General features: G+C 71.3%; 200 protein-coding genes, 1 tRNA gene, 2 pseudogenes and 3 CRISPR repeat arrays (1 of these 206 cut by a window edge). Of the genes and pseudogenes, 79 read left to right on the top strand and 124 right to left on the bottom strand.

Annotation, left to right across the window (positions count from 1 at the left end; all coding sequences use genetic code 11):
* Together PJ985_RS09025 and PJ985_RS09020 are read right to left on the bottom strand one after the other, a co-directional pair.
* Positions 1 to 117: the 5' portion of a glycosyl hydrolase 53 family protein gene (locus PJ985_RS09025; RefSeq protein WP_443033442.1), read on the bottom strand. 69 nt of this gene lie to the left of the window's left edge; the window shows 117 of its 186 coding nt (coding positions 1–117); the start codon lies at positions 115 to 117; the stop codon falls past the left edge of the window.
* A gap of 107 nt (positions 118 to 224) precedes the next feature.
* Positions 225 to 2,258, bottom strand: a complete 2,034-nt coding sequence (locus tag PJ985_RS09020) for a beta-galactosidase (RefSeq protein ID WP_271683083.1) — start codon at positions 2,256 to 2,258, stop codon at positions 225 to 227.
* A gap of 423 nt (positions 2,259 to 2,681) precedes the next feature.
* On the opposite strand from PJ985_RS09020, the gene PJ985_RS09015 reads away from it, so the two are divergent.
* Genes PJ985_RS09015 through PJ985_RS09000 form a run of 4 tightly spaced genes read left to right on the top strand, consistent with a single transcriptional unit; the run spans position 2,682 to position 6,977 of the window.
* Positions 2,682 to 3,995, top strand: a complete 1,314-nt coding sequence (locus PJ985_RS09015) for an ABC transporter substrate-binding protein (RefSeq protein ID WP_271683082.1) — start codon at positions 2,682 to 2,684, stop codon at positions 3,993 to 3,995.
* Positions 3,992 to 5,029 (top strand): carbohydrate ABC transporter permease, encoded by a 1,038-nt coding sequence (locus PJ985_RS09010; RefSeq protein WP_271683081.1) that lies wholly within the window; start codon positions 3,992 to 3,994, stop codon positions 5,027 to 5,029. Before PJ985_RS09015 ends, PJ985_RS09010 begins: the two co-directional genes overlap by 4 nt.
* Positions 5,026 to 5,952, top strand: a complete 927-nt coding sequence (locus PJ985_RS09005; protein WP_271683080.1) for a carbohydrate ABC transporter permease — start codon at positions 5,026 to 5,028, stop codon at positions 5,950 to 5,952. The genes PJ985_RS09010 and PJ985_RS09005 overlap by 4 nt, the downstream gene beginning before the upstream one ends.
* Entirely contained in the window at positions 5,949 to 6,977 is a 1,029-nt protein-coding gene (locus PJ985_RS09000) for a LacI family DNA-binding transcriptional regulator (protein WP_271683079.1), read from the top strand. The genes PJ985_RS09005 and PJ985_RS09000 overlap by 4 nt, the downstream gene beginning before the upstream one ends.
* Positions 6,978 to 7,320: 343 nt before the next feature.
* A CRISPR array of direct repeats spans positions 7,321 to 8,447; the repeat unit is 29 nt; unit sequence GGGACCATCCCCGCATGCGCGGGGAGCAC.
* Between the two features lie 88 nt (positions 8,448 to 8,535).
* On the opposite strand, the gene cas2e is transcribed toward PJ985_RS09000, so the two are convergent.
* The 10 genes from cas2e to PJ985_RS08950 form a co-directional block, all read right to left on the bottom strand.
* Positions 8,536 to 8,883: a type I-E CRISPR-associated endoribonuclease Cas2e gene (gene cas2e, locus PJ985_RS08995; RefSeq protein WP_271683078.1), complete on the bottom strand. Its 348-nt coding sequence runs from the start codon at positions 8,881 to 8,883 to the stop codon at positions 8,536 to 8,538.
* Positions 8,880 to 9,833: a type I-E CRISPR-associated endonuclease Cas1e gene (cas1e, locus tag PJ985_RS08990; protein WP_271683077.1), complete on the bottom strand. Its 954-nt coding sequence runs from the start codon at positions 9,831 to 9,833 to the stop codon at positions 8,880 to 8,882. Before cas1e ends, cas2e begins: the two co-directional genes overlap by 4 nt.
* Before the next feature lies 1 nt (position 9,834).
* Entirely contained in the window at positions 9,835 to 10,611 is a 777-nt protein-coding gene (gene cas6e, locus PJ985_RS08985; RefSeq protein ID WP_271683076.1) for a type I-E CRISPR-associated protein Cas6/Cse3/CasE, read from the bottom strand.
* Entirely contained in the window at positions 10,611 to 11,324 is a 714-nt protein-coding gene (gene cas5e / locus PJ985_RS08980) for a type I-E CRISPR-associated protein Cas5/CasD (protein WP_271683075.1), read from the bottom strand. The genes cas6e and cas5e overlap by 1 nt, the downstream gene beginning before the upstream one ends.
* On the bottom strand, positions 11,321 to 12,514 hold the full coding sequence (cas7e, locus tag PJ985_RS08975; RefSeq protein ID WP_271683074.1) for a type I-E CRISPR-associated protein Cas7/Cse4/CasC: 1,194 nt from the start codon (positions 12,512 to 12,514) through the stop codon (positions 11,321 to 11,323). Before cas7e ends, cas5e begins: the two co-directional genes overlap by 4 nt.
* Positions 12,511 to 13,242 carry a type I-E CRISPR-associated protein Cse2/CasB gene (gene casB / locus PJ985_RS08970; RefSeq protein WP_271683073.1) on the bottom strand — a complete coding sequence of 244 codons (732 nt, stop codon included), beginning with the start codon at positions 13,240 to 13,242 and terminating at the stop codon, positions 12,511 to 12,513. The genes cas7e and casB overlap by 4 nt, the downstream gene beginning before the upstream one ends.
* Positions 13,239 to 14,900: a type I-E CRISPR-associated protein Cse1/CasA gene (gene casA, locus PJ985_RS08965; protein ID WP_271683072.1), complete on the bottom strand. Its 1,662-nt coding sequence runs from the start codon at positions 14,898 to 14,900 to the stop codon at positions 13,239 to 13,241. Before casA ends, casB begins: the two co-directional genes overlap by 4 nt.
* On the bottom strand, positions 14,890 to 17,886 hold the full coding sequence (cas3, locus tag PJ985_RS08960; protein ID WP_271683071.1) for a CRISPR-associated helicase Cas3': 2,997 nt from the start codon (positions 17,884 to 17,886) through the stop codon (positions 14,890 to 14,892). Before cas3 ends, casA begins: the two co-directional genes overlap by 11 nt.
* A 304-nt stretch (positions 17,887 to 18,190) precedes the next feature.
* Positions 18,191 to 18,890: direct repeats of the CRISPR family, unit length 29 nt; unit sequence GTGCTCCCCGCGCATGCGGGGATGGTCCC.
* A gap of 1 nt (position 18,891) precedes the next feature.
* A complete protein-coding gene (locus PJ985_RS08955; RefSeq protein WP_271683070.1) occupies positions 18,892 to 19,116 on the bottom strand; it encodes a DUF397 domain-containing protein in 225 nt (74 codons plus the stop codon).
* Positions 19,116 to 19,985, bottom strand: a complete 870-nt coding sequence (locus PJ985_RS08950; protein ID WP_271683069.1) for a helix-turn-helix domain-containing protein — start codon at positions 19,983 to 19,985, stop codon at positions 19,116 to 19,118. Before PJ985_RS08950 ends, PJ985_RS08955 begins: the two co-directional genes overlap by 1 nt.
* Before the next feature lie 251 nt (positions 19,986 to 20,236).
* Between PJ985_RS08950 and PJ985_RS08945 the strand changes: the two genes are divergently transcribed.
* The 3 genes from PJ985_RS08945 (at position 20,237) to PJ985_RS08935 (ending at position 21,484) form a co-directional block, all read left to right on the top strand.
* Positions 20,237 to 20,662: an ATP-binding protein gene (locus tag PJ985_RS08945; protein ID WP_271683068.1), complete on the top strand. Its 426-nt coding sequence runs from the start codon at positions 20,237 to 20,239 to the stop codon at positions 20,660 to 20,662.
* A complete protein-coding gene (locus PJ985_RS08940; protein WP_271683067.1) occupies positions 20,659 to 21,018 on the top strand; it encodes a hypothetical protein in 360 nt (119 codons plus the stop codon). The genes PJ985_RS08945 and PJ985_RS08940 overlap by 4 nt, the downstream gene beginning before the upstream one ends.
* A gap of 121 nt (positions 21,019 to 21,139) precedes the next feature.
* Positions 21,140 to 21,484 carry a DUF7848 domain-containing protein gene (locus tag PJ985_RS08935; RefSeq protein ID WP_271683066.1) on the top strand — a complete coding sequence of 115 codons (345 nt, stop codon included), beginning with the start codon at positions 21,140 to 21,142 and terminating at the stop codon, positions 21,482 to 21,484.
* A 216-nt stretch (positions 21,485 to 21,700) separates the two neighbouring features.
* Positions 21,701 to 22,401: direct repeats of the CRISPR family, unit length 29 nt; unit sequence GTGCTCCCCGCGCATGCGGGGATGGTCCC.
* Positions 22,402 to 22,478: 77 nt separating this feature from the next.
* On the opposite strand, the gene PJ985_RS08930 is transcribed toward PJ985_RS08935, so the two are convergent.
* Complete coding sequence (locus PJ985_RS08930; protein ID WP_271683065.1) at positions 22,479 to 22,835, bottom strand: hypothetical protein; 357 nt, start codon at positions 22,833 to 22,835, stop codon at positions 22,479 to 22,481.
* Positions 22,836 to 23,359: 524 nt separating this feature from the next.
* Here PJ985_RS08930 and PJ985_RS08925 point away from each other — a divergent pair.
* Complete coding sequence (locus tag PJ985_RS08925) at positions 23,360 to 24,598, top strand: cation:proton antiporter domain-containing protein (RefSeq protein WP_271683064.1); 1,239 nt, start codon at positions 23,360 to 23,362, stop codon at positions 24,596 to 24,598.
* Between the two features lie 30 nt (positions 24,599 to 24,628).
* Here PJ985_RS08925 and PJ985_RS08920 read toward each other — a convergent pair whose 3' ends face one another.
* From PJ985_RS08920 to PJ985_RS08895, 6 genes are all read right to left on the bottom strand, one after another.
* Complete coding sequence (locus tag PJ985_RS08920) at positions 24,629 to 25,171, bottom strand: DUF421 domain-containing protein (protein ID WP_271683063.1); 543 nt, start codon at positions 25,169 to 25,171, stop codon at positions 24,629 to 24,631.
* Positions 25,172 to 26,213: 1,042 nt separating this feature from the next.
* Entirely contained in the window at positions 26,214 to 27,572 is a 1,359-nt protein-coding gene (locus PJ985_RS08915; RefSeq protein WP_271683062.1) for a dihydrolipoyl dehydrogenase family protein, read from the bottom strand.
* Positions 27,573 to 27,834: 262 nt separating this feature from the next.
* Complete coding sequence (locus PJ985_RS08910; protein WP_271683061.1) at positions 27,835 to 28,491, bottom strand: DUF305 domain-containing protein; 657 nt, start codon at positions 28,489 to 28,491, stop codon at positions 27,835 to 27,837.
* A 117-nt stretch (positions 28,492 to 28,608) separates the two neighbouring features.
* The gene (locus PJ985_RS08905) at positions 28,609 to 29,052 is read right to left on the bottom strand and encodes a DUF6153 family protein (RefSeq protein WP_271683060.1); all 444 of its coding nucleotides are present in this window, start codon (positions 29,050 to 29,052) and stop codon (positions 28,609 to 28,611) included.
* A gap of 10 nt (positions 29,053 to 29,062) precedes the next feature.
* Entirely contained in the window at positions 29,063 to 29,704 is a 642-nt protein-coding gene (locus PJ985_RS08900) for an acyl-CoA-like ligand-binding transcription factor (RefSeq protein ID WP_271683059.1), read from the bottom strand.
* 51 nt (positions 29,705 to 29,755) lie between these two features.
* Positions 29,756 to 31,297 carry an FAD-dependent monooxygenase gene (locus PJ985_RS08895; RefSeq protein ID WP_271683058.1) on the bottom strand — a complete coding sequence of 514 codons (1,542 nt, stop codon included), beginning with the start codon at positions 31,295 to 31,297 and terminating at the stop codon, positions 29,756 to 29,758.
* A gap of 236 nt (positions 31,298 to 31,533) precedes the next feature.
* On the opposite strand from PJ985_RS08895, the gene PJ985_RS08890 reads away from it, so the two are divergent.
* The 3 genes from PJ985_RS08890 (at position 31,534) to PJ985_RS08880 (ending at position 35,204) form a co-directional block, all read left to right on the top strand.
* Entirely contained in the window at positions 31,534 to 32,496 is a 963-nt protein-coding gene (locus PJ985_RS08890) for a hypothetical protein (RefSeq protein ID WP_271683057.1), read from the top strand.
* A 124-nt stretch (positions 32,497 to 32,620) separates the two neighbouring features.
* Complete coding sequence (locus tag PJ985_RS08885; RefSeq protein ID WP_271683056.1) at positions 32,621 to 32,884, top strand: heavy-metal-associated domain-containing protein; 264 nt, start codon at positions 32,621 to 32,623, stop codon at positions 32,882 to 32,884.
* 58 nt (positions 32,885 to 32,942) lie between these two features.
* Positions 32,943 to 35,204 carry a heavy metal translocating P-type ATPase gene (locus PJ985_RS08880; protein WP_271683055.1) on the top strand — a complete coding sequence of 754 codons (2,262 nt, stop codon included), beginning with the start codon at positions 32,943 to 32,945 and terminating at the stop codon, positions 35,202 to 35,204.
* Between the two features lie 226 nt (positions 35,205 to 35,430).
* On the opposite strand, the gene PJ985_RS08875 is transcribed toward PJ985_RS08880, so the two are convergent.
* From PJ985_RS08875 to PJ985_RS08865, 3 genes are all read right to left on the bottom strand, one after another.
* Entirely contained in the window at positions 35,431 to 35,595 is a 165-nt protein-coding gene (locus PJ985_RS08875; protein WP_271683054.1) for a hypothetical protein, read from the bottom strand.
* 55 nt (positions 35,596 to 35,650) lie between these two features.
* The gene (locus PJ985_RS08870) at positions 35,651 to 36,688 is read right to left on the bottom strand and encodes an AraC family transcriptional regulator (protein ID WP_271683053.1); all 1,038 of its coding nucleotides are present in this window, start codon (positions 36,686 to 36,688) and stop codon (positions 35,651 to 35,653) included.
* A 73-nt stretch (positions 36,689 to 36,761) separates the two neighbouring features.
* On the bottom strand, positions 36,762 to 37,220 hold the full coding sequence (locus PJ985_RS08865; RefSeq protein WP_271683052.1) for an anthrone oxygenase family protein: 459 nt from the start codon (positions 37,218 to 37,220) through the stop codon (positions 36,762 to 36,764).
* A 267-nt stretch (positions 37,221 to 37,487) separates the two neighbouring features.
* Between PJ985_RS08865 and PJ985_RS08860 the strand changes: the two genes are divergently transcribed.
* The 3 genes from PJ985_RS08860 (at position 37,488) to PJ985_RS08850 (ending at position 40,710) form a co-directional block, all read left to right on the top strand.
* Complete coding sequence (locus PJ985_RS08860) at positions 37,488 to 37,967, top strand: cation:proton antiporter regulatory subunit (protein ID WP_271683051.1); 480 nt, start codon at positions 37,488 to 37,490, stop codon at positions 37,965 to 37,967.
* Between the two features lie 17 nt (positions 37,968 to 37,984).
* Positions 37,985 to 39,175, top strand: a complete 1,191-nt coding sequence (locus tag PJ985_RS08855) for a cation:proton antiporter (protein WP_271683050.1) — start codon at positions 37,985 to 37,987, stop codon at positions 39,173 to 39,175.
* Positions 39,176 to 39,240: 65 nt separating this feature from the next.
* On the top strand, positions 39,241 to 40,710 hold the full coding sequence (locus tag PJ985_RS08850; RefSeq protein ID WP_271683049.1) for an FGGY family carbohydrate kinase: 1,470 nt from the start codon (positions 39,241 to 39,243) through the stop codon (positions 40,708 to 40,710).
* A gap of 35 nt (positions 40,711 to 40,745) precedes the next feature.
* Here PJ985_RS08850 and PJ985_RS08845 read toward each other — a convergent pair whose 3' ends face one another.
* The 4 genes from PJ985_RS08845 to PJ985_RS08830 form a co-directional block, all read right to left on the bottom strand.
* Complete coding sequence (locus PJ985_RS08845) at positions 40,746 to 41,579, bottom strand: alpha/beta hydrolase (protein WP_271683048.1); 834 nt, start codon at positions 41,577 to 41,579, stop codon at positions 40,746 to 40,748.
* 115 nt (positions 41,580 to 41,694) lie between these two features.
* Positions 41,695 to 42,672 carry an RNA polymerase sigma factor gene (locus PJ985_RS08840; protein ID WP_443033441.1) on the bottom strand — a complete coding sequence of 326 codons (978 nt, stop codon included), beginning with the start codon at positions 42,670 to 42,672 and terminating at the stop codon, positions 41,695 to 41,697.
* Between the two features lie 229 nt (positions 42,673 to 42,901).
* Complete coding sequence (dnaG, locus tag PJ985_RS08835; RefSeq protein ID WP_271683047.1) at positions 42,902 to 44,812, bottom strand: DNA primase; 1,911 nt, start codon at positions 44,810 to 44,812, stop codon at positions 42,902 to 42,904.
* Between the two features lie 121 nt (positions 44,813 to 44,933).
* Complete coding sequence (locus PJ985_RS08830; protein WP_271683046.1) at positions 44,934 to 45,959, bottom strand: 6-phosphofructokinase; 1,026 nt, start codon at positions 45,957 to 45,959, stop codon at positions 44,934 to 44,936.
* 213 nt (positions 45,960 to 46,172) lie between these two features.
* Between PJ985_RS08830 and pta the strand changes: the two genes are divergently transcribed.
* The 3 genes from pta to pyk all read left to right on the top strand — a co-directional run bounded on the left by pta (position 46,173) and on the right by pyk (position 51,223).
* Positions 46,173 to 48,455, top strand: coding sequence for a phosphate acetyltransferase (gene pta / locus PJ985_RS08825; RefSeq protein ID WP_271683045.1), 2,283 nt, complete (start codon positions 46,173 to 46,175; stop codon positions 48,453 to 48,455).
* Positions 48,452 to 49,663 carry an acetate kinase gene (locus tag PJ985_RS08820; protein ID WP_271683044.1) on the top strand — a complete coding sequence of 404 codons (1,212 nt, stop codon included), beginning with the start codon at positions 48,452 to 48,454 and terminating at the stop codon, positions 49,661 to 49,663. Before pta ends, PJ985_RS08820 begins: the two co-directional genes overlap by 4 nt.
* A gap of 135 nt (positions 49,664 to 49,798) precedes the next feature.
* Positions 49,799 to 51,223, top strand: coding sequence for a pyruvate kinase (pyk, locus tag PJ985_RS08815; protein WP_271683043.1), 1,425 nt, complete (start codon positions 49,799 to 49,801; stop codon positions 51,221 to 51,223).
* Between the two features lie 28 nt (positions 51,224 to 51,251).
* On the opposite strand, the gene PJ985_RS08810 is transcribed toward pyk, so the two are convergent.
* The 4 genes from PJ985_RS08810 to PJ985_RS08795 form a co-directional block, all read right to left on the bottom strand.
* Positions 51,252 to 52,634 (bottom strand): hypothetical protein, encoded by a 1,383-nt coding sequence (locus tag PJ985_RS08810; RefSeq protein WP_271683042.1) that lies wholly within the window; start codon positions 52,632 to 52,634, stop codon positions 51,252 to 51,254.
* Positions 52,624 to 53,214 carry a DUF6114 domain-containing protein gene (locus PJ985_RS08805; RefSeq protein WP_271683041.1) on the bottom strand — a complete coding sequence of 197 codons (591 nt, stop codon included), beginning with the start codon at positions 53,212 to 53,214 and terminating at the stop codon, positions 52,624 to 52,626. The genes PJ985_RS08810 and PJ985_RS08805 overlap by 11 nt, the downstream gene beginning before the upstream one ends.
* A gap of 103 nt (positions 53,215 to 53,317) precedes the next feature.
* Positions 53,318 to 53,935, bottom strand: coding sequence for a DUF6230 family protein (locus PJ985_RS08800; RefSeq protein WP_271683040.1), 618 nt, complete (start codon positions 53,933 to 53,935; stop codon positions 53,318 to 53,320).
* A gap of 450 nt (positions 53,936 to 54,385) precedes the next feature.
* A complete protein-coding gene (locus tag PJ985_RS08795; protein WP_271683039.1) occupies positions 54,386 to 55,357 on the bottom strand; it encodes a tetratricopeptide repeat protein in 972 nt (323 codons plus the stop codon).
* Positions 55,358 to 55,538: 181 nt separating this feature from the next.
* On the opposite strand from PJ985_RS08795, the gene PJ985_RS08790 reads away from it, so the two are divergent.
* Complete coding sequence (locus PJ985_RS08790; RefSeq protein ID WP_271683038.1) at positions 55,539 to 56,222, top strand: TetR/AcrR family transcriptional regulator; 684 nt, start codon at positions 55,539 to 55,541, stop codon at positions 56,220 to 56,222.
* Here the strand turns inward: PJ985_RS08790 and PJ985_RS08785 are convergent.
* The 3 genes from PJ985_RS08785 to PJ985_RS08775 form a co-directional block, all read right to left on the bottom strand.
* A complete protein-coding gene (locus PJ985_RS08785; protein WP_271683037.1) occupies positions 56,198 to 57,898 on the bottom strand; it encodes an acyl-CoA mutase large subunit family protein in 1,701 nt (566 codons plus the stop codon). The genes PJ985_RS08790 and PJ985_RS08785 overlap by 25 nt on opposite strands.
* A gap of 75 nt (positions 57,899 to 57,973) precedes the next feature.
* On the bottom strand, positions 57,974 to 58,345 hold the full coding sequence (locus PJ985_RS08780) for a DUF3817 domain-containing protein (RefSeq protein ID WP_271683036.1): 372 nt from the start codon (positions 58,343 to 58,345) through the stop codon (positions 57,974 to 57,976).
* Positions 58,346 to 58,411: 66 nt separating this feature from the next.
* Complete coding sequence (locus PJ985_RS08775; protein WP_271683035.1) at positions 58,412 to 58,921, bottom strand: MarR family winged helix-turn-helix transcriptional regulator; 510 nt, start codon at positions 58,919 to 58,921, stop codon at positions 58,412 to 58,414.
* A 179-nt stretch (positions 58,922 to 59,100) separates the two neighbouring features.
* Here PJ985_RS08775 and PJ985_RS08770 point away from each other — a divergent pair, with 179 nt between their 5' ends.
* The gene (locus PJ985_RS08770; protein ID WP_271683034.1) at positions 59,101 to 60,201 is read left to right on the top strand and encodes a glycoside hydrolase family 6 protein; all 1,101 of its coding nucleotides are present in this window, start codon (positions 59,101 to 59,103) and stop codon (positions 60,199 to 60,201) included.
* A 71-nt stretch (positions 60,202 to 60,272) separates the two neighbouring features.
* Here PJ985_RS08770 and PJ985_RS08765 read toward each other — a convergent pair whose 3' ends face one another.
* Both PJ985_RS08765 and PJ985_RS08760 read right to left on the bottom strand, forming a co-directional pair.
* Positions 60,273 to 62,243 carry a kelch motif-containing protein gene (locus tag PJ985_RS08765; RefSeq protein WP_271683033.1) on the bottom strand — a complete coding sequence of 657 codons (1,971 nt, stop codon included), beginning with the start codon at positions 62,241 to 62,243 and terminating at the stop codon, positions 60,273 to 60,275.
* A gap of 3 nt (positions 62,244 to 62,246) precedes the next feature.
* Positions 62,247 to 64,025, bottom strand: coding sequence for a glycosyltransferase family 2 protein (locus PJ985_RS08760; RefSeq protein WP_271683032.1), 1,779 nt, complete (start codon positions 64,023 to 64,025; stop codon positions 62,247 to 62,249).
* A gap of 405 nt (positions 64,026 to 64,430) precedes the next feature.
* Here PJ985_RS08760 and PJ985_RS08755 point away from each other — a divergent pair, with 405 nt between their 5' ends.
* Entirely contained in the window at positions 64,431 to 64,907 is a 477-nt protein-coding gene (locus PJ985_RS08755) for a MarR family winged helix-turn-helix transcriptional regulator (protein ID WP_271683031.1), read from the top strand.
* A gap of 30 nt (positions 64,908 to 64,937) precedes the next feature.
* Here PJ985_RS08755 and meaB read toward each other — a convergent pair whose 3' ends face one another.
* Together meaB and PJ985_RS08745 are read right to left on the bottom strand one after the other, a co-directional pair.
* Positions 64,938 to 65,897, bottom strand: a complete 960-nt coding sequence (gene meaB / locus PJ985_RS08750; protein ID WP_271683030.1) for a methylmalonyl Co-A mutase-associated GTPase MeaB — start codon at positions 65,895 to 65,897, stop codon at positions 64,938 to 64,940.
* A 54-nt stretch (positions 65,898 to 65,951) separates the two neighbouring features.
* Positions 65,952 to 67,154: an acetyl-CoA C-acetyltransferase gene (locus PJ985_RS08745; protein WP_271683029.1), complete on the bottom strand. Its 1,203-nt coding sequence runs from the start codon at positions 67,152 to 67,154 to the stop codon at positions 65,952 to 65,954.
* Between the two features lie 137 nt (positions 67,155 to 67,291).
* Between PJ985_RS08745 and mce the strand changes: the two genes are divergently transcribed.
* The 5 genes from mce to PJ985_RS08720 all read left to right on the top strand — a co-directional run bounded on the left by mce (position 67,292) and on the right by PJ985_RS08720 (position 75,067).
* The gene (gene mce, locus PJ985_RS08740; RefSeq protein WP_271683028.1) at positions 67,292 to 67,759 is read left to right on the top strand and encodes a methylmalonyl-CoA epimerase; all 468 of its coding nucleotides are present in this window, start codon (positions 67,292 to 67,294) and stop codon (positions 67,757 to 67,759) included.
* A gap of 158 nt (positions 67,760 to 67,917) precedes the next feature.
* The gene (locus tag PJ985_RS08735; RefSeq protein WP_271683027.1) at positions 67,918 to 71,346 is read left to right on the top strand and encodes a hypothetical protein; all 3,429 of its coding nucleotides are present in this window, start codon (positions 67,918 to 67,920) and stop codon (positions 71,344 to 71,346) included.
* A 391-nt stretch (positions 71,347 to 71,737) separates the two neighbouring features.
* Positions 71,738 to 72,685, top strand: a complete 948-nt coding sequence (locus PJ985_RS08730) for a cellulose-binding protein (protein WP_271683026.1) — start codon at positions 71,738 to 71,740, stop codon at positions 72,683 to 72,685.
* 232 nt (positions 72,686 to 72,917) lie between these two features.
* Positions 72,918 to 74,117 carry an ABC transporter ATP-binding protein gene (locus PJ985_RS08725; RefSeq protein WP_271683025.1) on the top strand — a complete coding sequence of 400 codons (1,200 nt, stop codon included), beginning with the start codon at positions 72,918 to 72,920 and terminating at the stop codon, positions 74,115 to 74,117.
* Complete coding sequence (locus PJ985_RS08720) at positions 74,114 to 75,067, top strand: ABC transporter permease subunit (protein WP_271683024.1); 954 nt, start codon at positions 74,114 to 74,116, stop codon at positions 75,065 to 75,067. The genes PJ985_RS08725 and PJ985_RS08720 overlap by 4 nt, the downstream gene beginning before the upstream one ends.
* Before the next feature lie 12 nt (positions 75,068 to 75,079).
* Here PJ985_RS08720 and PJ985_RS08715 read toward each other — a convergent pair whose 3' ends face one another.
* Entirely contained in the window at positions 75,080 to 75,412 is a 333-nt protein-coding gene (locus tag PJ985_RS08715; RefSeq protein WP_271683023.1) for an ATP/GTP-binding protein, read from the bottom strand.
* Positions 75,413 to 75,629: 217 nt separating this feature from the next.
* Here PJ985_RS08715 and PJ985_RS08710 point away from each other — a divergent pair, with 217 nt between their 5' ends.
* Positions 75,630 to 76,709 (top strand): LLM class flavin-dependent oxidoreductase, encoded by a 1,080-nt coding sequence (locus tag PJ985_RS08710; protein ID WP_271683022.1) that lies wholly within the window; start codon positions 75,630 to 75,632, stop codon positions 76,707 to 76,709.
* 9 nt (positions 76,710 to 76,718) lie between these two features.
* Here PJ985_RS08710 and PJ985_RS08705 read toward each other — a convergent pair whose 3' ends face one another.
* Complete coding sequence (locus PJ985_RS08705; RefSeq protein WP_271683021.1) at positions 76,719 to 77,111, bottom strand: SCO5389 family protein; 393 nt, start codon at positions 77,109 to 77,111, stop codon at positions 76,719 to 76,721.
* A gap of 256 nt (positions 77,112 to 77,367) precedes the next feature.
* On the opposite strand from PJ985_RS08705, the gene nucS reads away from it, so the two are divergent.
* A complete protein-coding gene (gene nucS, locus PJ985_RS08700; RefSeq protein WP_271683020.1) occupies positions 77,368 to 78,045 on the top strand; it encodes an endonuclease NucS in 678 nt (225 codons plus the stop codon).
* Positions 78,046 to 78,099: 54 nt separating this feature from the next.
* On the opposite strand, the gene PJ985_RS08695 is transcribed toward nucS, so the two are convergent.
* From PJ985_RS08695 to PJ985_RS08685, 3 genes are all read right to left on the bottom strand, one after another.
* Positions 78,100 to 80,544, bottom strand: coding sequence for an ATP-binding protein (locus PJ985_RS08695; protein WP_271683019.1), 2,445 nt, complete (start codon positions 80,542 to 80,544; stop codon positions 78,100 to 78,102).
* Between the two features lie 129 nt (positions 80,545 to 80,673).
* The gene (locus tag PJ985_RS08690; RefSeq protein WP_271683018.1) at positions 80,674 to 80,967 is read right to left on the bottom strand and encodes an STAS domain-containing protein; all 294 of its coding nucleotides are present in this window, start codon (positions 80,965 to 80,967) and stop codon (positions 80,674 to 80,676) included.
* 224 nt (positions 80,968 to 81,191) lie between these two features.
* Entirely contained in the window at positions 81,192 to 82,040 is an 849-nt protein-coding gene (locus PJ985_RS08685) for a 3-hydroxyacyl-CoA dehydrogenase family protein (RefSeq protein ID WP_271683017.1), read from the bottom strand.
* A 152-nt stretch (positions 82,041 to 82,192) separates the two neighbouring features.
* Between PJ985_RS08685 and PJ985_RS08680 the strand changes: the two genes are divergently transcribed.
* A complete protein-coding gene (locus tag PJ985_RS08680) occupies positions 82,193 to 82,765 on the top strand; it encodes a cob(I)yrinic acid a,c-diamide adenosyltransferase (RefSeq protein WP_271683016.1) in 573 nt (190 codons plus the stop codon).
* 82 nt (positions 82,766 to 82,847) lie between these two features.
* On the top strand, positions 82,848 to 83,381 hold the full coding sequence (locus tag PJ985_RS08675; protein WP_271683015.1) for a GNAT family N-acetyltransferase: 534 nt from the start codon (positions 82,848 to 82,850) through the stop codon (positions 83,379 to 83,381).
* A gap of 158 nt (positions 83,382 to 83,539) precedes the next feature.
* On the opposite strand, the gene PJ985_RS08670 is transcribed toward PJ985_RS08675, so the two are convergent.
* The gene (locus PJ985_RS08670; protein ID WP_271683014.1) at positions 83,540 to 84,319 is read right to left on the bottom strand and encodes a GIDE domain-containing protein; all 780 of its coding nucleotides are present in this window, start codon (positions 84,317 to 84,319) and stop codon (positions 83,540 to 83,542) included.
* 306 nt (positions 84,320 to 84,625) lie between these two features.
* On the opposite strand from PJ985_RS08670, the gene PJ985_RS08665 reads away from it, so the two are divergent.
* The 3 genes from PJ985_RS08665 to PJ985_RS08655 all read left to right on the top strand — a co-directional run bounded on the left by PJ985_RS08665 (position 84,626) and on the right by PJ985_RS08655 (position 89,893).
* On the top strand, positions 84,626 to 86,251 hold the full coding sequence (locus PJ985_RS08665) for a glycosyl hydrolase family 18 protein (RefSeq protein WP_271683013.1): 1,626 nt from the start codon (positions 84,626 to 84,628) through the stop codon (positions 86,249 to 86,251).
* A 280-nt stretch (positions 86,252 to 86,531) separates the two neighbouring features.
* Positions 86,532 to 88,274: a glycoside hydrolase family 18 chitinase gene (locus tag PJ985_RS08660; RefSeq protein WP_271683247.1), complete on the top strand. Its 1,743-nt coding sequence runs from the start codon at positions 86,532 to 86,534 to the stop codon at positions 88,272 to 88,274.
* 239 nt (positions 88,275 to 88,513) lie between these two features.
* Positions 88,514 to 89,893 (top strand): CoA transferase, encoded by a 1,380-nt coding sequence (locus PJ985_RS08655; RefSeq protein ID WP_271683012.1) that lies wholly within the window; start codon positions 88,514 to 88,516, stop codon positions 89,891 to 89,893.
* Between the two features lie 88 nt (positions 89,894 to 89,981).
* On the opposite strand, the gene PJ985_RS08650 is transcribed toward PJ985_RS08655, so the two are convergent.
* From PJ985_RS08650 to PJ985_RS08535, 24 genes are all read right to left on the bottom strand, one after another.
* The gene (locus PJ985_RS08650) at positions 89,982 to 90,428 is read right to left on the bottom strand and encodes a DUF2550 domain-containing protein (RefSeq protein WP_271683011.1); all 447 of its coding nucleotides are present in this window, start codon (positions 90,426 to 90,428) and stop codon (positions 89,982 to 89,984) included.
* Positions 90,429 to 90,482: 54 nt separating this feature from the next.
* Positions 90,483 to 90,869 (bottom strand): F0F1 ATP synthase subunit epsilon, encoded by a 387-nt coding sequence (locus tag PJ985_RS08645; protein WP_271683010.1) that lies wholly within the window; start codon positions 90,867 to 90,869, stop codon positions 90,483 to 90,485.
* Positions 90,870 to 90,968: 99 nt separating this feature from the next.
* Complete coding sequence (gene atpD, locus PJ985_RS08640) at positions 90,969 to 92,420, bottom strand: F0F1 ATP synthase subunit beta (RefSeq protein WP_271683009.1); 1,452 nt, start codon at positions 92,418 to 92,420, stop codon at positions 90,969 to 90,971.
* A 2-nt stretch (positions 92,421 to 92,422) separates the two neighbouring features.
* Positions 92,423 to 93,355, bottom strand: a complete 933-nt coding sequence (locus tag PJ985_RS08635; protein WP_271683008.1) for a F0F1 ATP synthase subunit gamma — start codon at positions 93,353 to 93,355, stop codon at positions 92,423 to 92,425.
* A gap of 2 nt (positions 93,356 to 93,357) precedes the next feature.
* Positions 93,358 to 94,929, bottom strand: coding sequence for a F0F1 ATP synthase subunit alpha (gene atpA / locus PJ985_RS08630; RefSeq protein WP_271683007.1), 1,572 nt, complete (start codon positions 94,927 to 94,929; stop codon positions 93,358 to 93,360).
* A gap of 111 nt (positions 94,930 to 95,040) precedes the next feature.
* On the bottom strand, positions 95,041 to 95,865 hold the full coding sequence (locus tag PJ985_RS08625; protein ID WP_271683246.1) for a F0F1 ATP synthase subunit delta: 825 nt from the start codon (positions 95,863 to 95,865) through the stop codon (positions 95,041 to 95,043).
* A gap of 2 nt (positions 95,866 to 95,867) precedes the next feature.
* Complete coding sequence (locus tag PJ985_RS08620) at positions 95,868 to 96,404, bottom strand: F0F1 ATP synthase subunit B (RefSeq protein ID WP_271683245.1); 537 nt, start codon at positions 96,402 to 96,404, stop codon at positions 95,868 to 95,870.
* Between the two features lie 40 nt (positions 96,405 to 96,444).
* Positions 96,445 to 96,678: an ATP synthase F0 subunit C gene (atpE, locus tag PJ985_RS08615; RefSeq protein ID WP_271683006.1), complete on the bottom strand. Its 234-nt coding sequence runs from the start codon at positions 96,676 to 96,678 to the stop codon at positions 96,445 to 96,447.
* Positions 96,679 to 96,755: 77 nt separating this feature from the next.
* Complete coding sequence (gene atpB / locus PJ985_RS08610) at positions 96,756 to 97,550, bottom strand: F0F1 ATP synthase subunit A (RefSeq protein WP_271683244.1); 795 nt, start codon at positions 97,548 to 97,550, stop codon at positions 96,756 to 96,758.
* A gap of 283 nt (positions 97,551 to 97,833) precedes the next feature.
* Positions 97,834 to 98,268: a hypothetical protein gene (locus tag PJ985_RS08605; RefSeq protein WP_271683005.1), complete on the bottom strand. Its 435-nt coding sequence runs from the start codon at positions 98,266 to 98,268 to the stop codon at positions 97,834 to 97,836.
* A gap of 179 nt (positions 98,269 to 98,447) precedes the next feature.
* Positions 98,448 to 99,803 carry an MraY family glycosyltransferase gene (locus PJ985_RS08600; protein WP_271683004.1) on the bottom strand — a complete coding sequence of 452 codons (1,356 nt, stop codon included), beginning with the start codon at positions 99,801 to 99,803 and terminating at the stop codon, positions 98,448 to 98,450.
* A 134-nt stretch (positions 99,804 to 99,937) separates the two neighbouring features.
* On the bottom strand, positions 99,938 to 100,597 hold the full coding sequence (locus tag PJ985_RS08595) for an arsenate reductase/protein-tyrosine-phosphatase family protein (RefSeq protein ID WP_271683003.1): 660 nt from the start codon (positions 100,595 to 100,597) through the stop codon (positions 99,938 to 99,940).
* Entirely contained in the window at positions 100,594 to 101,241 is a 648-nt protein-coding gene (locus PJ985_RS08590) for an L-threonylcarbamoyladenylate synthase (RefSeq protein ID WP_271683002.1), read from the bottom strand. The genes PJ985_RS08595 and PJ985_RS08590 overlap by 4 nt, the downstream gene beginning before the upstream one ends.
* 53 nt (positions 101,242 to 101,294) lie before the next feature.
* Positions 101,295 to 102,155, bottom strand: coding sequence for a peptide chain release factor N(5)-glutamine methyltransferase (gene prmC, locus PJ985_RS08585; protein WP_271683001.1), 861 nt, complete (start codon positions 102,153 to 102,155; stop codon positions 101,295 to 101,297).
* Positions 102,156 to 102,171: 16 nt separating this feature from the next.
* Complete coding sequence (gene prfA, locus PJ985_RS08580; RefSeq protein WP_271683000.1) at positions 102,172 to 103,242, bottom strand: peptide chain release factor 1; 1,071 nt, start codon at positions 103,240 to 103,242, stop codon at positions 102,172 to 102,174.
* Between the two features lie 187 nt (positions 103,243 to 103,429).
* Positions 103,430 to 103,654, bottom strand: coding sequence for a 50S ribosomal protein L31 (gene rpmE, locus PJ985_RS08575; RefSeq protein WP_271682999.1), 225 nt, complete (start codon positions 103,652 to 103,654; stop codon positions 103,430 to 103,432).
* A 194-nt stretch (positions 103,655 to 103,848) separates the two neighbouring features.
* Positions 103,849 to 105,060: an LCP family protein gene (locus PJ985_RS08570; RefSeq protein ID WP_271682998.1), complete on the bottom strand. Its 1,212-nt coding sequence runs from the start codon at positions 105,058 to 105,060 to the stop codon at positions 103,849 to 103,851.
* 386 nt (positions 105,061 to 105,446) lie between these two features.
* On the bottom strand, positions 105,447 to 107,453 hold the full coding sequence (gene rho / locus PJ985_RS08565; RefSeq protein ID WP_271682997.1) for a transcription termination factor Rho: 2,007 nt from the start codon (positions 107,451 to 107,453) through the stop codon (positions 105,447 to 105,449).
* A gap of 406 nt (positions 107,454 to 107,859) precedes the next feature.
* Positions 107,860 to 108,786: a homoserine kinase gene (gene thrB / locus PJ985_RS08560; RefSeq protein WP_271682996.1), complete on the bottom strand. Its 927-nt coding sequence runs from the start codon at positions 108,784 to 108,786 to the stop codon at positions 107,860 to 107,862.
* 198 nt (positions 108,787 to 108,984) lie between these two features.
* On the bottom strand, positions 108,985 to 110,061 hold the full coding sequence (gene thrC, locus PJ985_RS08555) for a threonine synthase (RefSeq protein WP_271682995.1): 1,077 nt from the start codon (positions 110,059 to 110,061) through the stop codon (positions 108,985 to 108,987).
* Positions 110,062 to 110,171: 110 nt separating this feature from the next.
* Positions 110,172 to 111,464 carry a homoserine dehydrogenase gene (locus tag PJ985_RS08550; protein ID WP_271682994.1) on the bottom strand — a complete coding sequence of 431 codons (1,293 nt, stop codon included), beginning with the start codon at positions 111,462 to 111,464 and terminating at the stop codon, positions 110,172 to 110,174.
* A gap of 161 nt (positions 111,465 to 111,625) precedes the next feature.
* The gene (gene lysA, locus PJ985_RS08545; RefSeq protein ID WP_271682993.1) at positions 111,626 to 113,017 is read right to left on the bottom strand and encodes a diaminopimelate decarboxylase; all 1,392 of its coding nucleotides are present in this window, start codon (positions 113,015 to 113,017) and stop codon (positions 111,626 to 111,628) included.
* A 176-nt stretch (positions 113,018 to 113,193) separates the two neighbouring features.
* A complete protein-coding gene (locus PJ985_RS08540) occupies positions 113,194 to 113,985 on the bottom strand; it encodes a DALR anticodon-binding domain-containing protein (protein WP_271682992.1) in 792 nt (263 codons plus the stop codon).
* Positions 113,982 to 114,410 carry a response regulator gene (locus PJ985_RS08535; protein WP_271682991.1) on the bottom strand — a complete coding sequence of 143 codons (429 nt, stop codon included), beginning with the start codon at positions 114,408 to 114,410 and terminating at the stop codon, positions 113,982 to 113,984. Before PJ985_RS08535 ends, PJ985_RS08540 begins: the two co-directional genes overlap by 4 nt.
* 150 nt (positions 114,411 to 114,560) lie before the next feature.
* Between PJ985_RS08535 and PJ985_RS08530 the strand changes: the two genes are divergently transcribed.
* From PJ985_RS08530 to PJ985_RS08510, 5 genes are all read left to right on the top strand, one after another.
* Positions 114,561 to 114,632: transfer RNA gene (locus tag PJ985_RS08530), tRNA-Arg, on the top strand.
* Positions 114,633 to 115,019: 387 nt separating this feature from the next.
* Positions 115,020 to 115,799, top strand: a complete 780-nt coding sequence (locus PJ985_RS08525; protein ID WP_271682990.1) for a hypothetical protein — start codon at positions 115,020 to 115,022, stop codon at positions 115,797 to 115,799.
* A gap of 63 nt (positions 115,800 to 115,862) precedes the next feature.
* Entirely contained in the window at positions 115,863 to 116,453 is a 591-nt protein-coding gene (locus PJ985_RS08520; RefSeq protein ID WP_271682989.1) for a sortase domain-containing protein, read from the top strand.
* Positions 116,454 to 116,546: 93 nt separating this feature from the next.
* Positions 116,547 to 116,960 (top strand): PIN domain-containing protein, encoded by a 414-nt coding sequence (locus tag PJ985_RS08515; RefSeq protein WP_271682988.1) that lies wholly within the window; start codon positions 116,547 to 116,549, stop codon positions 116,958 to 116,960.
* Positions 116,961 to 117,188: 228 nt separating this feature from the next.
* Complete coding sequence (locus tag PJ985_RS08510) at positions 117,189 to 117,899, top strand: UDP-N-acetylglucosamine--N-acetylmuramyl-(pentapeptide) pyrophosphoryl-undecaprenol N-acetylglucosamine transferase (RefSeq protein ID WP_271682987.1); 711 nt, start codon at positions 117,189 to 117,191, stop codon at positions 117,897 to 117,899.
* Here the strand turns inward: PJ985_RS08510 and PJ985_RS08505 are convergent.
* The 5 genes from PJ985_RS08505 to PJ985_RS08485 form a co-directional block, all read right to left on the bottom strand.
* Positions 117,808 to 119,151 carry an MFS transporter gene (locus PJ985_RS08505; RefSeq protein ID WP_271682986.1) on the bottom strand — a complete coding sequence of 448 codons (1,344 nt, stop codon included), beginning with the start codon at positions 119,149 to 119,151 and terminating at the stop codon, positions 117,808 to 117,810. The genes PJ985_RS08510 and PJ985_RS08505 overlap by 92 nt on opposite strands.
* Positions 119,148 to 120,293, bottom strand: coding sequence for a hypothetical protein (locus tag PJ985_RS08500; RefSeq protein WP_271682985.1), 1,146 nt, complete (start codon positions 120,291 to 120,293; stop codon positions 119,148 to 119,150). The genes PJ985_RS08505 and PJ985_RS08500 overlap by 4 nt, the downstream gene beginning before the upstream one ends.
* Positions 120,294 to 120,398: 105 nt before the next feature.
* The gene (locus PJ985_RS08495) at positions 120,399 to 120,677 is read right to left on the bottom strand and encodes a hypothetical protein (protein ID WP_271682984.1); all 279 of its coding nucleotides are present in this window, start codon (positions 120,675 to 120,677) and stop codon (positions 120,399 to 120,401) included.
* Between the two features lie 34 nt (positions 120,678 to 120,711).
* Positions 120,712 to 121,971, bottom strand: a complete 1,260-nt coding sequence (locus tag PJ985_RS08490) for a hypothetical protein (RefSeq protein WP_271682983.1) — start codon at positions 121,969 to 121,971, stop codon at positions 120,712 to 120,714.
* A 103-nt stretch (positions 121,972 to 122,074) separates the two neighbouring features.
* On the bottom strand, positions 122,075 to 122,227 hold the full coding sequence (locus PJ985_RS08485) for a hypothetical protein (protein WP_271682982.1): 153 nt from the start codon (positions 122,225 to 122,227) through the stop codon (positions 122,075 to 122,077).
* A gap of 591 nt (positions 122,228 to 122,818) precedes the next feature.
* Here PJ985_RS08485 and PJ985_RS08480 point away from each other — a divergent pair.
* Positions 122,819 to 123,793, top strand: a complete 975-nt coding sequence (locus PJ985_RS08480) for a hypothetical protein (RefSeq protein WP_271682981.1) — start codon at positions 122,819 to 122,821, stop codon at positions 123,791 to 123,793.
* A 264-nt stretch (positions 123,794 to 124,057) separates the two neighbouring features.
* Here the strand turns inward: PJ985_RS08480 and PJ985_RS08475 are convergent, their stop codons facing one another.
* From PJ985_RS08475 to PJ985_RS08455, 5 genes are all read right to left on the bottom strand, one after another.
* Positions 124,058 to 124,342: a hypothetical protein gene (locus PJ985_RS08475; protein ID WP_271682980.1), complete on the bottom strand. Its 285-nt coding sequence runs from the start codon at positions 124,340 to 124,342 to the stop codon at positions 124,058 to 124,060.
* 373 nt (positions 124,343 to 124,715) lie between these two features.
* Positions 124,716 to 126,020 (bottom strand): MFS transporter, encoded by a 1,305-nt coding sequence (locus PJ985_RS08470; protein ID WP_271682979.1) that lies wholly within the window; start codon positions 126,018 to 126,020, stop codon positions 124,716 to 124,718.
* A 50-nt stretch (positions 126,021 to 126,070) separates the two neighbouring features.
* Entirely contained in the window at positions 126,071 to 126,697 is a 627-nt protein-coding gene (locus PJ985_RS08465) for a methyltransferase family protein (protein ID WP_271682978.1), read from the bottom strand.
* Positions 126,698 to 127,097: 400 nt separating this feature from the next.
* Positions 127,098 to 127,817, bottom strand: coding sequence for a lytic polysaccharide monooxygenase (locus tag PJ985_RS08460; RefSeq protein WP_271682977.1), 720 nt, complete (start codon positions 127,815 to 127,817; stop codon positions 127,098 to 127,100).
* Between the two features lie 403 nt (positions 127,818 to 128,220).
* Positions 128,221 to 129,573, bottom strand: a complete 1,353-nt coding sequence (locus tag PJ985_RS08455; RefSeq protein ID WP_271682976.1) for a PIN-like domain-containing protein — start codon at positions 129,571 to 129,573, stop codon at positions 128,221 to 128,223.
* 507 nt (positions 129,574 to 130,080) lie between these two features.
* On the opposite strand from PJ985_RS08455, the gene PJ985_RS08450 reads away from it, so the two are divergent.
* Both PJ985_RS08450 and PJ985_RS08445 read left to right on the top strand, forming a co-directional pair.
* Complete coding sequence (locus tag PJ985_RS08450) at positions 130,081 to 130,926, top strand: helix-turn-helix domain-containing protein (RefSeq protein WP_271682975.1); 846 nt, start codon at positions 130,081 to 130,083, stop codon at positions 130,924 to 130,926.
* Positions 130,923 to 131,129 carry a DUF397 domain-containing protein gene (locus PJ985_RS08445; RefSeq protein WP_271682974.1) on the top strand — a complete coding sequence of 69 codons (207 nt, stop codon included), beginning with the start codon at positions 130,923 to 130,925 and terminating at the stop codon, positions 131,127 to 131,129. The genes PJ985_RS08450 and PJ985_RS08445 overlap by 4 nt, the downstream gene beginning before the upstream one ends.
* Before the next feature lie 107 nt (positions 131,130 to 131,236).
* Here PJ985_RS08445 and PJ985_RS08440 read toward each other — a convergent pair whose 3' ends face one another.
* From PJ985_RS08440 to PJ985_RS08415, 6 genes and pseudogenes are all read right to left on the bottom strand, one after another.
* Positions 131,237 to 131,515 (bottom strand): TetR-like C-terminal domain-containing protein, encoded by a 279-nt coding sequence (locus PJ985_RS08440; protein WP_271682973.1) that lies wholly within the window; start codon positions 131,513 to 131,515, stop codon positions 131,237 to 131,239.
* A 170-nt stretch (positions 131,516 to 131,685) separates the two neighbouring features.
* Positions 131,686 to 132,879 (bottom strand): glycoside hydrolase family 64 protein, encoded by a 1,194-nt coding sequence (locus tag PJ985_RS08435; RefSeq protein WP_443033452.1) that lies wholly within the window; start codon positions 132,877 to 132,879, stop codon positions 131,686 to 131,688.
* A 477-nt stretch (positions 132,880 to 133,356) separates the two neighbouring features.
* A pseudogene (locus tag PJ985_RS08430) lies at positions 133,357 to 133,614 on the bottom strand (transposase); the annotation flags it as partial.
* Positions 133,615 to 133,679: 65 nt separating this feature from the next.
* Positions 133,680 to 134,486: a class I SAM-dependent methyltransferase gene (locus PJ985_RS08425; protein ID WP_271682971.1), complete on the bottom strand. Its 807-nt coding sequence runs from the start codon at positions 134,484 to 134,486 to the stop codon at positions 133,680 to 133,682.
* Between the two features lie 169 nt (positions 134,487 to 134,655).
* Entirely contained in the window at positions 134,656 to 137,343 is a 2,688-nt protein-coding gene (locus tag PJ985_RS08420) for a glycosyl hydrolase family 8 (protein ID WP_271682970.1), read from the bottom strand.
* Positions 137,344 to 137,645: 302 nt separating this feature from the next.
* Positions 137,646 to 138,290, bottom strand: a complete 645-nt coding sequence (locus PJ985_RS08415; protein ID WP_271682969.1) for a TMEM175 family protein — start codon at positions 138,288 to 138,290, stop codon at positions 137,646 to 137,648.
* A gap of 237 nt (positions 138,291 to 138,527) precedes the next feature.
* On the opposite strand from PJ985_RS08415, the gene PJ985_RS08410 reads away from it, so the two are divergent.
* Positions 138,528 to 139,808, top strand: coding sequence for a hypothetical protein (locus PJ985_RS08410; protein ID WP_271682968.1), 1,281 nt, complete (start codon positions 138,528 to 138,530; stop codon positions 139,806 to 139,808).
* 7 nt (positions 139,809 to 139,815) lie between these two features.
* On the opposite strand, the gene PJ985_RS08405 is transcribed toward PJ985_RS08410, so the two are convergent.
* Positions 139,816 to 140,301: an MSMEG_6728 family protein gene (locus PJ985_RS08405; RefSeq protein WP_271682967.1), complete on the bottom strand. Its 486-nt coding sequence runs from the start codon at positions 140,299 to 140,301 to the stop codon at positions 139,816 to 139,818.
* Positions 140,302 to 140,419: 118 nt separating this feature from the next.
* Between PJ985_RS08405 and PJ985_RS08400 the strand changes: the two genes are divergently transcribed.
* Positions 140,420 to 141,739 carry a phosphoribosyltransferase family protein gene (locus PJ985_RS08400; protein ID WP_271682966.1) on the top strand — a complete coding sequence of 440 codons (1,320 nt, stop codon included), beginning with the start codon at positions 140,420 to 140,422 and terminating at the stop codon, positions 141,737 to 141,739.
* Between the two features lie 54 nt (positions 141,740 to 141,793).
* Here PJ985_RS08400 and polX read toward each other — a convergent pair whose 3' ends face one another.
* Positions 141,794 to 143,512: a DNA polymerase/3'-5' exonuclease PolX gene (gene polX / locus PJ985_RS08395; protein WP_271682965.1), complete on the bottom strand. Its 1,719-nt coding sequence runs from the start codon at positions 143,510 to 143,512 to the stop codon at positions 141,794 to 141,796.
* A gap of 197 nt (positions 143,513 to 143,709) precedes the next feature.
* Between polX and PJ985_RS08390 the strand changes: the two genes are divergently transcribed.
* The gene (locus PJ985_RS08390; RefSeq protein ID WP_271682964.1) at positions 143,710 to 144,861 is read left to right on the top strand and encodes a site-2 protease family protein; all 1,152 of its coding nucleotides are present in this window, start codon (positions 143,710 to 143,712) and stop codon (positions 144,859 to 144,861) included.
* 56 nt (positions 144,862 to 144,917) lie between these two features.
* On the opposite strand, the gene PJ985_RS08385 is transcribed toward PJ985_RS08390, so the two are convergent.
* The gene (locus tag PJ985_RS08385) at positions 144,918 to 146,564 is read right to left on the bottom strand and encodes a cellulase family glycosylhydrolase (protein WP_271682963.1); all 1,647 of its coding nucleotides are present in this window, start codon (positions 146,562 to 146,564) and stop codon (positions 144,918 to 144,920) included.
* A gap of 326 nt (positions 146,565 to 146,890) precedes the next feature.
* Between PJ985_RS08385 and PJ985_RS08380 the strand changes: the two genes are divergently transcribed.
* Together PJ985_RS08380 and PJ985_RS08375 are read left to right on the top strand one after the other, a co-directional pair.
* The gene (locus tag PJ985_RS08380) at positions 146,891 to 147,295 is read left to right on the top strand and encodes an SH3 domain-containing protein (RefSeq protein ID WP_271682962.1); all 405 of its coding nucleotides are present in this window, start codon (positions 146,891 to 146,893) and stop codon (positions 147,293 to 147,295) included.
* A 184-nt stretch (positions 147,296 to 147,479) separates the two neighbouring features.
* Positions 147,480 to 148,415 carry an AurF N-oxygenase family protein gene (locus tag PJ985_RS08375; protein WP_271682961.1) on the top strand — a complete coding sequence of 312 codons (936 nt, stop codon included), beginning with the start codon at positions 147,480 to 147,482 and terminating at the stop codon, positions 148,413 to 148,415.
* Positions 148,416 to 148,631: 216 nt separating this feature from the next.
* On the opposite strand, the gene PJ985_RS08370 is transcribed toward PJ985_RS08375, so the two are convergent.
* Positions 148,632 to 148,895 carry a hypothetical protein gene (locus PJ985_RS08370; protein ID WP_271682960.1) on the bottom strand — a complete coding sequence of 88 codons (264 nt, stop codon included), beginning with the start codon at positions 148,893 to 148,895 and terminating at the stop codon, positions 148,632 to 148,634.
* Between the two features lie 110 nt (positions 148,896 to 149,005).
* On the opposite strand from PJ985_RS08370, the gene PJ985_RS08365 reads away from it, so the two are divergent.
* The 4 genes from PJ985_RS08365 (at position 149,006) to PJ985_RS08350 (ending at position 151,907) form a co-directional block, all read left to right on the top strand.
* Complete coding sequence (locus PJ985_RS08365; RefSeq protein ID WP_271682959.1) at positions 149,006 to 149,380, top strand: VOC family protein; 375 nt, start codon at positions 149,006 to 149,008, stop codon at positions 149,378 to 149,380.
* Between the two features lie 85 nt (positions 149,381 to 149,465).
* Positions 149,466 to 150,209, top strand: a complete 744-nt coding sequence (locus tag PJ985_RS08360; RefSeq protein ID WP_271682958.1) for a TetR/AcrR family transcriptional regulator — start codon at positions 149,466 to 149,468, stop codon at positions 150,207 to 150,209.
* A gap of 7 nt (positions 150,210 to 150,216) precedes the next feature.
* Positions 150,217 to 150,486, top strand: coding sequence for a hypothetical protein (locus PJ985_RS08355; RefSeq protein ID WP_271682957.1), 270 nt, complete (start codon positions 150,217 to 150,219; stop codon positions 150,484 to 150,486).
* Between the two features lie 230 nt (positions 150,487 to 150,716).
* A complete protein-coding gene (locus PJ985_RS08350; protein WP_271682956.1) occupies positions 150,717 to 151,907 on the top strand; it encodes a C40 family peptidase in 1,191 nt (396 codons plus the stop codon).
* Here the strand turns inward: PJ985_RS08350 and PJ985_RS08345 are convergent.
* Both PJ985_RS08345 and PJ985_RS08340 read right to left on the bottom strand, forming a co-directional pair.
* Positions 151,897 to 152,400, bottom strand: coding sequence for a roadblock/LC7 domain-containing protein (locus PJ985_RS08345; RefSeq protein WP_271682955.1), 504 nt, complete (start codon positions 152,398 to 152,400; stop codon positions 151,897 to 151,899). The two genes, PJ985_RS08350 and PJ985_RS08345, sit on opposite strands and share 11 nt — an antisense overlap.
* Positions 152,397 to 154,745 carry a sensor histidine kinase gene (locus PJ985_RS08340; RefSeq protein ID WP_271682954.1) on the bottom strand — a complete coding sequence of 783 codons (2,349 nt, stop codon included), beginning with the start codon at positions 154,743 to 154,745 and terminating at the stop codon, positions 152,397 to 152,399. Before PJ985_RS08340 ends, PJ985_RS08345 begins: the two co-directional genes overlap by 4 nt.
* A 323-nt stretch (positions 154,746 to 155,068) precedes the next feature.
* Here PJ985_RS08340 and PJ985_RS08335 point away from each other — a divergent pair, with 323 nt between their 5' ends.
* From PJ985_RS08335 to PJ985_RS08300, 8 genes are all read left to right on the top strand, one after another.
* Positions 155,069 to 155,866, top strand: coding sequence for a hypothetical protein (locus PJ985_RS08335; RefSeq protein ID WP_271682953.1), 798 nt, complete (start codon positions 155,069 to 155,071; stop codon positions 155,864 to 155,866).
* A gap of 43 nt (positions 155,867 to 155,909) precedes the next feature.
* Positions 155,910 to 156,641, top strand: coding sequence for a spermidine synthase (locus tag PJ985_RS08330; protein ID WP_271682952.1), 732 nt, complete (start codon positions 155,910 to 155,912; stop codon positions 156,639 to 156,641).
* A 100-nt stretch (positions 156,642 to 156,741) separates the two neighbouring features.
* Entirely contained in the window at positions 156,742 to 157,602 is an 861-nt protein-coding gene (locus PJ985_RS08325; protein ID WP_271682951.1) for a response regulator transcription factor, read from the top strand.
* Positions 157,599 to 158,690: an ATP-binding protein gene (locus PJ985_RS08320; protein WP_443033451.1), complete on the top strand. Its 1,092-nt coding sequence runs from the start codon at positions 157,599 to 157,601 to the stop codon at positions 158,688 to 158,690. Before PJ985_RS08325 ends, PJ985_RS08320 begins: the two co-directional genes overlap by 4 nt.
* Positions 158,691 to 158,973: 283 nt before the next feature.
* Positions 158,974 to 162,792, top strand: a complete 3,819-nt coding sequence (locus tag PJ985_RS08315) for a multifunctional oxoglutarate decarboxylase/oxoglutarate dehydrogenase thiamine pyrophosphate-binding subunit/dihydrolipoyllysine-residue succinyltransferase subunit (protein WP_271682949.1) — start codon at positions 158,974 to 158,976, stop codon at positions 162,790 to 162,792.
* A 93-nt stretch (positions 162,793 to 162,885) separates the two neighbouring features.
* The gene (locus PJ985_RS08310; RefSeq protein WP_271682948.1) at positions 162,886 to 163,068 is read left to right on the top strand and encodes a DUF6104 family protein; all 183 of its coding nucleotides are present in this window, start codon (positions 162,886 to 162,888) and stop codon (positions 163,066 to 163,068) included.
* 121 nt (positions 163,069 to 163,189) lie between these two features.
* Positions 163,190 to 164,068 carry a DUF4097 family beta strand repeat-containing protein gene (locus PJ985_RS08305; RefSeq protein WP_271682947.1) on the top strand — a complete coding sequence of 293 codons (879 nt, stop codon included), beginning with the start codon at positions 163,190 to 163,192 and terminating at the stop codon, positions 164,066 to 164,068.
* A gap of 1 nt (position 164,069) precedes the next feature.
* Positions 164,070 to 165,023 (top strand): PadR family transcriptional regulator, encoded by a 954-nt coding sequence (locus PJ985_RS08300; RefSeq protein WP_271682946.1) that lies wholly within the window; start codon positions 164,070 to 164,072, stop codon positions 165,021 to 165,023.
* 60 nt (positions 165,024 to 165,083) lie between these two features.
* On the opposite strand, the gene PJ985_RS08295 is transcribed toward PJ985_RS08300, so the two are convergent.
* The 3 genes from PJ985_RS08295 to PJ985_RS08285 form a co-directional block, all read right to left on the bottom strand.
* Complete coding sequence (locus PJ985_RS08295; RefSeq protein WP_271682945.1) at positions 165,084 to 165,494, bottom strand: hypothetical protein; 411 nt, start codon at positions 165,492 to 165,494, stop codon at positions 165,084 to 165,086.
* A gap of 73 nt (positions 165,495 to 165,567) precedes the next feature.
* Positions 165,568 to 166,530: a zinc-binding dehydrogenase gene (locus PJ985_RS08290; protein ID WP_271682944.1), complete on the bottom strand. Its 963-nt coding sequence runs from the start codon at positions 166,528 to 166,530 to the stop codon at positions 165,568 to 165,570.
* Between the two features lie 121 nt (positions 166,531 to 166,651).
* The gene (locus PJ985_RS08285; protein WP_271682943.1) at positions 166,652 to 167,191 is read right to left on the bottom strand and encodes a DUF6069 family protein; all 540 of its coding nucleotides are present in this window, start codon (positions 167,189 to 167,191) and stop codon (positions 166,652 to 166,654) included.
* A 235-nt stretch (positions 167,192 to 167,426) separates the two neighbouring features.
* Between PJ985_RS08285 and PJ985_RS08280 the strand changes: the two genes are divergently transcribed.
* Positions 167,427 to 167,963, top strand: coding sequence for a hypothetical protein (locus PJ985_RS08280; protein ID WP_271682942.1), 537 nt, complete (start codon positions 167,427 to 167,429; stop codon positions 167,961 to 167,963).
* Between the two features lie 43 nt (positions 167,964 to 168,006).
* Here the strand turns inward: PJ985_RS08280 and PJ985_RS08275 are convergent, their stop codons facing one another.
* The 4 genes from PJ985_RS08275 to PJ985_RS08260 all read right to left on the bottom strand — a co-directional run bounded on the left by PJ985_RS08275 (position 168,007) and on the right by PJ985_RS08260 (position 171,196).
* A complete protein-coding gene (locus tag PJ985_RS08275) occupies positions 168,007 to 168,249 on the bottom strand; it encodes a hypothetical protein (protein WP_271682941.1) in 243 nt (80 codons plus the stop codon).
* Between the two features lie 191 nt (positions 168,250 to 168,440).
* Positions 168,441 to 169,193, bottom strand: a complete 753-nt coding sequence (locus PJ985_RS08270) for an amino acid ABC transporter ATP-binding protein (RefSeq protein ID WP_271683243.1) — start codon at positions 169,191 to 169,193, stop codon at positions 168,441 to 168,443.
* A 38-nt stretch (positions 169,194 to 169,231) separates the two neighbouring features.
* Positions 169,232 to 170,227 carry an amino acid ABC transporter permease gene (locus PJ985_RS08265; RefSeq protein WP_443033440.1) on the bottom strand — a complete coding sequence of 332 codons (996 nt, stop codon included), beginning with the start codon at positions 170,225 to 170,227 and terminating at the stop codon, positions 169,232 to 169,234.
* Between the two features lie 45 nt (positions 170,228 to 170,272).
* Positions 170,273 to 171,196 carry an ABC transporter substrate-binding protein gene (locus PJ985_RS08260; RefSeq protein ID WP_271682940.1) on the bottom strand — a complete coding sequence of 308 codons (924 nt, stop codon included), beginning with the start codon at positions 171,194 to 171,196 and terminating at the stop codon, positions 170,273 to 170,275.
* 561 nt (positions 171,197 to 171,757) lie between these two features.
* Between PJ985_RS08260 and PJ985_RS08255 the strand changes: the two genes are divergently transcribed.
* Both PJ985_RS08255 and PJ985_RS08250 read left to right on the top strand, forming a co-directional pair.
* Positions 171,758 to 172,954, top strand: a complete 1,197-nt coding sequence (locus PJ985_RS08255; protein ID WP_271682939.1) for an NAD(P)-dependent malic enzyme — start codon at positions 171,758 to 171,760, stop codon at positions 172,952 to 172,954.
* A 172-nt stretch (positions 172,955 to 173,126) separates the two neighbouring features.
* The gene (locus tag PJ985_RS08250) at positions 173,127 to 173,750 is read left to right on the top strand and encodes a CGNR zinc finger domain-containing protein (protein WP_271682938.1); all 624 of its coding nucleotides are present in this window, start codon (positions 173,127 to 173,129) and stop codon (positions 173,748 to 173,750) included.
* On the opposite strand, the gene sodX is transcribed toward PJ985_RS08250, so the two are convergent.
* Complete coding sequence (gene sodX / locus PJ985_RS08245; RefSeq protein ID WP_271682937.1) at positions 173,660 to 174,046, bottom strand: nickel-type superoxide dismutase maturation protease; 387 nt, start codon at positions 174,044 to 174,046, stop codon at positions 173,660 to 173,662. The genes PJ985_RS08250 and sodX overlap by 91 nt on opposite strands.
* Before the next feature lie 153 nt (positions 174,047 to 174,199).
* On the opposite strand from sodX, the gene sodN reads away from it, so the two are divergent.
* The 5 genes from sodN to PJ985_RS08220 all read left to right on the top strand — a co-directional run bounded on the left by sodN (position 174,200) and on the right by PJ985_RS08220 (position 178,195).
* The gene (sodN, locus tag PJ985_RS08240; RefSeq protein WP_271682936.1) at positions 174,200 to 174,595 is read left to right on the top strand and encodes a superoxide dismutase, Ni; all 396 of its coding nucleotides are present in this window, start codon (positions 174,200 to 174,202) and stop codon (positions 174,593 to 174,595) included.
* Between the two features lie 485 nt (positions 174,596 to 175,080).
* Positions 175,081 to 175,572, top strand: a complete 492-nt coding sequence (locus PJ985_RS08235; RefSeq protein ID WP_271683241.1) for a peptidylprolyl isomerase — start codon at positions 175,081 to 175,083, stop codon at positions 175,570 to 175,572.
* Positions 175,573 to 175,758: 186 nt separating this feature from the next.
* On the top strand, positions 175,759 to 177,132 hold the full coding sequence (locus PJ985_RS08230; RefSeq protein ID WP_271682935.1) for an LCP family protein: 1,374 nt from the start codon (positions 175,759 to 175,761) through the stop codon (positions 177,130 to 177,132).
* Positions 177,133 to 177,243: 111 nt separating this feature from the next.
* On the top strand, positions 177,244 to 177,618 hold the full coding sequence (locus tag PJ985_RS08225; RefSeq protein WP_271682934.1) for a hypothetical protein: 375 nt from the start codon (positions 177,244 to 177,246) through the stop codon (positions 177,616 to 177,618).
* A gap of 70 nt (positions 177,619 to 177,688) precedes the next feature.
* Positions 177,689 to 178,195 (top strand): NUDIX domain-containing protein, encoded by a 507-nt coding sequence (locus PJ985_RS08220; protein ID WP_443033439.1) that lies wholly within the window; start codon positions 177,689 to 177,691, stop codon positions 178,193 to 178,195.
* Between the two features lie 78 nt (positions 178,196 to 178,273).
* Here the strand turns inward: PJ985_RS08220 and PJ985_RS08215 are convergent, their stop codons facing one another.
* The 3 genes from PJ985_RS08215 to PJ985_RS08205 form a co-directional block, all read right to left on the bottom strand.
* On the bottom strand, positions 178,274 to 179,146 hold the full coding sequence (locus PJ985_RS08215; protein ID WP_271682933.1) for a carbohydrate ABC transporter permease: 873 nt from the start codon (positions 179,144 to 179,146) through the stop codon (positions 178,274 to 178,276).
* The gene (locus tag PJ985_RS08210) at positions 179,143 to 180,135 is read right to left on the bottom strand and encodes a carbohydrate ABC transporter permease (RefSeq protein WP_443033438.1); all 993 of its coding nucleotides are present in this window, start codon (positions 180,133 to 180,135) and stop codon (positions 179,143 to 179,145) included. Before PJ985_RS08210 ends, PJ985_RS08215 begins: the two co-directional genes overlap by 4 nt.
* A 108-nt stretch (positions 180,136 to 180,243) precedes the next feature.
* Positions 180,244 to 181,545, bottom strand: coding sequence for an extracellular solute-binding protein (locus PJ985_RS08205; protein ID WP_271682932.1), 1,302 nt, complete (start codon positions 181,543 to 181,545; stop codon positions 180,244 to 180,246).
* A 309-nt stretch (positions 181,546 to 181,854) separates the two neighbouring features.
* On the opposite strand from PJ985_RS08205, the gene PJ985_RS08200 reads away from it, so the two are divergent.
* The 4 genes from PJ985_RS08200 to PJ985_RS08185 all read left to right on the top strand — a co-directional run bounded on the left by PJ985_RS08200 (position 181,855) and on the right by PJ985_RS08185 (position 187,624).
* The gene (locus PJ985_RS08200) at positions 181,855 to 184,923 is read left to right on the top strand and encodes an AfsR/SARP family transcriptional regulator (protein ID WP_271682931.1); all 3,069 of its coding nucleotides are present in this window, start codon (positions 181,855 to 181,857) and stop codon (positions 184,921 to 184,923) included.
* 172 nt (positions 184,924 to 185,095) lie between these two features.
* A complete protein-coding gene (locus PJ985_RS08195; protein ID WP_271682930.1) occupies positions 185,096 to 186,058 on the top strand; it encodes a 1-aminocyclopropane-1-carboxylate deaminase/D-cysteine desulfhydrase in 963 nt (320 codons plus the stop codon).
* Between the two features lie 244 nt (positions 186,059 to 186,302).
* On the top strand, positions 186,303 to 186,716 hold the full coding sequence (locus PJ985_RS08190) for an anti-sigma regulatory factor (RefSeq protein ID WP_271682929.1): 414 nt from the start codon (positions 186,303 to 186,305) through the stop codon (positions 186,714 to 186,716).
* Between the two features lie 92 nt (positions 186,717 to 186,808).
* Entirely contained in the window at positions 186,809 to 187,624 is an 816-nt protein-coding gene (locus tag PJ985_RS08185) for an RNA polymerase sigma factor SigF (RefSeq protein WP_443033450.1), read from the top strand.
* Positions 187,625 to 187,690: 66 nt separating this feature from the next.
* Here PJ985_RS08185 and PJ985_RS08180 read toward each other — a convergent pair whose 3' ends face one another.
* A complete protein-coding gene (locus tag PJ985_RS08180; protein ID WP_271682928.1) occupies positions 187,691 to 188,122 on the bottom strand; it encodes a hypothetical protein in 432 nt (143 codons plus the stop codon).
* A gap of 71 nt (positions 188,123 to 188,193) precedes the next feature.
* Between PJ985_RS08180 and PJ985_RS08175 the strand changes: the two genes are divergently transcribed.
* On the top strand, positions 188,194 to 189,162 hold the full coding sequence (locus tag PJ985_RS08175; RefSeq protein ID WP_271682927.1) for a diacylglycerol/lipid kinase family protein: 969 nt from the start codon (positions 188,194 to 188,196) through the stop codon (positions 189,160 to 189,162).
* 331 nt (positions 189,163 to 189,493) lie between these two features.
* Positions 189,494 to 189,751, top strand: a complete 258-nt coding sequence (locus PJ985_RS08170; RefSeq protein ID WP_271682926.1) for a WhiB family transcriptional regulator — start codon at positions 189,494 to 189,496, stop codon at positions 189,749 to 189,751.
* A 182-nt stretch (positions 189,752 to 189,933) separates the two neighbouring features.
* Here PJ985_RS08170 and PJ985_RS08165 read toward each other — a convergent pair whose 3' ends face one another.
* The 6 genes from PJ985_RS08165 to PJ985_RS08140 all read right to left on the bottom strand — a co-directional run bounded on the left by PJ985_RS08165 (position 189,934) and on the right by PJ985_RS08140 (position 197,844).
* Positions 189,934 to 191,445: a PAS domain-containing sensor histidine kinase gene (locus PJ985_RS08165; protein WP_271683237.1), complete on the bottom strand. Its 1,512-nt coding sequence runs from the start codon at positions 191,443 to 191,445 to the stop codon at positions 189,934 to 189,936.
* 414 nt (positions 191,446 to 191,859) lie between these two features.
* Positions 191,860 to 192,921: an SIS domain-containing protein gene (locus PJ985_RS08160; RefSeq protein WP_271682925.1), complete on the bottom strand. Its 1,062-nt coding sequence runs from the start codon at positions 192,919 to 192,921 to the stop codon at positions 191,860 to 191,862.
* A gap of 97 nt (positions 192,922 to 193,018) precedes the next feature.
* Positions 193,019 to 194,572 carry a glycoside hydrolase family 3 protein gene (locus PJ985_RS08155; protein WP_271682924.1) on the bottom strand — a complete coding sequence of 518 codons (1,554 nt, stop codon included), beginning with the start codon at positions 194,570 to 194,572 and terminating at the stop codon, positions 193,019 to 193,021.
* 9 nt (positions 194,573 to 194,581) lie between these two features.
* Positions 194,582 to 195,409: a carbohydrate ABC transporter permease gene (locus tag PJ985_RS08150; RefSeq protein ID WP_271683236.1), complete on the bottom strand. Its 828-nt coding sequence runs from the start codon at positions 195,407 to 195,409 to the stop codon at positions 194,582 to 194,584.
* 128 nt (positions 195,410 to 195,537) lie between these two features.
* Complete coding sequence (locus tag PJ985_RS08145; protein ID WP_271683235.1) at positions 195,538 to 196,485, bottom strand: carbohydrate ABC transporter permease; 948 nt, start codon at positions 196,483 to 196,485, stop codon at positions 195,538 to 195,540.
* Between the two features lie 96 nt (positions 196,486 to 196,581).
* Complete coding sequence (locus PJ985_RS08140) at positions 196,582 to 197,844, bottom strand: extracellular solute-binding protein (protein ID WP_271682923.1); 1,263 nt, start codon at positions 197,842 to 197,844, stop codon at positions 196,582 to 196,584.
* A gap of 261 nt (positions 197,845 to 198,105) precedes the next feature.
* Between PJ985_RS08140 and PJ985_RS08135 the strand changes: the two genes are divergently transcribed.
* Positions 198,106 to 198,912 carry a GntR family transcriptional regulator gene (locus PJ985_RS08135; protein WP_271682922.1) on the top strand — a complete coding sequence of 269 codons (807 nt, stop codon included), beginning with the start codon at positions 198,106 to 198,108 and terminating at the stop codon, positions 198,910 to 198,912.
* Between the two features lie 184 nt (positions 198,913 to 199,096).
* Positions 199,097 to 199,642, top strand: coding sequence for a GNAT family N-acetyltransferase (locus PJ985_RS08130; RefSeq protein ID WP_271682921.1), 546 nt, complete (start codon positions 199,097 to 199,099; stop codon positions 199,640 to 199,642).
* Between the two features lie 145 nt (positions 199,643 to 199,787).
* On the opposite strand, the gene PJ985_RS08125 is transcribed toward PJ985_RS08130, so the two are convergent.
* The 9 genes from PJ985_RS08125 to PJ985_RS08085 all read right to left on the bottom strand — a co-directional run bounded on the left by PJ985_RS08125 (position 199,788) and on the right by PJ985_RS08085 (position 209,397).
* Positions 199,788 to 200,738, bottom strand: a complete 951-nt coding sequence (locus PJ985_RS08125) for a hypothetical protein (protein WP_271682920.1) — start codon at positions 200,736 to 200,738, stop codon at positions 199,788 to 199,790.
* Between the two features lie 121 nt (positions 200,739 to 200,859).
* Positions 200,860 to 201,645, bottom strand: a complete 786-nt coding sequence (locus PJ985_RS08120) for a D-Ala-D-Ala carboxypeptidase family metallohydrolase (protein WP_271682919.1) — start codon at positions 201,643 to 201,645, stop codon at positions 200,860 to 200,862.
* A 145-nt stretch (positions 201,646 to 201,790) separates the two neighbouring features.
* On the bottom strand, positions 201,791 to 202,420 hold the full coding sequence (def, locus tag PJ985_RS08115) for a peptide deformylase (protein ID WP_271682918.1): 630 nt from the start codon (positions 202,418 to 202,420) through the stop codon (positions 201,791 to 201,793).
* A 126-nt stretch (positions 202,421 to 202,546) separates the two neighbouring features.
* The gene (locus PJ985_RS08110; RefSeq protein ID WP_271683234.1) at positions 202,547 to 203,539 is read right to left on the bottom strand and encodes a tetratricopeptide repeat protein; all 993 of its coding nucleotides are present in this window, start codon (positions 203,537 to 203,539) and stop codon (positions 202,547 to 202,549) included.
* Positions 203,540 to 203,856: 317 nt separating this feature from the next.
* On the bottom strand, positions 203,857 to 204,138 hold the full coding sequence (gene rsrA / locus PJ985_RS08105; RefSeq protein ID WP_271682917.1) for a mycothiol system anti-sigma-R factor: 282 nt from the start codon (positions 204,136 to 204,138) through the stop codon (positions 203,857 to 203,859).
* The gene (locus tag PJ985_RS08100) at positions 204,135 to 204,764 is read right to left on the bottom strand and encodes a sigma-70 family RNA polymerase sigma factor (RefSeq protein WP_443033449.1); all 630 of its coding nucleotides are present in this window, start codon (positions 204,762 to 204,764) and stop codon (positions 204,135 to 204,137) included. Before PJ985_RS08100 ends, rsrA begins: the two co-directional genes overlap by 4 nt.
* Positions 204,765 to 205,040: 276 nt before the next feature.
* Positions 205,041 to 205,706 carry an alpha/beta hydrolase family protein gene (locus PJ985_RS08095; protein ID WP_271682916.1) on the bottom strand — a complete coding sequence of 222 codons (666 nt, stop codon included), beginning with the start codon at positions 205,704 to 205,706 and terminating at the stop codon, positions 205,041 to 205,043.
* Between the two features lie 37 nt (positions 205,707 to 205,743).
* On the bottom strand, positions 205,744 to 206,559 hold the full coding sequence (locus PJ985_RS08090; protein ID WP_271682915.1) for an SOS response-associated peptidase: 816 nt from the start codon (positions 206,557 to 206,559) through the stop codon (positions 205,744 to 205,746).
* A gap of 150 nt (positions 206,560 to 206,709) precedes the next feature.
* Positions 206,710 to 209,397, bottom strand: coding sequence for a glycoside hydrolase family 48 protein (locus PJ985_RS08085; protein ID WP_271682914.1), 2,688 nt, complete (start codon positions 209,395 to 209,397; stop codon positions 206,710 to 206,712).
* A gap of 272 nt (positions 209,398 to 209,669) precedes the next feature.
* Here PJ985_RS08085 and PJ985_RS08080 point away from each other — a divergent pair, with 272 nt between their 5' ends.
* Entirely contained in the window at positions 209,670 to 211,442 is a 1,773-nt protein-coding gene (locus tag PJ985_RS08080) for a glycoside hydrolase family 6 protein (RefSeq protein WP_271682913.1), read from the top strand.
* A gap of 150 nt (positions 211,443 to 211,592) precedes the next feature.
* Here the strand turns inward: PJ985_RS08080 and PJ985_RS08075 are convergent, their stop codons facing one another.
* The 3 genes from PJ985_RS08075 to PJ985_RS08065 all read right to left on the bottom strand — a co-directional run bounded on the left by PJ985_RS08075 (position 211,593) and on the right by PJ985_RS08065 (position 216,592).
* A complete protein-coding gene (locus tag PJ985_RS08075; RefSeq protein ID WP_271682912.1) occupies positions 211,593 to 214,172 on the bottom strand; it encodes a WD40 repeat domain-containing protein in 2,580 nt (859 codons plus the stop codon).
* 51 nt (positions 214,173 to 214,223) lie between these two features.
* Positions 214,224 to 215,282, bottom strand: a complete 1,059-nt coding sequence (locus tag PJ985_RS08070) for a WD40 repeat domain-containing protein (RefSeq protein WP_271682911.1) — start codon at positions 215,280 to 215,282, stop codon at positions 214,224 to 214,226.
* 272 nt (positions 215,283 to 215,554) lie between these two features.
* Complete coding sequence (locus tag PJ985_RS08065) at positions 215,555 to 216,592, bottom strand: LacI family DNA-binding transcriptional regulator (RefSeq protein WP_271682910.1); 1,038 nt, start codon at positions 216,590 to 216,592, stop codon at positions 215,555 to 215,557.
* A 238-nt stretch (positions 216,593 to 216,830) separates the two neighbouring features.
* Between PJ985_RS08065 and PJ985_RS08060 the strand changes: the two genes are divergently transcribed.
* The 4 genes from PJ985_RS08060 (at position 216,831) to PJ985_RS08045 (ending at position 221,589) form a co-directional block, all read left to right on the top strand.
* On the top strand, positions 216,831 to 218,165 hold the full coding sequence (locus PJ985_RS08060) for an ABC transporter substrate-binding protein (RefSeq protein WP_271682909.1): 1,335 nt from the start codon (positions 216,831 to 216,833) through the stop codon (positions 218,163 to 218,165).
* An 11-nt stretch (positions 218,166 to 218,176) separates the two neighbouring features.
* The gene (locus PJ985_RS08055) at positions 218,177 to 219,190 is read left to right on the top strand and encodes a carbohydrate ABC transporter permease (protein ID WP_271682908.1); all 1,014 of its coding nucleotides are present in this window, start codon (positions 218,177 to 218,179) and stop codon (positions 219,188 to 219,190) included.
* Between the two features lie 3 nt (positions 219,191 to 219,193).
* Complete coding sequence (locus PJ985_RS08050; protein ID WP_271682907.1) at positions 219,194 to 220,099, top strand: carbohydrate ABC transporter permease; 906 nt, start codon at positions 219,194 to 219,196, stop codon at positions 220,097 to 220,099.
* Between the two features lie 71 nt (positions 220,100 to 220,170).
* Entirely contained in the window at positions 220,171 to 221,589 is a 1,419-nt protein-coding gene (locus PJ985_RS08045) for a GH1 family beta-glucosidase (RefSeq protein WP_271682906.1), read from the top strand.
* 65 nt (positions 221,590 to 221,654) lie between these two features.
* On the opposite strand, the gene PJ985_RS08040 is transcribed toward PJ985_RS08045, so the two are convergent.
* Together PJ985_RS08040 and PJ985_RS08035 are read right to left on the bottom strand one after the other, a co-directional pair.
* Complete coding sequence (locus PJ985_RS08040) at positions 221,655 to 223,037, bottom strand: HAMP domain-containing sensor histidine kinase (protein WP_271682905.1); 1,383 nt, start codon at positions 223,035 to 223,037, stop codon at positions 221,655 to 221,657.
* The gene (locus tag PJ985_RS08035; protein ID WP_271682904.1) at positions 223,034 to 223,732 is read right to left on the bottom strand and encodes a response regulator transcription factor; all 699 of its coding nucleotides are present in this window, start codon (positions 223,730 to 223,732) and stop codon (positions 223,034 to 223,036) included. Before PJ985_RS08035 ends, PJ985_RS08040 begins: the two co-directional genes overlap by 4 nt.
* 32 nt (positions 223,733 to 223,764) lie before the next feature.
* On the opposite strand from PJ985_RS08035, the gene PJ985_RS08030 reads away from it, so the two are divergent.
* Positions 223,765 to 224,337 carry a hypothetical protein gene (locus PJ985_RS08030; RefSeq protein WP_271682903.1) on the top strand — a complete coding sequence of 191 codons (573 nt, stop codon included), beginning with the start codon at positions 223,765 to 223,767 and terminating at the stop codon, positions 224,335 to 224,337.
* 1 nt (position 224,338) lies between these two features.
* Here PJ985_RS08030 and PJ985_RS08025 read toward each other — a convergent pair whose 3' ends face one another.
* From PJ985_RS08025 to PJ985_RS23440, 3 genes and pseudogenes are all read right to left on the bottom strand, one after another.
* Positions 224,339 to 224,656: an antibiotic biosynthesis monooxygenase family protein gene (locus PJ985_RS08025; protein WP_271682902.1), complete on the bottom strand. Its 318-nt coding sequence runs from the start codon at positions 224,654 to 224,656 to the stop codon at positions 224,339 to 224,341.
* Between the two features lie 121 nt (positions 224,657 to 224,777).
* Positions 224,778 to 225,641, bottom strand: coding sequence for a spermidine synthase (locus PJ985_RS08020; protein ID WP_271682901.1), 864 nt, complete (start codon positions 225,639 to 225,641; stop codon positions 224,778 to 224,780).
* Between the two features lie 200 nt (positions 225,642 to 225,841).
* Positions 225,842 to 225,916: pseudogene (locus PJ985_RS23440) on the bottom strand (IS200/IS605 family transposase); the annotation flags it as partial.

Genomic DNA, 225,916 nt, shown 5'->3' with positions numbered 1-225,916 from the left:
GGAGGACGGATCGGCCGGGTCCCGGCCGTTACCCGGCGTGGCCGGCTCCCAGTAGAAGATGCCCAAGCCCCGGCCGCCGGGGACGGAGACGACCACGCGCCGAAGTCGCGCATCCACCTGCGCTGCCCCTGCGGCGTGGCCGGGTAGCCGGACACCAGCAAGTACGTTGCTATGACGTGGCGTGATACGGGCGGCCGGACGGGGTCCGGGTCGCCCCCGCCGGGTCAGTGCTCCAGGGCCACCACCCGCACGGCCCCGGCCGGGACGACGAGCGGGCCGCCGGTGGTCTCTCCGGTGAGCAGCTCGGTGCCCGGCGCGGGCAGAGGGATCTTGGCGTCGGTGTCGGCGTGGTTGATGGCGAACAGGTACTCGCCCCGCTCACCGGAGCGGCGCACCAGTTCCAGGTCGTGCGGCAGGTGGTCGCGGCCGGGCAGGCCCGCGTCCGCGCTCGCGGCGGCCAGCACGGTGTCGAGGCCGGACGTGCCGAGGCGGGCCGACACGTACCAGGCGGTGCCCTCGCCCAGCCGGTGCCGGGTGATGGCGGGCCGCCCGGCCGCCGGGCCGTCGGCGTAGAGCCAGACCGGCTCCGCGCCGCGCGCGGTCACGGTCTCCGCCCAGGTGTCGGCGGTCAGCTCGGCACCGTCCGGGCCGGTCAGCCGCACCGACTCCCCCGACCGCAGCGGCTGGAACTCCTCGACGGTCAGGCCGAGCAGTTCCCGCAGCACCCCCGGGTGCGGGCCGGGGTGCACGGCGTCGTACGCGTCGACGATGCCGGAGAAGTACGAGACCACCACCGTGCCGCCGGCCTCGGCGAAGGCGCGCAGGTTGGCGCCGGCCGCGGCGGTGGCCAGGTAGAGCGCGGGCACCACGACCAGCGGGTAGCCGGTGAGGTCGCCCTCGGGGTGGACGAAGTCGACGGTGAGGTGGCGGTCGAAGAGCGCGGCGTAGTGGGCCTCGGCACGCTCCCTGGCGTCCAGGTCCTCGCTGGGACGCCACTCCAGCTTCTGCGCCCACCAGGACTCCCAGTCCCAGACGACGGCGGCATCGGCCACCGTGCGGGTCCCCCGGACGGGCGCCAGGGCTTCCAGACCCCGGCCGAGCTCCGTCACCTCCCGCCAGATCCGGCTGTCGGTACCGGCGTGCGGGAGCATCGCGGAGTGGAACTTCTCGGCACCGGCCCGGGAGGCCCGCCACTGGAAGAACATCGCGCCCTCGGAGCCCCGGGCGACGTGCGCCAGGCTGTTGCGGGCCATCTCCCCGGGCCGCTTGGCGATGCCGCGCGGCTGCCAGTTCACGCCGCTGGTGGAGTGCTCCAGCAGCAGCCAGGGACGGCCGCCGGCCACCGAACGGGTCAGGTCGGCGGCCATCGACAGGTTGACGTGATTGCGGTCGTCCTCGGCCACCAGGTAGTGGTCGTTGGTGACGATGTCCACCTCACGGCCCCACTTCCAGTAGTCGATCGTGTCGCACTGGGTGGGCGAGACCATGAAGTTGGTGGTGACGGGCACGCCCGGCGACAGCGCGTGCAGCAGGTCGCGTTCCCGCCGGAAGTTCTCCAGCGCGCTGTCGTCGGCGAAGCGCGCGAAGTCCAGGCGCTGCGCCGGGTTGGCGGTGGTCGGGGTGAGGCGGGGTGGCTGGATCTCCTCCCAGTCGCCGTACGCCTGACCCCAGAACGCGGTGCCCCAGGCCTCGTTGAGACGGTCCAGGGTCCCGTGGCGGGCGTGCAGCCAGCGGCGGAAGTGGGCGGCCGAGGTCTCGCAGTAGCACTCCAGGACCGGCACCCCGTACTCGTTGTGCACGTGCCACATGGCCAGCGCCGGGTGGCCGGCGTAGCGCTCGGCGAGCGCGCGGGTGATGCGGGCGGCGGCCTCCTGGTAGGCGGGCGAGCTGTGGCAGATCGCGCCGCGGGAGCCGAACTCCCAGCGCACGCCCTCCCGGCTGACCGGCAGCGCCTCGGGGTGGGCGCGGTAGAACCAGGCGGGCGGCACCACGGTGGGAGTGGCGAGATCGACGCGGATGCCCGCCTCGTGCAGCATCGCGAGGATCCGGTCCAGCCAGCCGAAGTCGTACTCCCCGTCGCGGGGCTCCAGCCGGGCCCAGGAGAAGATCCCGACGCTGACCATGGTGACGCCGGCCTCGCGCATCAGCGCGACGTCCTCGCTCCAGACCTCCTCCGGCCACTGCTCCGGGTTGTAGTCCCCGCCGTAGGCGAGTCGGTGCAGTCCGCGGGGGGCGGGGCTGGGGGCGGCAGGGTGCATCGACGGGCTCCTGTAAGGGTTTCGCCGTCCGGCCGGTGGCCTGGCGGGGGCGGAAGGTTCTCGGTGGGACGGCCGTGGGGCGGCACCGTGGTCGCGGTGAGCTCTCACGAGCTCGGCGGCGCCTGTTGAATCGATCACGCTGTGCACGTGCACGGTCCGGTCAGCTCCACGGAAAACAAGATAACCGCACAGACACAACCATTGACAAGTGTCGGCACTGTTTCTCTACTGTGAGCGCTCAGCGGAAACCGTGAACGTTCACAGCTTCCCTCCCACACCCCCTTGCCCCGCTGTGCCTGCCTCCTCGCAGCACCCGGCCCCCGTCACCACCCAGCCCACCCCGTCCACCTCGTACCCCCCGTCCACCTCGTACGCCCCGTCCGCCCGTCCCGGCCGCCGTGGGCGGCACCAAGGAGAACCCCTATGAAGCACCGCACCGTCGCGGTCTGCCTCGCCGCCACCCTGTCGGCCGCCACCCTCGCCGCCTGCGGCTCCGACGACTCCGGTTCAGGTTCCGGCTCCGGCGGGTCCGGGAGCTCCGGACCCGTGGAGCTCGAGTACTGGGCCTGGGCGCCCGGCCTGGAGGAAACCGCACAGATCTGGAACGACGCGAACCCTGACATCCAGGTCGTCGTCAAGGAACAGGCCAGCGGCGAGGACCTCCTCACCAAGATCATCACGGCCTCGAAGGCCGGCCAGGCCCCCGACCTCATCCAGGCCGAGTACCAGGCCCTCCCCACCCTGGTCAGCAACGACGTGCTCGCCGACATATCCGGCGACACCGACATCGAGGAGGAGTTCGCCCCCGGCCTCTGGTCCCAGGTCACCCTCGGCGGCGACGCCCTCTACGCCGTCCCCCAGGACTCCGGCCCTCTGATGTTCTACTACCGCCACGACCTCTTCGAGGAGTACGGCCTCACCGTCCCCACCACCTGGGACGAGTTCGCCGACACCGCCCGCGACCTGCGCTCCCAGGAGCCCGGGAAGTACCTCACCACCTTCTCCTCCAGCGACCCCGGTCTCTTCTCCGGCCTCGCCCAGCAGGCCGGCGCCCAGTGGTGGACCATCGAGGGCGAAACCTGGAACGTCGCGATCGACGACGAACCCACCCGGCGCGTCGCCGAGTTCTGGGGCGACCTGGTCGCCGAGGACGCCATCAGCAACGAACCCATGTACACCCCCGCCTGGAACCAGGCGCTCAACACCGGCGAACAGATCGCCTGGGTCAGCGCCGTCTGGGCACCCGGAGTCTTCGCCGGCAACGCCGCCGACACCGCCGGCCTGTGGACCATGGCCCCGCTCCCCCAGTGGGAGGAAGGCGCCGACGTCACCGGCAGCTGGGGCGGCTCCACCACCGCCGTCACCAACGACTCCCGCCACCGGGAAGCCGCCGCCGCCTTCGCCTCCTGGCTCAACACCGACGCCGAAGCCCTGAACAGCCTCGTCCGCAACGGCGGCATCTACCCCGCCGCCACCTCCGCGCAGACCGGCGACGCACTCTCCGAAGCACCCGAATTCTTCGCCCACCAGGAAGACTTCTACCCGCTCGCCTCCGACATCTCCGAAGGCACCGCACCCGCCGCCTGGGGCCCCAACGTCAACGTCACCTACAGCGTCTTCAACGACGCCTTCGGCGAGGCAGCCGAATCCCGCTCCGGCTTCCCCGCCGCAGTGACCGCCATGCAGCGCGCCACCGTCGACGACATGACCCAGCACGGCTTCCAGGTCGCCGAATGACCAGCACCACCCCCGTCCCACCCGCCGCGCCCCGGACCGCACACCCCCGGGGCGCGGCGCCCGGGACCGCAACCGCCCCCGCCCCCGGCAGCCGCCGCACCCCACGACACACCCCCTACCTCTTCCTCCTCCCCGCCCTCGTCCTCTTCCTCGCCTTCTTCGCCCTCCCCATCGGCTACGCCCTCCACCTCTCCCTGCGCAGGACCGAAATCCAGGGCCTCGGCCTGGGCTCCGGCGCCCGCCAGGAAGTATGGGCCGGCCTCACCAACTACACCCAGGCCCTCACCGACCCCGAACTCACCGCAGGCGCCCTGCGCGTCCTCGGCTACGGCATGATCGTCGTCCCCGTCATGCTCGGCCTGGCCCTCGTCTTCGCCCTCATGCTGGACGCCGACCGCGTCCGCGCCCGCGCCTTCTCCCGCCTGACGATCTTCCTCCCCTACGCCGTACCCGGCGTCATCGCCGCCCTGCTCTGGGGCTTCCTCTACCTCCCCTCCGTCAGCCCTCTTCACCACCTGCTCGGACAACTCGGCCTCCCCCAGCCCGACCTCCTCAGCGGCGGCCCGCTCTTCCTCGCCCTCGCCAACATCGCCGTCTGGGGCGGCACCGGCTTCAACATGATCGTCATCTACACCGCACTGCGCGCCATCCCACCCGAAATCTACGAAGCCGCCCGGCTCGACGGCTGCTCCCAACGGCAGATCGCCTTCCGCATCAAGATCCCCATGGTGATGCCCTCCCTCGTGCTCACCTTCTTCTTCTCCGTGATCGCCACCCTCCAGGTGTTCAACGAACCCACCACCCTGCGCCCCCTGACCAACAGCCTCTCCACCACCTGGAGCCCGCTGATGAAGGTCTACGAGGACGCCTTTGTCCGCGGCAACCTCCACGCCGCCTCCGCCACCGCCGTGATCATCGCCGTGGTCACCCTCGTGGTGTCCTTCGGCTTCCTCAAGCTCGTCAACTCCCGCAGCCAGTGGAACGACCGGCCCAGCGGGCGAGCGACCTCCCGCCGAAAGAAGGCCACGCGATGACCACCGCCGCAACCGCCCCCGGCGGAACCGTCGCCGCACCGCCCGGCAACCGCCCCGCCACTCCCCACCGGCCCGGACGCCCCGGCGGACGGCCCCGCCGCACCGCCTGGGCACCCACCACCGTCCTCGTCCTCGGGGCCCTCTACTGCCTCGTCCCGGTCGCCTGGGTGTTCGTCGCCGCAACGAAAACCGGCGCGGAACTCTTCTCCACGTTCACCTTCCTGCCCGGCACCGGCTTCACCGACAACCTCGCCGAACTGCACGCCTACCGCAACGGCGTCTACTGGCTGTGGATGGCCAACTCCGCGCTCTACGCGGGCGTCGGCGCACTCCTGTCCACCGCGGTCTCCGCCCTCAGCGGATACGCCCTGGCCATGTACCGGTTCCGCGGCCGGGAAGCCATCTTCAGCACCCTCCTCGCCGGCGTCCTCATGCCCCCGGTCATCCTCGCCGTCCCCCAGTACCTGCTGCTCGCCGAAGCCGGACTCGCCGGCAGCCGGCTCTCCGCCCTGCTGCCCGTGATCCTCTCCCCCTTCGGCATCTACCTCGCCCGCATCTACGCCGCCGCGGCCGTCCCCCGCGACGTCGTCGAATCCGGCCGCATCGACGGCGGCGGCGAATGGCGGATCTTCCGCACCCTCGCCCTGCCCATGATGCTCCCCGGCCTGGTGACCATCTTCCTGTTCCAGTTCGTCGCCATCTGGAACAACTTCCTGCTCCCCTACATCATGCTCAGCGACGACGAGAAGTTCCCCCTCACCCTCGGCCTCTTCACCCTCCTCAACCAGGGCGCCACCGCCCCCGCCCTCTACACCCTGGTCATCACCGGAGCCCTGCTGGCCGTCGTACCACTCATCCTCCTCTTCCTGAGCATCCAGCGCTTCTGGAGCCTGGACCTGCTGTCCGGAGCCGTAAAGTCATGACCATGAGCAACCCCGTGCGGCGCCGACGGCCGACGATCCACGACGTCGCACGGGTGGCAGGCGTCTCACGGGGCACCGTCTCCCGCGTCCTCCAGGGCGGGCACCACGTCAGCCCCGCCGCCGCCGAAGCAGTCAACTCCGCCATCCGGCAAACCGGGTACGAAGTCAACCGGCACGCACGCAGCCTCATCACGGGCCGCTCCGGATCCGCCGCCTTCCTCCTCACCGAACCACAGGAAAAGTTCTTCGAGGACCCCAACTTCAACGTCCTGTTGCGCGGCTGCACCCAGGCCCTCGCCGCCCACGACATCCCCCTGCTGCTGATGATCGCCGGCTCCCGCGACGAACAACGCCGCATCACCCGCTACATCTCCGCAGGTCACGTGGACGGCGTCTTGCTCGTCTCCAGCCACACCGGAAACCCCGTCGCCGCCCAACTCGCCCGCGCCGACATACCCGTGGTGGCCTGCGGCAAGCCGATGGCCCCCGCCTCCGGCCTCGCCCACGTCGCCGCCGACGACCGGGACGGCGCCCAGCGCATGGTCCGGCACCTCCTGTCCCTCGGACGCCGCCGCATCGCCACCGTCACCGGCCCCCTGGACACCCCCGGCGGCGTCGACCGCCTCGCCGGCTACCGCGACGTCCTCACCGAAGCCGGACTGCCCCCCGACGACACCCTCATCGCCACCGGCGACTACAGCCGCGACAGCGGCGCCACCGCCACCCGCGAACTGCTCACCCGCCGCCCCGACCTCGACGCCCTCTTCGTCGCCTCCGACCTCATGGCCCACGGCGCACTCGCCGCCCTCGAACAGGCCGGCCGCCGCATCCCCGAGGACGTCGCCGTCGGCGGCTTCGACGACTCCACCGCCGCCCTCGCCGCCCGCCCCGCCCTCACCACCATCCGCCAGCCCTGGGACCGCATCAGCCACGAAATGGTCCGCGTGCTGCTCGCCCAGATCGGCGGCGAGGCCACCTCCGCCGTCATCCTCCCCACTGAACTCATCACCCGCGAATCCGCCTGACCCCCACCGCCGCGGGCGCCGCGCCCACCCGGTGCCCGCGCCCGGGGCGCGCGCACCGGTGCCCGCCCGGCCCCGCCTCGTCGGTCAGCAACTCCCGCGTGGCGCATTTCCACGTCGAATCGACCCTTTCTCACGTGGAAACGCGCCCGCTGCTGCACCACCCCCACATGCACATGGGGACACGACCGCTGCCGATGCACCACATCGCCCTCGGCGACATGCAGGGACCATCCCCGCATGCGCGGGGAGCACAGGAGGGCGGCGGCTCGCCAGGCCGGGTCGGGGGGACCATCCCCGCACGCGGGGAGCACGCGTTGGCCGGTCTGCTGGGTGCGGCGTGACAGGGACCATCCCCGCATGCGCGGGGAGCACGACGGTGACGGCCTGGCGCGGCTCGCCGGCCTGGGACCATCCCCGCATGCGCGGGGAGCACCTGTGGAGAAGTCTCGCAATCTCATACCCCCCGGGACCATCCCCGCATGCGCGGGGAGCACGAAAGGCTGTATGCGCGCTCTCTCGACACGGAGGGACCATCCCCGCATGCGCGGGGAGCACTGGGGTCCACAGATGGGTTCCAATCTCTCTGTGGGACCATCCCCGCATGCGCGGGGAGCACATCGTCCCCGTCTCGATGCGAGAGACGGTCTTTGGACCATCCCCGCATGCGCGGGGAGCACAGGCTGCCGGTCTCGATCCGAAGGTCTGGGGTGGGACCATCCCCGCATGCGCGGGGAGCACTACCGGGTCGATGACTTGCGCCGCTAGCGGCGGGGACCATCCCCGCATGCGCGGGGAGCACAAGGCAGGTCGGGTTCTCCCAGGTCAGCCCCGGGGACCATCCCCGCATGCGCGGGGAGCACCGGCCCTTCGAGCCGTCCTTGGAGCGCTGCCAGGGACCATCCCCGCATGCGCGGGGAGCACCAGCATCCGGCGGCCGAGCGGCACGACCACCGGGGACCATCCCCGCATGCGCGGGGAGCACGCGAGGACGCCCGTCAGTGGCCGGATCTCCCCGGGACCATCCCCGCATGCGCGGGGAGCACTTCCCTTCGGTCCATACCCGCATGCGCGGGTGGGGACCATCCCCGCATGCGCGGGGAGCACACGTCTTGCGGAGACCAGCGGACGGCACATCGGGGACCATCCCCGCATGCGCGGGGAGCACTCGAGGAGGTGGAGGCCGAGCTGCGGCCGGCCGGGACCATCCCCGCATGCGCGGGGAGCACCCTCCCCGGTCCTACCGGGAGCTGGAGCAGCGGGGACCATCCCCGCATGCGCGGGGAGCACCAGCTGACCGAGCGCATGGTCCCGGTGGAGAAGGGACCATCCCCGCATGCGCGGGGAGCACTCCGCCTGCTCCTGGGCGGCCTTGGTGCGGTAGGGACCATCCCCGCATGCGCGGGGAGCACTGGCCGCTCATGGACAAGGGCCAGGCCGACGTGGGACCATCCCCGCATGCGCGGGGAGCACACTTGCTGACCTGCGGGTTTATCAGCGGCAGAGGCCAGTTTCCTTCACTTGTTGAGATTCGGACATTTCAACCAAGGCTGCTCTCCTCCTACCGATTGCCGAAGCGGCGGCGCTTCGATGCCTTGCTCCACCCCGGGCGGTCGACGGCCGGGGGCGCAGGCTGGGCGTGCGGGCGGCGGATGAGGGTCAGGCCCTCGTGGTCGACGGGCAGCCACTTGTGATCGTAGGTCTCGAAAGTGAAGCCCTGCTCGTTGTCCGTGTTGTACGCCAGCAAGGCACGGCCGTTGCCCGCGTATTCCTTCACCTCCGCCCAGAGCGCCTCGCGGATGCGTGCGGAGGGGCCTCCGATGAAGACGCCGGGTGAGATCTCCAGCAGCCAGCGGGTGAGAAACCCCCGGAGCCCTACCGGGCAGCGGGTGAGCACGATGACGGTCACCAGATCACGCCGTGCGCGTAGTTGCGGCCGGACTCGACGTCGGTACCCCGGTCGGACTGCAGGGTCACGCGGTCGGTGTCCTCCGCCCCCGTCCCCGGGGACGCGCCGTCCGGGAGCAGCAGGTGCTTGATGTCGCTGACGCAACGGTCCAGCAGTCCGCCGGCGTTGACCTGGTCGCGCACCGCACGCCTGGTGCGTGCGCCGACATCCTCGGGGCCTTCGGCTGCCGCGTCGAAGGCGATCGGGATGCCCAGTTCGGTCTTGTACAGGTCGGCCACGTCGAGGGCGAAGGCCAGTTCGTGGCCTGAGTGGACGAAGCCGAGTCCGGGTGCGCAGCCGAGTGCGGCGATGACGGCCTGGGCGATGCCGTAGAGGCACTGGGCGGCTGCGGTGACGCCCTGGTTGGCCGCGTCCCCCGAGCTGAAGTCGCCGGGGACGTAGTGGCGTCCGCGCCAGGTGAGGCCGACGCGTGCGGCTTCCCTGCGGTAGCAGTCCTTGACCCGGGTGCCCTCCATGCCGAGGAGCTGTTGCCGGGTGCAGCCGGCCGGGTCCTCGTCGGGGAAGCGCATCCGGTACATGGCGCGGGCGACGTCCAGCCGTTGCCGGCGGTTGGCCCATCGCTCCGCCTGGGCTTCGACGAGGGTGGCGGAGCGGCTGAGCGACCGGCCGCCGGCGTAGAAGCGGACGCCGTGCTCCCCCACCCACACGACGCCGGCGCCGCTTTCGCCGAGAACGCTCATCGCCTGGTGGGTGATGCGGGTGCCCGGGCCGAGGAGCAGAGTGCCGATGGTGGCCGAGGGGATGTGGGTGACGCCTTCGCCGTCCTCGGCGGTGATGGCGTTGGCGTCGCGGTGGACGGTGCACCGCTCCAGGTAGACGAAGGACAGCCGGTCGCCGACGCGGGTGAGCTGGCGTGGTGAGGAGGTGCGGCGGGTGCTGACCGTCGGCATGTCAGCTCACCGGGGCCAGGGTCATGAGGCCGCAGCCGTATGCCTTGGCACGGCCCAGCCCGGCGGTCAGGGTGCGGCGCAGTTTGTCGGCGTCGGTGACCCGCAGGCGTCCGTCGAAGGTGGCGGTGACGAGGGTGACGCGGCCGGCGCGGCCCCTGCCCTGCCCCGTTCGCCCGCTGCTCTCAGCCTGACCCGCAACGTCACCCTCGCTCCGGGAAGTGCCCCCGTCCTCGTCACGGTGGCGCTTGTCGAAGGAGCGGCTGCGGCGGTCGTGGACGATCAGTTCGTGGACGTCGTCGCGGGTACGGCGTTGCTCCTCCGGCTTCTCGACCACGCGGAAGCCCGCCTTCTCCTGGCGCTGGAGGAGCCAGGCCATCTGATGGGCCGGGGTGAGGTGTGCGGTGCGCTTGGTGGGTTCGCCGGGCTTGCGGCGGATGCTGTGCTCGGGGTTGGCGGTCAGTCGGAAGGCCCAGGTGCTGCCGGTGGTGAGGCGGGACAGGAAGGCGCTGTAGTCGTACGTCTGCCAGGTGGCTGTGGTGGGCCAGCCGGCCTGCTCGACCAGGTGAGTGAGGTCGGGTTTGTCCGGGCTGACGAGGTAGAGGAACACCTCCGCGCGGGCGTTGTGGTCGGTGCGCCACAGGACCCGCGGTGTGTCCGGGGCACCGGGGACCACGTCGGCGAAGGAGGACATGACTGCGGCGTGCAGGGCCTGCGGGGAGGACAGGAGCTTGCGGGCTCCCCCGCGTGCGGTGTTGAAGCGGAAGCGGGTGAGGTGCATCAGTCGCTCCCCAGGGCGGCGATCGGGTCGTGGTCGGGGGGTGCGGTTCTGCGGGGCTGCCCGGTGGGCACCTGAACGGTGCCGTACCGGACGGCCCGCAGGGCGTAGCTGCGGTGCCGGGGGTCGAAGCTGAGTGGCTGGTCGCGGAGGGTGCCGGCGGCGCCGTCACTGGGAGCGGCCTCGATGAGCGTCTCCAGTTCCATGGTGGGACGGCGGCGCTGCCTGCTCCGGTACCAGCCGGCCGCGCGCCACTCCTCCTGGGCGAGGGCCTCTTCGAGGTGGGCACCGGGGAGGAGGCGGAGGTCGATCCGCCGGGAGGGCGGGCAGGACCGGCGCCCCAGGTAGGGAAGGAAAACGGGCTTCCGCAGGGCTTCGAGCAGTCCGGCGAGCAGGTCGTGGTCACCTTCGACCACGGCGACGAAGACGGCGTCGGCCAGGTAGAAGCGTTCCGACAGCGGCATGGACTTGGCCGTGTCGAAGTGCCGGGCGGTCTGGTAGTCGCGAATGCGGGTGCCGGGCTGGTCGACTCGGACGCCGAAGCGCAGCGCTGCCAGGTCGGTGAGGTCGTCCGTGCGTTCCCGGCCCTGCGCGGCAGCCAGCATGCCGATGACGCCGCTCTTGGTGGGCGCGTGCTCGGTGGTTCGCCGTGCGAAGCGGGCGGTGGCCCCCCACGATTGCAGGGGGCCGGCGAGTTGCATGGTGAGCACACTCATTCGGTGGGCTCCTGGCGCCGCGTGACGGCTTCACCGACAGCGGAGACGAGCTTCTTCAAGGACACCTCCGTACCGAGGCCGGAAAGCTCTGCGGTGCTGTCCCCGGTCCGCAGTACCCAGGTGAGGACGCCGTCCTCCGCGTCGTACATGTTCTCGACGTCCGGGATGTAGCGGGCGAGCCGGTCGCACGCCTCCCGCAGGTTGCCGTTCCCCGCCATGGCGGGTGCGGGCTCTTCGAAGGCGCCGACGAAGCTGATGGGACGGTCGCCGCGGAGCTTGACGATCACCGCGTCCGGAAGGGTGTGGTTGGCGAAAGTGTTGCTCTTTCCGGTGGGCATCGAGGTGATGAAGCCCTGCACGAAGGCCTCGACGGCGCGCCGTACCGGCTCGGTGAGCGGTTCGTCTTCGCGCAGTCCCTGGCCGAGGTTCCGCCGCAGCAGATCCACGTCGAGGGCGGCGTAGCGGTAGAGGGTTGCGGAGTTGAACTCGATGGTGCCGATCATGCTCGCGCCCGGCTCCGCCCGGGTGTTCCGGTCGTCCACGGCGGTGTAGTAGTCCGATTCATTGTCCACCGCGTGCACGCTGAGCGCGTGGGCCACCTGCGCAGCGGCGTCGACGTTGATGTCCGCGTCGTCGGCGACCATCCGGCCGAAGAGGGCGATGTCGACCGAGTGCCGCGTATCGGCGGCCTTCTTCGCCCGGTCCTTGTTCGCCTTCTGCTTGTAGAACGCCTTCGGGTCTTCCTTGCTTTCGGCAGCGAGCTGCGCCAGGCCCTCGCGCTGCCGTTCGCTGAGGAACATCAGGTAAGAGGATTCGGGCGCGGGCTGCTTCTCACCGCTCTTCTTCGCCGCGTCCGCCTTGCGTTTGGGCGCCTCCACCGTGGAGCCAGTGGCCACGGACACCGTCACGGCGGCCAGGCTCAGCGCTTCCGAGGTGGTGATCGTCGGGTCGATCTCACGGATGCGGTCGACCAGCAGCTCCGCCACGCGCTTGGTACGGACACCCAGTTCGCTGGGGTCGAGCAGGCCGTCGAAAGCCAGCCGGGTGGCACGCTTCCATGACTGGCTGGAGACCCGTGCGCGCCGCACACCGCCGTAGACGGCGGTCTTGGGCGAGCCGGTGTCGTCGCGATTGAGGTTGCTCGGGGGGACGGTATGCAGCACGTGCAGGTCGAGGATGATGCGGCTCACTGGGCGTCCTTCTCGGTGGTGCCGTCGGTGGTGGTGTGGGTGGCGTCGGTGCGGTTGGCAGGGCCACCGGAGGCGGGCGTCCCGCTCGGCTCTGTGCCCTCGGCGGCTTTCGCCTGGTAGGCGTGGAAGCTACGCCCCCACGCCCGGCGTACGCGGCTCATGCCGCCGGGCTGCTGGGCGAGCAGCAGCTGGTCGGCCAGCAGCCCGTAGTCCAGGGGGATCGCGGCGCGGCGCAGGAGTGTGACGATTGCCCGGAGCCGGCTGGTGAGCACGTCGATGTTCGTGGCACTGCCGGCCTGCACGAACCGCTTGCGGAGCGGCTCGTCGAGATCCCCCGGAGGCATCAGGCGGCGGACCGCGTTGCCCAGCTCTCTGCCCGGCACATGCATCCTCACGTCGCGGTGGGACTGCTGGTGCAGCGCGTACAGGGTGAGCGCGATGTGCGCGGCAGTCTCGGGAGGCCAGGGCCCCTCGTGGTGGGCGGGCGCCTGGCTGTAGAGGCGGGCGTCCGAGGTGAGCCCCCACAGCTCGGGGACTTCCTCCACAGGCTTTCCGGCGCCTCGCCGCAGCTGAGCGAGGGTGGCCACCCCGCTGCTGAGGTCGCTCAGGTACGCCCGCTGCAAGGGCAGGATCTGCTCCTCCACGAAGGTGCCGACCATATCGAGACGGGGGTGCCTCCCGGACGGAGCAGCGGGCCTGGTGGTTGCCGTACCGGTGGTGGTGGTCATGGGTGCGCCTCGCTGCTCGGCTCTACGGTGGTCAGGGGAAGGGCCTGGCGGAGCTTTCTGCGGAACCGCGTCTCGGCCCGGGAGGCGGAGAGCCACACAGCACCCGTCGCGGTGGTGATGACCCGGCCCTGCCATGCGGCCTCTCCGGCGCTGTCGATCAGACCGTCCGCCAGTCCGCCGACCACTCTGCGGGCCTCCCTCTGCCACACGCCGCGGCGCTGCGCGCCGTCGTCGCCCGGTGCGAGCGTCGTCAGCCAGCTGCGGAAGGGGCCGTCGAGTGCGCCGAACCCCGAGTCGCGTGCCGCGTTCCGGGGCGGGTCGGCCGGGGCGCCGGCTGCCTCGGCCAGGTCGGTGGCCAGGTCACCCAGCACAGTGACCGCGCTCTCCGCGTCGGCCACCGCGTCGATCGCGGTCCGGCCGAGGCCGCTGTCCCGTTCGTGGAGCAGCACGACGGGCATGGCGACCGCGTCGTCAACGATTTCGTCGATCACGGACTGCTGCGTCCCGTAGACGGCGCCGAGGAGCCGGGCACGGATCAGGTAATCCTGGGGCAGTACCCCGTCAACGGTGAGCCGGGCAACCCAGTCCAGGATTCGCGGCCGGACGACCGCTGCCGCCTCCTGGCGCTGCGCGGCACCATGCACCTCACCGGCCACCAGGGAACCGAGCCCTCTCCAGGCGCTGCGGGTCGGGTCGTGCTCCCGCGGCAGGTAGACCTGCGCCAGCCCCAGCTTCTTCTCCTGCGCGGGGCTGCGCCGCCACGCCGTCATCGGCTCCCGGTCGTGCATGTTGCGGGCGGGAAGCGGGTCACCGTAGGCCAGTACAAGCCCGTATGCCCCGTCACCGTCGAAGTGCAGCCGCAGCCGACGGGTCTGCCAGGTGTACAGGTCCCGGATGCCGGAGGGGCGGACTTCGGACGCCGGGTCCGCTGCGGGCGCCGCAGTGGTGGGTTCCCGCCGCCAGGCGGGCCGGTCGTCCGGAGGGAAGCGAAGGTGGTCGGTGTCGGCGGCGATGAGGTTGAGGAGCAGCGTCTGGCGGAGGTCAGCGCCCTCAGCGAGCACCCCGCCCAGGCTGCCGGCCCACCCCACCCCGAGGGGGTAGCCACGACCGCCCTTGACGCGGGGGTCGCCCACCGCACCGGACTTGATGCCCGACGGGTCGAAGGCGTGCGCGTGCACGACCCACCGGGCCGCCTCGGCGAACCCGAGCCGGGCGGTCCCCCGGGCGCGCATCGTGAAGAACCGTTCCCCGTTGGGGACATCGGCGACGATGCGGTCCAGTGAGGACACCTCCGCCTTGGCCGTCGCGAGGTCTGCCACCTGGAAGAACGGGTGCCGGGGGTGCAGCAGGTCGAAGCGGTCCCGGTGCCGGTGGAGGTATTCGGTCACCTGCCGGGCCGGCAGGTGCTTCTCCTCCCAGAGTTCGGCCCACTCGTCCACGTCGGCCGGTCCTTCGATCGCATCGTGAAGTATGGCGAGCAGCAGGCGCAGGAGCGCGAACTCCTGGGTGGGGACGTCCCCCACCAGCCGGCGCAGCGAGTGCGCTTGCTCGAACACTTCCTGCAGGGACAGCAGCGCTTCGGAGCCGTCGGCCCGCTGCACAGGAAGCCAGGGCTGGGTGGTCAAGTCGTAGGACGGCGGGGGGTCTTCAGTCGACACGGTGTACCTCAAGGCCGTCGGATCGGGTGTAGCGGAGGTCGAACCCTGCCAGGCGGGTGCGACACTCCTCGTCGAGGATCAGCAGCAGTTCCCCGGCCAGCCAGTACGACTCCCGGGCCTGCCAGGCGGGGACGCACTCGGTTTCGAGTTCCTCGATGGCCCGGTCGAGGACGGCGGGGTAGGAGAAGTGGTGCGGCAGCCGCAGTCCACTGGCCACGACCGTGCGGGCGAGCCACTGCTCGGGCACCACGTCCGTGGGGAGCTCGCGCCCCCCGCGTCCCCGGGTCAGCCAGGGCACGGTGGTCAGAGTGCCGTCGGTGAGCCTCTGCACCACGAAGACTTCCAGGCTCTCCGTGCTGTCACGGACCTGTGCCCGGCCCGCGCGGGTGTCATCGGCGTCCCCCACTCCCGCCTCGATCCATCCCACCAGGGGACGGCCGGGCGGACGCGGCGCGTTGAGCAGGAAGGCGCCGGCCTTGTCGACCTTGACCGCACGCTCCCGCAGGTGTTCCTCGTGCGCCCGGCCCATCGCCTGCTGCCAGGGCTCCGGGCCCACCGGTCCGGTGCCGTACGCCTGCTGGACGAGCACGCTGATGTCCTCGGGAAGACGCACGACGTTCCTCGCCCCGGTGTGCGGGGCGGGCCCGGGGCGCGCTGCCGCCCCGGGGGGCGGGTGGGCGGTCAGGGCGGGTTCCAGGACGGCTAGGGAGCGCAGCAGGGCGTGGGAGCCGTAGACCCGCTCCGACCCGGTCACCGGCTCGGGCGGCTCGGCCTTCCACTCGGCACCGGTCACCAGGCAACGGGCCGCCCGCAGCTTCGCGGGCCGGTCCGCCTGACCGGCGCCGCGTGGGTGGCGGTGCAGGCGGCCCATCCGCTGAAGCAGCAGGTCAACCGGGCACAGGTCGGTGACCAGCAGGTCGAAGTCGATGTCGAGGGACTGCTCCGCCACCTGGCTGGCGATCACGATGTGCGCGCCTTCCGGTCTCCGGACATTCGCACGGTCAGGGGGGCCGAAGCCGGCCACCAGGGCGGCGTCGTTCTCCGCCCTGTCCAGATCCAGGAACCGCGCGTGCGCCACCGTGATGCGGTCCGTACCGAAGCGCTCCCGCAGACAGCGGGCGGTCTCCAGTACCCGGTCCACCGTGTTGCGCACCACCAGTGCGCAGCCGCCCCCGGACAGTTCGTCCGACAGCCGGTCGGCCAGCAGCTCGACGTCGTCGTCCAGCCGTTCCACCTGTACGGCGGTCCGGCGCCCGGACGCACCGGGCTGCGCGATCCGGGGCGCCGCACCCGGCGCCACCGCGGTGAGCAGTGGGTACCCGTCCGCCGCGCCCACGTCGGCGAACTCGGCTGCCCCGGCAGCCGCGCCGGCATAGGACTCGGCGAGCTCGCGGCGCCGGCCGGCCGGCAGGGTGGCGGACAGCACCAGGACCGGCACCCGGTAGGCCCCCAGCCAGGACAGCACCCGGTCCAGGTACGCATTCATGTACGTGTCGTAGGCGTGCGCCTCGTCGATCACGACGACCTTGCCCGCGACCGCCAGGTGCCGCAGCGCCAGGTGGCGGCTCTTCAGCCCGGCGAACAGCAGTTGGTCGATCGTGCCGACGACGAAGGAGGACAGCATGCCCTTCTTGCGCCCCCGCAGCCAGTGGTGCGCGACCAGCTCGGCAGACGCGGACTGCACATCAGCCCGGTGCGCACGCTGATCGCCACCGCCGTCCCGGTCGACGTCGGCGACCGGACGATGTCGGCTTCCCTCGCGCATGAGCTCGGCGTAGTCCTCATTGAGCCCGGCCTTGGAGTGGGCGAGGAACACCGAATGCGCTCCGGCACCCGTACCGGCACCGTTCCGCTCGTCCGCTCTTCCGCCGGTTCGTGCGTCCGGCAACCGGTTGAGCCAGGACAGCAACCGGGGGAACATCGCGTTCCCGGTGGCCATCGTCGGCAGTGCGACGAAGCAGCCCCCGGCACCCGAGCGGGCGGCGAAGATCTCGGCGACCGCCAGCGCAGCCTCCGTCTTGCCCTCACCCATCGGGGCCTCGATGACCATCAGCCCGGGCGCGGTCATCTCCCGCGCCATCCGGACCGCCGCTTCCTGCACCGGCCGGATCCGCGCGCCCGGCGGCAGCTGGAACCGGGCGGCGAACAGATCCGGCGCGTCCTCCGTGGGTTCGCTCGCCGACCAGGGAGCAGGAAGATCCAGTCCGCGCCACGCCCCTTCGACGCGGACCGCACCGGACCTGGTCTCCTGCGGGAAATACGGAAACAACTCCGGGTTGCTCGCGATCCAGTCGGCCACGATCACCAGCGCGGTGAGCAGCACCTGCACCGGCTGCGGCAGCTTCACTCGCTGCCACGACTCCAGACCCTCCCGAACTCCGCAGGCGGCAGCCGCCGCGTCAAGCAACTCCTCCTGCACACGCCCCCACTGCGCTTCACTCCCGGGGGTGCGCAGCAGCGCGGGATGGACGGCCAGTTGCTGAATGTCGGAGTTGCCCGGCGGCACCCCGTGGTGGCCACCGGCGACGATCACGAACGGCAGGGTGGCCCGCTTCGCCCAGACATACCGGTCCATCAGCCACTGTTGAAGCAGCAGTTGGCCGGCGAGACCGTGCGGCGCCAGCTGTCGGTCAGCCATCTGCTTCTGCAACGGCATTTCCAGACCGGCCGCACGCATACGGTCGGCAAGCCCTTCCACCTGGCACGCGAACGCGGGCGTCGCCTTGCCGATGTCGTGCGTGGCGGCGAGCCAGACAGCGAGCCGTCGGGCATCCGCCGCGCCACCGGGCAATGCCTCAGCGATCAGCCCTCGCACCTTGGCAGGCAGCCACTCGTCCCACAGCTTCCCCGCCACAGCCGCCGAGTCCGCCATGTGCCGCCACAACGGCAACCAGCCGTCGGTGTCCCGGTCGTGCTTCGCCCATGCCGAGGACGCCGCCGGGCTCAGGGTCCCGGACCAAGCGCATAAGGCGTCGTCAGCAGTCATGAAAAGCATTTAAACGCAGACTGCCAGGAAGAGAAGGAAGATCACCGAAGTCCTCCGCACTCGCCCGCTGGCCTGTACCCTGCCCCGCCCGCACCAGCCCGCCACGCCCCCCGACCTGGGGACTGCCGGCGGGACCCCTCTACGGAAGTGTCACTGCCGACGACCAGCGCGAACCGTAGGATGGTGTAAGCGCCAACCGCCGAGCAACACTTCAGGAGATTCGTCACTGATGACCGTTGTGTCGGATTTTCGAGAAGTAAAGGAATCGGGCCTCCACCGCCGATAAACACGCAGGTCAGCAAGTGTGCTCCCCGCGCATGCGGGGATGGTCCTCGTCAGCGTGTCCGGAGATCCACCGCGCGGCCGTGCTCCCCGCGCATGCGGGGATGGTCCCGGTTGATGCGCACGGCTGGATTGACGGCACGTGTGCTCCCCGCGCATGCGGGGATGGTCCCGCTGGTGATCGACACCTCTACTACGCGCGATCGTGCTCCCCGCGCATGCGGGGATGGTCCCAACCCGGATGGATTCCGTCCGGGGCACCGAATGTGCTCCCCGCGCATGCGGGGATGGTCCTCATGGTCGCCCCCGGGATTTTCGAGGGCTTCGGTGCTCCCCGCGCATGCGGGGATGGTCCCGCATCTCCGCCTGGCGCACCCTGGCGGAGTCCGTGCTCCCCGCGCATGCGGGGATGGTCCCCGGTATAACGCCGTAGGCGTGCCCACGCAGTGGTGCTCCCCGCGCATGCGGGGATGGTCCCCCGAACGGCACCTCGGGGACGGCCTCGGCCTCGTGCTCCCCGCGCATGCGGGGATGGTCCCGTCTCCGCGTCCGCCGCGGAAATCCCGTGCGCGTGCTCCCCGCGCATGCGGGGATGGCCCCTCCGGCCGGGGCTGTTCTGTGTGGTGCTGACCGTGCTCCCCGCGCATGCGGGGATGGTCCCTTCCCGCCGTACGCCTTGTCTCCGGCGCGCTCGTGCTCCCCGCGCATGCGGGGATGGTGCAATCAAAGGTCGTCGAAGTCGCCGAGGGCTATGCCACCTTTGAAAGCTGCCCACTCCGCAGCCGTAAAGCAGAGGTGCGGGCGGCTCGGGTTCTTCGAGTCCCGGACGGCCACACCGCCTCCCGGGAGTGCAGAGAGCTCAAAGCACTGGCCAGAATTTGCCGTAAGACTGCTCTTCCTCCAGGACAGCAAAGCCGGGTCGATCGCGTACAAGTCTTGCTTCTCCATCAGTTTCTCCTGTCTCTCGTGCGCATGATGAGGCTCTTGGTGTCAGATTCGCTGAGAGCTACGGCGGTGAGTCCTCTGTGGAGACGACGCATGCGCCGCAAGTCGCGAGGGTCGTCCAAGACGGCGTTTCCCGCCACCGACTCACCGAAGGCCACCTCGGGCATGTCGCCCGGAAATTCGAAGATCATGAAGCCACCGATCTGGCAGCCCTCCTCACCCTTCTCATAGGGGATGACCTGGATGGCCACCCGTTCATGATCCGATAGCTCCAACAGATGGCCCAACTGCTGCCTGTGTACCTCCCGGCCTCCCACTTGGAACTCCAGTGCTGCTTGAGTGACGACGTACATGCATACGAGCGGCCGAGTGGTGTCGTGCAGTCGCTTGCGCTGCCTCACCATCCGCACCTCAACCAAACCGTCCACTTGGTCAGGTCCGAGAGAGTCGAACCCCACGCCGGTGACCGCCCTCGCATAGCCTTCAGTCTGCAACAGACCTGGCAGCAACCCAAACTGGAATTCGAGCACTCTTTCCGCAGCGTCTTCGAAGGCAAGGAAGCGCTCATAGTTCGCACTGATGATGTCGCTGTACTGAGACCACCAGGGCTGACGGCGCTCGCGAGTCTCGGCGTGTAGTTGAGCGAGCTTCTCGCGTTCAGGCTCAGGCGCCTCGTAGAGGGTCATCAGCCTGGAGAAGTGGATGTGCGAGCAGGGCCGCTTGCCGGTCTCGATCCTGCTGATCAGCGACTCATCACAGCGCAGCTTCGCGGCCACCTCGGCGATGGTCATGTCGTTGTCGTCCCGAAGGCGTCGCAGCGCCCTCCCCAGCCCGATGCGCGACATGAGCAGAGTGCTCGTACGGGTAGCCATCGCCCCTCCTTGACCGGCCTGATGCGAGGTGAGGTTACCGCAGGTGCAGCCCTATCCAAGTGACGTAAAGGCAGTTCAGATTTCTTGTCGACCATATGACTTGTCAATTGACAGTCAGGTGAATTGACGTCCCCTCAGTGATGCTGCAACGTATGACGTGCGCACTCACCGTGACTGAACCATGACGGCATGCGCATGCACGCACCCGTGCCCTGACGACAGAGAGCGCCTCCATGGCGCCGGAGGTGCCCATGACAGTGACGAAGCAAGGCGTCGACCACATCGGTGGGGTGTGGGCGCTGAAAGTGACTGTGCAAGACCTTGCTCACTGGCGCGGCGAAGCGGGCACGGCTGTTGCCGCGCTGGGTGGCGACCGGGGCGCGGTGGAAGTGGTGCGGTTGGGGGTGTCCGAGCTGCTGTCCAATGTGTGCCGACACGTGGAGGACCGGCGGTGCCGGCTGGAGGTACGTCGGGTGGACGACGCAGTGCTGGCCCAGGTGTTCGACCGATCCCTGAAGGTGCCCGCCGTACTTGTACCGGACGCGGAGGAAGAGAGCGGTCGGGGCTTGTGGCTGCTGCGGGAGATGACCCGGGCGCTGGGCTACGTCTGCACGCCGGACGGGAAGTGGGTGTGGTTCACCGTCCCACTCGTGACCGTAAACCAGGAGGGCTCTTGAGCGCGCCGCCTTGCGCCTACCGAGCCGAGGCCATCGCTTACTGCGCCGACCCTGAACCGTGCATGTTCCACCTGGGAGACAGCTTCGCCCTCCGGGCCGGTGACGTGCAGCGCTGGGCCGCAGAACGCGCAAGTCAGATTGCCGCCAGCCTCGGGCGCCATGAACCCACCACCGCGACCCAGTTCCTCACCTGGGCACACGACGTGGCCGGCACTCGCACCAGGCGACTTCTCCAGTCCGGCCAGGCGGTCTTCTACACCTGCACCGGAGCCGACTGCCTATGGGAACTCGCACTGCGCCCCGTCCCCCACGACCCAACACCACAAGCCGAGAAGGAAGCAACGCGCAAGACCTGAACCGCCCCTCCGCCCAGTCCCAGTCGGCGGACAACTCGCCACCTCTGTCGGGTACGGGAGCCAGGCCACTGACGGACATCGAGAAGGCCAAGCGCATCCGTGCACTATCCCCAGTCTCGGCATGGCTACTCCCGCAACTCACCTTCCACGCCCCGCCCAACAACAAGCCAGGAAGCACGTCCTGATGTTCTCCCGCCCGCGCACCATGCTGCGCCCCACACTCTGGGTCAGTGAACCCGACAGCGCAGCAGACGCCGCCCCCGCCACCTATCGCATGACCTGCGATGCGTGCGGCGCCAAGTCCCACACGAGAGTGGAGTTCGGCACCGCCCAGGACTGGCAGCTCCACCACGCCGCCCAACTTCACCACCTGGCCTACACACAGACCATCACCCGGCCCTGGCGCGCCAGAATGAAGGACCCACCACCTCAGCCTTCCGGCCACCGGTGGGCTCAGCGGCCCTGAACGAGCGCGAGTTCGGGGCCTCAGATGCCTACGAGCTCGAGGAAAGACCGCCCGTTCCCCCGCTGACCGAAGACAGTTGGTCGTAGGATTGCGCGAACTCACCACGTGACAGAAGACACCCAGGAGGGAGATGCGTCCCTCATGTGCAACATGTCGGAATTTCGAGAAGTAAAGGAATCGGGCCTCCACCGCCGATAAACACGCAGGCCAGCAAGTGTGCTCCCCGCGCATGCGGGGATGGTCCCGCCAAATGCCGTGGCATTGTCACGGTACCCCCGTGCTCCCCGCGCATGCGGGGATGGTCCCGACGAAAGAGGCTCCAGCCATGACTACAGACGGTGCTCCCCGCGCATGCGGGGATGGTCCCCGGACGATTCACGGGTACATCCGCCTGGCGACGTGCTCCCCGCGCATGCGGGGATGGTCCTGAGCCGGGCCCGGTCCGTCGTGCGGTCGCACTGTGCTCCCCGCGCATGCGGGGATGGTCCCTCGTTTCCCTCTTCCAATACGAGAGTGAGTCGGTGCTCCCCGCGCATGCGGGGATGGTCCTTCCGCTGACCCCTCCTCGGAGCGCGCCATGTCGTGCTCCCCGCGCATGCGGGGATGGTCCCACATCGATCGGCAGCTCGGATCCGAGGGAGCAGTGCTTCCCGCGCATGCGGGGATGGTCCCCCGGGTGGGGTACGCACAACCGCGGGCAGCGTGTGCTCCCCGCGCATGCGGGGATGGTCCCGGTGAGCACCGCGTCCGTCAGCGTCTCCGCTTGTGCTCCCCGCGCATGCGGGGATGGTCCCGCGTTGGTGCCGTCGGCGTGGGCGTGCTGGGCGGTGCTCCCCGCGCATGCGGGGATGGTCCCAAGAACGGCCCCGGTCGAGGTGCGAACTCGGCGTGCTCCCCGCGCATGCGGGGATGGTCCCATGCGGAGAAGCGGCCGATCCCGAGTCGAGGGCAACCCCATCCGGGGCACCGCGCAACCCACATCAAGCCATCGGCGTCAGACAGCCCGGATGCGGTACCACTGCGACTGACCGTAGCAATTGCTTGTGAACTGATATCGGTCGTAGGTGTAGCCGGACGGAATCGTGCACGACCACATGTTGTCGGCCGGGACCCGGACGCGATACCAGTACGACTGACCGTAGCAATTACTCGTGAACTGATATCGGTCGTAGGTGTAGCCGGACGGAATCGTGCACGACCAAGACATGTCAGCCACCTGAGTGGTGACTTCGCTTAGCTCCGCAGCCTGCTGGGACTGCGTGCCGGCCGCGGCCTGCGCCCCGGTCAGAAGAAGCATCGCGGCGGTCAGGGCGCCGATCAGGCGCCAGCTTCGCATTCGTAAGGCTGTCATGAACACTCCTTTAGTTGGCGGTACTGTACAGCAGCCTTCTGGGTCCGTCTGGGTGAAGCGCCATTCCGGCAATTTCTGCTAGTCCCTTGACGTGCGGGCCATTTCGGCCCCCACCGACCGAAGCCCGCCTCCTCGTGAGAGCCCAGAGGTCAACGGTCTGGTCGGGCCTGTCCGCCGGACCGGGAGCGGATCGGGTACATCCTCGAACTCGGCATCCCCGACGAAGCGATCTTCGAGAAGCCGAACGCGGTCAATATCGGGCAGCACATCATTCTCTCCCCGACCTGCTGACCGCCGCCGGGGGCCGGGCCGACCGGCGCTCCCCGCGCATGCGGGGATGGGTTGGACGCACGTTCGATGCCCCTGAGACGGTCGAGCGTTCCGCGCTGGCCAGGTGGTCATCTGTTCGCCGTGGCCAGGGCTGCGGCGGACAGGCACCCACCGTGCCGCAGGGCCTGCGGCACGGACAGCCGGACGGGTGGGGCCGGGGAGTGCACCGGCCGTAGTGGGGCACTCGGCCGGGCATGCTGGACCTCCTGCTGACCGTTGTCGGGGTTCTTGCCCTGCTGGTGGCCGCGCTCGCCGGGCGCCTGGAGCGGCTGCCGGTGACCGGGCCGCTGCTCGGCCTGGTCACGGGGGTGGTGCTCGGCCCGGCCGTGCTGGGGGCAGTCGACTTGCCCACGGTGATGGAGGGGCACCGGGAGCTGCACGAGGTCTCCCGGATTCTGCTGGCGATCTCGGTGATGGCGGTGGCCCTGCGTTACCCGCTTCGTGCAGTGCGCCGGCTGGTGAAGCCTGTGGTGCTGCTGCTCACCGTGGCCATGCTCGGCATGGCGCTGCTCAGCACCGCGGTGGCGGCCGTGGTCCTCGGCGCCGGTCTGACCGCGGCGGTGCTGCTGGGCGCCGCGCTGTGTCCCACGGACCCGGTGCTGGCCTCCAGCGCGGTCACCGGTGAGAAGGCCGAGCGGACCGTGTCGGAGCGGACGCGGCAGTTGCTCTCCCTGGAGTCCGGTGGCAATGACGGGCTGGCCATGCCCCTCGTGCTCGCGGCGGTGGCGATCGCCGGGGCGAGTTCGGGGAGGGATGTGCTGCTGGAGTCCCTGTGGCAGACGCTGGGGGCGGTTGCCTTCGGTGCGGCAGCCGGCTGGGTGGGCGGGCGGATCCTGCGCAAGTCCGAGGAGAGGGGCGCCACGGAGCACGGTCCGGTGCTCGTGTTCAGTCTGCTGCTGGCTCTCTTCGTGCTCGGGGCGGCGGGGCTGCTGGGCGTCGATGACATTCTGGCCGTCTTCGTCGCCGGTCTGGCGTTCAACGGGGGGAGCTCGGCGGACGAGCGGGCGAGCGACGCGCAGATCGATGAGGCGATCAACACCTTCGTCGTGCTGCCGCTGTTTGTTGTGCTCGGGGCGATGCTGCCGTGGGAGGAGTGGGGGGAGCTGGGCTGGCAGGGGCCGGTACTGGTGCTCGGGGTGCTGTTCCTGCGCCGGCTGCCGGTGCTTCTGCTGCTGAAGCGGCCCCTGTCCCTGGAGTGGCGCGACGCCTTCTTTCTGGGGTGGTTCGGCCCCGTGGGGGTCGCGGCGCTGTTCTACCTGACCCTGGAGGCCGACCGGCTCGGCGTCGATCCGCTGGTGCTGTCGGCCGGGACCCTGGTCGTCGCTGCGAGCACGCTCGCGCACGGGGTCACGACCGTTCCCGGGCTCGTGCTCTACCGGAGGGCGGCCGGCCGGCGGAAGGGCGGCGACTCGGGCGCGGGCGCCCGTCCGTGACGGGGGTCGGGTGAGTGCCAGGCCGGTCTCTCAGCCGTCATCGAGCCGGCTGTCACCGGTGCTGCTGCCGTAAGCGACGTCGGAGAGAGAGCTGCCGGATCCGGCCTGCGCGCGGCTGATCACGCTGAAGCTGCCGTCGGTCTCCAGCACGACGGCGGCGACGTCCTCCAGTGCGCCGGTGCCCTGGGCGCGGATGGCCTGGCGGATCTCCGCCGGGTGGACCCGCTGCTCCCTCATCGGCTCGGTGAGCATGCGGCCGTCGCGCAGCAGGAGGGTGGGTTCGGACTTGATCAGTTGCCGGATGCGGCGGGAGCGGACGGCGGCCCAGGCGGTGACGGCCTGGAGGGTCACCAGGAGCGCCAGCGCCAGGACGCCTTCGAGGAAGGCGACCGTCCCGGTGAGCAGGATGGTGGCGAGCGTCGAACCCAGGGCCACGGTGACGACCAGGTCGAATGCGTTCATCTTGGCCAGGGTGCGCTTGCCGGCCAGCCGCACCGCCAGGACGAGGGTGGCGTAGGCGAGGAGGCCGATGACGGCCACGCGTGCCAGGTCGTACCAGGAGTCGAAGAACATGCGGCACGCGTACCCGCGGCAGCGCCCACCCGCACACCAGGCGGGGCGTGTGGCGAGCCGCACCGTCACGGCAAGCCGGAAGTACGGAGGCATACTGCCCGCAGGGGTAGAGGTAGTCGCTGAGCTCAAGGCGGGGCCGGTCACGGCTGGTGACGGTCGGGTCATCTCGGTATGGTGAGTGCCCAGCAGGACAAGTACTCATCGTGCTCCCCGCGCATGCGGGGATGGTCCCGCGATGCCTCAGGCTCAATCGTGCTCCCCGCGCATGCGGGGATGTCGAGGCCCCAAAGCTGTCCAGCTGCATACGCGTCCAACATATGCAGCTGGACGGCCAGTTACTCATAGTGAGGATTGAACGCGATACCTCCCCCGTTTGCATCCGTGCTTCGAGACGCGCCGAGAAACTTGCTGTATGTTATGGCGACCGCTGGGGGACCCATACCTCCGGCCGAGGGGGGCCGTCATGAATAGCGCTTGGACCGACGACTTAGCGAGCTTCTCCCCCGGAGTGGCGCCTGCCGTAGCTGTATGCCTTGTCAGCTGCGCCATGTTACTCATGGTGACGACTTTCGTGGCGCTGTTCTCCTCCGATCCACAGCGTCGAGAAAGCGCACGTTGCATTCTGTGCCTTCTCCTCGGAGTACTGTCTCGCAAGCACGTCTGCGTCGCGAGGATCGCCGTGACGCAGAGGGAAGACGATCATGGACGCAGGTCAGCAGAGGATGCCTCAACCCAGCGACGTGAGCAGCTATAGCGATTGCAGGCCCTCCTGGCTGACCTGCGGGGGCCCGGCCACTACCTGCCGTCAGATGGCAATGACGGAAAGTCGCTAGACAGCGAAGCAGAGGCGCCGCTAGCTGCATTGCCCGGTGAGAGAGCAACGTGCCGGTGTCCTGATGCCGACGGGTCCGGCGGCGGTCCGGCTGCGGCAACGGACCAGGCCCGGGTATGGGGAGCAGGGAGCGCGGCACCGGACTTATCGCGGTCAAGCCGGAGAAACCGGCGGCGGCGGGGGACGGAAGGCGGCCAGCGGGGCCGGTCGTCAGAGGTCGAGGCGTTCGGCGGCCTTGAGGTAGGCCTCGCTGTAGGTGGGGAACTGGGCGATGGAGTCGAGCAGGGTGTCGAGGGGGATGCGGGCGCGGATGGCGAGCGCGGCCTGGTGGATCCACTCCCCCGCCATCGGTGCCATGGCCCAGGCGCCGACGAGGACGCGGTGCTCGCGGTCGGCGAGCAGGCCGAGGGTGCCGGCCGGTTCGGTCTCGAAGGTCCATGGGCGGGCGAGGTTGCCGGGGAGGTCGAGTTCGCTGGTGGCCAGGTCGATGCCTTGGTCGTGGGCCTGGGCGCTGGTCAGGCCGACGGCGGCGATCTCGGGCTGGGCGAAGACGACGCGGGGGATGCCGGTGTAGTTGGCGTGGCGGGGGCGGCCGAGGATCGTGTCGGCGACGATCCTGCCCTGGTACATGGCGACGTGGGTGAACAGGGCGATGCCGGTGAGGTCGCCGAGTGCCCACAGTCCGTCCTCGGTGACGCGGCAGTGCTGGTCGATGGCCAGGGCTCCGCCCTCGCGGGGCGTGATGCCGACGGTGTCGAGGCCGAGTCCGTCGGTGCGGGGGGCGCGGCCGGCGCCGAGGACGACGACGTCGGTGCGCACGCTGCTGCCGTCGCTCAGCTCGGTGACGGTGTTCCCGTTCTCGCGGCGGACGGCGTCGGCCTGGCAGTTCAGGCGGACGTCGATGCCGTCGGCGCGGAGCCGGTCTGCGACGAGGTCGCCGAGGCGGGGTTCCTCGCGGTCCAGGAGCCGGGGGCCGCGCTGGACGAGGGTGACGCGGGTGCCCATGCGGTTGAGGAAGTGGCCCAGTTCGACGCCGACGGCGCTGCCGCCGATCAGCAGGGCGCGGTCGGGGATGTCGCGCAGTGTGGTGGCTTCCCGGTTGGTCCACACTTCGGCCCGGTCCAGGCCGTCGATGGGTGGGCGCAGCACCTGGGAGCCGGTGGCGAGGATGACGTGTGCGGCGGTGAGCTGTCGGCCGTCCGTTTCGATGCGCCAGGGGTCGCGGCCGGTGAGGCGGGCGGTGGCTTTGATGACGGTGGCGCCCTGGTCGCGGTACTGGTCGGCCTGGGCGGTGTCGTCGAGGTGCCGGATCATGGTGTCGCGGTAGTCGCGGAGGGCGGGCCAGTCGAGGTCGGGGGTGGTCAGGCCGGCGGCGCCGGTGGCTTCGGCGCGGACCTCGGGTGCGCGGAGCAGGGTCTTGGAGGGGACGCAGGCCCAGTAGGCGCATTCGCCGCCGATGAGTTCGCGTTCGATGAGGGCGACCCGCAGTCCGCCGGCCAGCAGGCGGGAGGCCACTGTTTCGCCTCCGGGGCCCGCTCCGATGATGACGGCGTCGTAGTCCGTGGGCATGGTGGGGTTCCTTTCCGCACGGTGGGGCGGGAACGGGGCCGGGGTGGGGCTGTTGCTCCGGGGTGCCCGGGGTGGGGCGGGTTGAACCGGGGGCGTCGGGGTGCGTGGGGCGGCCCGGGCTGCGCGGATGCGGACCGGGACCGGCGCTCGGGGGCTTGCCGGGTCCGGGCGCAGCGGAGGGGCGGGCCGCTCGTGGCGGTCCGCCCCTCCGTGTCTCTGCCGGGAGCGGGAGCCGGTCAGTCGTCTCTCCCGGGGGTGCCGGTCAGTCGCGGCCGAGCATGGCGTTCATGCGGTCGATCTCGGCGGTCTGCACGGCGATGACCTCGTCGGCCATGGTCCGGACACCTTCGTGGCTGCCCTCGGCCTTCACGGTCTCCGCCATCTCCACGGCGCCCTCGTGGTGGGCCACCATCATTTCCAGGAACATGGTGTCGAATGCGGCGCCGGACGCGTGTCCCATGCGTTCCATGTCCTCCTCGTCCATCATGCCGGGCATGTCTCCGTGGCCGTCGTGGCCTCCGTGACCGTCGTGGCCTGCGGGCCCGTCGGCGGAGGGCACCTCCTCGCCCCAGGACTCCAGCCACTGCGACATCGTCTCGATCTCCGGGTCCTGGGCCGCCCGGATCTCCTCGGCAAGGTCCTTGACCTCCTGGGACTCGGCGCGGGTGTCGGCGAGGTCGGCCATCTCCACGGCCTGCCGGTGGTGGACGATCATTTCTTGGGCGAAGGCCACGTCCGCGTCGTTGGCCTGTTCGGTGTCCGGGGTTTCGTTCTCCGTGGCGGCGGGCGGCGGCGCGGTGTCCCCGGCGTCCTGTCCGGACCCGTTGTCGCTGCCGCAGGCGGCCAGCACGAGGGCGCCGGCGACGGCGGCGGCGGTCATGGCGGAACGGCGCAGCACGGCGCGCTTGGCACAGGTCATGGGTGGTTCAACTCCTGTGGGTCGCCGCCGGAGGGCGGCAGGGAAGGGGAAGCAGCAGCGGCCCGGTGGCACCCGTCGCGTGGTGAGGCGGCGGTGGGGACGGCCGGGCGGGCTCTGCTAGATCCGCAGGAGTTGGAGTTCGGACAGGGACGGGGGTCCGCGTACGGGGGTCGCGGAGGGGTCGGCCGGTTGTGTGCTGCCGTCGGCGGCGAGGAAGCCGAGCGGGTCGGCGACGGGGGCCGGCAGCCCGGGGTGGCCGGAGAGTCCGGCGGCGGCGCACCAGTCGTCGGCGTGAGCGGACTCGTGGCCGCCGCCCTGGTAGCAGCCGTGTGCGGGCTCGTCCGTCTTTTCGTCGGAGGCGCCGGGCGTGCCGGGCGTGGGCGCCGGGTGGTGCCCGGGGGCGGGGGCGTGGTGGCCGCTCGGGGGGTGTGCGGCGGTCGGGCCGAGGGGGAGTTCGGTGGACAGGCCGTGCATGCCGAGGAGTCCGGCCAGTACCGCGAGCACCATCAGCAGGCGGGCCCGCCGGGCGGGTTGCCGCTGGGTGGTGACGAGGGTGCGCACGGGGGCGATGTTACTGCGTTTCCGGTGCGGGCCCGGTGAAGGCGGGGCCTTCCTCGTCCTGTGCGCCGCGGAGGGCGAGGAACGCCCGGTCGGCCAGGTCGGGGAGGTTCTCGGCTCCGTCGCCGTCCACCCAGGTGGCGAGTGCGGTGGTGAGGGCGGCCAGTGCGGCGGCGGCCAGGACGCGGAGGGTGAGCGTGACCTCGCCGTCGAGCCGGGCGGCGAGTGCTTCGGCGAACAGCCGCTCCGTGGCGTACTGGTTGTCCCAGAGGCGGGCCCGCAGGGCGGGGGTGGTGAGGATGAGCCGGGTGCGGGTGAGGAGTGCGTCGCGGTCGGTGGCGTACACGGCGGTCAGGCCGTGGGTCAGGGCCCGGTGCAGGGCGGTGAGCGGGTCCTCCTCCGGGGGGCGTTCGGTGATGAGCCGGGCGATCAGCGGGTCGTAGTCATCGGTGTCGACGACGGCTTCCTTGACGGGGAAGTAGCGGAAGAACGTCATGTGGGAGACGCCGGCGGCCCTGGCGATCTGCCCGACCGTGGTGGTTTCGTAGCCCTGGGTGAGGAAGAGCCGCAGTGCGTGCTCCTGGATGGTGCGGCGGGTCTGCGCCTTCTTGCGTTCCCGAAGGCCCAGGGGCCGGCCGGTGGGTGGGTCGTCCATGGTCGCGCTGCCTCTGGAGGGGTCGCCGGTCCCCCGGGGTGCGGTGCGGGGTCACCGGGTGTGACCGTGGTCGAGCAGGTCCGCCAGCCACCTGTCCAGGGCTGCGGGCGTGGACCCGCGCCAGGCCAGGTGGGCGTCGGGGCGCACCAGCATGGCCGGGTGTCCCCGCTCCCCGGCGGTCGCCAGCACGGTCACCGTATCGCCCAGCTTCCGGTGGACGGTCTCCGCCCACCGGTCGCCGCCACCGGGCAGGGGCGTGGGCACAGCCGGAGGGACGGCCGGGGACGCGGGCGGGAGGAGCAGGGCCCAGTGGGGGCCGAGCTCGGCGTGCAGGCGGGTGGGCTCGCCGTTCCGGGTGCACAGCACGTCGGGCACCCGGTCGCCGGGGCGGGGGCGGCGGCCGGGCAGCGAGCGGCCGGCGAGCGGCCCGCCGCGGTAGCTGATGCCCAGTTGGGAGGCCTGGTTCCAGATCGCCCGCTGGACGACGGGCCGGTTCATCAGGGGGACGCCCACCCGGTCGCGGAACACGCGGGCGAGCGGGCTCTCGCCGACGATCATCCGGGTCATGGCGCTGGTGGTCTCCAGGACGTCCTGGGCGAGGGGGCGGCGTTCGGCCTCGTAGGTGTCGAGGAGGGCGTGGTCCGCGCGGCCTGCGGCGACGAGTGCGAGTTTCCACGCCAGGTTCTCGGCGTCGCCCAGGCCGGTGTTCATGCCCTGCCCGCCGACCGGGCTGTGGATGTGGGCGGAGTCCCCGGCCAGCAGTACCCGGCCCTGCCGGTAGCGGGTGGCCAGCCGGCGGTGGATGCGGAAGGTGGAGGTCCACAGTGGCTCGGCGGTGCGGAAGGGGACGCGGGCGTGCTCCCGCAGCAGACCGGTGAGGGTGTCGAGGACGTCGGAGGTGGCTGCCGGGCCGTTGTCGGCCTGCTGCGCCGCCGGGGCCATGAGCCGCCACACGTCGGTGCCCGGGAGGGGGAAGGCGGCGAGGAGCTGGTCGCCGCGCAGCCATACCGAGACCGCGTCCCGGGGAATCGGGAGGGTGACGCGCACGTCGGCGAGGAGGAAGCGTTCGACGACGGGGACACCGGGGAAGCCGATGCCGGCGGCTTTGCGCACCCGGCTGTGGGCGCCGTCGCAGCCCACGAGCCAGTCGGCGCGCAGCGGGGGGCTGTCGGCGAGCCGGACGGTCACCCCTTTCTCGTCCTGGTCGGCGCCGGTCAGCTCGCGGCCCCATTCCACCTGCCCGCCGAGCTTCTCCAGCCTGTGGCGGAGTCCGGCTTCGATTTCGGCCTGGGAGACCAGCAGGCCGGGCTTTCGCACCAGCTTTGTTCCCCGTCCCACGTCGAGGCGGGCCATGAGCGTCCCGTTGACGTGTGCTCTGACCTGTCCGATGGGCCGGGAGCGCTGCGGCAGGTCTCCGAGCGCGCCGGTGCGGTCCAGGACTTCGGCGCCCCGGGGCTGCAGCCCGAGGGCGCGGGAGGTGCCGGCCGGCCCGGTCGCCCGGTCGACGAGGCGTGCCGGTACGCCGGCGGCCAGGAGTCCGCAGGCGAGTGCCAGCCCGGTCGGACCTGCCCCCGCGATCACCACTGCGTGCATGCGCCCGCCCCACTTTCGTTAGTCACTAACTTCTGTTAGACGATAACATTTCATTGGTGGGTGCCGTCACCAACGAGGGCCGTTCTCACTTGACACGGTACCCCCAGGGGGTATGCTGCGAGTATGGCCAGGCTTCGCGCCGTCATGACCGCGCCACGGCGTCCGGGCACCCCGGAACGTGCCCCCGGCCCCGGACACCCGCCCGCCGGGGCGGGGTGACCAGGAGGAGAACAGCAATGAATGCCATGTTCAAGCTCGGCACGTTCGGGGCAGGAGTCGCCCTGGCGTTCGCGGCGGCCTTCGCGGCCGGCAACACGGTCGACCCGGTTCATACCGATCCGGCACCGGGGCACGGTGACCACTCCGGGTCCGGGCCGGCCGCCCCGGGCCCGGCGACCGCGGCCTCCGGGGCGGCACCCGGCGGCCTGCAGGTCTCCGAGCGCGGCTACACGCTGGTCCCGCCGGCCGGGCCGCTGCCGTCGGGCGAGGAGACCGCCTTCGAGTTCCGGATCACCGGCCCGGACGGCGCACCGGTCACCGCGTACACGGCCTCGCACGAGGAGGACCTGCACCTCATCGTCGTCCGCCGTGACCTGTCCGGCTACCAGCACGTGCACCCGACCCTGGGGGACGACGGCACCTGGAGCGTGCCGCTGACCTTCGAGGAGGCCGGCGACTACCGGGTCTTCGCCGACTTCATCCCCGAGGGAGACCAGGGCGGGCCCCTGACGCTGGGCGCGGACGTCTCCGCTTCCGGCGACTACCGGCCCACCCCCCTGGCCGCGCCGGACCGCACCGCGACGGTCGACGGCTACACGGTGACGCTGGACGGTGACCTGCGGGCCGGAGCGCCGTCCCTTCTGACGCTGTCGGTGAGCAAGGACGGTGAGCCGGTCACCGACCTGGAGCCCTACCTCGACGCCTACGGGCATCTGGTGACCCTGCGCCAGGGCGACCTGGCGTACGTGCATGTGCACCCCGAGGGCACCCCCGGCGACGGCGGCACGGAGCCCGGGCCGGGCATCGGCTTCCACACCGAGGCGCCGAGCGCGGGGACGTACCGCCTCTACCTGGACTTCCAGCACGAGGGTGAGGTCCGCACCGCCGAGTTCACCGTCGAGGCCGAGGGCGCGGCGACCGCGGACCTGACCGCCTCCGACGCCTCGGACGCCCACGAGGACGACGGCCACTCGCACTGACCCCCCGACGGGGCGAGCCGGCCGGCCACCCCCCTTGCACTGGATACGGGGAGGGGGTATACATAACTCAATAGATACCCGTGGGGGGTATCCTGTTCATAGGTCACTCCGGGAAGGAACCCAGATGTCTTCGTCCTGCTGCACCACCGACGGAAGCTGCTCGACCAACGAGAGCAAGACCGTGTACCAGGTCACCGGCGTGAACAGCGGTCACTGCCGCGGCGTCGTCACCAAGGCGCTGAACGAGCTGGACAACGTCCGCGACGTGCACGTCGACCTGACCACCGGCCACCTCACCCTCACCACGGAGGGCGAGCCCGACGACACGCGGATCGCCCGCACCATCGACGACGCCGGCTACGAGTTCAACGGTCGCGTCACCGCCTGACCCGCCCGGTCCGACGGGCCGAGCACCTTCACCCCGCCCACTGATCCGAGGAGCAGTGATGACTGTCAGTACGCCAGGTACCACCGAGGTGGAACTCGCCATCGGGGGCATGACCTGTGCTTCGTGCGCGGTCCGGATCGAGAAGAAGCTGAACCGCCTGGACGGGGTGGAGGCTACGGTCAACTACGCCACCGAGAAAGCCCGGATCAGCTACCCGGACGACGTCGCCGTCGACGTGGAGAAGCTGATCGCCACCGTGGAGGCCACCGGCTACACCGCTGTCCCCCCGGCCCCGCCCTCCGAACACGGCGACACCGACGCCGGAACGACGGCGGCCGAGGCGGACGAGCTCCAGCCGCTGCGCCACCGGCTGCTGGTGTCCATCGCCCTGGCCGTGCCGGTCATCGTGCTGGCCATGGTCCCGTCCTGGCAGTTCGAGTACTGGCAGTGGCTGTCCCTGACGCTGGCCGCGCCGGTCGTCGTCTGGGGCGGCTGGCAGTTCCACAAGGCCGCCTGGGCCAACGCCAAGCACGGCACGGCCACCATGGACACCCTGATCTCGGTGGGCACCTCCGCCGCCCTGCTGTGGTCGGCATGGGCGCTGTTCTTCGGTGATGCCGGCGTCCCCGGCATGACCCACCCCTTCGAGCTCACCGTCGCCCGTTCCGACGGCATGGCCAACATCTACCTCGAGGTCGCCGCCGGCGTCATCTCGTTCCTCCTGCTGGGCCGGTACTTCGAGGCCCGTTCCAAGCGGAAGGCCGGAGCGGCGCTGCGCGCACTCATGGAGCTGGGGGCCAAAGAGGTCACCGTCCTGCGGAACGGCCGCGAGGAACTCATCCGCACCGAGGACCTCGCCGTCGGCGACCGCTTCCTGGTCCGGCCCGGCGAGAAGATCGCCACCGACGGCGTCGTGGTCGAGGGCAGCTCCGCCATCGACGCCTCCATGCTCACCGGTGAATCCGTCCCCGTGGAGGTCACGGTTGGTGACTCGGTGACCGGGGCGACGCTCAACGCCGGCGGCCGGCTCGTCGTGGAAGCCACCCGCATCGGCTCCGACACCCAGCTGGCCCGCATGGCCAAGCTCGTGGAGGACGCCCAGAACGGCAAGGCAGCCGTCCAGCGGCTCGCCGACCGGGTCTCCGGGGTCTTCGTCCCCACCGTGATCGTCATCGCCTTCGCCTCACTGGGCTTCTGGCTGGGCAACGGGGCCGGCCTGTCCGCGGCGTTCACCGCGGCGGTGGCCGTCCTGATCATCGCGTGCCCCTGCGCCCTGGGCCTGGCCACCCCGACCGCCCTGCTGGTCGGCACCGGCCGCGGCGCACAGCTCGGCATCCTCATCAAGGGTCCCGAGGTACTGGAGAACACCCGCCGGGCCGACACCATCGTCCTGGACAAGACCGGCACCGTCACCACCGGCCAGATGACCCTGCTGGCCGTGCACACCGCCGAGGGCAACGAGGAGAACGAGGTCCTGCGCCTGGCCGGAGCCCTGGAGCACTCCTCCGAGCACCCCATCGCCCGGGCAATCGCCGCGGGGGCCACCGAGAAGACCGGCGAGCTGCCCACCCCGGAGGACTTCAGCAACCTCCCCGGGCTCGGCGTGCAGGGCGTCGTCGAGGGCCACGCCGTCCTGGTGGGCCGCGACAGCCTGCTGCGGGACTGGGCGATCGAGCTTCCCGTCGACCTGGCCCGCGCCAAGGCCGAGGCCGAGGCAAAGGGCCGCACCGCCATCGCCGTGGCCTGGGACGGGCAGGCCCGTGCCGTGCTGGAGGTCGCCGACGCCATCAAGCCGACCAGCGCCGAGGCCATCCGCCGGCTGCGCGCCCTGGGCCTGACCCCCATCCTCCTCACCGGCGACAACCGCGCCGTGGCGGAGGCGGTGGCGGCCGAGGTCGGCATCGACGAGGTCATCGCCGAGGTCATGCCCGAGGACAAGGTGGACGTCGTCGCCCGGCTGCAGGCCGAGGGCAAGACGGTCGCCATGGTCGGCGACGGTGTCAACGACGCCGCCGCGCTGGCCACCGCCGACCTCGGCCTGGCCATGGGCACCGGCACCGACGCCGCCATCGAGGCCGGCGACCTGACCCTCGTCCGGGGCGACCTGCGGGCGGCCGCCGACGCCATCCGCCTCTCCCGCAAGACGCTCTTCACCATCAAGACCAACCTGTTCTGGGCCTTCGGCTACAACACCGCCGCTGTGCCGCTGGCCGCCATGGGCCTGCTCAACCCGATGCTCGCCGGAGCGGCCATGGCCTTCTCCTCCGTCTCCGTCGTCGCCAACAGCCTCCGGCTGCGCAGCTTCAAGGCCGCCGACTGAACGGCAGCACCCCGTGCGCAACGAAGGGCGGGCCCGGCAGCGGGCCCGCCCGAGCCACATCAGGGGCGGTCACCTCACCGGCCCCACGGACACCCACCGACACCCACGGACACCCACGGTGAGCGAGGCGTCGCTGGCCATCGCCCGCCTGGTCCGGGCCCGAGCGCCGTACGAGGTCACCCGGACACGGAAGGGGCGGGTCACCCGTGGCGACCCGCCCCTTCACTCATCGGCCCCGGCACTGCCCGGAGAGCTCGACGCGCAGCCGCAGGCAGACACCCAGGACTTTGCGCAGCAGGACCACCTCGGCAGGGCCGACGTTCAGCCGGCAGACCGGGGCGCACATCCGTTCAGGCCGGGCGGACTTGAGTTCCTTGACGAGTGACAACATGGGGAAACAACATACCCGCCAGGGGTATGCACTACGCCCTCTCGCCACCGTCGGCTCAGCACCCGGCGGCCGGAGCCGCTCCGCCCAGGGGGTGGCGGGCGGCGGGCAGGACGACGGTGTGCGGCGGGGCGCCGGGCAGCAGGGGAGCTCCGCCGGGGTTCTCGCGGTACTCCCGCGGGCTCACCCCCCGGACCCGCTTGAACGCCGCACTCAGCGCGAAGGCACTGCCGTAGCCGACCTGCCGGGCCACCGCGGCGATCGTGAGGTCCGGCTCCCGCAGCAGGTCGGCGGCCAGCGCGAGCCGCCGGCCGGTCAGGTAGGCCATCGGCGGTTCGCCGACCAGCTCGGTGAACGCCCGGGCCAGCCCGGCCCGGGAGACGCCCACCGCGGCGGCCAGGCCGGCCACCGTCCACCCGTGGGCCGGGTCCTCGTGCAGCAACCGCAGCGCTCCGCCGACCACCGGATCGCTGTGCGCCCGGTACCGGGCCGGGGCCCCGGACCCGGGGTCGGCGAGCCAGGACCGCAGAACGCTCACCAGCAGCAGGTCCAGCAGCCGGTCCAGCACCAGCTCCTGCCCCGGCTCGTTCCGGCAGGTCTCCTCCGCCAGCAGCCGCACCAGAGGATGGTCGCCGGTCCCGACCGACTGCACCAGCAGGGCGGGAAGACTGTGCAGCAGCCCCCGGCCGATCTCCCGGTGCGCCTGGTAGGCGCCGCTGATCATGAGGGTGTCGCCGGGCGCGCCGGCGGTGCCGTCGCCCCAGGTGCGGACACCCAGGGCGGAGGACTCGGTGATGTCGTCCCCGCCCGCCGTGCTGCAGCGCTGGTCCGGGCCGACGACCACCCGGACCGGCTGGTCCGGGGAGTCGGCGACGGTGTACGGCTCGGGTCCGCGCATCACCGCGATGTCGCCCGGGAGCAGCCGGACCGGGGCGCGGCCGTCCGGCCTCACCCACGCCTCGCCCCGGACCACCGTCAGCAGTGCGAGCGGTGACCGGTCCTCGATGCGCAGCGACCACGGGGTCCGCAGGAGCAGCCTGAGCAGGAAGGCCCCGCGCGCCTGGGGGCCTTCCAGCAGACCGGTCAGCGTGTCCATGGGGTCATTGTGCTCGGCCGGCCCGCCCGCGCGGCAGCGGTGATGGCGTACCCCCCGGCCCTCCGCGGGGGTGTCAGTGCACCGCCAGGGCCCAGCCCAGGCAGCCGAGGGACGCCGTGCACAGCACGGTACGGACGAGGTTCGCGCGCACCCACGGCCTCTCGAATTGTGCCCGGACGGCGGCGGGGTCGGTGATCCGGCCGGGCGGGCCCGCCGCCTCCAGGGCATTGTTGAGCGGCACGTTGACGGCCCCGGTGACGCCGATCGCCGCCAGCAGCAGGACGAGCGCCGCGACGGCCGGCAGCAGCGCCGGGCTTGCGTCCCCCGGCAACTGCAGGAGCACCGCCAGGCTGGTGGTCAGGGCTGATCCCAGGAGGACGGCCAGGAACCAGCCGTTCATGATCGCCCTGTTGATGTGCTGCATCACTTCGACGAGCGTGCGGTCCCCGGTGCGCCGCAGCCCGGGCATCACCGAGCACGCGTAGGCGAAGAGGAGGCCGGCGAGCAGCCCCGTGGTGAGGGTGGCTGCCACCAGTGCCAGTGTGCGGGCCGGTTCCATCGGCTCCCCCGTATTTCTTCGATCCGCTGGGCGGATGCTGTCTCATCGCCTCAGTCAATCCGGGGATCCCCGGACGCTGAATGGCCGGGGAGCTCAGGCGCATACGCATGCGTCCACGCCCGGCGGGAACGGCCCGGCCCCGGCCGGCCGGGCGCAGCGGCCTACGATGGACGGCAGCGCGCCTGTGGAGCGCCCCGCGCAGGGCCGGGTGCCACAGCGGTTCGGCTCCGGGAGACCAGAATGAGCACACACAGGACCCCGCTGCCGGGCGTCGGCGTCCAGTACGACCTGGCGACCCGCGGCGGGCGGCACCTGTCGGTGGTGGCGCACGAGGACGGCCGGCGGTTCGTCGGCTTCTACTCGCCGGAGGACCCCGACGCCTGCCAGGCCACGGTGGAGCTGGACTCCGACGAGGCGGCCCGGCTCAGCGAGCTCATCGCGCCCGGGGACGGCGCGAACGGGCTGCCGAGCGGGGAGCTGGGCCTGGACCTGGTCACCGAGCGCGTCCCGCTCGGCCCGGAGTCCCCGTACCGGAGCCGTCCGCTCGGAGACACCCGGGCCCGCACCCGCACCGGGGCGTCGATCGTCGCGGTGCTGCGGCGCACGGGGGCGGTCCCCTCGCCGGGTCCGGACTTCCGGCTGGAGGCCGGGGACATCCTGCTCGTCGTCGGCACCCGGGAGGGTGCCGGCGAGGTGGCCGACCTGATCGCGGGGGCCTGACCGTGGAGGACACGGTGATGCTGATCGAGCTGGGCGCCGTCATCCTCGGGCTCGGTCTCGCCGGGCGGCTGGCCGGCCGGCTCGGCCTCTCCCCCATCCCGCTCTACCTGCTGGGCGGGCTCGCGTTCGGCGTGGGCGGCCTGCTGCCGCTCAGCGCCAGCGAGGACTTCTTCCACGTCGGTGCCGAGATCGGCGTCATCCTGCTGCTGCTGATGCTCGGCCTGGAGTACAGCGCCTCCGAGCTGGTCGACAACCTGAAGAAGCAGTACCCGTCGGGTCTGGTGGATTTCGCCCTGAACGCGACGCCGGGGGCGGTGGCGGCGCTGCTGCTGGGCTGGGGTCCGGTGGCCGCCCTGGCACTGGCCGGGGTCACCTACATCTCGTCCTCCGGCGTGATCTCGAAGATCCTCACCGACCTCAAGCGGCTCGGCAACCGCGAGACGCCCCCCGTGCTGAGCCTCCTCGTCATCGAGGACCTGGCCATGGCGGTGTACCTGCCGCTGCTGACGGCGGTTCTGGCCGGCCTCAGCCTCGCCGGGACGAGCATCACGCTGCTCATCGCTCTCGCCAGCGCCGGTTTCGTGCTCTACCTGGCGCTGCGGCACGGCCGGTTCATCAGCCGGGCCGTCTCCTCGGACAACCCCGAGATGCTGCTGCTGGTGGTGCTGGGCCTGACGTTGCTGGTGGCCGGGCTCGCCGAGCGCGTCCAGGTGTCGGCGGCCGTCGGTGCCTTCCTGGTCGGCATCGCGCTCTCCGGCGAGGTGGCGCACCACGCCCGCCGGCTGATCACCCCGCTGCGGGACCTGTTCGCCGCCGTGTTCTTCGTGTTCTTCGGCCTCTCCACGGACCCGGGCGCCGTCCCGGCGGTGCTGGTGCCCGCGCTGCTGCTGGCGGTCGTCACCACCTTCACCAAGATCGGCACCGGCTGGTACGCGGCCCGCCGGGCGGGCATCGCGACGCGCGGCAGGCTGCGGGCCGGCGGGGCGCTGGTGGCCCGCGGGGAGTTCTCCATCGTCATCGCCGGGCTGGCCGCCGGGGTGGAGCCGCAGCTCGCCCCGATGGCCACCGCGTATGTCCTTCTCATGGTGATTCTCGGCACCTTCGCCGCCCGCTACGCGGAGCCGGCCGGGCTCGCCCTGCTCGAACGGCGCGGCAGAGGCGGCACGATGCCGAGTCACGGCTCCGAGCGGGCCGGGCGCCCGCGCTGACCCGTCCCGGCCGCAGGGGGCCGGGACGGTCGGGAGCTGTCGGCCGGATGAGGCATCATCGGGGCATGGGGATCGTCGCCGGCCTGGACAACTCGTCCGTTCACACCCGCATCGTCGTCTGTGACGCCGACACCGGAGAGGTGCTGCGGCACGGACACGCGGACCATCCGGAGGCCGAGGGCGCCCCGGAGACCTGGCTGCACTCGCTGGGCGAGGCCGCGGACGGCGGCCTGCTCGAGGACGTCGCCGCGATCGGGGTCGCCGCCCACCAGCACGGTGTGGTGCCGCTGGACCCCGACGGCCGGCCGGCCCGGCCCGCACTCACCGCCGGGGACCTCCAGGGGCAGGCCGCCGCGGTCAGTCTGATCGACGCGCTCGGCGGCCGGGACGCCTGGGCGGAGGCCGTCGGCCTGGTGCCGCAGGCGGCGCACCCGGTGACGCAGCTGCGCTGGATGGCCCGCGAGGACCCGGAGGCCGCCCGGCGCACCCGCTCGGTGCTGCAGCCGCACGACTGGCTGGTCTGGCAGCTCCTCGGCCGGCCGAAGCGGCGCACCACGGACCGCGGCGGCGCCTCGGGCACCGGCTACTGGTCGGCCGCCACCGGGGCCTGGCGTCCCGATCTGGTCGAGCTGGCCCTGGGGCACGACGCCCGGCTGCCGGACGTGCTGGGGCCGGCCGAAGCGGCCGGCCGAAGCCCGGAAGGGCTGCTCATCTCGGCAGGCACCGGTGAGACGATGGCCGCCGCGTTCGGCCTGGGCGTCGGCCTCGGCGACGCCGTCATCTCGCTGGGCGCCTCCGGTTCGGTGTGCGCCGTGCACCATGAGGCCCTGGCCGACCGCACCGGCACGATCACCGCCTACGCCGACGCCACCGGGATGCACCTGCCGGTGGTCCGGACACTCAACGCCACCCGGGTGCTGCGCGGCACCGCCGACCTGCTCGGCTGTGACCTCACCGGGCTGTCCGAGCTGGCCCTGCGGTCCACGCCGGGCGCCCACGGGCTGGTGCTGCTGCCGTACCTGGCCGGGGAGCGCACCCCGGAGCTGCCGCACACCGCGGGCACCCTGACCGGGCTGCGCCGGGAGAGCATGAAGCCCGAGCACCTGGCGCGGGCGGCGTTCGAGGGCATGCTGTGCGGGCTGGCCGACGCCGCCGATGTGCTGCGGCACCGGGGGGTGCGGATCGAGCGGATATTCCTGCTCGGCCCGGCGGCCGAGCTGCCCGCGGTGCAGGCCCTGGCCCCGGCCCTGCTGGGGGCCAGGGTGGTCATCCCCGAGCCCGGGGACTACACGGCGCTGGGCGCCGCCCGGCAGGCGGCCTGGTGCCTCGGTGCGGAGAACGGCACGCTCTCCGCCGGCTCCCCGCCACGCTGGCCGGCGGCCCCCGGGCGGACGCTCTCGCCCGGGCAGGACCCGGAGGCCGACGGCGAGGGAGCGGCGGGCGACGGCTCCGCCGAAGGGCTCGCGGTGGCGGAAGCGGTCCGCCGTCAGTTCATCGCCGTCCGCGACGAAACCCACCCCGGCGCCTTCGGCTGACACCCCGGGGAGCCCGGACGACGCCGGACGCGGCGTCAGGCAGGGCCGGGGAGGACGTCGCGGAGGAAGGTGTCGACGGCGTCGAGAAGTTCCTCACCCGCCAGCAGGGCCAGGTCGTTGTGGCCGGCGCCGCTGATCTCGACATACTCGTCCGCGTGGTCCTCCGCGAGGTCGCGGGAGAGCCGGGTGGGGACAATGCTGTCGTTGTCACCGGCGATCATCAGGGTCGGCCCGCCGTACGAGGCGAGGCGGGCGTCGGTGTCGAAGCGGTCCCGCAGCAGCAGACCGACCGGCAGGAACGGGTAGTTGGCCTGTCCGACATCGGCCAGGCCGGGGAACGGCGAGCGCAGCACGAGAGCGGCCGGTGGCCGCTCGGCGGCCAGGGCCGCCGCGACTCCGGAGCCGACGGACTCGCCGAAGTACACCAGCCGGTCCTCGTCCACGTCGTCCCGGGAGAGCAGGTAGTCGGCCGCCGCCCGCGCGTCGGTGACCAGCCCGTCCTCGTCGGGGCTTCCCTCGTTGCCGCCGTAGCCGCGGTAGTCGGTGAGCAGAACGGAGTAGCCGCGGGCCGCCAGTCCCTCGGCCAGCGGCACCCGGTTGGCGCGGTTGCCGGCGTTGCCGTTGCTCACCACGACGGTGCCGGCCGGTTCGCCGTCGGCGGGGACGAACCACGCCGACAGCTCGAGCCCGTCGTCGGTGGGGAACGACACCTCCTCCAGACCGGCCAGCGCGGGCGGCGAGGGCGCGGACCGGTCGGGGAGGTAGATGAGCTGGCGCTGGAAGACCCAGGCGAGCAGGACCAGCAGCAGCCACAGCCCGGCCAGCACCGCCAGGACCTTCCACCCGATCGAGAGGAATGTCGAGCCCATGGGCCGACCCTAAACGAGGGTGGACGTGATCGCGCCACGTTTCCGCGCCGAAACGGCCCTCGGGACGTGCCCGAGTCCCGCCGCGGGGCCGGGTGGCGGGGGCGGGGCGGGCCGGTCAGTCCAGGTAGCCGCGCAAGTGCTCGACATAGGTGTGTGCGCGGAGCTTGCGTAACGTCTTGTGCTCTATCTGCCGGATGCGTTCCCGGGTGACGCCGAACAGCCGGCCGATCTCCTCCAGTGTTCTGGGGCGGCCGTCGACCAGCCCGTAGCGGAGCTCCACCACCCGGCGCTCACGGTCGCTCAGCGTGCACAGCACGGCCTCCAGTTGCTGGCGCAGCAGCAGGAAGGCCGCGGATTCCACCGGCGAGGGGATGTGCACGTCCTCGATGAGGTCCCCGAGGCTGGCGTCGTCCTCCTCGCCGACCGGGGACTGCAGCGAGATCGGCTCCTGGGCAAGGCGCAGGATCTCGCCGACCCGGACGGCGGTGAGTCCCAGGTGGGCGGCGACCTCCGCGGCGGTCGGCTCGTAGCCGTTCTCCTGGAGTATCCGGCGCTGCACCCGCACCACCCGGTTGATGAGCTCGGCGACGTGCACGGGGACACGGATGGTGCGGGCCTGGTCGGCGATGGCGCGGGACATCGCCTGCCGGATCCACCAGGTGGCGTACGTGGAGAACTTGAACCCGCGGGTGTAGTCGAACTTCTCCACCGCCCGGATCAGCCCGAGGTTTCCCTCCTGCACGAGGTCGAGCATGGTCAGGCCGCGGCCCGCATAGCGTTTCGCCACGGAGACGACCAGCCGCAGGTTCGCCTCGATGAGCTGACGCTTCGCCAGCCGTCCGCGCACCACGAGCCGGTCGAGATCCAGGGCGAGCCGGTCGTCGAGCCCGGTGGAGGTGCGCAGCCGTTCCTCGGCGAACAGCCCGGCCTCGATCCGGCGGGCCAGTTCGACCTCGCCGGAGGCGGTGAGCAGCGGAATGCGCCCGATTTCGCGCAGGTACTGGCGGAAGAGGTCGCCCGTGGCACTGTCTTCGGTCCGCGGCCAGGACTCGCGTCCGGCGGGCCACTGGCGGGGCACCCGTTCGGTGGGCACGGCGGGAGCGGAGGGCTGCGCGGAGGGTGGCACAGCCGTTGCCGTGCCGGTTGTCCGGGTCTGCACGGGGCGACCTCCAGGTCATCGCAGCCGGTCGGGGAGCGGTGCCGCCACCAGTGTGCGGTAAGGGCCGCCCCGGCCACGAGGGGCTTGCGTCCACTTTCTGGACGGGGCCGCCACCCGATGCGTATGCCCCGCTACCGGAGTGTGTGCCCCTTTGCCGGCCGGTTCACCCGTAGAGGGCCGCGACGCCGCGTTCCCGCAGGGCGGTGCGGTACTGCTGGAGGGTCCAGACTTCTTGGCGCAGGGCTGCTGAGTGTTCCTGTTCGCCCTGTGCTTCCAGCCGCAGGGCGGAGCTCTCCAGCTCGGTGATGCGCCGGTCGGCGGCGGCCAGCCGGACCCCCACCAGCTGCTCCCCGGCGTACGTCTCGTCGGCTGCGCGGCGGGTGCGCAGCGGCTCCACGGTCAGCTCGGTGACCAGGGAGCGGACGGTGTCGTCGGGGGCGGCGGCCCGTACCCGGGCCACGTAGCCGTCGTCCGCCGCGGCCGCTCCCCCGGCCTCCTCGATGCACCGGCGCACCACCGCGTACGGCGGGGCGGTGAACTCGTCCTCGCCGTAGGCGTCGAAGGCCGGGGAGACGAGCTGCGGGAACTGCAGGGCGAGCTTGAGCAGTTCGCGTTCGACCCGGTGGGCGGGGCTGCGCAGGTTCAGTGCCGGGCCGCCTGCGGTCGGGGCGGGCGACGGTACGGGCGTCCGCCGCGGGCCGGAGGGCTGCCGCTGCCGGCCGCCGTCCGGTGGCAGTCCGCCGTCCCGACGGTGGCGGGCCATCCGGGCGACCCGCTGGACGACGAACTGGGTGTCCATGATGCCGAGCAGTCCGGCGAGGCGGACCGCGTACTCGTGCTGGATGGCGCCGTCCTTGATCCGGGCGAGGATCGGGGCGGCGGATTCCAGGGCGGCGGAGCGGCCCTCGGCGGTGTCGAGGTTGTGCTGGGCGACCGCGGACCGGAGGGCGAACTCGAACAGCGGGGTGCGTCCGTCGACCAGCTCCCGGACCGCCTCGTCGCCCTTGGCGAGGCGCAGGTCGCAGGGGTCCATGCCGCCGGGGGTGAGGGCGATCCAGGTCTTGCTGGCGAATTTCTGGTCGTCCTCGAAAGCGCGCAGGGCGGCCTTCCGGCCGGCGGCGTCGCCGTCGAAGGTGAAGATCACCTCGGAGCGGGAATTGTCCATGAGCAGCCGGCGGAGGATCTTCACGTGGCCTTCACCGAAGGAGGTGCCGCAGGTGGCGATGGCGGTGGTCTCTCCGGCGAGGTGGCAGGCCATGACGTCGGTGTAGCCCTCGACCACCACGGCGCGGTTGGCCTTGGCGATGTCTTTCTTGGCCAGGTCGATGCCGTAGAGCACCTGCGACTTGCGGTAAATGGGCGTTTCGGGGGTGTTGAGGTACTTGGGGCCGTTGTCGTCCTCGCGCAGCTTGCGTGCTCCGAAGCCGATGACTTCTCCGGTGATGTCCCGCAGCGGCCAGACCAGCCGCCCCCGGAACCGGTCGATCGGCCCGCGCCGGCCTTCCTGGGCGACGCCGGAGAGGGTCAGCTCCTTGTCGGTGAAGCCCCGGCCGCGCAGGAAGCGCACCAGGTGGTCCCAGCCCGCAGGGGCGTAGCCGACCGCGAAGTGCGCGGCGGCCGCCTGGTCGAATCCGCGTTCGGCGAGGAAGGTCCGGCCGATACCGGCCTCGGGGCTGCCCAGCTGCTCCTGGTAGAACTCGGCGGCGACCCGGTGGGCCTCGATGAGCCGGGTGCGTTCGCCCTGCTGGCTGGCCCGCCCGTAGCCGCCCTCCTCGTAGCGCAGGGTGATGCCGGCCTGGGCGGCGAGCCGCTCGACGGCCTCGGAGAAGGAGAGGTGCTCGAGCTTCATCACGAAGTCGAGGGTGTCCCCGCCCTCCTGGCAGCCGAAGCAGTGGTAGAAGCCCTTGCCGGGACTGACGTGGAAGGAGGGGGACTTCTCGTCATGGAAGGGGCACAGGCCCTTGAGGTTGCCCCCGCCGGCGTTCCGCAGCTGGAGATAGTCGGAGACGACGGCGTCGATCGGGACCGCGTCCCGCACCGCCTTCACGTCGTCGTCGTTGATCCTGCCCGCCACGCGGGAAGTCTACGGCGCCGGGGTGGCGGCGGCGGACGGCGGGCGGACGGCCCGGACGGGTGTCACCCGCCGGTCCGGCCCGGGTGACGGCGGTCAGCCCGGCGTGGAGCTGCCCGGCCCCTCAGAACACCGCCTCGGTCTCGTCCATCCGGTTCTGCGGGACGGTGTTCAGCTCGGAGGTCGCGTCGGCCAGCGAGACCATCACGATGTCCGTGCCGCGCAGCGCGGTCATGTTGCCGAAGTCGCCGCGGTGGGCGGCCTCCACCGCGTGCCAGCCGAAGCGGGTGGCGAGCACCCGGTCGAAGGCGGTGGGCGTGCCGCCGCGCTGCACATGGCCCAGGATGACGGGCCGGGACTCGGTGCCCAGGCGGCGTTCCAGCTCGACCGAGAGGCGGTTGCCGATGCCGGCGAACCGCTCGTGACCGTAGGGGTCGATCTCCCCCTTTTCGTAGGGCATGGAGCCCTCGGCGGGGTGGGCGCCCTCGGCGACACAGATCACGGCGAACTTCTTGCCGCGCGCGAAGCGCTCCCGCACCATCGTGCACAGGCCGTCGACCGAGAAGTCACGCTCGGGGAGGCAGATGCCGTGGGCACCGCCGGCCATCCCCGATTCCAGGGCGATCCAGCCGGCGTTGCGGCCCATCACCTCGACCACCATCACCCGCTGGTGGGACTCGGCGGTGGTCTTCAGCCGGTCGATGGCCTCCGTCGCGACGCCGACGGCGGTGTCGAACCCGAAGGTGCGGTCGGTCGCGGAAATGTCGTTGTCGATGGTCTTCGGCACTCCGACGACGGGGATCCCCGCGTCGGACAGCATCCGGGCGGCGGTCAGGGTGCCCTCGCCACCGATCGGGATCAGCGCGTCGAGGCCGAGCTCACGGCGCAGCTGCTCAGCGTTGTCGCAGGCCTCCCGGAGGCGGTCCTTCTCCAGGCGGCTGGACCCCAGGATGGTGCCTCCGCGGGCCAGGATGCCACTGACGGCGTTGATGTCGAGCTTGCGGTACCTGCCCTCGAGGAGCCCTCTGAAGCCGTCCTCGAATCCGATCACATCGTCGCCCCGGTCCACCACGGCGCGATGCACGATCGAGCGGATGACGGCGTTGAGGCCGGGGCAGTCACCGCCTGCGGTGAGAACTCCGATACGCATGGGGGACTCTCTCCTGCCTGCTCATTCGTAGGTGCGTACGGCCGCGCCATCGGGGCCGGCCTGATTGTTTCACGCCCGGCGGCCCCGGCGGGCAGCCCTGGCAACTCGAAGCGCGCGACCACAAGTCACAGAGGTACGGTCAAGGGTAGCGAGATCACGGAACGGACGCGTCCGCGACTGTGCGGCAGCCGCGGAACAGGAACCGAGGACGCCTTGCAGGACGGGACCGTACAGCGCGGCGGGAGCGCCGTGGAGGACAGCGCGGGTACGCGCGGGGAGCAGCACCCGCGGGACATGGGCGTCGGCAGCGGCGCGGAGCACGACGCGCGGGGGGCCGGGGAGCGGGCGGCGGACACCGGGCGGGCGGGCCATGGGCCGCCCAGCGTCTACGTGGCCGGGGTCGGCCGGGGGGACGGCCGGCAGGTGATCGAGTTGGGGGTCATGGAGGTACTGACCCGCCTGGTCGACCGGGTGGGGGTGTTCCGGCCGCTGGCGCACGACGGCTCCGACACGGTGGTGGAGCTGCTGCGGGGCCGCTACCGGCTGTCGCAGTCGCGGGCCTCGGCGACGGGCATGACGTATGCCGCAGCCTCCGCGCTGCAGGCCGAGCAGGGCACCGACGAGCTGGTGACGCTGCTGGTGGACCGGTTCCACGAGGTGGCCAAGGACTATCAGGCGGTCCTGGTGCTGGGCACCGACTACGGGGACACCGGGCTGCCGGACGAGCTGGCGCTCAACGCCCGGCTGGCCAACGAGATGGGTGCGGCGGTGCTGCCGGTCATCGGCGGGCTGGACCGCAGTGCCGAGTCGGTGGTGGCCGAGGTGCGGATCGCCCGGCGGGCCTTCACCTCACGCGGCTGCGAGGTGATCGCCACGATCGCCAACCGGGTACAGGACCGGGAGGCCAGGAAGGCCGCCCGGGAGCTGGGGCGCCACCTGCCGGAGCCGGTGTACGTGCTGCCGGAGGAACCCGCGCTGTCCGCCCCGACCGTGGCCCAGACGGTCGCCGCGCTGGACGCGAAGGTGCTGCTGGGGGACGAGACCGGGCTGGCCCGGGATGTGCGGGATTTCGTGTTCGGCGGTGCGATGCTGCCGACTTTCCTGAACGCGCTGACCGAGGGCTGCCTGGTGGTGGCCCCCGGGGACCGGGCCGACCTGGTGATCGGGGCGCTGGCCGCGCACTCCGCGGGGTCGCCGCCGATCGCGGGGGTGCTGCTGACGCTGGGTCAGCACCCGGGTCCTGAGATCATGTCGCTGGCCGACCGGCTGGCCCCGGGCACCCCGGTGCTGTCGGTGCCCGCGAACTCCTTCGCCACCGCGGCGCGGCTGACGGGTCTCGAGGGCAAGCTGACGGCCGCCACCCCCCGCAAGGCGGAGATCGCCCTGGGCCTCTTCGAGACCCGGGTGGACACCGGGGCGCTCACCGAACGGCTGTCGGTGGTGCGCAGTGACCGGATGACGCCGATGATGTTCGAGCACGAGCTGGTGCAGCGGGCCCGTACCGACCGCCGGCACGTGGTGCTTCCGGAGGGCACCGAGGAGCGGGTGCTGCGCGCGGCGGAGGTGCTGCTGCGCCGCAACATCTGCGATCTGACCCTGCTCGGGGACGACACCGCGGTGCGCCGGCGGGCGGCCGACCTGGGCGTGGACCTGCGGCTGCTCGGCCCGGACGAGGTGCCCGAAGGGAAAGGCCCCAGCGCCCGGGTGGTGAACCCGCAGACCTCGCCGCTGCGGGAGCGGTTCGCCGAGCGGTACGCGCAGTTGCGCGCGCACCGGGGTGTCACGCAGGAGCTGGCCCACGACGTGGTGGCCGACGTGTCGTACTTCGGCACCCTGATGGTCGAGGAGGGGCTGGTGGACGGCATGGTCTCCGGTGCGGCGCACTCCACGGCGGCGACGATCCGGCCGGCCTTCGAGATCATCCGGACCCGGCCGGACGCCGGGATCGTCTCCTCGGTGTTCTTCATGTGCCTGTCCGACAAGGTGCTCGTCTACGGAGACTGCGCGGTCAATCCGGTACCGAACGCCGAACAGCTGGCGGACATCGCCGTCGAGTCGGCGGCGACGGCAGCCTGGTTCGGGGTCGAGCCGCGGGTCGCGATGCTCTCGTACTCCACCGGCACCTCCGGGACCGGCGCGGACGTGGACAAGGTGCGGGCGGCCACCGCACTGGTGCGGGAGCGGCGTCCGGACCTGAAGGTGGACGGCCCGATCCAGTACGACGCGGCGGTGGAGCCGTCGGTGGCCGCGGCGAAGCTGCCCGGCTCGGAGGTCGCCGGGCAGGCGACGGTGCTGATATTCCCCGACCTGAACACCGGCAACAACACGTACAAGGCGGTCCAGCGTTCCGCCGGGGCGGTGGCTGTCGGCCCGGTGCTGCAAGGGCTGCGCAAGCCGGTCAACGACCTCTCCCGCGGTGCGATGGTGCAGGACATCGTCAACACCGTCGCCATCACCGCCGTCCAGGCCCAAGCACGGAAGGCAGCGAGCCAGTGACCGCCACCCGGGTCCTCGTCCTCAACTCCGGCTCCTCCTCGGTGAAGTACCAGCTGCTGGACATGGTGACGGGCCGCCGGCCGGCCGCCGGCATCGTCGAGCGGATCGGTGAGCCGGCCTCACGCCATCTGCACACCGGGGCGGACGGCGAGCGGCGGGAGCGGGTCCGCCGGATGGCCGACCACGAGGCGGCGCTGGAGTCGGTCGCCGGGGAGCTGGCCGCGGACGGCATGGGGCTGGACTCCCCCGAGCTGCTCGCGATCGGCCACCGGGTGGTGCACGGCGGCGAGGCGTTCAGCGCGCCGGTGGCCGTGGACGAGGAGGTGGAGGCGGAGATCGAAAGGCTGATCCCTCTTGCCCCGCTGCACAATCCGGGCAACCTCGCCGGCATCCGGACCGCACGGGCCCTCAACCCGGCCCTGCCGCAGGTGGCGGTGTTCGACACCGCGTTCCACCGCACGATGCCGGAGCACGCGGCCCGCTACGCACTCGACGTCGCGACCGCCGACGAGCACCGGATCCGCCGCTACGGCTTCCACGGCACCTCGCACGCGTACGTCTGCCGGAAGACCGCGGAGCTGCTGGGCAGGGAGCTGTCCGAGCTGAACATCATCGTGCTGCACCTGGGCAACGGCGCCTCGGCCTCGGCGGTGGCGGGCGGGCGGTGCGTGGACACCTCGATGGGGCTGACGCCGCTGGAGGGCCTGGTGATGGGCACCCGCCCGGGGGACCTCGACCCGGGGGTGATCATCCATCTGGCGCGGGTGGCCGGCATGTCGGTGGACGGGATCGACCACCTGCTGAATCACCGCTCGGGGCTGACGGGCCTGTGCGGGGACAACGACATGCGGGAGATCTGCCGCCGGACGGACGAGGGGGACGAGGCGGCCCGGCTGGCGTTCGACGTTTATGTGCACCGGCTGAAGAAGTACATCGGCGCCTACTACGCGGTGCTGGGCCGGGTGGACGCGGTCGTCTTCACCGCAGGGGTCGGGGAGAACGCGGCCCCGGTCCGGGCGGCGGCGATCAGCGGGCTGGAGGAGCTGGGGCCGGCCGTGCGGGCGGAGCTGAACTTCGCGCGGACGGAGGGGCCCCGGCTGATTTCCCCGGAGTACGCTCGGGTCGCGGTGGCCGTGGTGCCCACCGACGAAGAGCTGGAGATCGCCACGCAGACCTACGAGCTGGTGACCCGTGAGGCCGGCGGGTGACGGACCCCGCAGATCCTCGCGGATCCGTGCGCGCCGTACCGGGCCGCGTGCGGACAGCGACGGCTGCGGTGACGTACCGTCCGGCCGCGCTCCCGAATTTCTTCCGCCACTGAACAAACCGATAGGATCGCTTCCATGCGCCGTTCCAAGATCGTTTGCACCCTGGGCCCAGCCGTCGACAGCTTCGATCAGCTGAAAAACCTGATCGACTCCGGCATGAACGTGGCCCGCTTCAACATGAGCCACGGGAGCCACCGGGAGCACGAGGAGCGGTACCACCGTCTCCGCCGGGCCAGTGAGGAGACCGGGCAGGCGGTGGGCGTGCTCGCCGATCTGCAGGGCCCCAAGATCCGTCTGGAGACCTTCGCCGACGGCCCCGTGGAGCTGGTCCGCGGGGACGAGTTCACCATCACCACCGAGGACGTCCCCGGGGACCAGAGCATCTGCGGGACCACCTACAAGGGCCTGCCCGGGGATGTCTCCAAGGGCGAGATGATCCTGATCAACGACGGGAACGTGGCCCTCCAGGTCACCGATGTCGACGGTCCGCGGGTGCACTCCATCGTCATCGAGGGCGGGGTCGTCTCCGACCACAAGGGGATCAATCTCCCGGGCGTGGCGGTCAATGTCCCCGCCCTGTCGGAGAAGGACGTCGAGGACCTGGAGTTCGCGCTGCGCATGGGCTGCGACATGGTCGCGCTGTCCTTCGTGCGCAACGCCTCCGACGTCCGCGACGTGCACCAGGTCATGGACCGGGTGGGCCGCCGGGTGCCGGTGATCGCCAAGGTGGAGAAGCCGCAGGCGGTCGAGAACATGCAGGAGATCGTCCTCGCCTTCGACGGCGTGATGGTGGCCCGCGGCGACCTGGCGGTGGAGTACCCGCTGGAGAAGGTCCCGATGGTGCAGAAGCGGCTGGTGGAGATGTGCCGCCGGAACGCCAAGCCGGTCATCGTCGCCACCCAGATGATGGAATCGATGATCACGAACTCCCGGCCGACCCGGGCCGAGGCCTCCGACGTGGCCAACGCCATCCTGGACGGCGCGGACGCGGTGATGCTGTCCGCGGAGTCCTCGGTCGGCCAGTACCCGATCGAGACGGTCAAGACGATGTCGAAGATCGTCGTCGCCGCTGAGGAGGAGCTGCTGTCCAAGGGCCTGCAGCCGCTGGTGCCGGGCAAGAAGCCCCGCACCCAGGGCGGTTCGGTGGCTCGCGCGGCCTGCGAGATGGCCGACTTCCTGGACGGCCGGGCCCTGGTGGCCTTCACCCGGTCCGGGGACACCGCACGCCGCCTCTCCCGCTACCGGGTGTCCCAGCCGATCCTGGCCTTCACCACCGAGCCCGAGACCCGCAACCAGCTGACCCTGACCTGGGGTGTGGAGACCTTCGTCGTCCCGCACGCCGACCACACCGACGAGATGGTGCGGCTGGTGGACAACGAACTGCTCAAGCTCAACCGCTTCCACGAGGACGACGTCATGATCATGACGGCCGGCTCGCCGCCCGGAGTCGTCGGCACCACCAACCTGGTGCGCATCCTGCACCTGGGCCGCGACAGCTGACCCTCCGGCCTCCGTCCGGGGCCCGCGGTCAGTGCCGGGTCGTGTACTGCCGCATGCCCGGAATGGTGAGCTCGCCCCCGAACTGACCGGCCTGGGTGACGTGCACGTCGGTGAAGTGGGCGATGGGGATGTCCAGCGGGGGCTGGTGCTCCGGGTCGAAGACGATCGGGATCAGCCCGAACAGCTTGCCCTCAAGCCGCTCCGTGTACATCGTCACCTGTCCGTTGCGGAAGGGCGAGTTGGACCCCGCCTCGGCCTGCACGTGGTACCGCAGCCCTTCCGGGGTGTCGACCATCTGGTGCAGGTCGCCGATGTCCAGCTTGTCGGCCGTGAACTTCAGCGCCTGCTTGGTGGAGCCGTTGGCCGTGGTGACGTTCACGACGCCGTGGTACTTCAGGCCCCGCAGCGTGAGGTAGGTGGCCTCCAGGACCCAGGGATCGTCCGCGAGGGTGACCGGGGTCTGCTCCCCCTCCCCGTCGACGCGCTGGGTCTCCGGGCAGGGGAACGGGACCTTGCCGTCCTCATCCGGCGCGAAGGGGTCGTCCTCCGCGGGTGCCGGGTCCCCGGTGCCGGCGGCGTCCCCGTCGCTCTCCCCGGGCGCCGCGGAGCCGTCCGCCGCACCGTCCTCCGCCGGGGTCCCGGCCGCCGGCCGTTCCGTCTCGGGGGCCCCCGCCCCGGCTCCGGCCGGGTCCTCCACCGGTGCCGAGCCCTCGCCGGCGTCTCCTGCCCCGTCGGACCCTTCGGCCTCACGGGATTCCCCGGACTCCTCGTCCGGCTCCTCGTCGGACTGCTGGGGCGCCTCCTCGGCGCCGGCCTCCGCCTCACCGGAGTCCCGGCCACCGGTGAAGATGCCCCGGACCCCGTCGCCCAGATCACGCAGCGCGTCCCCGACCCCCAGCGGGTCCAGCGGGTGCCGCTCACGCGTCTGCTCCTCACCGGCCGGCTCCTCCGCCTCCTCGGGGGGCGCCTCCCCGTCGGCCGGGTCAGAGGGCTCGGGCGCCGGCGGCGACGCCGGTTCCGGGTCCTCCGGCGGCCCGGTGTCCTCCGCACCGGCCTCTCCCGTGCGCTCCTGCGCCCCGCCGGTGTCCGCTTCCCCGCCGGGCCCGGCCCGTTCCGCTTCCGGGCTGTCCGGCCCGGCACCTTCCGGCCCGGTGTCCTCCGCACCGGCCGCCGCGGATTCCTCCGCCCCGGCCTCCTCCTCGACATCCGGCATCTCGACGCACGGCCCGCTGCGGAAGGGGTTCTCGGGCCCCTGCTCGGCCTGGGCCAGCGGGGAGGTGAGCCCCATGCCCAGCATCACCGCCGAGGGCATCGCGGCGAAGGCCATGGCTTTGCCGACCGGCAGGTGCATGCGCTTCAGCAACGTTCTGCGCCGATCGGGCGCCTGCTCGGGTATCTCCTCACTCGGCACGGTGCGTCTCCTTCTCCTGCTCTGTGGTGACGCCCGCGAAGCCGGCGAGCGCGCTGCCGGTGCCCGCCGCACGCTGCGCCGGGACGCGCCCCTCGGGCAGCTCCGCGGTCCGCGGGTCCTCGTCCCCGGCACCCGCCGACCCCTGCCCGGTCTTCTCACCGCCCTGCGGCTCCCGGACGTCCTGCACCCAGGCGACACTCATGCCTCCCCCGACGAGCCCGAAGAGGAAGCCGATCAGAAACCCACCGAAGTTGGACACCACGAGGGAGACCAGCGACAGCATGATCCCCGCCACTCCCGCGAAGATCCGGGCGTGCGGCTGGAACCACATCGTGAGGCCGAGCGTGACCAGCAGGGCTCCGATGACCGCCGAGCCGGCACCCGCGGTCGTCGCCATCCGGATGGTCAGCTCACCGAGCGTCAGATTCGCGTAAGGGAAGTAGGCGATCGGCAGGCCGGCCAGGATGGTGAGCACCCCGGCCCAGAACGGCCGCTGCCACCTCCAGCGGCGGAAGGCCACGCGCCCCCGGGAGAAGCGCGACGGCGTACTCGGTTGCTCAGTGGATGTGGTGGTGCTCATGGCGCGGACTCCCTGGTGACGCCGGACAACAGCGGGACACTCGAACGGCCGGACCGCCCGGGGCGGGGGTCACGCGCCCCTCCCCGGGCGACGGCTCACACCGTCAGTAGCACTCGTTCTTGCCCTTGTGCACCTTCATCTTGAGCCCGTTCAGCTCGAAGGTCCCGGCCGAGGTCGCCCACGCGGTCTGCTTGACGCCGGTGAGCACCGCCTTGTCGGCCTGCTGGGCGAACGAGCCCGGCACCCGGTGCTCGCCGGACTTCGGCGTCGGGCCCTTGGAGCTGTGGTCGACGCTGACACCGATGTCGATGTTGGTGAACGTCGCGTCGGCGTTGAGGTCGGTGATGTCGATGAAGAGGTTCTTGGCCTTGACCGGCTTGGCCGGGTTGTCGCCGGCACCCAGCTTGACCGTGACGTCGCCGATCGGGGTCGGCACGACAACCGACTGGCACAGCTTGTTGATCGTGGCGGAGTTGAACGCCGACACCGCGACGGGCACCAGCTCGTCGTCGTGCTTGACGTCGAGAGCGCCGTACTGGACGAAGCCGGTGCCCTCCAGCCGCTCGGTGGTGACCTTGAACTGCTGGCCGGAGACGGCGAACGAGGCCGCCAGAGCTCCCTGGGCGAGAGCGACACCTATCGCGGCGGACGCGGCCACACTCGGCACCATGACCACGCCGAACCGCTTCCATCGGGTACCGCCACGAGCCTGTGACTCCATGACTTTCCTCCTTCTCGGACAACCTCTCCGGTCCTGCCGCCAGGGGGATCCATGGATCTTTGGGGACCTGGAGAGGAGAGGCGCGATGCCCCCGGGCCACCCCCGGGGACTGCCACTGACCACGCGGCCGCAACGGAGCAGGTCCCACCCGTCGGTGGGAACCCCCTGATCCGTGGCCGACGCATGGCCGTGTCGGCTTGGCCGATCGTGGTGCATCTCACCGCACCGCACAAGAGGTTCATTACCAGCGAGTAAGTAACGGAGGCGTAGGGATCTTTCCACTCTCCGGCGGCACCACGGAGCGTCACCGGCAACCGCCGGGTGCAGGGGTGGCCAACCGGGAGCAACACACCGGAAACGCCTTCGACACGTCACCGAACGCAGCGGCGGCCGCGCTCTACCAAAGTTTGGTAAAACGCGGCCGCCGACCACGGATGAGAAGGGGTCAGCTCAGAAGAGCACCCGGGCGAGCGCGCTGCGGGCGGTGACCACCCGCGGATCGTCGGCTCCGACCACCTCGAAAAGCTCGAGCAGACGCACCCGGGCCGCCTGCCGGTCGTCCCCCGCGGTCCGCTGCACCGTGTCGACCAGCCGCCCGAAGGCGTCCTCGACATGACCGCCGACCATGTCGAGATCGGCGACGGCGAGCTGCGCGGCCACGTCGGCGGGCCGGTCGGCGGCGTCCTTGCGGGCCTGCTGCGCGTCGACGTCCCGCACTCGGCTCAGCAACTGGGCCTGCGTGAGCCCCAGCAGGGCCTCGGCGTTCTGCGGGTCGCCGGCCAGGACGTTCTCGTACGCCTGGACGGCGCCACCGAGATCCCCCGAGTCCAGCGCGGCGTGTGCCGCGGCGAGCGTCGGGTCCTCCGGAGGCTCAGGGGTGGCCTGAGCCTCCGGCGCACCGGTGGCCGAGACATCGACCGGGGCGCCGACAATGCCGAAGCGCTCCTCGGCGGCCTGGATCAGCTGGTCCAGGATCTGCCGGATCTGCTCCTCAGGGGCGGCCCCCTGGAAGAGCGGCAGAGCCTGACCGGCGATCACGGCGAACACCGCGGGGATGCCCTGGACGCCGAACTGCTGGAAGAGCGCCTGATTGCCGTCGACGTCGATCTTGGCGAGCACGAAGCGGCCCGCGTGCTCGACGGCGAGCCGCTCGAGGAGCGGTCCGAGCTGCTTGCAGGGCTCGCACCACTCGGCCCAGAAGTCGATGACCACCGGGACCTCGGCGCTGCGCTGCAGCACGTCCCGTTCGAAACTGGCCTCATCGACGTCGAAGACGAGCTGTGCGGCACCGGCCGGCGGCGGCCCGCCCGGCTGCGCCGCTCGCTGGGCCCGGGCCTGCTGGGCCTTTTCCTTGGCTTCGGCGGCTGCCTTCACTGCGGAGAGATCGACGGCTCCGCTGATGGACATATTGCGTGGCTGCATGGGACCAGTCTCCCCCTTCCGCGACCCGTTCCGGAACGCCCCTCGGCGCGAGCCGCCACGTGTCCGTGCTGCGTGACGCGCGTCATCTTACGCTACGGGCCGTAGCGTAACGGATGGAGCACACTCCCGCCCAGAGCCATCTGCGCGGCGATCTTCTTACCGACCGGTAAGGTGCTGCTCCATGCACCCCTCAGCCCGCCGTACCGGCCGGCCCCGCAGCGCCGCGGCGGACCGGGCGATCCTTGCGGCCACCCGCCACGCGCTGGCCGAACTGGGCTGGGCGAAGCTGACCATGAGCGATGTGGCGACGCGCGCGGGAGTCGCCCGCACCACCCTCTACCGCCGCTGGCCGGGCAAGAACGAGCTGGTCGTCGACGCGGTCGCGGACCTCTTCGACGCACAGCTCGACCTGCCGGACCGGGGCAGCCTGCCGGCCGACCTCGAAGGGGTGGTGCTGCGCTTCGCGGAACTGCTGGAGCGGCCGGAGACCCGGATCGGTCTGCTGGCGGTGTTCGCCGAGTCGACCCGCGACCCGGTGCTGCGCGCCCGGATCCGCGCCGCGATCGTCACCCGCCAGCGGGAGCTCGTCGTGCGCGGACGGGAGCGCGCCCAGCTCCGCGGAGAGCTGCCGCAGGATCCACCGGGGGCCGCGGGCAGCACACGGGCCGCCCGCCGGGTGGACCTGATCTTCGACATCATCGCGGGCTCGGTGGTGCACCGCACCCTGGTCAGCGACCAGCCGGTGGACGCGGCCTGGGCGCGCGAGTTCGCGGACCTCCTGCTGGGCGGTCTCACCGCCTCGGACGGCGGCGCCGGGAGAGGCCCGGCGCCGCCGCCGGGTCAGAAGCCGGGGGGCTCGGTGTAGGTTCCCCACTCGTCCCGCAGGACGCCGCAGATCTCCCCGAGCGTGGCCTCCGCCCGGACCGCCTCCAGCATCGGCCCGATCATGTTGCGGTCGCTGCGGGCCGCCTCCAGCATCCGGTCCAGGGTGGCGCGCACCGCGGCCTCGTCACGGGCCGCCTTGCGATCGGCCAGGGTACTGACCTGGTCGCGCTCCACCTCGTGGCTGACCCGCAGGATCTCCAGGTCACCGGTGACCGAGCCGGTGTGGCAGTTGACGCCGACGACCTTCTTCTCGTCCTTCTCCAGCGCCCGCTGGTACTGGAACGCGGCCTCGGCGATCCGGCCGGTGAACCAGCCGTCCTCGATACCGCGCAGCAGGCCGGAGGTGATCGGTCCGATCGGGTGGTTGCCGTCCGGGACGGCGCGCCGGCCCCGCTCCCGGATCTCCTCGAAGATCTTCTCGGCGTCCGCCTCGATCCGGTCCGTCAGCTGCTCGATGTACCAGGAGCCGCCGAGCGGGTCGGCGACGTTGGTGACGCCGGTCTCCTCCATGATCACCTGCTGCGTGCGCAGCGCGATCTCCGCGGCCTGCTCACTCGGCAGCGCGAGGGTCTCGTCCAGGGCGTTGGTGTGCAGCGAGTTCGTGCCGCCGAGTACCGCGGCGAGCGCCTCCACCGCGGTGCGCACCACGTTGTTGTACGGCTGCTGGGCGGTCAGCGAGACTCCGGCGGTCTGGGTGTGGAAGCGCAGCCACTGGGCCTTCTCACTGGTCGCACCGTAGACGTCGCGCATCCAGCGGGCCCAGATGCGGCGGGCGGCGCGGAACTTGGCGATCTCCTCGAAGAAGTCGAGGTGGGCGTCGAAGAAGAAGGACAGGCCGGGCGCGAACCTGTTGACGTCCATGCCCCGGCTCAGGCCCAGCTCGACGTAGCCGAAGCCGTCGGCGAGGGTGTAGGCGAGCTCCTGCGCGGCCGTCGATCCGGCCTCGCGGATGTGGTAGCCGGAGACGGACAGCGGCTTGTAGGCCGGGATGCCCTCGGCGCAGTGCTCCATCAGGTCGCCGATGAGCCGCAGGTGCGGCTCGGGCTGGAAGAGCCACTCCTTCTGGGCGATGTACTCCTTGAAGATGTCCGTCTGCAACGTGCCGTTGAGGACGGCCGGGTCGACCCCCTGACGCTCCGCCGCCACCAGGTACATGCAGAAGACCGGCACCGCCGGGCCGCTGATGGTCATGGAGGTGGTGACGTCGCCCAGCGGGATGCCGGCGAACAGGACCTCCATGTCGGCGGCGGAGTCGATGGCGACGCCGCAGTGCCCGACCTCGCCCAGCGCGCGCGGGTCGTCGGAGTCGCGGCCCATCAGGGTCGGCATGTCGAAGGCGACCGACAGCCCGCCGCCGCCCGCCGCCAGGATCATCTTGTAACGCTCGTTGGTCTGTTCGGCGTTGCCGAAGCCGGCGAACTGGCGGATGGTCCAGGTGCGGCCGCGGTAGCCGGTGGGGTGCAGGCCCCGGGTGTAGGGGAATTCGCCGGGCCAGCCGATCCGCTCGAAGCCCTCGTAGGTGTCTCCGGGGCGTGGGCCGTAGACGGGCTCCACCTCGTCCCCGGAGAGTGTGGTGAAGTCCGCGTCCCGCTTCCGGGCCGCGTCGAACCGGGCCTGCCAGCGACGGCGGCCCTCTGCGATGGCGTGAGCATCCATGACGCCCAATTTACTAGGACGTCCAAGTATTTGTCGATGCGGCCACGCCGGGAACCTCCCCGGCGTACGCGGAGGTCAGGCTCCGGCGGACGGGCCGGCGCCGGCGGTCTCCCGGGCCTGCGGGGCGGCGGCGGCTTCCGGCTGCTCCAGCAGCGGCCTGATCTCGGCGCTGATCCGGCGCTCGACGAAGAACGCGACGAACGGGATCGTGCCGGACAGCAGCACCCACAGCAGCTTGCCGAACGGCCAGCGGGCCTTCTGCCCCAGGTCGAAGGCGAAGACCAGGTAGATGATGTACAGCAGGCCGTGGGTCTGGGACACCACGAACGTGACATCCTCACCCATGTCGAAGCCGTACTTGAACACCATGCAGGTGCTGAGCACCAGGAGCATGACGGCGGTGACGTAGGCCATCACCCGGTAGCGGGTCAGGACGCTCTGCTTCATGGCACCCGAGCGTAACCGCCCGTTTCGGGCGTTCCTCACCCGGCCCCCGCTTACCCCACGGTCGGGTCAGGATTCCTCGAAGTCTCCCGCCGCCACCCGCAGGGGGCGCAGCATCGCGAAGATCTCCGCACACTCCTCGTCGTCGTAGGCCCGGAGCCCGAAGTCCATCGCGGTCAGCTCCCGGGTGGCGTCCTCGCACACCCTGCGGCCCCGGTCGGTGACGGACGCCAGCGTGCCCCGCCCGTCGTTCGGGTTGGGCCGCTTGGTCACCAGTCCGGATCTCACCAGCCGGTCGACGGTGTTGGTGACGGAGGTCGGATGGACCATGAGTCGTTCGCCGATCTTGGACATGGACAGCTCCCCACGCCTGCTGAAGGTCAGCAGCACCAGCGCCTCGTACCGGGCGAAGGTGAGCCCGTAGGGCTTGACCACGGCATCCACCTCGGCGAGCAGGATCTGCTGCGCCCGCATGATCGAGGTGATCGCGACCATGGACGGGGTGGCCCCGAAGTGCTCTTTCCAGAGCTCATCGGCGCGGGCGATCGGGTCGAACGGCAAGCTGAGCGGTTTCGGCACAGCAGCGACCTTACCGGCTGGTCATATCGCGGACGGAGCCGTCTCAGAAGTTGAGCCTCCCGGCCCGGGAGGGCCGTGTTCCGGCCACCCGGGGGCTCCGTGCGGCCACCGGCGCGGCCTCCTGCGGCATTCGGCGGAGCATCCCGGCCGCACACCTTCTGTTATGTGACGATTACCCCATGTTCGGCAGTCTTCCCGTCACCCGCGCCCTCAGGACATCACATCCGCTCGCCGTGCTGGTGGCCGGCCTGGCCCTCGCCCTCACCGTCGGCTGCTCGCTGCCGCCGGGCTCCTCCGATGCCCGGGGCCCCGGCCCGGACGAATCCGCGGACTCCCCGGCCCCCGAGCGGCACGGCGGCAGTGCCGCGGTGACCCCGCCGGCCGGCTCCGGACTGTGGGTGGACCCGCGGAGCCCCGCGGCCCGCCAGGTCGCCCGGTGGGAGCGGGAAGGGCGGGACGAGGACGCCCGGGTGCTGCGCCGGATGGCCGGGCAGCCGATCGCCGAGTGGCCGGACGGCGACGGCGACCCCGGGCCGCGGATCCGCGAGGTCACCGCGGCGGCCGGGGCCGCCGGGCAGACCGGTGTGTTCGTCGCCTACAACATCCCCCACCGGGACTGCGGACAGTACTCCCAGGGCGGGGCGGCGGACGCGGCGGCGTACCGGCAGTGGATCGGCACGTTCGCGGACAGCATCGGGGACGCCGAGGCCATGGTGATCCTGGAGCCGGACGCCGTGCCGCACCTGGTCGACGGCTGCACCGCCGGGATGTACCACGAGGAGCGGACCCAGCTGCTGGCCGAGGCCGTGGACCGGCTGTCGGAGCTGCCGCGCACCCGGGTCTATCTGGACGCGGGCAACCCGAGCTGGGTCACCGATCCCGCCGATCTGGTCGGCCCGCTGGAGCGGTCCGGGATCGCCCGGGCGGACGGCTTTGCCCTGAACGTGTCGAACTACCGCACCACCGAGCGCGTCATCGCCTACGGCCGCGCCCTGTCCGGGCTGCTGGACGGCGACCCGCCGTTCGTCGTGGACACCAGCCGCAACGGCAACGGGCCGCTGGAGGGCGAACAGGAGGAGTCCTGGTGCAACCCGCCGGGCCGGGCGCTGGGCACCCCGCCGACCATGGAGACCGGCGAGAAGCTGGTCGACGCCTTCCTGTGGATCAAGCGTCCCGGGGAGTCGGACGGCGAGTGCCGCGGCGGGCCGCGGGCCGGTGAGTGGTGGCCGGAGTACGCCCTCGGGCTGGCCCGTGAGGCCGGCCCGGAGCACGTCCCGTGACCCCGGGGTCCGGGGTCACGGGACGCGGCGTCACGGGCGGGCGGCGTCCGGGGCGGACGGGCCGGAAGCTGTCAGGGCAGGTGCACCCAGACCGCCTCGGAGGGCGTCCCGTCGGCGTCGGTGACGAACAGCATGTACCAGCCGGGCGGCAGCAGGGCCGCGTCCTCGGGAACCGACAGCGACACCTCGCCCTCCCGGGCGTCCACCTCGAGCCGGACCGAACGCTGCTCGACGTCGGTGGTGTGGGTGACGGCGCTCGGGCGCATCAGCCGGGCGTCCCGGATGCGTGCGGCGTCCGCGCTGCGGAACGTCGCCGTGCCGCCCCGCTCCAGCACCTGCGGTCCGATGCCCAGCGCCGGGCGCTCGCTCTCCTCCCGGAAGAGGTAGGGCGGGCTGTACACCTCGATGCGCTGTTCGAACTCGCCCGGCCGGGTGTTGGCCGCGTCCGCGAAGAGCGGTTCGGAGCCGAAGGTGGCAACCCGGCCGTCGGGCAGCAGCAGCGCCTCGGCGTGGTAGTTCCGCGCCACCGTCGGGTCGGCCGCGGGGCGGAACGCGTCGGCCACCGGGTCGTAGAACTGCGCGGTCAGGATGTCGCTCCGGCCTCGCCCCCGGTAGTCGGTGGAGCCGCCGCTGGTGAAGACGGTGTCGTCCGGCATGATCACGCTGTTCAGGTACCGGGTGCCCTGCGCCAGCTCGGGGCCGTCCCGGTACTGCGGGGACTCCTCCGTCAGGTCGATGATCGCGGTGCGGGCGGTCGAGTCGGCGGACTCCCCCACACCGCCGCCGCCGAGCACCATGAACCGCTGGTCCTGGGCCGGCGGGAGCAGCAGGGAGGCGGAGGTCTCCAGCTGGTCGGTGTCCCGGAGCCCGCCGACCGGGGTGAAGGTGTTGTCGTCCAGGTTCCACAGGCCGGGTTCGCGGCCCTCGTCGGCCGGCCCGTAGCCGGCGTTGGAGCCGGTGTAGAAGATGCGGTCGTCGGCGGTCAGGAACAGCGCCGGATAGGTCGGGAAGTACCGCTCGGGGCCCAGGGACCAGGTACGGGTCTCCGGGTCGTAGATCTCGTTGATGCCGGGCACCACCTTCCCGACCTCGTCCAGGCCGGAGACGGTCAGCACCCGGCCGTCGGACAGGGTGGTGAGTGTCGGGTACCAGCGGGCCTCCGCCATCGGCTCCACCGGCAGGTACTTCTCCGCCACCGGGTCGAACTCGTAGGCGGCGTTGATGCCCTGGAAGTCCTGGTCGTCCAGGGTCATCTCCTGGGCGAGGCCGTAGAAGTTCTCCGCGTCCGCGCCCTCCAGGCCTTCGATGGCGTACTGGCCGGGAGTGTCGGTGACGCCGCTCTCCCCCTCCTCGACGGCCACCACGAACACCCGGGTCTCGGAGGCGGTGACGACGGTGCGCTCCTCCTCGTCCGGGGCGTTGTCCGGGCCACCGTCCGGGTTCTTGCCCGAGACGGTCTCCTTGGCCGCCGGCGGGACGGTCACCTCCACCTCGGTCTCGTACACGACGCCCTCGGGAGAGCGGAACCGGGTGCCGGCCGGGAAGGTGCGCTCCTGGTCCGGGTCCTCGTTCTTGACGGTCATGGCGCCGCCGGCCCGCGTCACCTCGTCGCCGAGGATCTCGTAGCGGGCGGTGCCGCCGGCCACCAGCAGGCGCCCGTCGGCCAGCTGGGAGTGCCCGGCACAGAAGAAGTCCTCCGGGGTCGGCACGTGGCTGAACGTGTGGTCGGCCGGGTCCCACAGCACGGTCTCGAAGGTGCCCGCCTCGAACATCTCCATGTTGTTTCCCGAGCCGGCGATGATCAGCACCTTCCCGGTGTGCAGCAGCGCGGCGTGCAGGGCGTTCGTCCGGTACTCCTCGGGGACGTCCACCACCTCCCAGGAGCCGTAGTCCGCCCGGTAGGCGGGCTGGGATATCCGGTGCTCGTGCAGCCGGTCCCGGGCGAAGGTCCAGGCCGCCGGCAGGTTCATCCCGGCTATCAGGAGGGTCACGGCGGCGCCCAGAGCGGTCTTCTTGAACCGGACGCTGGGTCGGTAGTGCATGGATCAGCTCCCAGTGGTCGTGGTGGCGAGGGCGCCGGCCGGCGCCTCGCCCCGGGGGGTGCCGGGTCCGGAGCCGGACGGCGGCCCGGTGGTGGTGCGCCGCTGGTCGCGCCGCCGCTCGCGCAGGCGGTGCACCGCCCAGATGGTGAGCGGGGCGAGGGTGACCGTGAGCGCCAGCAGGGACCAGGTGCGCATCGCCACATGCGTGTGGTCCAGCAGGACCGAGACGACGAGCGAGACAGCGAGGACGGCCGCCCAGAACAGGTGCAGCCGGAACGTGGCGAGCCGGTCCGGGCTCCGCACGTCCCCCTTGGGGGTGACGACGAAGGAGCTCTTGCGGCGCAGCACGGCGTCCAGCAGCGAGCGGGCGTAGAGGGGCGCGGAGAGGGCGGACATCAGCATGCCGGCCGCGCCGGAGGAGCCCTCGGGTTCGTGCGGGCTGACGTTGTGCCGCCGGTTCCACAGGTAGAGCCCGACCTGCAGGGCGGCCACATCGCTGTAGAGCATCAGCCAGACCGCGGCGCTGACCTGGGTCCCGGAGGCCCCGAGGTTGAGGTAGAGCACGCAGCCGAGGACCCCGAGCATCCAGGTGAGCGCGGCCATCGGGTAGAAGGCCAGCATCAGGGAGTAGCTGAGGAGCTTGCCCGGGGAGTGCCGGCGCCGGCCGCGCCCGTACTGCCGCAGGATCGTCTCGTAGGTGCCGCGGGACCAGCGCAGCTGCTGTGTGAAGAAGTCGGTCCAGGAGGACGGTCCCTCGCCGACGGCGAGCACGTCCGGGGTGTAGACCGAGCGCCAGGCCCGGCCGGTCAGCGGGTTGCGGGTGCGGTGCAATTCGAAGCCGGTGGCCATGTCCTCGGTGATGGAGTCGTAGAGGCCGCCGACGCTGCGCAGCGCGGAGACCCGCACGGCGTTGTTGGTGCCGACGAACATCGCGGCGCCGTAACGGTTGCCCGCCCGCTGGATCAGCGCGTGGAAGAGGAACTGCTGGCTCTCCGCCGCCTTGGTGACGGGCCCGTCGTAGTTGCCGTACACCTGGGGTCCGACGACGAAGGCGACGTCCGGGTCACGGAAGTAGCCGAGCATCCGCTCCAGGTAGGCGGGCAGCGGGACGTGGTCGGTGTCCACGGAGGCGAAGACGTCGTAGGCGTCCCCGTGCTCCTGGAGCCAGGCGTTGTAGTTGCCGTGCTTGGTCCTCGCCCGGTGGGGTCCGGAGGGCTGGTTCCACTTCTCGATGCCCCGGCGGGTGAAGTGCCGCACCCCGAGCCGGGCGCACAGCTCCCGGGCCTCGGGGTCGTCCCCCTCGTCGAGCAGCCAGATGTCCAGCGGTCCGTCGTGCCGCAGCCGTACGGCTGCCTCGAGGGTGGACCGCACCATGGATATCGGTTCCTTGCCGGGCACGAAGGTGGTGAGGAACGCGACGCGGAGACCGGGTTCGGCAGTGACCGGCACGGGGTCCCGGGCGGTCAGGGTGGCGTGGGCGATCGAGATGATGTTGATCAGCCGGAAGAACTCGATGAGCCCGATGCACACGAGCATCGTGACGTCGGCGACCAGCAGGTGGGACGGCGCGTGGTGCCGCTCCGTCCAGTGGCTCGGCCAGACCAGCCAGAGCAGCAGCACCCCGGACAGCAGGGGGGCCAGTGTCATCAGCAGGGCGGCCCGGACGCGGTGCGGGGACCGCGTCATCAGCCTGCGGTAGGCGACCCGGTAGTCGGGGCCCGGCTCGGTCAGTGGCCCGGCAAGACAGGAGTAGGTGTCGTAGTCGTAACCCGCTCGCCGCACAGGTCCCTCCATCTCCCCGGCAGTCCCGGTCGCGCCGTCCGGGCCGGAGCAACCGGGTGGCGCCGCTGACGAAAGCCGTCAGGAACCACCCCAAGGCAGGACTGACGCCCTGGCGAACGGGCGGGGCCGGAAGGGGGAACCCTCGGTCGAGGGGGGCGGTTCCGCCGTTGGGGGGAGCGGGTCCCCGTGGCGCCACCGGTCCGGGGGAACGCGGGGACGGCCCGCGAGGACGGCCGGCGCCGTGGGGCCTCGGGGCGGCGGCGCCGGTACCGGACGTGCCGGCTGCGCGCTGCGCGGAGAACAGGGCGTCGGCGTCCGGGCAGGAGCGGACCTCGTGGTCGTGCGCCGTCCGGGTGCGCCCCGGCGCGGTGCCGCTGCCACCGGCTGCTGGATAGAGTCGAGGTCATGGACACCGAGACCGGCACCCGCTGGCTTAGCGCCGCCGAACAGCGCGCCTGGCGCACCCACCTGGACGTCAGCCGGTTGCTCATGCACCGGCTGGAGCGGGACCTGCAGCCCTTCGGGCTGACCATGAACGACTACGAGATCCTGGTCTGCCTGTCCGAGACGGACGACCGGCGGATGCGGATGAGCGACCTGGCGGCGGCCACGCTCCAGTCCAAGAGCCGGCTGTCGCACCAGATCACCCGCATGGAGCGGGCGGGGCTGGTCCGGCGCGAGACGTGCGACTCCGACCGGCGGGGTCTCTTCGCGGTGCTCACCGAGCGCGGCTGGCAGACCATGCAGGGCGTCGCACCCCACCACGTGGAGGCGGTGCGCCGCCACTTCGTCGACCTGTTGTCCCCGGAGGAGCTGGAAGGGCTGCGGGTATCGCTCGTCCCGGTCGCCGAGCACCTGCGCGCGGAGCGCGGCCGGCCGTAGCCGGGCGGGGGCGCGGGCCGGGCGGCGGGCTCAGTCCCCGGTCACCGCCGCGACCAGCTCGTCGGCCGCCGCGTAGGGATCCAGGGTGCCGGCCACGATCCGCTCCGCCAGCGCACCGAGCCTGCGGTCCCCGTGCAGGTCGCCGATGCGCTCGCGCAGCGTGGTCACGGCGATCGTCTCGACCTCACGGGCTGCCCGGCGCGCACGGCGCTCGGCGAGCACCCCGCGCTCCTCCATCCACGCCCGGTGCTTCTCCAGGGCCTCGACGACCTCGTCGATGCCCTCCCCCCGGGCGGCGACGGTCTTCACCACGGAGGGCCGCCAGTCCCCCGGAGCACGCGCCTCACCGAGACCCAGCATGTGGTTGAGCTCCCGGACCGTGGCATCGGCGCCGTCCCGGTCCGCCTTGTTCACCACGAAGACGTCACCGATCTCCAGGATGCCCGCCTTGGCCGCCTGGATCCCGTCGCCCATGCCGGGAGCCAGCAGCACGACCGAGGTGTCGGCCTGGGAGGCGATGTCCACCTCGGACTGGCCCACACCGACCGTCTCCACCAGAATCACGTCGCAGCCGGCCGCGTCCAGCACCCGGACCGCCTGCGGGGCGGACCAGGCCAGCCCGCCCAGGTGACCACGGGTGGCCATGGAACGGATGTAGACGCCCGGATCGGAGGTGTGCTCGTTCATCCGCACCCGGTCACCGAGCAGCGCGCCGCCGGAGAACGGCGAGGACGGGTCCACGGCCAGCACCCCGACCCGCTTTCCCGCCCGGCGATAGGCGCTGACCAGCGCCGAGGTCGAGGTGGACTTCCCGACCCCGGGCGAGCCGGTCAGGCCGACGACGTAGGCCTGACCGGTGTGCGGCGCCAGCGCCGCCATGACGTCGCGGAGCTGCGGCGACGCCCCCTCCACCAGGGAAATCAGCCGGGCGACCGCCCGTGGCTGCCCCTGCCGGGCCCTGGTCACCAGATCGGGGACGTCAACCGCCATCCTGCTGCTCCTCGTGCTGCTCTCGTGGCACGCCGGGGGCGGCGTGCCGGGTGGTCACTGCTGGGGGACGCGGACGACCAGGGCGTCGCCCTGCCCGCCGCCGCCGCACAGGGCCGCCGCGCCGGTGCCCCCGCCGCGCCGCTTCAGTTCCAGGGCGAGGTGCAGCACGACCCGGGCCCCGGACATCCCGATGGGGTGGCCGAGGGCGATCGCGCCGCCGTTCACGTTGACCTTGTCGGAGGAGACCTTGAGGTCCTTCATCGACTGCACCGCGACGGCGGCGAAGGCCTCGTTGATCTCCAGCAGGTCCAGGTCCTCGACGGTCAGCCCGTCCTTGCCCAGGGCGTGCAGGACGGCGTTGGCCGGCTGCGACTGGAGGGAGTTGTCCGGGCCGGCGACGTTGCCGTGCGCGCCGATCTCCGCGAGCCACTCCAGACCCAGCTCCTCGGCCTTGGCCTTGGACATCACCACGACGGCCGCGGCGCCGTCGGAGATCTGCGAGGCGGAGCCGGCCGTGATCGTGCCGTCCTTGGCGAAGGCCGGGCGCAGCTTGCCCAGGGACTCCTCGGTGGTCTCGCCCCGGATCCCCTCGTCCTGCGCGAAGATCACCGGGTCGCCCTTGCGCTGCGGGATCTCCACCGGTGTGATCTCCGCCTCGAACAGGCCGTTCTTCTGCGCGGCCGCAGCGCGCTGGTGGGAGGCGGCGGCAATGGCGTCCTGCTCGGGGCGGGCGATGCCGAGCCGGGTGTTGTGCTTCTCGGTGGACTCGCCCATGGCGACGCCCTCGAAGGAGTCGGTGAGGCCGTCGTGCGCCATGGAGTCGAGCATCTCCACCGCGCCGTACTTGTAGCCCTCCCGGGACTTGTTCAGCAGGTGCGGGGCGTTGGTCATGGACTCCTGGCCGCCCGCGACGATCACGTCGAACTCACCGGCGCGGATCAGCTGGTCGGCCAGCGCGATGGCGTCGAGACCGGACAGACAGACCTTGTTCACCGTCAGCGCGGGAACATTCATCGGGATACCGGCCTTCACGGCCGCCTGCCGGGCCGGGATCTGGCCGGCGCCGGCCTGGAGCACCTGCCCCATGATCACGTACTGCACCTGGTCCCCGCCGATCCCGGCGCGCTCCAGGGCCGCCTTGATGGCGAAGCCGCCGAGGTCGGCTCCGGAGAACGACTTGAGGGAGCCGAGCAGCCTGCCCATCGGGGTCCGCGCTCCTGCGACGATCACTGAGGTGGTGCCGTTCGTGCCTGTCATGGTGCGGCTCCTTGATGCATCAGGAGTGAACGAGGGTTCACGCCAATCTACTGAGCGGTCGCTGCGCCGGTCACCGTTCAGCGGCTGTGACAGTGCGCACGTTGCGCCCTCACCCGACGTGGCGGTGCACTGGTGGCATGGAGAAATTCGTGAGTCCGACGCGCATCGACCACATCGGTATCGCCTGCTTCGACCTGGACGCGACCGTGGAGTTCTATCGCACCACCTACGGCTTCGAGGTGTTCCACCGCGAGGTGAACGAGGAGCAGGGCGTCCGGGAAGCCATGCTCCGCATCAACGGTACCGATGACGGAGGTGCTTCGTACATCCAGCTCCTGGAGCCGACGCGGGACGACTCCACCGTCGCGAAATGGCTGGCCAAGAACGGGGAGGGCGTGCATCACCTCGCCTTCGGCACCGCGGATGTCGACGCGACGGCCGACGGCGTCCGGGAGCGGGGGGTCCGGGTGCTCTACGACGAGCCCCGCACCGGCTCCATGGGCTCCCGCATCACCTTTCTGCACCCCAAGGACTGTCACGGTGTGCTCACCGAACTCGTCACCGCGGCCCCCGAAACGGCCGGAGGAGGAACCGCGGGCCACTGACGCAGCCTGCCCCGGCCGGTAGAGTGGGCGGGCCGGGGCGGAGAGCGCATCCTCCGTTCCGTGTCCGGCCGATGATGCGGCTGCGGATCGCCAGGCTCCCTCAGCGGTCACGGCCGGATCACCCACCATGACGACCAGGGGACGGATGGGACCGCGCAGTGCGGGACTACGACCGCAACGAGGCTGAGGACCACCTCTCGCAGTTCGAAGCCGAGATGAAGCGGCTGAAGAAGGAGCGGGACAAGGCCGTCGGTCATGCCGACGATCTCGGCTACCAGATCGAGGTACTCCGCTCCAAGCTGCACCAGGCGCGGCGTGCCCTGTCGTTGCGCCCCGCCTACGGTGACGCCACCGGCCACGCGGAGCAGTTGCTGCGCACCGCCCAGCACCAGGCCGACCAGATGCGTTCGGACGCCGAGCGCGAGCTGCGGGAGGCCCGCGCCCAGACGCAGCGGGTCCTGCAGGAGCACTCCGAGCGGCGGGCCCGCATGGAGGCCGAGCTGCACGCCGAGGCGGTCAGCCGGCGCCAGCGGCTCGACTCCGAGCTGGCGGAGCGGCGTTCCACCGTCGAGTCGCACGTCAACGAGAACGTCGCCTGGGCCGAGCAGCTGCGGGCCCGCAGCGAGTCGCAGGCCCGCCGCCTCATGGAGGAGACCCGGGCCGAGGCCGAGCAGGCCCTCCAGCAGGCCCGTGCGGAGGCCCAGCGGCTCGCCGAGGAGACCCGGCAGCGCATCGCCCTGGACGCCGAGAACGCCCGCGCCGAGGCGGAGGAGCTGCTGCGCCGGGCCCGTGCCGATGCCGAGCGGATGCTGAGCAGCGCTTCGGAGCAGGCCCAGGAGGCCACCGAACACGCCGAGCGGCTGCGCACCACCACCTCCTCCGAGACCGAGGCGGTGCGCCGGGAGGCCGCCACCCTGGTCCGCAGAGCGGAGGAGCGGGCGACCGAGGCACAGAGCGCGCTGCGCACCGCCCGCGAGGAGGCCGAGCGGCTCGTCGCGGAAGCCACCGCCGAGGCCGAGAAGCGCCGGGCCGCCGCCCAGTCGGAGTACGACCAGCGGGCCGGCACGGCCCGGGCCGAGATCGCCCGCATGGTCAGCGAGGCCACCACGGAGGCCGAGCAGAACAAGGCCGAGGCCGAGCAGCTGCTGAGCGACGCCCGGACCCGGGCCGAGAAGCTGGTGGCCGACGCGGAGGAGGAAGCGCGTTCGACGTCCGCGGAGGCTTCGGCGAACCAGCTCGCCGAAGCAGCCCGCGCCGCCGAGGACGTCCTGGACAAGGCCACCGAGAAGGCGAAGGCCACCACCCGTGCCGCCGCCGAGGAGGCCGAACGGCTGCGCAGCGAGGCGGAGGCCGAGGCGGACCGGCTGCGGGCCGAGGCACACGACACCGCCGAGCAGCTCAAGGGCACCGCGCAGGACGACACCAAGGAGTACCGCGCCAAGACCGTCGAGCTGCAGGAGGAGGCCCGCCGCCTGCGCGGCGAGGCCGCGCAGCTGCGCGCGGAGGCCGGGGAGGAGGGCGAGCGGATCCGCGCCGAGGCCCGCCGGGATGCCGTCCGGCAGATCGAGGAGGCCGCAGCGGGTGCCGAGGCGCTGCTGGCCAAGGCCAAGGCGGACGCCGAGGAGACCCGGACCGGAGCCGTCACCGAGGGTGAACGGGTGCGGGCCGAGGCGATCGAGCGGGCCGGCACCCTGCGCAGTCAGGCCGAGGAAGGGCTGCGGAGGTCGCGGGCCGAGGCCGAGGAGCTGCTCACCGACGCCCTGCAGCAGGCCGAGCGGACCACCGAGGAGGCCGAGCGGGCCGTCGAGGCGCTGCGGGAGGAGGCCCGGCGGACGATCCGCGCCGAGCGCGAGGCGGCCTCCGCGGAGCTGGAGCGACTGCGCGAGGAGGCGGAACAGCGGGTCGTCTCCACCGAAGAGGCACTCGTCGCAGCCCGGGCTGAAGCAGAGCGGCTGCGCGCGGAAGCACACGCGGAGAGCGAGCGGCTGCGCGCGGAGGCCGCCGAGCGCGCCCGGACCGTCACCGAGCAGGCCGAGCAGGCCGCGCACGAGCTGCGCGACGAGGCGGCGTCCGACGCCGCCCGGAGCCGGGCCGAGGGCGAGGAGCTCGCGGTCCGGCTGCGCGGCGAGGCTGCCACCGAGGCGGAACGGCTGCGCACCGACGCCCGGAAGGCTGCCGACCGGGTACGGGCGGAGGCCGAGGCGGCCGCCGAGCGCACCGGTGCCGAGGCGGCGGCGGCGCTGAGCGCCGCCCAGGAGGAGGCCGCCCGGCTTCGCCGGGAAGCCGACACGCTGCTCGGGGAGGCCCGCGAGGAGGCCCACCGGGAGCGTACGCAGGCGCACGAGCAGAGCGAGGAGCTGCTTGCGTCCGCCCGCACCACCCTGGAGGAAGCCGAACGCCGGGCCGAGGCCCTGGTGGCCACGGCCGAGGCGAAGGCGCTGGAGGTCCGCGACTCCGTCACAGGGCTCCGGGAGGAGGCCGAGCGGGAGATCGCGGCGCTGCGGGCCGAGGCCGACCTGGACGTGGCCAGGCAGCGCCGGCAGTCCACCGAGGAGACGGAGGCCGCCTCCGCACTGGCCGAGCGCACCGTCACCGAGGCCATCGCCGAGGCCGAGCGGCTGCGCAGCACCGTGCAGGGTGAGGCGGAGCGCACCCGGGCCGAGGCCGGGACGGCGATGGAGACCGCCCGGCAGGACGCCGACCGGCGGCGCGCCGAGGCGGCGGAACAGGCCGACGAGCTGGTGGCCAGGGCCCAGGAGGAGGCGGACCGGACCCGCGCCGAGGCCGAGGCGGCGCTGGACGCTGCCCGGCAGGACGCCGCCCGGCGGCGTACCGAGGCGGCGGAACAGGCCGACGAGCTGGTGGCCAAGGCCCAGGAGGAGTCCCTGCGCACCGCGGCCAAGGCCGAGGAGCAGTCCGATGTGATGGTTGCCGCGGCCCGCAAGGAAGCCACCCGGCTGACGGAGCAGGCGGACGCGGAGGGCCGCGAGCGGGTCGAGAAGTCCCGGGCGGACGCCGACAAACTCCTGGAGGAGGCCCGGCGGGACGCGGTGGCGATCCGGAAGCGGGCCGACGAGCTGCGCACCCGGACCGAGTCCGAGGTGCAGGAGCTGCACGATCGGGCCCGGAAGGAAGCCGCCGAGGCCACCAGAACGGCTGGCGAGCGGGTCGACAAGCTGGTCAAGGCGGCGGAGGAGCAGCGGGAGGAGGCGCGTGCAGAGGCGGAGAAGCTTCTGGCCGAGGCCGGGGCCGAGGCCGGAAAGGTGCGCATCGCCGCCGTCCGCAAGGCCGAGTCCCTGCTGAAGGAGGCGGAGGCCAAGAGTGCCGAGCTGACGGGCGAGGCGCAGCGCGTACGTCGGGAGGCGGAGCAGGAGGCCAAGCGCACCGTGGAGGAGGGGAAGCGCGAGCTGGACCAGCTGGCCCGGCGGCGGGAGGACATAAACGTCGAGATCTCGCGGGTGCAGGATGTGCTGGAAGCCCTGGAGTCCTTCGAGACCCCCGGCTCCACGGGCAAGAACGGGTCGGCCAACGGCACGGTGGGGGCGGGGTCCGGGTCTCCCCGGCCGGGCAAGCAGTCCGGCTCCTGACCGTAAGAGCCGCAGGCGCCGCCGGTCCGAGTGCCTGACCGGTTATCGGGTGCTGATCATGGAGGATTGGCCACGTTGAGGCCGGGATCGGCTCCTTGTCCGACAAATCCCCCGGCGCGGCGGGCAGAATCGGCGCTCCGGGCGGTACGGTCAGGGGAGGGGCCGTAACGGCCCCGGCCGGACAAGCCGTCCGGCGGATGCACGACGCGCCCGGCCACCCGAACGAGCGGACGGGCGCGGACATTCTCCATACCGAAAGCGACATCCGCTCGAAGACACGCCGGTTTTCCCCCTAGGATTCCCCCCGAGGGCAATTTCCGAGTGTGTTCCGGCCGGACGCACTCAGACACGTACCCCGTCTGACTCACCCGTCTGACTCGACAGGATCCCCATGAGCGACACTTCCTCAGCACTCGGCTTCGATTTCGTGCGCCGCGGCTACGACAAAGCGCAGGTGGAAGAGCGCATCGCGAAGCTGGTTGCCGACCGGGACGACGCGCTGTCCCACGTCACGGCGTTGGAGAAGCGGATCGAGGAGCTGCACCTCGAGACGCGGGACGCCCAGGCCCAGATCAACGACTCCGAGCCCTCGTACGCCGGCCTCGGCGCGCGGGTGGAAAAAATCCTCCGCCTCGCTGAGGAGGAGGCCAAGGACCTCAAGGAGGAGGCCCGCAGGGCCGCGGACCAGCACCGTGACCTGGCGGAGGCCGCCGCACAGCAGGTGCGCAACGACGCCGAGGCGTACGCCGCCGAGCGCAAGGCGAAAGCGGAGGAGGACGGCGCCCGCATCGTCGACAAGGCGCAGGCGGAGGCCGACGCCACCCGTGCCGACGCCGACAAGGACGCGCTGGCCAAGCGCGAGGAGGCGGACAGCCTTTTCGAGGACACCCGCGCCAAGGCCGCGCAGGCCGCTGCCGACTTCGAGACCAACCTGGCCAAGCGCCGGGAGCAGTCCGAGCGCGACCTGGCCAACCGTCAGGCCAAGGCGGAAAAGCGGCTGGCGGAAATCGAGCACCGGGCCGAGCAGCTTCGGCTCGAGGCGGAGAAGCTGCGGACCGACGCGGAGCGCCGTGCGCGGCAGACCGTGGAGACCGCGCAGCGCCAGTCCGAGGACATTGTGGCCGACGCCAACGCCAAGGCCGACCGGGTCCGCAGCGAGTCCGAGCGTGAGCTCGCCGCGCTGACCAACCGCCGTGACAGCATCAACGCCCAGCTGACCAACGTCCGCGAGATGCTGGCGACGCTGACGGGTGCTCAGGTGGCCGCGACCGCCGGTCTGGGCGACGACGACGACAACGACGGCCTGAGCAAGGGTGTCCCGGCGCAGCAGTCGCGCTAGGCCCCGGTTTCGGCTCGCGGCCCCTCCCCCTCGGGGATCCCGGCCGGATTGAGGACACGCCCCCCGCCCTCGGGCGGGGGGCGTGCCGGGTGAAGGGGGCCCTCGGAATTCGGCGGACCGGGACGGCGGGACACATGTTCCACCATGCCCGGCAGCCGATAGGGTCGGGCCGAACGGGGGCACGTGTGCGACAGTTCGACTTCGCGCCCCGACCGACCACCAGGGGCGAACGATGATCGAAACCATCGGCCTGACAAAGAGCTTCGGTTCGAAGACGGCCGTGTACAACCTGACCTTCCAGGTCCAGCCGGGGAAAGTGACCGGTTTCCTGGGGCCGAACGGCGCGGGGAAATCCACCACCATGCGCATGATGCTCGGTCTGGACCGGCCGAGTTCCGGCACCGTCACCATCAGCGGCTATCCGTACCGGAAGCTGCCGAACGCCCCTCGTCACGTGGGCGCGCTGCTGGACGCCAACGCGCGGCACGGCGGGCGCAGCGCGCGTGCTCATCTGCTGAGCCTGGCGCAGCTGTCCGGCATTCCGGCCCGGCGGGTCGACGAGGTGCTCGGCGTGGTGGGGCTGCAGGAGGTGGCGGGTCGGCGGTCCAAGGGATTCTCCCTCGGTATGGGTCAGCGGCTCGGGATAGCCGCCGCTCTCCTCGGTGACCCGCAGGTGCTGCTGTTCGACGAGCCGGTGAACGGCTTGGACCCGGAGGGCATCCACTGGGTCCGCCACTTCATGAAGCAGCTGGCGTCCGAGGGCCGCACGGTCTTCGTCTCCAGCCATCTGATGAGCGAGATGGCCCTGACCGCCGACCATCTGATCGTGATCGGACGCGGCCAGCTGATGGCCGACATGCCGGTGCAGGAGTTCATCGAGCAGAACTCGACGAACTTCGCCCGGGTCCGTGTCCCCGACGGCGAGCCGGAGCAGCAGGAGAAGCTGCGCGCGGCACTTTCCGGGGCCGGCGGCCAGGTGCAGCAGGAGGCGGACGGTGCCTGGAAGGTCACGCATCTGGAGCTGCCACGGATCAGTGACCTGGCGCACGAGGCCGGTGTCCGGCTGTGGGAGCTCTCGCCGCACCACGCCTCACTGGAGGAGGCGTACATGCGGATGACCCAGGGTGCGGTGGACTTCCGTTCCACGGGGGACCAGCTGGCCGGGTGGCAGGGGCCGCCCGCAGCCGGCGGACCCGCCGGCCCCGTACCGCCGCAGGGGTACACGGCCCCCGCGCAGGGCTACGGGCCGCCGCAGGGCTACGGGCCGCCGCCGCAGGGCTACGGCGCGCCGCAGGGGTACGCCGCGCCGTCCCAGGGCGGGTACGCGGCACCGCCCGCCGGGTACGGACCGCCGCCCGGTGGCGCGGGCGCGCCATCGCAGCAGCCCGCCCAGCCTCAGCCGTCCGCTCAGCCGCAGGAGAACGCCCGATGACCACGCCGCCCTCGCCGCAGATGCCCCCGCCGGCGCCACAGGCACCCGCGCCGCAGGAGGCGGCACCGCCGCCCCCGCCGCAGGCGTCCGCACCCCCCGGGGCCGGGGAGCAGCCGCCGGTGCCGATGCAGAAGCGGACCGGCGTGGCCACGTACACGTCGCCGATCCCGGTCCGCGGGACGCACCTGGGGCACGCGCTGGCCTCCGAGTGGACCAAGATCCGCTCCGTGCGGTCCACGGTGTGGACGCTGGTGAGCATGTTCGCGGTCACCGTGGGCCTGGGACTGCTCATCGCGGTCGCGGTCGCGACCACCAATGAGGACAGCATGCCGCCGGCCGTTCCCGGCCTGATCGGGATGATGCTGGGCCAGCTGGCCATCATCACCTTCGGGGTGCTGGTGACCTCCACGGAGTACACCACCGGCATGATCCGGCCCACGTTCACCGCGTCTCCGCAGCGCGGCCGGATCCTGGCCGCCAAGTCCCTCGTGTTCACGCTGGTCGCCTTCACCGCGACCGCGTGCGCGATGCTGCTGATGCTGACGCTCACCCGCGTCATCCTCAGCGACGCGACCGCCACCCGGGAGATGCCCGGCGAGATCTGGGTGAACGGCACCGTCGGTATCGCCCTGTACGTCTCTCTGCTCGGGCTGCTGGCCCTGGCGGCCGGCTCCCTGCTGCGCAGCTCGGCCGGAGCCATCACCCTGATGATGGGCCTGGTCCTCGTCCCGACGATCGCCGCTCCGTTCCTCTACATCTCGGAAACCACCCGCGGCATCGCCGAGAAGGTCGACGAGTTCTCCGCGATCGGATCGCTGGTCGCCCTGTCCCTCGGGTCCTCGGACTCGGACGTCGAAGGCAGCGGCTGGGGGCAGGTGCTGTTCCTGACGATCATCACCGGCGTCGCCCTCGCCGGTGCCTACGTCCGGCTGCGGAAGAGCGACGCCTGAGGAACACCCGGATCAGTAACGGGGCGCGTTACGGGACCGCTGGAGCCGCGCGCTCCGGCGGTCCCTGGCGTTCCAGCAGGCCCGGTGCCAGTGCCGCCGTTCGTCGACGGCCCCGTGCCGGGGCCAGGCCACCACGTGCGGCACGCCCGGCGGGATCTCCTGATCGCAGCCGGGACAGCGGTAGCGCTTCCCTGCCCCCGAGCCGGACACCTGCCGGACGGCCCAGTCGTCGCCGCGCCAGTTCTCCGTGCGCTCGAGCCCGTACCGATCGCCCCCGTCCGCTCCCTCCTCCGCGCGCTGGTTCCGCCGGGGACGGCCGCGCTGATGATTACGCCGCGGAGACACCTGACACCTCTGAGCCGTAGGGACGGCCTTGCGGCCGGGACACCCTCAAGGTTAAGCGGGCAGCAAGCGGTCACGTTTCCGTGCCGCCCCACCCCCACAGGCGTTCATCCGAAAAACTTCCTGCCTGCCCGTGCCTCGGGCACGTGTCAGGCGTTAATGCCCGTGAGTGGTGTGTGGTGTCCAGGGGTGCACGACAGGAGCGAGAAGGGGGCGTGGCATGCGCATCGGGACCTTCGTACTGGCCGGCCAGTACCCGGGCCAGGAGCACGAGGAAGCCCTGAGACGGGCGGTCCGGTCCGCCGAAGTGGCCGAGGAGGCGGGCCTGGACAGCGTCTGGCTCGCCGAGCACCACTTCGTGCCGTACGGCGTCTGCCCGTCCGCCGCCACACTCGCCGCGTACCTGCTGGGCCGCACGGAGCGGATCGGGGTCGGTACCGCGGTCAGCGTGCTGCCCACCGCGCACCCCGTCTCCCTCGGCGAGCAGGCCGCCCTGCTGCATCTCGTCTCCGGCGGCAGGTTCACGCTCGGCATCGGCCGGGGCGGCCCGTGGGTGGACCTGGAGGTTTTCGGCAACGGCCTGGAAGCCTACGAGCGGGACTTCCCCGAGTCCCTGGACCTCCTGCTGCGCTGGCTGCGGGACTCCGAGGTCTCCGCGGACGGCGAACGCCACCGCTTCCGCGAGGTCCCTGTGGTGCCTCGCTCCGCCGACGCCGCGGGGGGCAACCACCCGCCGGTGGTGCTCGCCTGCACCTCCCCCGGCACGGTGCGCAACGCCGCCCGGCGTGGCCTGCCCATGCTCCTGGGGATGCACGTCGGCGACGAGGAGAAAGCAGAGATGGTGGCGCTGTGGCGGCGCACCGCGCGGGACTCCGGTCTGCCCCGGGGAGCGACGGAGACGGCCGGGCACGTCTCGGCCGGCGTGGTGCAGATCGGTGACAGCCAGACCGAGGCGGTGGAAGTCCTGCGCCGGGCCCTGCCGGGCTGGCTGCGCCAGGGCCTGGCCGCCCACCGGACGGTGGACGGCCGGCAACGGCCCATGCGGGACGCGTTCGCCTACACCGAGCTGCTGTGCGAACTGCACCCGGTGGGCACGCCCCAGCTGTGTGCCGACCGGCTGTCAGCCACCGCGGAGCGCACCGGGATCACCCGCTTCGCCCTGCTGGCCGAAGGCTCCGGTGAACTGACCGGCACGGAGCACAACGTGCGGCGGCTCGGCACCGACGTGCTGCCGCTGCTCGCGGAGAACTCCGCGGCAACAGCAGCACTGCCGGTGCAGTCCGCGCTCACCGCGAACTGACAGCAGGCACTAGCAGTCCCGCAGCAGGGGTGACTGGTTGAGCAGCTGACCGCGGACGGAGGTGAACCGCGCCAATCGGTCGTCGACCGAGGCATCGAGCGGGAACACCGCGACCCGGTGGCAGTTCTGGAACGCCAGGCGCACGCCGAAGTGGCGCTCCAGCGCACCGCGTATGGCGTCGCTGGCGAGAGCCCGGAGCAGCTGGCCGCGGGCCTGCTCGTCCGGAGGCGGAGTGGTGTTGTCAGCGAACTCACCCCCGTCCACCTTCAGCTGGGCAGCCAGAGAGCTGACCATGTTCCAGGCGTAGGGCAGAGAATTCCGGACGCAGTCGATGAAAGCCGCTTCATCGACCTCGCCTCGCTCAGCCTGGTCCAGCAGGGCCGGTGAGACATCGAGCGACATGAGTACTCCTCTCGCGACCCCGGGTGGGCGGTGGGCGGGGTCTGGCGGACGGGACGGAGGATCGCACCGCCACCAGCCACCGCGTACCTGGATACCGGACGGCGACGCCCCCGGGTACACGGTAGAACGCGGAGTGCGACGATGTCAGTGGAACGGCCACTTATCCGCCGGCCACGGATTCCGCAGACCTCTCACATCCCACGGGCCCCACCGGTCACTTCGCATTGCAAGAGGGTGTCCAGTAGCGTGACCGACCATGCGCCTCGTGATCGCCCGCTGCTCCGTCGACTACGCCGGCCGGCTCACCGCCCATCTGCCGTCGGCGCCCCGCCTCATCCTGGTCAAGGCGGATGGATCGGTGTCCATCCACGCCGACGACCGGGCCTACAAACCTCTGAACTGGATGTCCCCGCCCTGCGCGCTCAAGGTCTCGGAGAGCGAGAACGGCAGCCCCGCGGTCTGGACCGTCGAGAACAAGGCGGGCGAGAAACTGATCATCACCATGGAGGAGGTCCTGCACGACTCCTCCCACGAGCTCGGCGTCGACCCCGGCCTCATCAAGGACGGAGTGGAGGCGCACCTCCAGGAACTGCTCGCCGACCGCATGGAAACGCTCGGCGAGGGCTGGACGCTGATCCGCCGGGAGTACCCGACCGCCATCGGCCCCGTCGACATCCTCGGCCGGGACGCGGACGGCACCACCGTCGCGGTGGAGATCAAGCGGCGTGGCGACATCGACGGAGTCGAGCAGCTGACCCGCTACCTCGAGCTGCTCAACCGCGACCCGCATCTCTCGCCCGTCAAGGGCGTGTTCGCCGCTCAGGAGATCAAGCCGCAGGCCCGCGTACTCGCCACCGACCGCGGCATGGTGTGCGTGACCCTCGACTACAACGGCCTGCGCGGTATCGACGACGACAAACTCCGCCTGTTCTGACCCCGGGCCGCTGCGAGGGCGGCGCTGCCCGTCGTCACCGGCCCGCCCGACGGCTCACACCACGGGCGGGCTGCTCGACGCGGTAGGGCTGCCGCTGACGGAGGGGCTGCTCGTCACGGTCTCGTCGGGCTCGGGGGACGGGGTACCACTGGCGCTGCTGCCCGCGGCGTTCGTCTCTCCCGTGCTGTTGGTGCCCTCGCTGGCACCGTCGTCCTCACCGCCGGTCCCGTCGGAGGTCCCGTCGCTGGCCCCGCCTGCGGCCCCGTCGCTGGTTCCGTCATCGTTCCCCTCGGCGGCTCCCCCGGTGTTCCCGTCAGTACCTTCCTGGTCACCGGTGCCGCCGTTCGACGTGCTCCCCGTGGCGGCGGTGTTCCCACCGGTCTGGCTGCTTCCGCCACTGGATTCCGGCACGGACGGGCGAGTACTGGTCCGGTCAGCCTCCGGAGGGTTCTGGTCCGTTGCGGGCGGCGCCTCGCTGGGCGTTGTGGACTCGGAGGTCGTGGGAGGCACCGACTCGGTCTCGGGCGCGGTCTCCTCCTCGGTCTCGCTCGGGGTGGTGCTCTCCGTGGGGGCCTTGGTCGAGCTGTCGGAGGGCTCGGCCGTCTCCCCCAGCCCGGAGTCCGACTCGGTGGGGGTCGGGATGGTGATGCGGTCGTCGGAGGTCTTCTCGCCGTCGCTGCCGGCGAGCCCCAGCGTGACGACCGTGCCGAGCACGGCCAGCAGGACGGCGCCCGCGCCGGCCGCGACGGCGTTCCGGCGGGTGCCTGCCAGGGCCATGCCGCGCAGTCCGGGGGACTTGGAGACGTTCGTGTCGAAGAGGTCCCGCCGGGCGGTGAGAATCTCCGTCGGCGCCTCGGCCGCCGCGCCGGCCGGCTCCGGCAGCGGGGCGTCCTCGTAGGGAGCCGGGGGCGGCGGCGCGGCGGCCGTGGCCACGGGGGTGGGACGGGTGTGGTCCTCGCTGCCGGGCGGCGGGGCCTGCGGCCTGGTCAGGTCGTCGACCAGGGCGAGAGCGCGCCGGCCGGTGTGGGCACCGCCGGAGTCCGCCAGCACGCCCCGCAGGGCGATCGACGCCTCCAGTTCGGCCCGTGACCGGTCGAGTTGCTCCTGGCAGATCGCCAGCACACCCAGCTCATGGTGGAAGTACGCCTGCTGAGCCACCGCACCGGCCGAGCGCGCGCACTCCTGTCCGCTCCGCAGCAGCCGCTCCCACGCTCCCCAGCGGAGTCCGGCGGCCAGCAGGGGGGTCGCGGTGCGGGCGAGGTCGACGACGGCTTCCTCGTGGCCGCCGCGCTGCGCGGCGGCCACCACGGCCAGCAGCACCTCCGCCTCGTCGGCCGCCCGGGCCGGGCCCGCGGCGCCCGCCTCGCCGAGCCAGCGAGTGTAGTGCTGAGCGGTGGAGAGCGCCCAGTCGGTGTCGGTGGCGCCGTCGCCCGGGTCTGCCTCGGCGAGCTGACCGGCGACCCCGGCGGCCAGCCGGTGCCGGGTGCCGACGGCGGTGATCAGACCCCGGTCCAGGAGGTCGGCCGGGGCGTCCGATGCCGCGGGGTGGCCGGTCACGGCGGCCAGCACCTCCGCCGCGGGGAGTTCGCCGCCGATCGCGGCGGACAGGCGCAGCGCCTCGCGGGAGCTGTCGGACAGGCTCGCGGCGAGCGCACGGGCCGGGGCGGTGCCCTCCGCGAGCGTGGGAACGCCCGGGTCGTCCCGGTGCCTCAGGACGGCCGCCGCCTGCACGAAGCGCAGCGGCAGCCCCTCGGTCTCGAACCACAGGTCCGCGGCCCAGTCCGCCTCGGCCTCGGTCAGGGGCCGCTGCGCGTGGTGTTCGAGGAGCTCGAGGCAGGCGGTGCGGCTGAGGCCGGTGAGGGGGATCTCCTCGAGCCGGGCGTCCGAGGCCGGAGCGGGAGTTTCCGGTGCGGCGGACAGCAGGAAGGCGCACTCGGGAGTGGAGTCCAGCAGCTCGTCGAGTGCCGCGCCGCCGAACTCGATGTCGTCGAGGACGACGACCGCGCCGATCTCGCGGAGCACGCCCAGCAGTTCGGTGCCGCCGGGACGGTATCCGGGGGCGTTGTGCACAGCGGCGTACAGCTCGTACTGCAGCTCTCCGGGGGTGCGCCGGTGGCCGCTCAGGCGGATGACCCCGTCGGGGGCGATCTCGGCGCATGCCCGGGCTGCTGCCCCGAGCAGCGCGGTGCGGCCGGTACCCGGGGAGCCGGTGACGCGGACGGACCGGCCGCGGGACAGCAGCCGGGTGATCCGCTCGCACTCTTCTTCCCGCTCCAGCAGCGGAGGTTGCGTCGCGGAATGCTCGTCCCCGCCCTCGGCATCGCGCACCCGGCGCGGCGATATCGGCCGGCGCCCCGGAGGACACGGCTCGATCTCGCTGCCGTCCACCGGGTTGACGGTCAGCAGGAAGTCGCCGGCGACGATCTGCGCGGTGCGCTCCGGACCGCTGCCGGGGCCGGCGGGCTCCTCGCCGTGGGAGGCCGGGTGCTTGGGGTCCATGATGTTGAGTCCCTCGGATGCGGTCGGACGTCGCCGGTGTGCAATCTAAGTGCTGTTGTCGTCGTCGCGCTCGCCTCCGGCCCCCGGAGACGGAATCGTCACGCCTTCGTAAGCTGCGGGTACTCCGGTTCAGGACGCGATCGTGAGGATCCGGTGCAGCCGGGTGGCGACCAGGACCCGTTGCATCTGCGGCGGAACCTCGCGCAGCACAAGTCGACGGCCGCAGCGGCCGGCCCGCCGGTGCACTCCCATGATGACGCCGAGGCCCGTCGCGTCCCAGGAGTCGAGGCCCTTGAGGTCGAGCACCAGATCCCCCTGTCCCGAATCAAGGGCCCGGTGCAGCGCCGTCCTGGCGTCCGCGGCGCTGCGCACGTCCAGGCGTCCCCCGACGACCAGCTCCGCGTGGTCGCCTTCGATGTGCATATGCGCTCCCCGAAATACCGCGTGTTCGACCCTGCGTCTTCCCGTACGTCCCCGTACGTCACCACATCTGACTGGCTGACGGCTTCTTTCGTTGCCGTCTGCACGCGAACCGCCACCGAATTCACTCTTACGTGTGTACCGGTTCATTTTTCTTGCGGGTTCCCCGCTCCGGGAGTTCACCGGTCCGGACGAACCGGTGAACTCCCCGAGTGGTCGTCCGTGGTTCAGTAGGTGTAAAACCCTTCACCGCTCTTGCGGCCGATGGCCCCCGCGTCGACCATGCGCCGCATGAGCTCCGGGGGTGCGAACTTCTCGTCCTGCGACTCGGTGTAGATGTTCTGCGTGGCGTGCAGCAGGATGTCGACGCCGGTGAGGTCCGCCGTGGCCAGCGGGCCCATGGCGTGCCCGAAGCCCAGCTTGCAGGCGGTGTCGATGTCCTCAGCCGTCGCCACCCCCGACTCGTACAGCTTTGCCGCCTCCACCACGAGGGCGGAGATGAGCCGGGTGGTCACGAAGCCCGCCACGTCCCGGTTGACGACGATGCAGGTCTTGCCGGTGCTTTCGGCGAATTCCCGGGCGGTGGCCAGCGTTTCGTCACTCGTCTTGAGTCCGCGGACCAGCTCGCACAGCTGCATCATCGGCACCGGTGAGAAGAAGTGGGTGCCGACCACACGCTCGGGACGCCGGGTGGCCGCGGCGATCGTGGTGATCGGGATGGCCGAGGTGTTGGACGCCAGTACCGCGCTGTCCTTCACCAGGCCGTCGAGTGCGCGGAAGATCTCCTGCTTGATCTCCACCTTCTCGAAGACGGCCTCGACGACGATGTCCGCCTCCGCGGCGGCGTCCAGATCGGTGGTCGTGGTGATCCGGCCCAGTGCCGCCTCGGCCCCGGCGGCGTCCATCCTGCCCTTGGCGACGAACTTCTCGTAGGACTTCTCGATGCCGCCTCTGCCACGTTCCAGCGCCTCATCGGTGACATCCCGCAGAACCACGTCCCAGCCTGCCTGGGCGGAGACCTGCGCGATGCCGGACCCCATGAGTCCGGCTCCGATGACGGCGAGCTTCCTGGCCACGTTGCGATTTCCCTTCGGCGGTCACTGTCTGCCTGCACAACTGCACTTGGGCGGGACCCTAATGCCCCGGACGCTCCCGTGGGGCACGAAGAGACACGCGTCACGTCTCACATGGCGGACATCACACCGGCGGTCGGCGGTACGGTCTCGTCATGGTCAATCTCACCCGTATCTACACCCGCACCGGCGACCAGGGCACGACGGCCCTGGGTGACATGAGCCGTACCGCCAAGACGGATCTGCGGATCGCCGCCTACGCAGACGCCAATGAGGCGAACGCCGTCATCGGGACCGCCCTGGCACTGGGGGAGGTGCCCGAGGAGATCTCCGCCGTTCTCTTCCGGGTGCAGAATGACCTCTTCGATGTCGGAGCCGACCTCGCCACTCCGGTGGCGGAGGACCCGAAGTACCCGCCGCTGCGGGTCCAGCAGAGTTACATCGACAAGCTGGAGGAGGACTGCGACCGCTTCCTGGAGGACCTGGAGAAGCTGCGCAGCTTCATCCTGCCCGGCGGGACCCCGGCCGCAGCGCTGCTCCACCAGGCGTGCACGGTCGTGCGCCGGGCGGAGCGCTCCACCTGGGCGGCCCTGGAGGAGCACGGGGAGACGATGAACGCGCTGACGGCCACGTATCTCAACCGGCTGTCGGACCTGTTGTTCATCCTCGCGCGCAGTGCCAACAAGGAGACCGGCGACATCCTGTGGGTACCCGGCGAGAACCGCTGACGCGGCCCCGCGCCGCTCCCGCCGGAGGCGGTTCCGGGTGTTGCGGAGCCTCGGGGCGCAGCCGGGCTGAGACGATGAGCCGATGACCGAAGTGCAGACCACCCATACCGCTGATCTGGACGCCGCGACGCGGACGGCGGCTCGCAGACTGCTGGACGAGGCGTTCGGGCCGACCATGACCGACGACGACTGGGAGCACTCCCTCGGCGGTCTGCACGCCCTGGTGTGGGAGGGTGCCGAGCTGGTCGGCCACGCGGCCGTGGTGCAGCGCCGGCTGCTGTACCACGGGCGGGCGCTGCGGGCCGGGTACCTCGAAGGGGTCGGCGTCCGTCCGGACCGGCAGGGCCGTGGGTACGCGGCAGCCATGATGAGCACGCTCGAGCGGATCCTCCGGGGCGCCTACGACCTGGGCGCGCTGGGGGCCACCGAGGAGGCGACCGGCTTCTACGCGGCACGCGGGTGGCAGCGGTGGGAGGGGCCGACCTCGGCGCTCACCCCCGCGGGTATCGCCCGCACCGAGGAGGACGACGGCGCCGTCTTCGTGTTCGTGCTGGACGTCCCCCTCGACGTGACCGAGGAACTGACCTGCGACTGGCGGGACGGCGACGTCTGGTGACCGCGGCCCGCCGGGAGTTGACTCCCGGCCGGGTGCTGCCGCGTCGTCCGGCTGCGGCGCAGGGCGCTGGCCCGGCCCCGTCGCCCGGGGACAGCTCGCGCACCGCGTTGACGAAGGCTCGTCAGCGGCCTTCCCCGGTGGCCCGGCCGGCGCCCGGCTCAGCCGAGCAGGCCCACGGCCGACAGCACCAGTCCCGCGGCAGCCGCCACGACCGCACCCGCACCGAAGCCGCGCAGCTTGCGGTTCTCGGACCGCACCAACTCCTCCTGACTGCGGGTGGAGATGAGGAAGACGCCGCCTTCGGCCGGGGCGCCGATGCGCAGCGAACCGCCGGCGTCCGTGGCTTCACCGTGCACGTAGAGGCGGCGGCCCTCGGCCAGGGCCCACTCCTCGTGCTGGTAGCCGATCGAGCCGCTGTTCGACGGGAGGCTGAGTGAGAGGGAGCCGATGCGCAGTTCGCCGGTGGAGGCGCCGGTGTCCCGCTCGAACCGGTCCAGTATCTTCTCGGCACCGTCCACCTCGCGCTTTCCGGGCTCGATCACGATCGCCCCCGTCGCGTCCTCCACCCGGAACGGCTGGGCGCTCGCGTGCTGGGAGACCACCCGGGTGCTCTCCTGGCGCCGCCGGTTACCCTCGTTGTCGGTGCGGATCTCCCAGTACTTGTGGGTGACCCGGTGCCGGTGCCAGACGCAGTCCACCTCCTTGAGCTGCGAGGTCAGCGGCCCGTCCGCGTGCGGCCGGGCGACGCCGACCACCTCGCACCGGTAGCGGAAGTGCCCCTCCCCCGCTGCCTCCACCGCTGCTTGACGGAGTTGCTCCAGCTCCGCGACCGGCAGCGTCTCGGTACCGACCATGGCCCGGATGTGTGTACGTGCCCGGTGCGCGAACCAGGCGCACACCAGCGCCGCCACCAGAGCGATGAGACCGGCCCAGACCATGATTCCCCCAGTTGCTGCCTCGACAGTGGCTGGAATCTACGCCATGCGCGGCCCTCCCGGTTCGCCGGTTCGCGGAACGGGGCACTTGTCCGGGTGCCGATCGGGGCGCATGCCCGCCTGAGCTCTGCCTTAACGGGGGCTTAACCCTGCGAAAGACCCGTCGCACCCCCTTGCCCAATTGGTCCAGACCTATCTAGTGTCCCATTCCACTGTCGAGGGACCGGAGTTCGCGGTCCCCTGCCGGACGGGCACAGTGTTCACCCCCCACGACTCCGGCCGTCGCCGGATCGAGTCCGAGGAGCACCGTTGAGCAAAGGCACCCGAGTCAGAAGCCGGACGAAGCGCCGGGTGATCGCCATCACCGCTGCGATAACGCTGCCGCTGGGCGGGCTGGTCGCGCTGGCCAGTACCGCGCAGGCGGCCGGCGACGTGTCAGCGACGTTCAGCAAGACCTCCGAGTGGGACAGCGGCTTCGGCGGTCAGTGGTCGATCGAGAACGGCGGCAGCGAGAGCGTCGACGGCTGGACCCTGGAGTGGGAGTTCCCCGCCGGTACGGAGGTGACCTCGCTGTGGAACGGCAAGCTCACCCGGGACGGCAACCAGTACACCGTCACCAACGAGGACTGGAACGGCACCCTGGCCGCGGGCGCGAGCCTGGCCGTCGGCTTCTCCGGCACCGGCACCGGAGAACCCCTCAACTGCACCATCAACGGGGACCCGTGCGCCGCCACCGGCGACCCCGGCCCCGGGCCGGACCCGGACCCGGACCCGGACCCCGACCCCGACCCGACTCCTGACCCCGATCCCGGCGGGCCGGGGGACCACGTGAACCTCGGGTACTTCACCGAGTGGGGCATCTACGACCGCGGCTACCACGTGAAGAACATCGTGGACTCCGGCTCGGCCGAGAAGCTCACGCACATCAACTACGCCTTCGGCAACGTCGAGGACGGCGAGTGCACCATCGGCGACTCCTACGCCGCGTACGACAGGGCTTACAGCGCCTCGGAGAGCGTCAGCGGCGAGGCCGACACCTGGGACGACGGGGCACTGCGCGGCAACTTCAACCAGCTGCGCCAGCTCAAGGAGGCCTACCCGCACATCCAGGTGCTGTGGTCCTTCGGCGGCTGGACCTGGTCCGACGGCTTCGGTGAGGCCATGCAGAACCCCGAGCGGTTCGCGCAGTCCTGCTACGACCTGGTGAACGACTCGCGCTGGGCGGATGTCTTCGACGGCATAGACCTGGACTGGGAGTACCCCAACGCCTGCGGTGACACCTGCGATACCAGCGGCCCCCGCGCCTTCGGGGACATGATGAAGGCCTTCCGCGGAGCCTTCGGTGACCAGCTGGTCACCGCCGCCATCACGGCCGACGCCTCGGACGGCGGGAAGATCGACGCCTCCGATTACGGCTACGGTGCCGAGCACGCTGACTACATCGCGGTCATGACCTACGACTTCTTCGGCGCCTTCAACGCGGCCGGCCCGACGGCTCCGCACTCGGCCCTGACTCCGTACGACGGCATCCCGCAGGAGGGCTTCACCAGCGACGAGGCCATCCAGAAGCTGAAGGCGCAGGGCGTGCCCTCGGACAAGCTGCTGCTGGGCATCGGCTTCTACGGCCGCGGCTGGAGCGGTGTGTCGCAGAGCGAGCCGGGAGGCAGCGCCTCCGGCGCCGCGAAGGGCACCTACGAGGCCGGCATCGAGGACTACAAGGTCCTCAAGGACAGCTGCCCGGTCACCGGAACTCTCGCCGGCACCGCGTACGCGCACTGCGGTGACGAGTGGTGGAGCTACGACACCCCGCAGACCATCGCGGGGAAGATGGAGTACGCCAAGGCCCAGGGCCTGGGCGGGGCCTTCTTCTGGGAGCTGCACGGCGACACCGCCGACGGTGAGCTGATCACCGCCATGCACAACGGCCTGCGGTAACAGCCGGGTGTGGGGGAGGCTGCCGGTCCGGCCGCCTCCCCCACACCCCCGAAGTGCACTTTGGTACAGACCTCTTGACCTATGGTCCAGACCATTCTACGCTCTCGCTACTGCGGTGAGCGCGCCATGACAAAGCGCTCGCGGGCGGCGCAGGTTCCACCGGTTCTGTCCCACCGATCCACCGGGAGTTCCCTTGCGCATCAGGACCACGGCCCGACCCGGCCTCCTCAGACGCAGAGTCATCGCACTTCTCGCCGCCCTCGCCCTGCCCTTCACCGCCATGGTGGCGCTCGCGAGCCCCGCCCAGGCCGCCTCGGCCACCGCGGCCTTCACCAAGGTCTCCGACTGGGGCACCGGCTTCACCGGGGAATGGAAGATCACCAACTCCGGCAGCTCCCCGCTCACCGGCTGGACCGTGCGGTGGGACTTCCCCTCCGGCACCACCGCCACGTCCGCCTGGAACGGCAGACTGACCCGGAGCGGCAACCAGTACACCGTCACCAACGAGAGCTGGAACGGGAGCCTCTCCCCCGGCCAGAGCGTCACCTTCGGCTTCAACGGCACCGGCACCGGCAGCCCTTCCGGCTGCCTGGTCAACGGTGAGTCCTGCGGCGGGAACGGCGGCGAACCCGAAGGGCCCGGCGCCCCCGGCACCCCGCGGGCCGGCTCGGTGACGGACACCTCGGTGGCGCTGACCTGGTCCCCGGCGACCGGCAGCATCGCGAGCTACGACGTGCTGCGGGACGGCCGGACCGTGGGCACCACCGTCTCCCCCTCCTACGCCGACACCGGCCTGACCGCGGGAACCTCCTACACCTACACCGTGCGCGCCAAGGACACCGCGGGACGGACCGGACCGCAGAGCGACCCGCTCACCGTCCGGACCACCGGCGGCGGGACCCCGCCGCCCCCGGGCAAGGTGAACACCGGCTACTTCACCGAGTGGGGCGTCTACGACCGGAACTACCACATCAAGAACATCGTGGACTCCGGCTCCGCCGAGAAGCTCACCCACATCAACTACGCCTTCGGCAACGTGCAGAACGGCCGCTGCACCATCGGCGACGCCTTCGCCGCGCACGAGAAGTCCTACACCGCGGCGGAGAGCGTGGACGGCAAGGCCGACACCTGGGACCAGCCGCTGCGCGGCAACTTCAACCAGCTCAAGAAGCTGAAGGAGATGCACCCGCACATCAAGGTCGTCTGGTCCTTCGGCGGCTGGACCTGGTCCGGCGGCTTCCCCGACGCCATGAAGAACCCGCAGGCCTTCGCCAAGTCCTGCTACGACCTGGTCAACGACCCCCGCTGGGAGGGGCTCTTCGACGGCATCGACCTGGACTGGGAGTACCCCAACGCCTGCGGCCTGACCTGTGACACCAGCGGCCGGATGATCTTCCGGGACATGATGCGGGCGTTCCGCGGTGCCTTCGGCGACCAGCTGGTCACCGCCGCCATCACCGCGGACGCCTCGGACAGCGGCAAGATCGACGCGGTCGACTACGCCGCCGCCGCCCCGTACAGCGACCTCATCCACGTCATGACCTACGACTTCTTCGGCGCCTGGGCAGCCCAGGGGCCGACCGCCCCGCACTCCCCGCTGACCGCCTACCAGGGCATCCCGCAGCAGGGCTTCCACTCCGACGCCGCCATCCAGAAGCTGAAGGCCCAGGGTGTGCCGGCGGACAAGATGACCCTCGGCATCGGCTTCTACGGCCGCGGCTGGACCGGGGTCACCCAGTCCGCCCCGGGCGGCAGCGCGACCGGCCCGGCACCGGGCACGTACGAGCAGGGCATCGAGGACTACAAGCTCCTGAAGACCCGCTGCCCGGCCACCGGAACCATCGCGGGCACCGCGTACGCGCACTGCGGCAACCAGTGGTGGAGCTACGACACCCCGCAGACGGTCACCGGCAAGATGGCCTACGCCAAGGACCAAGGGCTGGCCGGGGCGATGTTCTGGGAGCTGAGCGGCGACACTTCCACCGGCGAGCTGATCAGCGCCATCCACCACGGCCTGCGATGACGTCCCTCCGCGGAGCCCCCTGAACGCGGCCGGGGAGAGGGTCCGCCCGCCCTCTCCCCGGCCGCCCCACACCTCGTCCCCCCACGGCGCCCCCACGCGCACCATCGCCCCCACTCAGCCCGGCTGTTCCCCTCCGGGCCCCTGAACGCGGCCGGGGAGAGGGTCCGCCCGCCCTCTCCCCGGTCGCCCCACACAACCCCGGACGACGTGCCGGCCCCGACCTGCTCGACACTGGACGCATGACACACCGGAGCGATCACGCCACTCTCCACGCCTGGAGCGCTCTCGGCGGCCCGGAGCCACTGGCCGAGGGGGTGTCCTACGAAGGCGCGCACGGTGTACTGCCGGCCCGGCTGCCGGTGCGGGAGCTGGCCCGGGCTTCCGTGGGCGTCTGCTCACTGGCCGCCGCCGAGCTGCTCGCGCGCCGCAACCGGGTGACGGTCCCGGCCGTGCGGGTACGGGAGAGTGCGGTGGCGACGGCCTTCGTCAGCGAGCGGCACCTGCGGATCGACGGCCGTACCCCGACGTCCTTCGCCCCCCTGTCCGGGTTCTGGCCGGCGGCGGACGGCTGGGTGCGCACCCACGCCAACTACCCCCACCACCGGGCCCGCCTGCTCCGTGCCCTGGACCTTCCCTCCACCGGCGACGACCGGGCACAGGCCGAACGGCTGTCGGCCGCCCTGGCCACCCGCCCCGCCCACTGGATCCAGGAGACCGTGCACGCCGCCGGGGGCCTCGCCGTCGCCGTGGCCCCGGCACCGGAGCAGACCCCGGAGCAGGACGGCAACAGCCACCCGCTCGTCGACCGCCTGTCCGTGCAGGAGCACAGCGCACGGACGCTGCCGGCACACGAGCTGCCGGCCGGCGGCGTACGGGTACTGGACCTCACCAGGGTCATCGCCGGCCCCGTCGCCACCCGCACCCTCGCCCTCCTGGGCGCCGACGTGCTGCGCGTGGACTCCCCCGCCCTGCCCGAGGCCGCCGACGCCCACGCCGACACCGGCATGGGCAAGCGCTCCGCCCTGCTGGACCTGTCCTCCCCGGGCGACCGGCAGGTCTTCGAAGGGCTCCTGGCCTCGGCGGACGTCGTGATCACCGGCTACCGGCCCGGCGCCCTCGACCGGCACGGGCTGGACCCCGGCACCCTGTCTGCGCGGTACCCCGGACTGATCGTCGCCCAGCTGTGCGCCTGGGGCTGGTCGGGGCCGTGGGCCGGCCGGCGCGGCTTCGACAGCCTCGTCCAGGCCGCGAGCGGCATCGCCATGACCGAGGCCGGGGACGACGGACGGCCGGGCGTGCTCCCCGCCCAGGCGCTGGACCACGCCACCGGGTATCTGCTCGCGGCCGCCGTACTGCGGGCACTGAGCGACCGTGTGGCGGACGGCAGAGGACAGCGGCTGCGGCTCTCCCTGGCGGGCACCGCCTCCTGGCTGATGCACGGCATCAGCCCCGCGCCGCTGGACGGCGCCCCCCACGACCCGCGGCCCTGGCTCGCCGAGACACCCTCACCGTGCGGGACGCTCCGCCACGCGCTGCCCCCGGTGCACTGGGCGGGCGCTCCGCGGAACTGGGCCCGGCCCTCCACCCGGTGGGGCTCCGACCTCCCCCGCTGGACCTGAGCGCAGCAACGGGGAACCAGGCGCGGGCGTCTCCATGGCGGGAGAGCTTCCCCGTGGGGAAACGTGCCTCACGGGAGACAAGCAGGAGTCAGGCGACGTTCACGCGCTGGCCGGGAGGAGCAGCCTCCAGCCAGGCCAGGAAGCCGGTGAGCGCGTCCTCGCTCATGGCCAGCTCGAGGTCCTGGCCGCCGTGCCGGCAGGTGAGAATGAACGCCCCCGACAGCAGGGCAAGTTCCTCGTCGCCGTTCGGCTGCCGACGGTCCCGGACCTCGATCCCGTCGCGCTGCAGCGTCTGCCGCGGGCGAATCGAATAGGAGAAGACCCGGAACCACTCGACGTGGTCCCCGCTGTACCGCGCGACACCGTAGACCCAGCCCTTGCCGGGCGACTGACCGGGGGCCGGGGGGACCCAGCGCGCGCTGCAGTCGAAGGTGCCACCGAAGCGCTGGATCAGTCGTCGCCGCACGCCGAAGGCGAGCAGCCCCAGCAGCACCAGCGCGATCAGCGCGCCGATCCCGACCAGAGCGAGGACCATACCGACCGACCTCCTCGCCTCAGTGGATCTCTTCAGTTCGCCCGGGTACCCGCGTCAGCGGTGCTTTCTCGTGGCGGCCGCGAGCCGGATCTCCGCACGCCGCTCGGCGGCGGCGTCCACCGCGGCCTTCGCCTGGTCGAGCGCCCGCTCGGCCCGCGCGACGTCGATCTCGTCGGCCAGCTCGGCGACCTCGGCCAGCAGCGACAGCTTACCTTCCGTGTACGAGATGAAGCCGCCGTGCACCGCGGCGACCACCGTGCCTTCCCCGCTCTCCCCCGTCGTGCGGATCGTCACCGGACCCGTCTCCAGCACGCCCATCAGCGGCTGGTGGTTGGGCATGATGCCGATGTCGCCCGACGTGGTGCGCGCGACGACCAGGCCGGCCTTGCCCGACCAGACCTTGCGGTCGGCGGCGACCAACTCGACGTGCAGCTCAGCCACGATGGCTCCTCATCACTGGGATGTCCTGAAGTGTTCAGAAGTATGGGGTGCGGGCGGGGGACGGGACGGTGTGCCCCGCCCCCCGCCCACGGGCGTGGATCAGGAGACGCCCAGCTCCTTGGCCTTGGCCTGGAGGTCGTCCAGGCCACCGCACATGAAGAACGCCTGCTCCGGGAAGTGGTCGTACTCACCGTCGGCGATCGAGTTGAACGCCGCAATCGACTCGTCCAGGGAGACGTCCGATCCGTCCAGACCGGTGAACTGCTTCGCCGCGTGGGTGTTCTGCGACAGGAAGCGCTCGATGCGCCGGGCGCGGTGGACGGTGAGCTTGTCCTCCTCGCCGAGCTCGTCGATACCGAGAATGGCGATGATGTCCTGGAGGTCCTTGTACTTCTGCAGGATCCCCTTGACGCGCGAGGCGCAGTCGTAGTGCTCCTGGGAGATGAAGCGCGGGTCCAGAATCCGGGACGTCGAGTCCAGCGGGTCGACCGCCGGGTAGATGCCCTTCTCGGAGATCGGCCGGGACAGCACCGTGGTGGCGTCCAGGTGAGCGAACGTGGTCGCCGGCGCCGGGTCGGTGAGGTCGTCCGCGGGCACGTAGATCGCCTGCATCGAGGTGATGGAGTGACCGCGGGTGGAGGTGATGCGCTCCTGGAGCACACCCATCTCGTCCGCCAGGTTCGGCTGGTAACCCACCGCGGAGGGCATCCGGCCGAGCAGGGTGGAGACCTCGGAACCGGCCTGGGTGAAGCGGAAGATGTTGTCAATGAAGAACAGCACGTCCTGCTTCTGCACATCGCGGAAGTACTCCGCCATGGTCAGACCGGCCAGAGCGACGCGCAGACGGGTGCCCGGGGGCTCGTCCATCTGCCCGAAGACCAGCGCGGTCTGCGGGAGCACGCCGGACTCGGCCATCTCCGCGATCAGGTCGTTACCCTCACGGGTGCGCTCACCGACGCCGGCGAACACGGAAACGCCCTCGTGCAGCTTGGCCACACGCATGATCATTTCCTGGATGAGGACCGTCTTGCCGACGCCCGCACCACCGAACAAACCGATCTTGCCGCCCTTGACGTACGGGGTCAGCAGGTCGACGACCTTCAGGCCGGTCTCGAACATCTCGGTCTTGGACTCGAGCTGGTCGAAGGCCGGGGCCTTGCGGTGGATCGGCCACCGCTCGGTGACCTCCGCCTCGGCCTCCGGCTCGTTCAGGATCTTCCCCAGGGTGTTGAACACCCGGCCCTTGGTGACGTCGCCGACGGGCACCGTGATGCCGTTGCCGGTGTTGGTCACCGGGGCCTGGCGGACCAGGCCGTCGGTGGGCTCCATGGAGATGGCGCGCACCAGGCCTTCACCCAGGTGCTGCGCGACCTCCATGGTCAGCGTCTTGGTGACGCCCTGGAGGGCGGGGTCCGCGACCTCGACGGTCAGCGCGTTGTAGATCTCCGGCATCGCGTCGACGGGGAACTCCACGTCGACGACCGGGCCGATGACCCGCGCAACGCGACCCGTCGAGGTGCCTGCCTCAGGCTTCTCAACAGCAGTGCTCATTGTTATCGGTCACTCCCCGCGGTCGCGTCGGCGAGGGCGCTCGCGCCACCGACGATCTCGCTGATTTCCTGGGTGATGTCGGCCTGGCGGGCCGCGTTGGCAAGCCGCGTCAGCGACTTGATGAGGTCTTCGGCGTTGTCGGTGGCCGACTTCATCGCCCGGCGGCGGGCGGCGTGCTCGGAAGCAGCCGACTGCAGCATGGCGTTGTAGATCCGGCTCTCCACATAGCGTGGCAGCAACGCGTCGAGAACGTGCTCCGGCGACGGCTCGAAGTCGTAGAGCGCGCGGGCCTCCGCGGTCTTCTCGAAGACCGCGGCGGACTCCTCCGCCGTGCTGGCGAAGGTCAGCGGCAGCATCTTCCGGCCCACCGGCACCTGCGTCATCATCGACAGGAACTCGGTGAACACGATGTGCAGCTCATCCACGCCGCCCTCGTCGGACGTCTCGCGCTCCATGGCCGCGATCAGCGGAGCAGCCACCGCCTTGGCGTCGGCGTAGCTCGGGCTGTCGGAGAACCCGGTCCAGGATTCCTTGACCGGACGCTCCCGGAACCCGTAGTACGCCATGCCCTTGCGGCCCACGATGTACGTGTCCACCTGCTTGCCCTGGGCCACCAGCTTCGCCGTCAGGGTTTCCGCCGCCTTGATGGCATTGCTGGAGTAGCCGCCGGCCAGACCGCGGTCACTGGTGATGAGCAGCACCGCCGCACGCCACGGACGGTCCGCCTCGGTCGTCAGCGGGTGCTTGACGTCCGAGCTGTAGGCGACCGCGGTCACCGCCTTGGTGAGCTCCTCGGAGTACGGCGCGGAAGCCGACACCTGGCGCTGCGCCTTGACGATGCGCGAGGCGGCGATCATCTCCATCGCCTTGGTGATCTTCTTGGTCGCAGTGACGGACTTGATCCGCCGCTTGTAGACCCTGAGCTGGGAACCCATGCTCAGCCCTCGCCCAGCAGCTTGCCGTCCGCCGTCTCGAACTGCTGCTTGAACTTGTTGACCGCACCGCCGACGGCCTGCAGGGTGTCCTTGGACATCTTGCCGCCCTCGCGGATCCCGGTCATCAGGTCCTTGTGCTCGCGGCCGAGGTAGTCGAGCAGCTCCTGCTCGAAGCGACGGATGTCGCTGACCGGGATGTCGTCCATGAGCCCGTTGGTGCCGGCCCAGATGGAGACGACCTGGTTCTCCGTGGCGTACGGGGCGTACTGCTCCTGCTTGAGCAGCTCCACCATGCGCTTACCACGCTCCAGGGCGGCCTTGGATGCCGCGTCCAGGTCGGAGCCGAAAGCGGAGAACGCCTCCAGCTCACGGAACTGGGCGAGGTCCACCCGCAGCGAACCGGTGACCTGCTTGACCGCCGGGTGCTGCGCCGAGCCGCCGACCCGGGAGACCGAGATGCCGACGTTCAGGGCGGGGCGGACCCCGGCGTTGAACAGGTCGGACTCCAGGAAGCACTGGCCGTCGGTGATGGAGATGACGTTGGTCGGGATGAACGCCGAGACGTCGTTCGCCTTGGTCTCGACGATCGGCAGACCGGTCATCGAGCCGGCACCCAGCTCGTCGGAGAGCTTGGCGCAGCGCTCGAGCAGGCGGGAGTGCAGGTAGAAGACGTCACCCGGGTAGGCCTCGCGGCCCGGCGGGCGGCGCAGCAGCAGGGAGACGGCGCGGTAGGCGTCGGCCTGCTTCGACAGGTCGTCGAAGATGATCAGGACGTGCTTGCCGTCGTACATCCAGTGCTGGCCGATGGCCGAGCCGGTGTACGGGGCGATGTACTTGAAGCCGGCCGGGTCGGACGCCGGAGCCGCGACGATGGTCGTGTACTCCAGGGCGCCGGCCTCCTCCAGGGCACCCCGCACGGAGGCGATGGTGGATCCCTTCTGGCCGATCGCGACGTAGATGCAGCGGACCTGCTTCTCCGGGTCACCGGAGCGCCAGTTGTCGCGCTGGTTGATGATGGTGTCGACCGCGAGGGCGGTCTTGCCGGTCTGCCGGTCACCGATGATCAGCTGACGCTGGCCGCGGCCGACCGGGGTCATGGTGTCCACGGCCTTGTAGCCGGTCTCCATCGGCTGGTGGACCGACTTGCGGTCCATCACCGTGGGGGCCTGCAGCTCCAGCGCGCGGCGGCCGGTGGTCTCGATCTCGCCGAGGCCGTCGATCGCGTTGCCCAGCGGGTCGACGACCCGGCCGAGGTAGCCGTCGCCGACGCCGACGGAGAGCACCTCACCGGTGCGCTGCACCGGCTGGCCCTCCTCGATGCCGCTGAACTCGCCGAGGACGACCGCGCCGATCTCGCGCTCCTCCAGGTTGAGAGCGAGACCGAGGGTCCCGTCCTCGAACTTCAGCAGTTCGTTCGCCATGGCCGAGGGGAGCCCCTCGACCTTCGCGATGCCGTCACCGGCAGCGCTGACCGTCCCGACCTCTTCCCGCGAGGCCGCGTCCGGCTTGTACGACTGGACGAAATTCTCCAGCGCATCCCGGATCTCATCCGGCCGGATCGTGAGCTCCGCCATCTGGGTTCCCTGCTCTCCTTGTTGGGACCGTAAGTTCTTCGTACGGCCCAACTCGGGCCGCTGAATATGCTTCTTGAGTTGGTTGTGCGGCTGGTGTCGCTGCGCCCGCCGTCAGCCCGACATCCGCCGGGACACCTCGTCGAGGCGGTCCGCGATGGTGCCGTTGATCAGCTCGTCGCCGATCCGGACCGAGATCCCGCCGAGGACCCCGGGGTCCACGTCGAGGTTCAGCTGGATCTGCCGGCCGTACAGCTTTCCGAGCGCCTCGCCCAGCCGCTCCCGCTGCCGGTCGCTGAGCGGCACCGCGGAGGTGACGACGGCGACGGAGCGGTTGCGCCGGTCCGCGGCGAGCACGGACAGGGCGGTGAGGCCCGCTTCCAGGCTACGGCCCCGCGGACGCTCCACGAGCCGGACCACCAGACGCTGGGTGACGTCCTGGGCCTGGCGGTGCAGAAGCTCACTGACCAGCCGGCCCTTCGCCTCCCGCGCCGTGTTGCCCTGCTCCTTGGAGCCGAGCACGGAACGCAGCTCGACCGAGGTGGCGACGATCCGGCTGAACCGGAACAGCTCGTCCTCCACCGCGTCCAGGGTGCCGGCCCGCTCCGCGGCGGTCAGGTCGGCGATGTCCGCCAGCCGTTCCACCGCGTCCACCAGGTCGCGGGGGGCGGACCAGCGGGACCGCACCATGCCGGAGACCAGATCGACGGTTGCCCCGCCCACCTGGCTGCCGAGCAGCCGTCCCGTCAGCTCGGCCTTGGCCTCGCCGGGCTGCGACGGGTCGGTGAGCACCCGGCGCAGCGCGACCTCGCGGTCGAGCAGTGCGGTGACGGATGCCAGCTCGTCGGCGAGCACCGCCGGGTCGGCACCCGTGCTGTCGGTCAGCGCGTCCAGGCGGTCGCACGCGGCGGCCATGGCCTGTCGGCTTGCTCCGTTCATCGTCACCGCGCGGCCTCGGCCTTCTCCTCGAGGTCATCGAGGAAACGGTCGATGGTGCGGCTCTGCCGGGCGTGGTCCTCCAGGGACTCCCCGACGAGCCGGCCGGCCAGGTCGGTGGCGAGCTTGCCGACGTCCTGGCGCAGCGCCTCGGCGGCCTGCTTGCGGTCAGCGGTGATCTGGGCGTGGCCGGCGGCGATGATCTCCTCGCGCTGCCGCTGCCCTTCCAGGCGCATCTCCGCGATGAGGGTGGCGCCCTGCTCCTGCGCGTCCTGACGGAGACGCGCGGCCTCGTGACGGGCGTCCGCCAGCTGCGCGCGGTACTCCTCGAGGGTCTGCCGAGCTTCTGCCTGGGCAGCCTCGGCCTTCTCCATCCCGCCTTCGATGGCCTCCCGCCGCTCGTCCAGCGCCTTGTTGATGCTGGGGAGCAGCTTCTTGTAGAAGATCAGGAAGATGATGCCGAGACAGATCAAGCCGATGACGACCTCGGGCAGCACCGGCAGCAGAGGACTCTGCGGCTCGTCGGCGGCCAGGTGAATCATCATGGTGGACCTTTCGTCGATTCCGGCTTCGGGTGGTCCGTCAGTAGATGAACGGAACGACGAAACCGATCAGGGCGAGGGCCTCGACCAGCGCGAAGCCCAGCAGCATGTTCTGCCGGATGAGACCAGCGGCCTCGGGCTGGCGGGCGATGGCCTGCACGCCGTTACCGAAGATGTAGCCGATACCGATACCGGCACCGATGGCAGCCAGGCCGTAGCCGACGGTGCCGATGTTTCCTTCAATGGCGGCGAGGGTCTCGAAAGCAGCGGACATGTCCGTGGTTCCTTATCTGGGTTGGCCGGCGGGTGTGTCCGCCGGACTTCTTGCGGGTCGGGGGTGGTCTGCGTCTCTCAGTGGGCTTCTTCGAGCGCACCGGAGATGTAGGTCGCGGTCAGCACGGTGAACACGTACGCCTGCAGGGCCTGAATGAAGATCTCGAAGGCGGTGATCAGCAGGGTCATGAACAGCGAGGTCACGGCGTAGAACGTGCCGATGACGGTGCCGAGGGTGTACCAGGTGCCGATCAGGAAGACCAGGATCAGGACATGCCCGGCGAACATGTTGGCGAAGAGTCGCACCGCCAGCGTGAACGGCCGGACGAAGACGTTCGACAGCAGCTCCAGCGGCGTGAGGAGAATGTAGATCCCCTTGGGGAGCCCTCCGGGCACGCACAGGTTGCGGATACCGCCGACGAACCCGTTCGACTGGAAGGTCACCGTCATGTAGGTGACCCAGACCACCAGGGCGAGCGCCACCGGGTACGAGATGATCGACGTGGCCGGCAGCTGTGCCAGCGGGACGACCGCCCAGAGGTTCATCATCCAGACGAAGAAGAACAGCGAGACGAGAAGGGGTACGAACCTCTCCCCCTTCTTGCCGATCACCTCGCGGGCGATGCCCTTGCGGACGAAGTCGTAGAGGATCTCGGCCACCATCTGGAACTTGCCCGGCACCACCTTCGGACGGGCGAACGCCTTCCAGAAGAACCCGATCACGACCACGGTGCTGATAATCGCCAGCAGCATGGGCTTGTCGAAATCCACCGGCCCGATGCTGAACATCGGCTCGAAGATGAACGACCAGACCGAGGGCGCGGGGTAGCCGCAGTCCTGGAACAGATGGCAGTCGGTCTCGAAGGCGAGCATCTGGTCGCTAATCACCGTGAGCTCCTTCGGCGTGACGCATGGATACGGCAACCTCGATGTGTCGGCGTGGCGGCACGCCACGGGACGGCACTGGACTGAATGTGACGGGAGAGGGAGCCGGTCGGCACCGGCCGGGCGGCCCGGTCGGAGCCGGGGCAGTGACGCGGCTGTCCCGCACAGCGCGCGTTCCGATGTATCAGCCGAGCTCTCGGCGACGGACGATAGCAGCCCGCGGAGGGCGGGTTTATGCCGCCCCTGCGCTCCGAGTGCTCCCCGCCGTGCGTCACGCCCGGCCCTCCGGACCGGAGGACGCCCCGGAGGCCGCCTCCGGATCGACGTAGAGGGTCTTGACCTTCAGGTTCGACCAGATCTGCCCGGCCAGCCAGGCGACCATGCCCGTCATCACGCCGGTGGCGAAAGCCCGGCCGTGCAGGAAGGAGGCGTCGCGGAGCACGAGCATGAGAACGACCAGCACCACGACCTGGGTGGTGTAGATCAGGAAGGCAGCCCCGAAGAGCAGCTCCGGCCAGCGGTGAGCCACCCGGCTCAGCACGTACAGGCCGGGGCCGAAGAATCCGGCGGCCACGAGAACTCCGAGGCCTGCGCCGGCCGCACCGCTCCAGCCCGCCACCAGACCACTGGCCACCACGGCGATGAGGCCGGCGACGGCAGTGAAGATCGCGGCGCCTCGGAGGATCCGGGCGTCGTTGGGCTTCATGGGAAGGGAATCTCCGGCGGCTTCGGGAACACTGTCGTCATTGACGAGCTCGCCCCGGCGGCAGCACCTGCCCTGCCGAGACTCGTGAACGCTATCACAAACTATTTGATGAGGTCTTTACCCAGTTCGTGTGCAGGAACTCACACCAACGGGGTAACCGCGTTGCCGCAGATGGCCCTTCAGCTGCGGCCGGCGGGCTTCCGGCCACGTTCGATCCGGCGGCGCTCCGCGAAGCGCTGCCGCTCCCCCACTGCCGTGGCGCCGTTCAGCCCGCTCCGCGCGCTCCGTGCGCCCGCGTGTGCGCTGTCCGCCTCCTGCGCCTTCTCGACCTCCGTACCCGGCCGCTCCGGCCCCGCGGCGTCCTGCTCGGGCAGGCGGTAGCGCGGCGGCACCAGCCGCTGAGCCCAGCGCGGCACCCGCGGGGTGAAGCGCGGCAGGAGCAGCAGCACCAGCCCCAGCGCGCTCAGCACCATGATGCTCGGCACCACGATGAGGCTGTCGGAGCGCACCGAGTATCCGATGGCGCCGAAGGCGATCAGCGCGGACCAGAAGTACATGATCAGGACCGCACGGCTGTGCGAGTGGCCGATCTCCAGCAGCCGGTGGTGCAGGTGGCCGCGGTCGGCGGCGAACGGTGAATGGCCGTTCCAGGTGCGCCGGATGATCGCCATCAGCAGGTCGGCGACCGGCACCGCGATGATCGTCAGCGGCAGCAGCAGCGGGATGTAGACCGGCACCATCTCGTGCACGGTGGCCCGCACCGAACCGGTGAACAGGCCGATGGCATCCGGGTCGACCTGACCGGTGATGGACACCGCGCCCGCGGCCAGCACCAAGCCCAGCAGCATGGACCCCGAATCTCCCATGAAGATCCGCGCCGGATGCATGTTGTGCGGCAGGAAGCCCAGACACATGCCCATCAGCACCGCCGCGAACAGCGTCGCCGGGGCCGCGGCCTCGATGCCGTAGCCGTACCAGAGCCGGTAGGCGTAGAGGAAGAACGCGCAGGCCGCGATGCACACCATGCCGGCGGCAAGCCCGTCCAGGCCGTCCACGAAGTTCACCGCGTTGATGGTGACGACGACCAGGGCGACGGTCAGCAGCGTGCCCTGCGGAGGCGTCAGGGCGACCACGCCGACGCCCGGGACCGGGAGCCACAGGATGGTCAGCCCCTGGAGCACCATGACTCCGGCGGCGATCATCTGGCAGCCCAGCTTCACCAGCGCGTCGATGCCCCACTTGTCGTCCAGGACGCCGAGCAACCAGATGAGCCCGGCCCCGGACAGCAGTGCCCGCGGTTCGTCCGACATCTGGAAGACCGTGCCGACGTTCGTCAGTTGCGAGGCCACGAACAGCCCGGCGCACAGACCGCCGAACATCGCGATACCGCCGAGCCGGGGGGTCGGCTCACGGTGCACGTCGCGCGCACGGATCTGCGGCATCGCTCCGGCGGCGATCGCGAACTTCCGCACCGGGCCCGTCAGCAGATAGGTGACGGCCGCCGCCACACAGAGCGTCAGCAGGTATTCGCGCACGGGCTCCCCAGCGTGGTCTCGGCTTAGGCCCCACACCCTAGTCTGCTGGAAGAGCCGGTCCGTATGACCGTCGGCCGGATCAGCCCGCCCTCCCGCACCTGGTCAACGCCGGGTGACCGGGGTTCTACCCGGCGTCAGCGCACGCGCCGCCCGGCCACCCCGGTCAGCGCGGTGACCACCGGGTCGAGCGCGGCGTGGATCTCCGTCCGGATGCTGCGGAAGTACGGGATAGGCGCCCCGTAGGGGTCCTGCACCTCGTCCGCCTCGGCGCTGGGCGCCAGCAGCCAGCCGCGCAGCGCCGCCGCCGCCCTCGCCAGCGCCCGGGCCCGCACCACCAGGGCGTCCGGGGAGTCCGGAGCCGGCAGGGTGGTCATGTCGATGGCGCGCACCAGGCGGGTGAACTCCTTCAGGGTGAAGGTGCGCAACCCGGCCGAGTGCCCCATCGAAATCACCTGCGCCCGGTGATCGCGGGTGGCGGTGAGCACCAGGTCGGCGTGGATGACGTGTTCGTCGAGCAGTTCACGGCCGAGAAATCCGCCGGGGTCGGCACCGAACTCGGTGAGCACCTGAGCGGCGTGCTCCTCCATCGGGGCACCCTCGTGCCCCCAGGTGCCGGCGCTCTCCACGACCAGTCCCCCGGTGCCCCCGAGCCGGTCCGCGACAGCCTGGCGGGTCAGCCGTTCGGTGATGGGCGACCGGCAGACGTTACCGGTGCTGACGTGGAGTATCCGGAAGATCTGCGGGGCTCCTCCGGAATCGGGCCGCGTTATGCCGCTCTCCGCGGGCGCGGTCAATGGGAGGTCTCCAGGTCGGGTACGACCTTGCGCAGCTCCTCCTCGCTCACGGCTCCCGCGCGCAGCAGCACGGGAACCCGGCCGGTGAGGTCGACGATCGAGGACGGCACGGTGTCCGGGGTCGGACCGCCGTCGAGAAGGACGGCGACGCTGTCGCCGAGCATGCCGGAGGCCTCGTCGCAGGTCTGCGGCGCCGGGTGGCCGGTGAGGTTGGCACTGGAGACGGCCATCGGGCCGACCTCCTTGAGCAGCTCCAGGGCAACCGGGTGCAGCGGCATCCGCACCGCGACCGTGCCGCGGGTCTCTCCCAGGTCCCAGGCCAGGGACGGCTGATGCCGGGCGACCAGGGTCAGCGCCCCGGGCCAGAACGCGTCGACCAGCTCCCACGCCTGCTCGGACATGTCGGTGACCAGCCCGTGCAGCGTGTTCGGGGAGCCCACCAGCACCGGGGAGGGCATGCCGCGGCCCCTTCCCTTCGCCTCCAGCAGGTTGTTCACGGCCTTGTTGTTGAAGGCGTCCGCACCGACCCCGTAGACGGTGTCGGTGGGCAGTACGACCAGGTCACCACGGCGCACCGCGGAGGCCGCCTCGCGCAGCCCGTGCTTGCGGTCGACGACGTCGGTGCAGTCGTAGCGCCGTGCCATCACTCATGCTCCTCTTCGTCCTGCGACAACTGTTGCTCCGGTGGCCGTCCCGGTCAGGGGGCGACACGCCGGGCGGTGGTGAACCGTGGCCGGTTGTTGAGGTCCGGACGGTCGGCCGCGTCCGCCCACCCCTGATCCTCGGGGAAGAGCCAGGGCACCTGCCCGCCCTGGGTGTCGGCGTGTTCCACGACGATGACACCGCCCGGGCGCAGCAGCCGGTGGGCGGTGCGCTCCAGGCCGCGGATGGTGTCCAGGCCGTCCTCGCCGGAGAACAGGGACAGCTCCGGGTCGTGGTCCCGGGCCTCCGGGGCGACCCGCTCCCATTCGGTGAGCGGGATGTAGGGCGGGTTGGAGATGACGAGGTCCACCTGGCCGTCCAGCTCGGGGAGCGCGGAGAGGGCGTCGCCGTGGTGCAGGACGACGCGTGAGCCCTCCACGTTGCGGCGGGCCCACGCCAGCGCTCCCTCGTCCAGCTCGACCGCGTGCACCCGGGACCGCGGCACCTCCTGGGCGAGGGCGAGCGCGATGGCACCGGAGCCGGTGCACAGGTCGACGACGACCGGCTCGGCCACGTCCATCGCCCGCACGGCCTCTATCGCCCAGCCCACCACGGACTCGGTCTCCGGACGGGGCACGAACACCCCAGGGCCGACCCGCAGCTCCAGGTAGCGGAAGAAGGCGCGCCCGGTGATGTGCTGGAGCGGCTCTCGGGCCTCGCGGCGGGCGATGGTCTCCCAGTAGCGGGCGTCGAAGTCCGCGTCGGGCACGAGCTGCAGCTTCGTGCGGTCGGTGCCGTGCACGTAAGCCGCCAGCTCCTCGGCGTCGAAGCGCGGCGAGGGCACGCCGGCGTCGGCCAGCCGCAGGGTCGCCTGCGCCACCTCGGCGAGCAGCAGGGAGCGGGAAGACGGGGTCACGGGGCCCACCCTACGTTCACTGGGCCGCCGCAAGCCTGGCGGCCGAGTCGGCGTCCACGCACGCCTGGATGACCGGGTCCAGCTCCCCGTCGAGCACCTGGTCCAGGTTGTACGACTTGAAGCCGACGCGGTGGTCGGAGATGCGGTTCTCCGGGTAGTTGTACGTGCGGATCCGCTCGGAGCGGTCGACCGTCCGCACCTGGCTGCGGCGCGCGTCCGAGGCCTCTTTGTCCGCCTCCTCCTGCGCCGCGGCGAGCATCCGGGCGCGCAGGATGCGCATGGCCTGCTCCTTGTTCTGGAGCTGGCTCTTCTCGTTCTGGCAGGACACCACGATGCCGGTCGGCAGGTGGGTGATCCGCACCGCCGAGTCGGTGGTGTTGACGGACTGCCCGCCCGGCCCGGAGGAGCGGTACACGTCGATCCGCAGGTCTCCGGAGCTGATCTCGACGTCGACGTCCTCGGCCTCGGGGAGCACCAGGACGCCGGCCGCGGAGGTGTGGATACGGCCCTGTGACTCGGTGGCGGGCACCCGTTGCACACGGTGCACGCCCCCCTCGTACTTCAGCCGCGCCCAGGGACCGCGGCCGGGCTCCGGCGTGCCCTTGCTCTTCACCGCGACCTGGACGTCCTTGTAGCCGCCCAGGTCGGACTCGTTGCCCTGAATGAGCTCGGTCCTCCAGCCCACCCGCTCGGCGTGCCGCAGGTACATCCGCAGCAGATCCCCGGCGAACAGCGCGGACTCGTCCCCGCCCTCCCCGGCCTTGATCTCCAGGATGACGTCCTTGTCGTCGGTCGGGTCGCGCGGCACCAGCAGCAGCCGCAGCCGGTCCGTCAGCTCTTCCCGGCGGCTCTCCAGGTCCTTGACCTCGGCAAGGAACTCCGGCTCCTCGGCCGAGAGCTCGCGGGCCGTCGCGAGGTCCTCACCGCAGCTGCGCCACGTCCGGTAGGCGGCGATGACCGGGGTCAGCTCGGCATAACGCTTGCTGAGCCGCCGCGCGTTCCCCTGGTCGGCGTGGACCGTGGGATCGGCGAGCTGCCGCTCGAGGTCGGCGTGCTCGCCGATGAGTTCCTCGACCGCCTCGAACATCGTGTGGGCTCCTGGGGAGAAGGTGGTGCGGTGGCTGGGTGGAGCGGAGGGGAGCCGCAGACCGGCCCCGGGCAGGCGGGCGGGCTCAGGACGTGGCGTGGGCCCGTGAGCCATCGGCGCGCGGGCCGAAAAAAGCGCCGGTCCGGCCGCTCCGTGCGGAGCGGCCGGGCCCGGCGCCAGGCAGTCGCTACTGCTTCGCGGCTCCGGCCTTCTTGCCGAAGCGCGCCTCGAAGCGGGCCACGCGGCCACCGGTGTCGAGGATCTTCTGCTTACCGGTGTAGAAGGGGTGGCACTCGGAGCAGACATCGGCACGGACGCGGCCCGAACCGACGGTGCTGCGAGTGGTGAACGAGGCGCCGCAGGTGCAGCTGACCTCGGTCTCGACGTACTCCGGGTGGATGTCGCGCTTCACGGTGTCTCCTAGATTCGGGAGGGCGCCGGGTCGCTCCGCCGTGTGCGTCGCGTGAACCGGGGCCGACGCTCCAGTCTGCCAGCACTGGACGTGATAGCCAAAACGGCGACGGGGCGCTTCTTGTTCCCGCGCCCCCCGCGATTCCTCCGCGGTGCCCCCGCGCGCGGGGGCACCGCACGCCGCGTCCGCGCCCCTCAGCGGGCGGCGGGAGGCACACTCTCCTCAACCGGTCCCTGCGTCCCGTCCTCCTCGACGAGGTCCTCCGCCTCGGTGTCCTCGGCCACCGAGCCGCGGGTGGCCTCCGGCGGGACCGGCTCGTCCCGGCGGAGTGCGGCCCACACCATTCCGGTCTGCGGTTCCAGGGGGACGACGCGGTTGCGGTCCCGTTCGTCGTACTCGACCGGGAGGGTCACCAGCTGGAGGTCGTCGGCGTCGATGCCGCGCAGCAGGCCGGCCAGGGAGGCCAGCCTGGGGACGGACGCGAGAGCGGTGTCGGTGGTGACGGCCGCGGTGGCGGTGTCGGCGAGGTCGTACAGCTTCCGGGGGCTGTCGGCCACCCCGACGCTCGCCGCCTTCTCCGCGAAGGCCCGGATGAAGGCGTGCTGGAGCTGTATGCGGCCCAGGTCGCTGCCGTCGCCGACGTTCTTCCGGGTGCGCACCAGGGCCAGCGCCGCTTCCCCGTCCAGCGTCTGGGTGCCGGCCTCCAGGTCCAGGTGGCTGTCCTCGTCCTGGATGTCCCTGGTCAGGGTGATGTCGACGCCGCCGAGCGTATCGACGATCTTCTCGAAGCCCTGGAAGTCGATCTCGACGTAGTGATCCATCCGGATCCCCGTCATCTTCTCCACGGTCGCAACGGCACAGGCCGGACCGCCGACGGCGTACGCCTCATTGAACATCGCCTCGTCCTCCGCCGGGGCGATGCTGCCGTCCTCGCGGCGGCACTCGGGGCGGGGCACCAGGGTGTCGCGCGGCACGGAGACGATGGAGGCGGACTCGTACCCCTCGTTGACGTGCACGATCATCGCGGTGTCGGCACGGGCGCCGTCGTCCCCCTCGTCCCCCTCGTCACTGTCGCCGCCGCCGTCCCCGGTCCGGGCGTCGGAGCCCAGCACGAGGAGGTCCAGCGAGCCGTCCGGCACGTCCTGCGGACGGTCGGTGCCCAGCGCCGCCTCGATGTCGACGTCGGAGATGTTTCCCTCGAACCGGAGATAGAGAGCGGTGGCCGCGACGGTACCCAGCAGGACCGCTCCCGCGGTGGCGAGTACTGCGATGCGCAGACCCCGGTGGCGCCGGCCGGACCGCTTGCGGCGGCCGCCGGTGGAATGTATGAGCCCGCCACGGCGGGTCTGCTCCCCCTCACCGGCCGGGCTCTGCCCGCCCTCCGAAGGAGGAGTCGGGTCCGCCATGATCACCTCAGCTTCCCACCGCGCCGTGCGGCGGTGTGCGCGACCGCGGTGTGCGCGACCGCATTTCCGTCGTCTGTCCGACACGCACGCCGCTGCGAAAGGTTGCACAGCTCCGGACCACGCTGGTGAATCAATCCTGGGCATTCGTGAGGTCACCTGCCCGGGACCGCGGCCCGCATTCCCATTGTGCCCTGTCACCCGACCGGCCGCCCCCGCCACCGCAATGGCCGCGGGGACACAGGCGTCACGGAGAGCGACCGGGCGGGCTCCGGGCCGGGTACACCGCGAGGGCCGCTCCGCCCAGGGGGTGAAGCAGCCCTCACGTACCGGCCGGCCGGGAGGCGCGTGCGCCCCCGGCCGGCGGAACACCCGTCCGTCCCGCCGGGTCAGTCACCGTTCCCGGGAGACGGAGTGTTCTTCTGAATCTGCATCAGGAACTCGGCGTTGGACTTGGTCTGCTTCATCTTGTCGAGCAGCAGCTCCATCGCCTGCTGCGAGTCGAGTGCGTGCAGCACCCGGCGCAGCTTCCAGACGACGCCCAACTCCTCGCCCCCCATGAGGATCTCCTCACGGCGGGTACCGGAGGCGTCCACATCGACGGCCGGGAAGATCCGCTTGTCGGCGAGCTTCCGGTCGAGCTTGAGCTCCATGTTGCCGGTGCCCTTGAACTCCTCGAAGATCACCTCGTCCGCCCGGGAGCCGGTCTCCACCAGCGCGGTGGCCAGGATGGTCAGCGAGCCGCCGTCCTCGATGTTCCGCGCCGCACCGAAGAACCGCTTCGGCGGGTACAGCGCGGTCGAGTCGACACCACCGGACATGATGCGGCCGGAGGCCGGGGCCGCCAGGTTGTAGGCACGGCCAAGACGGGTGATGGAGTCCAGCAACAGGACTACGTCGTGGCCGAGTTCGACCAGCCGCTTGGCCCGCTCGATCGCCAGCTCCGCCACCACGGTGTGGTCCTCGGCCGGACGGTCGAAGGTCGAGGAGATGACCTCGCCCTTGACCGACCGCTGCATGTCGGTGACCTCTTCGGGACGCTCGTCGACGAGGACGACCATCAGGTGGCACTCGGGGTTGTTGCGGGTGATGGAGTTGGCCATCGCCTGCATGATCATGGTCTTGCCCGCCTTCGGCGGGGAGACGATCAGACCGCGCTGGCCCTTGCCGATCGGGGCGACCAGGTCGATGATCCGGGTGGTCAGCGCGCCCGGCTCACTCTCCAGGTGCAGCCGCTCCTGCGGGTACAGCGGCGTCAGCTTGTTGAACTCCGGGCGCCCGCGGCCGGCCTCGGCCTCCATCCCGTTGACCGAGTCGAGGCGGACCAGAGCGTTGAACTTCTCCCGCCGTTCGCCGTCCCGCGGCTGCCGGACGGCTCCGGTGACGTGGTCGCCCTTGCGCAGGCCGTTCTTGCGGACCTGCGCGAGCGAGACATACACATCGTTGGGGCCGGGCAGGTAGCCGGAGGTCCGCACGAACGCGTAGCTGTCCAGAATGTCCAGGATGCCGGCCACCGGGATCAGTACGTCGTCCTCGGAGACCTGCGGCTCGCTGAAGGACTCCTCGCGGCCTCCGCGGCGTCCGCGCCGGTCACGGTAACGCCCCCGTCGGCCACGCCGGCCGCCGTCGAAGTCGTCGTCCCGGTTGTCCCGGCCACTGCGGCCACCGCCCTGGCCCTGCTGGCCCTGACCCTGACCCTGCTGGCCCTGACCCTGGCCCTGCTGGCCCTGGCCCTGACCTTGCTGGCCCTGGCCGGAGCCCTGACCCGAGCCCTGACCGCCTCCGGCGCTCTTGCCACGGCGGTCACGGTCACGCTTGGCCTGCCGGTCCTGCTGCCCGGCATCGCCCTTGACGCCGTCGCGCTCCCGTTTCGGGCCGTCCTTCTTCGCCCCGGCGCCACCGTCACCACGGCCGGCGTCGTTCCTGGGGGCATCAGCCCTGGGCGCCTCCTGCGGGGGGGCCTCGGCCCCGGCGGGCTCGGCGTTCGCACGAGCAGATCGCTCCTCGGTCTGGCCGGGGATCTCGCCCTGCTCTGCGGCAGTGCCCGCGTCTCCCGTGCGGGCCCGGGAGGTCGTACGGCGCTTCGGCCGCTCGGTCTCGGCAGCAGCGGCGGGGGCCGCGGCGGGTTTCGCTTCCGCGCCCGCCGACCCCGCGTTCTGCCTCTCCTTGATGACCTCGATCAGCTGGCTCTTGCGCATCCGCGCGGTGCCCTTGATGCCGAGGCCGGAGGCCACTTGCTGCAGCTCCGCCAGCACCATGCCCTCGAGGCCGGTGCCGGCACGCCGACGCCGCGGTGCGCGGCCGGCAGGAGCGTCCGTCGCGGACGCGGGGGCATCACCGGCAGTCTTGGCGGCGCTTTCGGCACTCACGCCCATCAGATCGGTGGTGTCGCTCACGAAGGGTCCTTCCCTGGAGCGGACGTCGGCCTTTCTGGCTCGGCGACCGGTCGTGCTGTCCGGCTGCGGTCCTGTGGAGGGGACCGGGCCGGGGCGGTGGTCCCGCCTGCTCATTGCGGCGGAGAGATCAATTCAAAGACGGTGCGGAAGGATCGCCAGGGATCATCGCACCGGTTCCGGAGCGTGCTCGGCACTGCCAGGCAGGCTGCTGAGGCAGTGGGAGGCTCCCGGAAGAAAGGTGGTCCCAGCACAGTGGAACCCCGGAGTACCGCGCCATCGGATGGGCCGACGCACAGAAAGCGCCGACCGGCCCCCGAGGGACGGTACGTGCAGACTTGAGATTAACACTACCGGATACTGCGGATATTCCCCCTCTCCCTACCCCGCTGCGGACTCCGCAATCGCCTCACTCACCGGCTCCGGTCAGCGGCAGCACTCCCGCACCGTCCAGATCCAGCGCCAGCCGATTCGCGGTCCAGCCCTCCCCCGCGAGCCGGGACACCCGGTCCGCGGCGTCGTCCTTTGCGAAGGCGAGCACGGTGGGGCCCGCTCCCGAGATGACGGCCGGGACCCCGTCGGCGCGCAGCCGGGCCACGAGCGCGACGCTCCCGGGCATCGCGGGAGCCCGGTACTCCTGGTGCAACCGGTCCTCGGTGGCGGGCAGCAGGAGGTCGGGGCGCCTGGTCAGCGCCTCCACCAGCAGCGCGGCCCGGCCCGCGTTGAGCGCCGCGTCGACGTGCGGCACGGTACGCGGGAGCAGCCCGCGGGCCATCTCGGTGAGCACCGGCTTCGACGGTACGAAAACCACCGGGACCACGGAATTGTCCGGCTCCATCCGGACGGCCCGGACGGCTCCGGCGTCGGTCCACGCGAGGGTGAACCCCCCGAGCAGACAGGCCGCGACGTTGTCCGGATGCCCCTCGATCTCGGTGGCGAGCCCGAGCAGCGCGGCGTCGTCGAGCTTGCTCTCCCCGCCCGTGGTCACCGCCCGGGCGGCAACCAGCCCCGCGCAGATGGCGGCCGAGGACGAGCCCAGGCCACGGCCGTGCGGGATGCGGTTGGCGCAGACCACCTCGAGCCCGCGCGGCTGCCCGCCGAGCGCGTCGAAGGCGGTGCGCAGCGAACGCACCAGCAGGTGCCGTTCGTCCCGGGGCAGGGTGTCGGCCCCCTCACCCGCGATGTCGATGTGCAGCCCGGAGTCCGCCACCCGGACGACGACATCGTCGTACAGGCCGAGGGCCAGGCCCAGGGCATCGAAACCGGGGCCGAGGTTCGCGCTGGTCGCGGGCACCCGCACCCGGATGGCTGCGGCGCGGAAGGCGGGATGGGCCATCGCTCGATGACTCTCCTTGGTGTTGTGCGGTGGGTTCCGAAGAGGCAGCGCTGCGCATCCCGCAGCGCCCCGCCGGAGCGCCGCCGGCCCGCATACAGTCCGTACGCGAGCAGCACACTGCCCCGGAACAAGGGTCAGCCTATCGAAGGAAGGTTCAGGCGCGACACAGGGTGTGCACCGAGTGTGGTGCGCCCCTGCTCAGGCCAGGTCGAGACGCTGCGCGGCGACGTCGGCGTCGATCGGCACCGTGATCGGCTGCGGCGCGCCGGCGACCGCCCAGTCGGGGTCCTTCAGGCCGTTGCCCGTGACGGTGCAGACGATACGCTGACCGGGGTCGACCCGGCCCTCCTCGGCCGCCTTCAGCAGCCCGGCGACGGAGGCCGCGGAGGCGGGCTCCACGAACACCCCCTCCTGAGCGGCCAACAGCCGGTAGGCGGACAGAATCTGACGGTCCGTCACCTCGTCGATGAGGCCGCCCGACTCGTCCCGGGCCTGCTCGGCCTGTGTCCAGGAGGCCGGGTTGCCGATGCGGATGGCGGTGGCGATGGTCGCCGGCTCCTTGACCGGCTCACCCCGCACGATCGGGGCCGATCCGGATGCCTGGTAGCCCCACATCCGGGGGGTCCCGGTGGCCGGGCCGTCAGCGGCGTACTCGCGGTAACCCCTCCAGTAGGCGGTGATGTTGCCGGCGTTGCCGACGGGCAGGACGTGGATGTCGGGAGCGTCGCCGAGCATGTCCACGATCTCGAAGGCCGCGGTCTTCTGCCCCTCGATGCGCGCCGGGTTGACCGAGTTGACCAGCGCCACCGGATACTTCTCCGACAGGCTGCGGGCCAGCGTCAGGCAGTCGTCGAAATTGCCGTCGACCTGCAGAATCTTCGCGCCGTGCACCAGAGCCTGGCCCATCTTGCCCAGGGCGATCTTGCCCTGCGGCACGAGCACCGCGCAGACCATCCCCGCCCGCACCGCGTAAGCGGCGGCGGAGGCGGAGGTGTTGCCGGTCGAGGCGCAGATGACGGCCTGCGCGCCCTCCTCCTTGGCCTTGCTGATGGCCATGGTCATGCCGCGGTCCTTGAAGGACCCGGTGGGGTTGGCGCCCTCCACCTTGAGGTGGACCTCGCAGCCGGTGCGCTGGGAGAGCACCTGGGCCACCACCAGCGGCGTCCCGCCCTCCCGCAAGGTCACCACAGGGGTGTCCGGGCCGACGGGAAGCCGGTGCCGGTACTCCTCGATCAGGCCGCGCCACTGGCGGCTGGTGGTCTGGCTGGTTTCCATGACGTCCACGGTCTTCCCTGGCTTCTCTGCTCGGCCACGCTGCCCCGGCCCTGTCCGGCTTTCTCGGTCCTGCTCCGCCGCCCCGGCCCGCCGGCCGATGGGCCGCGCGGCTACTCGCCCTCGACCCGCATGATGCTCGCGACACCACGCACGGTATCGAGGGTACGCAGTGCTTCCACGGTTGCGCTCAGCGCTGCGTCCGGTGCCCGGTGGGTGACGACGACCAGCGACGCCTCACCGTCCTTGCCGGTCTGCCGCACGGTGTCGATGGACACCCCATGGTCGGCGAAAACCATGGCGCACTGGGCGAGCACGCCCGGCTTGTCCGCCACGTCCAGGCTGATGTGGTAGCGGGTGACGACCTCGCCCATAGGGCTGACCGGCAGCTGCGTGTAGGCGGACTCGCCAGGGCCGCGGGCGCCCGTGAGCTTGTTGCGGCAGGCGGCCACCAGATCACCGAGCACGGCCGAGGCGGTGGGCGCGCCGCCCGCACCGGGACCGTAGAACATGAGCCGGCCTGCGGCGTCGGCCTCGACGAACACCGCGTTGTACGCCTCCCGGACGGAGGCCAGCGGATGGGTCAGCGGGATCATCGCCGGGTGCACCCGGGCGGTCACCGAACGCCCGTCGGCCGCACGCTCGCAGATGGCGAGGAGCTTGACCGTGCAGCCCATCCGGCGCGCGGAGGCGATGTCGGAGGAGGTGACCTCCGTGATGCCCTCGCGGTGCACGTCGTCCAGCCGCACCCGGGTGTGGAAGGCGATGCCGGCCAGGATCGCGGCCTTGGCGGCGGCGTCGAAGCCCTCCACGTCGGCCGTCGGGTCGGCCTCGGCGTATCCCAGGGCGGTCGCCTCGTCCAGCGCCTCGCCGTAACCGGCGTTGCCCGCCTCCATCCGGTCGAGGATGAAGTTGGTGGTGCCGTTGACGATGCCGAGGACCCGGTCGACCCGGTCCCCCGCCAGCGACTCCCGCAGCGGGCGGAGCAGCGGGATCGCCCCGGCGACGGCCGCTTCGTAGTACAGGTCGGCGCCGTACTTCTCGGCCGTCTCGTGGAGCGCGGGACCGTCCTCGGCGAGCAGCGCCTTGTTGGCGGTCACCACGCTGGCGCCGTTCTCGAACGCGGTGGTGATCAGGGAGCGGGCGGGCTCGATGCCGCCGATCATCTCCACCACGACGTCGATGCCGCCGCGGCCGGCCAGCTCGGCGGCGTCGGTGGTGACCAGCCCGGCCGGGACGCCCTCCCGCAGGCGGTCCGGGCGCCGCACGGCGATGCCGGCCAGCTCGACCGGGGCACCGATCCGGGCGGCGAGGTCGTCGGCGTGCTCCGTCATCAGGCGGGTCACCTGCGTGCCGACGACTCCACAGCCCAGCAGCGCCACCTTCAACGGCCGCGTACGCACCATTCGACCTCGCCTCTCGATTGCACGGAAACTCCAGTCTCACGCACGGGCGGAAGAACCCTCCGTGCGGTTCAGCATCCGAGATTCCCCGGCCGTCCGCGGACCCGCGGGGGCCGGAGCGTCCCGGTGAGGACGAGGCTACGGCTTCCGGACCCCGGCCGTCGTCAGCCGACGTCGAGCCGCAGCAGGTCCTCCTCGGTCTCCCGGCGGACGATCACCCGGGAGGTCCCGCTGTTCACCGCCACCACCGGCGGGCGCGGCACATGGTTGTAGTTGCTGGCCATGGAACGGCAGTACGCGCCGGTGGCCGGGACCGCCAGCAGGTCGCCGGGGGCCACGTCCGCGGGCAGGTAGGCGTCCCGCACCACGATGTCCCCGCTCTCGCAGTGCTTGCCGACCACCCGGGCGAGCATCGGAGGGGCCTGCGAGGACCGGGACACCAGGGCCACGGAGTACTCCGCGTCGTAGAGCGCGGTGCGGATGTTGTCCGACATCCCGCCGTCCACGCTCACATAGGTGCGCAGCCCTTCGAGCGACTTGATGGTGCCCACCTCGTAGAGCGTGAAGGCGGTGGGCCCCACGATCGCCCGGCCGGGCTCCACCGACAGCCGGGGCGCCGCGATCCCCGCGCTCGCGCACTCCCGGGCGACGATGTCGCCCAGGGCCTTGGCGATCTCGTGCGGCTCCCGGGGGTCGTCCTCGGAGGTGTAGGCGATGCCGAGGCCGCCACCGAGGTCGATCTCCGGCAGCTCGATGCCGTGCTCCTTCCACACCTCGGTCAGCAGCTTGACGACCCGGCGGGCGGAGACCTCGAAGCCCGCCATGTCGAAAATCTGCGAACCGATGTGGGAGTGGATCCCGGTGAGCTCCAGGCTGTCGTGGTGCAGCGTCCGCCGCACCGCCTCGGCGGCCACCCCGTCGGCCAGGGCGAGCCCGAACTTCTGGTCCTCGTGCGCGGTCGCGATGAACTCGTGGGTGTGCGCCTCGACGCCGACCGTCACCCGGATCTGCACCCGCTGACGGCGGCCCAGCCGCCGGGCGGTCGCCGCGACCCGCTCGATCTCCTGAAAGGAGTCGACGACGATCCGCCCGACGCCGGTCTCCACCGCCCGCTCGATCTCGGCGAGCGACTTGTTGTTGCCGTGCAGGGCGATGCGCTCGGCGGGCATCCCGGCGCTCAGCGCGGTGGCGAGCTCACCGCCGGAGCACACATCGAGGTTCATCCCCTCCTCGTCCAGCCAGCGCACGACGGCGCGCGACAGGAAGGCCTTCCCCGCGTAGTAGACGTCCGCCTCCGCCCCGAACGCCTCCTGCCAGGCACGGCAGCGGGCCCGGAAGTCGGCCTCGTCCAGGATGTAGGCAGGGGTGCCGTGCTCCTCGGCGAGCGCCCGGACGTCCAGCCCGCCCACCGTCACCGCCCCCTCCGGCTCGCGGGAGACGGTACGGGCCCAGACCCGCGGGTCCAGGGCGTTGAGATCGGCGGGCGGGCCCGTGTAGTGGCCCTCGGGCAGCACATCGGCGTGCCGGGGCCCGGCGGGGTGTGCGGAACGGCTCATGATCTGGTGGCTCTCTTCCGGAAAAGCTGACGCAACGTCTGACGTACTCGGAGGTGCAGGGGCAGGGGCGCGACGGTGGGCCGGCACCGCACCCGCACCGGCCCCGGCGCTGCGGGCCCCGGTACGGGAACGTGCCGCGGGGCGGCGGAAAGTCCCGGACCACAGCCCGCGACCCGCTACAGATGGCCGGGGGCGCTGATGCCCAAGCGGTGGAGGCCGCCGGCGAGCACCGTCGTGGTGGCCTGCGCAAGGGCCAGCCGCGCGCGGTGCGCGGCCCCGGGTTTCTCGTCCCCGCTGGGCAGCGCGGGACGCACCTCCCGGACCTCGGTGAAGGCATCGGCGACCGCCACCAGATAGCGGGCCGCCCGGGCCGCCGGGCCGGCGGCGTACCGCTCCCGCTCGGCCAGCAGCCCCAGCAGCTCCTCCTCGGCGGCGTGTCCGTAGCGCGCGGATTCCCCGGCCTCCGCCGGTATCCCGAGCGCCCGGCCGCCGCGCAGCAGCGCGCGCCCCCTGGCGTGGGCGTACCGCACCCGGAAGAGCGGGTTGCTCTCCCGCTGCACGAGCAGAGCGCCACCGTCGCCGGGCCCGCCGGCCGCCGCCCAGCGCGCGGCGTCCCGGGCCGGGTCCTCGGGCCGAGAGGCCGGCTCGGGCCCCCGGGCGATCTCCCGGACCACGGCGGCGCCCGCCGTCCCGTCGAGCCGGAAGGTGAGGAAGCCGGGCCCGGAGATCTCCACCGCGCTGACCCCCTCCGTGCCGAGGAGCCGGTTCCGCAGCACCGCCGCCACATCCCGGGCGGGACGCCCGGCGGGGCCGGCCAGCCGCAGCGCGATCCCGGTGGCCCAGTGCCCCTCACCGTGCGGCGGACGGCGCAGCTGCGCCCCGTCCGGCACGGTCACCTCGAGCTCACCGCTGCGGACAGCGCACCGCACGGTGTGCAGCACGGCCTCGGAGAGCTGGGCAGGAGTCACGGAGCAAGCGTACGAGAGAGCGGCGGGCAGCCCGCCGGTGGTTTCGCCAGCCGGACGGGGTACTGACTGCCGGACCGGCGCAGCCGGGCGACCAGCCGTACGAGCTCTGCCGGCTCGAAGGGCTTGAGCACCACGGCGTCCACCCCGACCGGTTGCCCGGGAGCGGCGCTGACCAGGACCAGCGGAATGTTTCGGGTGAGCGGATCGCGGCGGAGCCGCCGGGCCGTGCTCGGCCCGTCCAGCCGCGGCATGGCCCGGTCGAGGGTGATCACATCGGGCCGGTACCACTGCACGGCCTCCAGGCACTCGGCACCGTCAGCAGCGGTCACGACCTCGAAACCGTCCATCTCGAGGATGACCCTGATCAGCTGCCGGATGGCCGGGCTGTCGTCCACGACGAGCACCCGGCCCAACGTCCCTGACACGTACTCCAGGGTAGGCGGGCCCCCCGCCCCGCGTCCGGTGCTTCACCAGATCCGACTACCGGGCAGTAACCGCCGCCCCGGAACCCGGTACGGGACACCTCTTCCCAGCTGGTAAAGTTCTTCCCGTCGCCGCAGCCACGCAGCGACAACGCCCCCGTAGCTCAGCGGATAGAGCATCGGCCTCCGGAGCCGTGTGCGCAGGTTCGAGTCCTGCCGGGGGCACACACGCGAAAAACAGGCGCTGAACCGCGGAAACGCGGGCCAGTGCCTTGTCTGTGCATCAACACGACAACGGCCAACGCCACCGTGTGCACGTCCGGTCGTGCCTCAGGCAATGGCAGCGATGCCGCCATCGTCGCAGTAGACGGCCTGGTGCCGAGCAGGTCGGCGCGTTCCTCAGTGAAAGACATCACGGACCTGTCCGTCGTTCTGCCGCGGCCCTGACGGGCACCCCCGGCAACGCAGCCCGCGAAAGGCACCCCGCGGCGGGCTGCGCTGTCGCGCCGTCACCTGAACGCGTCGCCCCACGCGCGCCGTCGCCGGAGAGTGCGCAGGATCGTCACGAGGCCCGCAGCGAGCGGCGCCCTGACTCCAACTGTGGAGCGTGACATGCATGTGCTCGGCAAAAACCTGACGACTGCCCTGGCGGCGCTGATAGCCACCGCGCCCGTCATCGTCCTCGCACCCGCCGCCAGCGCCGCGGACACCCAGAAGGAAAAAGCCGAGGAGCTCATCCTCCAGGCCAGCCTGGACCCCGTCCCGACCAACCGCGTCACCGGTTCCGGTACGGCACACGTGAAGCTCAACGGCAGGTACGCGGAGGTGACCATCAAGGCCCGCGGGCTGGTCGATGCTCCGCACGCCATGCACTTCCACATCGCGGCCAAGGGCCAGTGCCCGCCGGAGTCCGCGGCCAAGGAGCGGAACGGCAACGTCTTCATGAACGTCCTGGACGGGGCACCGTTCTACGGCGGCATCGGCACCTCGCTGACCACCAGCGGTGACACGAGCCCGGACTCCGGGCTGGCCATCGACCGGTTCCCCTCGGGCTCTCAGATCAACTACCACCGGACCGTGGAGCTCAGCAAGGAAGCCGAGAAGAGCCTGCGCGCCGGTACCGGTGTCGTCGTGGTCCACGGCATCGACTACAACGGCAACGGCGTGTACGACGACGTGCTGGGAGCGAGCGAGCTCGACCCCTCCCTCCCCGCGGAGGCGACCAACCCCGCCCTGTGCGGCGCGCTCAAGGCAGCTCCGCTGGGCTCGGTGGCCGGTGGCCTCGGCGGCACGCAGACCGATGGTGTGGCGGCGGCCGGTATCGGCACCGGTCTGCTAGCCATGCTGGCCGGTGCCTTCTACCTGCGTCGGCGCAGCAGCGTCCAGCAGTGACGGGCTGAACCCCTCGTGCCGCCCAGCCGGCCCGGTGGCCACCGCGGAAGCTTGCGTACCGCGGTGGCCACCGCCGGTCTGTTCGCCGGCGGCGCGGTTCTCGCGTCCAGCCTCGTCACGACAGATGCTCCGCGCGGGCTGCCGCCACCGGTACGCGACACGGCCGCGACGACCGCGCCGCCATTCGTCCCCGGAACGCCGCGGCTGCCCGCCGCGCCACCCGACCGCCTCAGCATCAGGGCCATCGGGCTGGACACCCGGATCGAGGCCGTCGGCCTCGCCCCGAACGGGTCGGTCGCGATGCCCCGGGACGCCGACCAGGCCGCGTGGTACGCCGATTCCCCCACGCCTGGAGCCAACGGGAACGCCATTCTGGCCGGGCATGTGGATTCCGCAGTCGGCCCGGCCGCCTTCTACCGCCTCCACGCGGTCGAGCCTGGCGACCTCATCGAGATCACCCGGCGTGACGGCAGATCCGTCCACTTCACGGTGCGCTCGGTGCGGGTGTGGCCGGCCGACGGCTTTCCTTCCGAGGAGGTGTACGCGCTCACGGCAGATCCGCGGCTGACCATTCTGACCTGCGCGGAATGGGACAAGTCCACCCGCTCCTACCGGTCCAATCTGGTGATCACCGCCTCCCCGCACACGGACTGACAGACGCCGCATGCGCTGACGGGACAGCCAGGCCAAGCGCGACAAACTCCACCGCGCCCGCGCCCAACAGAACACCGCTGGGGCCCGCGCCGCATGACCCGCCCCACCGCCACCCCCGGCGGCACCCTCCTCCTGGACAGCGAAGGACTGTCCAAGGCCGTCCTGCGCGACCGCGAGGTGACCGCCTGGCTTGCCCTGGCCCGCGCCGATGACCTGCGCGTCATCACCAGCGCCGCCACCCTCGTCGAGGTGTTGCACCCCCGCATCAACCACGCTGCCCTGGAGTGGACCCTTTCCCGCCTCATCATCGAACCCGTCACCGCACACCTCGCCCAGCACGCCGCAGCTCTCCTCGCCGACGCCGGCCTGCACGGCCACAGACACGCCATCGACGCCATGCTCGCCGTCACGGCCCTGGCGGCGCCCGGCCCGGTCACAGTCCTCACTTCCGACTCCGACGACCTCACCACGCTGTGCGGAGGACAGGTCACCGTCATCAAAGTCTGACCGCAAGATCAGCGGCGCAGGGTCGTGGCGAGCGCTCCGCCGACCGCAAAGCTCGTGCGGCTCGTCGACACCCTGCCGGCAATGGGCGGAACGCGGGCGTTATATGCGCTGACTCGCGATGGTGGCACTGATACCGGTCGGCCTTGTAGGAAGCGCCCGCCTCCGTGATCTACTCACCACCCAAGAATCCGGCGGTGTTGCAAGGACCCCTGGAATTCAAGCACCCTCGTGGAGCGCACCAGCCGCTTCTTCCTGCCCGTCCCCTTGCCCGCCGGCAAGAGCGCCGAGGCCGTATGCGACGCGCTGATCGACACCGTCAAGGACGTCCCCGCCACCGTCCTCAAGTCCCTGACATGGGATCAGGTGCCCTGGCTCCTCCAGAGCGCCAACGTGCTCCACCAGTGCGGCGCGGCCTCCCTCGAACAGGGCCGCCGGCACGCAGACACCCTCTCCCCGGAACTGCGCGCCCGGTACTGGGTCAGCGACTTCATCGGCCCCGAACTCCCCGATGTCCTCGCCCTTGCCCTTGCCCTTGCCGACATCGTCATCTCCCGCAGCGGCGCCGGCACCCTCGCCGAACTCACCGCCCTGGGCAATCCCTCCATCCTCATTCCGCTCGCCTCCTCCGCCGGAAACGAACAGACCCACAACGCCCAGCACCTGGAACGATCCGGCACGGCCTTCGCCCTGGTCAAGGAGAACGCCACAGCCGAACGGCTCCGCGCCGCACGGGAACCGGTCATCGCCTCCCCGGAACGGCGTACCCACATGGCAGGCCAGGCGCGCTCCCTCGGGCGCCCCGATGCCGCCGCACAGCTGACGACCGCCTTGCTGCTGTTGATGGTCCTTACGGGGCGGGGCCGGGTGCGGGGTGCAGGGGGGTTGAGCCGAGGTTCTGCTGGTCCTGGGTGCCGAAGGCGGACCAGAGGGCCGCGGTGAGCAGGAGGAGCGCGCCGAGGACGAGGTAGACCGGCCGTCCTCCGAAGCCGTCGAAGAGGAAACCGGTGGCGAGGATTGCCCCGGCGCTGACAACGCGGACGACGGCGTCGAGGAGCCCGTGCCAGGTGCCGAGCAGGGCGGCGGGGGCGCGGAGCTGGACGAGGAGTCCGGCTGACCTGAGGTACACGGTGAAGCCGAGACCGAAGAGGACGAGGGCGGTCGCGAGGATCCACTGCGTCCCACCGAACAGTGCCGCCGTCAGGGTACCGGCACCCGCGAGAGCGGTGGCCCAGCGCAGGCTTGAGTAGATGCTCTCCGGGCCGGCCTTGGCGACGACGAGGCCGCCGATGAAGGCTCCGATGGTGGAGAACGCCAGGAAGGAGCCGGCGTGGGCCGGTGACATGTCGAAGGTCGCCCTCATGAGGGGCAGAAGGGAGAGGATGACCGTCGAAAGGGCAAGCACGGTCAGGGCGTGGAAGATGAGGAAGCGGCGCCAGGCCGGGCTGGAGACGATAGTCCTCGCCACTGCGCGGCGGGACGGGAGAGGGGCGGGTTCCTCCTCGCCGTTCGTGGCACCGGATCCCTGCTCGTGGACGGTCTTCAGGTGCGCGGATCCCGGCTGCCGGGCCACGACGGCGATGAAGCCGACGAAGACGGCCAGGGCGAGGACCTGAAGGCCGGCGGCGACGAGAAGGGCCCGAGAACCGGGAAGCAGGACGATGACCAGGCCCGCGACGACCGGGGAGAGCACTTCGGCGGCCGCGCGGACGCTTGCCCCGATGCCCTGAACCCGGACGAGGGTCTTGGCGTCGAGGATCCGCGGCAGGAGCACGAACAGGGCCATCTCCCCGATGTGATGGACGAGGTCCACCGTGGCCGCCGCGACGACGATCGCCCACAGGTGGGACGAGAGGAACGTGGAACCGAAACCGATGAGGACGAAAAGGCCGATCTTGACGAGGTAGGCCACGACCAGGACGGTCTTCGGATTGCCCCGGTCCAGCAGGGGGCCGGCCACGACGGAGGCGACGACCTCCACGCCGTAGCCCACGCAGTACACCAGGCCGACTGTGCTGACCAGGCCGGAGAGGTCCAGGGCCAGGTTGACGAACGCGATGTCGTAGATGCCCTCGCTCATGGAACGGGACATGACGAGCACCACGAAGACCGCGAGCAGCAGCATCAGCCAGCGTGGGGCCGTGAGGAGCGCGGTGCGGCGGCCGGTGCTCGGCTCCTGCGTGGTCGCCGTCACTGGTAGGCCAGCTCTCGGACGACGTTGCCCGCGAGAGCGGCACCCGGCGCGTCGAAGGTCGGCAGTGATCCGTCGGCGGGCACCGGGACGAAGAGTTCGGGCAGGCTCGCGCCGCGGGAGTCGTGGACCTCGTACTCCACCCGGTAGTGGAGCGTCCCACTGCCCCGGGCCCGCATCAGCACACCCGGTTCGATCGTCAGGACGACCCGCGAGTCCTGTGGGAAGGGGAGGATGTGGCCGGCCCCGAAGGTGGGAGAGTCCGCGCGGCGGTCGATGAGTTCGAGTTCCATCTCAGGATTGTCGTACAGCAACGGGGACAGCTTCAGCGTGAGATGGGGATGGGCGCTATAGTACTGCGGCCAGGATGCCGAAACGTCGTGAACCATGGTGTCGGCTAGCCCGTTCTCGACATTGGAGCCGATGCCGTACGAGTCGTCGCGGATGGACTGGTAGGAGCCGACCGCGGCGGTGACGGTGGCGAGTTCCGACGCGGGCAGGACGGGCTGCTGCCCTGCGAGGTCCCGGTCGATGAAGTAGCGGTGGAGCTCGCCGCCGATATCGGCGGAGGCGATGACGCCCTGCTCGGTCGCACCGCCGAGCCAGCTGCGGGACACCATCTTGGAGATCAGGAACTGGGCCGCCGTCGGCAGCTCGACGTCGTTGGCGACGGTCCGGGGGCGCGCGCGGTCCATGTCGGCGACGGAGTAAGTGGCGTTGTCGTCGAGCGGGGACCACTGCGAGGCGGGGTCCTGCGGCGCGTGGAGGGAGTAGTCGTTGCGGGTGGTCACGGTGCCGAGCCGCTCGAACCAGTGGGCGTAACCCGGCGGGACGGCCAGTACGCACGATCCGTCGGCCGGGACGTCGATCTCCAGCTTCCGGTCGTACTCCGGCGAGTCCGCCCGGCAGTCGTACATGTGCACGGTGACGGGTTCGGCGCCCGCCGGGCCGTAGAAGGAGAGCCGGTCGTACTGACCGAGGTGCACCGCGTACTCCTCATACGCGAAGTGCGGGCTGTGCACCATGTAGTGGTAAGGCCGGTCGTTGCGGGAGGACCGGATGTGCCGCGCTCCCGGGAGGCCGGAGTCCTCACCCATCGTGCGAGTCTTGGTCATGATCAGGTGCGGCTTGGGGAGGGCGGACATGGGCGGCGTTCCTCTCTCAGCAGTGCTGGGATCCGAAGGGGTCGGTGGTGCCGGGGGCGGGTGCACCGGACCGGTGCACCCGCCCCCCGTCGACTACCGCGGTGTTCAGACGGTGGTGACGACGACGCCCTCCGGGAGGGCGGCCTTGAACTCCGCCAGATCACCGAAGGAGCGCGAGGTGATCTGCTCCTCCGTGTCGGCGTCGATCATCATCGAGGCGATCTTGCCGAGGATGCTGCGGAAGTACTCCGGGGTCTCGAAGTAGGGCTCCAGCGCGGAGCTCAGGCTCTCCAGGGCAGCGCGGGCGGCGGGGTCCGTGACGTCACCGGACAGGGCGGCGAGCTCGGTCTTCCAGGCGGCGGTCTCGACACTGGTGATCGACATGAGGTAATTCCTTTCGTGGGTTCTGCAACGGGTTTCAGCGGGTGAGCGATATTGCCTTGGCTTCCATGCGCGCCAGCGCGTGGAGAGCCGGTCCGGGCAGGTAGCGGTCGCTGTCCTGCTCGAGCCTGCTGGCGTCGGCTTCGAACGGGTCGGCGGTGGTGACGTCGCGGCCGAGAGGGTGTTCCAGGGCCCAGGGCTGGAGGTCCAGGAGTTCCATCTCGGAGCGAAGCCAGACACGGCCGGTTCCGGTCAGCCGGTACCAGGTACCAGGGGGGACGCGGACCCCGATGGTGGGGTCGCCGAGGCGGATCACGGAGCGTTCGCCCTCCGCGGTCACCACCTCGATCTGCGCGTCCGTGCTGCCCGCCAGCCAGGTGAGACGGCGGCGGGAGTACTCGTGGCGGACGAACCGGCCGGCGACACGGGCGTCGGGGCCGTCCTCGGTCCGACTGCCGTCCAGGTCCACTTCGAGGACATCCGAGGTGCAGCTGTCGGTGGAGGGCACGACGGTGAAGGACTCCGGGCCCGTCAGCACGAAGTTGTTGCGGGAGGCCCACGGGTGGACGTCGTCCCCTGTCTCGGCGGCCCGCCACGTGGGCCTGAGTGTCGCGTAGGTGGTGCTGCCGCCGATGGAGACCCGGTATCGGGCGGCGTAGGCGCCCTGGTCCTGCGCGTTGGTCTGCTGGGACATCCGGGACAGCAACAGGTGGGCGGCGGTCGGCAGCTCGTGGCGGTTGGTGCGCACCACGGGAGCCTGCTGCGAGGAGCGCAGGAAGGAGATGAGGTCGTTGTCCGGTTCCCAGTCGGGGTTCTGGTCGGCGTACCAGACCGGTTCGTCGCGGGTGACGACTCCGCCCAGGCCGTCGAGGGTGTGGGCGATGCCCTTGGGGATGATCAGAACCCGGTAGGGCGAGACGGCCATCTCGATGGTGATCTCGTCGCCGAGCTGGGGCGATTCCTCGCGGCAGTCGATCAGGTGCACGGTGATGCGCTGGCCGTCGCCGAAGAAGGTGAGCCGGTCGTCCTGGCCTACGTGGATGCCGTAGGCGGAGTAGGCGAAGTCCTTCTCGTGAGTGACGTAGTCGGTGATGCCCGGTCCGTTCGAGATGCGGGTCACCCGGACGACGCCGTTCGTGCCGTCGCTTTCGCTCACGTTCGTGGTCTCCAGCCTCGTCCCCGGCAGGGAGAACTCCATGGAGGTGACCTCGTCGGGGACCTCGAAGGTCCCGATGTGGCGGCGGGTGGTGGTGCGTTCCAGCTCCGCGGCCGGCTCTGCGTCAGCGGTTTTGAGCATGGTGGTTTCCTCTCGGTTGCCATTCGCGTGGTGGACCGCCGCGCAGGCCACGGGTGGGCGTTCATTCCAGGCCGCGCGGGTACGGAACCGGCGCGTCTTCTGGTCACGGAAAGGAGTGGCCTTCGCCGCCGGAGGCGTCCCGCAGGCGCCAGCCGACGAGCCGGGGATTCCGCCGCAGAGCACGCAGGCAGACGGCGTGAGCGGCGAGGAACGCCTCGGCCTCGCATTCGGCGAGGATGAAGAGAACGAGGTCCATCTGGCCGGGAAGAGCTCGTACCCATAGATGCTCGACGCGGTCTGCGGGAGCGAAGTGGGCGGAGATCAGTTCCCTGAGATCTTCCGAGGCAGCGGGTGGTAGGTTCGGACCAATCAGCCGCATGGTGATCATATGCATCGTGTCAGGTGGCGGTCAGCGACTTGGCCCCCGCCGGATGTCAGACGTGCCAAGGGAGGCCGGCTCCGTCCGGGGGCGTGCCCCATCCGTACCCGTCGCCGTCCGCCACTCCTCGGGGTTCCGACACACTGTGGGCGACAGCGCTGGTAGTTATTGCGCCGGCGACGAGAACAGCGGAAGCGAGCAGCAGAGCGGCGATCCGAGCCATAGCAGACTTCACCCTTCAATCGGGGGACTTGACGGTAGTTTTTCGAGTCCACCTTGTTCTCTATGTGTGGCGCTCGATGGGTTAAGCCTGTCCGAGAGATGAGGCGATGTCACCAGCAGACGACCAGCACCTTGGTGCCTGGCCACTTGGCGCCACCCCGGCCCTTGTCGGCTCTTCCCACGCTTGTTCAGGACCCTTCCCGGGGTAAGTCTTGACTGCCTATAGTTCGGACCAAGGGGGACCAGGTGCTACAGCTTCTCGGACTCTCGGCTCAGGCGGAGGCCGTCTATCGGGCGACACTGCAGCAACCCGATCACGGTGTGCTCGCCTTGGCCGAGGACACGGGCCTGTCGGAGTCGGAAATCCGCGACTGCCTCGATGAACTGGCCGCCCTGTTACTGGTCAAGCCTTCCGACCAGTACGGGGGAAGGCTCCGGCCGGTCAGCCCGGAAGTCGGCTTGGCCACCCTTCTGGCTTCGGCGGAAGCCACACTCGCGGAACGTCAGGCACAGCTGAAGAAGACGCGCGCGGAGATCGCCGCCATCGCTGCCGAGCATCGCGGTACCCAGTCCTCCGACAACGCCATCAGGCTCCAGGGCCTGGACGCGGTGCGTGCCCGGCTCGAAGAGCTGCAGCACGCCACCGAGTTCGAATGCCTGTCTCTCAACCCCGGTGGAGCTCACCGGCCCGACGCCCGCAGCGCAGCCGCCCCGCTCAACGAGGAGGCACTACGCCGAGGTGTCATCATTCGCGCGTTGTGCAGGGAGAGCTTCCGCAACGACCCAGACACCCTTGCCTACGCCCGTTGGCTCACCGAACACGGCGGCCAGATGCGCACGCTGCCAACAATTCCCATCCAGATGATCGTCATCGACCGTCGCGTGGCGATTCTCCCCCTCTCCCCGGCCGACCCCCGCAGCGGCGCCCTGGAGATCCACAGCCCCGGCATTTTGGCCGCCCTCTGCGCATTCTTCGAGCAGTCCTGGTCCGAGGGGACTTGTTTCGGCGAACGGCCACAGTCCGACAACCACGAGTGCACGCCGATGGAGCGCGCCCTCCTGGGATTCGTCGCCGCTGGAGACACGGACGAGGCGGCCGGCCGCAAGCTCGGCGTCTCCCTGCGGACCGTGCGTCGGATGATGTCGACCCTGATGGGAAGGCTGGACGCCTCCAGCAGATTCCAGGCCGGCGTGAACGCCACGAGGCGAGGGTGGCTGTAGCTCCACCCTCGCCAACCAACCGCTTGTCCGCCCCTGTCGCTCGTTGGCCAGACCATACACACCAAGCAGTGGATGACCACCGTCGCGGCAACGCGCAAGCCAATCCGGCGGGGAATCCGGGACGTGGCACCAGCAATGCTCCGCGTACGTTGCGTCAGCGTACGTGCACTTTCGGTGGGCGGTACGAGCTCCGCGAGCACGGCGAGACCGAAGTCGATCAGCTTGGGACCGTACGGGGCCAGCAGGATGTTCCGCGGCTTCAGGTCACGGTGCCGCAGCCCCGCCTCGTGCACCGTGCCGAGACCCTCCGCCAGCAGGGCACCGAGGCTGGCCGGTCTCGGCGAGCGGGAGCGGGCCGTGCCCGGTGACCAGGGTGCGCAGATCCGGCCCGGGGACGTACTCCACCGCCAGCCACGGCTGATCAGCGTCCGCGTCCGCCCCCACGAAGGCCGCGACGAACGGCCCGTACACGGTGCGCAGGCTGTCCACTTCGGAAAGGAAGCGGACCCGGGTGTCCTCGTCGAGGACCGAAGGCTTGATCACCTTCACAGCGGCCTGGTGGCGGACTCGCCGAGATACACCTGTCCCATACCTACGGCCCCGATCCGGCACACGAGCGCGAAGCCCCCGATCACCTTCGGGTCGTCGTCTCTCAGTGGCTCCACGGTGCCGCGCCTCCCCCTTGTGGCCCCTCGCCCTGCGGCCTTCCGTCCCGTGCCCTCTCACCGCTGCTTTGGAGGAGGCCACCGGAACCTGGGTCAGTCTAGGCAGGACCGGTCTTCCGCACTGCCGGTTCGCGGGCCGCCCACTGCCGGATCGCGGGCGGGCCTCCGCACGAGGTGAATGGCACAGCCCGTGAGGAGCGCTCCGCCGGCAGTGGGCGTTGTCGGCATCGTGCAAAGAGACCGGAGCGCGGGGGTTCTCAGTCCTCTTCCGGTGACCGGGGTTCCTGGCCGGCGTGGCGCACGCGTTGTTTCCGGGGGGTCTCCCGCCACGCCAGGGGCAGGGCGAGAGCTATGACGACAGCGGATACCAGGAAGGCGCCGCGCAGGCCGAAGGCGTGGGCGAGCAGCCCTATGGCGAAGGAGCCCGCCCCTGTCCCTGCGTCGTAGGCCATGTTCCAGGCGGTGCTGGCCCGGCCGATGCCCTGCGGCCCGGCACGGTGGAACATCACCACCAGGGTGTCGTTCTGCAGGGCTCCGAAGCCCACCCCGTAGGCCAGTGCGGCGGCCACGGCCAGCGCCGTGACTCCTGTGGTCACCTCGGTGGCCACGGCGAACCCGGCCATGCCCGCCGCGCAGGCGGCGACCGCGACGGGCAGAAGACCGCCGACGACGCCCATCCGGTCGCTGCGGACCCCGGCCGCCCAGCGCCCGGCGATGACACCGGACGACAGGACGAACAGGGCCCACGGCGCGGCGGACGGTGCGTCGAGAGCGAGCGGGAGGAACGAGGTCACCCCGCCCAGCGCGCATGCGGCGGTGATCATCAGGAGCCACGGTGCCGCCAGGGCCCGGTACCCGACGGCGGGTTTGTGAGGCCCGGGAGCCGCGTGCCCGGCTGCGGGAAGCGGGGCACCGGCGGGGCCGCCCCGTCCGCTCTGCCCCGCTGCCTCCCCGGGGGCGGAACGCCGGCGCGACATGGCGGCGACCAGCGGCAACGACAGGGCACCGAACACGCCGGCGGCCACGAACACCACGGAGAACCCGAAGCGCTCGGCGCACCAGACCCCCAGCGGCAGAAAGATCACCGAGGGCAGTCCCACCGCGATCCCGTAGAGACCGATGGCCCTCCCCCGCCGGCTGACGGGCACCAGATCCGCCACCAGGGCGCTGCCCGCCACCACAACCATCCCGAAGCCGGCCCCCCGAACCGCGGAGACCGTCAGCACCCATCCCAGGCCGGCGGAGAGCGCGTAGGCGAACACCGGCACGCCCAGCAGCAGTGAGCCGAGGAGCAGCATGCGGCGCAGGGGAAGCCATCGGAGCAGCCTGCCCATGCACAGCTGGACGGCGACCGTGGCCCCCATGGTCACGCCGGTGGCCGCACCCACCCCCGCGTGCCCGGCGCCGCCTTCCGCCGCCCACAGGGGGACGACGGAGAGCAGCGGGGCGAAGCCGGCGAAGCTGCTGAACGTGGCGGCGAGCAGGAGGCGGAACTCCCGGCCCGCCATACCGGTCCGAGGTGCCTCCCGGCCGCTGCGAGAGGAGGCCCGGGGGATGCGCATGTGTCGAGTAGTACGGAACTCCGCGCCCCGGGTCCACTCGACGGCGGCGGTCAGTCCGCGGCGGTGGACCGCAGGCGGCCGACGCCGGGGAGGAACCTCCCGGCCCGGGAGCCGTACGCGAGGTAGGCGCCGCCGTGCACGCGCTTCAGGTACGGCTCCTCCACCACGCGGACCTGCAGCTGCAGCCCGGCCACCAGAACCACCAGGAACAGGACGGCGACCAGGTTGGGCACCATCAGCGCCAGTCCGACGGCCATCAGCCCCATGGCCGTGAACACCGGGTTGCGCACATGGGTGAACAGCCCGTCGGTGACGAGCTCGGTTCGCTCCTGCTCGTCCACCCCCACTCGCCAGGAGGTGCCCATGTTGGTCTGGGCGGCCAGCGTGGCGGCTGTCCCGGCCAGGGCGAGCACCAGCCCCACCCAGCGCAGCGCGTCGGCGCCGAGGCCCGGCAGCGTGGACAGTCCGGCCATCGCGGCGATCGGAGCGGCGGCGCCCGCGAGCAGGGCGAGCACGAACAGCACTCCTGCCCACCATTCCACCGAACCGGGGCCTCCGGAGATTCCCCGGAACCCGCTGTCGCCGGTGCGGCGCCGGTGGGTCAGGGAGCGCACGCCGAAGGCGACGACGGCTGACGCGACGTACAGCGTGAGCGCGGTGACGGCCCAGCCGTTCATCGCCGGCTCCCGGCGTCCGCGCCGCGCAGGTGGTCCGGTGCCTGATCGAACCGCAGCATTACTTCCATCTCATGAGTAACAGTCAACACCCCCGCACCTTAGTACCCAGGATGCCGCCCGCACCCCCTCCTGTCCGGATGCTGGGAGCGCTCCCACTGTGGGCGCGCAACGGACCTGGGCGGGCGCCGCCGGTGAGCCCGGCGGACGCCGTGGACCGCGTGCAGCGGAGGCGGCCCTTCGGAGTTCAGGCCGCAGCACACCTGCCCGGTCGGCCTGTCACCGCCCGAAACCTTCCTCGCAGACGGTGGTGAGGGCTCCGCAAGGGCGGGGTGCGGGGGTGCGGGGCAAAGGCCGGGCCCGGTGGCGGTGCGGAGGCACCGGCACCGGGCCCGGCCGGGGCTCAGCAGCGTCCGAGGTCTCTCCAGACGCTGGAGGTGTCCGGACGTTCACCGCGCACCCACCAGGCGGCCCGGTAGGCGTGCCCGTTGTAGGTCACCGTGTCGCCGCCCAGATACGCGCGCGTCGCGTCCCAGGGGTCGGACGAGGCGCACTCCGGCGGGGCAACCGGCGGGGGCGGGGGCGGCGGGGTGCCACCGCCCCCGCCGCTGGTGACGTTGACATCGACGCAGGCGTAGAACGCCATGGGGGTGTCGGCGATATTCCACACGGCGAGGATCGTGTGCCGGCCCTGGGGCAGGTGGGTCAGGGTGTGCGAGATGTCCGAGGGCGGCCGGGTGTTGCCCTGGTCGAACGTCCGGAAGAGGACTCCGTCGACGTAGTACTGCCAGGTGCTGGTGCTGTGCGCGGCGGTCAGCCGCCACTGGAGGGTGACCGAGTTGCCGACCTGCGTCACCGGCCAGTTCTTGCTCTCGTCGTCCAGCACGGTGAAGCCGCTGCCGCCGCTGCACTGGCGCGACCCCTTGGGCGCCTCGACGCTCTGCGGTTCGTACTGCAGGCCGCCGCATCCGGTGACGCGGCCGGTGGCGCAGTGGTCCTGACGGCTGGGCGGGGAGGTGATCCAGCCGTGCGCACTGGCCGTGGTTGCCGTGGTCATGACAAGGGCAAGCGGGATGGCCATCACGAAGGCCAAGGAAGTGGAGAGCAATCGTCTCAGACTCATGCGGGGGGCTCCTGTTCTGCCCGCACCTGGCTGCTCCACCAGGTACAGGGAGTCGGTACCGGCAGTGCTCCAGCGGGCCGCCCCGACGCCGCAGCATGTCTAGACCAACGTAGAGCGAGGGCCGTTCGACCCCAAGGCGATTTTCGGCGAGGATCCCCCGGCCGCGAGATCCCACCGTCCCGGTGCGCCTCCACACCCCGAGTCGTCGGCGCATCGATCGGACACCGCACGTCAGAAGCGCTCCGGGCAGGGAGAGGCAGCGCTTCGGGCCCTCCGGGAGACGGACAGAAGCACCGAGTTTGCGGCGGTTCGTCGGACTGTCTCATTCTCGACGTTGCGCGGCGGGTCCTCGCGGAGGCTCCGCGCAGCGAGGAGAGCAGTTCGGCATCGCGATCCGCGGGGCCTACGGCTCCACAGGAGCGGGCCACAACGGGCTCCCGAAGTACAGCTCGCGCAGCAACGGGATCGTCTCCCCGGGGATGCCGAAGCCCGCCGCGGGCGCCCGCTCCGCCGACGGGTCGTCGTAGAGGGTGCGCAGCATGAACGGCTCGTTCCCGGTGAGCTCCCCCTGGCTCTCCAGCTCCCTGGCCACCGTGCCGACCGGCCGGGTGAAGCCCTTCAGCGTTCGCCCTTCCGGGTAGCCGGCGAGCTCGTACACCGTGTCCCGGTCGACGACCCCCTCACCTGCCGCCGCGGCCACGATCACCCTGGTCTGGATCGGGTAGCGGTACCCGAGCTCGTCCATGAAGACCCGGAGGGAGTGCTCGGTCCAGCCTTCTTCGAGGTGGTCCGCGCCCTTGCCCCCTTCGCCCAGCTGCGCCAGAGCGCTCACCGACACCTCATCGACCTCCTGGCCGAGCAACTCCTGCGCTTTGCTGAGCAGTTCGCTCTGGGTGAGCATGTACAGCCCTGCCCCGGCCCGGTCCCGCATCTCGGCCACGAGCTCGGGCCTGGGACGCGCCGGGATACCGCCGTCACGGATCGCCCACCAGTCCTTCTTCACCTCTCCGGTCACCAGCAGGACGTCGCACCCCCGCCCCTTGGCTTCTGCCATGAGCTGCACCCACAGCACGTAGTCACCGGCGGCCCGTTCGGCCGGCTGGTCCCTGAAAGCCTCATAACCCGGCGGGATTTCGCTCTCCGCCCGCTTCAGCGCCTCCTGCTCCACCGCGTCCCGCACCTCCGGCGGCAGCGGCTCCCCGATCCGCCCGATCAGCAGCGCGTTCAGCTCCGCGAGGACCGGATCGGTGTGCGTCCCGGCCGTTCCGGGCAGCGAGTCCTTCCCGGCCTGGGTCTCGATGAGCTCCCGGAGACCGTCCAGGGTGGCCGCCAGACTCTCCAGCGCGTCGTCGATCTGCCGCGTGACCTGCGCGTCGTTGCCGAGGTGCACCGCGGACACCCAGCGTTCGAGCGCGTCCTCCGCCGAGTGCCGCACCGTGTCCAGGGCAGCGCCGACCTCGTGCGCCTTGGTGAGGTGGTGATGCCGGACGGAGGGCAGTTCCCGGAGCTGCCAGAACTCCGAGAGCACCTGGTGCGGAATCCACAGCCGGTCCTGAAGCTTGCCGAGCACGGCGAGGGTGTCACGGCGGGTCCGCTCGTTCGACCGGTAGAGATTGAGCAGCACGTTCGCGTCCAGGACCACCATGCCGCCGGTGAGGACCCGTTCATAATCGGCGGGCAACGGGGTGCGGTATGCCTCGTCGCAGTCGAAGATCCCCCGTGCGGGTCGGGCCGGCCGCGGCCCTGCTTTCGCCATACCCAGTTCCTGTTCTCGCCCTGCACCCCGAACCCGATGTGCGCGCAGAGTATGGCACCGACTACGGATCCACCCCCCGGTTTCGGCCACCCCCGGGCCGGCAAGGTGCAGGTGGGGCGCACACAGGGGCGGGTGAGGCTTCGCGCCAAGCTGCCGTGAGCCACTCCCCTGGCCAGTCACGTACCCCATGAGGGGAGCAGCGATCATCAGTTGCGCCGCACGCACCCGCCCGTCGCCCGTCGATAGCGGAAGGTCATCACCACCGCAACAGGAGCACCAGGCTGACGCCGACCGCACTCCCGACCGGCCGACAGCGCGACGACGACTCGGCGGCACCGTCAGCCTTGTGGGGGTTTTTCGGTCTTCACGCGGACAAGCCTGACGGCGTGTGCTTAGCCTGGCCGGCACACCGAACCGCACGGAAGGTAACCGTGCGAGTACAAAAAGTGCGGTGGTGGAACCGATTGGGCCCCGCCACCCGGAGCCAGGAACACGAGGTGGCGGAGCATGGCTGGATCAGGACGAACAGGGCTGCCCCAACTGCCGGACGGCGAGGACTCGGGGACGTTCCTCAAGAGCTTCGGCAGGCAGGTGAAGCTGTTCCGGGAACGGGCCGGGCTGACGCAGCCGGAGCTGGCCGCCCGGCTCCTGTACGGGCCGGACCTCATCGGTTCGGTCGAACAGGGCAAGCGCATCCCCAAGCCGGAGCTGATCGACAAGGCGGACGAGGTACTGGACGCGGGCGGCATCCTGCGCGCGATGAAGGGTGAGGTGGCACGGGCCCGGTACCCGGCGTTCTTCCGTGACGCGGCGAAGCTGGAAGCCCTGGCGATCGAGCTGTGCTCGTACGACTCGCAGGTGATCTATGGGCTCTTGCAGACCGAGGAGTACGCCCGGGCAGTTCTCTCCATGCGCCGTCCCATGCTCGATGAGGAGACGATCGAGGAACGAGTCGCGGCCCGCATGGCGCGTCAGGACATCTTCGCGCGGAAGCCTGCCCCCCTGATGAGCTTTGTCATCGAGGAAGCGGTGCTGCAGCGACCGCTCGGAGGCCGTCGAGTACTGAGGGAGCAGTTGGAGCAGTTGCTCCTCGTCGGCCAGAAGCGGAACGTGGAGATCCAGGTGATGCCCACCGATCGAGAGGATCACGCGGGTGCGGACGGTCCGCTCGTTCTGATCACTCCGAACGGCGGCGAGCAGGTGGCTTATCTGGAAACGCAGGGACGCAGCAACCTCATCACGCATCGCGACGAGGTCCGCGCCATGGCCGCACGGTATGGAATCATCCGGTCACAGGCCCTCCCTCCCCGGGAGTCGCTGGCGTTCATTGAGAAGTCACTTGGAGGACTATGAACATCGCCGATTCTGCGGCCGGCAGCCCTCAACTGAACTGGTGGAAGAGCAGCTACAGCGGGAGCGAAGGAGGTGCCTGCATCGAGGTCGCCGCCTCTCCCCGCGCTCTGCACGTGCGCGACTCCAAGGACCTGACAGGACCCGCCCTGTCGTTCGGCACCACGCAGTGGACCACCTTCGTGGATTACGCCACCCGCCCCTGACCTGTCCCCCACTCCGGGGGTGGCGCATTTCCACGTCGAAACGGCCCTGACTGACGTGGAAATGCGCCGCCGAGCGCCGCCCACGCGTGGCACGGCGGATTGGACGCTCAGTGCGGGTCCGGGGTGCCGGTGACGTCGCCCGGTGACGCCGGTGGGGGCAGGCGCAGCAGGGTACCGAGCGTTTCGGTCGCCAGTCGCTCAGGTGTGTCGTCGAGTCCGAGCTTGGCCGGCCCGCCGCTCGGGTGCAACGTGGCCAGACCGTGCACGGTCGCCCAGACCGACCGGGCCGCCACCACCGCGGACCGGTCCGCGGCCATCGCACCGCAGCGCTGTGCCGCTGCGACCGCGTCGATCGCCGTCCCGTTCCTGGCGTGGCTGCCGAACATGCTCGTCGCCGAGTGGCTGATCCGGCGGCACGGACTCCCGTCCTACCGCCTGCCGCCCACCCGTCGGCAGCGCCGGGAAACGCGCAGGAACGCGGACGGCTCCGGCTCCGGCGCCACGCGTGGGGCCGGAGCCGGAGCCGGGTGAAGGTTCCGGTGCCGCTTCGCTGAGCTCAGTCGAAGGGCTGGAGGGTGATGAAGGCGTGCTGCGGGTCGCCGTCGTGGACCAGCGACTCGTGGGCGCCGACGTCGTCGAAGGCGAAGGCGTAGGCCCTGCCGTCGACCATGGCCTCATGCACCAGGCGGGCGTAGTGGTTGGTCACCTCGTCCTGATAGAAACCGTCCGCGTTCTCGTCGGGCTGGTGGGCATTGGTCAGCAGCGTGGTGCGGTGGAAGCCCGCGCACAGTGTGCGGGAGAGGGGGCCGCGGACCTCGTCGTTCGGGGCGTCGAGCTGCTTGTGACAGCCGAAGATGCTGTCCGAGTCGGGCTTCTCGAAGCTGGTGACGACCGCGCCGGACTCGTCCGTGAAGTTCATGACGTCGCCCGAGACCGTGCCGTAGTACGTCACGTCCGGGTCGTAGGAGAACGGGGTGACGGTCAGCGTCTCGTTGCTGTAGTGGTCCCAGACGCGGTTGACGTAGTCGTCCATCGCGTCGGGGGCGACGCCGCCGACCCCGATGCCGTGGCCGGGCGAGAGGGCGCGCAGCACGCTGCCGTCCTCCCGGGTCTGGATCAGGTCGGACCACCCGTCCTGGTTCCGCAGGGCGTCGAAGAACTCGCCGTACGCGCCGGGCTTGAGCTCGCCGGTGGTCTGGACGGTGCCGTCGGAACCCTCGACACCGACCGAGTAGGGGGCCGAGAACATGTCGACCTGGGTGCTGTTCATCCACAGCCCGGCGTCGTTGAGCGTGTATTCGGTCCAGTTGAACAGGACGTCCGCGTTGGGATCGTCCGGGTTCTGCACCGCGGGCTGGACGAGTCCGCCGGTGGTGAGCTTGAAGGTCAGCTTCTCACCGTAGGAGTAGTAGACCCGGCCGGAGAACTTGGGCAGGTCGATGGTGATCGACTCGCCCGCGGCCGGTCCCTGCATGGAGGCGTCGGGGGCCTCGACGGGCGGGCTGTCGCCCTCGGGCCAGGGGTGGAAGGTGCCGTTCTCGTCGGCCCAGCCGTTCTGGCCGCTCGCGAGGTCGGTGCCGATGACGTAGACGTAGATCTGCTCACCGCGCTCGGAGTTGTTCTCCAGCGTGACGGGGATGGTGTCGGGCTGCGAGGCCCCCGCGGTGGCCATCACTCCGGCGGTGGTGAGGCCCGCGCCGACGACCGCGGCACCGGCTACGGCCGCCAGCACCTTCTTCTTGGCACGCACAGCTTTTCTCTTGGCACGCACGAATGTTCCTCCTCGTGAAGTAACGCATGTGGGGGGCACGCGAGGTGTGACGAGCGTCGCTTTGCCCGGCCCTGTGGGGGTGGGCCGGTGATGCTGCGCCCCCGGCCGTCGGGGCCGCCTGTCGGGCGGCTCCGCCCGGCGCCCGGAGACGGTGAGGCCTCCGGTCCCGGGAACGCGCTCTCAGACTTGTTCGGAGGGAGGAGGGCGTCAAGGTGAGGGCCGTCTCATTTGGTTCCGGTTGCGTGCGGGGCACCGGACTTGCGGCACGTGGCTCGGTGCCGCGGACTTGGGGCGCTGGGCCCGAAGGGCGCGGGTGGGAAGGTACCGGTGAGCAAGGACGGCGCGGCGGAGACGCGGGGGTCAGTTCGTGCCGGTGAGGGCCCGCATCCGCACCGCGTTGACGGCGGAGCGGCACCACGGGGCGTCAGCCGGCGAGTCCAGCTCGCCGGGGACCTTGCGGTGCAGCTCGGCCCACACCGCGGCCCGGCTCCACTCCGCGAACCGCCGGTGTGCGGTGGGTCCCGACGGCCCGAAAACGGACGGCAGTTGGCGCCACGTGCAGCCGGACACCGCGACGAAGACGATGGCCGCCAGCACTTCCCGGTCGCCGTACCGCTGCCGGCCGCCGCCCTGCCTCCGGGTGGGAGGCGGCGGCACCACCTGCTGGAACAGCTCCCACAACGCGTCCGGGACGAGACGCTCCACGATGCCCACAGCAGCAGGCTAGCGAAGAAATCCGAATGAGACAGTTCCGGAACCGTACGGGGGCCGACGCGGTGTCACTTGTCGGCGAGAACCTCGAGGTAGCGGGAGCGTACGGTGGCGGTGCCGTCGCCGACGGTGTTCGCGCTCTCGATGAGCTTGGCGAGGTCGGTGCCGAGGGCGTGCTGCCCGTCCTCGTCCAGGAGGTGGAAGGCGCGGTTCAGGGGGCCGAAGTTGGTCCGGAAGTACGTCACGAACGCCTCGGCCGACGCGAAGCGGAACGTCCAGTGGCGCTCCTCGGTGCGGAGCGCGCTCACCTGTCCGCCGAGGAGCTCCCGGACGTGGCCCGGATCTCCCCACAGGGCCGGGTGCGGGGAGGCGGGCGGCTCGGGTGCGTAGGCACGGACGAGCTGGAAGAGCTGCCCCATGAAGCCGTCCGGGGCCCAGTTGGCCAGGCCGATACGGCCTCCTGGACGGAGCACCCTGGCCAGCTCGTCGGCTGCCCGCTGCTGGTCGGGGACGAACATGACGCCGAAGACGGACAGCACCCGGTCGAAGGACGCGTCCGGGTAGGGCAGCTGCTGGGCGTCACCGGTCTCGAACGTGACGTCCAGGCGGTCGGCGGCGGCCCGGGCCCGGGCCTGTTCCACCAGCTCCGGAACGTAGTCGAGGCCGGTGGCGACGCCCATCCGGCGGGCCGCGGCCAGGGCGGCGTTGCCGCTGCCGGTCGCCACGTCGAGGACCCGCCGGCCGGGCACGATGCCGACGGATTCGCAGAGGAGCTCGCTCACCAGGATCCAGGAGTTGCCCACCTTGGCGTAGTCTCCGCTCGCCCAGGTCTGCCGCCTGGACGTGTCGGAGGAATCGCGGGATACCGATGTCATGCTGCCTCCTCGACCGGACCACCGGCCGGACGGCCCCGTGGGTCGCTGATCAGCTTCTCATCGGGCACTCAAAGTCGGTAGTACGCAATGGAGTTGGGCGCCGGGCGGGGCAGGACAGTGGTGGCCGGACCGAGCCCGGCCCGGGTGCGGCTCCCGGCCCGGCCGGCGATCAGCGCGTGAACACCAGGTGGTGGAGGGTCACGGGCCCGGTGACGGTGACGTGGACGTCCCGGGTGCCGGTGGGCCGGGGCCAGCAGGTGTTGGACTTCAGGTGCCAGCTGCCGTTGCCGTCCGGGTAGACGGTGCAGGCCGGTGACGCGGTGGCGCTGTCGAGGCGGAGGTGGACGTTGGCGCCCGGGACGGTGCCGGCGACCCGCAGCCGGACGCCCCGCGCCCCTTCCGGGCCGAACTCCACGTCGCGCAGCACCAGCCGGCTGCCGGAGCCGGTCAGGTGCACGACAGTGCCGCCGTCGTCCTGCTGGGTGGTGACCCCGGAGGCCGCGTCGTAGGTGTCGGCGGCGATCTGCTGGTAGGCGTTGCGGGTGACCGGGACGCCAGGAGCGGTGGCCTCCGCCTCGTCGGAGAAGGCGGAGTCGCCGGCCGCGTTGGTGGCCCGCACCCGGTACCGGTAGGACGTTCCGCCGGTCAGCCCGGTGTCGGTGTGGGTGGTGACGTCGGGTGCGGTGGTGGTGAGCAGCGCCCAGCTGCCGTCGGCCCCGGTCCGGCGCTCGATCCGGAAGCCGGTCTCGTCGGCGGAGTTGTCGGTCCAGCTGAGCGTGATGTCCGTCGGCCCGGACGCGGTGGCGGTGAGGCCGGAGGGGGCCGCCGGGGCGGTGGTGGACGGGGCTGCTGTGGTGACGGCGAGGCTGCTCGAGGGTGCGCTGACGTTCCCCGCGGCGTCCCGCGCCCGGACGGTGAAGCTGTAGGACGTCTCCGGGGACAGGCCGGTGACCGTGCAGCCGGTGGTGGTGACGTGGACGCAGCCGGGCGCGCCGGTGGGGCTGCCGTCCAGGTGGCCGGTGTAGCCGGTCACGCCCACGTTGTCGGTGGACGCGTTCCAGGCCAGCGTCACGCTGCTGGACGAGGCGGCCGTGGAGGTGAGACCGGTGGGGGCGGTGGGGGCTTCGGTGTCGGGCGGCCCGCTGTCCCCGGGCTGATGGATCCGGAAGTTGCCGCTGGCGTGCAGGAGGCCCAGGTAGTTCAGCAGCCCGTCGTAGTAGCGGTACCGGCCGGTGGGCGGTTCCAGATTCCACAGCGCCTCGACGAACTTCCAGGACCGGGCGTGCGTCGCGGAGAGCGAGGCCGCGCCGTTCGAGGCGATGAGTCCGGGAGAGCGGTCCGAGGACAGGGGGTTGCCGGCCAGGGAGTACTGGTTGGCGTAGGCGTTGATGCCTTCGGCGTCGAAGAATGCCTGCAGTCGGTCGGTGAGGGTCTTGGAGCTTTCGTCGGCTGCCCACCAGGCGTAGTCCACCGCCCAGTTGACCGAGGTGCGCCAGGCGTCGAAGCGGAAGTCGCCATGGTCGCCGGTGTGGTTGGGACGGCCGTCGAACTCCGCGTAGTCGGGGTTGAGGCCCGTGGTGGGGTGGGTGGCCTGCACGAAGTACTGCCGGCTGACGTTCGCCGCGTCCCGCCAGAACTGACGGTCGGCTGCCTGATTGCCTTCGTATCCGTCGGCCCAGCGGGCCCACAGCTCGTAGAACGCCGGCAGGTGGTAGGAGGGGTTGGAGAACTGCGCCGCGCTGGCGTAGGGCACGAACACCGGCATCTTGTGGGTGGCGTCGAACATGTTGGTGACGCTCTCGACGACGCCGCCGTTCATGTCCTCCTTGTGCAGCATGACGTCGAGCAGGTGGTTGGCCTCCCGGGTGTACTCGTAGATGCCGGTGCCGTCGCCCCAGCGGTGGCCCGCGAAGAACAGGGCGGTGGCGAAGTACTCCTCGCCGTCGGTGGCGGGGTTGTTGTCCGTGCAGGAGCCGCTCTCGCTCGCCTGCCAGCAGAAGTAGCCGGCCCGGGGACCCGTGTCGTGCTGCATGTGGGTCTGCGCCCAGTTCCACAGGGCGTCGAACTCGGGCTTTCGGTCCATCTGGACGGCGATCATCATGCCGTAGCTCATGCCCTCGGACCGCACGTCGTCGTTGCCGGTGTCCTTGATGTAGGCGAGGGGTCCGTTGGCGTTGGACCCGGACGGGTAGTAGAGGCGCTCGGTGTCGTCGGTGCTGGTGAAGAACGCGTCCCAGTAGGTGTCGAGCTTTTCGGTGATCGCCGCGTCGGTGAGGGAGGGGTCCCACTCCTGGAACAGGTTGCGGTACTCACCGCTCGTGAAGGCGCCGGTCGCCGGGGGGTTCGGCGCGGGGGGCGGGGGCGGTGTCTCCCCCTCGAACCACAGCTCGTACCGATCGATCAGCGTGTCGTTCTGCCCGGTGTCGTCCTCCAGCGTGAACCGGATCTCCCGCTCTCCGCCGGAGGCGAGGTCGAAGACCGCCGACTGCTCGGTCCAGTCGGTACCGGTGAAGCCGAGCGCGGCCACCTGCTGCTCCGCGATGTACACGCTGATGCCGGCCCGGTTGGCGGCGGTGGAGGCGCCCCGGACGTCGACGCGGTAGCGGCCCGCCTGGCTGAACGAGTAGGTGGTGTAGGTGCTGTCACCGTTGCAGTAGTAGACGACGTGCGTGTCCTCGATGCCGGTGCAGCCTCCCCCGCTCGTCATGGTCTCGGCCTGCGTGGTGATGAGCAGGTCAGCAGCCTCGGCCCGCTCGGGCGTCAGCGTGACCGCCGTGGCGCAGGCCATCACGAGCACGGCGAGCAGGGCTATGCGCTGGGTCAGGGAGCGCTCGATCCGGCGTCGTCGTCCGGTCATGACGGTGTACTCCCTCACAGGGGCGGCTGACAGGTGCAGATCAAAGCTGAGCTCTTCTGCGGATTCTGCGGTGTGACCCAGAGCACGTCAATCACCCCTGCCCGAAATTTTTCCGAGAACCTTTCAGCGAGGGCCGGTACTCGCGCCAACCCATGGGAGCTGTGATTTCCAGGGCACTTCAGCTCACTGCAGACAACCGGAGACCATCGGAAAACCCCGATTGCCCACACAGCGGAGCGACTGTTCTTCGGAAAGTTTCGAAGGACAGCGGAGGAGAGCGGGCAGCAGGAACCACCGGAGCGTCAAGGCGTACCCCGGTCAGGGGGTACGGGGCGGGCGGCGCGGCGCTGGAAGTGGCCGATGGTGACCTTGAGCGGGATGAGCAGCAGCCAGAACAGCAGCGCGCCGCCCGGTGACACGAAGGCCAGCGGCACCGAGAGGAGAAAGACCACGAAACTCAGGGCGAGATCGGCGACATCCAGCCGCCGGACCGGCGCGGCCCCCGGCAGCGGCCCCTCCCGATGGATGATCAGCAGCAGGGCGAGATGCACGGCGGTCGCGGCGGCGACATTCCCGGCGTACCAGGCCACCGCCAAGGGCTCCGCGCTGTACTCGGCGATCAGCGAGGTGGGGAAGGGCAGCAGGGCGGTCAGCGCGAGCCCCAGCAGGGTGAGGGCGGTCACCCGCTCGTCCAGGCTCGGCAGTGCGGCCAGCAGCTGCCGGTGGCCCCGCCAGTACTGGGCGATGACCGCGAAGCTCAGTGCGTAGGCCCCCAGGTTGGGCAGGGTCCGGTGCAGTTCGGCACGGAACTCGGCACTGTCCAGCCCCGGAGGCAGGGAGAGATCGAGCACCAGCAGGGTCAGGGCAATGGCGAAGACACCGTCCGACAGCGCGGCGAGACGCTCGGCGCCCACCGGGGAACGGGTCTGTGCGGCGGCGCTGTCCACAGCGGAACCTTAGGCGCGAGCAGCCACCGCAGCGTGCGTACACGCCGCGCGGCGCGAACAGGTCCCGGCGCAGCAGGCACGGGAGGGGCGGACGGGGAAGGCTGTGCGGCCCGGTACGGATCTGTTGCCCGACCGTGACAGCCGTCACCACCCCCTGCGTGTCCAATGTGTGAGGAGGCAGGACACCGCGTGCGGAGATTCCGTGTGTGCGGTGCGGCGGAGACGGGGGACAGTCTCATGAACGTACAGCGGGAGCGGCGGGACGGATCAGGCGGCGGGCCCCGCCGCAGGAGCCTGCTCGGTCTCGGGGCCGCCGGGCTGCTGGGGGCGGGCGGGTACGCACTCACCGGCTGCGCCTCGGGGTCGCAGTTGCCCGCCGGGCCGGGGGCGGACCGGCGGCCGGGAGGCGGTGCGGACCCGGGCACCGATGCGGCACCGAGCGTGGAGCGGCCGCGGCTCATCGGGGACGGCTCCACCGCCGACACCGGTCCCCAGCCCCACCAGCCGCTGCCGCGCCGGCTGGAGAAGGGCGAGCGCCCGCCGCAGTTCGTGGTCTTCTCCTGGGACGGCGCGGCCTCGCTGGACGACGGCCTCTTCGCACGGTTCCGCGAGGTCGCGAAGGAGACCGGAGCCGCCATGACGTTCTTCCTGTCCGGCCTCTACCTGCTGCCCGAGTCGCAGCGCCAGCGCTACCGGCCCCCGGGCAACCCGGTGGGCGCCTCGGACATCGGCTATCTCGGTGACGACCGCATCCGGGAGACCCTGGAACAGTTGCGGGCCGCATGGCTGGAGGGGCACGAGATAGGGACGCACTTCAACGGCCACTTCTGCGCCGGTCCGGGGTCGGTCGAGCACTGGACTCCCGCGGACTGGGAGGACGAGATCACGCAGGCGGTGGAGTTCGTGACGCGGTGGCGCACGCACACCGGTTTCGACGATGTGGAGCCGTTGCCCTTCGACTACCGCGAGGAGCTGACCGGCGGGCGTACGCCCTGCCTGCTCGGCCAGCAGAACCTGCTGCCCACCGCCGCCGCGCTGGACTGGCGGTACGACGCGAGCTCCCCCGGCGGCCTTCAGCGCTGGCCCGCCCGGGTGGAAGGCGTGTGGGACTTCCCGCTCCAGGCGCTGCCCTTTCCGGGCCGCAGCTTCGAGGTGCTGTCGATGGACTACAACCTGATGGCCAACCAGTCCGGAGTCACGCAGGGCGACCCCGCCCAGCACCCGAAGTGGTACCGGGAGGCGCGGGGCGCGTTCTTCGAGGGCTTCCTGCGGGCGTATGCCTCCAATCGGGCCCCGCTGTTCATCGGCAACCACTTCGAGCAGTGGAACGGCGGCATCTACATGGACGCCGTAGAGGACTCGCTCCGGGAGATGGCGACCTACGAGGACGTGCGCTTCGTCTCCTTCCGGCAGCTGTGCGACTGGCTGGACGTGCAGGATCCACAGGTCCTCACCCGTCTGCGGGACCTGCCGGTGGGGCAGGCGCCGCCGGCCGGCTGGGCAGGCCTGGCGGCGTAGTCCCACGTCAGGCGCCGGGGAGGGACCGGGGGTCGCGGTCGGAGGCGGGCCAGACGTAGGGGAGGTCGTCGGGTACGCCGGGGAACCGCGGACCGTAGAACTCCGGGGCCTTGCGCACCAGCGCCGAACGGTGGCTCCGGTGGAACGCCGGATCGCCGAGCCAGGGCGGCAGCTCACCGGCCTCGGCCAGCTGCTCCTGGACGCGGACCGCGGTGGTGCCGTACCGGGCGGAGTAGTCGGTGAGGAGCGAGGCCGCGCAGGTGTCCGGGCGGCCCGCGGCCGTCCATACCCGGCAGGTCTCCAGGCCGTAGCGCACCAGGGCCTCCTCGTAGCCGGTCCACATGCGGACCGCCGGATGGTTGCGCCAGCCGTACCCGGGGACCGTCAGACCGCGCAGCACCTGGAGCGCCTCCACCCGCTGCTTCCCCAGCCGGCGCGCGTCCAGCACCCCGGCGGACCGGGCGAAGTCACCGTACGGGAGGAAGGTCTGCACGGTTCCGATTGTCTCCGGGAGCGGCGGGCGCCGCACGGCCGCCGGGGAGCCCGGCCCCCAGGTGCAGGGGCCGGTGAGCCGGGTACGCGGGGGGTCCGGGAGATGACGGGAGGCAGTCATGGTCTTCGACAACCGCACGGACGCCGGGCGGCGGCTCGGCGAACGGCTCGGGAGTCTGCGGGACGAGGACGCGGTGGTGCTGGGGCTGCCGCGCGGCGGGGTGGTGGTGGCGGCCGAAGTGGCGCGGAGGCTGCACAAGCCGCTGGACATCGCCGTGGTCCGCAAGCTCGGGGTGCCCTTCCAGCCCGAGGTGGGCATGGGGGCGATCGGCGAGGACGGGGTGCGGGTCGTCAACGACGAGGTGGTGCGGCGCGCCGGGGTCTCCGATGAGCAGCTGGCCGGGGTGGAGGAGCAGGAGCGCACCGAGCTGGAGCGCCGGGCCCGGGCCTACCGCGGTGACCGGCAACGGCCGGAGGTCCGGGGGCGCACGGTGGTGGTCGTGGACGACGGCATCGCCACCGGCTCCACCGCCCGGGCCGCGTGCCGCTCGGCCAGGGACCGGGGAGCGGCCCGGGTGGTGCTCGCCGTGCCGGTGGCGCCACGGGACGCGGAGCTTCGGCTGCGGCAGGACATCGACGAGCTGGTGAGTGTGGAGACCCCGGCCGACTTCATGGCGATCGGGCAGTTCTACACGGACTTCGCGCAGACCACCGACGAGGAGGTCCTTGCCTGCCTGGCGGCCGGAGGCGAGGAGCAGGCGGGCAGCACGGAGGGCGCGGGCGCCGGGCCCGGGGACGGTGAGGTGGAGGTGTCGGCGGGTGGCGTGGAGCTCGGCGGTGAGCTGGTCGTTCCGGAGGACGCGACAGCGGTGGTGGTGTTCGTGCACGGCAGCGGGAGCAGCCGGCACAGTCCGCGCAACCGGTACGTGGCGGCGCTGCTGAACGAGGCCGGGCTGGGCACACTGCTGTTCGACCTGCTGACCGAGGAGGAGGCGCAGGACCGCGCCAATGTCTTCGACACCGCGCTGCTGGCCGAGCGGCTGGCGCAGGTCACCCGCGGCCTCCGGGCCGAGCCCGCGGTGGAAGGGCTGCCGGTGGGCTATTTCGGTGCCAGTACGGGCGCGGCGGCGGCGCTGTGGGCGGCGGCGGATCCGGCCGCCGGGATCGGGGCGGTGGTGTCGCGGGGCGGCCGGCCGGACCTGGCCGGCGACCGGCTGCGGGACGTCATCACGCCCGCGCTGCTGATCGTCGGCGAGGAGGACGAGTTGGTGCTGGAGCTGAACCGCCGGGCACAGGAGGCGCTGCACGGGCCGAATGAGCTGGCCGTGGTGGAGGGTGCCACCCACCTGTTCGAGGAGCCGGGGGCGCTGGACGAGGTGGCCGGGCTGGCCCGCGACTGGTTCTCCCGGTATCTGACCGCCGCGCCGCACGGCGCGTGACGGCCCGCGGCCGGAGGCAGCCGGAAGCCGCGCCCAGCCGGAAGACGGCGGACGTCAGTGCTTGCGGAGGAAGCGGCGCAGGCGGGCCGGCGGCCAGGTGTTGATGACGTCGTCCTTGGTCAGTCCGGCGCGCTGGGCGGTGCCGACGCCGAACCGCATGTGGGCCAGATCGGTGACGGCGTGGGAGTCGCTGTCGATGGCGAACTTCACGCCGTGCCGCCGGGCGCGCCGGATGTCCTCGTCCCCCAGGTCGAGGCGGTCGGGGTGGCCGTTGACCTCCAGGGCGGTGCCGGTCCGGGCGCAGGCGGCGAACACGGCGTCGAAGTCTGCGTCGATCCCGGGGCGCCTGCCGAGTTTCCGGGTGGTGGGATGCCCGATGATGTGCACGTGCGGGTTCTCGCAGGCGCGCACCAGGCGGCGGGTCAGGGCTTCGCGGCTCTGCCGGAAGTGGGAGTGGACCGAGGCCACGCACAGGTCGAAGCCGGCCAGGAAGCCGGCCGGCCAGTCCACCTCGCCCTCGGGGCCGATGTTCAGCTCGGTCCCGTGCAGCAGCCGCATGGAGCGGTGCTTGCCGTCGAGCTCCCGGACCCGTTCGCGCTGGGCGAGGATCTTCTCGTCGGTCATCCGCTGCATGGTGAGGTCCGGGGCGTGGTCGGTGACCGCGTAGTAGGAGTAGCCGCGGTCGGCGGCGGCGGCGACCATGGCCTCCAGCGGGGCGAGGCCGTCGGTGAGGTCGGTGTGGGTGTGCAGATCGCCGCGGATGTCGCTCAGGGTGACCGGTTCGGGCAGCTCGCCCCGCAGCGCGGCCTGGATCTCGCCGCGGTCCTCACGCAGGGGCGGCGGGATCCAGGGGAGGCCGAGCCGGTCGTAGACCTCCTCCTCGCGGAGGGAGACGACCCGCTCGCCGGTCTCCGCGTCGTGCAGGCCGTACTCGGAGAGCCGCAGCCCTCTACGGCCGGCGATCTCACGGAGACGGATGTTGTGGGCCCGGGAGCCGGTGAAGTACTGCAGCCCGGCCCCCCAGGAATCCGGCGGCAGCACCCGCAGGTCGACCTGGACGCCGCCGGTGGTGCGCACCGAGGTCTTCTTCCGGCCGTGGACAAGGATCTCACCGGTCTGCGGCAGACGGGTGAACGCCTCCATGACGGGTTCCGGGTGCTCGGCGGCGGCGAGGATGTCGAGGTCACCGATGCTCTCACGCATGCGGCGCAGTGATCCGGCGAAGGCGCAGCGCTCGCACCCGGGAACTGCGGAGAGGGCGGCTACCAGCTTCTCGGCCAGGTCGGTGGCGGCGCCGAGCCGCAGGCGGTCGCCGGCCTGCTGCACCAGGGCGATGCCGTGCAGCAGGTTCTCCTCGGTCCGGCCGCCGAAGCCCTTGAGGTCACGGAGCCGCCCCTCGTGAACGGCGCGGCCCAGCTCGTCGACGGAGGTGACGCCGAGCTCCTCGTGGAGGATCAGCGCCCGCTTCGGGCCGAGGCCGGGGACGCGGGTCAGCTCCCGCACGCCGGCGGGGATGCGGGAGCGGGCCTCCTCGACGGCGGGCACCTGGCCGGTGCGCAGGTACTCGGTGATCTTGTCGGCGATGGAGGACCCGACGTTCGGGATCCTCCGCAGCGCCCCGGCGTCGAGGGCGGAGACCTCTCCCTGGTGTCCGCGGACCGCGCGGGCGGCCCGCTCGTAGGCGCGCACCCGGAAGGCGTCTCCGCCGGTGATCGCGAGAAGGTCGGCGTACTCCTGGAGGAGCGCCGCGACCTCGTCGTTGGACCGGGCCATGCTCCGAGTTTAGTGCCGGGCGAGGTGCCGTGCCGGGCGCGCGACAGGGCGAGCCCTGGCTGACGCGGGCACCAGTGCCGCGTCAGCCGGGGTTGGCGAACCCTGGCTGACGCGGCACTAGGCAGACAAGGGGCGGGTACCCCCTGAGTACCGCAGCGCAGCGCTGCCGGGTCAGCAGCTGAGGAAGGGGACATACCGTGCGGGCGACGTTCATGCTGGGACGGATCGCCGGGATCAAGATCGGCGTGCACTGGAGCGTTGTGGTGATCTTCGGCCTGATCTGGCTGGGGCTCGCCGCCGGACGGTTTCCCGCGGCCTACCCGGACCGTGCCGAACCGGTGTACGCGGCACTCGGCCTGGTCACCGCCCTGGTCTTCTTCGCGTCGCTCCTGGCCCACGAGCTGGCGCACGCCCTTGTGGCGCGGCGCAACGGGGTCGGTGTCGAGGACATCGTGCTGTGGCTGCTCGGTGGGGCGGCGAAGATGAAGTCGGAGGCGCCGAACCCGGGGGCCGAGCTGCGGATCTCCGGGGTGGGACCGCTGGTCAGCCTGGTGCTGGGCATCGGCTTCGGCATGGGTGCGGTGCTGCTCAACGCGGTGCACGGGCCGGGCCTGGCGCTCGAAGCGGTGGTCTGGCTCGCGGCGATCAACATCCTGCTGGCGCTGTTCAACACGATTCCCGCCGCGCCGCTGGACGGTGGCCGGCTGCTGCGGGCGTTCCTGTGGTGGCGCACCGGGGACCGGTTGCGGGCCACCCGGGGGGCGACGCTGGCCGGTCAGGTCTTCGGCTGGCTGCTGATCGCACTGGGGCTGTACCTGTTTCTGTGGGGTGCCGCGTTCGGCGGGCTGTGGCTGGCGCTGATCGGCTGGTTCCTGATCGCGGCGGCCAGCATGGAGGGCCGCCAGGCGCGCCTGCAGGACGTGCTCTCCGGGGTCCGGGTACGGGAGGCGATGACGCCGGACCCCGTCGCGGCTCCCGGCGGGCTGTCGGTCACCGACTTTCTGTCCGACGCCCGCTACCGGTACCGGCATTCGGCGTTCCCGGTGGTCGGGGACGACGGCGCCGCCGCCGGGCTGCTGACTCTGGAGCAGGCCCAGCAGGTGCCGGACGAGGTCCGGGCGACGACGCGGGTCAGCGAGGTGCTGATTCCGCTGGACGAGGTCCGGAAGGCCGCGCCGGAGGACGCCCTGGTGGATCTGCTGCCGCAACTGGAGCCCGGGGCGCGGAACCGGGTGCTGGTTCTGGAGGCGGGCCGGCCGGTCGGCATCGTCTCGCCGTCGGATGTGAGCCGGACGGTGAACTGGCTGGTCGCGGTCGACGAGGAGCGGCGCAGCGGCCGGAACGGGTGAGACGGCCCGGGCACCGGCCGCCGGCTCCGGCTGGTTCCCGGAGCCGGCGCCACGGGTCAGCGCGCCGTGCAGGCGGCGCTGTTCAGGGTGAAGGCAGCGGGGACGCTGTTGCTGCCGGTGTGGGTGCCGGTGAAGCCGACCGAGACCGAGCCGCCCGCCGGGATGGCCGAGGTGTAGGACGCCGCCTGGACGGTGACCGACGAACCGGTCTGGGAGGCGGTGCCGCCCCACATGTTGGAGATGGTCTGACCGTCGGTGAACGTCCAGCCCAGGGTCCAGTCGTCGATCGCGGTGGAACCGGTGTTGCGGATGGTGACGTCGGCCTGGAAGCCGCTGCCCCAGTCGTTGAGGACCCGGTAGTCCACGGCGCAGTCGGCGGCCGGGGGCTCCCCGCCCGCGGAGGTGGTCACGGATACGGTGCCGGAGCGGTCGGAGCGGTTGCCGGCGGCGTCGCGGGCGTAGACGGCGAAGACGTACTCCGTGTCGGCGTCGAGCCCGCCGACCGTGATCGAGGGGGCGGCGCTCGTGGCGACCCGGGTCTCGTCGGAGCCGCTGACCCGGACGATGTCGTACGCGGTGACGCCGACGTTGTCGGTGGAGGGGGTCCAGGTGAGGCTGACCGTGCTGCTGGTCACGGCCGAGGCGGCCGGGGTTCCGGGGCGGGACGGCGGGGTGGTGTCCTCGTCCTGCCCGGAGCCGAAGACGGCGGCCTCACGGGAGGTCTCGGCGATGCCGTTCGGCCCGTTGAAAAGCCGCTCTCCCCAGCTGGTCAGCGAGTTGGGGTTGAAGTTGTTGACCATGTCGAGGTACTCGACCGGGCTGCCGTTGCCGCTCCACGACCAGCCGAGGTAGCCGGTGCCGAACTCCTCGCTCAGGCGCAGGATCGCGTCCTCGTCCGGGGTTCCGTCGGAGTGGTCGTGGCCGAACTCGCCGACCAGGATCGGCAGTCCCGCGTTCACGAAGTCACTGAGGTAGCTGCGGATGGAGGACTCGGTCTCGTAGACCCCGTACATGTGGATGGAGAACACCGTGTTGCCGTGCGGATCGGCGTCGAAGACCGACTGCGCGTTGTTCCGCATGGTGTTCGTCCAGTCCTGGCCCCAGTTGGGGCCGTCCACCATCAGGGCGTGGTCGAATCCGGCGTTGCGGAGCTTCTGGATGGCCCCGCGGGTGTCCGCCGCCCACCGCTCGTACCCCTGGTTGCCGTGCGGCTCGTTGCCGATGTTGATGATGACGTAGTCCTCCTGGCCCTCCAGGGCGGACTTGATGCCGATCCAGTAGTCGGCCGCCTGGTCCAGGGTCGCGGCGCCGTCCTGTTCCCCGTAGCCGGTGGTGTCGTGGACCTCCAGCACACAGATGACACGGTTCGCCCGGCAGTCGGCGATGACGCTCGCCACGTCCTGGGCGCTGTTGCGCTCCCATCGGTGCCCGCTGCTCAGGACCACCCGGATCGAGTTGGCACCGAGGCCCTTGATGTTCGCGATGGAGGACGTCTCCTGGGGGTACCAGGCATGCGGGTGGTTGACGCCCCGCATCACGAAGTCGTTGCCGTTGCTCTCCACCAGCCGCCCGTCACTGACGTGCAGGCCCGTCTGCGTGGTGGACGGCTGGCCGACCGCCGACCCGGGCCCGGCGACCAGCAGGCCGAACAGGGTGGCGAGCGCGGCGCCGACCGCCAGGCCGAGGCGCGTTCTCTTCTTCATGGTCTTCTCTCCTCAGGTGAATCCGACTCGCAAAGACACCGAGCGGCGGGGGGGAGTCTGGGAGCGCTCCCATACGACCCATCAGGCCAGTCTTGTTGATGGCATGTCAAGTACTCTGCCGCGACTAAGTGAAGTGTCCGAAGTAAGTTCCCCTCCCGGTGCGGCCCCCTCCAGGACGGGCAGGTGCGACCGGAAACCCGGAACGGGAGGCGCAGGCGCCGCACTTTCCCGGGGTCTATTCGCCCATTTGCCGGGCTATTTGGGTGCTCTTATCCTGTTTCGAGTGCAGAAGGGTGACACGCACCCGGACGCCACTGGAGGCCACCATGCGCCGTTCTTTCCTCACCCGGCTCACCCTGTGCACCGCGGGCGGCATCCTCGCCGCCACGATCGCTGCGGCTCCCGCCGCCCCCGCCGCCCCCGCCGCCCCCGCCGCCCCCGCCGCCCCGGTGGAGCGGAGCGGCTCCCCCGCACCCACGGAACCCCGCGGCCACCGGGGCCCGTCCGGCCTCATCGCGGCCTACCCCGACCTGCGCCTGCGGGCGGCACCGACCACCCGCTCCGCCACCGTGATCACGGTCCGGCACGGGAAGCGGGTGCAGATCCTCTGCCGCACCCACGGACAGCGGGTGCGGGGCAGCAGCGTCTGGTACCTGCTGCACAACGGCTACTACGCCTGGGCCCCGGCTTCCGCCGTGCGTGTCACCGGCCGCACCCCGGAGCGCTGCTGACCGCACCTGCGGCCGGGGCGCTCACCGGACGGCCGCTCGGAGCCCGTCCGCCTTCCGGGCGGCGGACTCCGAGCAGGGAAGACCAGGTTACCGACGGGTCAAATAGTGCCGCGCAAGGGATTGACGCCCTTGTTGACACGTAGTCTCATAAGGTGGACCGCCGGACCCACCGAGGAGACCGCAGATGACCACGGCACCGGATACCGACTTCACGTCCCTGCGGGATGCCCTGGGCGTGCTCAAGGACCGTGAGCGGGTGGCGGAACGGCTGCTCGCCTCCTCCGCCAAGCACTCCTTCGACCCCGATCAGGAACTCGACTGGGAGGCCCCGTTCGAAGAGGGCAAGTGGCACTGGCCGCCGGAGCTCCTCTCGCTCTACGACACACCGCTGTGGTACTCGATGTCGCAGGAGCAGCGCCTGGAGCTCTCCCGGCACGAGTCGGCGGCCCTCGCCTCCCTCGGTATCTGGTTCGAACTCATCCTGATGCAGCTGCTGGTCCGGCACATTTACGACAAGCCCCCGACCAGCGCCCACGTGCGGTACGCGCTCACCGAGATCGCCGACGAATGCCGGCACTCGATGATGTTCGCCCGGGTCATCGAGAAGGGCGGCACCCCCGCCTACCCGGTCAGCCGCGCGCACCAGAACCTCGGCCGGCTCTTCAAGACCATCTCCACCACCCCCGGTTCCTTCACCGCCACGCTGCTCGGCGAGGAGGTGCTGGACTGGATGCAGCGGCTCACGTTCCCCGACGAGCGGGTCCAGACGCTGATCCGCGGGGTGACGCGGATTCATGTCGTGGAGGAGGCCCGGCACGTGCGCTACGCCCGGGAGGAGCTGCGCCGTCAGATGCTGACGGCACCCCGCTGGGAACGCGAGTTCACCCGGCTGACGTGCGGGGAGTTCGCCCGCGTGTTCTCCGTCGCGTTCGTCAACCCGCAGGTGTACACGAACATCGGCCTGGACCGCCGGGAGGCGGTGGCTCAGGTGCGGGCGAGCGCCCATCGCCGCGAGGTGATGCAGAACGGCGCCCGGAAACTGACGGACTTCCTCGACGACATCGGGGTGCTGCGGGGTGCAGGCCGGGCGATGTGGAAACAATCCGGCCTTCTGGCCTGAACCGACGAGCACAGCCGGAGGTGTACCGGCGGCCGGAAGCACCCTCCCCCACCGTGCTGCTGCTGCCCGGCGGCGGCCGGACCGGACCGGCCCAGCCGCCCTGGGGGGACCCGCCCGCGCTGCGGCGGCGAGAACGGCTGGGCCCGGCGGCACCGCACGGCGCGCGCCGCCCCCGGTGCCGCCGGGCCCTCGTACGTCCTCGTCGCCGACCGTCCGTCAGTGCAGCATCAGCGAACGGACCATCCGGCAGGTGATGTCGGAGGGCGGACGCACTCCGATCAGCGGTGCGATGGCGCGTATCCGGCGATTGTGGGCCTGGGTCGGGTGAAAGACCCCGGTGTCGAGCAGAGCCGTGGCCAGCCGAAGCGCCTTGAGGCGGCGGTTGTGGGACTCATACCATTCACGCGGCTGCTCGGCGGGCAGCCGCTTCTTCTGCAGTGGTGATCCGGCGAGCGGGAAATGTGGAGCGACAACGGCCATCGGCAGCCTCCTGGAGGTGTCGGCGAACCATGCGAACACTTTCCATTCTCCCGTCCGGTACTGACAAAAACCGCTGGCCCCGCGACCCTTGAGGGGGCATCCTCGCGCGCATGACCTCACACCTGCAGAACGTCGCGATCGACGCCGTCAACGCCTACGAACTCGCCCGCTTCTGGAGCGCGGTCACCGGCCATCCGCTGCACCCGGAGGACAAGCCGGGCGAGCACGAGTGCCAGGTGCTGCTCCCGACCGGTCCCGTCCTCCACTTCAACCAGGTCCCCGAACAGAAGGCCGGCAAGAACCGCCTCCACCTCTGCCTGCGCCCGGACACCACCCGCGAACAGGAGGTCGAGCGCCTGCTGACCCTCGGCGCCGCCTTCGTCGAGGACTTCCGCGAACCGGACGGCACCGGCTGGGCGGTCCTGGCCGACCCCGAGGGCAACGAGTTCTGCGTCCTGCGCTCCACCGCCGAGCGCCGGCCGTAACCCGCCGGGCCCCCTTTCCGTGTGCCTGGTCACCACTCTGCGGGATAGGAGCGTCCCGGCCCGGGTGGCGGCTACGCTACCCGGCATGAGCAGCCGCCCCGCCCCGCCCGGCCCCGCGTACCGCAGGCTGAGTGTGGAACAGCGCCGTGGTCAGCTGATCGCCACCGCCCAGCGGCTCTTCGCCCAGCGTCCGCCCGAGGAGGTCTCGCTGGACGACGTGGCCCGGGCGGCGGACGTCTCCCGGCCCCTGGTGTACCGCTACTTCCCCGGCGGGAAGCAGCAGCTGTACGAGGCCGCGCTGCGGAGCGCGGCGGACGACCTGCAGCGCTGCTTCGTCGTGCCGCCGTCCGGCCCGCTCTCCACCCGGCTGGCGGGGGCCCTGGACCGGTACCTGGGCTTCGTCGACCGCAATGACGAGGGCTTCACCGCCCTCCTGAAGGGCGGCAGCGTCGTGGAGACATCCCGCACCTGCGCCATCGTGGACCAGGTACGCCGCAGCGCCGCCGGACACGTGCTGCGGCATCTGGCCGTACCGGAGCCGGGGCTGCGGCTCCGGTTGGCGGTGCGCACCTGGATCACCACGGTGGAGGCCGCCTCACTGATCTGGCTCGACGAGGACAAGGAGCCACCGCTGGAGGAGCTGCGCGACTGGCTGGTCGACCAGTTCATCGCCCTGCTGGTGGTCACCGCGGGGCATGACGAGGCCACGGCCCGCGTGCTGCGCGAGGCGGTGACCACGGAGCCCCCGGGCGGGCCGGTCGACGCGCTGCTCCGGCGGAGCACCGCCGCGCTGGCACCCGCACCCGCACCCGCACCCGTGGAGCGGTGAGGCACCGGTGCGGAGCGAACAAACCCCCTTCGTCGGCGGCCCCCTGGACGGACGGACGCTGCCGGTGCTGCTCGGGATGACGGGAAAGCCGCCGAAGACCTACGAGGTGCCGGTCCCGGGCACGGGCGAGGAGCCGGACGTGGTCCACGTGTACCGGCTGGAGGCGTCCGGGCACACCCGCCGGCTCGGCCTCCCGCGCGGCTGGCGCTACGTGTACGACCCGGAAGGCACCCCGTCCGGTGGTCTCCGCTGGCCCTGGTCACGCCCCCGGCACTGACCCTCCGTCCGCTTTCCGGCCTGCGTCCTGTTGCTTTCACCGTCCCTGCGCGGGGCCGACGCTGACCGTACGTCACGTCGACGGCCCGTCACCCGTACGCCCGCTCCGGCGTGCGCGGACACCGGCCGGGGGGCAGGATCGCCGGGACAGCCTGCCCTACCCGCCCCGGACCGTTCAGCGCCGCACCCGGCAGCTGCCCGGGCAAAGCGACGCCCCTCGGAGGTGATTCCATGGCCGGCCGCTGGTGGGCCCGGTCCGCCTGTGCCACGGCGCTGGCCGCCGTGGCGCTCACGGCTCCGCCGCCGCAGGCCGCGGCGGAGCCCGGCACGGACCGCCCCACCACGGCGGAGTCCGCCACCGGGGCCGGCGAGCTGCTGGTGGAGCTGCGCGCGCTGTACCAGGAGCTCGGCGCCGCCTCCGAGGCCCACCGGGCGGCCGAGGAGCAGTCGCAGGCTCAGCGCGGCCGGGCGGAGCGGCTCACCGCGGAGCTCGCCGGCACCCGCGGGGAGCTGGCCGGGAGCAGGCAGCGGATCGGCCGGATGGCGCGCGAGGAGTACCGGACCGGCGGAGTGCCGCTCTCCTCCGCTCTGCGCCTGCTGCTCAGCAACGACCCGGCCGCCGAACTGCGCCGGCAGGAAGTCCTCGACCGAGCGGCCGAGGACCAGGCCGGCCTCCTGAAGGAGCTGTCGCAGGAGACCGAGCGGGCCGGGCAACTGGCCGGGCAGGCCCGGGCGGCTCTGGAGAGCCGGGAAGCGCTCGCCCGGCAGCGGGAGCAGCATCAGGAGGCGGTGCGCCGGCGGCTGGCGGAGGTCGAGGAGCTGCTCGCCCCGCTGACCGCGGAGGAGCTGGCCGCCCTGGCGGCTCAGGAGGCCACCGGAAGCGGACCGGCCCGGCGAGAGCCGGCGGCGGGGGAACTGCTCCGGAGCACCCGGCAGAACCCCTCGGCAGAGGGAGCGCGGGCGCTGGATTTCGCGCTGTCGCAGGTGGGCAAGCCGTACCGGTGGGGCGCGGACGGCCCGGACGCCTTCGACGGCTCGGGGCTCACCCACTGGGCCTGGGAGCAGGCGGGGCGCACGGTGCCGCGGGCGGGCCGGCAGCAGTGGGGGCAGTTGGAGCGGGTGCCCACGGACCGGCTGCGGCCGGGCGATCTGGTGGTCTATTTTTCCGGGGCGACACACCTGGCGCTGTACGCCGGGCAGGGCATGGTGGTCCACTCGCCGCCCGGCGGTGAGGTGCGGGTCTCGCCGCTGGCGGTGGCCCCGGTCCTCGGGGCGGTGCGCCCGGACGCGGACGGGGACCCCCTGCCGGAGTACCGGGCACCGGAGCTGCCCGGCCCCGGGGCGGCCCTCGCCGCGTCCCCGGGGGAGGTCCGGCTCGGAGAGCCCGGGCAGGCACCGGGTGAGGAGCCGGCTACCCCCTGACCTCCGGCCCGTCCTGCTGAAGCGCCGCGCGCAGCTGGGGAGTGAGCAGGTGCCCGGCCCGGCCCACGAAGCGGGCCATGTGGTAGGTGACGATGGCCAGATCGGCCACCGGCGCGGTGTGCACGCCGAGCAGGGAACCGTCGCTGATCGCCATCACCACCAGGCTGCCGGTCTCCATCGCGACCAGGACCTGCTCGACGCGGCCGGCGTCCATCAGCGCCGCGGCCCCGGTCGTGAGGCCGGCGATGCCGGAGACCACGGTGGAGAGATCCGCCGACGCCCCCTCGGGGCCGGCGGGGAGTTCCTCCGGCAGTGACGGCGGGCCGGCCGGGCCGGAGACCACGGAGGAGAGCAGCGGCAGGCCGTCCGAGGACACCACGGCCACCGAACGGATCCCGGGAGCCTCGTCGACCAGCCGGGTCAGCAGCCAGCGCAGGTCCCGGATGCCGGCGCACGCCTCGTTCGCAGAACCGGTGCGGAGCGGAGAGCTCACGACGGCACCTCCTCCCCCGCTTCGGGCCCCGGAGGCCGGCCGGCGTCGCGGTGGCCCGCGCGGGATCCGCGCTGGAAGCCGCCGAGCCGCTGCCGCAGGTCCTCGGGATCGACCGCGGCACTCGCGGACCGGGCGGCGGGCAGCTCCGGGGAGGACGGGGCGGCGGCCCGGCTGCGCACGGGCAGCCCGCCGTCCGTGCGGGCCGGCGGGGCGGCCTCGGCAGCAGCTGCGCTGTCCGCCGCCCGGGAGTGCTCCGCACCGCCCTCGGGGGACGCCGCAGGCGCGGGACCGGCCGGGTCCGCGGCGGACGAGCCGGGTAGGGGTGCGAGGTCCACGGGCTCGGGATCGGCCTGGACGAGCGCCCGGGGCAGCTGCACCTCCGCCGCGATACCGCCCTCCGGACGGGCCCGCAGCACGGTCCGCAGCCCGTGCCGCGAGGCCAGCCGGGCCACCGTGTACAGGCCCATGCCGACGCCCGGGTCGCCGTCCGCGCCGGGCGGCGGCAGCGCGCCGGGGTCGGAGAGGCGCTCGTTGAGCTCGGTGAGGCGCCCGTTGGTCATGCCGATGCCGTCGTCGGTGACGCTGAGCGTGAGCCGGTCCTCGCCGAGGTGACCGGTGATCCGCACGCGGGTGTCGGCCGGGGAGAAAGCGGCGGCGTTGTCGAGCAGCTCGGACAGCAGGTGGGTGATGTCGCGCGCGGCGTGGCCGGCGATCCGCACCGGTGGCGGCAGGGGCTCCAGTTCGGCCAGGTCGTAGCGCTCTATCTCGCTCACCGCGGCGCGCAGCACATCGACCAGCGGGACCGGCTCCGGGTGCTCCGCGGCCCGCTCGGCCCCGGCCAGCAGCAAGAGGTTCTCGCTGTGCCGCCGCACGCGGGCGGCGAGGTGGTCGAGGGCGAAGAGGGTGGAGAGCCGGTCCGGGTCGGTCTCCTGCTCCTCAAGACGCTCGATGACGGCCAGCTGGTCGCTCACCAGGGTGAGGATCCGCTGCGCGTGGTGGGCAAACGTGCCGTGCACGGCGCCGTGCAGCAGGGCGAGTCGTTCGCTGAGCTCCTGCTGCTCGCTGCGCAGCCGGTCGCGTTCGGCGGCGAGCCTGCCGTGCTCCTCACGGAGCCCGCCCCGGTCCTCGCTGGCCTCGGTGGCCTCCTGCTGGAGGCTGACGGCGCGGGCGTGCAGCGCGTTGACGGCCGCCACCACCTCGGCGAACTCGTCGTTGCGCCCGGTGTAGCGGAGCGGCTCCTGGCCGGCCGGGTCGGCTGCCACCCGGCGGCTGCCGAGCCGCACCGCGGCGAGCGGCCGGGTGAGGGAACGGGCGGTGTGCACGCTGACCGCGAGCGCGAGCAGCAGCGCGGCGGCCACCAGGGCGATGCGCAGCTGAAGGGCGGTCACCTCACTGTCCCTCAGCTGCTCGGCGCTGTGCACCTGTGCGGTGGTCAAGGAGGACAGCACGCCGCGCTGGAGCTCGGTGCGGGCCGACAGCAGAGCGGAGACCGCTGCGGGGTCGAGCTCCCGGGCCTCGTCGGTGAGATAGGGCTGCGCGGTGAGCTCACTCAGCTGCTCCTCGGCCGCCTGGACCTCGGGGCCGGTCACGGTGCGCTGGTAGCTCTCCCTCCCCTGGCTGCCGGCCGTGCCGGTGAAGTCCTGGAGTGCGGCGGCCTCCCGGGCGTGCGTGCGCTGCGCGAGGCCGGCGAGCTCCTGCTGCGGGCCCTCTCCGAGCAGCCCGGCGACCAGCAGGGTACGGGTGGCCGCGGAGGCGTCGACGGCCCTCACCAGATCGGGAAGGGCGGCGGCTTCGGGGCCGGACGCGCGGTCGGGCCGGGCCAGACTCGCAGCCCGGGTCAGTCCGTCCAGCTCCTCGATCACCGCGGTGTACGCGGTGTGCACCTCGGCGGGGGTGCCGGTGCCGGAGACGGCCAGCTCACGCGTCTCGGCCAGGGTGTCCAACCGCTCGGCCACGGAGCGCGGGGCATCCGGGCGCAGTTGTTCCGCCCGCCGGTCGGCGCGGGCGCGCGCGGAGTCGGTCAGCGCCTCCGCACGGGCCTCGGGAGTGTCGGTCATCTGCGCGAGGACGAGGGCGTCCCGCTCGTCGGCCAGGGTGTGGGCGAGCGAAACGGCCTGCCTGCTCAGCTCGGCCGCCTCCGCGGCCTGCTGGGACCTGCTCAGGTCCTGCGCCGCCCCGAGTACGACGGGAGCTCCGGCGGCGAGCACGGCGACCGCGGTGAGGGCGACTCCGGCCAGCAGGCGGTTGCGCACCCGGGCCCGCGGGCCGCGGGGGGAGGCCGACGGATCGCCGGCCGGTGCGGAAGGGGGCGGATCGGCGGGATCGTGCAGTGTTTTCTTCCGCACCTGTGCTCGCATTCTCGTCCCGGCCGGCCGGGGGGCGGCCGGGCTGGTGGTCCAGCTGGTCGGGCATGGGTCGGTCGCACGCGCCTGCACCGACTGTGCCAGTGCCGGCGGGACGAGGAGAGGACCTCACCACCCGGTCACCCGAAGGAGTGAACAATAACCGGAGTTGACGGACAAGCCGGAGGCTTCGGCCGACGGCTTCGGCACGGTACCCGGACTGGCTTTCCCGGCCGGCTCCTGGCAAGATCCGCGCATCACGCCGCCCACGCGCGGACATTTCACCGAGAAATCCCCGAAATACCGTCCTGGGGCAGACTATTACCATGCGCATCCTGTCCGCCACGGAACCCGGCACCGCCGGCCGCCCGAACGAGGACTTCGCCGCCACCACGGCGGGGTCGTCGGGTCAGGGCGGAGCGCTCGTGGTCCTCGACGGAGTGACCCCGCCCCAGGGCGACTACGGCTGCCTGCACGGCGTCCCGTGGTTCGCCGCCCGGCTCGGAGGGAGCCTGCTCGGGCTGGCCGCCGCACAGGGCGGCCCGCCACTGCGGGAGTGCCTGGCGACCGCGGTCCTCCGCACCGCCGACGCCCACCGGGACACCTGTGACCTTTCTCACGCCCGCACCCCGCAGGCCACCGTCGCCGTGGCCCGCTGGGACGCCGGAACGGTCGAGTGCCTGGTGCTGAGCGACGCGGTGCTGCTGCTCGGGCTGTCCGACGGCACCGTGCGGACGGTCCTCGACACCCGGCTGGACGACCTGCGGCCCGCCCACCGCGGGCTGCCGGCCGGCGAACGGGCGGCCCGCCTGGAGTCCCTGCGCAACCACGAGGACGGCTTCTTCACCGCCGCGGCCGATCCCTCGGTGGCGTCCCGGGCGGTGACCGGCACCCTGCCACGGGAGGCGGTGACCGGCCTGGCGGCACTGACCGACGGAGCCGGCCGCTGGGTCGATGTCTTCGGTTTCGGGGACTGGGCCGCCCTCTACGGGCTGCTGAGCCGCGAGGGGCCGGAGGCGGTGATCGGCGAGGTGCGCGCCGCCGAGGCAGCGGACCCGGCGGGCACCGCATTTCCCCGCGGGAAGTGCCATGACGACGCGACGGTGGTTCTCGCCCGACCGTGAAGCCCGCCCGGCCGGGCACGGCCGGGCCTGCGAGGAGGTACCCATGCCCGCTCCGCCGGTACCGGCAGATCCCCCAGGGCCGGCCCGCCCACCCGGCCCGCCCGGCGTGGAGGACCGCCCGGTCGTCCTGGACCGCCGGGACGGCCCGTACGGCGAGGTGGTGCTGCGCCGGCACGGTGAGCTGCTGCAGATCATCGCCAACGGCTGTTTCCTGATGGACACCTCCGACGGCCGCTCCGAACGGCTGCTGGTCCGCTCCGCGCTGACCGCACTGGACGGCCGGCCCGCCCCCCGGCTGCTGATCGGCGGCCTCGGCGTCGGCTTCTCGCTGTCCGAGGCCGCGGCGGAGCCCCGCTGGGGGCACATCACGGTCGCCGAACGGGAGGAGGCAGTGATCGACTGGCACCGCACCGGCCCGCTCGCCGGACTCACCTCCGGGGCGCTGGCGGACGAGCGCACCGCACTGCTGCACACCGACCTGCTGGAGCACCTGGCCGGCACCGCCCGCCGGTACGACGCCCTGTGCCTGGACATCGACAACGGCCCCGACTGGACGGTCACCGAGAGCAACGCCGGACTGTACTCCCCCACGGGCCTCGCCGCCTGCCGGCGCTGCCTGACCCCCGGGGGCGTCCTCGCGGTCTGGTCGGCACAGCCGTCGGCGGCGTTCGAGACCGCTCTACGAAATGCCGGCTTCTGCGGCATTCGAACCGAAGAGGTGGGTGTTGCCCGAGGTGTCCCCGACGTGGTGCATCTCGCCACGGAAGTGGCATAGCCCGACGTCGACTCAGGGCTCTACGCTGCTGCCAACGTCCGTCAAAAGCATGGACGGCCAGATCCAGCCGACTGGCACGACACCCTCCCGGGGGCGGGACATGAATCACGCAGAGATCAGTTATCAGCCGACGGACCGAGAGGACCCGGAACAGCAGCCGCCACCGGACGCAGCGCCGCAGGCCGACCCCCACGACCGGCCGACCGACCACAGCCACCCCAGCACGGCAGCCACACCCGGCGTCCAGCGACGGGTCCTCGTCGTCGAGGACGACCCCACCATCGCCGACGCGATCGCCGCCAGACTCCGCGCCGAGGGGTTCCTCGTGCAAACCGCGGCCGACGGACCCGCCGCCGTGGAAACCGCCGCCACCTTCCACCCCGACCTCCTCGTCCTCGACATCATGCTCCCGGGCTTCGACGGCCTGGAGGTGTGCCGCCGGGTACAGGTCCAGCGGCCCGTGCCGGTGCTCATGCTGACCGCGCGCGACGACGAGACGGACATGCTCGTCGGCCTGGGCGTCGGGGCCGACGACTACATGACCAAGCCCTTCTCGATGCGTGAGCTGGTGGCGCGGGCCCACGTACTGCTGCGCCGGATCGAACGGGCCACCGTCGCGGCGACCACACCGCGGCCGGGCAGCGTACGCCTCGGCGACCTGGAGATCGACCGCACCCAGCGGCGGGTCAGGGCGGCCGGCAAGGACGTCCACCTCACACCGACCGAGTTCGACCTGCTGATGTGCCTGGCCCGCTCACCCCGGGCGGTCCTCACCCGGGAACAGCTGCTCACCGAGGTGTGGGACTGGGCGGACGCCTCCGGAACCCGGACGGTGGACAGCCACGTCAAAGCCCTGCGGCGCAAGATCGGCGCGGAGCGCATCCGCACCGTGCACGGCGTCGGGTACGCGCTGGAGACCTCCGCGGGCTCCTCCGGGCAAGCGGCGGACGGCGAGGGCTGAGCAGGGTGTCCGAGGTCTTCCCCGCTCCCCTGCTGCGACGGATCTGGGCGGCCTCCCGGCCGCTCGATCCGTTCCGCTCGGTGAAGGCGGCGCTCTGCGGGCTGGTGGTGCTCTCGGTGGGCATCACCACCGTGCTGACGCTGCTCGCCCACCGCTCGTCCATCGAGCTGCGGGTGATCGCGATCATCGCGGTGATCGCCTCCTTGCTGATCACCCAGTTCGTGGCGCACGGGCTGGCCACTCCGGTCACGGAGATGACGGCCGCCGCGCGAGCGATGGCCCGGGGCGACTACGGCCGCCGCGTGCGGGTGGCGCGGCGCGACGAGCTGGGCGATCTCGCCCAGGCGTTCAACCGCATGGCGGCCGACCTGCAGGCCGTGGACCGGCACCGCAAGGAGCTGGTCGCCAACGTCTCGCACGAGCTGCGCACCCCCATCGCGGGCCTCCGGGCAGTGCTGGAGAACGTGGTGGACGGGGTTTCCGAGGCCGACCCGAAGACCATGGCCACCGCACTGCGGCAGACCGAGCGGCTGAGCCGGCTGGTCGAGCAGCTGCTGGACCTGTCGCGGCTGGAGAACGGCGTGGTGCCGCTCCAGCCGCGGCGGTTCCTGGTGGAGCCCTACCTGTCCGGGGTGCTCGGTGACGCCGGAGTGGCCCTCGGCCGGGGCCATGCGCGCACCGACGTCCGGCTCGCCCTCGACGTGCCCCCCGACCTGGTGGCGCACGCCGATCCCGAACGCCTCGACCAGGTGGTGACGAACCTGGTGGACAACGCCGTCAAGCACAGCCCGCAGAACGGCCGGGTGACGGTCCGCGCGCGAGCGGGCCAGCAGCCGGCCGGCGGGCTCGTGCTCGAAGTCCTCGACGAGGGCCCGGGCATCCCCCGGTCGCAGCGCGAGGTGGTCTTCGAGCGTTTCGGACGCGGCACCCGGGCCGACGGCGGATCACCCGACGGGGGCACCGGTCTGGGCCTCGCGATCGCCCGCTGGGCGGTGGCCCTGCACGGCGGGACGATCGAGGTGGCCGAATCCCGGCGCGGCTGCCGCATGCTGCTCACCCTCCCGGCGGAGCAGCCCGCATCCCGTTGACGTAGGGTCGTGGGCACCGGACGGCAGCGCTCCGCATCCGTCGTGCGCGGCATCCGGGCAGGCCGCACGGGTTGCGGGTGGCCGCCGGGAGATTCCGCGCCCCGGCGTTGCGCGGCAGGGCCGAACCTCCGGTCATGCCCGCTTGGTCACCCCCCGAAACTACTTCGGGAATGTGACGTACGCGACGACTGGGCTCGGGGAACTGCGCCGGAGGGCCTTGTAGGCGTAGCCTTGATTTCCGCTGTCCCATCACCTTGCGAAGCGGAAGAGGGCGGTTGCCGCCGTGTCGCCACAGTCCCCGAACACCTCGAGTGTCTCCACCGAACAGACAGGAGCAGGCCCGACCGGGTCAGGGAAGAACCCTGCCGCCGGCTTCGGTGCCAACGAATGGCTGGTCGACGAGATCTACCAGCAGTACCTCCAGGATCCGAACTCCGTCGACCGGGCCTGGTGGGACTTTTTCGCCGACTACAAGCCCGGTGCGGCCGACGCCGCGAAGAAGCAGCAGGCCGCTAAGGACCGGCCCGCCGCGGACCCCGGAACCGGCCACGCGCCGCAGCAGCAGCGTGTGAGCGGCCCGGACGGCTCCCCCGAGGGCCGGGCGCCGGAAGCCCCCGCCCGGCCGGCCCCGGCCAAGCAGCCCGTCCGGCAGGACCCGGCGCCCCCCGCCGAGCCTGCCGCCGGCAAGGCTGCGCCGGAGAAGGCGGCGCCGCAGCCCTCCGATCAGCCGCAGGGACCTGAGCTCGTGCAGCTCCGCGGACCGGCCGCCGCGGTCGCCAAGAACATGAACGCCTCCCGCGACCTGCCCACGGCCACCTCCGTGCGCGCGGTCCCGGTGAAGCTGCTGTTCGACAACCGCATCGTCATCAACAACCACCTCAAGCGGGCCCGTGGCGGGAAGGTCTCCTTCACCCACCTGATCGGCTACGCCATGGTGCAGGCGATCAAGGCGATGCCCGCGATGAACAACTCGTTCGCGGAGAAGGACGGCAAGCCGACGCTGGTCAAACCGCAGCACATCAACCTCGGCCTCGCCATCGACCTGGTGAAGCCGAACGGGGACCGGCAGCTCGTCGTCGCCGCGATCAAGAAGGCCGAGAAGCTCAGCTTCTTCGAGTTCTGGCAGGCGTACGAGGACATCGTCCGCCGTGCCCGCTCCAACAAGCTGACGATGGACGACTTCTCCGGTGTCACCGCCTCGCTGACCAACCCCGGCGGCATCGGCACCGTGCACTCCGTGCCGCGGCTGATGCCCGGTCAGGGCCTGATTCTGGGCGTCGGCGCGATGGAGTACCCGGCGGAGTACCAGGGAACCTCCCAGGACACCCTGAACAAGCTCGGCATCTCCAAGGTCATGACGCTGACCAGCACCTACGACCACCGGGTGATCCAGGGCGCGGAGTCCGGCGAGTTCCTGCGGCTGATGAGCCGGCTGCTCCTCGGCGAGGACAACTTCTACGACGACATCTTCGAGGCGCTGCGGATCCCCTACGAGCCGGTCCGCTGGAACCGCGACATCGACGTCAGCCACGACGACGAGGTCACCAAGGCGGCCCGGGTCTTCGACCTGATCCACTCCTACCGGGTGCGCGGCCACGTGATGGCCGACACCGACCCGCTGGAGTACAAGCAGCGCAAGCACCCGGACCTGGACATCACCCAGCACGGGCTGACCCTGTGGGACCTGGAGCGCGAGTTCGCCGTCGGCGGCTTCGCGGGCAAGTCCATGCTGAGGCTGCGCGACATCCTCGGCGTGCTGCGGGACTCCTACTGCCGCACCACCGGCATCGAATACATGCACATCCAGGATCCGACGGAGCGCAAGTGGATCCAGGACCGTGTGGAGCGCCCGCACCACACCCCCGAGCGCGAGGAGCAGCTGCGCATCCTGCGCCGGCTGAACGCCTCGGAGGCGTTCGAGACCTTCCTGCAGACGAAGTACGTGGGGCAGAAGCGGTTCTCGCTGGAGGGCGGCGAGTCCGTCATCCCGCTGCTGGACTCCGTGCTGGACGAGGCGGCGGCGGCCGAGCTGGACGAGGCCGTCATCGGCATGGCACACCGCGGCCGGCTCAACGTGCTGGCGAACGTGGTCGGCAAGTCCTACGCGCAGATCTTCCGGGAGTTCGAGGGCAACCTCGACCCGAAGTCGATGCACGGCTCCGGCGACGTCAAGTACCACCTGGGCACCGAGGGGACGTTCACCGGCCTCAACGGTGAGCAGATCAAGGTCTCGCTGACCGCCAACCCCTCGCACCTGGAGGCTGTCAACCCGGTTGTCGAGGGTGTGGCCCGGGCGAAGCAGGACATCATCGGCAAGGGCGGCACCGACTTCACCGTGCTGCCCATCCTCGTTCACGGTGACGCCGCGTTCGCGGGCCAGGGCGTGGTTGCCGAGACCCTCAACATGTCGCAGCTGCGGGGTTACCGCTGCGGCGGCACCGTGCACATCGTCATCAACAACCAGGTCGGTTACACCGCGGCGCCCGAGGCGGCCCGCTCCTCGATGTACTGCACCGACGTGGCGCGGATGATCGAGGCACCGATCTTCCACGTCAACGGTGACGACCCGGAGGCCGTGTGCCGGGTGGCCCGGCTCGCCTTCGAGTACCGGCAGGCGTTTAACAAGGACGTCGTCATCGATCTGGTGTGCTACCGCCGCCGCGGGCACAACGAGGGCGACAACCCGGCCTTCACCCAGCCGCTGATGTACGACCTGATCGACAAGAAGCGGTCGGTGCGCAAGCTGTACACCGAGTCGCTGATCGGCCGGGGCGACATCACCCTGGAGGAGGCCGAGCAGGCGCTGCAGGACTTCCAGGGCCAGCTGGAGAAGGTCTTCAAGGAGGTTCGCGCCGCGACCGACGCCCCCGGGCGGACGCCGGCTCCCGCGCCGCAGCCGGAGTTCCCGGTTGCCGTGGAGACCGCGGTCAGTCACGAGATCGTCAAGCAGATCGCCGAGTCGCAGGTCAACATCCCCGACCGCATCACCGTCCACCCGCGGCTGCTCCCGCAGCTCCAACGCCGGGCGGCGATGATCGAGGACGGCACGATCGACTGGGCGATGGGCGAGACCCTCGCCATCGGCTCACTGCTGATGGAGGGCACCCCGGTGCGCCTGGCGGGCCAGGACTCCCGGCGCGGCACCTTCGGCCAGCGGCACGCGGTGCTCATCGACCGGGACACCGGCGAGGACTACACCCCGCTGATGTACCTCTCGGAGGACCAGGCGCGGTTCAACGTCTACGACTCGCTGCTCAGCGAGTACGCGGCGATGGGCTTCGAGTACGGCTACTCGCTGGCCCGGCCGGACACGCTGGTCATGTGGGAGGCGCAGTTCGGCGACTTCGGCAACGGCGCGCAGATCACGATCGACGAGTTCATCTCCTCGGCCGAACAGAAGTGGGCCCAGACCTCCGGGGTCACCCTGCTGCTCCCGCACGGTTACGAGGGCCAGGGCCCGGACCACTCCTCGGCCCGGATCGAGCGGTTCCTGCTGCTCTGCGCCCAGAACAGCATGACCGTCGCGATGCCGTCGCTGCCGTCGAACTACTTCCACCTGCTGCGCTGGCAGGTGCACAACCCGCACCACAAGCCGCTGGTCGTCTTCACCCCGAAGTCGATGCTCCGGCTCAAGGCGGCCGCCTCCAAGGCGGAGGAGTTCACCACCGGCGGATTCCGTCCGGTGATCGGCGACGAGACGGTGGACCCGGCGGAGGTCCGCAAGGTCGTGTTCTGCTCCGGCAAGGTCTACTACGACCTGGACGCGGAGCGGAAGAAGCGCGGCGTCACGGACACCGCCCTGATCCGCCTGGAGCGCCTCTACCCGCTGCCCAGCGAAGAGGTCCAGGCCGAGATGGCCAAGTACAAGCGGGCCTCGAAGTTCCTGTGGGCCCAGGAGGAGCCGGCCAACCAGGGCGCGTGGCCCTTCATCGCGCTCAACCTGGTCGACCACCTGGACCTGGTCATCGGCTCCGAACCGGTCCCGAACGCCGACCGGCTGCGGCGGGTTTCGCGCCCGTCCTCGTCGTCCCCGGCGGTCGGGTCCGCAAAGCGCCACCAGGCCGAACAGCAGCAGCTGGTCGGCGAGGTCTTCGACCTCTGAGCGGTGTTTCCCGGCCGTGGGGCCCCGCCGCTGACCGCGGCGGGGCCCCACGGCCGTCGGCATGTCCCATCCCTGTCCCCACCGGAGCGAGAGTTGTACTTCACCGACCGTGGAATCGAAGAACTGGAGCAGCGGCGCGGCGAGGAGGAGGTGCGCCTGGACTGGCTGGCCGAGCAGCTGCGGGTCTTCGTCGATCTGAACCCGGACTTCGAGGTGCCTGTGGAGCGGCTCGCCACCTGGCTGGCCCGCCTGGATGACGAGGACGAGGACGAGTAGACATCCCGCGCCCACCACCCTCACCGTCGCGATACATCTTGACATCCCCTGGACGCGATATATCGTGTTCAGGGGGAGCGGCGCGGAAGCGGCTCCCGCATACCTGGACCGGGGAGGGCACGTGGCGAAGACATCCGAGTGGCAGATCACCGCACCGCGGACGCTGGAGTTCGACGCACAGACCATCGGCGAGCTCGACATCAGGGTGGTGAACGGGGCCGTCAACGTGGTGGGAACCGACGGGCCGCAGGCCCGCGTCGAGGTGTCCGCCCTCGACGGCCCCGCCCTGCGGGTGCGGCACACCGGCAACCGGCTGGAGGTCGGCTACGACGACCTGCCCTGGCAGGGCTTCCTCAAGTGGCTGGACCGCAAGGCCTGGAACCGGCGTGTGGTCGTCTCGGTCTCGGTGCCCTCCGCCGTCCGCCTCTCCCTCGCCTCGGTCGGCGCCCCCTGCGTCGTGTCCGGCATCGACGGCCCAGCCGCCGTCCAGGGCGTCAGCGGGGACACCACCCTGGTCGGGCTGACCGGTCCGGTCCGTGCCGACACCGTCACCGGGAAGGTGGAGGCGCAGGCGCTCGGAGGACCTCTGCGGTTCAACTCGGTGTCCGGCGACCTGACCCTCATCGACTGCGCCGCTCCGTCCGTCCGGGCCGACCTGGTCAGCGGAGGTGCGGTGCTGGACTTCGCCCCCGGCGGCAAGCCGGTCGACCTCCGGCTGAACACCGTGTCCGGAGACGTCGCCGTCCGGCTCCCCGAGCCCGCCGACACCGCGGTGGAGGCCGGTACCGCCGGGGGCTCCGTCTCCAGCGCCTTCGACGAGCTCAGCACGAGCGGCGGCTGGGGCAGCCGTCGGCTCAGCGGCACGCTGGGCAACGGCGGCGGCAGCGTGCGGATCAACAGCGTCTCCGGTGCCATCGCCGTGCTGCGCCGTCCGGACAATCCCCCGGAGGACTTCTCCACCCCGCCCCCCACTTCTCCCTCCCTGCGGAAGGACGTCTGACATGCCTCCCGTCTTCGGTCACGGCCGGCTCCGCCTCTACTTGCTGAAACTGCTCGGTGAGACACCCCGGCACGGTTACGAATTGATCAGGCTGCTGGAGGAGCGCTTCCAGGGGCTGTACGCGCCCTCCGCCGGCACCGTCTATCCCCGGCTGGCGAAGCTCGAAGCCGAGGGCCTGATCAGCCACGCCGAGGAGGGCGGCCGGAAGGTCTACTCGCTGACTGCCGCAGGGCGCCGTGAGCTGGCCGACCGGCAGCGCGAACTCTCCGCTCTCGAACGCGAGATCGGTGACTCCCTGACCGCCCTGGCCGCAGGCATCCGGGAGGACGTCAGCGGCTCCGCTCATGACCTGCGCCAGGAGGTGCGGCAGGCCGCCGAACAGGTCCGCAGGAGCAGCTCCGGCACATCGGGCCGGTCCGGCTGGAAGGAAGAGGCCCGACGCGCCAAGGAGGAGACCCGCCGCGCCAAGCGGGACGCCGAACAGGCCAGGGAAGCGGCTCGGGGCCAGTTCGAGGAAGCGGCCCGCCGCATTCAGGACCGGGTACGCACACACAGCTCGGTCGGGGACTGGCAGGGCGCGGTCCGTGAAGGGCTGGACAGCCTGACCCGGGAGGTCGACAGCTGGAGCCGGCGGCTGGACCACCCCACCGAGCGGCCCGGACGGCCCACAGCCTCCGGGACAGCCGGCGACACCGGCCCCGCGAGCACTTCCGAGCCCGACGACGCTCCGGAAGGGGCTGCCACCGGAACCGGCACCACCTCCGGCGACACCGACACCGACACCGTCGCCGACCCCGCCCGCGAACTGGAGCGGCTGCTGGACCGCTTTCGTGACGATGTGCGGGACGCCGCCCGTGACCACGGCGTGAGCCAGCAACAGCTGCGTGAGGCTCGCCGCCATCTGTCCACCGCCGCCGCCCACCTGGGAGCGCTGCTGCGCCCGCCACGCGGGTGAGCCCCGTCCCGGTGTCCGCGTGTCCGGAACGTGCCGGACACGCGGACACCGGCCGGCCGCCTACCCGTCCAGCGGGCACGGATACTCCTCATCACCCCACGTCTCAACCGTCCCGTGGACCTCTCCCGCGTCCTCCCCGAACCGGCCGCAGCGCAGGGCGATCCGGAGATCATCCCCCGGACCGGACCGCAGTATGTGGACGGGCTTGTCCCGCGGCACCTGGGCACCGGCCTCGAAGGTCAGCAGCCCGGTCACTCCGAGACAGCTGAATTCGCCCGCCTTCAGCTGCGACCAGACGTGGGACCGGTCGAAGTCCGGTCCGAAGGTGTCGCACGACGGGCAGGCCGTCCCAGCCGAGGGCGGTCGTGCCGGAGTTGAGGCCCCGGCGGACCGGGGCATCCGCAGTCCCTCGGCAATCTCGCGGTACAGGTCCCCGGGGGTCTCCTCGGCTCCCTGCGGCCGGACCTCCACCAGGACATGGGAAGCGAGCGCACCGTCCCCGGTGTACCGGCCGGGCAGGCCGTCCAGCAGGCGGACCCCCCGCTCAGACCGTGAGCACCACCTTGCCGAAGAGGTCTCCCCCGGCCATCTTCGCGAAGCCGTCGCGGGCCTCCTGCACGGGCAGCACCGAGTCGATGACCGGCCGGACCCCCTTGGTCGCGCAGAAGCTGAGCAGCGAGGCGAGCTCCTCCTTGCTGCCCATGGTGGACCCGACGATTCTCAGCTCGAGGAAGAAGACCCGGGTCAGCTCAGCGGCGGGCGGGTTGGGGCCCGAAGTAGCACCCGAGATGACCAGGGTGCCGCCGGGCCTCAGCGACTTGACCGAGTGCGACCAAGTGGCCGCGCCGACCGTCTCCAGTACCGCGTCCACCCGGTGCGGCAGCCGGGCCCCGCTTTCGAACGCACCCTCCGCGCCGAGCTCCAGGGCCCGCTTGCGCTTGGTGGCGTCCCGGCTCGTCACGAACACCCGCAGCCCGGCCGCCGCACCCAGCACGATCGCGGCGGTGGCGACGCCGCCGCCCGCGCCCTGCACCAGCACGCTGTCCCCGGGCCGCACCCCGGCGTTGGTGAACAGCATCCGGTAGGCCGTCAGCCACGCCGTCGGCAGACACGCGGCCTCCTCGAAGGACAGCTCCTTCGGCTTCGGGAGCACGTTCCACTGCGGGACGGCGACCCGTTCGGCGAAGGTGCCCTGGTACTTCTCCGTCAGGATCGAGGGCCGCTCACGGGGCCCCACGCCGTGACCGGTGGCTCCGATCACCGGATACAGCACGACCTCGTTGCCGTCGGCGTCGATGCCGGCGGCATCGCAGCCCAGGATCATCGGCAGCGCTTCCTGACCGATTCCCACCCCGCGCAAAGACCACAGATCGTGGTGGTTCAGCGAGGTCGCGCGGACGTCGATGACGGCCCAGTTCGGCGGAGCCTCCGGCTCCGGTCGCTCCCCCAGTTCGAGTCCTTCGAGGGGCTGGTCAGGGTTGATACGCGCGGCGTAGGCAGCAAACATGATCCTCAAGCTAGCCCCGCCGGCGGAGCCGTGCCAGCCCCCACCCCCGCGAAGCGACACACATCACCGGCCCGTCGGCGTCTGCACCGCCGACGGGCCGGCTCCGGACCGGCCGCCCGGGTCAGCGGACAGCCCGGCGGCCGACGGAGGACAGCAGCGAACCGATGACCAGACCGATGACGAGGTAGACACCGCCGGTGGCGAAGCGGGACTCCCAGTCCGTGTCACGGGTGAAGGGCAGGAGCACCATCGCGGCGGTGGCCAGCGCGACGATCCAGGCGAAGAACCGGTCCGGTGCCGGGGTGATCAGCATCAGCACGTGCAGCAGCGCGGTGGCCACCAGGGCGGCGGCCGCGGCGCCCAGCGCCAGCGGCAGGGTGTCGGTGAGGACCAGGCTGCCGTCCTCCTCGGGCGCGAAGACCTCGATTCCCAGCACTCCGTGGACCAGCATCATCGCCACCGCGGCGGCGAGCGCGGCGACCAGCGCCGTCATCACGCCTCCGCCCCACAACCGGCCCGCGTTCAGCCGGGGGCGGTCCGGAGGCGGCGGTGCGGTGTGCGGGTCCGCTCCGGGCTCCGCCCCCCGCCGTTCCGCGTAGGGGTCGGGGCCGGTCTGTGCGGCCCGCGGGTCGGAGGGCTCGTACGGCCCGGGACTGGACACGGTCCTGCTCCCTTCGGTGGGGCTGCCTTCGTACGCCTGCACGCGTCTCTGTGCGCCGCCGGGTACCCCGCGCGCCCTCGTTCATTCGGATGCCTCGCATCACCCGGCGCACGTAGGCGCGTTCATGACCCCCGGTGATTCCGGGAGCACCCGCGAGCTGCGACGATGGGCAGTGAATCCGGCGTATTCGGCAGCATCCACGCTGCGGCCGGGAACGGGGTGGGAGGATCACACCATGAGCCAGGTATTTCTGCGGCGGCTGAGCCGGTGGCAGGCCGAAGACCAGCGCGACGACTTCGCCGACCTCCAGTCCGTGGCCTACCGGGGCACGCCCCAGGAGGCCACCTACGACCGGGACGAGTTCCTGCGGCGTTTCGCGGACCACGTCCAGCAGCCCGAGTTCGAGATGATCATCGCGAGCAACCCCGCGCTGGTCGGGTGCTCCTACGGATTCCGGGTCGACCGGGACAGCACCTGGTGGGACGGCTTCCAGGACATCCCGGAACACATCGAGCAACTGACCGCTTCCCAGCACGTGTTCTGCCTCGCTGAGCTGATGGTGCTCCCCGAGGAACGGCGGCACCACGTCGGCGGGAAGCTCCACGACCAGGTGCTGTCGCGCAGCGGCGCCCCGGTCGCGATCACCCTCCTGGAGCCGGGAGACGTGCCGGCCCGCACGGCTTTCCAGGCCTGGGGCTGGACCAAGACCGGGCAGCTGCACCGGCGCAGCGACGCGACGCCGCTCGAGGCCTGGATCCGGCAGGCCCCCTGAGGCGAGCGGTGCGGAGGCCCGAGCGCACCGCTGCCGGGCCTCCTCAGTCCGCCGTCCCCTTGAGAAACCCGTCGCCGTTCTCCTCGATGTGCCGCTCCAGCTGCGTCAGGGCACGCTGGACGGCCTCCGGGGATCCGTCCCGGCGCTGCTGCTCGTAGTAGGCCGTCCCCAGCTTCCGCAGCAGCTCACTGCCCGTACGCTGCGCCTGGATCTCGTCGACCTTCTTCCTTCCCTGCTCGAGCCCGCGCTGCGCCTGGTCCTTCGCCCGGTCGAGAAATCCCGCCATGCCGTACCTCCGATGGGTGAGCGGTGCTGTCCCACGTCCAACTCCTCCCGGCGCGGCCCGGTTCCCCTTCGTCACCCGAACGGACGGCACGGCTGCCCGGCCACGGTCCGAGCGGAGGCGGAAAGCCGGACGGCCGGCACCGGCCCCGGTCGGGGCGGTGCCGGCCACCTGGGTACGGAGCCGGGGCGCGGTCAGAGCACCTTGGACAGGAAGGCCTGGGTCCGCCGGTGCTGCGGGTTGGTGAGGACGTCGCGGGGGTTCCCGGCCTCAACGACAGCGCCCTCGTCCATGAAGACCAGGGAGTCACCGACCTCGCGGGCGAAGCCCATCTCGTGGGTGACCACGATCATGGTCATGCCGTCGGCGGCCAGTGCCCGCATGACGTCCAGGACCTCGCCGACCAGCTCCGGGTCGAGCGCCGAGGTGGGCTCGTCGAAGAGCATCAGCTTGGGGTCCATGGCCAGGGCCCGGGCGATGGCGACCCGCTGCTGCTGACCGCCGGAGAGCTGCGCCGGGTAGTTGTCCATCCGGTCGGCGAGACCCACCCGGTCCAGCAGGACCTCGGCCCGGGCCCGGGCGTCTGCCGGGCGGACACCCTTGACCTGGACCGGCGCCTCCATGACGTTCTGGACCGCCGTCATGTGCGGGAAAAGGTTGAAGCGCTGGAACACCATGCCGATGTCCCGGCGTTGGTGGGCGACTTCGCGCTCCTTCAGCTCGTAGAGCTTGTCCCCCTTCTGCCGGTAGCCGACGAGCTGACCGTCGACGTAGAGCCGGCCGGCGTTGACCTTCTCCAGGTGGTTGATGCAGCGCAGGAAAGTCGACTTGCCCGAGCCCGAGGGGCCGACCAGGCAGAAGACCTCGCCCTGCCGGACCTCCAGGTTGATGCCCTTGAGCACCTCGACCAGGCCGAAGGACTTGTGGACCTGCTCGGCCTTCACCATCAGCCCGGCGGCGTCGCCCGGTCCGGACGCTTCGGTCGTCATACTGTCTTGCCTCCCACCCGGCTGGGCACCCGGAGCTGGCCGAGGTTCGTCCGGATCTTCTGCAGCGGTGTCGGCGGCAGCTCGCGCAGGTCGCCCTTGCTGTAGTTCCGCTCGAGGTAGTACTGGAAGACGCTGAAGACGGTGGTGAGCACCAGGTACCAGAAGGTCGCCACCATCAGCAGCTCCATCGAGGCCAGGGTGCGCGAGGAGATGTCCGTCGCGGCCCGCATGAGCTCGGGGAACTGGACCAGATAGGCCAGGGACGAGGTCTTCAGCATGTTGATGAACTCGTTGCCGGTCGGCGGGATGATGACCCGCATCGCCTGCGGCAGCACGATACGGCGCGTGGTCCTGCCGCTGCGCATGCCGAGCGCCTGGGCGGCCTCGGTCTGCCCGCGGTCCACCGACTGGATACCGGCCCGGCTGATCTCGGCCATGTAGGCGGCCTCGTTGAGGCCGAGGCCGAGGAGCGCCGCCATGAACGGCGTCATCACCGCGTGCATGTCGTTCTGGTAGAAGCCGATGTTGAACGTCGGGATGATCAGGGCCAGGTTGTACCAGAGCAGCAGCTGGACCAGGATCGGCGTGCCCCGGAAGAACCAGATGTACCCCCAGGCGACGCTGCGCATCACCGGGTTGGCCGACAGCCGCATCACGGCCAGCAGGGTGCCCAGCGTGACCCCGAGGATCATCCCGAGCACCGTGATGAGGAGCGTCCAGCCCGCGCCCCGCAGGACCGTCTCGTAGGTCAGGTAGTCGTTGACGACCTGCCACTGGATGTTCGCGGTGGCGAAGGCGTTGAACAACAGGCCGAGCAGGCCGAGCACGATGGCTGCGCTGATCCAGCGGCCGTAGTGCCGTACGGGGATGGCCCTGATGGCCTCCGGCGGGACGGCGGTGGGTGCTCCGCCCCCGGCGGCTCCGCCCCCGGCGCCCTCGCCGGATGCGGCGAGCGACGCCGGGCGGGGAGCCCTGTCGTGATCTTCGGACACGAGGTATTGACCTTTACTGGCTACGGTGAACGGGTCCGGGAAGGGTCACTCGCCCGCGTTGACGGTGGCCTCTTCGACAGCTCCGGTCTGCGCGTCCCACTTCTCCAGGACCTCGGCGTAGGAGCCGTCGTCGATGATCTGCTGGACGGCCTGCTGGAGGGCGTCCCGCAGCTCGTTGTTGTCCTTGGGGACCGCGATGCCGTAGGGCGCCGCGTCGATCTGCTCCCCGACGACCTCGAAGGCGTCGCCGCCGCCGGCGGTCAGGGCGTTGTACAGCGCCACCGGGTAGTCCGTGATGACGGCCGCGGCCCGGCCCTGCTGGAGCTCCCGCAGGGACTGCGAGTCCTGGTCGCCGGCCAGGATGGTCAGGTCTCCGCCGCACTCCTCGTTCTGCTGCTCGGCGAGGGCCTCGTTGGCGGTGCCGCGCTGGAGGGCGACGGTCATGCCGCACATGTCGGCGAGCGACTCGATGCCCTCGGGGTTCCCGTCCTGCACCAGGATCGCGGAGCCGGCCTGGAAGTAGTTGACGAAGTCGGCACCGCCCTCGGCGTCCTCGGTGGCACCCTGCTGGCGCTCGGCGGTGTCCGTCATGGCGGACATGATGATGTCCACCCGGCCGGAGTTCATGTTGGCGATGAGGTCGTCGAAGCTGCCGTTCTGGAACTCGAACTCGACGCCCAGTACCTCGCCCATGGCGGCGGCGATGTCCGGGTCGATCCCGTCGATCTCGTTGTCCTCGTTGATGAACTCGATCGGCGCGTAGTCGATGTCCGACCCGACGACGATCCGGCCGGCCTCCTGAATGTCCTCGGGCAGCTGGTCGTACAGCGGGGCTTCCGCGTCGGCGGCGGCGCCGCCGTTGTCGTTGCCGCCGTCGTCGGTGCCGCAGGCGCTCAGCAGCAGCGCACCAGCAGCGACGAGGGCTCCGGCTGTGGCCAGACGGGAGCGGCGAGGGGTGCGGGCAGTCATGTGCGGGGTCCTCCTGCGAACTGACGTGAGCGAGGGCTGGTGGCCGGGCACGCGTCGTCGGGCGCCACGACTCGGTCCAATGATGGGGGCATCCTGCCATCCGCACGCAGCGCCAAGTCCGGCCCTGACGTCAAGATCGGATAACGGACACTCCATACCGGTGTGCGGAAGTGTGTCACTTGTGGGTGCGGAGCATTGACGATCACCCCTGAGACATGTATCACGCCCTGTCGCCGTTCTCCTGCCGGAGGCGAGTCGCACACGACCTGATCTGCCGGTCCGAACCGAGGCGCGAGGCGGACAATGAGCGGCGGAGGAGCGTTCCGTGACCCCGCTGTCGCGGCCGTGTGAGGAAAATCCTCGTGCACGGGCCGTTCCATCGGGTAAAACGGACGGCTACACCCCTCACCCGGGGACCTGGGCGCGTGTGCGGCGCGTCCGGCGTCCGCATCCCCCTGGACGGCGGCCCATCCGCCGGGCAGGCAGCGGGCGTGGTGCCTGCCCGCTCCTGACCGGGGAGCGGCCACCCTCGAGACAGTGACGTATTAAAGGGGTCCACCAGTGGCATCGGAGATCATCAACCCAGACACAGAGCTGAGCGAAGCAGGGCTGGACCCGGCATTCGCGCTGCACCGGGGCGGCAAGATGGCCGTCCGGGCCACCGTGCCGGTGCGCGACAACGCCGACCTGTCCCTGGCCTACACCCCGGGTGTCGCCAAGGTGTGCGCCGCCATCGCCGCGCAGCCCGAGCTCGTCCACGACTACACCTGGCGGTCCCAGGTGGTCGCGGTGGTGACCGATGGCAGCGCGGTGCTGGGCCTGGGGGACATCGGCCCCGAGGCATCGCTCCCGGTGATGGAGGGCAAGGCGATCCTGTTCAAGCAGTTCGCCGGGGTGGACGCCGTGCCGATCGCCCTGGACTGCCGCGACCCCGACGAGCTGGTCGCGACGATCGCCCGGATGGCTCCCTCCTTCGGAGGGATCAACCTGGAGGACATCTCCGCCCCGCGCTGCTTCGAGATCGAGCGCAAGCTCCAGGAGCGGGTGGACATCCCGGTCTTCCACGACGACCAGCACGGCACCGCGGTGGTCACGCTCGCGGCCCTGCGGAACGCGGCCCGGCTCACCGGAAGGGAGCTCGGCGAGCTGCGGGCCGTCATCTCCGGGGCGGGCGCGGCCGGGGCGGCGATCGCCAGAATTCTGCTCGGCGCCGGGATCGGCGATGTGGCGGTCTGTGACCGCAAAGGTGTCGTGTCCGCGGAGCGGAGCGACCTCACGGACGTCAAGCGGGAACTCGCCGTGCTGACCAACAGGGCCGGGCTCACCGGTTCACTGGCGGATGCCCTGAGCGGCGCGGACGTCTTCATCGGGGTCAGCGGCGGTACGGTGCCCGAGGCGGCGGTGGCCCGGATGGCGCCGGGCTCGTTCATCTTCGCCATGGCGAACCCGGACCCGGAGATCCACCCCGAGGTGGCCCGCCGGTACGCCTCGGTGGTCGCCACCGGGCGCAGTGACTACCCGAACCAGATCAACAACGTGCTCGCCTTCCCCGGGATCTTCGCGGGAGCGCTCCAGGTCCGCGCCGCGCGGATCACCGAGGGCATGAAGCTGGCGGCGGCCGAGGCACTGGCCGCGGTGGTCGCGGACGAGCTGAGCCCCTCGCGGGTCATCCCGTCGCCGTTCGACGAGCGGGTGGCCCCGGCGGTCGCCGCCGCCGTGGCGGCGACCGCCCGCGCGGAGGGTGTCGCGCGGCGCTGAGCGGTTACCCCCCGTCCGGCCACTGCTGTGTGCGGCGCGGCAGCGCTCCGGACCCTGCACGCCGGGAGCGAAGGGGCGGGCCCGAGACCGAACGTAAGAGCCGATGGGCAATGCGACCCTTACTCAGTACAGTGCGGACCGGGACCGTGGAACGCTGCCGTGAGGATCGCCCGTGGAGTTGACGTATTACTCGGATTTCGCCGTGCGGCTGGTGAACACCGAGGAACCCGCACGTGGCGCGGACCGCCTGACCTCCGTGGAGGCGGTGCGGGAGCTGTTCGGTGCCGGCCGGCACGGCGCGCGCCGGGCCGGGGAGGCGGACGTCACCCGGCTGCGCGGCGTCCGGAACCGGCTCCGCGCGGTCTTCACCGCCGCCGCCGACGGTGACGAGGCGGGCGCCGTGGACCTGCTGAACGCGCTGCTGCTGGAGTACCCGGTAAGCCCGCAGATCTCCGGCCACGACCAGCTGGACGAGAAGGGGAAGCCCCGCTGGCATCTGCACCTGGCCGAGCACCCGTCCAGTGCCACCGCCGGTTACGCCGCGATCGCCTGCATGGGTCTGGCCTTTCAGCTCACGGACCTCGGCGTGGACCGGCTCGGCGTCTGCGAGGCGTTCCCCTGCCGCAACGCCTTCATCGACACCTCCACCAACCGCTCGAAGCGGTACTGCTCGGACCGGTGCGCGACGCGGGCGAACGTGGCCGCCTACCGGGCCCGCAAGCGGCGGGAGCGCGAGCTGAGCAGCCGGACCGCCGACGCCGGCCAGCCCAGCACCGACCTGACCACCGAGGGCTGAGTACGGCGCGGCGGACGGAGCCGGAGCAGCGCCCGCGCGAGCACCAGGCCGTCCGGTACCGCGCCGAACTCCCGGCTGTCGTGCCGGATCCGCGGGTTGTCCCCGCGCACCCACCAGCCTTCCGGCCGCCGTTCCACCGCCCGCTTCACGATCAGCAGATCCTGTTGCAGGGGGTGCCGGAGCAGCACCACCGACCCGGGGCGCACCCGGGCGCCGTACCGCACCAGCAGCCGGTCCCCGGGCCGCAGGGTGGGAAGCATGGAGTCGTTGTAGACCACGGCCAGCCCGATCGTCATGGGTCACGTTCTCCTCGTCCGTCCGTCCGGGGCAGGGGTCCCGGGCCGGTCCTTGGGGTGTGAGCGGGCCACGCGCGCAGGGCAGCCGGGAAATGGGCGGCCCCACGGAGTAACCTCGCACAGGAGAAGACGATCACGAGGAAGGACAGCTGCATGCTCTCCCGCCTGTTTGCCCCCACGGTGAAGGCCAGTGCCCACTGCGATCTCCCCTGCGGTGTGTACGACCCGGCCCAGGCCCGTATCGAGGCCGAGTCGGTCAAGGCCGTCCAGGAGAAGTACCAGGCGAACGAGGACCCGCACTTCCGGGCCCGCGCCACCGTCATCAAGGAGGAGCGCGCCGAGCTCGCCAAGCACCACGTCTCGGTGCTCTGGAGCGACTACTTCAAGCCTCCGCACTTCGAGAAGTACCCGGAGCTGCACCGGTTGGTGAACGAGACCCTCAAGGCCCTCAGTGCGGCCAAGGGGTCCACCGACCCGGCCACCGGGCAGAAGGCGCTGGACCACATCGCCCAGATTGACAAGATCTTCTGGGAGACCAAGAAGGGCTGACCCGGCCCTTCAGGTCCTCCGGTCCGCGGGCTCCCGGCCCGCCGGCCTGTGTCATGGCCGCACCCGGTCCCCGTTCCGCCCGTCCGAGGCGGGACGGCGGGCCGGGTGCGGTTGTCTGCGGCGGGCACTCGGAGCGGGCCGGACACGTTCTCCCGTCAGCGTCGCCCGGTGCGGGGCCGGTGGGGCTTCCGCCCCTCCTGCCCCCCCGCCCGGGTCGTGCATGATGTTTCGGCTCGTGTCCCCGCTGTCCCCCTGCTCGCGTCCCGCATGGAGGTTCTCCCGTGATCCGCTCCCCCCACCGCCTGGCTGCCGCTCTGCTCTGTCTCGGGCTGCTGACCGCGTGCGGCTCCGATTCCGGGGCCGACGAATCCTCCGCGTCCCCCGACGTGGAGCAGACCGCGGGGACCGAGGACCAGGCGTCGGCCGACGGGTCCCCTTCCGGGCTCCCCGGGCCCACAGCCGGAGCGACGAACACCGCCGCGACCCTGCACACCTCGGCCGGGGACATCGAGCTCACGCTGTATCCCGAACAGGCGCCGCTGACCGTGGCGAACTTCGTCGGTCTGGCCGACGGCTCGCTCGCCTGGGAAGGGCAGGAGGACGGTGAGCCGCTGTACGACGGAGTCATCTTCCACCGGGTCATCGACGGCTTCATGATCCAGGGCGGCGACCCGCTGGGCTCAGGCATGGGCGGCCCGGGTTACCAGTTCGAGGACGAGTTCGACCCGGAGCTGGACTTCGACGAGCCCTACGTGCTGGCGATGGTCAACTCCGGCCCGGGCACCAACGGCTCGCAGTTCTTCATCACTGTCGCGCCCACGCCGCACCTGCACGAGCTCCACACCATCTTCGGTGAGGTCGCCGACGACGCGAGCAAGGAGGTCGTCGACGCCATCGCCGCCACCGAGACCACCGGTGCGGACAAGCCGGTCGAGGACGTGGTCATCGAGTCGGTGACCGTGGCCCCCGCGGACTGACCGCCGGAGACTGCGGCAGCACGCTCCACCACTGCCCGGGAGGGGGGCGGGGCCACGGGCCCCGCCCGGTAATTTAGAGTTTGCGCAACCACGGAACTGGGGGCGCCCCCGGAGACGTCGGACTCGTCGGGACATCACGGGGCTGGAGCGGGGGCAAACGTGGCTGGTGCACACCGGACTCAGGCTGTGGGTGGCGGGCGACGCCGGAGAGCGGCCGAGCGACCCCGGTCCCGGGACGGCCGCCGCCGCCGGGTCCTGATATGGGTCACCGGCTCGGTGGCCCTGGTCCTGCTGCTCGCCGTGGGCGGCGCGGTCTGGGTGTACGAACGCCTCAGCGGCAACATCCAGTCGGCGGATTTCGACGACAAGGTCGGCGGGGACCGTCCGGACAAGCTCACCGGCGCCCGGACCATCCTGGTGCTCGGTTCGGACACCCGGGAGGGGTCGGGCGGCCAGTACGGCGGTACCGACGAGATGAACTCCGACACCATGATGCTCGTGCACGTCGCGGAGAACCGCGAGTGGGCGACCGTGGTCTCCATCCCCCGGGACTCCTGGGTGGAGATCCCTTCCTGCGAGCGCGGTGACGGCAGCACCTCGCAGCCGCACTACGCCAAGGTGAACTCCGCCTACGCCATCGGGGGCTTCACCGGTGACATCGGCAGTGCCGCCGCCTGCACCATCTGGACGCTGGAGCACAACACCGGCCTGCGCATCGACAACTTCATCTCGCTGGACTTCGTCGGCTTCCAGGGCATGGTCGACGCCCTCGGGGGCGTGGAGATGTGCCTGGACGAGCCGATCGATGACAAGAAGGCGCACGTCTCCCTGGAGGCCGGCTGCCAGTCGCTGAGCGGCGAGGAGGCGCTGGGGTTCGTCCGGGTCCGGTACAGCGTCGGGGACGGCAGCGACCTCGGCCGGATCGGACGGCAGCAGGAGTTCATGCAGGCACTGGCCGATCGCGCCCAGTCGAAGCTGACCAGCCCGAAGGCGCTCTTCGACTTCATGGACGCGATCACCAAGTCGCTGACCACCGACCCGGAGCTGGCCGGCCTGGGCCCGCTGCACGACCTCGCCGCCGAGCTCCAGGACATCCCCAAGGACCGGCTGACCTTCCTCACCGTGCCGAACTATCCGCGCGAGCTGGACGTCCCCGACGACACCGCCAACGTGGTGTGGGAGTACCCCGAGGCCGAGCTGCTGTTCACCGCGCTGGGCCGGGACGAGCAGGTCACCGAGGAGAGCCTGGAGGAGGCGGCCGCGCTGGTGCCCGACATCACCCCCGGCGAGGTCCGGGTCCGGGTGCTGAACGGTACCGGTGTCCCGGGGCAGGCGGCAGAAGTGAGTGAGCAGTTGCGCGCGGCAGGTTTCCAGGTGGTCGCCACGGGTAACGCGTACGGTCTCACCGGCACCACCGTCATCAGTTACCCGGACGGGCTCGGCCAGCACGCCGACGTCCTGGCCGGGCGGGTGCCCGGCGCCGCGACCGAGCAGGCCGAGGCGGAGACTCCCGGGGTGCTGACCCTGACCATCGGGAGCGACTTCCCCGGGGTGCGCTAGCGGCGCACCCCGGGTGGCCGGCCGTACCCGCAGCGGCCGGTCCGGCCCGGGGCTGCCCCAACAGCCCCGGGTGTCCTCCGGCCAGGGGGACGCGCGAGAGGAGTACCGGCCATGGGCGCGCACGCGGCTGTCCCCGGTGACAGGTCCATCCATCCGGTGACCTCACTTGCCGTCGGTGCCCTCGTCGGTGCCTACGCGGCGCTGCTCGACCGCGGCAGCGGCGCCTCTGCGGGCCGGACGCTCGTCCTCGGTCTGGTGACCTGTGCGGTGGTGGCCGCGGTGGGGATGCTGCTGGTACGGAGGCTTCCGCTGATGCCGCGGACCGGGCGGGCGCTGACGACCGGCGTGTCCGGCGGGCTGCTGATCGGCTACCTGAGCGGCCTCACCTCCGGTACCACCGTGGTGGGGGCGGTTTTCATCGGTGCGGTCTTCGGCGTGGTGGTGGGGACGGCCGGCTATCTGCTCCGCCGCCCGCAGAAAATGTGAGCGGCGGGCCCGGAACGGTCCGTAGGGTCGGTTCCCCCTGCCCCCGCGCTGCCGCCACCGGAAGGGCTTCATGAACGAGCCGGCCACCGAGTCCCGTCCCGCAGAGCCTGAGCGGGGCAGCACCCCGCGGGCGATGACCCTGCTCGTCGCCGCCGTCGTCGTGCACGATCTCTTCACCGACCGGGTGGTGCTGCTGCGTCGAGGACCGCAGGCCCGGTTCGGCCGGGGTCTGTGGGATCTCCCGGTGGGCAAGAACGATCCGGGAGAGCCGGTGACCCTGACCGCCGTCCGGGAGCTGCGGGAGGAGACCGGGCTGGTCGTCGCACAGGAGGACCTGCGGCTGGCGCATCTGGTGCACGCGGCGCACGGGGCCGAGGCCCCGGACGGGTTCCTGACCGTCGTCTTCGTGACCCACAGGTGGTCGGGGGAACTGGTCAACGCCGAGCCGGCGAAACACTCCGAGGTGTGCTGGGTAGGCACCGGCGAGATCCCGGAGGACGTGGTGCTCTCCACCGACCGGATGCTGGCCGCCGCCCTGGCGGGCCCCGCCTCGGTCAGCCTCCACGGCTGGTCCTGAGCGGTCCCGGCGGGAGCAGGCCGGCGTCCGCCGGTGTGGCCCCTCCCGGGAGGGGCCACACCGGCGGACGGTCCGCGGTCAGCCCTTGACCGCCCCGGACGTGAGACCGGCGGCCATCTTCTTCTGCACGATGAGGAAGAAGATGACGACGGGCAGTGCGATGAGCACCGAGGCCGCCATCAGCGAACCGAAGTTCGTGCCGCGCTGGGTGGTCATGCTCATCAGCCATACCGGGAGCGTCCAGCGCTCGTTGTCCTGCATCACGATGTACGCGAGCAGGTATTCGTTCCAGGTGTTGACCAGGGCGAACACCGAGGTGGCCGCGACGCCGGGGCCGATCAGCGGGAAGACCACCCGCCAGAAGGCGCCCATCCGGGTGCAGCCGTCCACCATGGCGGACTCCTCGAGCTCCTTGGGGATGTTGATGATGAACCCGCGGAGCATCCACACGCTGAACGGCAGCGCGGCGACCGTGTAGACGACGATCAGCGCCCAGAACTGGTTGAGTCCGCCCATCCGGTTGATCATGAGATAGAGCGGGATGATCATGGCGAGCGGCGGCAGCAGCTGCACCAGGATGAGCACCATCATCAGCGGGCGGCGCCCGTAGAACCGGAAGCGGCCGATGGCGAAGGCAGCGAGCAGGCCGAGGACCATGGCCGCTGCCACCGTGACGGAGGTGACGAGGAGACTGGTGCGGACCGAGGTCCAGAAGAAGTTCATGCTGACGGCCGCCTGGAAGCCCTCCAGGGTGAAGGAGGTCGGCCACAGCTTCTGATCGTAGGACCGGATCTCCCGGCCGGGGCGGAAGGCGCTGACCAGCATCCAGTAGACCGGGAAGGCCATCAGCACGAAGACGCCGAGCCCGCCGAGGTTGTACCAGAGCGTGGGCTTCTTCCGGTCCGGGCGCAGCTGCTGCCGGCCGTCGGGCGTGGTGGCGGGGGCGCTCACTCCACGTCTCCTCTCTTCATCAGCTGCCGCAGGTAGTACACGGCGACCCCGGCCAGCATGACCACGGTGATCAGCGCGACGGCGGTGCCCTGGCTGAACGACGCGCTCTGGAAGGCGAGGTTGTAGGAGTAGATGCCGAGCAGCTCGTACTGCGGCTCGACGTTGTTGCCACGCATCAGGAAGATCTGCAGGAAGACGTTGAAGTCCCAGATCACCGACAGGGTGGTCACCAGCAGGAGCACCGGCTTGATGACCGGGTAGACCACGTGGGTGAAGACGCCGAGGGACCCGGCGCCGTCCAGCCGGGCGGCCTCCTCCAGTTCACGGGGTACCTGGGTGAGCGCCGCGTAGAGGGTGACGGCGACGAACGGAATGGCTCCCCAGATCACCACCACCGCGACCACGGCGAAGCCCTGCCAGGTCTCCAGGAACCAGTTGTGACCACGGAAGTCCAGCCCTGGAACCTTGGTCAGCATGATGTTGACCAGGCCGTACTCGGAGTCGGACAGCCAGCGGAAGATGGAGGTGGCGACGACGATCGGCATGGCCCAGGCCATGATCAGGGCAACCGTGACGAGCATCCGGACCCACAGCGACATGCGCTGCATGAGCAGGGCGACGAGAATGCCGCCGCCCATCGTGAGGGTCACGCAGAACAGCATGAACAGCACGGTCTTGCCGGCGACGGTCCAGAAGTGGGCGTCGGAGAGCACATTGGTGAACTGCTCGGTGCCGACCCAGTCCGGGGCGTCCCCGGTCCACAGGTGCTTGCGGCGGTAGTCCTGGAAGGACATCACCACCGTGCGGTACAGGGGGTAGAAGTAGATGGCGGCGATGGCCAGCATCGCCGGCAGGATGAGCAGGTACGGCAGCATTCCGCCGCGGTGGCCTGAGTTGCGCTTCCAGGCCAGCGGGTTGTCCGGCCCGGCCGGGGGCGGGGTCCCCCCGGTGCCGGCCGGTTCTCTCTCCGCCTCCGGCTGGCGGTTCATGGTGGGAGCACTCACCTGTGCGAGCCCTTCGTTCGTCCCGGGATCCGGGGGTCCCCCGGGGGGCGGTGCGGATACGCGCGCCGTCCCCCGGGGAGGACACCGCCGGGATCAGACCTCGCTGTTGATCAGCTTGTTGATCTGCTCGTCGGCCTCGGCCGTGGCCTCCTCGACCGGGGTGCCGCGGAGCACGTCGAGCAGCATGTTCTGCAGAACTCCCTGCTGCTCGATCATCGACCAGCCGGGGGCGATGGGGGTGAACCAGGCGTCCGGGACGGCGTGGGCCATCGGCGCGGTGACCGGGTTGTCCTTCAGCGGCTCGAGCTGCTTGGTGTTGTTCGGCAGGGTGTCCTTGCTCGCCAGTACCTCCATGGACTCCTCGGAGGTGAACATCGCGATCCACTCGGCGGCGAGGTCCTTGACGTCGGACTTCTCGATGATCGCCAGGTCGGAGCCGCCGATGAAGGACGGCAGGGGCTCACCGTTGGGGCCGGGCATGCCGGCGACCTGGATCACGCCGTCGAGGTCCTCGTTGCCTTCCTCGCCGTGCACGACCACGCCGGCCTCCCAGCCGTTGCCGTAGATCAGCGCGGACTTCTCCTGGGCCATGGCGAGGGCGTGGTCCTCCTCGTCCTTGGTCTGGTCGCCGCGGTTCCACTCCTTGACCAGGTCGACGTAGTGCTCGATGCCGGCCTGCGCCTCGGGCGTGCTGAGCGTGGCCTCCCATTCCCCGGAGTCCTCGTTGTATTCGGCGATCCGGCCGCCGTAGCCGGCGACGTAGGACATCGCGGCGTGCCAGTTGCGGCCCGCCAGGTACATGGGCGAGTACGCCTGGTCCTGGCCGTACTCCTCGTCCAGCGCGGCCAGTGCGTCCAGCAGTTCGTCCTCGGTGGCGGGGAACTCGGCGGAGCCGGTCACCTCTTCGAACATGTCGGCGTTGTAGACCGCGACGCGGGAGCCCGCGTAGTACGGCACGCAGTACATGGCGCCCTCGGCGGTGCAGGTGTCGACGAGGCCGCCGATCCAGGTGTCGCTGTTGTCGTAGTCCGCCGGGTCGATCTCGGCCAGCGCCCCGTTGAGGATGTACGTCATGGTCTCGGTGTTGCCGAGCTCCACCACGTCCGGGTACTCGGAGCCGCCGAGTGCCGCGTCCAGCTTGGTGGTCTTGTCACCCCACTGCTGGTACTGCACGTTGACGTCGACGTTCGGATACGTCTCGTTGAACTGCCCGTTGACCTGCTCGACGAGCTCGGGCCAGGTGCTGTCCGCCTCGCCCATCAGCCAGACGGTGAGGGTCTCGTTGCGGTCCTCGGGCGCCGCGTCCGATGCGGCGCTGCCGCCGTCGTCCGATCCGCAGGCCGCGACGCCCAACAGGGCCACGACGCCGATGGCCGCTATGAGTGTGCGATTCATTTCGTCCTCCTCGGAAATGCCAGAAGCCCCTGCCCACCGGCGCGGACTCCCCTCCGGACCGCGCAGCATGCTTCCGGCATGACGGGCCTTGGGCTGGACCTGACCTTTAGTGGTTTAGACCAGGAGCTCCGAAGCTTGGCCTAGACCTCTCAGCGCGTCAACGGGCCGGATGGCCATAGGTCCCGTCCGTTACCGGACCGACACGTGCACCACCGTGCTCCCTGCTCTCCCCGCGCCACCCCGCGCGCACCGCCGGGACTTACGATGACCGGGGCCGTACGCGGCTCCTGAAGCCCGGGGAGAGAGAGCATGAGGTTCGAGGTCTTCGGTCCGGTCGAGCTGCGGGACGGCTCCGGGCCGCTGTCCGGCCGCCTGCAGCGCACGCTGCTGGCGATGCTGCTGATCCACGCGAACCGGCCGGTCCCGGTGGACACTCTCACCGAGGCGCTGTGGCACGGCGAGGCACACGCCCGCAGTGCCGCGAAGCTCCAGTTGCATGTGCACCGGCTTCGCCGGCTCCTCGACATCCCCGACCGGCTGTCCTTCGGTCAGGGCGGCTACCGGCTGCGGGTGCTCCCCGAGGAGCTCGACTCCGCCCGCTTCGAGCTGCTCACCGACGAGGCGCTGGAGCAGTCCGCCCAGGACCCTCTGCGATGTGCCCGGCTGCTGCGCACCGCACTGGATCTGTGGCAGGGCCGGCCCTACGAAGGGCTGGACATCCCGGAGCTCGCCGACGAGGCGCGACGGCTCGCGGACCGCCGGCTGACCGCCGTCGAGGAGCTGTACTTCGCCGAGCTGGTCTGCGGACGACATACCGCGGTCATACCCGAACTCACCGGCCTGGTGCGGGAGAATCCGCTCCGCGAACGCCTGCACAGCCTGCTGATGACCGCACTGCACCGGGCCGGCAGGCAGGCCGAAGCACTGGACGTCTACCGGTCCGCACGCCGCACCCTCGTCAAGGAGCTGGGCCTGGAGCCGGGCCCCGAACTGCGGTCCGTGGAAGCGCAGGTACTGGCCGGGGAGCCGGTCACCTTCGCCGCACCCCGCTCACAGCCCCCCGTTCCGGCCCAGCTTCCGCACCTGGCGCGCAGCTTCGTCGGGCGGGCCGCGGAGCTCGCCGGCCTCAGCAGGCTGCTCACCGAAGGTGAGGACGGCGGGAGCGCCGCCCCGCTCGCGATCCTCGCCGGCACCGCCGGGGTCGGCAAGACCGCCCTCGCGGTCCGCTGGGCCCACCGCGTCCGCGAACAGTTCCCCGACGGCCAGCTCTACGTCGACCTGCACGGGTACAGCCCCGGCCGGCCGGTCTCCCCGGAGGACGCCCTGGACGGGTTCCTGCGCGCGCTCGGAGTGGAGGGCACCGCCGTCCCGGAGTCACCGGCGGAGCGGGCGGCCCAGTTCCGGACCCTGGTGGACCGCCGCAGGCTGCTCGTGGTGCTCGACAACGCCTGCTCCGCCGAACAGGTCCGGCCGTTGCTGCCGGGCACCTCCTCCTGCTTCGTGCTGATCACCAGCCGGTCGGCACTGACCGGGCTGACCGCCCGGGAGGGCGCCTACCGAGTCGACCTCGACCGGCTCCCGGTGCACGAGGCACAGGACCTGCTGCGTGAGCTGCTCGGCAGCAGAGTGGACGCCGAGCCGGGAGCCGCCGCCCAGTTGATACAGCGGTGCGCGCGGCTGCCGCTCGCCCTGCGCATCGCGGCCGAACTCATCCGGGAACGCTCCGCCCGCCGGATAGGGGACCTGGTCCGGGAACTCGCCGATGAGCAGGAGCGGCTGGACCTGCTGGACGCGGGTGACGACCCGCACGCCTCCGTGCGCACCGTGTTCTCCTGGTCCTACCACCAGCTTCCCGAGGCCAGCGCCCGGCTGTTCCGGCTGTGCGGCCTGCACCCCGGCCAGGACATGGACACCCATGCCCTGGCCGCGCTGGCGGGCACCGGCCCGGGCAGCACCCGGCGTGCCCTCGACCAGCTGGTACGGGCCAGCCTCATCGACGCCTCCCCCGACACCCACCTGCACATGCACGATCTCCTGGGCGCCTATGCGGCCGAGCTCGCCGCCGCCGAGGACCCCGAGGAACACCGGCGGGCCGCCCTGACCAGGCTCTTCGGCCACTATGTGCACACCGCGGCGGCCGCGATGGACCTGGTGTGGCCGCCCGAGGGCCGGGCCCCCCTCCGTACCCCACCGCCTGCCGTCCCGACGCCGGTGTTCCCCGCCTACGAGGACGCGCTGAGCTGGCTGGACACCGAACGGGGCAACCTGGTCAGCAGCGCCGTGCACGCCCGCTTCCACGGCTGGCCGGACGTCACCGTCGATGTGGCCGACGTGCTCTTCCGCTACCTCGACAACCGTGGGCACTACGACGACGCCCTCACCCTGCACACCCATGCGCTGAGCGCCGCCCGGCTCCGGCAGGACCGCACGGCCGAGGCCGGCGCGGCCCGGCACCTGGGCGTGGTGCACGCCAGGCTGGGCCATCTCGGCCCGGCACACCAGCACATGCACCATGCCTACACGCAGTACCAGGACTCCGGCGGCGACTCCTGGGCACCGCTGCAACTGAAGAACCTCGGTGCCGTGTGCACCCTGCTCGGCCGCTACCCGGAGGCGATCGGCTACTTCGAGCAGGCACTCGCCCTCTGCCCCGGAAACACCGGGTCCGAGCTGACCACCCGCGCGGGGGCCCTCAACGACCTCAGCCAGGTCCACATCCACCTCGGGCAGTACGAGGAGGCGCTGGCCCTGGCCCGCGAGGCACTCGCCCTCGCCCATCAGCTCGGCCTGCCGGCCCGGGAGGCCCTCGCCCGGCTGCGGCTCGGCGCGGTCCACGAGCGGCTCGGCGACTACCCGCAGGCGCACCACTGCCTCGCCGGCGCGCTCACCCTCGCCGAGGAGACCGGCAGCCGGCTCGTCAAGGCCCGCTGTCATCCGCTGGGGCACGTGCTGTGGCAGCTGGGCCGGCCCGAGGACGCGCTCGCCTGTGTCCGGCGCTGTGTCCGGGTGGCGAGAGGATCCGGGGACAAACCGGCGCAGACCAGTGCGCTGAACGCGCTGGGCCGGCTCCAGCTGCTGGGCGAACGGCCCGACCAGGCGCTGGGCCACCACGCGGAAGCTCTCGCGACCGCCCGGGGCACCGGGGAACGGTACGAGGAGGCCCAGGCGCACGCCGGTCTCGGTGCCGCCCACAGCGCACTCGGTGACGGGCCGACGGCGCGCGAGCACCGGCTCGCGGCCCTGGCCCTGCACCGGGCGCTGGGCACCCCCGAGGCACGGACCGACGCACGCCCGCACTCCCCCGCCACCGTTCCGGCCACTTCCCCCCGGTCCCCCCGAGCGGCCGGAACGGCCGGCCTGGCATCGGCCGGGCAGTGAGCCCTCCCCCGTGCGGCTCCCTGCCCGACTCGATGAACACATCCTGCGCACCGCCTCTTTCACCGCACTTTCACCGCCCGGCAAACCGTGCAGGCGACCGTGCGGGAGGTGCGGGCAGGCTTCCGGGTCACTGCCCGGGGCCCTCGGCGGAACAGCCGCCCGGAGACGCACAATGAACGGTGTGCAGCCCTCCCGGCCCCCCTTCATCCCCGGCGCCCCCGTCCCTCCCGACGCCGCCCCGGACGGTCCCGCAGCCCTCGCGCCGCGGCCGCCGTCCCCCTTGCAGGAAGTGAACGATCCGCGCTTCGCCCGGCGCGGTCTGCGGCTGCTGCTGAAGCGGGACGACCTGCTGCATCCGGAGCTCGTCGGCAACAAGTGGCGCAAGCTCGCCCCGAACCTGCGGGTGGCGTGGGAGAGCGGACACCGCACGGTGCTGACATTCGGCGGGGCGTACTCCAACCACCTGCGCGCCACAGCGGCGGCCGGGCGCCTGCTGGGTCTGGGCACCGTGGGCATCGTGCGGGGCGAGGAGCTCGCCGGCCGGCCGCTCAACCCCTCCCTCGCCCGCTGTGCCGCGGACGGCATGCGGCTGCACTTCGTCACGCGCGCGGACTACCGGGCCTACCGGGACCCCGAGCGGGCCGGGGAGCTGAGCACCCGGTTCGGGGACTGCTTCACCGTGCCCGAGGGCGGCAGCAACGCGGCGGCCGTGCAGGGCTGCGCCGAGCTGGGCCGGGAGCTGGCCGAGGCGGCCGAGCGGCCGGACGTGGTGGCCGTGGCCTGCGGCACCGGCGGCACCCTGGCCGGCCTCGCGGCAGGTCTCGGCAGCGGCCGGACGGCCCTCGGTGTCCCCGTCGTCCGGGGCGGCTTCCTGGCGGACGAGGTCCGCAGGCTGCAGGGCGCCGCCTTCGGCGGCCCGCGTGGCGAGTGGTGGCTGGCGGAGGGCTTCGACCACGGAGGGTACGCCCGGGTGCCCGCCCCGCTCGCCGGGTTCGCCGCGGACTTCTCCGCCCGGCACCGGCTGCCGGTTCTGGACACCGTGCACGTCGCCAAGATGCTGTACGCCCTCACCGAGCTGGCCGGCCACGGGACATTCGAGGAGGGCACGGTGCTCGCCGCGGTGATCACCGGCTGAGCGGGCCGGCCCCGTCAACAACCCTTTGCTCAACTCCCCTGTGAGCCGCCAAAGATGATGATTTCACACCCGCAACGTTCTGCATTGGATGCACTACCATGAGTGATTGGGCGACAGTGGGCCCCGGATCGCGGTAGCGTCACTGGGCGAACGAACAGCGCCGCGGGTGCGCCGGGCGGGAATGCAGGAATATCCCGCGGTACCCATGAGCGTTGATTCAGGGTGAGTCACTGTGGAGGTGAGGGTGTCCGTGATCCCAGGTGAAGCAGGATCGCAGGACTTCGTGGAAGTCCGGCTGCCCGCGGCTGGCGCTTATCTGTCCGTGCTGCGGACAGCGACCGCCGGGCTCGCGGCCCGGCTGGACTTCACTCTCGACGAGATCGAGGACCTGCGCATCGCGGTCGACGAGGCATGCGCGATCCTGCTCCAGCAGGCGATCCCGGGGAGCACACTCGACTGCGTGTTCACCCTGATCCAGGACGCGCTGCGGGTGACGGTCTCGGCTCCGACCACCGAAGGCAATGCCCCCGAGCGGGACACCTTCGCCTGGACGGTCCTGACCGCGCTGGCCGGCGAAGTCGAGTCGACCGTGGGCGAGGACCGGACAGTCAGTATCAGCCTGCACAAGAAGCGCGGCACCGGACCCGGAGCGTTGTGAACGACACGCCCGGGCCGCCGGAGGACAAGAGGGCCGATGTGAACGCCGAGGTGAACAACGTGGAGCGGGTCGTGCCTGCCGGCACCGGGCAGGTGTCCGCCGTCACCGTCCCGGAGCAGTCAACTGCCGCGCACGCGCGGGTGACGCCCGACCCCCGGGACCGGAACGCGGCACGAGAGCTCTTCATCGAGCTGCGCACGCTTCCCGAGGGCAGCCCGGAGCGGGCCGAGCTGCGCAACAGCCTGGTGCGGATGCACCTGCCGCTGGTGGAGCACCTCGCCCGCCGGTTCCGCAATCGGGGCGAGCCGCTGGACGACCTGACCCAGGTGGCCACGATCGGGCTGATCAAGTCCGTGGACCGCTTCGACCCGGATCGTGGAGTGGAGTTCTCCACCTACGCGACACCGACCGTGGTCGGTGAGATCAAACGTCACTTCCGGGACAAGGGCTGGGCGGTGCGGGTTCCCCGGCGGCTCCAGGAGCTGCGGCTGTCGCTGAGCACGGCGACCGCCGAGCTCTCCCAGCAGCACGGCCGGGCACCGACCGTGCACGAGCTGGCCGAACGGCTGAGCATCTCCGACGAGGACGTCCTGGAAGGGCTGGAGTCGGCAAACGCCTACAGCACCCTCTCCCTGGACGTCCCGGACACCGACGAGGAGTCCCCGGCGGTCGCGGACACGCTCGGAGCCGAGGACGACGCCCTGGCGGGCGTGGAGTACCGCGAATCGCTCAAACCGCTCCTGGAGGAGCTGCCGCCGCGGGAGAAGAAAATCCTGCTGCTGCGGTTCTTCGGGAACATGACCCAGTCGCAGATCGCCCAGGAGGTCGGCATCTCCCAGATGCACGTCTCCCGGCTTCTCGCGCGGACGCTGGCCCAGCTGCGCGACCGTCTGCTCGTGGAGGAGTGACGCGCCGCCCGGGGGTCTCCCCGGGTGACGCGTCCCCGGGGCCGGTCTCCTGCCCCGGGGCCGGCCTCAGCGGTGCGGGGGGACGACTCCGAGTGCCGCGGCCGCCACCGGGTTCATCAGGCAGCCGAGCACCACTACGGCCAGCAGCGCCAGGACCACCGCGGAGGCCGTCCACAGGCCACCGATCTGGAACATGTGCCAGCTCGCCGGCAGAGCCAGGACCTGAGTGATCACCGCGGGCCCGCGGCTCCAGCGGCGGAGGCGCCACAGCCCGTGACCGGCAAGCAGGGGGAGCACGGACAGGACGAGCACCGTGACCGCGCCGGTGGCGGCCTGCAGCACACCGTCCGGCTCCCCGACGGCCAGGAGCACCAGCATGGCCACCCCGAGACCGGCGATCACCACACCCTCCAGGCCGGTCAGCAGGGCGGCCACCGCAACGCCCCGGGGCCGCACGGTTACGCTCGGCCGGTCATCGGGGGCGGGGTTGTCACTCACCCGGTCAGGGTATATCCCAAGGTTCGGGCCCTCGGCGCTCGCCCGCCGCTCTCATGGGTAACCTGCACACCATGCGCGCACTCCTCGTGGTCAACCCGGTCGCCACCACTACGAGCGCGCGCACCCGTGACGTGCTGACCCACGCCCTGGCCAATGATCTCGAGCTGGAGGTGGCGGTCACCGAGTGCCGCGGCCATGCCCGGCAGCTCGCCCGGCAGGCGGTGGAGCAGGGATCCGTCGAGGTGGTGATCGCCCTCGGTGGTGACGGCACGGTCAACGAGGTCGTCAACGGACTGCTGCACCACGGGCCCGGTCCGGACCGGCTGCCCCGGCTGGCAGTGCTGCCGGGCGGCTCCACCAATGTGTTCGCCCGGGCCCTCGGGCTGCCGAACGACGCGGTGGAGGCGACCGGAGCCCTCCTGGACGCCCTGCACCTGCGCCGGGACCGGACCATCGGGCTGGGCCTGGCCGCCGGCACCCCCGGCACCGCCGACGCCGAAGTCCCCCGGCGGTGGTTCACCTTCTGCGCCGGTTTCGGTTTCGACGCGGGCGTGGTGGGCCTGGTGGAGCAGCAGCGGGAGAGCGGGAAGCGTTCCACACACGCGTTGTATCTGCGGCAGGCACTGCGGCAGTTCGTCCGTGACCCGCGCCGCACACACGGCTCGATCACCCTGGAACGTCCCGGCGAGGAGCCCGTCGAACATCTGGTGCTGTCGATAGTGTGCAACACCGCGCCGTGGACCTACCTGGGGAGCCGGCCGGTGTACGCGGCACCCGGCGCGAGCTTCGACACCGCCCTTGACGTGCTCGCTCTCTCCCGGCTGTCGTCCGCCGCCCTCACCCGGTACGGCACGCAGCTCCTGCGTTCCACGCCGGAACGCGGCCCGCACGGCAAGCATGTGTCCGCCCTGCATGACGTGACTCACTTCACCTTGCATTCCCAGGTGCCGCTGCCGTTTCAGCTGGATGGCGACCACCTTGGACTGCGTTCGAGCGTGAACTTCACAGGCGTTCGCCGTGCACTGCGTGTGATTGTGTGAGTGGAAGGTTCAAAACTCCTTCCACTCGAACGTTTACGCCAGTCCTTACCCACGGGAATGACGGCTGTGAGCTAGGCGACACCAAGGAATCAAAAAAAACTTCACGGAAGGGGTTGTATCCGTAGCCGAGGTTTGCGAGTCTCTAGGTGGTGATCGGGACGGCCGTTGCACGGCCCCCTGGAGAGCCCGAACCCCCTTCCCTTTCCTGGGACCACAATCAGTCTTCCTCTTCGCGGTACACGAGTGACGACTCTTGTCTTGTGGGGGGATTCGTGAAAGCGTTCACATTCACAAGCTAACGCAACTGCAACCTGCAGGAGATGGAGCAGACATGGACTGGCGTCACAACGCCGTTTGCCGCGAGGAAGACCCCGAGCTCTTCTTCCCCATCGGCAACACCGGTCCTGCGCTGCTGCAGATCGAGGAAGCCAAGGCAGTCTGCCGCCGCTGCCCCGTCATGGAGCAGTGCCTGCAGTGGGCCCTGGAGTCCGGCCAGGACTCCGGTGTCTGGGGTGGGATGAGCGAGGACGAGCGCCGCGCGATGAAGCGCCGTGCCGCCCGCAACAGGGCCCGCAAGACCACCGCCTGACACCACGCTCGGCCCCACGCCGCTCGTTGCCCCCGAGCCGCAGCACGCAGCACCCGCATCACATACGAACATTCGTACGCGACACCGTCATACGCAGCAGACGCCGAGCCCCGGCCCGCAGACTTCCGTCAACGCGGTCCGGGGCTCGGCGCTGTGCGTGCACGGCGCCACGGCCCGCGAGGCTAACGCTTCGCCGGGCCGAGCGGGAGATCGAGCTCCACCGAGGTGCCGCGACCGGCCGCGGGAACCATGGTGAACGTGCCTCCGAGCTCTCCCTCGACGAGGGTCCGCACGATCTGCAGGCCGAGGTTTCCGGCCTTCTGCGGGTCGAAGCCCTCGGGCAGCCCTTGTCCGTCGTCCCGCACGGTGACCAGCAGCCGCCCGTCCTGCCGGCCCCCCGGCTCGCCCCGGACCGTCCTCGCACTCACCTCGACCGTCCCGTGCTCACCGGGACCGAAGGCGTGCTCCAGGGCGTTCTGCAGGATCTCGCTGAGCACCATCGACAGCGGGGTGGCGGTCTCCGCCTCCAGGATGCCGAACCGCCCGGTTCTACGGGCCGTCACCCGGCCGTCCGGGGACAGCTCGGCGACCATGGACAGCACCCGGTCCGCGATCTCGTCGAACTGCACCCGCTCGTCCAGGTTCTGAGACAGCGTCTCGTGCACGATCGCGATCGACCCGACCCGGCGGACCGCCTCGTCCAGGGCCGCCTTCGCGCTGCCGCCGCCGCCCGGCACACCCGGTCCGTCCGCCGCGATGCGACGGGCCTGGAGCCGCAACAGTGCTGCCACTGTCTGCAGGTTGTTCTTCACCCGGTGATGAATCTCCCGGATGGTGGCGTCCTTCGTCATCAGTTCCCGCTCGCGGCGGCGCAGCTCGGTGACGTCCCTCAGCAGTATCAGTGAACCGATCCGCTCACCCTTCGGTTTGAGCGGAATGGCACGCAACTGGACCACGCAGTCGTTGCCCTCGATCTCGGCCTCCCGGGGCGCCCAGCCGCTGGCGAGCTTGACCAGCGACTCGTCGACGGGCCCGCGGGTGGGTGCCAGCTCGGCGGTTGCCGGCCCGAGCGGTAGCCCGACCAGGTCCGTGGCGAGCCCCAGCCGGTGGTACGCGGAGAGGGCGTTGGGGCTCGCGTACTGCACCAGCCCTTCGGCGTCCAGCCGGATGAAGCCGTCACCGACCCGCGGGGCACGGTCGGTTCCGATCTGCTGGCCGGGGTAGGGAAAGGATCCCGCGGCGATCATCTGGGCCAGATCCGAAGCGCTCTGCAGGTAGGTGAGCTCCAGCCGGCTCGGCGTCCGCACGGTGAGCAGGTTGGTGTTCCGGGCGATGACGCCGAGCACCCGGCCCTCGTGCCGCACCGGAATCGACTCCACCCGGACCGGCACCTCTTCGCGCCATTCCGGGTCACCCTCGCGTACGATCCGCCCCTCGTCGAGCGCAGCGTCGAGCAGGGGCCGCCGCCCTCGCGGGACGAGATGGCCGACCATGTCGTTCTGGTAGGAGGTCGGGCCGGTGTTGGGGCGCATCTGAGCGACCGAGACGTACCGCGTGCCGTCCCTGGTGGGGAGCCACAGAACCAGGTCGGCGAAGGACAGGTCCGAGAGCAGCTGCCACTCCGAGACCAGCAGGTGGAGCCACTCGAGGTCGTTCTCCCCGAGGTCGGTGTGCTGGCGGACGAGATCGTTCATGGAGGGCACGGGCCGAGCCTACCGGCGCGGGTCACCGGGGGGCGCGGCCGGACCTGCGGCCCGGCGGCTCCGGGCCGGCCCGGAGTACTGGGCGGTACCTCGGCCGCCCTCAAGTAACGACGCCTGTTCTCACGTTCCGGGACTTTTCGCAGTGAGTGCCTTCAGAGCATGGACACGGGCGAGTGCCCCGGTTCACAATGGTGGACGCGTCATCTCAGTTCTTCTGCTCTCCCCGCACAGGAGGGCAGAACGAGGCCCGAGACGCTTTCTGCCCTGACTGCAGCCTCGGGCCCGCGGTCGCTCCGGGCTGCGGTGCCGGCAGGGCTGAGGGTCCCTCGTCGGCGCCGCGGCCCGCGGGTGTCCGCCCCTCCCGCCACGGCGCCGCCCCGCTGTCCCACCCGTGCCGCTCGGAGGTCAGTGGGTCTCGGTGACCTTCGCCAGGGAGCGCGGGGCGTCCGGGTCCTGACCACGGGCCATGGTGACCTCGTAGGCCAGCAGCTGCAGCGGCAGGATCTCCAGGATCGTCTGCAGCTCCTCGGGAACGCCGGACACGGGAAGCACGAAGCCCGCAGAGGCCTGCTCCACCTGGGCGCGCGGCCCCACCACGACAAGGTCGGCGCCCCGGTCCCGGAGCCGGTCGAGCACCGGTTGCAGGGCCTTGCCACCCCGGCCGTCGGTGACGACGGCGATCACCGGGGAGACGTTGTCCACCATGGCCAGCGGCCCGTGCAGCAGGTCCGCACCGGAGTAGGAGAGAGCCGGGATGTAGCTGGTCTCCATGAGCTTCAGCGCGGCCTCCTTCGCTGTCGGGTAGCCGTAGCCGCGCGAGGTGAGGACCATCCGCTCCGCAAACCGGTACCGGCCCGCCAGGGTGCGCACTTCGTCCTGCCGGGCAAGGATCTGCCCGGCCAGGTCCGGGAGCTCCCGGGCCGCCTCGGCGCCGTTCCGGCCCCGGAGCCCCTCGACGAACAGGTACAGGGCGAGCAGCGAGGCAGTGTAGGTCTTGGTGGCGGGCAGAGCCTTCTCCGGACCGGCCAGTATGTCGATGTGGAACTCGCTGGCCGAGGCCAGTGCGGAGCCGGGGTTGTTCGTCACCGCCAGGGTGATCGCACCGGCCGCGCGGGCGGCCCGGGCGGAGGCGACGAGGTCCGGTGAGCCCCCCGACTGGCTGACCGTGATGACCAGGACATCGGTGAGGTCCGGCTTGGCCCCGTACGCGGTGGTCGTCGACATCGAGGTGAGCCCGCAGGGCTTGCCCAGCAGGATCTCCAGCAGGTACTTCGCGTACAGCGCCGCGTTGTCCGACGTGCCGCGCGCGGTGAGAAGCACGAACCGCGGGTTCCGTGCGGCGATCCGGTCGGCGACCGCGCGGATCCTCGGTGCGCCTTCGTCGAGCAGGCGGCGCAGCACCGCGGGCTGTTCGGCCATTTCGCCGGCCATGATCCGGCCCGGGGTGGCGGCTGCGGTGTCGGGCATGCTGGTTCCTCCAGGAGCTGGGGTTCTTGGGGGTGCTCGGGCGACGCGGACGCCGGGCCCGGGCACCCCCGGTAGGGCCGGAGCGGGAGCCGGATACTCAGACCGGCCGGCTGCCGGCGATCACTTCGGCGGCGGCCCGCCCGCAGACCCGGGCGGCGCCGTGGGTCGCGATGTGCAGCAGGCCGGTGGGCGGCGCCTGCGGGACTCCCATCTCGACCACGACGGTCTCCGGCCTGGCATCGAGCAGGGCGTCCAGGACGCCGGCCATCCACGGGTGCCGGTGCACGTCGCGCACCACGGCGACGATGCGGCGGCCGTCGGCAGCCGCGAGCACGTCGGCGACCAGGCCCGCGGCCCCCCCGCGCTCGGTTTGCTCCCGGGTGTGGCTGCCGGTCCGGGTGCCGGGGAGCAGCGTCCGAAGCTCCGCGGCGACGCCCCAGGGGGTCTCGGAACCGACCGCGATGTTCGCCACCGGGGTGAGGGCGGCGACGTAGGGCGCGTCTGTCAGCGGCCGGTAGGGGGCGGCGCCGTCCGCGGCCGTGACCCGCAGTGCGCGGCGGGCCGCGGCCAGGCCGATGTCACCGTCCGCGCCGGGAAGGCCGCCGGGCGCGCCCGCGGGGCCGGCCCCGGCGGCCCAGCGGCCGAGGGCGCGGACCCGTTCGGCGGCGTCGTGCAGCCGCTCCTCGGCCAGTTCCCCGCCGTGCACCGCGCGCACCAGGCTGTCCCGCAGCCGCAGCACCTCCGCCTCGTCGGAAGGGCTGCCGCCCACGCAGAGGGCATCGGCCCCCGCGGCGATCGCCAGCACGCACCCGCGGTCCAGGCCGTGGGCCGCGGCGATGGCGTCCATCTCCATGCCGTCGGTGAAGATGAGCCCGTCGAAGCCCAGGCCGCCCTCGGCGGCCGGGGCGCGCAGCAGGCCGTTGAGCACCGCAGGGCTGAGGGTGCCCGGCAGACCGGGGTCGAGGGCCGGCAGCAGGATGTGCGCGCTCATCACACAACGGGTGCCGGCGGCCACCGCGGCCCGGAAGGGCACCAGCTCACGGGCGTGCAGGGTGGCAAGGTCGGTTTCTATCCGGGGCAGGGCGTGGTGCGAGTCGACATTGGTGTCCCCGTGCCCGGGGAAGTGCTTGACGCAGGCGGCTACACCGGCGGACTGCAGGCCCTCGACGTAGGCCACGGTGTGCCGGGCCACGAGGTGCGGGTCGTCCCCGAACGAGCGGACCCCGATCACCGGGTTGTCGGGGTTGGAGTTGACGTCCGCCGAGGGTGCCCAGTTGAGGTTGACGCCGCAGGCGGCGAGCCGGCGGCCCATTTCCGCGGCCACCGCCCTGGTCAGCTCCGGATCGTCGACGCTGCCGAGCGCGTGGTTGCCGGGGAAGGACGAGCCGCCATGCACCTCCAGGCGGGTGACGTCGCCGCCTTCCTCATCCGTGGAGATCAGCACCTCGGGGTTGGCCTTGCGCAGCTGTCCGGTGAGGTGGGCCAGTTGTCCGGCCGACACCACGTTCCGGCCGAAGATCCCGACGCCTGTCATGCCGTGCTCCAGCCGCCGCAGCAGCCAGTCCGGGGCGGTCGTGCCGGAGAACGCCGGTTGCAGGACGGCCAGCGCGTCCCGGGCGAGGGGGTCGGTGTCGCGTACCGGGGTGGTCATGAGTGCGTGCTATCCCTTCACGGCCCCGGCGGACATGCCCCCGGTGACCCGTCGCTGGAGAATGAGGAAGAGGACGAGCACCGGGATGGTCACCAGCGAGGAAGCCGCCATGGTGGCACCCCAGTCGTTCCCGAACTGCTCCTGGAACGAGGCCAGCCACAACGGCAGGGTCTTGGCCTCCGGTGACTTGTTGAGCACCAGCACCATGGCGAACTCGTTCCACGCCAGGATGAATCCGAAGATCGAGGTGGCCATGAGCCCCGGGGCGAGCAGGGGGAAGATCACCCGGAAGAACGCCTGGGTGCGGGTGCATCCGTCGATCATGGCGGATTCCTCCAGCTCCTTCGGCACGGCCGCGATGAATCCGCGCAGCGTCCAGATGGTGAAGGGCAGAGCCATCACGAAGTAGATGAGTGTCAGGGTCAGGAGGCTGTTGAGCATCTCCAGGTCCCGGGCGTTCAGGTACATGACGATGAGCAGCACCTCCCACGGGGCCATCTGCGCCATCATCACGACCAGGACCATGCCCCGCCGCCCGCGGAACCGCATCCGGGCAAGCGCGAAACTCGCCAGCATGGCGACGGCCAGGGCCAGGGTGACGGCGCCTATGGTCACCACGAAGCTGTTGCGGACCAGGGTCCAGAACAGGTCGACACCGGCCGCGGTGCCGTAGTTGTCGAACGTGGGAACGAAGAAGAAGACGGGGTCCCTGGTCAGGATGTCGGTGCGCTGTTTGAAGGAGCTGGCGAACATCCAGTAGACGGGCAGGATGAACAGGGCCGAAACCAGCAGGGCCACGACGTTCGGCCAGATCCTGCCGAACCGCTTGGCGCGCAGGGCGCGCGTGACCCGGATGTCGCGGCTCCGGGGCGGGCCCCCGGCGACGGTCTGCCGGACAGGATCGGCGGCGGGCGGCGCTCCGGCCGGTCCGGCGACGTTGATCTCGCTGATTCGGTTGACGCCGCTCATGACTGCTCCTTCTCCTGCTGGAGGATCAGGCGGAAGTAGAAGGACATGGCGACCAGCAGAATGAGGAGCGTCAGCACGGAGATCGCCGCGGCGACGCCGAACTGCTGCTGGCCCATGCCCTCGATGTAGGCCATGACCGGCAGGGTCTCCGAGGCCCGGTTGGGGCCGCCACCGTTGAGGGCGTAGATCTGGGCAAAGGCCTTGAACACCCAGATGATCTCCAGGAAGGTCGTGATCAGGAAGAACGGCTTCATGATCGGGACGACCACGGACCAGAAGATCCGCCAGGGGGAGGCGCCGTCCATCCGTGCGGCCTCGTAGATCTCGCCGCTGATGGTGGTCAGGCCCGCGTAGAGGTTCAGTGCCACGAAGGGCACCGACATCCAGACGATGAGCACGGTGGCGATGGCCAGGGTGGAGGTGCCGGAGCCGAACCAGTTGTGCTGCTCGTAGCCGGAGAAGCCCAGCGTCCGCATGAACCAGTTCATCAGGCCGAACTGGGTGTCGAAGATCCACTGGAACACCGTCACGCTGGGGATGATCGGCATCGCCCAGGCCAGTACCAGGGAGACCGACAGCACCAGCCGCATCTTCCGGCCCAGCCGGTTGAGCAGCAGGCCGAGCAACGTGCCGACAGCCATGATCAGCAGGACGTTGGCGGCCATGAAGACGAAGGTGCGGACAACGGTGGACCAGAAGCGGGGGTCGTTCAGGACATGAACATAGTTGTCGAAGCCCGTCCATTCCGTGGTCCGGGAGATCAGCTGCCGCCTGCCGAACTCCTGAAAGGAGATCACCGCGTTGCGGAACAGCGACCAGCCGAGCACCAGAAGCAGAGAGAGCAGCGCCGGCGCGATCAGCGCGTAGGGCATCAGGCCGCTGGGGACCCGGCGTCTCCCCCGGCCGGCGGGCCGCGTACCGGGCCCCGCCTCCTTGGCGTCCACGGTCAAGTTCTCGTCCTTCTGGTGCTCGTGCTGGTGGGTGGTCCGGGAGCGGGCCGTCGGCTGGTGGCCGCCGGCCCGCTCGTCAGCCGGCCGTCGTCACTCCCGGTTGATGCGCGCGGTGATCTCGGCGTCCGCCTCCTCGGCGGCGGTCGAGTAGTCCGTGCCCTCCAGTACCTGGGTCATCATTTCGCGGACCGGGTTGGGCACGGTCTCCACGTTGGCCCAGCCGGGGGTCAGCGGCGGGAGGTTGCCGTGGTCCGCGACGGCGTCCATGACGTCGATGAAGGAGCCGGGCTCCGAGTCGGGCATGGCGCTCTCCCGGTTCGGGAGCATGGGCGTCTCCTCGGCGAACTTCCGCATCCATTCGGCGGAGGTGGCCATCTCGAGCCACTCCTCGGCCATCTCCCGGTTCCCGGCACGCTCGGCGATGGCCAGGTTGGAGCCGCCCAGCCAGACGGATCCCGGGGTGTCCGCGGTCTTGCCGGGAATCGGGAACACGCCGAGGTTGGCGTCCCGGCCGACCTCCTCCAGGGCATCGACGGCGCCGTCGAGCTCCCAGGGCAGGCCGATCCAGGAGGCGATCTCGCTCTGCGGGATCACCTCGGTGGCCTGCTGCGGGGATGCCTCGTCGTTGTCGGTCGGCGACTCGGAGAAGCCGTGCAGCTCCTGGTAGAAGGCCATGCCCGCCTCGGCCTCGGGGGTGTTGAGCGCACCCCGCCAGTCCTCGCCGTCCTGGACGGCGAAGTCGCCGCCCTCGTCCCAGATGAGCCCGGAGAGAAAAGCGTACATCTGGCCGGGCAGGTACATCGGCTCGGCGTCGGTGTTCTGCTCGATCGCCTCCAGGGCCTCGATCCACTCGGCGCGGGTCTCCGGGACCTCCGCGCCGGCCTCCTCCCAGATGTCGATGTCGTAGACCACGGCGCGGTTCGCGGTGTACCAGGGGGCGGCGTAGAGGCCGCCCTCGAACTCGGTGCTGGCCAGCGTGCCCTCGTACCACTCGTCGTAGCCGAGGCGGTCCCGCAGGTCGGTGAGGTCGGCGAGGCCGCCGGTGTTGGCGAACGCGGGGGTCTGGGTGTTGCCCAGTTCCAGCACGTCCACCGTGCCGTCCTCCGAGAGTGCCGTGGTGATCGTCTCCTGGATGCCTGTCCACTGCTGGATCTCGACGTCGACCTCCACGCCGTGCTCCTCGGTGAACGCCTCGTTCAGCTCCTCGAGCCAGGCATCGGGGGCGGAGCCCTGCATCAGCCAGACCGTGATCGCCTCGGAACTGCCGCCTTCTCCACCGTCACCGGACCCGCACGCGGCCACTCCGGCGGTCATCGCCGCCACGCCGATGGCTGCAATAAGCTTGCGCTTCACGTCACCCTCCTTAAGGGGGCCGGACCCTTGTGCTGGTCACGGGACGGCCTTCAGTGCTGTAATCAAGAGGTGTAGACCAGTTTCGAGAAGCGTGGACTAGACCACTTGGGGTGTCAAGACCCCACGGGACGGTTGCTCCGCCCGTTACCGGACCGACATCTACCACGAGAACCGCACTGGTCCAGACCGTGCCACGATGTGAGCTGCGACATTTCGGAGGAGCCGGTGACGGCAGCAGGGGACACACCTGGAAGGCGTGCGATGACGGACGGGGGGGCGCCCACGAGCGCCAGGAACCCGGCGGTCGGTGCCGCCCCGGGCAGCGACAACAGCGACCGCACGCGTACCGCCCGGGTGCCGAAGTACTACCGGCTCAAGCGGCACCTCCAGCAAATGACGGAGACCATGCCGCCCGGCACCCCGGTGCCACCCGAGCGCTCCCTCGCCGCCCAGTTCGACACCTCCCGCACCACCGTGCGGCAGGCGCTGCAGGAGCTGGTCGTCGAAGGCCGCCTCGAGCGCATCCAGGGCAAGGGCACGTTCGTCGCCAAACCCAAGGTCTCACAGGCCCTGCAACTCACCTCCTACACGGAGGACATGCGCGCCCAGGGCCTGGAGCCCACCTCCCAGCTGCTGGAGATCGGCTACATCACCGCCGATGAACGGCTGAGCCGGCTCCTCGACCTCGGCACCGGTGGCCGGGTCCTGCGCATTGAACGGCTGCGGCTGGCCAGCGGGGAGCCGATGGCCATAGAGACCACCCACCTCTCCCAGGAGCGTTTCCCGGCCCTGCGCCGGAGCCTGGTGCGCTACACCTCCCTCTACACCGCGCTGGCCGAGGTCTACGACGTGCACCTCGCGCACGCCGAGGAGACCATCGAGACCTCCCTGGCCAACCCGCGCGAAGCCGGACTGCTGGGCACCGACGTCGGCCTGCCGATGCTGATGCTCTCCCGGCACTCCCACGACACCCGGGGTGAGCCGGTGGAGTGGGTCCGTTCGGTCTACCGCGGGGACCGCTACAAGTTCGTGGCGAACCTGGAAAGGCCCTCGGGACGGAACGTGTAGCTCACGTCGCACACCGAGCCCGGAAGGCACGCATGCGGCGAGGATGCGGCAGGTGGCGACTGAGGGGTGCCCGGCCATGTCGTCGCCGACGACCTTGGGGCGCCCTCCGTGACGGCCGCGCTCGCTGCACCGGCGGCGGAGCCGCCGGTGCTGACCGGCCGGCCCGGTGCGCGACACTGACGGGATGGACATCGACATCAGGGCGGCCCGCCCGGAGGAATGGGACGAGGCCGGTGAGCTGTCCGCGCAGGCCTACCTGCAGGGCGGACTGCTGGGACCGGGAGCGGCCGACAGCCCGTACCTGGCGCAGCTTCGCGATGCCCGGCCACGGGCGCAGCACGCCGAGCTGCTGGTGGCGGCCGGCCCGGCAGACGGCGACCTGCTCGGCACGGTGACCTTTGTCGCCGTGCCCGGCAGCAGGTACTCCGAGATCGCCCAGCCCGGGGAGGCGGAGTTCCGGATGCTGGCGGTCCTCCCCCGGGCCCGGGGCCGGGGCATCGGGGAGGCCCTGGTACGCGAGTGCGTCCGGCGGGCTGCCGCGCTCGGCAGGGACCGCGTCGCGCTCTCCGTCCTGGACGGCAACCGCAGCGCTCACCGCCTGTACGAGCGGCTGGGCTTCGGCCGGGTACCCGAGCGTGACTGGCAGCCGTTGCCGGGGTTGTCCCTGCTGGTCTTCACCCTCCCGCTGCCCGGTCCACCATCCCCTTCCGGCAGTCTCCGCCGGAGCTGACAAGCTGACGACCTTCTTCGAACGACGGGTCTCCGCCTACCAGGTGGCCGTGGAGGCGGCGTCTCCTTTCGACGACGAGTTCTGGGCTCCGCCGCCTCCGCCGGGGCCGCCGGCCGGTTCCTCCCGGGCGGCGGCCCCGCAGGACTCAGTCGAGCAGGTCCCTCGCCGCGGCCATCCGCTCGGCGTGCTGCTCGGTGAAGAGGCTGAGCATCTCGGCGTGCTCCTCGATCTCCTCCTCCTGGTGCTCGGCGTCCACGGCCGCCCAGCGGGCCACCAGATCGGTCTCCTCCTTGCAGGCGATGTCCTTCAGCGCTGCCTCGATCGCGGCCTCGCCGGAGACGTCACCGGTCAGGCCGAGGTCTTCCTGCACGGTGAGCGGGCTGTCCGTCTCGTAGCCGTGCCCGGCCATGCACTCCGACCATTCGGCGAGGTACCCGGCCACCCGCTCGTCCTCGTCGGCGTGGGAGCCCGCGTCGTCCTCGAGCTGGAAGAGCACGGTGGGATCGACCCAGTCGGCATCCGGGTTGTTGATCCGCAGGGTGGCGTCCCCCGCACATCCGGTGATGGGCACGGGCTTGCCGTCGAGCTCCGGCCCCGCCATGGCCTCGGCCTCCTCGAGAGTGAGGGGCGTGTCGACGGGATCGAGGTCCGGGTCGCCGTACAGGGCGAGTTCCTGCTCCTCGGTGAGGTCCTGTTCGTGCACCGGCGCGTAGGTGTTCGGGTCGAGGTCGATCGGGTGCATGTAGCCGTGCTCGGCTGCCAGCACCGGGTCGTCCACTCCGTACAGGTAGGTGTACGGCGCGAGGCCGGCCGGTTCCGGGTGCCGGGCGGGGGTGTACTCCTGCCCGAGTTCGCGCATGCACGCGGCGACGAGGGCCTCCCGGGCCTGCTCGAGTATCTGCTGGTCCTCGTCGCTGATCCGGTAGGTGTCCAGTGGCATGACCAGACCGTCGGTCAGGCCGGCCGAGGTGGTGACCTCCGCACCGGACCCGGCGCCGTCCTCGGCGGCGCCGTCGTCCGTGCTCCCGGCGGAGGAACAGGCGGTGAGCAGGATGAGGGCGAGCGCGGCGGACGCCGCGGTGTGGTGGTGACGCACCGGTTCTCCTGATGCTGGGCTGACGTGGGGGTGCGCCCGTGGCCCGCCCCCGGCCGGGGGCGGGCCACGGGCCCGGTGGGGAGAGCCTTCCGGTTCACCCCGTGGCGTTGCGCAAAGGGCCTCAGATGCCGCAGTTGGACGCGGACCAGAACCGGCTGGAGCGGGTGTCCACGTGGGTGTGGTTGTGGTGACCGGGGTAGCCCGGGCCGAGGATGCCGTTGAAGCCGTGGTTCCGGGCCTGGCGGGCCAGGTTGCAGAACGAGTGGCTTCCGACGAGGTCGACACCGTCCCCGTACAGGTGACGGCTGTTGCTGGCACCGCCGACCCGGCTGTTGCAGGTGTAGGAACGGAAGCCGCTGCTGATGTTGATCGGCGCGTTGCCCATCGCCCGGCGCATGGCCTGAAGCTTCCACATGGCCCGGCGCGCGTTCTCCCTCGCCACGGCCGCACTGACCGCACCGCCGGAGTAGTTGGAGTTGCACTTGTTCAGCTCGGCGAAGGTGAAGTTCACCGTGGAACAGTCGGCGCTCTGCAGGGCGTAGATTTGGTTGAAGGTCTGCGGCCCGGCAACGCCGTCGACGCTCAGACCGTACGCCTGCTGGAAGCGCCGGAGCGCCTGCTCGGTGTGCGGGCCGAAGCTACCGTCGAGTGCGAGCACCGAGCCGTAGCCGGGATACCCGGCCAGCCGGATCTGGAGCTGGGTCACATCGGCGCCGGACATGCCGCGCCGGAGAGTGCGGCTCCAGGTGTAACAGGCGTCCTGCGTGCTGATGTCCTCGACGGCGGCTTTCTGGGTGACCGCGTGAGGGGCCGCGGTGGCGGTGCCGGCGGTGAGGAAACCTCCGACGAGTCCGACTGAAGAGATCATGACAAAGGAGAGGACGAGACGGGCAGTACGTCTCAACATGGGGCCTCCGGTGTGAGGGAACGGAGCACAGAGAGTGGCCCGGGCCACGGCTCCGCGTCAACGATCTCCGGAGTCTGCCAGAGGACCCGCCACTGGCGGAATCAAAGTTCCGGATCCTGCACCTGGTCAGCCCGGGACCGGCCGCTCAGCCGTTGGGCACCGTTTCATAGCGCGGCGTGCCCTCTTCCATCATCCGCAGGGCCTCCTTGCGCTCCCGCTTCGAAAGCCGGTCGATGTACAGCCGGCCGTAGAGGTGGTCCGTCTCGTGCTGCAGGCAGCGCGCGAAGTAGCCGGTGCCCTGCACCACGATCGGGTTGCCCCGCGCGTCCTGGCCGCGCACCACCGCGTAGTCGGGACGCGGAAGCTCGGCATAGGCGGTGGGAACCGACAGACAGCCCTCGTTGCTGTCGTCCAGCACCCGGTCCCCGGCGGGCAGCTCCGCCAGCACCGGATTGCAGACCGCGCCGACGTGCCGGACACCTTCGTCGTCCGGACAGTCGTAGACGAAGACCTTGAGGTCCACCCCGATCTGGTTGGCCGCGAGGCCCACGCCCTCCGCGGCCCGCTGGCTGGCGAACATGTCATCGATCAGCGCCGCCAGCCGGTCGTCGAACTCCGTCACGTCCCGGCACTCCCGGTGCAGCACCGGATTGCCCACGACGGTGATCGGCCGCACAGTGCCGCGCTCCCGGTGCGCCCGCTCGCGCTCCTCGCAGTTCTCCGTGTCGACGAGAAACCCGCCGTCGATCCGCTGGTCGGTGTCCTGCTGCGCCATGGTCCGCCGTGTGCCTTCCTGCTGCCGTCTCCGGGCGGCCGCTCACTCACGCCCGCACCCCCGGAGGCCCCGGTTCAAGGGCTCGAGTAACCCGTACAGCTTACGGCCCGGTCGCGGACGGCGGGGTCAGCACACCTCTTCCAGGTCCCGCCACTCCCGGGTGTCCGGGCTGTCCGCCACCCAACTGTCGAGCAGCCCCCGCACCAACGAGGCCGGGGCGGCCAGACCGCACTCCCGCTCGGGGGACCACAGGCCGTCGGGAACCGTGTGCCCCAGCGGCCCCGGGTGCCCCGGCACACTGTGATCGTGCGGGTCCGGTTGCGCGGCGCCTTCGCCCTCCCCGGTGGGCATCCGGCTCTCGGAGCAGGCCCGGCACAGCAGCCGGACCGACGAGGACCAGTCCTCCGCCGCGTAGCCGGCGTCGGCCGCCAGCAACTCCAGGGCGTCCCGGTCGTCCTCGGTGGCCGCCTCCAGCAGCACCACCCAGGTGGGCACGGAGGACGGCGCCCACAATTCGATCTCGTCGAAGACCGGATAGACCGAGGTGCGGCCTCCGGCCGTGGTGGTGCGCTCACCGTGCGGCACTCCGTCGTGCAGGACGACCTCGCCCCAGCGCCGGCCCGACGAGGGAAGCGGGATGTTCTGCACCTCGATCCGGGCCGGGTCCAGCCGGCGCCCCCAGACGACCTCCGCCTCACCCTCCGGGGAGAGCCGTACAGCGGCACCGCCGAGTTGCATGCCCAGCGGCTCGCCCACCGCCGAGGCGTCACCGGACACCGGCAGACCGTAGGCCCGCCACGCCCGCCTGGCCAGCGGCCAGTCCTGCAGGGCGGTCGCCGCGATCCCGACGTTCCACCAGTCAGGGGCACCGGTGTCCTTCTCCACCAGAGCGACGGCCCGCAGCCCCGCTGCCCGCGCCTGCTCCCAGTCGTGCCGGAACTTGTGCAGCAGCGCCAGGTTGAACCAGGACTCGGACCGCCACGGCTCCAGATCGGCCGCCCGCGTCAGCAAGGCGTCCGCGTCCGCGTACCGGCCGTCATCGATGAGGGTGAACGCGCGGTTCGTCGCCAGCCGCCAGTCCGTGGACGGCCGCTGCCGGACCCTGCTGAAGATCCTCACCATGACCTGCCTGATTCCCGCCTCGGATTGTGCACTTCAGGAGTTCTCCTGTCCGCCCTGGACGGCATCCAACCATGCGCGGGCAGGTCCCTGCTCCCAGCATGGGCCAGCAGGACGCCCGGCGCGAGAGCATCACGGCAGTCACCGGGCCGCGCGGCGGGGACAACAGGTGCCAACGGGGCGATCTGCCGTGGCCCGCGCGAGAGTTGCGGGAGGCGGAAGGAGGGTTCCGGCGGCCGGTACGGCCCGCCACCGGAGCGCGGGCCGGGCCCGCTGTTCGAGTGAAACCCGAGGACGGCCGTGCAGCCGGTTCCGTATCAGTCGGGGGTCTCCGGAAGCGTCTCGCCGGCCCGGATGAGGTCGATCCGGTCCATTACCTTGGCCCGCAGGCCGGCGGGGACGTCGTCGTGGCCGCAGCAGCGCTTCACCAGCATCTTCACCGACTGCTCCAGACCGTACTTCTCCAGGCAGGGAAAACACTCGTCCATGTGCTGCTGGACCTTCTCCCGGTCGCCCTCGGGCATCTCACGGTCCAGATATTCGTACAGGTGGTCCAGGACCTCGGAGCAGTCCGTCTCGTGCGGCTCTCCACAACTCATGATCCTGAGCCTCTCTCTGCGCCTGCCGGAACCAGGCCGCGCTCCCGTGCGTAATCGCCCAGCATGTCGCGCAACTGACGGCGCCCGCGGTGCAGACGGGACATCACCGTGCCGATGGGAGTCCCCATGATCTCGGCGATCTCCTTGTAAGCAAAACCCTCGACGTCCGCCAGATACACCGCGATCCGGAACTCCTCGGGAATCTCCTGCAACGCTTCTTTCACATCCGAGTCGGGCAGGTGGTCCAGTGCCTGGGACTCCGCGGACTTCAGACCCGTGGACATGTGCGACTCGGCACGCGCGAGCTGCCAGTCCTCGACTTCCTCGGCCGCGCTGCGCTGCGGCTCCCGCTGCTTCTTGCGGTAGGAGTTGATAAAGGTGTTCGTGAGAATGCGGTACATCCACGCTTTGAGATTGGTGCCGCGCCGGAACTGGTGGAACGAGGCGTACGCCTTCGCATACGTCTCCTGCACCAGGTCCTCGGCGTCCGCCGGGTTGCGGGTCATGCGCAGCGCGGCGGAGTACATCTGGTCGAGGTGCTCCAGCGCATCCCGTTCGAACCGCGCGTTCCGCTCGTCCGCGGTCTCCTCGGCGCTGCCGTCGTCGGTCGTGGTGACCGTACCCACCTCCTCCATCAGCATGGTGAGCCCGGGGAAGGACCCACCCGTTTCGGAGGATAGACGACGACCGGTGGCATCCGCCGCCCGGGAGGAACGCCCGGCAGCGAGCCGCAGCGTCGCCCAGTCCACATCGGCGGCCGTCCGCGCGGCCTGATCCGTGGGGCGGGCGGGGCAGGCGGTCGATCCCATGGAGTCCTCTTCCCTCTCGCGCGGAAAGCTCTCCGGCAAGGGAGAGCGGCGGTCGTCACCGTGATACTCCGGGTAACACCGCGGAGCCCCGGGTCATTCCCCGGGAAGCTTGTCCAGCCAGCGCGCGACCGCCTCGGTGACCAGCCCGAGTGCTGCCGTCCGGGTGAGGTCCGCCCGCTTCGGCACCGCGAATCCGTGATCGGCGAACGGCACCTCGACCAGATGTGTGCCGGCCGGGAACTCACCCGGCCGGCCGAAGGGGTCCCGGGCGCCCTGCACCACGAACGTGGGCACCCCCGCCTCGGACAGTTCTCCGGCCCGGGACTTCTCCGGCCGGCCGGGCGGGTGCAGCGGGAAGGCCAGCGCCAGCACCGCCCGGGCGCCCAGGGCGGCGGCCGTCCGGCAGGCAACCCGCGCCCCGGCGCTGCGGCCCCCCGCGACCACCGGCAGCCCCGGGGACGCCAGCTCCGGCCAGAGCGCGGACCAGGCGGAGTCCAGGGCCTTCGGTGCGGGGGCGACCTTGCGGCCGGCGACCCGCCAGGGCTGCTCGACGAGGGCGACCGACACGTCGTGCCCGGGCAGCGTCATGGCCAGGGCCTGCAGGTCCGGGGCCTCGATCCCGCCGCCCGCGCCGTGTCCCAGCGCGAGCACGGCACGCGCCCGGGCAGCTCGGTGCCAGGTGATCCGGGCGTCGCCCGCCGGGGTGACCACACGCTGGACCTGTGGTGCGGGCGAGGCGCCCGCTGGTTCGTGGTGCATCAGCTCTCCCGCGGCAGCGCGCCGCTTGTCCGGCCGGTCAGAACAGCGTGCCCTCGGCGGGGGCGTCGATCTCCTTGAGCAACTCAGGGCTGTTGTTGCGCACATTGCTGACGTCAGTACTGACGGGGTAGGCCCGCACGCTGCCCGGCGGGGGCGGGGCGAGCAGCCCGCGGAGCTCCTCAGGATCGGTGCGGGCCGGGTCGAGCCACGCGTCCCAGTGGTCCGCCGTCAGCACCAGCGGCATCCGGGGATGAATGTCGGCGAGGGAGCGCGGCCGGGGCCCTCCCCCACCGGGCAGCGGTGAGCTCTCCGCTTCCGTGGTGATCACCGTGCAGGTGGCCCACCAGGCACGCGGGTGCTCGTCCGGGAGAGTGCGGTCCCGCCAGAACTCGTACAGCCCGGCCATCGCCATCACCGAACCGTCGGGGGGAGTGACGAAGTACGGCTGCTTGCGGGGCCGCTTCCGCCTGCCCTTCTCCTCCTCCTGCCGCTCGCTCCTCCCGGTGACCCATTCGAAATAGCCGTCGGCAGGCAGGAGACAGCGGCGGGCGGCGAAGGGCCGCCGGTAGGACGCCTTCTCGTGCACCGTCTCGGCGCGCGCGTTGATCATCTTGACGCCCACGTCGGGGGACTTGGCCCAGGACGGCACCAGTCCCCAGCGCAGGGTGCGGAGCTGGCGGACCGGGCGCGGGTCACCGGATCCCTTCACCGGCCGGTCGAGCACGGCGTACACCTCTTTGGTGGGCGCCACATTCCAGTCGGGGGGCAGGGCCTCGTCACGGTCCCAGCGCTCGATCCCGAACAGCCCGGCGAGGTCCTCCGGCCGCCGGCTCGCCGCATAACGTCCGCACATGGGTCCAGCCTAAGGTCCGGTACCGACAACGGGCCGAACGGCAGCGGACGACACCGGGGCCGGCCCGCAAGGGGGCCCGGAAGCATGCGCTTCCGGGCCCCCGGCACGCAGTCGTGCCGGTTCCTCACCGGTCGTGGTGCACCGGCGGGGTCACTCGCCGAACAGGTCCGCGTAGGTACCGAGCGCCATGGCGATGTCCGCCTGGGCCCAGAAGCGGTGGTACTCGAAGGTCGGCGCGGGGCCGCCGTCGAGGTGCGCCTGCACCTTGTCCCAGTCCGGGTCGTCGTGGTAGAAGGACCGGATCGAGTCGAAGGTCGCACCCGGCTCGATCACGTCGCCGTTGGGCATCGTGCCGCTCCAGCCTGCGGGAATGTAGATCTCCTCGTTGAAGCGGCTGTAGTCCCCGCGGGTCTCCGGCACCGCGATGCCGATGTCGTCCCGGTGGTGCCACATGGCGTCCAGGAGACCGGCCGCCATGTCCTTCGCCTCTTCGTTGCCGCTGGCCGCGGCGTAGAAGGCGAGGGTGTTGGCGAGCGAGCCGGCCACACCGGCGTCCTGGCTGTGGTCGGTCACCGTGACGCGCAGGCCCGAGTTGGAACCGGGGTTGGACGGGTTCCAGTTGTCCGGCTGGCCGGACCAGGAGAGCGTGGCGGGAATCTGGTAGTCCCCGTCGGTCCCGATGGTGACCTCGCTCATGGCCCAGGCGGCCCACTTGTCGAGGACGTCACCGACCGTGGAGTCCCCGGTCTCGTAGTAGTACTCGGCCAGCCGCTGCATGGACCAGGCCTGCATGCCGAACCACTCGTTCGACGGCGGGTCCCGGTAGACCGGGGCCTCGTCGTAGGTCATGCCGTAGAACGTCGCGGTACCGGCCGGCGGGTTGCCGTACGCACCCTCGTAGCTGTTGGTGACGCCACCCGCGATGCCGCCGTCCGCGGACTGCAGCCACTGGTACAGCTCCAGCTGGCGCTGGAGGCTGTTCTCCCAGTCGGCCGCGGCCGTCGGCGAGGCCGGGGCCAGGTCCGGGTCGGTGAGGAGCGCGTGCGCGGTCATCGGGTTCTGGTAGCCGAAGTGCGAGTGGCTGCCCCCGATGCGCCAGGCCCAGCCGGCCTCGGGGTCCATCGCTCCGCCCCAGGCGTAGTACCAGGAGAGCAGGTAGTGAGCGCTGTCGCGCCCGGTGCCGGCCGCACAGCCGGTCGGGCTGGTGCAGTCACCGATCTGCTTGAAGTACTTGTCGAACATGGCGTAGCGCAGGTAGTCGCCCATCTGCGCGGCCTTGGCCAGGGTGCCGGCGATCTCGCCGTGGTTGCCCTGCTCGGTGGCCCAGCGGTTGGCCCAGAAGGCCGCCTGCACCGCGCGGGCGTCGGCGTCCGGGGCAGCGGTGTAGCGCCACTGCTCGGCGTACCCCTCGTCCTCGACGTAGAGGTCGAGGAAGCCGTTCTCGCCGCCCCAGGTGAAGTCCTCGCACGAGGGGTGCGGCACGGTCCGCCAGACGGACTCCTGCGAGCCGCGCTGGAAGGTGTTGATGAACGACGGGCCCTCGGTCTCCGGGCCGCCGGCACACGGAGCGCCGGGCGAGTTGCCGAAGCCGTAGACGTTGTCCACGTCCTGCAGCCAGTGCATGCCGTAGATCTCGTCGGTGCCGTAGGTGGAGGACAGCTCGGCGGCCAGCGGGTCCTGGCCGACCGGGACGTCACTGTTCAGCGCCGAGGGATACGAGGAGTCCGTCGGGTACTCGGCGGCGTAGGTGGCCGGGCTGGACGGGTCGTAGAAGCTGTTCGTCGGCTGGTCGGCGGACCCGGGGATCATGTACTGCTCCATGAGCTCCCAGGAGTCGTTGAACGGCCCCCAGTCCTGGGTGACCTTGCCGTACATCGCCTCCATCCAGATCAGGTAGCTGTACGCCTCGGAGGTCGTCTCGTGCCCGTGGTCGGGCGCCTCGACGTTCAGCGTCTCCACCGCGTGGTACGGGATGCCCTCGGGCGAGAAGTACCCATTGGCCGGGTCCATGACCTGGTGATACAGCTCCAGGAAGCGCTCCTCGTACTCGCTGTCCGCACCGGCGAGCTGGGTGACCGTCACGGTCGCGGCCTCGTGACCGGGAGCGGCCGCGGTGAACACCGCGGACCCGCTGCCCTCGGCGGCGGCGGAGACCGTCACCTGCTGCGGGGTGTCCCAGTTGGCCGGGGTGAAGCTGAGCGAGGAGCCGTCGGAGACGGTCAGCGCGGAGTTGCCGGAGGTGCGCGACACTCCCACCGAGACGGTGCTCTCGGGCTGGGAGGAGAGGCTGACGCGGAAGGTGCCGGTACTGCCCGGTGCCACGCCCAGCGACGTCGGGCTGGCCACCACGGTCGGGGTGACCGGCTGGCTGTCCTCACCGCAGACCGTGCCGTTCACGCTGAACGTGCCCGGGGCGGCGTTGCTGCCGCTGTAGGTGAAGTTCGCGCCGGCGCTGACGGAAGCGCCCGCGGGGATGACCGCGTTCCAGGCGAGGTTGCTCAGGCTGACCGTCCGGCCGGACTGCGACCAGTCGGCGTTCCAGCCCTGGGAGAGCTGCTGGTTGCCGGCGTACTCATAGGAGACGGTCCAGCCGTCGATCGGGCTGGAGCCCTCGTTGTGGAGCGTGAGGTCGGCCGTGAAGCCGGAGCCCCAGTCGTTCACGCTGTAGTCGACGCTGCAGTCGGCCTCGTTCGCCTGCGCCGAACCACTCAGTGCGGACGTCAGGGTCAGCGGCAGTGCGAGCGCGGCAGCCGCCGCGATCAGCGCACGGCGGACACCGCGCCGCCTTCGCCTGGGGGAGGGGGGGTCACCGGTGGTCATTCCGCTGCGGATGCGCATGCGCGAGTCCTCCTTGCAGCCGAGGTGCGGGGGTGTTACATCTGACGTGTTCACGGAAACCAGTGGGAGCGCTCCCAAGGATCAGGGCAACCCCGGGGTGCGTCAATAGTCTTGACACAACCTCAGCTCCGAGGCCTGGTCAGCCGTCAATTCTCGAACGACCCCTTGGCGGGAGGCGACTCTTGGCGTTACCTTCCCTTCAACCAGTGGGAGCGGTTCCACCCGTCAGGCGCTTTTCGTTCGGCGCACCGTGGCATTTTGAGAGGACTGCAATGAGCCGCACCAACCCCCCACCCCGCCGGCGTTTGAGGCGTCGCACCGCGATATTGGCGACCGGGGCCATGGTGGCCGCCGCAGCCGGTACCGGCGGGCTGATGCAGAGCACCGCGTCCGCCGCTGAAGTCGGCTGTTCCGTCGACTACAGCACGAACGACTGGGGCTCCGGCTTCACCGCAAACATCTCGATCACCAATGAGAGTTCCAGCGCCCTCGATGGCTGGGAACTCACCTACTCCTACAGCGGTAACCAGCAGCTTTCTCAAGGCTGGAACGCCCAGTGGTCGCAATCCGGCCAGAACGTCACGGTCCGCGACATCGGCTGGAACTCCACCATCCCCGGCGGCGGCTCGGTCAGCGCGGGCGCCAACTTCACCTACTCGGGCACCAACGCGGCCCCGACCTCGTTCGCCGTCAACGGTGTGTCCTGCACCGGTGAGCCCGGCGACCCCGGCGACCCCGGCGACCCCGGTGACCCCGGTGACCCCGGAGGTCCCCACGACCGGGTCGACAACCCCTACGTCGGTGCCGATGTCTACGTGAACCCGGAGTGGTCCGCGAACGCCGCCGCGGAGCCGGGCGGCGACGCTGTCGCGCACCTGCCCACCGGCGTCTGGATGGACCGCATCGCGGCCATCGAGGGTTCGGGCCAGGCCGGAAACCGCACCATGGGTCTCGAGGACCACCTCGACGAGGCGGTCAACCAGGCCCAGGGAAGCGAGAACTTCGTCTTCCAGCTCGTCATCTACAACCTGCCCGGGCGTGACTGCGCCGCGCTCGCCTCCAACGGTGAGCTGGGCCCGGACGAGCTCGACCGCTACAAGGACGAGTACATCGCGCCGATCGCGGACATCCTGGACCAGGACAAGTACGCGGACCTGCGCATCGTCACCGTGATCGAGATCGACTCGCTGCCGAACCTGGTCACCAACGTCGGTGACGACCCCGGTGCCACCGAGATGTGCGACACGATGCTGGCGAACGGCAACTACGTGAAGGGTGTCGGCCACGCGCTGGCCACCCTGGGTGCCATTCCCAACGTCTACAACTACATCGACGCCGCGCACCACGGCTGGATCGGCTGGGACAGCAACTTCAGCCCGGCCGCGCAGATCTTCCACGAGGCGGCCAACGCCGAGGGCGCCACGGTCAACGACGTCCACGGCTTCATCACCAACACCGCCAACTACAGCCCCACCGTGGAGCCGTACTTCAGCATCACGGACACCATCGGCGGCGTCACGGTCCGCGAGTCGGCCTGGGTCGACTGGAACAACTACGCGGACGAGCAGTCGTTCGCCCAGGCGCTGCGCCAGGAACTGGTCAGCATCGGCTTCGACAGCAGTCTCGGCATGCTGATCGACACCTCCCGCAACGGCTGGGGCGGCCCGAACCGTCCCTCCGGCCCGGGTGCGCAGACCAACGTGGACGAGTACGTCGATTCCAGCCGGATCGAACAGCGCATCCACAAGGGCAACTGGTGCAACCAGGCCGGTGCCGGTCTCGGTGAGCGTCCCACCGCGGCGCCTGCCACGGGTATCGACGCCTACGTGTGGATCAAGCCCCCGGGGGAGTCCGACGGCTCCAGCCAGGAGATCGACAACGACGAGGGCAAGGGCTTCGACCGGATGTGTGACCCCACCTACGAGGGCAACGCCCGCAACGGTGAGAGCATGTCCGGCGCACTGCCCGACGCTCCGGTCGCGGGCCACTGGTTCTCCTCGCAGTTCCAGGAGCTGCTGGCGAACGCCTACCCCGCGGTGAACTGACCTCCCGGTCGGTGATCTGAGGACAGCGTCACCTGTACGACCCGGAGCCCCGGCCGCCCTGTGCGGCCGGGGCTCCGGCCGTGCTGACGCGGGTGACAGCCGGCCGGCGGGGCCGGAGCCGCGGTGCGCGGGACGGCCGGGCGGCCGTCCTCAGCGGGCGGCCCGGGCCAGATCCCAGCGGCGGGCACCGAACTGGGTGAGGGTCACCAGGGTCCGGCCGTCCGGGGAGAGCGCCACCCCGCCGGACAGCGCCCCGAAGGGGATGTCCGCCAGGATCCGCCCGGCGACCGCGTCCCAGATCACCCCGGCGCCGTGGCTGCCGGGAAAGTAGGCCAGTGGTCCCGCCTCCGCCCACACCAGCGTGCCCTCCGGCTGGTCGTTCATCGGCAGGTCGTGCACCGCGATCCGCGGCTCGGTCACCACCGGCCCGGCCCCGGTCAGCGGAATCGTCCACAGCGCCGCGTCCTGATGGTGGGTGGAACCCGCCACGCCAAGGAGCCCACCGTCGGGGGCGAAGGCCAGGCCGGTCATCTGCCGCAGCTGCGCGGGGCGGGCGTCCAGCAACACCTTGCCGCTCACCACGTCACGCACGCGCACCTGTCCGGCTCCGTCCCGGGTGCCGTACGCCACCCGGTCCCCGCCGGGGTCGAGCGCCACCCGGTCGAGGGAGTGTCCGTCCCGCCCGGGCCCGGCGGACCTGAGCGGCACGGTGAACTCGCGCACGGGCTTGCCGCTCACCGTGTCGAGCACGGCCACCCGGCCGGTCGCACGGGAACCGAGGACCAGCCGGCTCCCGTCCGCGCTGAAGCTCAGCAGCAATCCCTCCGGGCCGTGCGGCACTGCGGGCGGGAGGACGTAGTGCCAGCGGCCCGTGCCGTCCTCCACGTCGTTGAGCAGCAGATGGGCGCCGTCTCTCACCAGCGCCCGGGCGAGCACATCGCCCTGCGGGGCGAAAGCCAGAGCGGAGAGCTCGGTGGTGACCTCCTCGGGACCGGACGGCAGCAGGGTCACCAACGGCTCGCCGCTCCCCGGACCGGCTCCGGGTCCGGCTCCGGCTCCGGGCCAGCGGCACAGCACCTGGCGGCGCTCGGTGGAGATCCGGTCGAGCTTCGCCGAGAAGGCCAGACCGCGGGCCCCGTCGGTCACCGCGACGAGCAGGGTCGGCCAGTAGGAGCAGGGCAGCTCGGCGGTGCCCGGGGGCGGCCCACCGGGCGTCAGGTCTGCGGGCAGGCCGCTGAGAAGCACGTCACCGGGTGCGGGCGGCGGTGCCGGCGGGACACGAGCGCCTTGCGGTGCCAGTCCTGCGAGGAACCAGACGGTGATCTCCTCCTGCGCCACGACGAGCGCCCGGCCGTCCGGAGTGAACCCGGCGACGGCCGCGGCCGGGTCGGCCCACAGGGCCTGGCCGCAGCCGTTGAACAGCACGGAGCCGAAGTCCGCGCCGACAAAGGCGTACGGACCCGCGTCGGTCCACACCGCGCGGGTGGACATTGCGGCGAGCTGCGAGTCCGCGTCGACGCCGTCCGGTGCCTCTCCCGGCAGGATGAGCTCCCCCGCCGTGAGCTCCGGACGGTCCGCCGCCGGGTCGAAGGTGAGCAGGCGGGCGGCGGGGCGGGCCGCGGTGGCCAGCCCGGCCGCCTCGGGGACACCGCCGACCGCGCCGCCGACGACGAACAGGGCACTGCCGTCGGGGGCCATCGCAAGGGCGCCCACCGAGGTGAGTCCGGTGTCGGCGGAGGCCAGCAGGGCACCGCTGGCGACGTCGCGCACCACCACCTGTCCGGTGGGACCCGCATGGGCGAGGAGCTGTCCGGCGGCGTCCAGCGCCACCGGGCCGAACCCGTCCTGCCCGGCAGGGACGCGCAGCAGCACCGCCCCGGTGCGGGTCTGGACGACCGCGACGACGTCCGAACTGCCGGTGCCGACGGCGAGGCGGCCGCTGTCCGCGGAGAAGGCGAAATGAACGAGGTCGTCCAGGCTCAGGCTGCCGTCACCGGCAGCGTCTGCGCTTCCGGTCTGCTGCGGGCTCAGCCGCCAGAGCTCAGCGCCGGTCTCCGCGGACCAGGCGTGCCAACTCCCTTCGATCGCGGTGACAACCACGCTGCCGTCAGGGCTGATCTGCAGGTCGTGGGCCTCGTCGTGGCATTCGCTGCCCTGTGCGTACCAGACCAGCGGGGCGTCCCGGGTGGTTTCCCAGCGGACGAGGTCACCTCCGCGGTGCGGGGAGGGAGCGCCGCCACCCAGGGCGAGCCAGCGCAGGCCGGAGGGGGCTCCGACCGAGACGACACCGTGGTAGAACGACGCCGCTGCCTCACGGGCAGCCGGGCCGCCGTTCTCATGGCCGGAGCCCGCCGCGGCACCGGCACCTGAGGGGTCGCTCGGGAAGCCGTCATCCACGCAGGTGCCCTCCTCGCAGGTGTCCTCCTCGCAGACCTCCTCCGCCCAGTCGTCCTCCACCGGGTGTCCGACGGTGCCCGTCTCCACGCTGTCCAGCCGTCCGAGGCCGCGTGTCCCGGCGAGCGCGTGATGGGGCCGGATGTCGCCGGCGACCCACTGGGCCCACCAGCTGTCGGGCATCTCGCGCTGTGCGGCGGGCCAGCTCAGCACCTTCGGGGCAAGAGTGTCCAGCAGGCCGGGGTCGCAGGCTTCGAGGAGCGGACAGATTTCCTGCCAGGCAGCGCTGCTGGGCCGGGAGTCCAGCAGAGCGGCAAGGCGCTGAACGTCAGTCATGCAGCAGTTCTCGTCCATCCGGGATCGATCCAGCATCGGGTCGGTGGCGCGTCAGCCCAGGAAGTGCGCCTGCAGTCCCTCGGGGTTCGCGGTGATCAGCGCCCTGCCGTCGGGGGTGAGGTTCCACGAGGTGTCCCGCCCCATGCCCGCCACGGAGTGCAGCGGCCGGGCCTCGGCGAGGTCCCAGACGGTGACGGTGTCACCGGAGCGGACAGCGACCCGCGGCCCGTTCGCGCTCCACACCGGGCGGACGCACTGCTGCCGGGCCTCCCACGGCAACTCGCCCAGCTCGGTCCACGGCCCGCGCCGGCCCGGGCCCTCGGCCAGATCGAGCACCGTGGCCACGACTGTGCCCGCGGACATGCCGATCACCGCGAGCTCCCCTCCGTCGGGGCAGAAGGCCAGCCCGCAGCACCAGCCCATGCCGGTGGGGTACGTGGTGTGGGAGCCGTCGGCGAGGTCCAGGACAGCCACCCCGCCGTCGGGAGCGGGCTCACGGTCGCGGGAGAGCCGGAACGCCAGCCGGGCGCCCTCGGCGTCCACCGTGATCGCGCCGGTGCCTCCGATGGGGGCCGCCGCGTGCGCCCCCTCCTCACCGCTGAACAGCTGCCGGCCGCTGGCCGCCGCGATCGCGATCACGTTGTGGCTGTTCTGGTCGCAGCCCGCGACCGTGCCGCCGTCCCGGCTGACGGCGAGCCGGACGTGGCCCGCGTCCCCGTCGGTCGTGCACCCCGAGCGGCTCGCGGAGCGGCGCCACAGCTCGACCGGCCCGTCCAGGGACCAGTGCGCCAGACTTGCCACGTGCTGTTCGTCGGCCCCGCCGAGTGATGCGGTGAGCGTTGCCCCGTCCTGGCTGAACACCAGGTCCCGGACCACCGCGCCGTAAGTGCCCCGGGAAAGCGGCAGCCGCAGCGGAGGCCGGCCGGTGCGCGGCTCGAGCACCAGCAGCTCTCCCATACCGGGGAACCACGGGGCTGAGGTGGCGACGGCGATGCGGCCGAGCTCCTGCGAGGCCGCGACGCTCAGCACCCGCTGCGGGACGGCGGCCCGGCCCGGGAGCGGACGGCGGATGTCCAGAGCACCAGGTTCGCAGAGTTGTAGCACAGCCATGCCAGGACCCTAGACGCACGGAACGGCGCTGTGGGGAGGATGCGGCAACCGGGGGCGGTAACCGGCCGTTTCCCGCACGGCCGCGCGGCTGCCGGAACGGACACCGGCTGCCGTCCCGTCCGGGCACCGGTGGGTGCGCCCCGGCGCGGATGCCCGCCCGCAGGGCCGGTCCGGGCGACCGGAGCGGAACACCGGCGGTGCTGCGGGCGGGCCGCCGGCGGAGCAGCGTCCTCAGGTCCGCACGCTGCCCGGACAGGGCCGCGGGGTCGTGGTCAGGAGGAGGCGCGCCGGATGAGCTCGGTCGGCAGAACCTGCTGTACCCGGTCGGCCGTCCCACCGTTGAGCTGAGCCAGCAGGGCCCGCGTCATGGCCCGGCCCATGCCTTCCATCGGCTGCCGGACGCTGGTCAGCGCCGGTTCCATGTGGCGGGCGATGGCGGAGTCGTCGAATCCGACGAGCGCCACATCGTCCGGAACCGAACGGCCGGCTTCGCGCAGTGCGCGCCGGGCGCCTGCGGCCATCAGGTCCGAGGCGCAGAACACCGCGTCCAGCGCCGGCCTGCGCCGCAGCAGCTCACGCATCGCGGCGTAGCCGCTCTCCTCGGTGAAGTCACCGTGCACGACGAGGTCTCCGTCACCGTCCCGGCCGGCCGCCCGCAGCGCCTCCTGGTAACCGTCGAGCCGGCAGCGCGCAGCGTACATGTCACGGGGGCCGGTGATCGTCGCCACCAGGGTGCGCCCCCGGCCCAGCAGGTGCTCCACGGCGACCTGCGCGCCTCCGAGGTTGTCGCAGTCCACGTGCGGAAAGGATTCGTCGGCCGACCGCCGGCCGTTCATCACTGCCGGAATGCCGTGTTCGGAGAGCTGGTCCGGCAGCGGGTCCTCGCCGTGCACGGAGACCAGGAGCACCCCGTCCACGCGGTGGCTGGCCGCGTACTGTGCGAAGCGCTGCCGCTCCTTCGGGGTACGGCTCAGGGTGAGCAGCAGCTGGATGTCGGTATCGGCCAGCTCGGCGCTGACCCCGCGGATGATGGCGGAGAAGTAGGGCTCGGCGAAGAGCCGGGCCTCCGGCTCGGGGACCACGAGCGCGATGGCGTCGGCCCGGTTCGCTGCCAGGGCGCGTGCGGCGCGGTGCGGTACGTAACCGAGGTCGGCGATTGCCTGTTCGACAGCGGCCCGGGTCCGGTCGCTGACCCGGGGGGAGCCGTTGATCACCCGGGACACGGTGCCGCGACCCACCCCGGCGCGGTGCGCGACCTGCTCGAGTGTAGGTCTCCCGTCGCGGCCGGCGCCGCGCCTCAGCACTGTCATGGGTTCCTCCCGTTGTCGCCCCAGGATCCAACTACATCACGGATGTGCGTAGGTGCAGCCCTACGGCTTGACACTCGTCGAACGCTCGGGGAATCTTCAGACCATCACGTTTGGGAGCGCTCCCATCCGCCCTAAACCCTACACAACCGATACGTTCCGAGCCCGGGCGATGTTTCACACCCCCACGCGCCGCAGAACGGCCGGGAAGGCAACGTCAGTGCGCCAGGAGGACGACCACATGCGTCATACACCCAACGGGCCGCGCAGAATGCGCGGCCGTACCACCCGAGCGATCGCCACGGGTGCGGCGGTCGCGCTCAGCGCCGGGCTGCTCGCCGCTTGCGGAAGCGACGACGGCGGCAGCAACAACAGCAACGGCGGCGACGGCCCGTCCGACGTGACCCTCAAGGTCGGCGTCTTCGGGCAGATGGACTTCACCGAGCTGTACGACCAGTACATGGACGAGAACCCGCACGTCACCATCGAGCAGAACTCCATTCAGGAGAACCGGGACTACTACCAGGCGCTGATCACCCGGCTGCCCACCGGCAGCGGGCTCAACGACATCCAGGCGCTCGAAGTCGACAACATCTACGAGATGGCGAACGACCTCGGTGAGTTCTGGGTGGACCTCAACGAGACCGACGCGGACCTGAGCCACTTCGTGGACTGGAAGGTCGGCCAGGCCACCAGCGCCGACGGCCGCACCATCGGCTTCGGCACCGACATCGGCCCGATGGCGATCTGCTACCGCACCGACCGCTTCGAGGAGGCGGGGCTGCCCACCGACCGCGACGAGGTCGGCGCGCTGTGGGAGGGCGGCTGGGAAGAGTACATCGAGGTCGGCCAGGACTTCATGGCCGGCACTCCGGGTGACGTCGCCTTCGTGGACTCCTCCGGCGGCATGTTCAACGCGGTCCTCAACGGCTACTCCGAGAAGATGTACAACGCCGAGGGCGAGGTCATCTACCAGGACAGCGAGGCCGTCCAGACCGCGTGGGACCTCAGCGTGCAGGTCGCCGAGGCCGAGATGAGCGCCCAGCAGGACCAGTTCTCGGAGGAGTGGAACCGCTCCTTCGCCAACGGTGACTTCGCCACCGTCTCCTGCCCCGCCTGGATGCTCGGCTACATCCAGGACAAGTCCGGCGCCGACGGCGAGGGCAACTGGGACGTCACCTCCGCCCCGCTCCCCTCGAACTGGGGAGGCTCCTTCCTCGCGGTGCCCGAGGCCTCGCAGCACCAGGAAGAGGCCGTCAAGCTCGCCGCCTGGCTGACCGCTCCGGAGCAGCAGACCGCGCTCTTCGCCACGCAGGGCAACTTCCCCAGCTCCGCCACCGCGCAGGAGTCGCCCGAGGTCGCGGACACCACGCACGAGTACTTCAACGCCGCGCCCATCGGCCAGATCTTCTCCGATGCGGCCCAGGGCATCCCGATGAGCACCATCGGCGCCCGGGACCAGACCATCCGGGAGGCCCTGACCGACGGCCTCGTCCAGATCGAGCAGCAGGGCGAGTCGGCTGACGACGCCTGGGACAACACGGTCCGCTCGATCGAGAACGCCCTGGCAGACTGACCGGACAGGCGATGACAACTGATCACCGTGCCGCCGCGCCCCTCACTTCGAGGGGCGCGGCCCCGCCGGACCACCGCCCACCACCGGAATCCAAGGAAGAGCGCAAGCTGCGGCGCCGCTCCCGCCGTTACCTGCGGGACGCCAAATGGAGTCCGTACGCCTTCATCACCCCCTTCTTCGTCTTCTTCGCAGCCTTCGGCCTCTTCCCGCTGATCTTCACCGGGTGGGCCTCCCTGCACCGGGTGTCACTGCAGCGCCCCACCGAGATGGAATGGGTGGGCTTCTACAACTTCACCCGCCTGCTGGGTGACGAGTTCTTCTGGAACGCCCTGCGCAACACCTTCACCATCGGGGTCATCGCGACGGTGCCCCAGCTGCTGATGGCCCTGGGCCTCGCACACCTGCTGAACTACAAGCTCCGGAACAGCATGCTGTTCCGGGTCGCGATGCTGACCCCGTACGCCACCTCGGTGGCCGCCGCCACGCTGGTCTTCGCCATGCTCTACGGGCGCGACTACGGAATGATCAACTGGGCCCTCGGCCTGGTCGGCGTCGACAACATCAGCTGGGAGGCGGGCACCTGGAGTTCACAGATAGCTGTGTCGACCATCGTCATCTGGCGGTGGACGGGATACAACACACTGATTTATCTGGCAGCCATGCAGGCGGTGCCGAACGAGCTCTACGAGTCGGCGTCGATCGACGGAGCGTCGCGCTGGCAGCAGTTCCTGCACGTGACGATCCCCTCGCTGCGTCCCACGATCCTGTTCACCGTGGTGATCTCCACGATCGGTGCGACACAGCTCTTCGGTGAGCCACTGCTCTTCGGCGGGACGCCCTCCGGCGGATCGCAGAACCAGTACCAGACGCTGGGCCTGTACCTCTACGAGATGGGCTGGTCGAACTTCAACCTCGGCCGGGCCTCCGCCATCGCCTGGACGATGTTCATCCTGCTCATCATCATCGGGCTCATCTACTGGGCGTTCGCCAAGTGGATCGGCAAGAGTCAAGGAAAGGGGGCGTGAGGCATGAGCGTCTCCGATCTTGACACCCGGCAGGCCGGCACCCCGCCGCCCGAGACCCGCCGGCACCGCCGCCCGCGCGGCAAAGCCGGCAAACACCTGCACGGCAGCTGGCTGACCTACCTGATTCTGATCATCTTCACGGTGGGCTCGCTGTTTCCGCTGGTGTGGACCCTGTTCGCCGCCTCGCACAGCAACACCCGGCTGGCACAGACCCCTCCCCCGTTCTGGTTCGGCGGGGATCTGTGGACCAACCTGGACCAGGCGTGGAACACCGCCAACATGGGCACCGCGCTGTTCAACACGCTCTTCGTGGCGGGCACGATCACCGTCAGTACGGTGCTCTTCGCCACGCTGGCCGGTTACGCCTTCGCCAAGCTCCAGTTCAAGGCCAAGAACATGCTGCTGCTCCTTGTGATCGGCACCATGATGGTGCCGCCGCAACTGAGTGTGGTGCCGCTGTTCATGGCCATCGCCGAACTGCAGTGGACCGACCGGCTGCAGGCCGTCATTCTGCCGATGATGGTGAGCGCCTTCGGGGTGTTCTTCATGCGCCAGTACCTCGTGCAGGCGCTCCCGACGGAGCTCATCGAGGCGGCCCGGGTGGACGGCGCGCACAGCCTGCGGGTCGTGTGGCACGTGGTCTTCCCCATCGCGCGGCCCGCGATGGCCGTGCTGGGCATGCTCACCTTCGTGCTCGCCTGGAACGAGTTCTTCTGGCCGATCATCGCGCTCACCCAGCAGAACCCGACCGTCCAGGTCGCGCTCACCGGTCTGGGACGCGGTTATGTGCCCGATCAGGGAGTGATCATGGCCGGCGCTCTTCTGGGCACGCTGCCCCTGCTCATCGCCTTCGTGCTCTTCGGCAGGCAGATCGTCGGAGGCATCATGACGGGCGCGGTGAAGGGCTGAGTCCTGCTCGGCACCGCCTCACCAGCTGAGGCTCACTTCCTCTTCCTACGACCAGAAATGGGAGCGCTTCCATGACGGAGAGTCATACTCGCACCTTTCCACCGGACTTCGTATGGGGATCGGCCACCGCCTCCTACCAGATCGAGGGAGGCGTCCGGGAGGGCGGCCGCACCCCGTCGATCTGGGACACCTTCAGCCACACCCCCGGCAAGGTGCTCGCCGGTGACACCGGTGACGTGGCCTGCGACCACTACCACCGGGTGACGGAAGACCTCGACCTGATGGCCGGGCTCGGCCTGAACGCCTACCGCTTCTCCGTGTCCTGGTCCCGGGTGCAGCCCACCGGGCGCGGTCCCGCCGTGCAGAGCGGTCTCGACTTCTACCGGGACCTCGCGGACGGTCTGCTGGAGCGCGGCATCACGCCGGTGCTCACCCTGTACCACTGGGACCTGCCGCAGGAGCTGGAGGACGCGGGCGGCTGGCCGGAGCGGGAGACCGCGCTGCGCTTCGCCGACTACGCGCACCTGGTCGGTGAGGCCCTGGGCGACCGGGTGCAGATGTGGACCACGCTCAACGAGCCCTGGTGCTCCTCCTCGCTGGGCTACGGCTCCGGGGTGCACGCCCCGGGCCGTACCGAGCCCGAGTCGGTGCTGCGCTCCGCGCACCACCTCAATCTCGGGCACGGCCTGGCCACCCAGGCGCTGCGGAGCGTCCTGCCGGCCGGGGGCCAGGTTTCCATCACCCTCAACCCGGCGGCTGTCCGTCCGCGGAGCGACTCGGCGGCCGACGTCAACGCCGCGCGCCGGATCGACGCCCTGCAGAACCGCATCTACACCGGTCCGCTGCTGCAGGGGGCCTACCCCGAGGACCTGTTGCAGGACACCGCGCGGGTCTCCGACTGGTCGTTCGTCAAGGACGGCGACACCCGGATCATCCACCAGCCGCTGGACTCGCTGGGCATCAACTACTACTGCCCGACCCTGGTGTCGGCGACCGCCCCGGGCAAGGCCGCCACCCGCAACGACGGTCACGGAGCGTCCGCGCACTCCCCGTGGGTGGCCTGCGACGACATCGAGTTCCACCAGTACCCAGGCCCGCTGACCGAGATGGGCTGGTCCATCGACCCGACCGGGCTCACCGAGCTCCTCATGCGCTTCCACCGGGAGGCACCGGGGCTGCCTCTGTACATCACCGAGAACGGTGCGGCGTTCGACGACAAGCCGGACGCCAACGGTGCGGTGCACGACCCGGACCGGATTTCCTACGTGCACGGCCACCTCGCCGCCGTGCATCAGGCCATGGAGCAGGGCGCCGATGTCCGCGGCTACTTCCTGTGGTCGCTGCTGGACAACTTCGAGTGGGCCTACGGGTACAGCAAGCGGTTCGGCATGGTCCACGTGGACTTCGACTCGCTCCAGCGGACCCCGAAGTCCAGCGCCCAGTGGTACTCCGGGGTGATCAAGAACGGGGAGCTGCCCGCGCAGGTCTGACCCTCCGGACCGCGGTTTCCCGCGTGGTGCCGCGAGCGGAGGGGGCTCGCGGCGCTCCACCCCTTTCAGGCCCTGGCCCGGCGCCGCCCACCGCGGCGCCGGGCCGGGGCCGTCCTGACCCCGTCCAGCGGGAGCCACAGCCGGATCTCCGCCCCGCCCAGCACGGAACGGCCGATCGCCACGTCGCCCCCGGTGGCCTCCGCCAGCCGCCGCACGATGTCGAGACCGAGCCCGGTGGAGCCCGGCCCGCCGTGCCCGAGGCCGCGGCGCAGGGCCGTCTCCGGGTCGGCGATTCCCGGCCCGGCGTCCGAGACCAGCACGATGACGGAGCCGCTGCCGTCACCGCGGTGCACATCGACCGCGAACGCGGTGCCCTCCGGAGTGTGCCGGAACACATTGCCCAGCATGGCGTCGAGCGCCGCCGCCAGTTCGCCGCGCGCCACCGGAACCCGTACCGGCAGCTCCGCCCCGGCCGTGCCGGCCTCACGGCCCTGGTCCTCGGCGAGGGCCGACCAGAAGGCCATCCGCTCCCGCACCACCTCGGCGACATCGGTGTCCACGGGTGCTGCGGCGGTTCCCTCTCCGGACAACGCCGACTGCTGCTCACGGGCGGTGCGGATGATGGTGTCCACCTCGTTCTCCAGCTGGGCGACCGCCTGCCGGGTCTGCTCCGCCGCGTCGCCGCTCCCCAGCGAGGCCACATTGAGGCGCAGCACCGTCAACGGGGTCCGCAGCCGGTGCGAAAGGTCCGCCGCCAGCTCCCGCTCGTTCTCCAGCAGCCGGGCCACCTGGCGGGCCATCGAGTTGAAGGCGGCGGCGGCCGACCGCAGCTCGGCCGGCCCTTGCTCGGGCACCCGCACCCCGAGCCGGCCCTCACCCAGCGCGTGGGCGGCCGACGCCAGTTGCTCGGCCGGACGAACGGTGCGGCGGCCCAGCCGGTCCGCGACCGCGACGGAGCCGACGATCAGCGTGAGGCCCACCCCGGCGAGCACCAGCCAGGCCGTGGTGACGCCGGTGGTGAGCTCCGCGTTCGGCACGTACACCTCGACGAGCGCGATCCGGCCGCCCTCGATGGCCGTGGGCTGGAGCAGCGCGACACCGCCAGGCACATCCAGGAATGCCGCCCGGCCCATCCGGACGGCCGCCCGTATCTGCTCCGCACCGGCCCGGTGTTCACCGATGTCGAGGGCGCCGCGCGCTCCCCCGGCCGGAACGTGCACCGCGATCCGGCCGTCCGCGCCGGCCTCGGTACTGGCCACGGCCCGCTGCAACTGCCCGAGATCGGTGGTGATGGCCAGTGCGGGGGAGAGCGCGGCGGCCTGCCGTTCCGCGTTGCTCAGCGCCCGGTCGCCGGCCATCTCCTTGACGACGAGCCCGAGCGGCACGGCAAAGGCGAGCACCACCATGGAGGTCACCGCGAGGGAGATCCGGACCAGGGCCCATCTCATGCGGAGGGCTCCACAGCCTCCAGCTTGACGCCCACTCCGCGCAGCGTGTGCAGGTAACGCGGGCGGGCCGCGGTCTCCCCGAGCTTGCGGCGCAGCCAGGAGAGGTGCACGTCGATGGTCTGGTCGTCGCCGTAGGACTGCTGCCACACCTCGGTCAGCAGCTCCTTGCGGGCCACCACCACGCCCGGGCGCTCTGCCAGGTAAGCCAGCAGGTCGAACTCACGGCGGGTCAGGTCGAGCGGGTGGCCGTCGAGCCGGGCCTGTCGTCGCAACGGGTCGACCGCGAGGCCACCGACCCGCAGCACACGGTCCCGCTGGACGGCGGGTCCGGTGGATCCGGCCCGGCGCAGCACCGCCGACATCCGCGCGGAGAGATGCTCCGGGGAGAACGGCTTGACCAGGTAGTCGTCAGCACCGGCGTTGAGCAGGCGGACGATCTCCGTCTCGTCGTCCCGGGCGGTCGCGATGATCACCGGGACGTCGGTGATGCCGCGCATCATCTTCAGCGCCTCGGATCCGTCGAGGTCGGGCAGCCCGAGGTCGAGGATCACCGCGTCGAAGCGCAGCTGCGCCACTTCCCGCAGCGCTTCCAGAGCGGTGCCCACGCTGCGGACGGTGTGGGCGGCATCGGTGAGATGCCGGATCAGGGCCGAGCGGACGAACGGGTCGTCCTCCACCACGAGCACATGCGCCATGCGCGGCACGGTACGCCATTAGAGTGATGCTGATGCTGCGACAGCTGGTGCACGCCGGAACCTGGGCGGCGGCGACGGCCGCGGCCGTGGCGCTGTCGTGGTTCGGCGTGACCTCGGTACTCAAGGGCACGGTGCATGACCCGCCCCGGGCGCTGCCGGTGTCCCACGCCCCCTCGTGGGCGGGCCCGCAGGAGACGGACACCCCGGCCCCCGACGCGTCGTCCACACACCGCCCCCGGCCGGAACCGCCCGCTGCGCAGGAGGAGCCGGACGGCGGCCGGGCCTCCGGGGAGAGTCCCGAACCGGGCACCGGGCAGCCCTCCTCCCCGGTCGCCCAGGACCCGCCCGCAGTTCCGGCCACCACGCCGGCCGAGCAGCGGGGCGACAGCGTCGAGACGGTCCGCACCGACGGCGGCCGGGTGGCGTTCGCCCTCGCCGAGGAGTCGGCGGAGCTGGTGTCGGCCAGTCCGGAGGCAGGGTGGGAGATGCAGGTGTGGGAGCAGGACGCCTGGATCCGGGTGACCTTCTCCGCGGGTGACCGGGCACTCTCGGTCTTCTGCACCTGGAACGGCCACCCGCCGAGGATCGACTTCCACGAGGAGTGAGTCAGCCGGCCCACACCTCGGCCGGGACGACCCGCCGGACGGCGATGTCGAACACGGCCAGCTCCGGTTCGGCTCCGGCGTCGCGGAAGAGATGGGGTGCTGCCCGCAGCTTCGGCGAGGACCGCACGGCCTCCAGGGCTGCCCGGCTCCGCCACACCGACTGCACCCGCCAGCGGCCCTCCGCACCGCGCAGCAGCTCGGTCCGGATCAGCCCGTCGGGCAGCGGCAGGGCCACCAGCTCCCGGTAGGCGGCCACCAGCTCCGGCTCCCGCTCCGGCGCGACCACGGCGCTGACCTCGCTCAACACCTGTCCGATCACCGTCCTCACCTCCCGTCCCTCCACGCTACGCCGCACCGCGCGCGCCGCACGCCGGCGGCGGCGGAGTGCGGGCGGTACGGGGCCGGATGAACCACCGGGAGCCGGGCCCGGGCGGACCGGCTCAGTGGAAGGCCCCGGGGGGCGGCTGAGGGGAGTCGGTGGCCGTCGCGTCGGTGACGACCGAGGCGCCTCCGGTGAAGCCTGCCAGTTCGCGGCCGGTGAGGAGCCGTCCAGGGTGCGGGTCGCCCGCACACCGGCGGGTGAGCTCAGCGGTGGGCAGCTCCCCGTCGGCGGCGAGCAGGATGGCGTTGCCGAAGCGCCGGCCGCGGAGCACCGCGGGGTCGGCGACCAGACACACCTCGGGGAACCTGCTGCGTACCGTGGCCACTTGGGCGCGCAGGTGGTGCAGCGGCGGGCCGTCGGCGAGGTTGGCGGTGTAGGAGCCGCCCGGGCGCAGCACCCGGCGGACCTCGTCCAGGAACTCTCCGCTGGTGCAGTGCGCGGGGGTGCGGGCCCCGTGGAATATGTCCGCGAGAACCAGGTCCGCCCATCCCTCGGGCAGCCCGGCGAGCACGTCCCGGGCGTCCGCGCCGCGTACCCGGACGCGGCTGCCGTCCGGCAGCGGGAGCCGCTGCCGGACGAACGCGGTCAGCCGGGTGTCGGGCTCGGCGACCTGCTGGACGGAGCGCGGCCGGGTGACGGCGAGGTAGCGGGCCAGCGTGAGCCCTCCGCCACCGAGGTGCAGGGCGGACAGCGGACGGCCGGCCGGCGCTGCCAGGTCGGCGACGTGTCCGAGCCTGCGCTGGTACTCGAAGGCGAGCCGGGCGGGTTCGTCGAGGTCGACGTGGGACTGCGGTGCGCCGTCGAGCAGCAGTTCCCAGCCGTTCGGCCGGTCGGGGTCGGGAAGCAGCTGGGCGAGCCCGCCGCCGACGGTTTCGCTCACCGGTTCCCGGCCGCCGGTGCGCCGCCCGCTTCTTCTGCTCACGGGCTCCAGTATGCGGCCCCGCGCGGCCTCGGCCACTCGGGTGAACCAGTGGCCGGTCCCGGGGGAGGACCGCCGGTGGCGGCGAACGCCCGGAAGCTTCAGCGTGATCTAGCGCGGAACCCCGGGTGTTCACGCCCGGGAGGAAGCGCTTCTCAGGATGGGGGTGACCTGTGCTGGGGCACGGGTCCGCACTGTTGACCTCAGCCGGGACGTTTCTGGTTCTCGATGTACTCCTTGATGACCGCCAGCGGTGCGCCGCCGCAGGATGCGGCGAA

Origin of the sequence: Streptomyces sp. ACA25 (assembly GCF_028200735.1) — a bacterium.
Lineage (GTDB): Bacteria > Actinomycetota > Actinomycetes > Streptomycetales > Streptomycetaceae > Streptomyces.
The sequence above is the reverse complement of the archived record's forward strand: the minus strand, read 5'-3'. Positions and strand labels throughout refer to the sequence as shown.

Excerpts from the sequence above, each read along its gene's own strand:
- PJ985_RS09020 (WP_271683083.1), bottom strand. The coding sequence starts at position 2,258 with ATGCACCCTGCCGCCCCCAGCCCCGCCCCCCGCGGACTGCACCGACTC.
- PJ985_RS09015 (WP_271683082.1), top strand. The coding sequence starts at position 2,682 with ATGAAGCACCGCACCGTCGCGGTCTGCCTCGCCGCCACCCTGTCGGCC.
- PJ985_RS09010 (WP_271683081.1), top strand. The coding sequence starts at position 3,992 with ATGACCAGCACCACCCCCGTCCCACCCGCCGCGCCCCGGACCGCACAC.
- PJ985_RS09005 (WP_271683080.1), top strand. The coding sequence starts at position 5,026 with ATGACCACCGCCGCAACCGCCCCCGGCGGAACCGTCGCCGCACCGCCC.
- PJ985_RS09000 (WP_271683079.1), top strand. The coding sequence starts at position 5,949 with ATGACCATGAGCAACCCCGTGCGGCGCCGACGGCCGACGATCCACGAC.
- cas1e (WP_271683077.1), bottom strand. The coding sequence starts at position 9,833 with ATGCCGACGGTCAGCACCCGCCGCACCTCCTCACCACGCCAGCTCACC.
- cas6e (WP_271683076.1), bottom strand. The coding sequence starts at position 10,611 with ATGCACCTCACCCGCTTCCGCTTCAACACCGCACGCGGGGGAGCCCGC.
- cas5e (WP_271683075.1), bottom strand. The coding sequence starts at position 11,324 with ATGAGTGTGCTCACCATGCAACTCGCCGGCCCCCTGCAATCGTGGGGG.
- casB (WP_271683073.1), bottom strand. The coding sequence starts at position 13,242 with ATGACCACCACCACCGGTACGGCAACCACCAGGCCCGCTGCTCCGTCC.
- cas3 (WP_271683071.1), bottom strand. The coding sequence starts at position 17,886 with ATGACTGCTGACGACGCCTTATGCGCTTGGTCCGGGACCCTGAGCCCG.
- PJ985_RS08955 (WP_271683070.1), bottom strand. The coding sequence starts at position 19,116 with ATGGAGAAGCAAGACTTGTACGCGATCGACCCGGCTTTGCTGTCCTGG.
- PJ985_RS08950 (WP_271683069.1), bottom strand. The coding sequence starts at position 19,985 with ATGGCTACCCGTACGAGCACTCTGCTCATGTCGCGCATCGGGCTGGGG.
- PJ985_RS08945 (WP_271683068.1), top strand. The coding sequence starts at position 20,237 with ATGACAGTGACGAAGCAAGGCGTCGACCACATCGGTGGGGTGTGGGCG.
- PJ985_RS08935 (WP_271683066.1), top strand. The coding sequence starts at position 21,140 with ATGGCTACTCCCGCAACTCACCTTCCACGCCCCGCCCAACAACAAGCC.
- PJ985_RS08930 (WP_271683065.1), bottom strand. The coding sequence starts at position 22,835 with ATGACAGCCTTACGAATGCGAAGCTGGCGCCTGATCGGCGCCCTGACC.
- PJ985_RS08925 (WP_271683064.1), top strand. The coding sequence starts at position 23,360 with ATGCTGGACCTCCTGCTGACCGTTGTCGGGGTTCTTGCCCTGCTGGTG.
- PJ985_RS08920 (WP_271683063.1), bottom strand. The coding sequence starts at position 25,171 with ATGTTCTTCGACTCCTGGTACGACCTGGCACGCGTGGCCGTCATCGGC.
- PJ985_RS08915 (WP_271683062.1), bottom strand. The coding sequence starts at position 27,572 with ATGCCCACGGACTACGACGCCGTCATCATCGGAGCGGGCCCCGGAGGC.
- PJ985_RS08910 (WP_271683061.1), bottom strand. The coding sequence starts at position 28,491 with ATGACCTGTGCCAAGCGCGCCGTGCTGCGCCGTTCCGCCATGACCGCC.
- PJ985_RS08900 (WP_271683059.1), bottom strand. The coding sequence starts at position 29,704 with ATGGACGACCCACCCACCGGCCGGCCCCTGGGCCTTCGGGAACGCAAG.
- PJ985_RS08895 (WP_271683058.1), bottom strand. The coding sequence starts at position 31,297 with ATGCACGCAGTGGTGATCGCGGGGGCAGGTCCGACCGGGCTGGCACTC.
- PJ985_RS08890 (WP_271683057.1), top strand. The coding sequence starts at position 31,534 with ATGAATGCCATGTTCAAGCTCGGCACGTTCGGGGCAGGAGTCGCCCTG.
- PJ985_RS08885 (WP_271683056.1), top strand. The coding sequence starts at position 32,621 with ATGTCTTCGTCCTGCTGCACCACCGACGGAAGCTGCTCGACCAACGAG.
- PJ985_RS08880 (WP_271683055.1), top strand. The coding sequence starts at position 32,943 with ATGACTGTCAGTACGCCAGGTACCACCGAGGTGGAACTCGCCATCGGG.
- PJ985_RS08875 (WP_271683054.1), bottom strand. The coding sequence starts at position 35,595 with ATGTTGTCACTCGTCAAGGAACTCAAGTCCGCCCGGCCTGAACGGATG.
- PJ985_RS08870 (WP_271683053.1), bottom strand. The coding sequence starts at position 36,688 with ATGGACACGCTGACCGGTCTGCTGGAAGGCCCCCAGGCGCGCGGGGCC.
- PJ985_RS08860 (WP_271683051.1), top strand. The coding sequence starts at position 37,488 with ATGAGCACACACAGGACCCCGCTGCCGGGCGTCGGCGTCCAGTACGAC.
- PJ985_RS08855 (WP_271683050.1), top strand. The coding sequence starts at position 37,985 with ATGCTGATCGAGCTGGGCGCCGTCATCCTCGGGCTCGGTCTCGCCGGG.
- PJ985_RS08850 (WP_271683049.1), top strand. The coding sequence starts at position 39,241 with ATGGGGATCGTCGCCGGCCTGGACAACTCGTCCGTTCACACCCGCATC.
- PJ985_RS08845 (WP_271683048.1), bottom strand. The coding sequence starts at position 41,579 with ATGGGCTCGACATTCCTCTCGATCGGGTGGAAGGTCCTGGCGGTGCTG.
- PJ985_RS08830 (WP_271683046.1), bottom strand. The coding sequence starts at position 45,959 with ATGCGTATCGGAGTTCTCACCGCAGGCGGTGACTGCCCCGGCCTCAAC.
- pyk (WP_271683043.1), top strand. The coding sequence starts at position 49,799 with ATGCGCCGTTCCAAGATCGTTTGCACCCTGGGCCCAGCCGTCGACAGC.
- PJ985_RS08805 (WP_271683041.1), bottom strand. The coding sequence starts at position 53,214 with ATGAGCACCACCACATCCACTGAGCAACCGAGTACGCCGTCGCGCTTC.
- PJ985_RS08800 (WP_271683040.1), bottom strand. The coding sequence starts at position 53,935 with ATGGAGTCACAGGCTCGTGGCGGTACCCGATGGAAGCGGTTCGGCGTG.
- PJ985_RS08795 (WP_271683039.1), bottom strand. The coding sequence starts at position 55,357 with ATGCAGCCACGCAATATGTCCATCAGCGGAGCCGTCGATCTCTCCGCA.
- PJ985_RS08790 (WP_271683038.1), top strand. The coding sequence starts at position 55,539 with ATGCACCCCTCAGCCCGCCGTACCGGCCGGCCCCGCAGCGCCGCGGCG.
- PJ985_RS08785 (WP_271683037.1), bottom strand. The coding sequence starts at position 57,898 with ATGGATGCTCACGCCATCGCAGAGGGCCGCCGTCGCTGGCAGGCCCGG.
- PJ985_RS08780 (WP_271683036.1), bottom strand. The coding sequence starts at position 58,345 with ATGAAGCAGAGCGTCCTGACCCGCTACCGGGTGATGGCCTACGTCACC.
- PJ985_RS08770 (WP_271683034.1), top strand. The coding sequence starts at position 59,101 with ATGTTCGGCAGTCTTCCCGTCACCCGCGCCCTCAGGACATCACATCCG.
- PJ985_RS08765 (WP_271683033.1), bottom strand. The coding sequence starts at position 62,243 with ATGCACTACCGACCCAGCGTCCGGTTCAAGAAGACCGCTCTGGGCGCC.
- PJ985_RS08755 (WP_271683031.1), top strand. The coding sequence starts at position 64,431 with ATGGACACCGAGACCGGCACCCGCTGGCTTAGCGCCGCCGAACAGCGC.
- meaB (WP_271683030.1), bottom strand. The coding sequence starts at position 65,897 with ATGGCGGTTGACGTCCCCGATCTGGTGACCAGGGCCCGGCAGGGGCAG.
- PJ985_RS08745 (WP_271683029.1), bottom strand. The coding sequence starts at position 67,154 with ATGACAGGCACGAACGGCACCACCTCAGTGATCGTCGCAGGAGCGCGG.
- mce (WP_271683028.1), top strand. The coding sequence starts at position 67,292 with ATGGAGAAATTCGTGAGTCCGACGCGCATCGACCACATCGGTATCGCC.
- PJ985_RS08730 (WP_271683026.1), top strand. The coding sequence starts at position 71,738 with ATGAGCGACACTTCCTCAGCACTCGGCTTCGATTTCGTGCGCCGCGGC.
- PJ985_RS08725 (WP_271683025.1), top strand. The coding sequence starts at position 72,918 with ATGATCGAAACCATCGGCCTGACAAAGAGCTTCGGTTCGAAGACGGCC.
- PJ985_RS08720 (WP_271683024.1), top strand. The coding sequence starts at position 74,114 with ATGACCACGCCGCCCTCGCCGCAGATGCCCCCGCCGGCGCCACAGGCA.
- PJ985_RS08710 (WP_271683022.1), top strand. The coding sequence starts at position 75,630 with ATGCGCATCGGGACCTTCGTACTGGCCGGCCAGTACCCGGGCCAGGAG.
- PJ985_RS08705 (WP_271683021.1), bottom strand. The coding sequence starts at position 77,111 with ATGTCGCTCGATGTCTCACCGGCCCTGCTGGACCAGGCTGAGCGAGGC.
- nucS (WP_271683020.1), top strand. The coding sequence starts at position 77,368 with ATGCGCCTCGTGATCGCCCGCTGCTCCGTCGACTACGCCGGCCGGCTC.
- PJ985_RS08695 (WP_271683019.1), bottom strand. The coding sequence starts at position 80,544 with ATGGACCCCAAGCACCCGGCCTCCCACGGCGAGGAGCCCGCCGGCCCC.
- PJ985_RS08690 (WP_271683018.1), bottom strand. The coding sequence starts at position 80,967 with ATGCACATCGAAGGCGACCACGCGGAGCTGGTCGTCGGGGGACGCCTG.
- PJ985_RS08680 (WP_271683016.1), top strand. The coding sequence starts at position 82,193 with ATGGTCAATCTCACCCGTATCTACACCCGCACCGGCGACCAGGGCACG.
- PJ985_RS08675 (WP_271683015.1), top strand. The coding sequence starts at position 82,848 with ATGACCGAAGTGCAGACCACCCATACCGCTGATCTGGACGCCGCGACG.
- PJ985_RS08670 (WP_271683014.1), bottom strand. The coding sequence starts at position 84,319 with ATGGTCTGGGCCGGTCTCATCGCTCTGGTGGCGGCGCTGGTGTGCGCC.
- PJ985_RS08660 (WP_271683247.1), top strand. The coding sequence starts at position 86,532 with ATGGTGGCGCTCGCGAGCCCCGCCCAGGCCGCCTCGGCCACCGCGGCC.
- PJ985_RS08655 (WP_271683012.1), top strand. The coding sequence starts at position 88,514 with ATGACACACCGGAGCGATCACGCCACTCTCCACGCCTGGAGCGCTCTC.
- PJ985_RS08650 (WP_271683011.1), bottom strand. The coding sequence starts at position 90,428 with ATGGTCCTCGCTCTGGTCGGGATCGGCGCGCTGATCGCGCTGGTGCTG.
- atpD (WP_271683009.1), bottom strand. The coding sequence starts at position 92,420 with ATGAGCACTGCTGTTGAGAAGCCTGAGGCAGGCACCTCGACGGGTCGC.
- PJ985_RS08635 (WP_271683008.1), bottom strand. The coding sequence starts at position 93,355 with ATGGGTTCCCAGCTCAGGGTCTACAAGCGGCGGATCAAGTCCGTCACT.
- atpA (WP_271683007.1), bottom strand. The coding sequence starts at position 94,929 with ATGGCGGAGCTCACGATCCGGCCGGATGAGATCCGGGATGCGCTGGAG.
- PJ985_RS08625 (WP_271683246.1), bottom strand. The coding sequence starts at position 95,865 with ATGAACGGAGCAAGCCGACAGGCCATGGCCGCCGCGTGCGACCGCCTG.
- PJ985_RS08620 (WP_271683245.1), bottom strand. The coding sequence starts at position 96,404 with ATGATTCACCTGGCCGCCGACGAGCCGCAGAGTCCTCTGCTGCCGGTG.
- atpE (WP_271683006.1), bottom strand. The coding sequence starts at position 96,678 with ATGTCCGCTGCTTTCGAGACCCTCGCCGCCATTGAAGGAAACATCGGC.
- atpB (WP_271683244.1), bottom strand. The coding sequence starts at position 97,550 with ATGCTCGCCTTCGAGACCGACTGCCATCTGTTCCAGGACTGCGGCTAC.
- PJ985_RS08605 (WP_271683005.1), bottom strand. The coding sequence starts at position 98,268 with ATGAAGCCCAACGACGCCCGGATCCTCCGAGGCGCCGCGATCTTCACT.
- PJ985_RS08590 (WP_271683002.1), bottom strand. The coding sequence starts at position 101,241 with ATGGCACGGCGCTACGACTGCACCGACGTCGTCGACCGCAAGCACGGG.
- prfA (WP_271683000.1), bottom strand. The coding sequence starts at position 103,242 with ATGTTCGAGGCGGTCGAGGAACTCATCGGCGAGCACGCCGACCTCGAG.
- PJ985_RS08570 (WP_271682998.1), bottom strand. The coding sequence starts at position 105,060 with ATGGCGGACCCGACTCCTCCTTCGGAGGGCGGGCAGAGCCCGGCCGGT.
- thrB (WP_271682996.1), bottom strand. The coding sequence starts at position 108,786 with ATGGCCCATCCCGCCTTCCGCGCCGCAGCCATCCGGGTGCGGGTGCCC.
- thrC (WP_271682995.1), bottom strand. The coding sequence starts at position 110,061 with ATGGAAACCAGCCAGACCACCAGCCGCCAGTGGCGCGGCCTGATCGAG.
- PJ985_RS08550 (WP_271682994.1), bottom strand. The coding sequence starts at position 111,464 with ATGGTGCGTACGCGGCCGTTGAAGGTGGCGCTGCTGGGCTGTGGAGTC.
- lysA (WP_271682993.1), bottom strand. The coding sequence starts at position 113,017 with ATGAGCCGTTCCGCACACCCCGCCGGGCCCCGGCACGCCGATGTGCTG.
- PJ985_RS08525 (WP_271682990.1), top strand. The coding sequence starts at position 115,020 with ATGCATGTGCTCGGCAAAAACCTGACGACTGCCCTGGCGGCGCTGATA.
- PJ985_RS08515 (WP_271682988.1), top strand. The coding sequence starts at position 116,547 with ATGACCCGCCCCACCGCCACCCCCGGCGGCACCCTCCTCCTGGACAGC.
- PJ985_RS08500 (WP_271682985.1), bottom strand. The coding sequence starts at position 120,293 with ATGTCCGCCCTCCCCAAGCCGCACCTGATCATGACCAAGACTCGCACG.
- PJ985_RS08495 (WP_271682984.1), bottom strand. The coding sequence starts at position 120,677 with ATGTCGATCACCAGTGTCGAGACCGCCGCCTGGAAGACCGAGCTCGCC.
- PJ985_RS08490 (WP_271682983.1), bottom strand. The coding sequence starts at position 121,971 with ATGCTCAAAACCGCTGACGCAGAGCCGGCCGCGGAGCTGGAACGCACC.
- PJ985_RS08485 (WP_271682982.1), bottom strand. The coding sequence starts at position 122,227 with ATGGACCTCGTTCTCTTCATCCTCGCCGAATGCGAGGCCGAGGCGTTC.
- PJ985_RS08470 (WP_271682979.1), bottom strand. The coding sequence starts at position 126,020 with ATGCGCATCCCCCGGGCCTCCTCTCGCAGCGGCCGGGAGGCACCTCGG.
- PJ985_RS08465 (WP_271682978.1), bottom strand. The coding sequence starts at position 126,697 with ATGAACGGCTGGGCCGTCACCGCGCTCACGCTGTACGTCGCGTCAGCC.
- PJ985_RS08460 (WP_271682977.1), bottom strand. The coding sequence starts at position 127,817 with ATGAGTCTGAGACGATTGCTCTCCACTTCCTTGGCCTTCGTGATGGCC.
- PJ985_RS08455 (WP_271682976.1), bottom strand. The coding sequence starts at position 129,573 with ATGGCGAAAGCAGGGCCGCGGCCGGCCCGACCCGCACGGGGGATCTTC.
- PJ985_RS08450 (WP_271682975.1), top strand. The coding sequence starts at position 130,081 with ATGGCTGGATCAGGACGAACAGGGCTGCCCCAACTGCCGGACGGCGAG.
- PJ985_RS08445 (WP_271682974.1), top strand. The coding sequence starts at position 130,923 with ATGAACATCGCCGATTCTGCGGCCGGCAGCCCTCAACTGAACTGGTGG.
- PJ985_RS08440 (WP_271682973.1), bottom strand. The coding sequence starts at position 131,515 with ATGTTCGGCAGCCACGCCAGGAACGGGACGGCGATCGACGCGGTCGCA.
- PJ985_RS08425 (WP_271682971.1), bottom strand. The coding sequence starts at position 134,486 with ATGACATCGGTATCCCGCGATTCCTCCGACACGTCCAGGCGGCAGACC.
- PJ985_RS08420 (WP_271682970.1), bottom strand. The coding sequence starts at position 137,343 with ATGACCGGACGACGACGCCGGATCGAGCGCTCCCTGACCCAGCGCATA.
- PJ985_RS08410 (WP_271682968.1), top strand. The coding sequence starts at position 138,528 with ATGAACGTACAGCGGGAGCGGCGGGACGGATCAGGCGGCGGGCCCCGC.
- PJ985_RS08400 (WP_271682966.1), top strand. The coding sequence starts at position 140,420 with ATGGTCTTCGACAACCGCACGGACGCCGGGCGGCGGCTCGGCGAACGG.
- polX (WP_271682965.1), bottom strand. The coding sequence starts at position 143,512 with ATGGCCCGGTCCAACGACGAGGTCGCGGCGCTCCTCCAGGAGTACGCC.
- PJ985_RS08385 (WP_271682963.1), bottom strand. The coding sequence starts at position 146,564 with ATGAAGAAGAGAACGCGCCTCGGCCTGGCGGTCGGCGCCGCGCTCGCC.
- PJ985_RS08380 (WP_271682962.1), top strand. The coding sequence starts at position 146,891 with ATGCGCCGTTCTTTCCTCACCCGGCTCACCCTGTGCACCGCGGGCGGC.
- PJ985_RS08375 (WP_271682961.1), top strand. The coding sequence starts at position 147,480 with ATGACCACGGCACCGGATACCGACTTCACGTCCCTGCGGGATGCCCTG.
- PJ985_RS08370 (WP_271682960.1), bottom strand. The coding sequence starts at position 148,895 with ATGGCCGTTGTCGCTCCACATTTCCCGCTCGCCGGATCACCACTGCAG.
- PJ985_RS08365 (WP_271682959.1), top strand. The coding sequence starts at position 149,006 with ATGACCTCACACCTGCAGAACGTCGCGATCGACGCCGTCAACGCCTAC.
- PJ985_RS08360 (WP_271682958.1), top strand. The coding sequence starts at position 149,466 with ATGAGCAGCCGCCCCGCCCCGCCCGGCCCCGCGTACCGCAGGCTGAGT.
- PJ985_RS08350 (WP_271682956.1), top strand. The coding sequence starts at position 150,717 with ATGGCCGGCCGCTGGTGGGCCCGGTCCGCCTGTGCCACGGCGCTGGCC.
- PJ985_RS08335 (WP_271682953.1), top strand. The coding sequence starts at position 155,069 with ATGCGCATCCTGTCCGCCACGGAACCCGGCACCGCCGGCCGCCCGAAC.
- PJ985_RS08330 (WP_271682952.1), top strand. The coding sequence starts at position 155,910 with ATGCCCGCTCCGCCGGTACCGGCAGATCCCCCAGGGCCGGCCCGCCCA.
- PJ985_RS08325 (WP_271682951.1), top strand. The coding sequence starts at position 156,742 with ATGAATCACGCAGAGATCAGTTATCAGCCGACGGACCGAGAGGACCCG.
- PJ985_RS08300 (WP_271682946.1), top strand. The coding sequence starts at position 164,070 with ATGCCTCCCGTCTTCGGTCACGGCCGGCTCCGCCTCTACTTGCTGAAA.
- PJ985_RS08290 (WP_271682944.1), bottom strand. The coding sequence starts at position 166,530 with ATGTTTGCTGCCTACGCCGCGCGTATCAACCCTGACCAGCCCCTCGAA.
- PJ985_RS08280 (WP_271682942.1), top strand. The coding sequence starts at position 167,427 with ATGAGCCAGGTATTTCTGCGGCGGCTGAGCCGGTGGCAGGCCGAAGAC.
- PJ985_RS08275 (WP_271682941.1), bottom strand. The coding sequence starts at position 168,249 with ATGGCGGGATTTCTCGACCGGGCGAAGGACCAGGCGCAGCGCGGGCTC.
- PJ985_RS08270 (WP_271683243.1), bottom strand. The coding sequence starts at position 169,193 with ATGGTGAAGGCCGAGCAGGTCCACAAGTCCTTCGGCCTGGTCGAGGTG.
- PJ985_RS08260 (WP_271682940.1), bottom strand. The coding sequence starts at position 171,196 with ATGACTGCCCGCACCCCTCGCCGCTCCCGTCTGGCCACAGCCGGAGCC.
- sodX (WP_271682937.1), bottom strand. The coding sequence starts at position 174,046 with ATGACGATCGGGCTGGCCGTGGTCTACAACGACTCCATGCTTCCCACC.
- sodN (WP_271682936.1), top strand. The coding sequence starts at position 174,200 with ATGCTCTCCCGCCTGTTTGCCCCCACGGTGAAGGCCAGTGCCCACTGC.
- PJ985_RS08225 (WP_271682934.1), top strand. The coding sequence starts at position 177,244 with ATGGGCGCGCACGCGGCTGTCCCCGGTGACAGGTCCATCCATCCGGTG.
- PJ985_RS08220 (WP_443033439.1), top strand. The coding sequence starts at position 177,689 with ATGAACGAGCCGGCCACCGAGTCCCGTCCCGCAGAGCCTGAGCGGGGC.
- PJ985_RS08210 (WP_443033438.1), bottom strand. The coding sequence starts at position 180,135 with ATGAACCGCCAGCCGGAGGCGGAGAGAGAACCGGCCGGCACCGGGGGG.
- PJ985_RS08205 (WP_271682932.1), bottom strand. The coding sequence starts at position 181,545 with ATGAATCGCACACTCATAGCGGCCATCGGCGTCGTGGCCCTGTTGGGC.
- PJ985_RS08200 (WP_271682931.1), top strand. The coding sequence starts at position 181,855 with ATGAGGTTCGAGGTCTTCGGTCCGGTCGAGCTGCGGGACGGCTCCGGG.
- PJ985_RS08195 (WP_271682930.1), top strand. The coding sequence starts at position 185,096 with ATGAACGGTGTGCAGCCCTCCCGGCCCCCCTTCATCCCCGGCGCCCCC.
- PJ985_RS08175 (WP_271682927.1), top strand. The coding sequence starts at position 188,194 with ATGCGCGCACTCCTCGTGGTCAACCCGGTCGCCACCACTACGAGCGCG.
- PJ985_RS08170 (WP_271682926.1), top strand. The coding sequence starts at position 189,494 with ATGGACTGGCGTCACAACGCCGTTTGCCGCGAGGAAGACCCCGAGCTC.
- PJ985_RS08165 (WP_271683237.1), bottom strand. The coding sequence starts at position 191,445 with ATGAACGATCTCGTCCGCCAGCACACCGACCTCGGGGAGAACGACCTC.
- PJ985_RS08160 (WP_271682925.1), bottom strand. The coding sequence starts at position 192,921 with ATGCCCGACACCGCAGCCGCCACCCCGGGCCGGATCATGGCCGGCGAA.
- PJ985_RS08155 (WP_271682924.1), bottom strand. The coding sequence starts at position 194,572 with ATGACCACCCCGGTACGCGACACCGACCCCCTCGCCCGGGACGCGCTG.
- PJ985_RS08135 (WP_271682922.1), top strand. The coding sequence starts at position 198,106 with ATGACGGACGGGGGGGCGCCCACGAGCGCCAGGAACCCGGCGGTCGGT.
- PJ985_RS08130 (WP_271682921.1), top strand. The coding sequence starts at position 199,097 with ATGGACATCGACATCAGGGCGGCCCGCCCGGAGGAATGGGACGAGGCC.
- PJ985_RS08120 (WP_271682919.1), bottom strand. The coding sequence starts at position 201,645 with ATGTTGAGACGTACTGCCCGTCTCGTCCTCTCCTTTGTCATGATCTCT.
- def (WP_271682918.1), bottom strand. The coding sequence starts at position 202,420 with ATGGCGCAGCAGGACACCGACCAGCGGATCGACGGCGGGTTTCTCGTC.
- rsrA (WP_271682917.1), bottom strand. The coding sequence starts at position 204,138 with ATGAGTTGTGGAGAGCCGCACGAGACGGACTGCTCCGAGGTCCTGGAC.
- PJ985_RS08095 (WP_271682916.1), bottom strand. The coding sequence starts at position 205,706 with ATGCACCACGAACCAGCGGGCGCCTCGCCCGCACCACAGGTCCAGCGT.
- PJ985_RS08090 (WP_271682915.1), bottom strand. The coding sequence starts at position 206,559 with ATGTGCGGACGTTATGCGGCGAGCCGGCGGCCGGAGGACCTCGCCGGG.
- PJ985_RS08085 (WP_271682914.1), bottom strand. The coding sequence starts at position 209,397 with ATGCGCATCCGCAGCGGAATGACCACCGGTGACCCCCCCTCCCCCAGG.
- PJ985_RS08080 (WP_271682913.1), top strand. The coding sequence starts at position 209,670 with ATGAGCCGCACCAACCCCCCACCCCGCCGGCGTTTGAGGCGTCGCACC.
- PJ985_RS08075 (WP_271682912.1), bottom strand. The coding sequence starts at position 214,172 with ATGACTGACGTTCAGCGCCTTGCCGCTCTGCTGGACTCCCGGCCCAGC.
- PJ985_RS08070 (WP_271682911.1), bottom strand. The coding sequence starts at position 215,282 with ATGGCTGTGCTACAACTCTGCGAACCTGGTGCTCTGGACATCCGCCGT.
- PJ985_RS08065 (WP_271682910.1), bottom strand. The coding sequence starts at position 216,592 with ATGACAGTGCTGAGGCGCGGCGCCGGCCGCGACGGGAGACCTACACTC.
- PJ985_RS08060 (WP_271682909.1), top strand. The coding sequence starts at position 216,831 with ATGCGTCATACACCCAACGGGCCGCGCAGAATGCGCGGCCGTACCACC.
- PJ985_RS08055 (WP_271682908.1), top strand. The coding sequence starts at position 218,177 with ATGACAACTGATCACCGTGCCGCCGCGCCCCTCACTTCGAGGGGCGCG.
- PJ985_RS08050 (WP_271682907.1), top strand. The coding sequence starts at position 219,194 with ATGAGCGTCTCCGATCTTGACACCCGGCAGGCCGGCACCCCGCCGCCC.
- PJ985_RS08045 (WP_271682906.1), top strand. The coding sequence starts at position 220,171 with ATGACGGAGAGTCATACTCGCACCTTTCCACCGGACTTCGTATGGGGA.
- PJ985_RS08040 (WP_271682905.1), bottom strand. The coding sequence starts at position 223,037 with ATGAGATGGGCCCTGGTCCGGATCTCCCTCGCGGTGACCTCCATGGTG.
- PJ985_RS08035 (WP_271682904.1), bottom strand. The coding sequence starts at position 223,732 with ATGGCGCATGTGCTCGTGGTGGAGGACGACCCGTTCGTCCGCTCGGCC.
- PJ985_RS08030 (WP_271682903.1), top strand. The coding sequence starts at position 223,765 with ATGCTGCGACAGCTGGTGCACGCCGGAACCTGGGCGGCGGCGACGGCC.